At 68.4% G+C, this 215292-nt stretch carries 216 protein-coding genes, 3 tRNA genes and 7 pseudogenes (1 of these 226 cut by a window edge); 63 read left to right on the top strand and 163 right to left on the bottom strand.

All coding sequences use genetic code 11. The features are described from left to right. The 6 genes from EV193_RS19450 to EV193_RS19475 form a co-directional block, all read left to right on the top strand. A protein-coding gene (locus EV193_RS19450) for an ATP-binding protein (protein ID WP_130345599.1) crosses the window boundary here: on the top strand, nt 1-961 show its 3' portion. Its footprint begins 8 nt before the window's first position; 961 of the gene's 969 nt are visible here — the last part of the coding sequence; its start codon lies off the left edge, out of view; its stop codon occupies nt 959-961. A 105-nt stretch (nt 962-1066) separates the two neighbouring features. Next, nucleotides 1067-3058 (top strand): SDR family oxidoreductase, encoded by a 1992-nt coding sequence (locus tag EV193_RS19455; protein ID WP_130345600.1) that lies wholly within the window; start codon nt 1067-1069, stop codon nt 3056-3058. Beyond that, a complete protein-coding gene (locus EV193_RS19460) occupies nt 3055-3408 on the top strand; it encodes a VOC family protein (protein WP_130345601.1) in 354 nt (117 codons plus the stop codon). Before EV193_RS19455 ends, EV193_RS19460 begins: the two co-directional genes overlap by 4 nt. Before the next feature lie 69 nt (nt 3409-3477). Further along, nucleotides 3478-4167: a DUF6801 domain-containing protein gene (locus tag EV193_RS19465; RefSeq protein ID WP_341273181.1), complete on the top strand. Its 690-nt coding sequence runs from the start codon at nt 3478-3480 to the stop codon at nt 4165-4167. A 116-nt stretch (nt 4168-4283) separates the two neighbouring features. Beyond that, on the top strand, nt 4284-5417 hold the full coding sequence (locus EV193_RS19470) for a DUF6801 domain-containing protein (protein ID WP_130345603.1): 1134 nt from the start codon (nt 4284-4286) through the stop codon (nt 5415-5417). After that, nucleotides 5414-6562, top strand: coding sequence for a hypothetical protein (locus tag EV193_RS19475; RefSeq protein WP_130345604.1), 1149 nt, complete (start codon nt 5414-5416; stop codon nt 6560-6562). Before EV193_RS19470 ends, EV193_RS19475 begins: the two co-directional genes overlap by 4 nt. 21 nt (nt 6563-6583) lie before the next feature. On the opposite strand, the gene EV193_RS19480 is transcribed toward EV193_RS19475, so the two are convergent. The 4 genes from EV193_RS19480 to EV193_RS19495 are packed head-to-tail and all read right to left on the bottom strand — an operon-like array spanning nt 6584 to nt 9405. Continuing rightward, nucleotides 6584-7339: a hypothetical protein gene (locus EV193_RS19480; RefSeq protein WP_130345605.1), complete on the bottom strand. Its 756-nt coding sequence runs from the start codon at nt 7337-7339 to the stop codon at nt 6584-6586. An 8-nt stretch (nt 7340-7347) separates the two neighbouring features. Next, entirely contained in the window at nt 7348-8574 is a 1227-nt protein-coding gene (locus EV193_RS19485; protein WP_130345606.1) for a hypothetical protein, read from the bottom strand. Between the two features lie 12 nt (nt 8575-8586). Further along, nucleotides 8587-8988 (bottom strand): hypothetical protein, encoded by a 402-nt coding sequence (locus EV193_RS19490; RefSeq protein WP_130345607.1) that lies wholly within the window; start codon nt 8986-8988, stop codon nt 8587-8589. Between the two features lie 3 nt (nt 8989-8991). Further along, complete coding sequence (locus EV193_RS19495) at nt 8992-9405, bottom strand: SAV_915 family protein (RefSeq protein ID WP_130345608.1); 414 nt, start codon at nt 9403-9405, stop codon at nt 8992-8994. Nucleotides 9406-9645: 240 nt separating this feature from the next. Here EV193_RS19495 and EV193_RS19500 point away from each other — a divergent pair, with 240 nt between their 5' ends. After that, nucleotides 9646-10587 carry a hypothetical protein gene (locus EV193_RS19500; protein ID WP_130345609.1) on the top strand — a complete coding sequence of 314 codons (942 nt, stop codon included), beginning with the start codon at nt 9646-9648 and terminating at the stop codon, nt 10585-10587. A gap of 3 nt (nt 10588-10590) precedes the next feature. Here EV193_RS19500 and EV193_RS19505 read toward each other — a convergent pair whose 3' ends face one another. Continuing rightward, nucleotides 10591-11469 (bottom strand): sensor histidine kinase, encoded by an 879-nt coding sequence (locus EV193_RS19505; protein WP_423202194.1) that lies wholly within the window; start codon nt 11467-11469, stop codon nt 10591-10593. 164 nt (nt 11470-11633) lie between these two features. Next, a complete protein-coding gene (locus tag EV193_RS19510; RefSeq protein ID WP_130345610.1) occupies nt 11634-12296 on the bottom strand; it encodes a response regulator transcription factor in 663 nt (220 codons plus the stop codon). 117 nt (nt 12297-12413) lie between these two features. On the opposite strand from EV193_RS19510, the pseudogene EV193_RS34145 reads away from it, so the two are divergent. Continuing rightward, nucleotides 12414-13226 (top strand): annotated as a pseudogene (locus EV193_RS34145) (glycosyltransferase family 87 protein); the annotation flags it as partial. Nucleotides 13227-13474: 248 nt separating this feature from the next. On the opposite strand, the gene EV193_RS19520 reads toward EV193_RS34145, so the two are convergent. From EV193_RS19520 to EV193_RS19530, 3 genes are all read right to left on the bottom strand, one after another. Further along, nucleotides 13475-14284, bottom strand: coding sequence for an alpha/beta fold hydrolase (locus EV193_RS19520; protein WP_130345612.1), 810 nt, complete (start codon nt 14282-14284; stop codon nt 13475-13477). Next, nucleotides 14284-16038, bottom strand: coding sequence for an SDR family oxidoreductase (locus EV193_RS19525; protein WP_130345613.1), 1755 nt, complete (start codon nt 16036-16038; stop codon nt 14284-14286). Before EV193_RS19525 ends, EV193_RS19520 begins: the two co-directional genes overlap by 1 nt. A gap of 64 nt (nt 16039-16102) precedes the next feature. Continuing rightward, on the bottom strand, nt 16103-16864 hold the full coding sequence (locus EV193_RS19530) for a MerR family transcriptional regulator (RefSeq protein WP_130345614.1): 762 nt from the start codon (nt 16862-16864) through the stop codon (nt 16103-16105). Between the two features lie 143 nt (nt 16865-17007). On the opposite strand from EV193_RS19530, the gene EV193_RS19535 reads away from it, so the two are divergent. The 5 genes from EV193_RS19535 (at nt 17008) to EV193_RS19555 (ending at nt 22987) form a co-directional block, all read left to right on the top strand. After that, the gene (locus EV193_RS19535; protein ID WP_130345615.1) at nt 17008-18150 is read left to right on the top strand and encodes a sensor histidine kinase; all 1143 of its coding nucleotides are present in this window, start codon (nt 17008-17010) and stop codon (nt 18148-18150) included. Beyond that, nucleotides 18147-19697, top strand: coding sequence for a class I adenylate-forming enzyme family protein (locus EV193_RS19540; protein WP_242613508.1), 1551 nt, complete (start codon nt 18147-18149; stop codon nt 19695-19697). Before EV193_RS19535 ends, EV193_RS19540 begins: the two co-directional genes overlap by 4 nt. An 82-nt stretch (nt 19698-19779) precedes the next feature. Next, nucleotides 19780-20424, top strand: a complete 645-nt coding sequence (locus tag EV193_RS19545) for a response regulator transcription factor (protein ID WP_130345616.1) — start codon at nt 19780-19782, stop codon at nt 20422-20424. 79 nt (nt 20425-20503) lie between these two features. Then, the gene (locus tag EV193_RS19550) at nt 20504-21262 is read left to right on the top strand and encodes a DUF1266 domain-containing protein (RefSeq protein WP_130345617.1); all 759 of its coding nucleotides are present in this window, start codon (nt 20504-20506) and stop codon (nt 21260-21262) included. Between the two features lie 69 nt (nt 21263-21331). After that, nucleotides 21332-22987: a tannase/feruloyl esterase family alpha/beta hydrolase gene (locus EV193_RS19555; RefSeq protein WP_242613509.1), complete on the top strand. Its 1656-nt coding sequence runs from the start codon at nt 21332-21334 to the stop codon at nt 22985-22987. A gap of 195 nt (nt 22988-23182) precedes the next feature. On the opposite strand, the gene EV193_RS19560 is transcribed toward EV193_RS19555, so the two are convergent. Then, nucleotides 23183-23827, bottom strand: a complete 645-nt coding sequence (locus EV193_RS19560) for a TetR/AcrR family transcriptional regulator (RefSeq protein ID WP_242613510.1) — start codon at nt 23825-23827, stop codon at nt 23183-23185. A 70-nt stretch (nt 23828-23897) separates the two neighbouring features. On the opposite strand from EV193_RS19560, the gene EV193_RS33775 reads away from it, so the two are divergent. Further along, on the top strand, nt 23898-26093 hold the full coding sequence (locus EV193_RS33775; protein WP_207222716.1) for an alpha/beta fold hydrolase: 2196 nt from the start codon (nt 23898-23900) through the stop codon (nt 26091-26093). A gap of 3 nt (nt 26094-26096) precedes the next feature. Here the strand turns inward: EV193_RS33775 and EV193_RS19570 are convergent, their stop codons facing one another. Continuing rightward, on the bottom strand, nt 26097-26864 hold the full coding sequence (locus EV193_RS19570; RefSeq protein WP_341273176.1) for an EamA family transporter: 768 nt from the start codon (nt 26862-26864) through the stop codon (nt 26097-26099). A gap of 339 nt (nt 26865-27203) precedes the next feature. On the opposite strand from EV193_RS19570, the gene EV193_RS19575 reads away from it, so the two are divergent. Both EV193_RS19575 and EV193_RS19580 read left to right on the top strand, forming a co-directional pair. Then, complete coding sequence (locus tag EV193_RS19575) at nt 27204-28526, top strand: NAD(P)/FAD-dependent oxidoreductase (protein WP_130345620.1); 1323 nt, start codon at nt 27204-27206, stop codon at nt 28524-28526. 104 nt (nt 28527-28630) lie between these two features. Beyond that, nucleotides 28631-28704 (top strand) — tRNA-Leu (locus EV193_RS19580). A 272-nt stretch (nt 28705-28976) separates the two neighbouring features. Here the strand turns inward: EV193_RS19580 and EV193_RS19585 are convergent. After that, entirely contained in the window at nt 28977-29636 is a 660-nt protein-coding gene (locus tag EV193_RS19585) for a helix-turn-helix domain-containing protein (protein WP_207222717.1), read from the bottom strand. 137 nt (nt 29637-29773) lie between these two features. On the opposite strand from EV193_RS19585, the gene EV193_RS19590 reads away from it, so the two are divergent. Next, entirely contained in the window at nt 29774-30931 is a 1158-nt protein-coding gene (locus EV193_RS19590) for a serine hydrolase domain-containing protein (protein ID WP_130345622.1), read from the top strand. Here EV193_RS19590 and EV193_RS19595 read toward each other — a convergent pair. After that, the gene (locus tag EV193_RS19595) at nt 30928-31416 is read right to left on the bottom strand and encodes a winged helix-turn-helix transcriptional regulator (RefSeq protein WP_130345623.1); all 489 of its coding nucleotides are present in this window, start codon (nt 31414-31416) and stop codon (nt 30928-30930) included. The two genes, EV193_RS19590 and EV193_RS19595, sit on opposite strands and share 4 nt — an antisense overlap. Nucleotides 31417-31504: 88 nt before the next feature. Between EV193_RS19595 and EV193_RS19600 the strand changes: the two genes are divergently transcribed. Next, nucleotides 31505-32068 carry a dihydrofolate reductase family protein gene (locus tag EV193_RS19600; RefSeq protein ID WP_130345624.1) on the top strand — a complete coding sequence of 188 codons (564 nt, stop codon included), beginning with the start codon at nt 31505-31507 and terminating at the stop codon, nt 32066-32068. Nucleotides 32069-32128: 60 nt separating this feature from the next. Here EV193_RS19600 and EV193_RS19605 read toward each other — a convergent pair whose 3' ends face one another. The 3 genes from EV193_RS19605 to EV193_RS19615 form a co-directional block, all read right to left on the bottom strand. Further along, the gene (locus EV193_RS19605) at nt 32129-34120 is read right to left on the bottom strand and encodes an ABC transporter permease (RefSeq protein ID WP_130345625.1); all 1992 of its coding nucleotides are present in this window, start codon (nt 34118-34120) and stop codon (nt 32129-32131) included. Between the two features lie 3 nt (nt 34121-34123). Continuing rightward, a complete protein-coding gene (locus EV193_RS19610; RefSeq protein ID WP_130345626.1) occupies nt 34124-34891 on the bottom strand; it encodes an ABC transporter ATP-binding protein in 768 nt (255 codons plus the stop codon). A gap of 77 nt (nt 34892-34968) precedes the next feature. Further along, entirely contained in the window at nt 34969-35676 is a 708-nt protein-coding gene (locus tag EV193_RS19615; protein ID WP_130345627.1) for a GbsR/MarR family transcriptional regulator, read from the bottom strand. 175 nt (nt 35677-35851) lie between these two features. Between EV193_RS19615 and EV193_RS19620 the strand changes: the two genes are divergently transcribed. Together EV193_RS19620 and EV193_RS19625 are read left to right on the top strand one after the other, a co-directional pair. After that, the gene (locus EV193_RS19620) at nt 35852-37066 is read left to right on the top strand and encodes a cytochrome P450 (protein WP_130345628.1); all 1215 of its coding nucleotides are present in this window, start codon (nt 35852-35854) and stop codon (nt 37064-37066) included. Nucleotides 37067-37068: 2 nt separating this feature from the next. Next, nucleotides 37069-37257 carry a ferredoxin gene (locus tag EV193_RS19625; RefSeq protein WP_341273178.1) on the top strand — a complete coding sequence of 63 codons (189 nt, stop codon included), beginning with the start codon at nt 37069-37071 and terminating at the stop codon, nt 37255-37257. Between the two features lie 188 nt (nt 37258-37445). Here EV193_RS19625 and EV193_RS19630 read toward each other — a convergent pair whose 3' ends face one another. Then, entirely contained in the window at nt 37446-38159 is a 714-nt protein-coding gene (locus EV193_RS19630) for a FadR/GntR family transcriptional regulator (RefSeq protein ID WP_207222726.1), read from the bottom strand. 168 nt (nt 38160-38327) lie between these two features. On the opposite strand from EV193_RS19630, the gene EV193_RS19635 reads away from it, so the two are divergent. Continuing rightward, on the top strand, nt 38328-38810 hold the full coding sequence (locus EV193_RS19635; RefSeq protein WP_130345811.1) for a gluconokinase: 483 nt from the start codon (nt 38328-38330) through the stop codon (nt 38808-38810). Continuing rightward, the gene (locus EV193_RS19640) at nt 38807-40132 is read left to right on the top strand and encodes a GntP family permease (protein ID WP_130345631.1); all 1326 of its coding nucleotides are present in this window, start codon (nt 38807-38809) and stop codon (nt 40130-40132) included. The genes EV193_RS19635 and EV193_RS19640 overlap by 4 nt, the downstream gene beginning before the upstream one ends. 154 nt (nt 40133-40286) lie before the next feature. On the opposite strand, the gene EV193_RS19645 is transcribed toward EV193_RS19640, so the two are convergent. From EV193_RS19645 to EV193_RS19660, 3 genes are all read right to left on the bottom strand, one after another. Continuing rightward, a complete protein-coding gene (locus EV193_RS19645; protein WP_130345632.1) occupies nt 40287-41180 on the bottom strand; it encodes an alpha/beta fold hydrolase in 894 nt (297 codons plus the stop codon). A 334-nt stretch (nt 41181-41514) separates the two neighbouring features. Further along, nucleotides 41515-42426: a LysR family transcriptional regulator gene (locus tag EV193_RS19655; RefSeq protein ID WP_130345634.1), complete on the bottom strand. Its 912-nt coding sequence runs from the start codon at nt 42424-42426 to the stop codon at nt 41515-41517. 9 nt (nt 42427-42435) lie between these two features. Beyond that, nucleotides 42436-43161, bottom strand: a complete 726-nt coding sequence (locus tag EV193_RS19660) for a uracil-DNA glycosylase (protein ID WP_130345812.1) — start codon at nt 43159-43161, stop codon at nt 42436-42438. Between the two features lie 32 nt (nt 43162-43193). On the opposite strand from EV193_RS19660, the gene EV193_RS19665 reads away from it, so the two are divergent. The 3 genes and pseudogenes from EV193_RS19665 to EV193_RS19675 all read left to right on the top strand — a co-directional run bounded on the left by EV193_RS19665 (nt 43194) and on the right by EV193_RS19675 (nt 47005). Beyond that, on the top strand, nt 43194-44690 hold the full coding sequence (locus tag EV193_RS19665) for a S10 family peptidase (RefSeq protein WP_130345635.1): 1497 nt from the start codon (nt 43194-43196) through the stop codon (nt 44688-44690). Nucleotides 44691-44904: 214 nt separating this feature from the next. After that, nucleotides 44905-46293 (top strand): annotated as a pseudogene (locus tag EV193_RS19670) (IS1380 family transposase). Between the two features lie 217 nt (nt 46294-46510). Further along, entirely contained in the window at nt 46511-47005 is a 495-nt protein-coding gene (locus EV193_RS19675; RefSeq protein ID WP_130345636.1) for a hypothetical protein, read from the top strand. A gap of 50 nt (nt 47006-47055) precedes the next feature. On the opposite strand, the gene EV193_RS19680 is transcribed toward EV193_RS19675, so the two are convergent. From EV193_RS19680 to EV193_RS33415, 3 genes are all read right to left on the bottom strand, one after another. Then, nucleotides 47056-48357 carry a NucA/NucB deoxyribonuclease domain-containing protein gene (locus EV193_RS19680; protein ID WP_130345637.1) on the bottom strand — a complete coding sequence of 434 codons (1302 nt, stop codon included), beginning with the start codon at nt 48355-48357 and terminating at the stop codon, nt 47056-47058. Between the two features lie 495 nt (nt 48358-48852). Next, nucleotides 48853-49044, bottom strand: coding sequence for a hypothetical protein (locus tag EV193_RS19685; RefSeq protein ID WP_130345638.1), 192 nt, complete (start codon nt 49042-49044; stop codon nt 48853-48855). Nucleotides 49045-49048: 4 nt separating this feature from the next. Next, the gene (locus tag EV193_RS33415; protein ID WP_165401422.1) at nt 49049-49225 is read right to left on the bottom strand and encodes a hypothetical protein; all 177 of its coding nucleotides are present in this window, start codon (nt 49223-49225) and stop codon (nt 49049-49051) included. Nucleotides 49226-49352: 127 nt separating this feature from the next. On the opposite strand from EV193_RS33415, the gene EV193_RS19690 reads away from it, so the two are divergent. Both EV193_RS19690 and EV193_RS19695 read left to right on the top strand, forming a co-directional pair. Next, nucleotides 49353-50432, top strand: coding sequence for a beta propeller repeat protein (locus EV193_RS19690; RefSeq protein ID WP_130345639.1), 1080 nt, complete (start codon nt 49353-49355; stop codon nt 50430-50432). Nucleotides 50433-50544: 112 nt separating this feature from the next. After that, entirely contained in the window at nt 50545-51600 is a 1056-nt protein-coding gene (locus EV193_RS19695; protein WP_130345640.1) for a hypothetical protein, read from the top strand. Here the strand turns inward: EV193_RS19695 and hisS are convergent. The 16 genes from hisS to EV193_RS19775 all read right to left on the bottom strand — a co-directional run bounded on the left by hisS (nt 51569) and on the right by EV193_RS19775 (nt 71256). After that, complete coding sequence (gene hisS / locus EV193_RS19700; RefSeq protein WP_130345641.1) at nt 51569-52903, bottom strand: histidine--tRNA ligase; 1335 nt, start codon at nt 52901-52903, stop codon at nt 51569-51571. The genes EV193_RS19695 and hisS overlap by 32 nt on opposite strands. Nucleotides 52904-53126: 223 nt before the next feature. Further along, nucleotides 53127-53927 carry a hypothetical protein gene (locus tag EV193_RS19705; protein WP_130345642.1) on the bottom strand — a complete coding sequence of 267 codons (801 nt, stop codon included), beginning with the start codon at nt 53925-53927 and terminating at the stop codon, nt 53127-53129. A 61-nt stretch (nt 53928-53988) separates the two neighbouring features. Beyond that, a complete protein-coding gene (locus tag EV193_RS19710) occupies nt 53989-55080 on the bottom strand; it encodes a hypothetical protein (protein WP_130345643.1) in 1092 nt (363 codons plus the stop codon). Nucleotides 55081-55167: 87 nt separating this feature from the next. Beyond that, nucleotides 55168-55461, bottom strand: a complete 294-nt coding sequence (locus EV193_RS19715) for a hypothetical protein (protein WP_130345644.1) — start codon at nt 55459-55461, stop codon at nt 55168-55170. Nucleotide 55462: 1 nt separating this feature from the next. Next, nucleotides 55463-55765, bottom strand: a complete 303-nt coding sequence (locus EV193_RS34575; RefSeq protein ID WP_341273182.1) for an SAV_915 family protein — start codon at nt 55763-55765, stop codon at nt 55463-55465. A 168-nt stretch (nt 55766-55933) separates the two neighbouring features. Continuing rightward, entirely contained in the window at nt 55934-57685 is a 1752-nt protein-coding gene (locus EV193_RS19725; RefSeq protein WP_423202190.1) for a S8 family peptidase, read from the bottom strand. 39 nt (nt 57686-57724) lie between these two features. Continuing rightward, nucleotides 57725-59446 (bottom strand): S8 family serine peptidase, encoded by a 1722-nt coding sequence (locus EV193_RS19730; RefSeq protein ID WP_130345645.1) that lies wholly within the window; start codon nt 59444-59446, stop codon nt 57725-57727. Nucleotides 59447-59531: 85 nt separating this feature from the next. Continuing rightward, nucleotides 59532-60566: an ABC transporter ATP-binding protein gene (locus EV193_RS19735; protein WP_278044192.1), complete on the bottom strand. Its 1035-nt coding sequence runs from the start codon at nt 60564-60566 to the stop codon at nt 59532-59534. After that, entirely contained in the window at nt 60559-61581 is a 1023-nt protein-coding gene (locus EV193_RS19740; RefSeq protein ID WP_130345646.1) for an ABC transporter ATP-binding protein, read from the bottom strand. The genes EV193_RS19735 and EV193_RS19740 overlap by 8 nt, the downstream gene beginning before the upstream one ends. A gap of 13 nt (nt 61582-61594) precedes the next feature. Next, nucleotides 61595-62548 (bottom strand): ABC transporter permease, encoded by a 954-nt coding sequence (locus EV193_RS19745; RefSeq protein ID WP_130345647.1) that lies wholly within the window; start codon nt 62546-62548, stop codon nt 61595-61597. Beyond that, nucleotides 62541-63467, bottom strand: coding sequence for an ABC transporter permease (locus tag EV193_RS19750; protein ID WP_130345648.1), 927 nt, complete (start codon nt 63465-63467; stop codon nt 62541-62543). Before EV193_RS19750 ends, EV193_RS19745 begins: the two co-directional genes overlap by 8 nt. A 74-nt stretch (nt 63468-63541) precedes the next feature. Beyond that, nucleotides 63542-65188: a peptide ABC transporter substrate-binding protein gene (locus tag EV193_RS19755; protein WP_130345649.1), complete on the bottom strand. Its 1647-nt coding sequence runs from the start codon at nt 65186-65188 to the stop codon at nt 63542-63544. Between the two features lie 373 nt (nt 65189-65561). Next, on the bottom strand, nt 65562-67202 hold the full coding sequence (locus EV193_RS19760) for a peptide ABC transporter substrate-binding protein (protein ID WP_130345650.1): 1641 nt from the start codon (nt 67200-67202) through the stop codon (nt 65562-65564). Nucleotides 67203-67348: 146 nt separating this feature from the next. Next, nucleotides 67349-68995: a peptide ABC transporter substrate-binding protein gene (locus EV193_RS19765; protein WP_130345651.1), complete on the bottom strand. Its 1647-nt coding sequence runs from the start codon at nt 68993-68995 to the stop codon at nt 67349-67351. A gap of 19 nt (nt 68996-69014) precedes the next feature. Next, nucleotides 69015-69977, bottom strand: coding sequence for a Ppx/GppA phosphatase family protein (locus EV193_RS19770; protein WP_130345652.1), 963 nt, complete (start codon nt 69975-69977; stop codon nt 69015-69017). A gap of 19 nt (nt 69978-69996) precedes the next feature. Further along, a complete protein-coding gene (locus EV193_RS19775; RefSeq protein ID WP_242613511.1) occupies nt 69997-71256 on the bottom strand; it encodes a lytic transglycosylase domain-containing protein in 1260 nt (419 codons plus the stop codon). A gap of 250 nt (nt 71257-71506) precedes the next feature. Here EV193_RS19775 and EV193_RS19780 point away from each other — a divergent pair, with 250 nt between their 5' ends. Then, complete coding sequence (locus tag EV193_RS19780; protein ID WP_130345653.1) at nt 71507-71731, top strand: alpha/beta fold hydrolase; 225 nt, start codon at nt 71507-71509, stop codon at nt 71729-71731. 10 nt (nt 71732-71741) lie between these two features. Here EV193_RS19780 and EV193_RS19785 read toward each other — a convergent pair whose 3' ends face one another. The 3 genes from EV193_RS19785 to eno form a co-directional block, all read right to left on the bottom strand. Continuing rightward, complete coding sequence (locus tag EV193_RS19785; RefSeq protein ID WP_423202191.1) at nt 71742-72218, bottom strand: DUF501 domain-containing protein; 477 nt, start codon at nt 72216-72218, stop codon at nt 71742-71744. Nucleotides 72219-72247: 29 nt separating this feature from the next. Further along, the gene (locus tag EV193_RS19790; protein ID WP_130345654.1) at nt 72248-72679 is read right to left on the bottom strand and encodes an FtsB family cell division protein; all 432 of its coding nucleotides are present in this window, start codon (nt 72677-72679) and stop codon (nt 72248-72250) included. Nucleotides 72680-72775: 96 nt separating this feature from the next. Then, nucleotides 72776-74062: a phosphopyruvate hydratase gene (gene eno / locus EV193_RS19795; RefSeq protein ID WP_130345655.1), complete on the bottom strand. Its 1287-nt coding sequence runs from the start codon at nt 74060-74062 to the stop codon at nt 72776-72778. Nucleotides 74063-74210: 148 nt separating this feature from the next. On the opposite strand from eno, the gene EV193_RS19800 reads away from it, so the two are divergent. Next, nucleotides 74211-74600, top strand: coding sequence for a tetratricopeptide repeat protein (locus EV193_RS19800; RefSeq protein WP_130345656.1), 390 nt, complete (start codon nt 74211-74213; stop codon nt 74598-74600). Between the two features lie 185 nt (nt 74601-74785). On the opposite strand, the gene EV193_RS19805 is transcribed toward EV193_RS19800, so the two are convergent. From EV193_RS19805 to EV193_RS19820, 4 genes are all read right to left on the bottom strand, one after another. After that, complete coding sequence (locus EV193_RS19805) at nt 74786-75028, bottom strand: helix-turn-helix domain-containing protein (protein ID WP_130345657.1); 243 nt, start codon at nt 75026-75028, stop codon at nt 74786-74788. Further along, nucleotides 75028-75528, bottom strand: a complete 501-nt coding sequence (locus EV193_RS19810; RefSeq protein ID WP_242613512.1) for a DUF2975 domain-containing protein — start codon at nt 75526-75528, stop codon at nt 75028-75030. The genes EV193_RS19805 and EV193_RS19810 overlap by 1 nt, the downstream gene beginning before the upstream one ends. 42 nt (nt 75529-75570) lie before the next feature. Beyond that, nucleotides 75571-76809, bottom strand: coding sequence for an alpha/beta fold hydrolase (locus EV193_RS19815; protein WP_130345658.1), 1239 nt, complete (start codon nt 76807-76809; stop codon nt 75571-75573). Nucleotides 76810-76912: 103 nt separating this feature from the next. After that, nucleotides 76913-77740: a lytic murein transglycosylase gene (locus tag EV193_RS19820; protein WP_242613513.1), complete on the bottom strand. Its 828-nt coding sequence runs from the start codon at nt 77738-77740 to the stop codon at nt 76913-76915. A 230-nt stretch (nt 77741-77970) separates the two neighbouring features. Here EV193_RS19820 and EV193_RS19825 point away from each other — a divergent pair, with 230 nt between their 5' ends. Next, on the top strand, nt 77971-79230 hold the full coding sequence (locus EV193_RS19825) for a DUF222 domain-containing protein (protein ID WP_130345659.1): 1260 nt from the start codon (nt 77971-77973) through the stop codon (nt 79228-79230). On the opposite strand, the gene EV193_RS19830 is transcribed toward EV193_RS19825, so the two are convergent. After that, nucleotides 79178-80188 (bottom strand): LacI family DNA-binding transcriptional regulator, encoded by a 1011-nt coding sequence (locus EV193_RS19830; protein ID WP_242613514.1) that lies wholly within the window; start codon nt 80186-80188, stop codon nt 79178-79180. The genes EV193_RS19825 and EV193_RS19830 overlap by 53 nt on opposite strands. A 176-nt stretch (nt 80189-80364) precedes the next feature. Between EV193_RS19830 and EV193_RS19835 the strand changes: the two genes are divergently transcribed. From EV193_RS19835 to EV193_RS19850, 4 genes are read left to right on the top strand one after another with little or no spacing between them, the layout of a single operon-like run. Next, complete coding sequence (locus EV193_RS19835; protein WP_130345660.1) at nt 80365-81399, top strand: substrate-binding domain-containing protein; 1035 nt, start codon at nt 80365-80367, stop codon at nt 81397-81399. Then, nucleotides 81366-82421 carry an ABC transporter permease gene (locus tag EV193_RS19840; RefSeq protein ID WP_242613515.1) on the top strand — a complete coding sequence of 352 codons (1056 nt, stop codon included), beginning with the start codon at nt 81366-81368 and terminating at the stop codon, nt 82419-82421. Before EV193_RS19835 ends, EV193_RS19840 begins: the two co-directional genes overlap by 34 nt. Further along, nucleotides 82418-83179 carry an ATP-binding cassette domain-containing protein gene (locus EV193_RS19845; protein ID WP_130345661.1) on the top strand — a complete coding sequence of 254 codons (762 nt, stop codon included), beginning with the start codon at nt 82418-82420 and terminating at the stop codon, nt 83177-83179. Before EV193_RS19840 ends, EV193_RS19845 begins: the two co-directional genes overlap by 4 nt. Beyond that, complete coding sequence (locus EV193_RS19850; RefSeq protein ID WP_130345662.1) at nt 83176-84117, top strand: carbohydrate kinase family protein; 942 nt, start codon at nt 83176-83178, stop codon at nt 84115-84117. Before EV193_RS19845 ends, EV193_RS19850 begins: the two co-directional genes overlap by 4 nt. Here the strand turns inward: EV193_RS19850 and EV193_RS19855 are convergent. From EV193_RS19855 to EV193_RS19865, 3 genes are all read right to left on the bottom strand, one after another. Beyond that, on the bottom strand, nt 84078-85811 hold the full coding sequence (locus EV193_RS19855; RefSeq protein WP_130345663.1) for a GMC family oxidoreductase N-terminal domain-containing protein: 1734 nt from the start codon (nt 85809-85811) through the stop codon (nt 84078-84080). The genes EV193_RS19850 and EV193_RS19855 overlap by 40 nt on opposite strands. Nucleotides 85812-85876: 65 nt before the next feature. Next, nucleotides 85877-86374 (bottom strand): GNAT family N-acetyltransferase, encoded by a 498-nt coding sequence (locus EV193_RS19860; RefSeq protein WP_130345664.1) that lies wholly within the window; start codon nt 86372-86374, stop codon nt 85877-85879. Further along, the gene (locus EV193_RS19865) at nt 86371-87504 is read right to left on the bottom strand and encodes a GuaB3 family IMP dehydrogenase-related protein (RefSeq protein WP_130345665.1); all 1134 of its coding nucleotides are present in this window, start codon (nt 87502-87504) and stop codon (nt 86371-86373) included. The genes EV193_RS19860 and EV193_RS19865 overlap by 4 nt, the downstream gene beginning before the upstream one ends. A gap of 55 nt (nt 87505-87559) precedes the next feature. Here EV193_RS19865 and EV193_RS19870 point away from each other — a divergent pair, with 55 nt between their 5' ends. Then, nucleotides 87560-88045 carry a cupin domain-containing protein gene (locus EV193_RS19870; protein ID WP_130345666.1) on the top strand — a complete coding sequence of 162 codons (486 nt, stop codon included), beginning with the start codon at nt 87560-87562 and terminating at the stop codon, nt 88043-88045. 3 nt (nt 88046-88048) lie between these two features. Here EV193_RS19870 and EV193_RS19875 read toward each other — a convergent pair whose 3' ends face one another. From EV193_RS19875 to EV193_RS19885, 3 genes are read right to left on the bottom strand one after another with little or no spacing between them, the layout of a single operon-like run. Beyond that, nucleotides 88049-88609: an HD domain-containing protein gene (locus EV193_RS19875; RefSeq protein WP_130345667.1), complete on the bottom strand. Its 561-nt coding sequence runs from the start codon at nt 88607-88609 to the stop codon at nt 88049-88051. Nucleotides 88610-88624: 15 nt separating this feature from the next. Next, entirely contained in the window at nt 88625-89266 is a 642-nt protein-coding gene (locus tag EV193_RS19880) for a hypothetical protein (protein WP_130345668.1), read from the bottom strand. After that, nucleotides 89235-89732, bottom strand: coding sequence for a helix-turn-helix domain-containing protein (locus EV193_RS19885; protein WP_130345669.1), 498 nt, complete (start codon nt 89730-89732; stop codon nt 89235-89237). Before EV193_RS19885 ends, EV193_RS19880 begins: the two co-directional genes overlap by 32 nt. A gap of 134 nt (nt 89733-89866) precedes the next feature. On the opposite strand from EV193_RS19885, the gene EV193_RS19890 reads away from it, so the two are divergent. Next, nucleotides 89867-90142 carry a hypothetical protein gene (locus tag EV193_RS19890; protein ID WP_130345670.1) on the top strand — a complete coding sequence of 92 codons (276 nt, stop codon included), beginning with the start codon at nt 89867-89869 and terminating at the stop codon, nt 90140-90142. Here EV193_RS19890 and EV193_RS19895 read toward each other — a convergent pair. Then, complete coding sequence (locus EV193_RS19895) at nt 90114-90542, bottom strand: NUDIX hydrolase (protein WP_130345671.1); 429 nt, start codon at nt 90540-90542, stop codon at nt 90114-90116. The genes EV193_RS19890 and EV193_RS19895 overlap by 29 nt on opposite strands. Before the next feature lie 24 nt (nt 90543-90566). Next, nucleotides 90567-92078, bottom strand: a complete 1512-nt coding sequence (guaB, locus tag EV193_RS19900; RefSeq protein ID WP_130345672.1) for an IMP dehydrogenase — start codon at nt 92076-92078, stop codon at nt 90567-90569. Between the two features lie 125 nt (nt 92079-92203). On the opposite strand from guaB, the gene EV193_RS19905 reads away from it, so the two are divergent. Beyond that, nucleotides 92204-92593 carry a DUF5319 domain-containing protein gene (locus EV193_RS19905; protein WP_165401423.1) on the top strand — a complete coding sequence of 130 codons (390 nt, stop codon included), beginning with the start codon at nt 92204-92206 and terminating at the stop codon, nt 92591-92593. A 278-nt stretch (nt 92594-92871) separates the two neighbouring features. Here the strand turns inward: EV193_RS19905 and EV193_RS33420 are convergent, their stop codons facing one another. From EV193_RS33420 to EV193_RS34150, 5 genes are all read right to left on the bottom strand, one after another. Then, nucleotides 92872-93816: an anti-sigma-D factor RsdA gene (locus tag EV193_RS33420; RefSeq protein WP_165401424.1), complete on the bottom strand. Its 945-nt coding sequence runs from the start codon at nt 93814-93816 to the stop codon at nt 92872-92874. Further along, on the bottom strand, nt 93817-94389 hold the full coding sequence (locus EV193_RS19915) for a sigma-70 family RNA polymerase sigma factor (RefSeq protein ID WP_130345673.1): 573 nt from the start codon (nt 94387-94389) through the stop codon (nt 93817-93819). Between the two features lie 264 nt (nt 94390-94653). Further along, the gene (locus EV193_RS19920; protein ID WP_130345674.1) at nt 94654-95250 is read right to left on the bottom strand and encodes a response regulator transcription factor; all 597 of its coding nucleotides are present in this window, start codon (nt 95248-95250) and stop codon (nt 94654-94656) included. A gap of 122 nt (nt 95251-95372) precedes the next feature. Beyond that, nucleotides 95373-96251, bottom strand: a complete 879-nt coding sequence (locus tag EV193_RS19925) for a hypothetical protein (RefSeq protein WP_207222718.1) — start codon at nt 96249-96251, stop codon at nt 95373-95375. Continuing rightward, nucleotides 96248-97339 carry a MerR family transcriptional regulator gene (locus EV193_RS34150; RefSeq protein WP_242613530.1) on the bottom strand — a complete coding sequence of 364 codons (1092 nt, stop codon included), beginning with the start codon at nt 97337-97339 and terminating at the stop codon, nt 96248-96250. The genes EV193_RS19925 and EV193_RS34150 overlap by 4 nt, the downstream gene beginning before the upstream one ends. 305 nt (nt 97340-97644) lie before the next feature. Here EV193_RS34150 and EV193_RS19935 point away from each other — a divergent pair, with 305 nt between their 5' ends. Next, nucleotides 97645-97944 (top strand): WhiB family transcriptional regulator, encoded by a 300-nt coding sequence (locus EV193_RS19935; protein ID WP_130345676.1) that lies wholly within the window; start codon nt 97645-97647, stop codon nt 97942-97944. A 164-nt stretch (nt 97945-98108) separates the two neighbouring features. Here the strand turns inward: EV193_RS19935 and groL are convergent, their stop codons facing one another. Together groL and groES are read right to left on the bottom strand one after the other, a co-directional pair. Continuing rightward, nucleotides 98109-99749 carry a chaperonin GroEL gene (gene groL / locus EV193_RS19940; RefSeq protein WP_130345677.1) on the bottom strand — a complete coding sequence of 547 codons (1641 nt, stop codon included), beginning with the start codon at nt 99747-99749 and terminating at the stop codon, nt 98109-98111. An 89-nt stretch (nt 99750-99838) separates the two neighbouring features. Next, nucleotides 99839-100132 carry a co-chaperone GroES gene (gene groES, locus EV193_RS19945; RefSeq protein ID WP_130345678.1) on the bottom strand — a complete coding sequence of 98 codons (294 nt, stop codon included), beginning with the start codon at nt 100130-100132 and terminating at the stop codon, nt 99839-99841. 214 nt (nt 100133-100346) lie between these two features. Between groES and EV193_RS19950 the strand changes: the two genes are divergently transcribed. From EV193_RS19950 to EV193_RS19960, 3 genes are all read left to right on the top strand, one after another. Further along, nucleotides 100347-101177, top strand: coding sequence for a DUF427 domain-containing protein (locus tag EV193_RS19950; protein ID WP_130345679.1), 831 nt, complete (start codon nt 100347-100349; stop codon nt 101175-101177). A gap of 39 nt (nt 101178-101216) precedes the next feature. Further along, entirely contained in the window at nt 101217-101957 is a 741-nt protein-coding gene (locus EV193_RS19955; RefSeq protein WP_130345680.1) for a DUF427 domain-containing protein, read from the top strand. 96 nt (nt 101958-102053) lie between these two features. Further along, nucleotides 102054-103658 (top strand): alkaline phosphatase D family protein, encoded by a 1605-nt coding sequence (locus EV193_RS19960; protein WP_130345681.1) that lies wholly within the window; start codon nt 102054-102056, stop codon nt 103656-103658. Between the two features lie 99 nt (nt 103659-103757). On the opposite strand, the gene EV193_RS19965 is transcribed toward EV193_RS19960, so the two are convergent. Continuing rightward, nucleotides 103758-104639 (bottom strand): NADP-dependent oxidoreductase, encoded by an 882-nt coding sequence (locus tag EV193_RS19965; protein WP_130345682.1) that lies wholly within the window; start codon nt 104637-104639, stop codon nt 103758-103760. A 92-nt stretch (nt 104640-104731) separates the two neighbouring features. On the opposite strand from EV193_RS19965, the gene EV193_RS19970 reads away from it, so the two are divergent. Further along, complete coding sequence (locus tag EV193_RS19970) at nt 104732-105115, top strand: winged helix-turn-helix transcriptional regulator (RefSeq protein WP_130345683.1); 384 nt, start codon at nt 104732-104734, stop codon at nt 105113-105115. A gap of 92 nt (nt 105116-105207) precedes the next feature. Further along, entirely contained in the window at nt 105208-107145 is a 1938-nt protein-coding gene (locus EV193_RS19975) for an N-acetylmuramoyl-L-alanine amidase (RefSeq protein WP_130345684.1), read from the top strand. A gap of 3 nt (nt 107146-107148) precedes the next feature. Here EV193_RS19975 and EV193_RS19980 read toward each other — a convergent pair whose 3' ends face one another. From EV193_RS19980 to EV193_RS20000, 6 genes are all read right to left on the bottom strand, one after another. Further along, nucleotides 107149-107385, bottom strand: coding sequence for a hypothetical protein (locus EV193_RS19980; RefSeq protein ID WP_130345685.1), 237 nt, complete (start codon nt 107383-107385; stop codon nt 107149-107151). Nucleotides 107386-107697: 312 nt separating this feature from the next. Then, nucleotides 107698-108099: a hypothetical protein gene (locus tag EV193_RS33780; protein ID WP_207222719.1), complete on the bottom strand. Its 402-nt coding sequence runs from the start codon at nt 108097-108099 to the stop codon at nt 107698-107700. A 109-nt stretch (nt 108100-108208) separates the two neighbouring features. After that, nucleotides 108209-109633: a NucA/NucB deoxyribonuclease domain-containing protein gene (locus tag EV193_RS34770; RefSeq protein WP_130345686.1), complete on the bottom strand. Its 1425-nt coding sequence runs from the start codon at nt 109631-109633 to the stop codon at nt 108209-108211. A 372-nt stretch (nt 109634-110005) separates the two neighbouring features. Continuing rightward, nucleotides 110006-110077, bottom strand: a tRNA-Arg gene (locus EV193_RS19990). Between the two features lie 97 nt (nt 110078-110174). Then, a tRNA-Arg gene (locus EV193_RS19995) sits at nt 110175-110248 on the bottom strand. A gap of 416 nt (nt 110249-110664) precedes the next feature. Then, a complete protein-coding gene (locus tag EV193_RS20000) occupies nt 110665-111012 on the bottom strand; it encodes an integrase (RefSeq protein WP_130345687.1) in 348 nt (115 codons plus the stop codon). 28 nt (nt 111013-111040) lie between these two features. Here EV193_RS20000 and EV193_RS20005 point away from each other — a divergent pair, with 28 nt between their 5' ends. After that, nucleotides 111041-111880 (top strand): hypothetical protein, encoded by an 840-nt coding sequence (locus tag EV193_RS20005; protein WP_130345688.1) that lies wholly within the window; start codon nt 111041-111043, stop codon nt 111878-111880. On the opposite strand, the gene tsaD is transcribed toward EV193_RS20005, so the two are convergent. Genes tsaD through tsaB form a run of 3 tightly spaced genes read right to left on the bottom strand, consistent with a single transcriptional unit; the run spans nt 111881 to nt 114011 of the window. Continuing rightward, the gene (gene tsaD / locus EV193_RS20010; RefSeq protein WP_130345689.1) at nt 111881-112924 is read right to left on the bottom strand and encodes a tRNA (adenosine(37)-N6)-threonylcarbamoyltransferase complex transferase subunit TsaD; all 1044 of its coding nucleotides are present in this window, start codon (nt 112922-112924) and stop codon (nt 111881-111883) included. After that, nucleotides 112921-113397, bottom strand: a complete 477-nt coding sequence (rimI, locus tag EV193_RS20015) for a ribosomal protein S18-alanine N-acetyltransferase (protein WP_130345823.1) — start codon at nt 113395-113397, stop codon at nt 112921-112923. Before rimI ends, tsaD begins: the two co-directional genes overlap by 4 nt. Further along, entirely contained in the window at nt 113397-114011 is a 615-nt protein-coding gene (tsaB, locus tag EV193_RS20020) for a tRNA (adenosine(37)-N6)-threonylcarbamoyltransferase complex dimerization subunit type 1 TsaB (protein ID WP_242613516.1), read from the bottom strand. The genes rimI and tsaB overlap by 1 nt, the downstream gene beginning before the upstream one ends. 287 nt (nt 114012-114298) lie before the next feature. Here tsaB and EV193_RS20025 point away from each other — a divergent pair, with 287 nt between their 5' ends. Beyond that, nucleotides 114299-115720 (top strand): acyl-CoA synthetase, encoded by a 1422-nt coding sequence (locus tag EV193_RS20025; protein ID WP_242613517.1) that lies wholly within the window; start codon nt 114299-114301, stop codon nt 115718-115720. Nucleotides 115721-115722: 2 nt separating this feature from the next. Here EV193_RS20025 and EV193_RS20030 read toward each other — a convergent pair whose 3' ends face one another. Continuing rightward, entirely contained in the window at nt 115723-116547 is an 825-nt protein-coding gene (locus EV193_RS20030) for a prolyl oligopeptidase family serine peptidase (protein ID WP_130345691.1), read from the bottom strand. A 100-nt stretch (nt 116548-116647) separates the two neighbouring features. Here EV193_RS20030 and EV193_RS20035 point away from each other — a divergent pair, with 100 nt between their 5' ends. Continuing rightward, a complete protein-coding gene (locus EV193_RS20035) occupies nt 116648-119221 on the top strand; it encodes a M14 family zinc carboxypeptidase (protein ID WP_130345692.1) in 2574 nt (857 codons plus the stop codon). Nucleotides 119222-119224: 3 nt separating this feature from the next. On the opposite strand, the gene EV193_RS20040 is transcribed toward EV193_RS20035, so the two are convergent. From EV193_RS20040 to EV193_RS20060, 5 genes are all read right to left on the bottom strand, one after another. After that, nucleotides 119225-120400 (bottom strand): HNH endonuclease signature motif containing protein, encoded by a 1176-nt coding sequence (locus EV193_RS20040; protein WP_130345693.1) that lies wholly within the window; start codon nt 120398-120400, stop codon nt 119225-119227. A 267-nt stretch (nt 120401-120667) separates the two neighbouring features. Further along, nucleotides 120668-121141, bottom strand: a complete 474-nt coding sequence (gene tsaE, locus EV193_RS20045) for a tRNA (adenosine(37)-N6)-threonylcarbamoyltransferase complex ATPase subunit type 1 TsaE (protein WP_130345826.1) — start codon at nt 121139-121141, stop codon at nt 120668-120670. Then, nucleotides 121126-122229 (bottom strand): alpha/beta fold hydrolase, encoded by a 1104-nt coding sequence (locus EV193_RS20050; protein WP_242613518.1) that lies wholly within the window; start codon nt 122227-122229, stop codon nt 121126-121128. Before EV193_RS20050 ends, tsaE begins: the two co-directional genes overlap by 16 nt. After that, nucleotides 122226-123326, bottom strand: a complete 1101-nt coding sequence (gene alr, locus EV193_RS20055) for an alanine racemase (protein ID WP_130345694.1) — start codon at nt 123324-123326, stop codon at nt 122226-122228. Before alr ends, EV193_RS20050 begins: the two co-directional genes overlap by 4 nt. 7 nt (nt 123327-123333) lie before the next feature. Then, the gene (locus EV193_RS20060) at nt 123334-124791 is read right to left on the bottom strand and encodes an NAD(P)H-hydrate dehydratase (protein WP_130345695.1); all 1458 of its coding nucleotides are present in this window, start codon (nt 124789-124791) and stop codon (nt 123334-123336) included. A 136-nt stretch (nt 124792-124927) separates the two neighbouring features. Here EV193_RS20060 and EV193_RS20065 point away from each other — a divergent pair, with 136 nt between their 5' ends. Next, nucleotides 124928-125485, top strand: a complete 558-nt coding sequence (locus tag EV193_RS20065; protein WP_130345696.1) for a hypothetical protein — start codon at nt 124928-124930, stop codon at nt 125483-125485. On the opposite strand, the gene EV193_RS20070 is transcribed toward EV193_RS20065, so the two are convergent. Continuing rightward, on the bottom strand, nt 125482-126243 hold the full coding sequence (locus tag EV193_RS20070; RefSeq protein ID WP_130345697.1) for a hypothetical protein: 762 nt from the start codon (nt 126241-126243) through the stop codon (nt 125482-125484). The genes EV193_RS20065 and EV193_RS20070 overlap by 4 nt on opposite strands. 89 nt (nt 126244-126332) lie before the next feature. Here EV193_RS20070 and EV193_RS20075 point away from each other — a divergent pair, with 89 nt between their 5' ends. Together EV193_RS20075 and EV193_RS20080 are read left to right on the top strand one after the other, a co-directional pair. Then, nucleotides 126333-126653 carry an ArsR/SmtB family transcription factor gene (locus EV193_RS20075; protein WP_130345698.1) on the top strand — a complete coding sequence of 107 codons (321 nt, stop codon included), beginning with the start codon at nt 126333-126335 and terminating at the stop codon, nt 126651-126653. Between the two features lie 85 nt (nt 126654-126738). Beyond that, complete coding sequence (locus tag EV193_RS20080) at nt 126739-127389, top strand: hypothetical protein (protein WP_130345699.1); 651 nt, start codon at nt 126739-126741, stop codon at nt 127387-127389. A gap of 1 nt (nt 127390) precedes the next feature. On the opposite strand, the gene glmS is transcribed toward EV193_RS20080, so the two are convergent. Continuing rightward, entirely contained in the window at nt 127391-129280 is a 1890-nt protein-coding gene (gene glmS / locus EV193_RS20085; protein ID WP_130345700.1) for a glutamine--fructose-6-phosphate transaminase (isomerizing), read from the bottom strand. A 51-nt stretch (nt 129281-129331) separates the two neighbouring features. On the opposite strand from glmS, the gene EV193_RS20090 reads away from it, so the two are divergent. Further along, on the top strand, nt 129332-130141 hold the full coding sequence (locus tag EV193_RS20090; RefSeq protein ID WP_130345701.1) for a dienelactone hydrolase family protein: 810 nt from the start codon (nt 129332-129334) through the stop codon (nt 130139-130141). Here EV193_RS20090 and EV193_RS20095 read toward each other — a convergent pair. The 17 genes from EV193_RS20095 to eccCa form a co-directional block, all read right to left on the bottom strand. Further along, nucleotides 130128-130589 (bottom strand): hypothetical protein, encoded by a 462-nt coding sequence (locus EV193_RS20095; protein WP_130345702.1) that lies wholly within the window; start codon nt 130587-130589, stop codon nt 130128-130130. The genes EV193_RS20090 and EV193_RS20095 overlap by 14 nt on opposite strands. Nucleotides 130590-130630: 41 nt before the next feature. Then, entirely contained in the window at nt 130631-132247 is a 1617-nt protein-coding gene (locus EV193_RS20100; RefSeq protein ID WP_130345703.1) for a hypothetical protein, read from the bottom strand. Next, nucleotides 132244-132558, bottom strand: coding sequence for a hypothetical protein (locus EV193_RS20105; RefSeq protein ID WP_130345704.1), 315 nt, complete (start codon nt 132556-132558; stop codon nt 132244-132246). The genes EV193_RS20100 and EV193_RS20105 overlap by 4 nt, the downstream gene beginning before the upstream one ends. A gap of 142 nt (nt 132559-132700) precedes the next feature. Beyond that, a complete protein-coding gene (locus EV193_RS20110; protein ID WP_130345705.1) occupies nt 132701-133237 on the bottom strand; it encodes a hypothetical protein in 537 nt (178 codons plus the stop codon). Nucleotides 133238-133248: 11 nt separating this feature from the next. Beyond that, a complete protein-coding gene (locus tag EV193_RS20115; protein ID WP_130345706.1) occupies nt 133249-135585 on the bottom strand; it encodes a hypothetical protein in 2337 nt (778 codons plus the stop codon). A 3-nt stretch (nt 135586-135588) separates the two neighbouring features. Next, nucleotides 135589-135888 (bottom strand): hypothetical protein, encoded by a 300-nt coding sequence (locus EV193_RS20120; RefSeq protein ID WP_130345707.1) that lies wholly within the window; start codon nt 135886-135888, stop codon nt 135589-135591. 165 nt (nt 135889-136053) lie between these two features. After that, nucleotides 136054-137388 (bottom strand): phosphoglucosamine mutase, encoded by a 1335-nt coding sequence (glmM, locus tag EV193_RS20125; protein WP_130345708.1) that lies wholly within the window; start codon nt 137386-137388, stop codon nt 136054-136056. A gap of 83 nt (nt 137389-137471) precedes the next feature. Beyond that, a complete protein-coding gene (locus EV193_RS20130; protein ID WP_130345709.1) occupies nt 137472-137960 on the bottom strand; it encodes a hypothetical protein in 489 nt (162 codons plus the stop codon). Between the two features lie 11 nt (nt 137961-137971). Next, the gene (locus EV193_RS20135; RefSeq protein ID WP_130345710.1) at nt 137972-139927 is read right to left on the bottom strand and encodes a WXG100 family type VII secretion target; all 1956 of its coding nucleotides are present in this window, start codon (nt 139925-139927) and stop codon (nt 137972-137974) included. Further along, the gene (locus EV193_RS20140) at nt 139927-140247 is read right to left on the bottom strand and encodes a hypothetical protein (protein WP_130345711.1); all 321 of its coding nucleotides are present in this window, start codon (nt 140245-140247) and stop codon (nt 139927-139929) included. Before EV193_RS20140 ends, EV193_RS20135 begins: the two co-directional genes overlap by 1 nt. 166 nt (nt 140248-140413) lie before the next feature. Continuing rightward, nucleotides 140414-140920 carry a 30S ribosomal protein S9 gene (rpsI, locus tag EV193_RS20145; protein ID WP_130345827.1) on the bottom strand — a complete coding sequence of 169 codons (507 nt, stop codon included), beginning with the start codon at nt 140918-140920 and terminating at the stop codon, nt 140414-140416. Nucleotides 140921-140961: 41 nt separating this feature from the next. Then, nucleotides 140962-141405: a 50S ribosomal protein L13 gene (gene rplM, locus EV193_RS20150; protein WP_130345712.1), complete on the bottom strand. Its 444-nt coding sequence runs from the start codon at nt 141403-141405 to the stop codon at nt 140962-140964. A gap of 239 nt (nt 141406-141644) precedes the next feature. Then, the gene (locus EV193_RS20155) at nt 141645-141938 is read right to left on the bottom strand and encodes a WXG100 family type VII secretion target (protein WP_130345713.1); all 294 of its coding nucleotides are present in this window, start codon (nt 141936-141938) and stop codon (nt 141645-141647) included. Nucleotides 141939-141988: 50 nt separating this feature from the next. Next, nucleotides 141989-142303 (bottom strand): WXG100 family type VII secretion target, encoded by a 315-nt coding sequence (locus EV193_RS20160; protein WP_130345714.1) that lies wholly within the window; start codon nt 142301-142303, stop codon nt 141989-141991. A 244-nt stretch (nt 142304-142547) separates the two neighbouring features. Next, entirely contained in the window at nt 142548-143051 is a 504-nt protein-coding gene (locus EV193_RS20165; RefSeq protein ID WP_130345715.1) for a hypothetical protein, read from the bottom strand. A gap of 30 nt (nt 143052-143081) precedes the next feature. Continuing rightward, entirely contained in the window at nt 143082-145037 is a 1956-nt protein-coding gene (locus EV193_RS20170; protein ID WP_130345716.1) for a type VII secretion-associated protein, read from the bottom strand. A 41-nt stretch (nt 145038-145078) separates the two neighbouring features. After that, the gene (gene eccCa / locus EV193_RS20175; RefSeq protein WP_130345717.1) at nt 145079-149071 is read right to left on the bottom strand and encodes a type VII secretion protein EccCa; all 3993 of its coding nucleotides are present in this window, start codon (nt 149069-149071) and stop codon (nt 145079-145081) included. 229 nt (nt 149072-149300) lie between these two features. Here eccCa and eccD point away from each other — a divergent pair, with 229 nt between their 5' ends. The 3 genes from eccD (at nt 149301) to EV193_RS34775 (ending at nt 152771) form a co-directional block, all read left to right on the top strand. After that, the gene (gene eccD / locus EV193_RS20180) at nt 149301-150704 is read left to right on the top strand and encodes a type VII secretion integral membrane protein EccD (protein ID WP_130345718.1); all 1404 of its coding nucleotides are present in this window, start codon (nt 149301-149303) and stop codon (nt 150702-150704) included. Nucleotides 150705-150713: 9 nt separating this feature from the next. Next, on the top strand, nt 150714-152189 hold the full coding sequence (gene mycP, locus EV193_RS20185) for a type VII secretion-associated serine protease mycosin (protein WP_130345719.1): 1476 nt from the start codon (nt 150714-150716) through the stop codon (nt 152187-152189). A 315-nt stretch (nt 152190-152504) separates the two neighbouring features. After that, entirely contained in the window at nt 152505-152771 is a 267-nt protein-coding gene (locus tag EV193_RS34775; RefSeq protein ID WP_165401426.1) for a peptidase inhibitor family I36 protein, read from the top strand. Nucleotides 152772-152927: 156 nt separating this feature from the next. Here the strand turns inward: EV193_RS34775 and EV193_RS20195 are convergent, their stop codons facing one another. From EV193_RS20195 to eccB, 3 genes are all read right to left on the bottom strand, one after another. Next, nucleotides 152928-154067: a WXG100 family type VII secretion target gene (locus EV193_RS20195; RefSeq protein WP_242613519.1), complete on the bottom strand. Its 1140-nt coding sequence runs from the start codon at nt 154065-154067 to the stop codon at nt 152928-152930. A gap of 2 nt (nt 154068-154069) precedes the next feature. Then, nucleotides 154070-154384, bottom strand: coding sequence for a hypothetical protein (locus tag EV193_RS20200; protein WP_130345721.1), 315 nt, complete (start codon nt 154382-154384; stop codon nt 154070-154072). Nucleotides 154385-154456: 72 nt separating this feature from the next. After that, complete coding sequence (gene eccB, locus EV193_RS20205) at nt 154457-156127, bottom strand: type VII secretion protein EccB (RefSeq protein ID WP_130345722.1); 1671 nt, start codon at nt 156125-156127, stop codon at nt 154457-154459. Nucleotides 156128-156487: 360 nt separating this feature from the next. Here eccB and eccE point away from each other — a divergent pair, with 360 nt between their 5' ends. The 5 genes from eccE to EV193_RS20230 all read left to right on the top strand — a co-directional run bounded on the left by eccE (nt 156488) and on the right by EV193_RS20230 (nt 160919). Further along, nucleotides 156488-157672 carry a type VII secretion protein EccE gene (eccE, locus tag EV193_RS20210; protein ID WP_130345829.1) on the top strand — a complete coding sequence of 395 codons (1185 nt, stop codon included), beginning with the start codon at nt 156488-156490 and terminating at the stop codon, nt 157670-157672. Nucleotides 157673-157734: 62 nt separating this feature from the next. Then, nucleotides 157735-158400: a hypothetical protein gene (locus EV193_RS20215; protein ID WP_130345830.1), complete on the top strand. Its 666-nt coding sequence runs from the start codon at nt 157735-157737 to the stop codon at nt 158398-158400. 237 nt (nt 158401-158637) lie between these two features. Further along, nucleotides 158638-160212 (top strand): S8 family peptidase, encoded by a 1575-nt coding sequence (locus EV193_RS20220; RefSeq protein ID WP_130345723.1) that lies wholly within the window; start codon nt 158638-158640, stop codon nt 160210-160212. Between the two features lie 87 nt (nt 160213-160299). After that, nucleotides 160300-160530, top strand: a complete 231-nt coding sequence (locus EV193_RS20225) for a type II toxin-antitoxin system Phd/YefM family antitoxin (protein WP_130345724.1) — start codon at nt 160300-160302, stop codon at nt 160528-160530. After that, complete coding sequence (locus EV193_RS20230) at nt 160527-160919, top strand: type II toxin-antitoxin system VapC family toxin (RefSeq protein WP_130345725.1); 393 nt, start codon at nt 160527-160529, stop codon at nt 160917-160919. The genes EV193_RS20225 and EV193_RS20230 overlap by 4 nt, the downstream gene beginning before the upstream one ends. On the opposite strand, the gene EV193_RS20235 is transcribed toward EV193_RS20230, so the two are convergent. Continuing rightward, complete coding sequence (locus tag EV193_RS20235) at nt 160916-161179, bottom strand: DUF397 domain-containing protein (protein ID WP_130345726.1); 264 nt, start codon at nt 161177-161179, stop codon at nt 160916-160918. The genes EV193_RS20230 and EV193_RS20235 overlap by 4 nt on opposite strands. Next, nucleotides 161176-162039 carry a helix-turn-helix domain-containing protein gene (locus EV193_RS20240; RefSeq protein WP_130345727.1) on the bottom strand — a complete coding sequence of 288 codons (864 nt, stop codon included), beginning with the start codon at nt 162037-162039 and terminating at the stop codon, nt 161176-161178. Before EV193_RS20240 ends, EV193_RS20235 begins: the two co-directional genes overlap by 4 nt. 119 nt (nt 162040-162158) lie before the next feature. On the opposite strand from EV193_RS20240, the gene EV193_RS20245 reads away from it, so the two are divergent. Together EV193_RS20245 and EV193_RS20250 are read left to right on the top strand one after the other, a co-directional pair. After that, nucleotides 162159-162356, top strand: coding sequence for a hypothetical protein (locus EV193_RS20245; RefSeq protein ID WP_130345728.1), 198 nt, complete (start codon nt 162159-162161; stop codon nt 162354-162356). Nucleotides 162357-162439: 83 nt separating this feature from the next. After that, nucleotides 162440-163102, top strand: a complete 663-nt coding sequence (locus EV193_RS20250; RefSeq protein ID WP_130345729.1) for a TNT domain-containing protein — start codon at nt 162440-162442, stop codon at nt 163100-163102. On the opposite strand, the gene ahcY is transcribed toward EV193_RS20250, so the two are convergent. The 13 genes and pseudogenes from ahcY to EV193_RS20310 form a co-directional block, all read right to left on the bottom strand. Next, nucleotides 163099-164538 (bottom strand): adenosylhomocysteinase, encoded by a 1440-nt coding sequence (gene ahcY, locus EV193_RS20255; RefSeq protein WP_130345831.1) that lies wholly within the window; start codon nt 164536-164538, stop codon nt 163099-163101. The two genes, EV193_RS20250 and ahcY, sit on opposite strands and share 4 nt — an antisense overlap. Nucleotides 164539-164709: 171 nt before the next feature. Next, complete coding sequence (locus EV193_RS20260; protein WP_130345730.1) at nt 164710-165483, bottom strand: alpha/beta fold hydrolase; 774 nt, start codon at nt 165481-165483, stop codon at nt 164710-164712. A 176-nt stretch (nt 165484-165659) separates the two neighbouring features. Beyond that, nucleotides 165660-165998, bottom strand: coding sequence for a YciI family protein (locus tag EV193_RS20265; protein WP_130345731.1), 339 nt, complete (start codon nt 165996-165998; stop codon nt 165660-165662). A 10-nt stretch (nt 165999-166008) separates the two neighbouring features. Next, nucleotides 166009-166812, bottom strand: coding sequence for a tRNA pseudouridine(38-40) synthase TruA (gene truA / locus EV193_RS20270; protein WP_242613533.1), 804 nt, complete (start codon nt 166810-166812; stop codon nt 166009-166011). 35 nt (nt 166813-166847) lie between these two features. Beyond that, the gene (locus EV193_RS34885) at nt 166848-167051 is read right to left on the bottom strand and encodes a sunset domain-containing protein (protein WP_479723867.1); all 204 of its coding nucleotides are present in this window, start codon (nt 167049-167051) and stop codon (nt 166848-166850) included. Between the two features lie 51 nt (nt 167052-167102). After that, nucleotides 167103-167726, bottom strand: a pseudogene (gene rplQ, locus EV193_RS33785) (50S ribosomal protein L17, sunset domain variant); the annotation flags it as partial. A gap of 48 nt (nt 167727-167774) precedes the next feature. Continuing rightward, nucleotides 167775-168827 (bottom strand): DNA-directed RNA polymerase subunit alpha, encoded by a 1053-nt coding sequence (locus EV193_RS20280; protein WP_130345733.1) that lies wholly within the window; start codon nt 168825-168827, stop codon nt 167775-167777. A 133-nt stretch (nt 168828-168960) separates the two neighbouring features. Next, complete coding sequence (gene rpsD / locus EV193_RS20285) at nt 168961-169566, bottom strand: 30S ribosomal protein S4 (protein ID WP_130345734.1); 606 nt, start codon at nt 169564-169566, stop codon at nt 168961-168963. Nucleotides 169567-169589: 23 nt separating this feature from the next. Next, nucleotides 169590-169997, bottom strand: a complete 408-nt coding sequence (rpsK, locus tag EV193_RS20290) for a 30S ribosomal protein S11 (RefSeq protein WP_130345735.1) — start codon at nt 169995-169997, stop codon at nt 169590-169592. 194 nt (nt 169998-170191) lie between these two features. Beyond that, the gene (gene rpsM, locus EV193_RS20295; protein WP_130345736.1) at nt 170192-170572 is read right to left on the bottom strand and encodes a 30S ribosomal protein S13; all 381 of its coding nucleotides are present in this window, start codon (nt 170570-170572) and stop codon (nt 170192-170194) included. Nucleotides 170573-170740: 168 nt separating this feature from the next. Then, the gene (rpmJ, locus tag EV193_RS20300) at nt 170741-170854 is read right to left on the bottom strand and encodes a 50S ribosomal protein L36 (RefSeq protein ID WP_018682809.1); all 114 of its coding nucleotides are present in this window, start codon (nt 170852-170854) and stop codon (nt 170741-170743) included. A 46-nt stretch (nt 170855-170900) separates the two neighbouring features. Continuing rightward, nucleotides 170901-171122, bottom strand: a complete 222-nt coding sequence (gene infA / locus EV193_RS20305; RefSeq protein WP_033384191.1) for a translation initiation factor IF-1 — start codon at nt 171120-171122, stop codon at nt 170901-170903. 605 nt (nt 171123-171727) lie between these two features. Then, a pseudogene (locus EV193_RS20310) lies at nt 171728-172251 on the bottom strand (IS5 family transposase); the annotation flags it as partial. 3 nt (nt 172252-172254) lie between these two features. On the opposite strand from EV193_RS20310, the pseudogene EV193_RS20315 reads away from it, so the two are divergent. Further along, nucleotides 172255-172807, top strand: a pseudogene (locus EV193_RS20315) (transposase); the annotation flags it as partial. Between the two features lie 44 nt (nt 172808-172851). Here EV193_RS20315 and EV193_RS20320 read toward each other — a convergent pair. From EV193_RS20320 to EV193_RS20350, 7 genes and pseudogenes are all read right to left on the bottom strand, one after another. After that, nucleotides 172852-173073 (bottom strand): annotated as a pseudogene (locus EV193_RS20320) (transposase); the annotation flags it as partial. Nucleotides 173074-173809: 736 nt separating this feature from the next. Continuing rightward, a complete protein-coding gene (gene map, locus EV193_RS20325; RefSeq protein ID WP_130345833.1) occupies nt 173810-174589 on the bottom strand; it encodes a type I methionyl aminopeptidase in 780 nt (259 codons plus the stop codon). A gap of 56 nt (nt 174590-174645) precedes the next feature. After that, nucleotides 174646-175200, bottom strand: coding sequence for an adenylate kinase (locus EV193_RS20330; RefSeq protein ID WP_130345738.1), 555 nt, complete (start codon nt 175198-175200; stop codon nt 174646-174648). Beyond that, nucleotides 175197-176513, bottom strand: a complete 1317-nt coding sequence (secY, locus tag EV193_RS20335; RefSeq protein ID WP_130345739.1) for a preprotein translocase subunit SecY — start codon at nt 176511-176513, stop codon at nt 175197-175199. Before secY ends, EV193_RS20330 begins: the two co-directional genes overlap by 4 nt. 173 nt (nt 176514-176686) lie before the next feature. Further along, nucleotides 176687-177313: a LysE family translocator gene (locus EV193_RS20340; RefSeq protein WP_130345740.1), complete on the bottom strand. Its 627-nt coding sequence runs from the start codon at nt 177311-177313 to the stop codon at nt 176687-176689. 72 nt (nt 177314-177385) lie between these two features. After that, on the bottom strand, nt 177386-177967 hold the full coding sequence (locus tag EV193_RS20345; protein ID WP_130345741.1) for a hypothetical protein: 582 nt from the start codon (nt 177965-177967) through the stop codon (nt 177386-177388). Between the two features lie 306 nt (nt 177968-178273). After that, nucleotides 178274-178606 carry a GntR family transcriptional regulator gene (locus EV193_RS20350; protein ID WP_130345742.1) on the bottom strand — a complete coding sequence of 111 codons (333 nt, stop codon included), beginning with the start codon at nt 178604-178606 and terminating at the stop codon, nt 178274-178276. 53 nt (nt 178607-178659) lie between these two features. On the opposite strand from EV193_RS20350, the gene EV193_RS34155 reads away from it, so the two are divergent. Next, entirely contained in the window at nt 178660-178992 is a 333-nt protein-coding gene (locus EV193_RS34155; protein ID WP_242613520.1) for an ArsR/SmtB family transcription factor, read from the top strand. Continuing rightward, the gene (locus tag EV193_RS34160; protein WP_130345743.1) at nt 178985-179446 is read left to right on the top strand and encodes an SRPBCC family protein; all 462 of its coding nucleotides are present in this window, start codon (nt 178985-178987) and stop codon (nt 179444-179446) included. The genes EV193_RS34155 and EV193_RS34160 overlap by 8 nt, the downstream gene beginning before the upstream one ends. Before the next feature lie 236 nt (nt 179447-179682). On the opposite strand, the gene rplO is transcribed toward EV193_RS34160, so the two are convergent. From rplO to EV193_RS34165, 41 genes and pseudogenes are all read right to left on the bottom strand, one after another. Continuing rightward, nucleotides 179683-180132 (bottom strand): 50S ribosomal protein L15, encoded by a 450-nt coding sequence (gene rplO / locus EV193_RS20365; RefSeq protein ID WP_130345744.1) that lies wholly within the window; start codon nt 180130-180132, stop codon nt 179683-179685. Beyond that, nucleotides 180129-180311 carry a 50S ribosomal protein L30 gene (gene rpmD, locus EV193_RS20370; protein ID WP_130345835.1) on the bottom strand — a complete coding sequence of 61 codons (183 nt, stop codon included), beginning with the start codon at nt 180309-180311 and terminating at the stop codon, nt 180129-180131. Before rpmD ends, rplO begins: the two co-directional genes overlap by 4 nt. 5 nt (nt 180312-180316) lie before the next feature. Further along, nucleotides 180317-180967 (bottom strand): 30S ribosomal protein S5, encoded by a 651-nt coding sequence (gene rpsE, locus EV193_RS20375; RefSeq protein ID WP_130345745.1) that lies wholly within the window; start codon nt 180965-180967, stop codon nt 180317-180319. A gap of 31 nt (nt 180968-180998) precedes the next feature. Continuing rightward, entirely contained in the window at nt 180999-181406 is a 408-nt protein-coding gene (gene rplR, locus EV193_RS20380) for a 50S ribosomal protein L18 (protein ID WP_130345746.1), read from the bottom strand. Continuing rightward, a complete protein-coding gene (gene rplF / locus EV193_RS20385) occupies nt 181403-181939 on the bottom strand; it encodes a 50S ribosomal protein L6 (protein ID WP_130345747.1) in 537 nt (178 codons plus the stop codon). Before rplF ends, rplR begins: the two co-directional genes overlap by 4 nt. A 15-nt stretch (nt 181940-181954) precedes the next feature. After that, nucleotides 181955-182353 (bottom strand): 30S ribosomal protein S8, encoded by a 399-nt coding sequence (gene rpsH, locus EV193_RS20390; protein ID WP_130345748.1) that lies wholly within the window; start codon nt 182351-182353, stop codon nt 181955-181957. 64 nt (nt 182354-182417) lie between these two features. Continuing rightward, a complete protein-coding gene (locus EV193_RS20395; protein ID WP_130345749.1) occupies nt 182418-182603 on the bottom strand; it encodes a type Z 30S ribosomal protein S14 in 186 nt (61 codons plus the stop codon). Continuing rightward, a complete protein-coding gene (gene rplE / locus EV193_RS20400) occupies nt 182603-183166 on the bottom strand; it encodes a 50S ribosomal protein L5 (protein ID WP_130345750.1) in 564 nt (187 codons plus the stop codon). Before rplE ends, EV193_RS20395 begins: the two co-directional genes overlap by 1 nt. 2 nt (nt 183167-183168) lie before the next feature. Next, nucleotides 183169-183492, bottom strand: coding sequence for a 50S ribosomal protein L24 (rplX, locus tag EV193_RS20405; protein WP_130345751.1), 324 nt, complete (start codon nt 183490-183492; stop codon nt 183169-183171). Nucleotides 183493-183494: 2 nt separating this feature from the next. After that, nucleotides 183495-183863 (bottom strand): 50S ribosomal protein L14, encoded by a 369-nt coding sequence (gene rplN, locus EV193_RS20410; protein ID WP_130345752.1) that lies wholly within the window; start codon nt 183861-183863, stop codon nt 183495-183497. Between the two features lie 67 nt (nt 183864-183930). Beyond that, complete coding sequence (rpsQ, locus tag EV193_RS20415) at nt 183931-184209, bottom strand: 30S ribosomal protein S17 (protein ID WP_130345753.1); 279 nt, start codon at nt 184207-184209, stop codon at nt 183931-183933. Continuing rightward, nucleotides 184206-184460 carry a 50S ribosomal protein L29 gene (rpmC, locus tag EV193_RS20420; RefSeq protein ID WP_130345754.1) on the bottom strand — a complete coding sequence of 85 codons (255 nt, stop codon included), beginning with the start codon at nt 184458-184460 and terminating at the stop codon, nt 184206-184208. Before rpmC ends, rpsQ begins: the two co-directional genes overlap by 4 nt. Further along, nucleotides 184460-184879, bottom strand: coding sequence for a 50S ribosomal protein L16 (gene rplP, locus EV193_RS20425; protein ID WP_130345755.1), 420 nt, complete (start codon nt 184877-184879; stop codon nt 184460-184462). Before rplP ends, rpmC begins: the two co-directional genes overlap by 1 nt. A gap of 3 nt (nt 184880-184882) precedes the next feature. After that, nucleotides 184883-185725 (bottom strand): 30S ribosomal protein S3, encoded by an 843-nt coding sequence (gene rpsC, locus EV193_RS20430; RefSeq protein WP_130345756.1) that lies wholly within the window; start codon nt 185723-185725, stop codon nt 184883-184885. Next, nucleotides 185725-186159, bottom strand: a complete 435-nt coding sequence (gene rplV, locus EV193_RS20435; RefSeq protein ID WP_130345757.1) for a 50S ribosomal protein L22 — start codon at nt 186157-186159, stop codon at nt 185725-185727. The genes rpsC and rplV overlap by 1 nt, the downstream gene beginning before the upstream one ends. A gap of 20 nt (nt 186160-186179) precedes the next feature. After that, nucleotides 186180-186461 carry a 30S ribosomal protein S19 gene (gene rpsS / locus EV193_RS20440; RefSeq protein WP_130345758.1) on the bottom strand — a complete coding sequence of 94 codons (282 nt, stop codon included), beginning with the start codon at nt 186459-186461 and terminating at the stop codon, nt 186180-186182. Between the two features lie 17 nt (nt 186462-186478). After that, nucleotides 186479-187312: a 50S ribosomal protein L2 gene (rplB, locus tag EV193_RS20445; protein ID WP_130345759.1), complete on the bottom strand. Its 834-nt coding sequence runs from the start codon at nt 187310-187312 to the stop codon at nt 186479-186481. A gap of 14 nt (nt 187313-187326) precedes the next feature. Continuing rightward, nucleotides 187327-187626, bottom strand: a complete 300-nt coding sequence (rplW, locus tag EV193_RS20450; RefSeq protein WP_130345760.1) for a 50S ribosomal protein L23 — start codon at nt 187624-187626, stop codon at nt 187327-187329. Beyond that, on the bottom strand, nt 187623-188525 hold the full coding sequence (gene rplD, locus EV193_RS20455) for a 50S ribosomal protein L4, sunset domain variant (RefSeq protein WP_130345761.1): 903 nt from the start codon (nt 188523-188525) through the stop codon (nt 187623-187625). The genes rplW and rplD overlap by 4 nt, the downstream gene beginning before the upstream one ends. Next, entirely contained in the window at nt 188525-189175 is a 651-nt protein-coding gene (rplC, locus tag EV193_RS20460; RefSeq protein WP_130345762.1) for a 50S ribosomal protein L3, read from the bottom strand. Before rplC ends, rplD begins: the two co-directional genes overlap by 1 nt. Nucleotides 189176-189188: 13 nt before the next feature. Continuing rightward, on the bottom strand, nt 189189-189494 hold the full coding sequence (gene rpsJ / locus EV193_RS20465) for a 30S ribosomal protein S10 (protein ID WP_003938093.1): 306 nt from the start codon (nt 189492-189494) through the stop codon (nt 189189-189191). Nucleotides 189495-189766: 272 nt separating this feature from the next. After that, nucleotides 189767-190960 (bottom strand): elongation factor Tu, encoded by a 1194-nt coding sequence (gene tuf, locus EV193_RS20470; RefSeq protein WP_130345763.1) that lies wholly within the window; start codon nt 190958-190960, stop codon nt 189767-189769. 135 nt (nt 190961-191095) lie between these two features. Next, nucleotides 191096-193198 carry an elongation factor G gene (gene fusA / locus EV193_RS20475; RefSeq protein WP_130345764.1) on the bottom strand — a complete coding sequence of 701 codons (2103 nt, stop codon included), beginning with the start codon at nt 193196-193198 and terminating at the stop codon, nt 191096-191098. A gap of 46 nt (nt 193199-193244) precedes the next feature. Continuing rightward, nucleotides 193245-193715: a 30S ribosomal protein S7 gene (rpsG, locus tag EV193_RS20480; protein ID WP_130345765.1), complete on the bottom strand. Its 471-nt coding sequence runs from the start codon at nt 193713-193715 to the stop codon at nt 193245-193247. Continuing rightward, entirely contained in the window at nt 193715-194089 is a 375-nt protein-coding gene (gene rpsL, locus EV193_RS20485) for a 30S ribosomal protein S12 (RefSeq protein ID WP_130345766.1), read from the bottom strand. Before rpsL ends, rpsG begins: the two co-directional genes overlap by 1 nt. A gap of 536 nt (nt 194090-194625) precedes the next feature. After that, nucleotides 194626-195429, bottom strand: a complete 804-nt coding sequence (locus EV193_RS20490) for a D-Ala-D-Ala carboxypeptidase family metallohydrolase (protein WP_207222721.1) — start codon at nt 195427-195429, stop codon at nt 194626-194628. Between the two features lie 100 nt (nt 195430-195529). Then, nucleotides 195530-195931, bottom strand: a complete 402-nt coding sequence (locus EV193_RS20495) for a type II toxin-antitoxin system VapC family toxin (RefSeq protein ID WP_130345767.1) — start codon at nt 195929-195931, stop codon at nt 195530-195532. After that, the gene (locus EV193_RS20500) at nt 195928-196203 is read right to left on the bottom strand and encodes a type II toxin-antitoxin system Phd/YefM family antitoxin (protein ID WP_130345768.1); all 276 of its coding nucleotides are present in this window, start codon (nt 196201-196203) and stop codon (nt 195928-195930) included. The genes EV193_RS20495 and EV193_RS20500 overlap by 4 nt, the downstream gene beginning before the upstream one ends. An 86-nt stretch (nt 196204-196289) precedes the next feature. Next, the gene (locus EV193_RS20505; protein ID WP_130345769.1) at nt 196290-200177 is read right to left on the bottom strand and encodes a DNA-directed RNA polymerase subunit beta'; all 3888 of its coding nucleotides are present in this window, start codon (nt 200175-200177) and stop codon (nt 196290-196292) included. An 84-nt stretch (nt 200178-200261) separates the two neighbouring features. Next, nucleotides 200262-203756, bottom strand: a complete 3495-nt coding sequence (gene rpoB / locus EV193_RS20510; protein WP_130345770.1) for a DNA-directed RNA polymerase subunit beta — start codon at nt 203754-203756, stop codon at nt 200262-200264. A gap of 636 nt (nt 203757-204392) precedes the next feature. Beyond that, nucleotides 204393-205385, bottom strand: coding sequence for a hypothetical protein (locus EV193_RS20515; protein WP_130345771.1), 993 nt, complete (start codon nt 205383-205385; stop codon nt 204393-204395). A 21-nt stretch (nt 205386-205406) separates the two neighbouring features. Then, the gene (locus EV193_RS20520; RefSeq protein WP_130345772.1) at nt 205407-205970 is read right to left on the bottom strand and encodes a hypothetical protein; all 564 of its coding nucleotides are present in this window, start codon (nt 205968-205970) and stop codon (nt 205407-205409) included. 48 nt (nt 205971-206018) lie between these two features. Continuing rightward, nucleotides 206019-207290 carry an MCE family protein gene (locus EV193_RS20525; RefSeq protein ID WP_130345773.1) on the bottom strand — a complete coding sequence of 424 codons (1272 nt, stop codon included), beginning with the start codon at nt 207288-207290 and terminating at the stop codon, nt 206019-206021. Further along, the gene (locus EV193_RS20530) at nt 207290-208540 is read right to left on the bottom strand and encodes an MCE family protein (RefSeq protein WP_130345774.1); all 1251 of its coding nucleotides are present in this window, start codon (nt 208538-208540) and stop codon (nt 207290-207292) included. Before EV193_RS20530 ends, EV193_RS20525 begins: the two co-directional genes overlap by 1 nt. Continuing rightward, a complete protein-coding gene (locus EV193_RS20535; protein WP_130345775.1) occupies nt 208540-209739 on the bottom strand; it encodes an MCE family protein in 1200 nt (399 codons plus the stop codon). Before EV193_RS20535 ends, EV193_RS20530 begins: the two co-directional genes overlap by 1 nt. Next, nucleotides 209736-210722: an MCE family protein gene (locus EV193_RS20540; protein ID WP_130345776.1), complete on the bottom strand. Its 987-nt coding sequence runs from the start codon at nt 210720-210722 to the stop codon at nt 209736-209738. Before EV193_RS20540 ends, EV193_RS20535 begins: the two co-directional genes overlap by 4 nt. Next, nucleotides 210719-211753 (bottom strand): MCE family protein, encoded by a 1035-nt coding sequence (locus EV193_RS20545; RefSeq protein WP_130345777.1) that lies wholly within the window; start codon nt 211751-211753, stop codon nt 210719-210721. The genes EV193_RS20540 and EV193_RS20545 overlap by 4 nt, the downstream gene beginning before the upstream one ends. Beyond that, nucleotides 211750-213117: an MCE family protein gene (locus tag EV193_RS20550; RefSeq protein ID WP_130345778.1), complete on the bottom strand. Its 1368-nt coding sequence runs from the start codon at nt 213115-213117 to the stop codon at nt 211750-211752. The genes EV193_RS20545 and EV193_RS20550 overlap by 4 nt, the downstream gene beginning before the upstream one ends. Then, nucleotides 213114-213950, bottom strand: coding sequence for an MlaE family ABC transporter permease (locus EV193_RS20555; protein ID WP_130345779.1), 837 nt, complete (start codon nt 213948-213950; stop codon nt 213114-213116). Before EV193_RS20555 ends, EV193_RS20550 begins: the two co-directional genes overlap by 4 nt. 5 nt (nt 213951-213955) lie before the next feature. After that, nucleotides 213956-214750 (bottom strand): MlaE family ABC transporter permease, encoded by a 795-nt coding sequence (locus EV193_RS20560; RefSeq protein ID WP_130345780.1) that lies wholly within the window; start codon nt 214748-214750, stop codon nt 213956-213958. After that, nucleotides 214747-215292, bottom strand: a pseudogene (locus EV193_RS34165) (hypothetical protein); the annotation flags it as partial. The gene EV193_RS20560 and the pseudogene EV193_RS34165, both read right to left, overlap by 4 nt.

A 215292-nucleotide genomic window follows, 5' to 3' on the forward strand; every position in this document is an offset into this window, starting at 1 on the left:
CGCATTCGTCGGCAAGGGTGGCAGTGGCAAGACCACCCTCACGTCGCTGTTCGTCCGCCACCTCGCGTTCGACTCTCCCTCGGCACCGCTGCTCGCCGTGGACGCGGACATCAACCAGCATCTCGCGGGCGCGCTGGGCGCCGACGACGAGACCGCCGCCGCGCTGCCCACGCTGGGCGCGAACCTGCCGCTGATCAAGGAGTACCTGCGCGGCGACAACCCGAGGATCGCCTCGGCCGACGAGATGATCAAGACCACGCCGGCCGGCCGCGGCTCGAACCTGGTCACCACCGAACAGCCCAACCCGGTGTACGACGCCTGCGTGCGCGAGGTCGGCGGCGTGCGGCTGGCCGTCACCGGGCCGTTCACCGACAACGACCTCGGCGTCGCCTGCTACCACTCCAAGGTCGGCGCGGTCGAGCTGCTGCTGAACCACATGGTCGACGAGCGCGGCGAGTACTCCGTCGTGGACATGACCGCCGGTGCCGACTCGTTCGCCTCGGGCCTGTTCACCCGGTTCGACATGACCTTCCTGGTGTGCGAGCCGACCGTGCGCAGCGTCGGCGTGTACCGCCAATACCTCAACTACGCCAAGGAGTTCGACGTCCGGATCGCCGTCGTGGGCAACAAGATCACCGACGAGGAGGACCTGGACTTCCTGCGCGAGCACGTCGGCGAGCACCTGCTCACCACGATCGGCCGGTCCAAGCACGTGCGCGCGGCCGAGCGCGGCGACGTCCGTCCCATCGAGACACTCGAGCCGGAGAACCTGGCCGCGCTGCGCACCATGCGCGAGGCGGTGGACGCCGTCGGCAAGGACTGGGCGACCTTCCAGCGTCAGGCCGTCGAGTTCCACCTGCGCAACGCGACGACCTGGGGCAACGATCGCGCCGGCCGCGACCTCGCCGAGCAGGTCGACCCGGACTTCGTGCCGGCGCCGGTAGCGCTCCCGGTCGGCTGACCCGACCGTCCCATGTGGACGGTGATGCTCGTCTCGCGGCCGTAACCACGAGCCGGCCCCCGCGTTGGCAGTAGTGTCTGGGCAGACGACGACGAGGGGCCTCCGATGGCGACATATCTCGTGACCGGCGCGACCGGACTGATCGGCCGCCACTTCGTCCAGGAGCTGCTCACCAGGCCGGATACCGGCACGGTATGGCTGCTGGTTCGCGAGCAGTCCCAGGAGCGCCTGACCACACTAACCCGTTCGTGGCCGTCCGCGGAGAAGATCAAGCCAATCCTCGGCGACGTCTCGCAGCCCGCGCTCGGCGTGAGCGAGGCCGCGATCGCCGAACTGTCCGGTGTGGACCACGTCGTGCACCTTGCCGCGCTCTACGACGTGACCGCCGACGACGAGACCAGCATCGCGGCCAACGTGGACGGCACCCGGCACGTGATCGAACTGGCCGCGCGGCTGGACGCCGGCTGCCTGCACCACGTGTCCTCGGTCGCGGTGGCCGGCGACTACAAGGGCAAGTTCACCGAGGACATGTTCGACTCGGGCCAGCGCCTGGTCACCCCGTACCACCGCACCAAGTTCGAGTCCGAGCGTCTGGTACGCACGCAGAGCGACGTGGCCTGGCGGGTGTACCGCCCGGCGATCGTCGTCGGCGACTCGGCCACCGGTGAGATGGACAAGATCGACGGGCCGTACTACTTCTTCCCCGCGCTGGCCCGGCTGAAATCGCTGCCGGCCGTGCCGCTGGTGGTCCCGGACATCGGCGACACCAACATCGTGCCGGTCGACTACGTGGCCAAGGCGCTGCTGCACCTGGTGAACGCGCCCGGCCTGGACGGGCGGGCGTTCCACCTGGTCAACCCGGAGCCGCAGTCGGCGAAGGAGGTGTTCAACGCCTTCGCGCGCGCGGCCGGCACGGCGACCGCGACCGCCTCGCTCGACCGCAGGCTGACCGAGCCGCTGGTGGGCCTGGCCAGGCTGGCCGAGCACGTGCCCGGCGTGACGCTGGCGCGCGACGCGGTGCTGGACCGGCTGGGCATCCCGCCGGTGCTGCTGTCCACGCTCACCTTCGAGCCGCGATTCGCCTCCGTCGAGACGCGGAAAGCCTTGGCGGGCAGTGGAATCGAGGTTCCGCAGCTTTCCGACTACGCCGACGTGCTGTGGCGGTACTGGCGCGAGCACCTCGACCCGTTCCGTGCGCGCAAGCACGGCGAGCGCGGGCCGCTGGACGGCCGGCGAGTGGTGGTCACCGGCGCGTCGTCCGGCATCGGGCGGGCCACCGCGCTCAAGATCGCCGAGGCCGGCGGCGTGCCGCTGCTGGTGGCCCGGCGGGCGCACGAGCTGGAGGACCTGCGCGACGAGATCGTGGCCGCCGGCGGCACCGCGTACGCGTACCCGTGCGACCTGACCGACGGCGAGTCGGTGGACAAGATCGTCGCTCAGATGCTCGCCGAGCAGCCCAGCGTGGACATGCTGGTGAACAACGCCGGCCGGTCGATCCGGCGCTCGGTGCGGCTGTCCTACGACCGCATCCACGACTACGAGCGCGCCATGGCGATCAACTACTTCGGCGCGGTGCGGCTGATCCTGGCGCTGCTGCCGCACATGACCGAGCGGCGGTTCGGGCACGTGGTGAACGTCAGTTCCATTGGCGTGCAAGGGATCGCGCCCCGGTTCTCGGCGTACGTCGCGTCCAAGGCGGCGCTGGACGCGTTCAGCAAGATCGTGGCGACCGAGACGCACGGCGCCGGCGTCACGTTCACCACCGTGCACATGCCGCTGGTGCGCACGCCGATGATCCGCCCGACCAAGATCTACGACGCGTTCCCGACCAGGTCCCCGGAGCAGGCCGCGGACATGGTGATGGAGGCGCTGGTCAAGCGGCCCAAGCAGATCGGCACGCTGGAGGGCCGGATCATCCAGTCCGCCTACGCGGTGGCACCCGATCTCGTGGACGCGATCGCGTACCAGGGCTACCGCGTCTTCCCCGACTCGACGGCCGCCGGCGGGTCGGAGAAACCCAAGCTGGGCAAGGGAGACCGACACCTCAGCCGCGCGGCGAGCGCACTGGTCCGGCTCACGAGAGGATTCCACTGGTGATCATCGGCGCGCACACGATCGTCTACGCCTCCGACGCGGAGGCGGCACGGGCGTTCTTCCGCGACGTGCTCGGACTGTCCCATGTGGACGCCGGGGACGGATGGCTGATCTTCAAGCTGCCACCGGGCGAGTTGGCCGCCCATCCGACCGGCGGGCCGGTGCAGCACGAGTTGTACTTGATGTGCGACGACGTGCGGGCCACCGTCGAGGAGCTGACGGCCAAGGGCGTGGAGTTCACCTCGGGGATCACCGACGCCGGCTGGGGGCTGATCACCACGCTGAAGGTGCCCGGCGCGGGCGAGCTGGGCCTGTACGAACCTCGTCACCCCACGGCGATCGACCTCGTCTGACGACAAAGCGCCGCGGTCGTTCTTGTCAGTAAGCAACGAAGCATGCCGTGAACAGGGCCGTTCTTGTCGGTGACGGCCATTCGGCGGTATGCGAAATGCCACTGGCAATTGTTTCATTTGCTCATGAGAACCCGCGTACGTCGCGCGATGTCGATTCTCGCGCTCACCCTGACCGCCGCCGCGATCGGCCTGCCCGCCACCGCCGCACCGGCCATGCCGATCGGCGTCCCCGTTCCGGTCTCCAACACCGCGCAATATCGGATGACCGTGCCGCTGCTCGGCACCACGCTGATCGATGTGAAGACGACGGCCGTGGTGACGCCCCCGTTGTTCGTCGGCGGCACGCTGCACGTCGCCAAGCTGCGGCAGTCGATGACGCTACCGCCGAGCGTGGTCCAGGGTCTCCGCCTCGTCGGCGCCACGAAGGTGGAGATATCCGGCGGCCCCGGCCTCGTCGCCTACCCCGGTATCCACATGCCGATTCCCATCCCCTGCGGCACGACCAGTTTCCCGCTGACCGCGTTGCCGGAGTCTGGGCCGGCGACACTCACCGCGGCGGCGCGGGACTGCCAGCGCGTCGTCATCCCGCACTCCGGGGTGACGTCCCTCGGTGTGGACTTCGCGTTCGATGCCACCGTCACAGCGCGGAAATCCGACGACACGCTGACCGAACTCGGCGTTTTCACCACGCCGTGCTACCACGAATCGACCTCTCCTTGGCTGCTGCTCGAATTCCACGTGTTGGGCATTTCGCGATGAATCGCCGGGGCAACCCTTGTTACGCGCGCACGAATCGCGCGCGAAAGACCTCCACTAGTCCATCGATCGCCCAATAGGTGGTGTGCGATATGACACGTAATGGTTACATCGGGGCCATGGGAATCCGAGCACTCCGCGCGATACCGGTCGCGCTCGCACTCGCGGCCGTCACGGTCGGCCAGCCCGCCAACGCCACACCCCGATCGGACGACCCGGTCCCCGTCGACAAGACGGTCGACTACCGCATGCCCATGCCGCTGCTGGGCAACATCCTGGTGAACGTCAGGACGTCGGCCGAGATCACCAAGCCGACGCGCGCCGGCGGCGAGTTGCGCGTGACCAACCTGCGGCAGTCGATCACGCTGCCGCCGAACGTGGTGCTGGCGATGCACCAGGTCGGCGCCGCCACGATGGAGATCTCCGGCGGCCCCGGCCTCGTCGTGGACAACGCGGGCACGGCGCTCCCGATCCCCTGCGGGCAGGCCACCTTCCCGAGCACGCCGGTGCCACCGACCGGCCAGTCGTTCACCCTCACCGCGGCGCTGACCTGCCAGCCGGTCGTGCTGCCCAACGCCGGCCCGTCGAAGGTGGCACTGGTCGACGCGTTCGACGCCACGGTCACCCCGAGGCGCGCCGACGGCTCGGTCACCCCGCTCGGCACCTTCACCTCGCCGAGCACGCTCGAGCCGGGAGCCGATCCCGTGCTGCTCGCGTTCGACGTGCCGGCCGGGCCTCGGGAAGACCCGGTGCACCACGTCTACACGCTCACCGGCAACGCGACGGTCAAGAAGCTGAACAACGGCCCGTACCCGATCGGCCCCGGCACCCTCGACGCCGCGCGGGACACCACCACCGGCGCGTACACCGGCACGCTGACCCTCCCGCCGACCAGGGGCCAGTGGCAGACGGGGCCGCTCCCGGTGGCCGCGGAGATCGTGTTCGTCCAGGACGGCGCGCTCACCGGCACGCTGGCGCAGGACTCGTTGAGCGCCAACGGAAAGGTGACACTGAAGTTCCCGAAGATCTGGGTGGCCGGCCGGGAGTTCGGCGGTCCGGACTGCCGCACCTCGACGCCGGCCGACCTCGTCCTGACCACGGCACCCGGGTTCGACATCCTGCGCGGCGGCAAGGCGACCGGCACCTACACGATCCCGCCGCTGGTCGACTGCGGCGAGTACACCGGCCAGCTCAGCGCCATGTTCGATGGGCCGGACAACGCGGTCGCGGTCGACGTCACCCCGAAGCGATGAGACGAGTGACGGCGGTCGTCGCGGTGCTGGCCGCGACGGCGATCACCGGCGGCGGAACGGCCCAGGCGGCGCCCCGGGTCACGATGACCGTGCTCGACCTGCCACAGGGGTACGCCAGCGGCACGGCCAAGCTCGCCCCGGGCACCGGCGTGATCGTCGGCAGCGCGTGGCCGGGCCCGGACAACCACCCGAGGGTCGTGGCCTGGCGTGACGGCAAGCCGGTCGATATCGGGCGAGGCGACGCGCTCGACGTGAACCGGCTCGGCGCGATCGTCGGAACCAACGGCGCCGACGTCGGCCAGATCGCGCTCATGTGGCGGGACGGCCAGGTGACCGAGCTGCTGCCGGGCAACCCCGGAGCCAGCCGCGCGGTGTCGGTGAACGACCGGGGCGAGGTGCTGGTCCAGTTCGAGCGGGACCGGGCGCACCGCACCGGCGTGTGGCGCGACGGCCGGCTCGTCGAGCTGCCGGTGCCCGGTGCCGGCGAAGGTTTCGCGCCGCCCTCGCTCGGCGTGATCAACCAGCGCGGCCAGGTCGCCGGCGCGATGTGGGCGCCCGACCGGACGTTCGCCTACCGCTGCGATCGCGGGAACTGCGCGAAACTGCCCGATCCGCCCGGCCTCGGCTCGATTCCCGCCCCGACCGTGGCGATCTCCGCGATCAACGAGCGCGGGCAGGTCGCCGGCCGGGTCTACCGGGACAACGTCTCGCCGTGGCGGGCGGTCGCGTGGTCCGGTGACCGGGCGGTCGACCTCGGCACGCTCGGCGGCGACTGGAGCTTCGCCGCGTACGGCAGCCAGGCGATCAACAGCCGGGGTGACGTGGTGGGCACCAGTGCCACCGCGAACGGGACGTACCACGCGTTCCTGTGGCGGGACGGGAAGATGATCGACCTCGGCACGCTCGGCGGGCCGCTGAGCGCGGCGCTGGCGGTGAACGACCGGGGCGACGTGATCGGGCAGAGCTACACGGCCACCTCGGGCGAGGTGCACGCGTTCCTGTGGCGCGACGGTCGGATGATCGACCTCGGCGCGGCGCCGGACGGGCGGAGCAACGCGGTCCAGCTGACCGACACCGGCCAGATCGTCGGAGACACGACGACGGCGTCCGGCGAGTCCCGGCCGGTGGTGTGGACGGTGTCCTGACCGCTGACCTCCACTGTTACGTCAGGGCTGCTGTTGATCGGCCGGTGGCTCAGTCTCTCCTGCGCGCCTGTCGACCGACGGCTTGCTCTTGTCGTACGGATTGTCGAACACCAAACCCGGCACATCGTGCAGTTGCAGCAACCCGGTCGCCATCTTCGTCACCTCGGCACCCTTCGCCGCAGAATGCACGATCCCGTTGTAGATGAGATCCCACATCCGCCGATCGAGCTGCAACTCCTCAAAACTCCGCTCGATCCCCCGCTCATCGTCCCACAATCGAAGATGGAATAGCACACCACCAAACGCGTCAATGTGCCGCAACTCGTACAGCTTGACCCAGGCACATTTCGTTCGCCCAAATCGCGTCCGCTGAACCTGAAACCAGTCAGCACCCGCCGAATACGTCAACACACTCGTAGGTCCAGACATGAGCACCACACCAATGATGAGGATCGGCCACAATTGCCAATACCTCACCCACTCGATAGGATTCTCGCCGTCAATGAACTGAGCAAGAGAAATACCACCCGAAAGTATAGCGAGCGCACCGACCACCTGCACAAGGCGGCCTCGCGTGCTCGGACGATGCCATGCCATTACTGGCCCCATGCCGGGTGGCGGCTTCGGCTTCTTCGATAGTCGAGACTCTCGATCAGGGTGATCTATCGGGTCGTCACGTCCGAAGTAGCCGAGACCGTGCGGAGGAAACGGTTCACCGGTCGCCGAGTCGGGGCGCGCAGGTAGTCCAGCAATCGACTCCTCATTCGATTCTGACATCAAACCATCTACTTCGGCACGATAACGTCGGCAACGGACTGTCCACCGATCGCGCCTACGACAGCACCACCAGCGCCAAGTATGAGCATTCCGAGTGGCCCGAGCGGTGCGCCGCGGATCGCTGCCGCCGTGCCCGTTGCGACTGCGGACCCTACCGCACCGCCCGCGATATTGGCTGTCGTGTCAACAATCGCCTTTGTCCAAGACTGCTGACCCTTGATTGATTCCCTTCCCTCAATGTATGCCGTCAGCGATGTTCCGGCGTACGGAAGGCTCTTAAGAACCGTGCGGGCAAGCCTGGCGCCAGCACCCGCTTCGGGCGGAAGCGCATGCAGTTCCCGCACTCCCGGATACGCGGCAGCCGTCGTGCGTGCCCATTGCGGAACTGTCCTGACGTACTTCTCATATTCTGCTGCCTTTTTGAGGTATTCCTCTCGGCCAGCCCCCGCGAGGTTGGCCGCCCGCTGAAGGTGTTCCAGTTCCCAGTCCATACCCTGCGCCTGGCCGAGGGCGATCTTGCGGAAGAAGTCAGCCTGCTCGACTCGCAACCGCTCGGCATGCATGAGTGCCTCTTTGCGTGGGCTCTCGAGTGTCTTACAGGCGCTGAGGGCGCGGGCCGCGGTGGTGGTGCCAACCTTGAAGTTGTCCATGTCCGAACCGGGTGGCGGCGCCAGCGCGGCCCGGAGCGCGTGGTGCGCTCGGGCCTCCATCTTGCGCGCGTCCTCGACGATCGCCTTGCAGTCGTTGAACAGCCGAACCCTGCGGTCGTACTCGGTGGCTCGCCGGAAGTATGCCTGCAGGTCGCCCTGGTAGACGCCGATCACCTTGCGCACCTCTCCAGGGGCGCACACTTCGACAGGCATTCCCGGCTGGTGGCCGACGTCGTTGACCGGCTTCTTGATCAGCGGCCCGACCACCTCCAGACCGCCGGCCGCCGCCGTGCCACGTGCCTCGTTCATTCTGGCGTTGACCGCGTCCAGCGACGACGCGAATTCTCGCAGCGTGCCCTCGTACCGCCGCGCCGTGTCCGCCAACTGGTCCGAGAGCGGTCCGACATCGGACACGGACTCCTGACATGCCGCGCTTGCCGGCCCCCTCCAATCGGCGCGCGCCACGCCAAGGCCACGATGGGTGTCGTCGCCCGCCCGGTCGGCCGCACCGGCCAGGTCACGAACCCAGTCGGCCCCATCGGTGCAGGTGCCGGAACTACCGTCAACGGTCGTCAACAGATCCACGTCGCCCCCTCGTCAGCGTCCGCCCGAGTTGCCGCCGCGCGAACCCGTCGGCCCGAGCGGCGACTGGGGCTGCTTGGTCACGTGGGTCTGCCGCCGGCCGTCGCCGTATCCCGCGTCGCGCTGCTTCTGCATCAGCCGCATCATCCCGGCGTTGTTGTTCTCGATGTCGTCGTAGCTCCCGTTCGCGGCACGAACCTTGCCCGCGGTGTCATCGAGTACGTGTGCGAGCACCGTCCCGATCTGGGTCACCCGCACCAGCGCGGCGGCGACGATGTCCGAGGACAGGCCGGCATCGACGGCGCCCGCCCGTTTCCCGGTGGCTCCGTCGAGTGTCCCCGCCCCGCTGCGAAACCGCTCGGCCACGGCGGCCAACGCCGAGGTGGTGTAGCCGTAGCCCTCTGGCGGTGGTGGCATGTGTCATTCCTCCAGTCCGGTCCATTTCGACTTCCAATCGACGGTCCGCCGCCGCTCCGGCCGGCGCCGCCAATCGGCGACCGGCTTCGTGCGGCGCGCATCTTCGGCCAGCACCGGATCGAAGGCGACTCCTGCGGCACCCGCCTCCTCTGCGACATCCGCGAGGCGCTCCGCGGGGATGACGACCGCCGCCTGATGCGGGCCGCAGCCCGCCTCCAGCAACTCGCGCGAGGTGTATGCCAGCAACAACGGCCGTCCGTCGCCGTCGCGGTACAACTCCAGGTCCACGGTCCTGTCACCGGGACGGGCCGGCCGTGACGGAACACAGAAGAACCGCCCGGCCATTCCGTCGTCGGCGACACCGCTCTCCGGAACGTCCGGCAGGCTCGCTGGGTCACCGTGGCCGCGCGACTCCACAACTTGTTCCCCCCAGAACGGCTACGCGACAGAGTTCATCGAACTCTCACCGTAACAACTCCTCGGTGACGGTCAAGGTCGGTCAGCGGTGACAGGACTCGCCGAACGTGCCGTCGGCGCGACGCGGTGACCTGCTCGATGTCGGACCGTCACTCAGCGCAGTAGACACCCTCACAGCCGCCACGATCGGATGATCTCCATCGCGCCAAAGTGAGCCGGGGTGCGGTACCGTCGCGCCCTATGGCAGGGCCTGAGGATCACCAGCTCGCCGGTGACGCGGACGACAAAGCGAACTTCGACGTGGTGCGGCAGGGATTCGACCGCGACCAGGTCAGACAGTACGTGCAGAACGTCGACCTGCACGTGCGGCGCCTGTCTGCCGACCGCGACGAGGCGTTGTCCCAGGTGGTGGAGCTGTCCGAGCGCCTGGAGGTGGCGCATCGGGAGATCGCCGCGCTGACCGAGGGCCGCGGGACGACCACCGGCCAGGCCGCGCCGAACCGCCAGGTGCAGGTGGCCAAGGTCGAGGCGGCCGAGATCACCGGGCGCGCGCAGGTCGCCGCCGAGAACACCTGGGCGGCCGCCGAGCAGGCCTCCGCCGCGCTGCGCGACCGCTACACCCACCTGATCCGGGAACTTGACAAGCAGCACGCCGACATCCAGGTCGAACATCGGGCCATCATGGACGCGGCCCACGGTCACGTGCGGAAGATGACCGTGGAGGCCGACCGCCGGCAGGCCGAGATCGACGAGCGGGCCGAGCGGGAGCGGCAGCGGATCGAGTCGGAGTTCGACCAGACCATGACCACCCGCCGGGCCGACCTGGAGCGGGAGATCGAGTCGCGGCACGCGGCGAGCACCGCGCAGGCGCGGCGGACCGTCGAGGAGGCGAACGCGAAGGCACGCGCGGCCGTCGCCGAGGCCAACAAGCGCCTCTCGGACCTGGTGGCCGTGCGCAACCAGATCGCCGACCACATCCGCGGCACGCGGGAGGTCATCGAGCAGGGCTCGGCGCTGCTGGAGCCGGTCGAGAACGAGGCCGAGGTGCTGGCCAGCGCCAAGCCGCTGGAGCACGAGAAGCCCGCCAAGAACACGGAGAAGACCGAGAAGGCGAACGACAAGCCGCATTCCGTTCCCCAGCAACGAGAAGCCCGCCAGGGCGCACCGTCCACAGTGGACTAACGCCTAGGGCAACGTCACCTCGACGCGCAGTCCCCCTTGTTCGCCCGGCTTCGCCGACACACCACCGTCGTGCGCGGCCGCGATGGACCGGACGATCGACAACCCGAGGCCGGCGCCGTCGCGGTGGTTCGTGCGCTCCGCCGCCCGCCGCCGGAACGGCTCGAACAGCGACGACACACCTTCGGCCGGTACGACCTGGCCGGAATTGTGCACGGACAGCGCCGGTCGCTCGGCGACCACGATCTCGACCCAGCCGCCCGGCTCGTTGTACTTGATCGCGTTGTGAATCAGGTTGCTGATCATTCGCTCGAGCAGCACCGGATCGCCGTGGACGGTCCGCTCGACCATGCCGCGCCGCAGCGTCACCTCGTGCTCCGCCGACAGCTCGCCGTAGGAATCCATCACCTCGTTGGTGAGCTGGTCGAGCCGGACCGGGACAGTGCCCGGCAGACCGCGATCGCTTTCCGCGAGCACCAGCAGCCCCTCGATCAGCCGCTCGTTTCGCTCGTTGACCAGCAGCAGTTGCATGCCGAGGCGGTTGACCTCCTTGTCGTCGCCGGTCACCATCGCGACCTCGACCAGAGTCCGCTGCACGGCCAGTGGCGTGCGCAACTCGTGCGAGGCGTTCGCGGCGAACCGCCGCTGTCCCTCGAAGCCGACCACCACCCGGTCGAGCATCTCGTCCACCGAGTCGGCCAACTCACGCAGCTCGTCCTTCTTACCGCCCCGGCGGACCCGCTGGCCGAGGTTCTGCGGCCCCAACTGGCGAACCGTCGCGGCCATCGCCGGAATCGGGCTCAGGCTCCTGGCCGCGCCGATCCGACACCCCCAGATGATCAGCCCGATGAGAACGACAAGGCCGACGGCCGACAAGCCTTGCACCGCCCCATTGGGAAGCGCGCATATGCCACGTGATCCCACGCAGATAGTCGAGTGGCCGAAGACCTCGCTGATCCATTCGACCGTCGGGTAGGCCAGTGCGTACCCGAGAGCGAAGGTCAGCACGCAGGCCAGCGCTACCCGGCCGCGCAGTGACAGCGGCCCGCTCAGGAACCGAAGCGATATCCGGCGCCGGGGACGGTGTGGATCACTGGCGGCTCGCCCAGCTTCCTCCGCAGGTTCATCACCGTCATCCGCACCGCGTTCGTGAACGGATCCGCGTTCTCGTCCCATGCCTTCTCCAACAGCTCTTCCGCACTGACCACCGTGCCCTCCGCCGCCCGCATGAGCACGGCCAGCACGGTGAATTCCTTGGGCGACAACGAAAGCGGGCGCCCGTCCCGCTCCGCGTGCCGTTTCGCGAGATCCAGCCGAAGCCCTTCCCGGTCCAGCACCGGCGGCAGCGCCCGATGGGCCCGGCGCGACAAAGCCTGCACCCTCGCGACCAGTTCGGCGAACGCGAACGGCTTCGTCAGGTAGTCGTCGGCGCCGAGGCCGAGCCCGTCCACCCGCTCCCGAATGGACGCCGCGGCGGTGAGCATGAGCACTCGCGTCTCGCCGTCGCCGGCGACAATCCGCCGGCAGACCTCGTCGCCGTGCACCTCGGGCAGGTCCCGATCGAGTACGACCACGTCGTACCGGTTGACGGCCACCCGCTCCATCGCGGCTTCCCCGTCGTAACAGACGTCGACCGCCATGTGCATGTGGCGCAGGCCTTCGGCGATGGCATCGGCGAGCATCTGCTCGTCCTCGGCCACCAGGACACGCATGGTTCCTCCTCGCCCCGCTACGCAATGTCTACTGCGATCGAGATAAAGTCCCGATAAAGGTCGTCCTTATCGGCGAGCTATGGCTCCTCGCGTACACCTGCCGTCATGCGATTCGTCATGCTGACCGGGATCCTGGCGGCCGGAGTCTGGTTTCTCGTCGTCGGAAACACTTATCGACTGGATCTGGACGTCTATAGAATAGGAGTGCAAACCTGGCTCGACGGTGGCGATCTGTACGGGCAGCTTTCGGAAACGGTGGCCGGCATAAGCCTACCGTTCATCTATCCACCGGTAGCCGCCGCAGCGATGGTTCCGTTGACGATTATCCCGTTCCCCGTCGCCAACATCGTCGTCACGCTGCTCACATTCGCGCTTGTCGCGATCACGATCGCGATTACGCTCAAGTCGCTCGGACTGCCCTCGCGCTGGCTGGCGCTGTTTCCAGCAGCCGCCCTCTTTCTCGAGCCCATTCGCTCCACGCTGGACTTCGGCCAGATCAACGTCATCCTGATGGCGTTGGTCGTCGCCGACTGCCTGATCGAGAAACCCCGCTGGCCCCGGGGCGCCCTCGTGGGCATCGCCGCGGCGATCAAGCTGACCCCGTTGGCGTTCCTGCTTTTCTTCCTGATCCGCCGCGACTACCGGGCAACCCTGACGGCTGCGGGATCGTTCCTGTTCGCCACGCTGATCGGGTTCGCCGTCTCGTGGCGTTCATCGGTCACGTTCTGGACCGACGCTGTCTTCCACACGAACGAGAAGGTAGGCATCGACTACCTCGCCAACCAGTCGATTCTCGGCGTCCTCACTCGCGTTCAGTTGGGCACAGAAATCTGGGTCGCCCTCGCGGTGACGGTCCTCGTCCTTACCGTCCTCGCCATGCGGCACGCGAGCAAACCAATGGCCTTCAGCGTCAACGCCATCGCGATGCTTCTGATTTCCCCGATTTCCTGGTCTCACCACTGGGTGTGGTGTCTCCCGATACTCCTGACATTCGCGAGTCACGGTCGAAAGGTTCTCGCGATCAGCGGCGCTATCCTGTTCGTGATCTCCCCACACAGGTGGTTTCCCGCGATACCGACGGAGTTCGCACACCACGTGGTTTCCAACGCCTATTTTCTCTTCGCCGTGGCCACGCTCGTCGTACTCGCGCACGGAGGGGCAAAAGTCGGGAGGCGCGCTCAGGCCACCTTGTCCAAGGTGGACAGCCGGCAGGTGTCCAGGATGACGTTCGCGATCAGCCGGGGGTCGTCGCTCATCGGCACGTGGCCGCACCGGGGCAGCGGCACGTGGTTGGCCGCCGGCAGCAGCCGGGCCGCCTCGCGCGCCTGGCGCGGCCACAGGATCCGGTCCCTGGTCCCCCACGCCACGGTCACCGGCACGGTCGGCGGATCGGCGGCGAAGAAGTAGTCCCGCCCGTTGTGCGCGACCGCGTCGAACGCCTTGGCCGTGGCCAGCGCCCGCATGTCGCCGACCATCGACTCGGGCGACACCAGCGACGGGCGGCCGTACATGATCGCCCCGGCCAGCGCGCGCAGTGCCCGCCGCTTGGCCACCGCGGCGATCAGCGGAGCCGGTGTGTGCCGGGCCGTCGAGCGCAGGGTCCTGAGCGTGGCCAGCGCGTAGGCCCGGTCGCGCGCGGTCCAGAAGCCGGCCGGCGACAGCGCCGTCGCCGAGCGCACCACACCGCGCGAGGCCAGCTCCAGCGCCAGCATGCCGCCGAGCGAGTTGCCCGCGATGTGCGGCCGGGGCACGCCGAACTCCCCGAACAGCTCCACCAAGTTGTCCATTGTGGACTCGACGCTGTACTCGTCCACAGTGGACAGTTCGGGCGAGGAGCCGAACCCTGGCAGGTCGATCGCGATGACGTCGTGCCGCTCGGCGAGCCGATCGATCACCGGCTGCCAGGCCTGCCAGCGGTGGCCGATCCCGTGCAGCAGCACGAGCGGCTCGCCGGCACCCCGTCGCTCGAACACGACCCGTGCGCTCATCATTTGACTCCTTTCGCGCGCGCCGAGGACACGACGCGGGCAAATCCCCGCACCAGACCCGGCGTGAACCGATACGCGGTGTGGGCGAGCTTCGCCTCCGGTGTCACCGGGACGACCGCCTTGTTGTCCTCCACCGCGAACACGATCTGCGCGGCGACGCGCTCCGGTGGGAAGTTCCGCTTGTGATAGGCGGCGGATGCCTGGCGCCGCAGCCGTTTCTCCTCCAACTCATCGACGCCGGCGTACCGCGTGGTGTTGGTGATGTTGGTGTCCACGATTCCCGGGCAGATCGCGCTCACGCCGATGCCCGCCGCGGCCAGCTCCACCCGCAGGCTCTCCGACAGCATCAGCACGGCGGCCTTGGTGGTCGAGTACGCCGGCAGCAGGTCGCTGGGCGTGAACGCGGCGGCGGAGGCGATGTTCACGATGTGCCCGCCGCGCCTGGCCGCGATCATCCGGGGCGCGAACGCGCGGCAGCCGTTGACCACGCCGAGCAGGTTCACGTCCACCACCCGTCGCCACTGCTTGGCCGAGGTGTCCACGAACGCGCCGGCGAGCCCGATCCCGGCGTTGTTCACCACGATCTCCGGCACGCCGTGCTCGTCGACCACCCAGTCGGCGAACCGGTCCATCGCGTCCTCGTCGGAGACGTCCACGCCGTACGGGTACGCGGCCGGCCCGATCGACTCGGCGGTCGCCCGCGCGGAGGCGATGTCGATGTCGGCGACCACCACCTCGGCGCCGAGACCGGCGAACAGCGTCGCGGTCGACCTCCCGATCCCGCTGCCGGCGCCGGTGACCACGACGAGTCGGCCGGCGAACCGCCCGCCCGGCGCGCCGACCTGGTCCTGCTGCAGCGTGCGGGTGGTCGGTCCGCCGGCGATGTGGTCCACGAACTCCTCGATCATCTGCGCCACGACGGCCGGCTCGGTCAGCGTCGCCCAGTGCCCGGCGATCAGCTCGCGCCGCCACAGCCGGGGTGCCCAGCGCTCGACCTCCTCGGCCAGCCCCGGCCGCACGTACCGGTCCCTGGTCGGCACCACGAGCTGCACCGGCACGGCGGTGCGGCGCTCGCGCGGGCGCAGCAGCCGGGGCAGCATGTTCGCCTTGTACAGCTTGATTCCGCGCACACCGTCACCGGTGATCGTCGGCGCCGGATGGCCCTCGCGCGGCGGCACGCCCTCCAGCAGGTGCAGCACCTCACCCCAGCGGCGGGCCAGCAGCCGCCAGGTCAGCGCCGGCAGCACAGGCAACTGGAACAGGTACACGTACCAGGAGTGCAACAGCTGGCCGGTGAGCCGGCCGAGGCCGCGCGGCGTCGGCTTGCGCAGCCGCGCGCGCATCCAGTGGCCGACGTGGTCGAGGCACGGGCCGGAGATCGAGGTGTACGACGCGATCCGGCGGGCCCGGTCCGGGTCGGTGACCGCCTCCCACGCCTGGATCGAGCCCCAGTCGTGCGCCACCACGTGCACCGGCGCGTTCGGGCTGACCGCGTCCGCGACCTCGAACAGGTCCTCGGCGAGCCGCTCCAGCTTGTAGCCCGAGCGACCGTCCGGCGCGCTGGACTCGCCCATGCCGCGCACGTCGTAGGTGACCACGTGGTACCGCTCGGCGAGCAGCTCGGCCACGTCGTCCCACATCGCCTGGGTGTCCGGGTAGCCGTGCACCAACAGCACCGTGGGGTCGGACGTGTCACCCCACTCGCGTACCACGAGCGAGACCTCTCCGGACCTGACCGTGCGCCTGGTGCTCACCGTTGACCACCGCTTCGACTCGACGACTACTGAAGTCGAACGTTACAACGGCCATTGTCAACGTTCAACCACTCGTTCGACGGCCGTCACGCGCCTGTTCCTCCGCGAGCGAGACCAGCCGGTCACCCAGCACCTCCGGAATCACCCGCTCCGCCGAGCGCGCCACCGAGGCCATGACCACCGACTGCAGCAGCGGACGCAGCCTGCCGATCAGGTCGGTGTAGTACGGCAACTCGTCGCCGCTGGGCAGCCAGTCCGGGCCGCGCGGGTCCAGCACGTACTTGCGCACCAGTCGCACCACGAGCCCGGTGACGTGGTCGACGTCGTCCTGCATCGCGCCGGCCAGCGAGATCGCCTCGGACAGCGGCACGCCCAGCTCGACCAGCTCCCGCCCGGCGTCCAGCAGCGCCGGGTTGGGCACCACCAGCCGCCGCCCGTGCCGCTCCAGCAGGCCGATCTTGAGCGCCTTGGCGATGTTGGCCGGAGTGGCCTGCTTGCCGAACATCCTGCGCAGCTCGGACAACGCCACCACGACCGGGCGCTCCTCGACCAGCCGCGCGCCGATCGCCTCCTCCAGGCCGAGCACGTCGGCGAGGCTGCGGCCGTTCTCCCAGGCCGTGAGCATCTCCTTGATGTGCGCGAACGCGTACCCGCGATCCAGCATGTTGATCACGAGCCGCAGCCGGGACAGGTGCGCGTCGGAGTAGATCGCCGTACGGCCCCGGCGCGCCGGCGGCGGGAGCAGCGCCCGGTCCTGGTACACGCGAACGTTGCGCACGCTCGTCCCCGCGACGCGCGCCAACTCCTCGATCCGGTACTCGGCCATGGGGTATCACCCTAGAGCGACATTTGAGCGACACGTGGTAAACCAGAAGGGCTCGGTCCACCGAGAATGGTGGTGTCACGTCTACTGACGGCGGGACGGGCGGCTGCCGACAATGTGGTGTGCCGGGTAGTGAGGAAGCGCGAATGCCGCAATGGCGGGAGTTCAAGGGCCCACTGTGGACGCTGTTCCACGGTGTGGAGGCGCTCGTGCTCGCCGTCACCGCGATCGCCGTCGTGGCGCCGCTGTTGGTGCTGACCTTCGTCGGGTTCGGCCTCATTCCGATCGCGGGCAGCGGATTTCCCTTGCTGGCATTGGGAATCATGGGGACCAGATGGCTCGCGCGGCGGCATCGCACCTGGGCGTCCAACGTGCTCGGCATCAAGATCGAGAACCCGTACCGCCCGCTGCCCAGTGGCCCCGTCGGCCGGCTCAAGACCGTCATCGCGGACCCGGCGACCTGGCGCGACATCCTGTGGCTGCCGGTGAACGCCACGGTCGGCGCGTTCCTGGCGTTCACCCAGTTCGCCCTGAGCTTCCCGGTGCTGATCGGCATGTGGGCCAACCCGAAGCTGCGCTGGGTGCAGGCGCGGATCACCAGGTCGCTGCTCGCGCCGACGGAGAGCGCCAAGCTGACCGCCCGGGTCGAGCAACTGGCCAGTTCGCGCGCCGAGACCGTGGACGCGAGCGCGGCCGAGCTGCGCCGGATCGAGCGCGACCTGCACGACGGCGCGCAGGCCCGGCTGGTGGCGCTCGGCATGAACCTGGGCATGGCCGAGGACGCCATCGATCGCGACCCCACGATGGCCCGCGACATGCTGATCGAGGCACGCCAGTCGACCACGAAGGCGCTCGTCGAGCTGCGCGACCTGGTGCGCGGCATCCACCCGCCGGTGCTCGCCGACCGCGGTCTGGACGGCGGCGTCCAGGCGCTGGCCCTGGACTGCGCGCTGACCGTGGACGTGGACATCGAACTGGAGGGGCGTGCGCCCGCGCCGGTGGAGTCCGCGGCGTACTTCGCGGTGTCCGAGGTGCTCACCAACGCGGCGAAGCACTCCGGCGCCGGACACGCCTGGATCCACGTGCGCCACACCGAGGGCAGCCTGCAGATGCAGGTGGTGGACAACGGGCACGGCGGCGCCGACCTGGACGCCGGCACCGGCCTGCGCGGGATCCAGCGGCGGCTCGCCGCGTTCGACGGCACGCTGGTGCTGACCAGTCCGCCCGGTGGCCCGACCGTGGTGTCCATGTCGGTGCCTTGCGTCCTGTCCGCCGGACCGCGCAGTTGAGTGGAACCTGGCCGACCGGGCTGCCTTGGTCGTTGGACTATCCGGCGGTGCCCGTGGGTGCGATCGTCGCGGGTTCGGCACGCCGGTTCGGTGATCGTGTGGCGTTCCGGCACGGCGAGGTGGAGCTGAGCTTCGAGGAGTTGTGGCGGCGGGCGTGCCGGTGCGCGAACGGCCTGGCGGCGCGCGGCGTGGGCCGGGGCACACGGGCGGCCCTGCGGATGCCGAATTGTCTGGCATTTCCGGTCGCCTACTACGGCGTGCTGCTGGCCGGCGCCACGGTCGTCCCGGTGTCGCCGCTGCTGCCCGATTCCGAGGCCGCCGCCCGCATTGACGACGCCGGGGCGGTCATGGTCCTGACCGAGGACGATGTCGCGGAGTTGTGCGCCGGCGCGGACGAACGGCCGCCGGATGTCATTGTCGACGTGACCGCGGACCTGGCGCACCTGGCCTACACCGGCGGCACCACGGGCACGTCGAAGGGCGTCGAACTGACCCACCGCAACGTCGTGGTCAACACCGTCCAGCACGCGTGCTGGCACCACGGTTGCCTTCCCGGACTCGACCCGCACGGCGGCATCGCACTCGATCAGGTGGGCAGCGCCGAGGAGTGGCCGGTGCGCCTCGGTACCGGGGCGTTCGTCAACCTCATGCCGTGGCACCACGCGATGGGCCTGATCGCGGGACTCAACCTGCCGGTGCTGGCCGGCATGACCACGATCATCCACGACCGTTTCGATCCGGCCGCCTATCTGGCCGACGTCCAACGATTCCGGGTCACCTATCTCGCCGGCGCGCCGACCCTGTACGCCGGCCTGCTGTCCTGCCCGGAAATCGATACGACGGACCTTTCCTCGGTACGCGCCATCGGATCCGGCGGTGCCGCATTGCCGCATCGCATCATCGACGAATTGCGCGCGCGAATGCCCGACGCGGTCCTGTGCGAGGGTTACGGACTCACCGAAGTCACCATGGGCGCCACCAATCCTCCGGCGAACAGATCCGGAACACGAAAACCGGGCAGCGTCGGAGTCGCCATGTTCGACACCGAACTGAGAATCGTGCCTCTGGACGGATCGGAAACGGCGGGCGAGGTCCACATTCGCGGGCCGCAGGTGATGCGCGGCTACCACGATCAGCCGGCCGCCACCCGCGAGGTGCTGGTCGACGGCTGGCTGCGCACCGGTGACATCGGGATGCTGGACGAACAGGGCTATCTCACGCTGATCGACCGTGCCAAGGACATGCTCGTCTACAAGGGGTACAACGTCTATCCGCGGGAACTCGAACGGCTACTGCTGGCGCATTCCTCGATCACCGCGGCGGCCGTCGTCGGGCGGCCCGACGATTCCGTGGGTGAACTGCCGGTGGCATTCGTCGTCACCGCGGCCGGTCACACCGCCGATCCAGCCGAATTGATGGAAATGGTCAACGAACAGGTCGCGCCTTATCAGAAACTGCGCGAAGTGCACCTCGTCGACCAGTTGCCGGTGTCGGCGGCCGGAAAGGTCCTCAAGCGCGAACTGCGCCGGCGTCTCACCGACTCCTGACGCGGCGGCGCGACGGCCTCCTCCCAGCCACCCCGGCCCGGGTGGAAGAATGAGAGCCCGCAAGCCCTTCTGGGAGGTACCCGTGCGCGTTGTCATCGGTGAGGACCTCGTGCTCCTGCGCGAGGGCATGATCCGCCTGCTGTCCGCGAATGACTTCGAGGTCGTCGAGGCAGCCGACAACGGCCCGTCGCTGTTGCACGCGCTCGTCACGCACAAGCCGGACGTCGCGGTGGTCGACGTGCGCATGCCGCCGACGTTCACCGACGAGGGGCTGCGCGCGGCGATCGAGGCCCGCGAGAAGGTGCCCGGCCTGCCGGTACTGGTGCTGTCGCAGTACGTCGAGCAGCTCTACGCGCGCGAACTGCTGTCCGATCGCGGCGGCGGCGTCGGCTACCTGCTCAAGGACCGGGTGGCAGACGTGTCCCAGTTCATCGACGCGGTGCGCAGGGTTGCCGCGGGCGGCACCGCGATGGACCCCGAGGTGATCTCCCGGCTGCTCGACCGGCGCGCCACCGACGAGCCGATCAACCGGCTCACCCCGCGCGAGCGGGAGGTGCTCGGGCAGATGGCCGAGGGCCGGTCCAACGCCGCGATCGCGGGCCGCCTGTTCATCACGGACAAGGCGGTTTCCAAGCACACCAACAACATCTTCACCAAACTCGACCTCGAGCAGTCCGACGACGACAACCGCCGGGTACTCGCCGTGCTCGCCTATCTCAACGGCTGAGCCGGTGTGGCTCGACTCACCCCAGGACAAGACGATCGGCTGTCTTATTGGTCGATCGATCGCATGACATGATCCGCGCATGGTCTGCTGTCACAACGACGACAAGCTGATCACCTCGCCACGCGGTCCGTTCTACGGCCCGCTGGCGTACGGCTTCGCGTGCGGCGCGCATCTCGCCGTGCACAACAACGTCATGTGGAACGCGCTCGGCGACCCGGTGGCCGACTACGAGAACTACACCAGCGTGCTGAAGCAGAGCTGGGAGATCACCACGCCGGAGCAGTGGCGGGAGGCCGTGGACCACCTGCTGTCCGGCGAGAACACCGCCTCCGACGGCAGTCACATCGTGCTGGGCCTGCGCGCCCAACTGTTCCGGCAGGGCGTGCGCAGGGTGGACCTGCCGACCTGGCGGGACGCCATCGTGCACTGGGCCCACCCGAGGCAGGTCCCGGTCGAGGTGGCCGGCGAGCTGATCAACCTGGCCGGCGCGGTGCTGCGCTACGAGGCCCGGTTCCGCGCCGACCGGCTGCTGCCGCCGGAGGGAACCGTGCACTCCACGGTCGCCTACGACTTCGGGCGCGCGGTGAACATGGCGCGCTGGGGCGTCGGCGCGCGGCTGGCCGACCCCAAGCACGCCGAGTGGTGCGTGGTTCGCGCGGGCTCACGGGCGCGTGACACCTACGCGTCGTGGCAGGAGTACTCCGCCGGCTACGTGCTCGGCCGCGTGATCCGGTTCGACGACGAGCAGTTCAGCACCTGGTACGACCACGCGCTGCGCGGGCACCGGTTCCTGCTGTCCGAGCCGGGCAGTCCGTGGTTGCACCTGTCGTTCCGCTGAGATTCGTTTGCCGATTGTCGGTGGTGTGCGAGAGGCTCTGCCCGTCCGTTCGACGTGGAAGGACCCGCGATGCGAACCTCGTTGCGTCACAAGGCATCCGCCGTTCTCGGCGCGCTGGCCATGGCCGTGCTCGGTGTGGCGGCCGCCCCACCCGCGGCGGCCGCCGACACGCCGTCGGCGGTCAAGCCGGTGCGCGGGTGCGCCGAGCTGAACGGCACCACGCTCGATCTACCCGGCGCGCGCACGCACGTCACCGAGGCCGCGGTGGTGCACCCGCCGACCGAGCCGGAGTACTGCGACGTGCGCGGATACGTCGAACCGGCGGTGAAGTTCCAGCTCAAGCTGCCGACCACGACCTACAGCGGGCGGTACCTGCAGTACGGCTGCGGCGGATTCTGCGGCCTGATCTTCCCGCCGGCCTTCCCCGACTGCGGCCCGCCGGCCGCCGACATGGCGGTGGCCGCGACCGACGACGGGCACGTGGGCGACCCGCCGGAGCTGGCCCCGATGGACGGCCGGTGGGCGGCGGACAACCAGCCCGCGCGCGACGACTTCGCGTTCCGCGCGCCGCACGTGCTGTCCAGGGCGTCCAAGGCGCTGATCGCCACCTTCTACGGCAAACCGCCGAAGCAGTCGTACTTCAACGGCTGCTCCACCGGCGGGCGTGAGGCGCTGCTGCTCGCCCAGCGGTACCCGGACGACTTCGACGGGATCATCGCCGCCGCACCGGCCAACCACATGAGCGCGCTCGTCGGCTACCAGGCGTGGCTGGCCAAGGCGAACGAAGGGCCGAACGGCACGCCGCTGCTCACCGCGGAGAAGCTGACCAGCCTGCACAACGCGGTCGTGCCCGCGTGCGACAAGCTCGACGGTCTGGTCGACGGCCAGCTCGACGAGCCGCGGCTGTGCACGGTGGACCCGTCGGTGATCCAGTGTCCACAAGGGACGGACGGGCCCGGCTGCCTCACGCCGGCGCAGGTCGCCGCCGCGCGCAAGCTGTACGCCGGGCCGACCGACGAGCACGGGCGCCGGCTGTACCCGGGCTGGGCGGCACACGGGTCCGAACTGGCGCTGATCAACTGGATCCTGCCGTTCCCGGGCAGTGATCTGACCGCGGCGAACGCCCTGGCCGACAACTACTTGAAGTACATGGGCTACCCGGTCGGCACGCCGCATTCGTCGCTGGCCCAGCACGAGTTCACCACCCGCGCGCTGCACCGGCTGACCCCGGAAGGCCTGCGCGCCGACGCGATGAGCACCGACCTGAGCAAGTTCCGGCGCTCGGGCGGCAAGCTGATCCTGTGGCACGGCTGGGCCGACGAGGGCATCCCGGCGCACGGCACGATCGACTACTACGAGCGGGTCACCCGGCGGCACGGCGGGCTGGCCAAGACACAGGAGTTCGCGCGGCTGTTCATGGTGCCGACGATGCACCACTGCTCCGACGGGTACCGGCTCACCGACGTCGACCCGATCAAGGAACTGGTCGCGTGGACCGAGAAGGGCACCGCGCCGGACAAGGTGATCGCCAACCAGACCGACGAGACCGGGAAGGTGCTGCGCTCGCGGCCGGTGTTCGCCTATCCGAAGCTCGCCGCGTACGACGGCTCGGGCAGCATCGACGACGCGGCCAACTTCGTGCCGGCACAGCCGTTGGTGCGCACCGAGATCATCCGCTGGGCCGGCGAGTACATGTACCACCTCCCCGGCCCGACAGCGCCATAGGAGTGCGCTGAACAAGGCCCGCGAGGGTGGTGGCCCACCTCCACGTTTGGGCCGTCTGTGCATCACCCTCACGTTCACCGCGCCCTGATGATCTTGGTTGACCTGGGCTTTCTCCGTGGCTGAGGGACTTTAGCGGGCTAAAGTACGCAAAACATGAACGGAGCGATCGCTAAGTTTCAGACAGCAGGACGTTGTTCAGCAGCCGCCCAGCGGCCCCTGCACAACCGAGACCGCGGATCGCTCGACGGCCGTGCGGTCGTCGCCGAGGCCGACGAGCACGTTCACGGTGAGCGGGGCGAGCACGGTGCCGAAGCCCTCCTCGGCGCGGCCGAACACGCCCGCGATCTCCAGCAGCACGTAGCCGTGGACGAGGCTCCACACCTGGGCGGCCACGGCGACCGGCTCGTCGCGGCGGATGCGGCCCGCGTCCATGGAGCGCCGCACCGCCTCGACGATCTGCGCGAAGCTGTCGTCGCTCTCCGCGCCGACCGGCCCGCCGTCGGGCAGCAGCGACGTGCCGACGCCCGGTGCGGTGACACCGAACATCAGCCGGTACCGCTGCGGGTTGGCCAGCGCGTAGTCGCGGTAGGCGAGCCCGAGCGCGAGCAGGTCGGCCACCGGGTCGTCGGTGCGCGGCACGTCCCGTTCGCGCGCGGCGAGCTGGTCGAACGCCTCGCGCACGAGTGCTTCGAAAAGCCCTGCCATGCCGCCGAAGTGCGTGTACACCGCCATGGTGGACATGCCGATCTCGGCGGCCAGCTTGCGCGCCTGCAGCGCCTCCGGCCCGGCCTCCTCGAGCAGCCGCAGGCCCGCCTCGATCAGTCGCTCGCGTGGGCCCATGCTCGACATCCTGCCATAACCGTGTTATACCTGCATAACCCAGTTATGCACGCGTGAAGGGTGCCTCGACATGACGTATCTCGGTGGTCACGCGATCGTTCTCGGCGCGAGCATGGCGGGGCTGTTCACCGCGAAGGTCCTCGCCGACACCTACGACCAGGTCACCGTCGTCGAACGGGACGAGCTGCCCGACGGGCCGGGCAACCGGCGCGGCGTGCCCCAGGGCGCGCACGCCCACCTGCTGCTCCCGAGGGGCAGTGAGCTGATCGACTCGCTGTTCCCCGGCATCCTCGACGAGCTCGTGGCGGCCGGCGTTCCGGTCGCGGACAACGGCACCGACGTGCACTTCTCCGCGATGAGCCACGTGCTGCGCACCGACGAGACGCTGTCCCAGGTGCTCAGCACCTACCTGCCGGGCCGGCCGCTGCTGGAGTCGACCGTGCGGGAGCGCGTCCGCGCACTGCCGAACGTGCGGCTGCTGGACCGCACCGAGGTCTCCGGGCTCGTCACGGCCGGCTCCCGGGTCACCGGCGCACGAGGGTCCACTGTGGACGGTGAGCGAGAGCTGACGGGCGATCTCGTGGTGGACGCACTCGGCCGTGCGGCACGCGGTCCGGCCTGGCTGGAACAGCTCGGCTACGGCCGGCCGGAGGAGCGGCTGATCAAGGTCGACGTCGCCTACGCCAGCCAGCTCGTGCGGCTGAAACCGTTGGCGGTCAAGGAAAAGCTCGTGCTCGTCGGCGGGCACGCCGACCGGCACGCGGGCCTCGGGCTGTTCGCGCACGAGGACGAGACGTGGGACTTCACCGTGTTCGGCATCGCCGGCAACCGCCCGCCGACCGACCCGGACGGCATGATCGATTTCATCGAGCGGTGCACCCCGCCGCACGTGGTCGCCGCACTCCGGGACGCCGAGCGGCTGTCCGAGGTGGCCACGCACCGGTATCCGGCCAGCCGGTGGCGCCGCTACGACAAGATGGAGCGCCTCCCCGCCGGGCTGATCGCGATCGGCGACTCGGTCTGCACGTTCAACCCCACCTACGGCCAGGGCATGACGGTCGCGGCGATGCAGGTCGACGCCCTGCGGCGGTGCCTGCGCGACGGTGACGACGATCTGCCGAGGCGGTTCTTCGCGGCCACCGCGGCGCCGATCGAGCAGGCCTGGCGGTCCGCGGCGATCGCCGACCGCGCGCTGCACGGCCGATCGGTGAAGGGCCTGCCGGTGCGCGACCGCTACGGCAGCGCCCGCGCCGAGCGGTTCCTGCGCGCCGCCACCGAGGACGCGCGGCTGACCGAGCGGTTCCTGCGCACGTTCGGCCTGCTCGATCAGCCCGAGGCGCTGATGCGGCCGTCGAACCTGGGGCGGATCGTGCGGACCGCCGTGCGCAAGCGGCCGGCCGCGACGGTCGAGCCGCCGGCGATCACCGGTGCGCGCCGGTCGTTCGTCACGGCGCGCGGGGTGCGGTTCCACGTCACCGAGGCCGGCAACGGGACGCCGGTACTGGCCCTGCACGGGTGGCCGCAGCACCACTTCGCCTACCGGCACCTGCTGGCCGATCCGCCGGACGGACTGCGGATCATCGCGCCGGACCTGCCGGGCTACGGGTGGTCGGGCCCGCCGCCGCACCGGTGGGACAAGGAGGACGTGGTCTCCGACGTGCTCGCGCTGCTCGACGAAATGGGACTTGATCGCGTGGTCCTCGTCGGGCACGACTGGGGCGGCTGGATCGGGCACCTGCTGGCCCTGCGCGCGCCCGAGCGGGTCGCCGGGTTCCTGGCGCTGAACATCGCGCACCCGTGGCAGACGCCCCGCACGATGCTGCCGCACCTGTGGCGGTTCATGGCCTACCAGCCGCCGGTGGCCGCGTTCGGCGTGCCGCTGCACCGGCGCACGCGGTTCCTGGAGCGAATCGTGTTCAAGCGCGCCGTCGCCGTACGCACGGCGCTCGGGCCGGAGGTGGTGCGGGGGTACGCGGACCGGTTCCGCGATCCGGTGTGCGCGCGGGCGGCGACTGATACGTATCGCACGTTCTGGTTGCGCGAACTGCCACGCCAGGCACGAGCGCCCGAGCAGCGGCGGGGCACCGTACCGATCCGCGCGGTGTTCGGCGTGGCGGACTTCGCGATCCACCATTCGCTGGCCGCGGCCGAGACGGCCAACGCCGAGGACTACACGCTGGAGCTGGTGTCCGGCTGCGGGCACTTCATTCCGGAGGAACGGCCCGACCTGGTGCGCACCCGACTGATCGAGCTGGCCACGCGGTAGCGATCAGACCTCTGAGCGGGCGCCGCGAGTGGCGCCCGCCGAGGCGACCACCACGCACAACACCGCGATCCACTGCGCCCAGTACAGCGATTCCTGGAGCACGATCAGGCCGATGAGTGCCGCCATCGCCGGTTCGAGGCTCATCAGGATGCCGAACACGCGCGGTGGGATCTTGCGCAGCGCTTCCAGGTCCAGTGAATACGGAATCACCGACGACAACAGAGCCACGCCGAGCCCGGCGACCAGAACCCACGGCTCGATCAGCGCCGTTCGGCCGTCGGCCACGCCGAACGGCACGGCCACCAATGCCGCGACGACCATTCCCAGAGCCAGACCATTGCCTTCCGTGGTGTGCCGGCCCAGCGCCGCGCCGACCAGGATGTACAGACCCCAGAACGTTCCCGCGGCGAGGGCGAACAGCAGACCGACGAGGTTGAGCTCGCCGCCGCCCTCCATCAGCAGAACGACACCGCCTGCCGCGAGCACGGCCCAGAAGGCGTCAAGCCACCGCCTCGACCCGGCCAGTGCCACCGCCAGCGGCCCGAGGAATTCGACGGTGACCGCGATCCCCAGCGGAATTCGGGCCAGCGCCAGGTAGAAGCACAGGTTCATCAAGCCGAGAGTCACGCCGTAGCCGAGTACGACCGTCCACGCGCGGCGATTCATGCGTACCGACGGCCGCCACAACAGCATCAGCACCGCGGCGGCGAAGAACAGTCGCAACGCGACCGTCCCGAAGCTGCCCACCTCGCTGAACAGGTTCTTGGCCAATGCCGAGCCGAGCTGGACGCTGACGATGCCGAGCAGTACCAGAGCTGTTGGCGGGACCGCGCCGAAGGCACGCCCGGCCAGCGCGGTCAGGACAGATCACGTCGGCCGAGGCCGCGGTGAGTCCAGTCGAAGTTCATGAAGGTCACGCGTGGATTGTCGATGATCGGGCGCCGCGTGTCATGTGGATTTCCCCGAAGATCGAAGAGCCGCCGTGCCACTACACGGCGTCACATTCCGGCCGGAACGCCGTGTACCCATCGTGAAGATTTTCCGCGACACCGGTCACAGCCAGGCCCCGTGCTGTGGCGGTCATCAGCGTCCGAATGCGACGATGAAGTCATGGCGAACGGCAAGGAACCGACCAGGATCTTGGTCCTCGGCGGAGGCTACGTCGGCCTGTACACCGCGCTCGGCCTGCAACGAAAGCTGCGCGCCCGCGAGGCGTCGGTGACCGTGGTCGACCCGCAGCCGCACATGACCTACCAGCCGTTCCTGCCCGAGGCGGCCGCCGGCGCGATCGAGCCGAGGCACGTGGTCGTGCCACTGCGCCGCGCGCTCCGGCGCTGCCACGTGCTCACCGCCCGCGTCACCAAGATCGACCACGGCAACAAGGCGGTCACCGTCCAGGGTGCCAACGGCCACGTCGAGCAGCTCGGCTACGACGTGCTGGTCGTCGCGCTCGGCTCCGTGGTCCGGTTCCTGCCGGTACCAGGGCTGGCCGAGCAGGGCATCGGGTTCCGCACCATCGGCGAGGCCATCTACCTGCGCAACCACGTGATGTCCAAGCTGGACGAGGCGTCCACCACGCTGGACCCGGTGCTGCGCAAGCGACTGCTCACGTTCACCTTCGTCGGCGGCGGGTTCGCCGGCGTGGAGGCGCTCGGCGAGCTCGAGGACATGGCCCGCTTCGCCACCAGGTACTACGAGAACATCGAACCGGACGATCTGCGCTGGGTGCTGGTCGAGGCGGCCGGGCGAATTCTGCCCGAGGTGCGCCCGACGCTCGGCGTGTACACCGTGATGCAGCTGGAGAAGCGCGGCATCGAGGTGTACCTGGACACGATGGCGAAATCGTTCGAGAACGGGCACGTGGTGCTCTCCGACGGCACCGAGTTCGACAGCGACACGATCGTGTGGACGGCCGGCGTGAAGGCGAACCCGATCATCCGCGAGTCGGATCTTCCGGTGGACAAGCGCGGGCGGCTGCGTGCCACCGCCGCCATGCAGGTCGAGGGACATCCGGACGTGTGGACCGCCGGCGACGCCGCCGCGGTGCCCGACCTGTCGCGGATCGAGGAGGACCCGACCGCGACCTGCCCGCCGAACGCGCAGCACGCCGTGCGGCAGGCTCGACTGCTGGCCAAGAACATCGTGCGCGTCCTGCGCGAGCAGAAGCCCAAGCCGTACAAGCACAAGAACATCGGCTCGGTGGCGAGCCTCGGCCTGCACAAGGGCGTCGGCGACGTGTTCCGCGTCAAGGCGAAGGGCTTCATCGCCTGGGGCATGCACCGCGCGTACCACGTGAAGGCGATGCCGACGTTCAACCGCAAGGCCCGCGTCACGGTCGACTGGTTACTGGGTGGGCTGTTCCGGCGCGAGGTCATCTCGATGGGTCAGATCCAGGACCCGAAGGCGGAGTTCGAACGATCCAGCAAGAGCTGATCGAGGCGCTGTCCGGACCAAACCATTGGTCCGGTTAGGCGCAGTTGATTCGATCCTCGCCGAAATCACTCCCAGCCTCGACGCATTCGTCTTAGGCTCCGGTCGCCCCCGTAGCCCAACTGGCAGAGGCAGCCCCCTTAAAAGGGGTGAAGTGCCGGTTCGAATCCGGTCGGGGGCACTGAGCGCATTATTACCAGCATAATGCGCCAAATGGCCTAATGTCCTACGTTTGTGAATTGTTCACCATTTCTGGTGTACGGTTTCACAACCTTGACCACCTGCGACAACGCTCTCAGGAGTCGACGCGGGGCCGTCGCGGCGAGCCTCGGCGCATTGCGCTCCGGCCGACTGTGTTGACCAATGAGAGACCGGTCGAACGCGGAGTGTCGCCATTACGAGCAAAGAACAATCAGACAACTCTCGGTAGCGCAACCAACACATTACTTACCGCTATTCGGGTGCGCGAGAATGGCGATATCGAGATGATCGCGACGCTCGCCGCCGCGCTCGGTAGGCGCGCTGCCGGCACGCCCGGGAGCAATAGCGCCTCGGCCGCCCGCGTTCCGGCACGGTGATCGAGTGTCCGCACACCTCGCAGGCCGGACTTTCGTCACGCTTAGCGTCACGCGCCGCACTATCGTCACGCGCCGGCTCGGGCGCCGGGCCACGCGTCCGGGCCGCCTCGACGAGGCCGAGCGCCGGCACACGCCCGCGCGGTGTGTGCTTGACCAGCTCGGGATCCAGGTACCGGCACAGCGCCGGGTCGTCGTCGGTGCAGCACAGCAGGTGGCCGAGGTAGTCGCGGGACGCGCGCAACTCCTCGATCCGCTGCCCCAGCCGGCCGATCTCGTCGCGGACGGTTTCCTGCCACACCTCGTTTTCCGCCTTGCCGGAGGTCACGACCGCGGCACCGTCCAGCGGCATGCCGCCAGTCACGTGACAGAGATAGGCCAGGCCGATGCGGCGCAGATCCTCGTCCCGGTACACGCGCTGACCGCCGCGCAGCCGCGGCGCCGCGAACACCCCCTGCCGCTCCCACCAGCGCAGCGTCGACGGAGCGAGGCCGTACAGCGCGGCGGCGTCGCCGATGCGCACACCAGGATCGGTCATGCTCCCAGTTGACATCAAGTCGCCTTCAAGATTCAAGGTTAGGGCACCCTCAATCACATTCTCCGACCGTGGGTGGACGCGAAGAATCGGAGCACGGTGCGATCCCCCGCGCCGGCGCCGTCGCCACGCTGTGTCGCATGTGGACTTCCCAGAAACGCGGCCGGACGGTCGCCGCGATCACCGGTGTCGCACTGCTCGCCGGCGCCGCTTCGGCACTCGCCGCGGATCAGCACGACGGCTACCACCGAGCCGAGTTCCGGCGTGACGTGCGCACGCTGCACGACCTCGGTCTGATCGGGGTGCAGGGACGAGTCGAGGGCGACGGCCGCCGGTGGACCGAGACCAGCGGCGTGTCCGATCGGGACACCGGACGGCCGGTCGCGCCGAACAGCAGCTTCCGGATCGCCAGCAATACCAAGACATTCGTGGCCGTCGTGCTGCTGCGACTGGTCGACGAGGGCAGGCTCGCCCTCGACGACACCGTCGAGCGGCACCTTCCCGGCCTGATCACCGGCAACGGCAACGACGGCCGCGCGATCACCGTCCGCCAACTGCTCCAGCACACCAGCGGCCTGTTCGACTACCGGGCGGGCTGGCCGCCGACCCCCGAGTTCTTCGAGCAGATCCGCTTCCGCCATTTCGAGCCCACCGAACTGGTGGCCATGGCGCTTCGGCATCCGCCGACCACTCCGCCCGGAGCGCGCCACTCCTACTCGAACACCAACTACGTGGTGGCCGGGATGATCATCCGCGCCGTGACCGGGAACTCCTGGGCCACCGAGGTGCGGCACCGGGTGATCGCACCGCTGCGTCTCACCGGCACCAGCGTCCCCGGCGACGACCCGACCATGCCACGGCCCACGGCACGCGGTTACCAGCAGTGGTTTCCCAGCGATCTCGTCACCGACGTGACCGAGCAGAACCGCAGCGGCAGCGACGCGGCCGGCGCGATCGTCAGCACGCCCGAGGACCTGGCCCGGTTCCTCCGCGCGCTGCTCGCCGGAGGACTGCTCAGCCCGGCGCGACTCGCCGAGATGAAGCAGGTCATCCCCACCGGGGACGGTGAGCCGAGCGGCTACGGTCTCGGCCTCGTCTCGAACCCGCTGAGCTGTGGCGGTGTGTACTGGGGACACGGCGGCCAGACCACCGGCTACCTCAGCACCGTCGGAGTGTCCGAGGACGGCCGGCGCGCCGTGGTGCTGTCCTTCACCGGGCTGACCGGGAAGACCCCGCAGGATCTGGCCGAACCGAAGGCACTCACCGAACGGATGGTCGACCAGGCTCTCTGCGATTAGCGCACCTTCTCCTGATACGCCTCCCGAAGCCGCTCGCGGACGGTTCGACCGCCGGGTGGCGGGCCGGCGGCGATCCCCAGGTGCTCCTCGCGCAGCTCGGCCATGAACCGCTCGCGCAGCTCGTCCCCGCCCTCGTCGAGCACCTGGGCGCGGATCGACAGCTCCTCGCTGACCGGCAGCCACCTGCTGCCCCAGGCACCGAGCGCGTTCATCACCGGCACCAGCTCGATCGCCGCCTCGGTGAGGCTGTAGATCGCCTTCTGCTTGTGGCTCGGGTCGTCCCGCCTGGTCAACAGGCCCAGCTCGACCAGCTTCTTGAGCCGGCTGGCCAGGATGTTCGACGCGATGCCCTCCGTCGAGCCGTTCAGCAGCTCACGGAAGTGCCGCACGCCGCCGAAGATCATGTCGCGCAGGATGATCAGGCTCCACCGGTCGCCGAACACCTCCAGCGACAGGTTGATCGGGCACCCGGAACGCCGTTCCATCAGGCCTCCGCAACTGGTTGCAAACCAGGATCAGTCTAGGCTACGGTCGTAACCACTTGCAAATCGCAATCAGTCTCGGAGGCTTCTCGTGGGAAAGCTGATCTACTCGATGCTCACCTCCCTCGACTGCTACGTCGAGGACTCGACCGGCAACTTCGGCTGGGGCGCTCCGAACGACCCGGCGGTGCACTCCTACGTCACCGAGCTGGCCGCACCCGTCGGCACCTTCCTCTACGGGCGGCGGATGTACGAGACGATGGTCTACTGGGAGACCGCGCACACCGTCCCCGGCCAGGATCAGTACATGCTCGAGTGGGCGCGGCAGTGGCAGGACACCGACAAGATCGTGTACTCGCGGACGCTGGCCGAGCCGACCAGCGCGCGGACCAGGATCGAGCGGGAGTTCGATCCCGCCGCGGTCGAGCGGCTCAAGCTGGAGTTGGGGCACGACCTGACCGTCGACGGCCCGGAGCTCGCCGCGCAGGCGATCAAGGCCGGCCTGGTCGACGAGTGCCACCTGATGCTGTCGCCGGTCGCGGTCGGCGGCGGCAAGCCGTTCTTCCCACAGGGCGTCCAACTCGACCTGAAGCTGCTGGAGGAGCGCCGGTTCGACAGCGGTGTGGTCTTCCTGCGGTACGCCGTCAAGCGCTGACACAGAAAGCGGCGGCCGGAGCACAGGTGCTCCGGCCGCCGCCTCCCCCTGGTCAGCGCGTCACTCCCGCGCGCCGATCAGGGTGACCGGCCGGGCCCTGGTCGCGGAGAGGGCGGTCCAGATGCTCGTGCAACCGACGACGACGAACGCGCCGAGCACCACCAACCCCACCATCAACCACGGAATGGTGACCCCGCCGGAGCCGGTGATCCGCGCCGTCGAGGCGCCGATCCCGATCAGCGTCGTTACCGCCGCGAGCGCGCCGAGGACCAGCCCGATCGCGGTCACGCCCCACGACTCGACCAGCGCCATCCGCACCACCTGCGAGCGGCGCAGACCGCTCACCCGTGCCGCGGCGAACTCGCGCCGCCGGGCCGCCGCACCGATCACCACAGCGTTGATCACGGCGATCAGCGCGTAGAGTCCGGACAGGCCCATCACCACCGTGCTGATCTTGGTCTGCTGCTGATCGTTCTTCTTCGACGTCTCGGCCAGCCACGCCGCCATCGGGGTGACCTCGCCGCCCTGCTCCCGCAGCTTGTCGACGACCGCGCCCTGATCGGCCCCGCCGGCCAGGTGCACCACGGTCTGCGTCGGCGCCGCGGCCAGCACGTCGGCCGGCACCACGTCGCGCGGCAGCAACATCGTCGCGCCGCCGCCGATCGAGTCCGGCAGGAGCGCCACCACCTTCAGCTTCACCGGGTGGTCGCCGATCTTCGCCTCGATCATGGTGCCGAGCTTGATCGTCTGCTCGGTGTCGAACGCGCCGACCGCGACCGTGGCGCCGCGCAGATCGGCCAGCGAGCCCTCGGCCATCGGCACGACGTGCGTGCGCTGGTACGCGACCGGGTCGACCGCGGTGGCCACGGCGGACGCCTTGTGCGTGATCACCTCGGCCGGCTCGGGCGCCTTGGGCGCCTCGCCCTCCTCCGGCTCCTCGGGCTCCTCGACCTCCCCGACCTCGTTGAACGTCGAGGTCAGCGGCACCTGGCTCTCCGGCGACACGAGCTCGACACCCGACGTCCTGGCGATCGCGGGGACCGCGGCACCCTGCGTCGACACGACCAGGTCACCCCGGGTGTCGCGGCGCGCCTGCTCGGCGGCACCGTCGCTGATCGTCTCCGACGAGCCCCACTGCGCCAGCAGCATCGCCACCAGCACCAGCAACGGAGCCGCCGTGGCCGCACTGCGCCGGACGCCGTCACGCAGGTTGGCCTGCGCGAGGGTGCCGATCAGACCGCCGCGGAACAGGAACCCGAAGATCCTCGCCACCAGCGGCACCACCACCGGGCTCAGCGCCGCCATCGCGATCGACGCGACCAGCGCGGCGTTGATCCCGACCGCCATCGCGCCGACCGACGGCAGCAACGCGGAGAGAATCGTCATGGCCAGCGCGGCGAACAGGCAGAACAGACCGGCGATCCACCGACCGGGGGACATCACCTTGCGCACGTCGCCGCTCTCCCGCAGCGCCTCCAGCGGGCGCACCTTGGACGCGCGCCGGGCCGCGACGTACACCCCGGCGATCGCGATGCCCACGCCGACACCGATCGCCACCGCGACGATCCAGAACTGGAAGTCGGGCGTGAATCCTTCCGGCACCAGTTGCAACGAGATCAGCAGGTTGGTCTGCAACTCCATGGTCAGCAACCCGAACGGGATACCGAGCGCGGTGCCGATCGAGCCGAGCACCGCCGCCTCGGACAGCAGCAGCCGGCGCACGTTGCCGCGCGATCCGCCGACCAGCCGCAGCAGCGCGAGGTCCTGGCGGCGCTGCGACACCGTGAACGCGAACGTGGAGCTGACGATGAACGCCGTGAGGAACACCGAGAAGCCGGTCGTGACACCGAGCAGGGCGATGCCGCCCTCGTAGGCGTTCGCCAACTCGATCTGCTGGAGCATCGGGATCGACGCCGGCGGCTCGTAGGTGGCCAGCGAGATCAGGATCAGCAAGGAGGACTGGACCAGCGCGACGCCGATCATCACGGTGATGATCGAGCCGACGAACAGCTGCCAGCGCTCCGCGAACGTGCGCAACGAGAGCTTGAGCATCGCTCAGCCCTCCAGGTGCGCGAGCCGCTCGGCCACCACGGTCGCGGACGGCCGCGCCAGGTGGTCGACGATGACGCCGTCGCGCAGGAACACCACGGAGTCCGCGGCGGCAGCGGCGGCCGGGTCGTGGGTCACCATCACGATGCTCTGTCGCTGCGTCTGCACCATGGTGCGCAACAGGTCCAGCACGACGCGGGCGGACTTGGTGTCCAGCGCGCCGGTCGGCTCGTCGGCGAACAGCACGGCCGGGCGGGTCACCATTCCCCGCGCGATCGCGACGCGCTGCTGCTGGCCGCCGGACAGCTCGCGCGGCTTGTGCTTGGCCCGGTCGGCGAGCCCGACGTTAGCCAGCACGGTGCGCACCAGGCTCTTGTCCACTCGCGTGCCGGCGAGCTTGAGCGACAGCGCCACGTTCTGCTCGGCGGTGAGCGAGCCGATCAGGTTGAAGCTCTGGAACACGAAGCCGACCTCGCGCCGGCGCATGTCGGTGAGCTGGTCGTCATTGGCGAAGGTGATGTCCCGGCCGGCGAGGAACACCTGGCCGGAGCTGACCTGCTCCAACCCGGCCGCGCAGTGCAGCAGGGTCGACTTGCCGGAGCCGGACGGTCCCATCACGGCCGTCCACGTCCCGGTCGGGAAGCTCAGGCTGACATCGTTCAACGCACGCACGGTGGCGTGCTTGGAGCCGTACTCGCGGCTCACCCCGCGCAGCTCGACCGCGCTGGCGGCCGGAGCCTGCTGCGGTAGCTGGAAGTTCACTGTCGTCGTCATGTCATCAATGACACTCGATCGGGCGGTGAAGATCAGGCCGGTTCACTCCACACTTCGAGGTGGACTCAAGCCCACCCCTACCGGGGTCGTTCACCCCCCCGGCGTCGTTCGAGCATCGCGCCGACCTGGCCGGCCACGCGCGTCATGTCGTCGCGCAACCAGGCGAACAGCTCACTCATCTCGATCAGCCGCTCGCCGGCCGGTGTCCCGTCCAGCACCTTCGCTCCCTCGGCGGCCGCGTCGGCCATCATCGCGTTGCTGCGGATGTTGGCCTCCCACGACTTGATCCACACCTCGCCGTCCATGAAGTACCGCTCGCGTCCACGGCTGTTCTCCCGCTCCCGGCGCACCAGGTCCATGCCTTCGAGGTAGGCGATCACCTTGGACACCGACGCCGGGCTGACCCGCAGCCGCGCGACCAACTCCGACGCCGTGCACCCGTCGTCGCTCAGGCACAGGGCGGCCATGACGCGCGACGGCAGCCTCGGCAGCCCCATCGCCAGCATCGCCTCGACGAGGTGCTCTTCGACCTCGCGCACGGCCGCCGAGTCGGTCACCTCGGCCGGCTCGTCCAGTGCCGGGCCCTGCCGTCGCGCGCGCCGGCTGGTGGCCAGGTGCGCGTGCTCGGCGCGGTAGCGGTCGGGGCCGCCGTTGCGCGCGACCTCCCGGCTGACCGTGGACGTCGGCCGGCCGAGACCGCGCGCGATCTCCGCGTACCCGAGTCCGTCGGCCAGACCGGACGCGATCAGGTGCCGGTCCTGCTCGGTGAGCCGTCCACCCGGCATGCGTTCACTCCTCGTCATTGCAACGCCGTGTTGCATTCGCCTCTCACGCTGTTGCAACAAACGGCCTGAGTTCGCCGAAATATAGCCGATCTTGCGCCGATAAGCGTTGCTCAGAGACAAAACGCAACATACGTTTCGGTAAGAGTGAACATCCCACCACGCCGAGGAGGACGACGTGACCGAATCAATCGCCGAGGTGACCGAACTGCCGACCGGGCACCCCGCCGGCTGCCCCTTCGACCCGCCGCGGGAGCTGTCCGAGATCCGCGAGAGCGCCCCGCTGGTGCGCATGGCCTTCCCGGACGGACATCGCGGCTGGCTCGCCACCGGCCACGAAGCGGTCCGGGCCGTGCTGTCCGACAAGCGGTTCAGCTCGCGGTACGAGCTGCTGCACCTGCCGTTCCCGGACATGGGGATGGCCGAGATGCCGCCCGCGTCGCCCGGCGACTTCACCGGGATCGACCCGCCGGGACACACCCGCTACCGGAGCCTGCTCACCAGCAAGTTCACCGTCCGCAGGATGCGCCTGCTGACCGACCGCGTCGAGGAACTGGTCACCGAGCACCTCGACGAGATGGAGCGCACCGGCCCGCCGGTGGACCTGATGCCCGCGTTCGCGCGGCCGATCCCGACGCTGATGATCTGCGAGCTGCTCGGCGTGCCGGCCGACAAGGCCGACGTCTTCCAGCGGTTCGCGGAGGTCACCAACGAGTACGACGCCACGGCGGAGGATCACGCCGAGGCGATCGGCGCGCTGACGGCCTACCTGTCCGAGCTGATCCCGGCCAAGCGCGCCAATCCGACCGACGATCTGCTGAGCGACCTGTTGAGTGATCAGACCGCCAACGACCTGACCGATGAGGAGGTGGGCGGGCTCTGCGGCATTCTCCTCGGGGCCGGCGTCGACACCACGGGCAACATGCTCGCGCTCGGCACGTTCGCGCTGCTGCGACACCCGGAGCAACTCGCCGCGCTGACGGCAGAGCCGGAGCTGATCGGCAACGCGGTCGAGGAGCTGATGCGCTACCTGTCGATCATCCACACCACCGCCCGTGCCGCGCTCGATGACGTCGAGATCGGCGGCCAACTGATCAAGAAGGGCGAGACGGTCGTCGTCTCCACGATCGGCGCCAACCGCGATCCGGCCCGGTTCGCCGACCCGGACACGCTCGACCTGCGCCGCAAGACCGCCGGGCAGGTCGGGTTCGGTCACGGCATCCACCAGTGCCTCGGTCAGCAGCTCGCCCGAGTGGAGATGACCGTCGCGTTTCCGTTGCTGTTCAAGCGATTCCCGACGTTGCGGCTGGCCGTGCCGGACGACGAGGTGCCGCTGCGCGACGCGATGATCCTCGGTGTGCGGTCGCTCCCGGTCACCTGGGACACGCCGTGAGGGTGACCGCGGATCGGGAGCGCTGCGTCGGCTCCGGCATGTGCGCGCTGACCGCGTCCGAGGTATTCGACCAGGACGACGAGGAAGGCCGGGTGCTGGTGCTCGCGCCGGTGCTCTCGGCCGGAGACGAGGACGCCGCACGCGACGCCGCGGACAACTGCCCGGCCGCAGCGATCACCGTCGAGCCGTAGCACGCACCGAACAACGTCGCGTGTCCGAAACTTAGCGACCGCGCCGTTCATGTTTTGCGTACTTTAGCCCGCTAAAGTACGCGGGCCCCGGCGAAGGTGCAGGTCAGCGAGGTGCGGAAACGTGACAGGTCGTCGCAAATGTGACAGGTGGGACTTGGTGCGCCGGCGAGATCACACTCACTGGTTGTTCAGCGCGCTTTTGGCTCGTTCTCGTCGATCATGGCGCGGGACGCCTCGGCGATGATCTCCCGCATGGCCCGCTCGGCCGCGTCCGGATCGCCGGACTGCACGGCCTGCGCGACATCGGCGTGCAGCCGGATCGCGGCCGGGTTGGGGTGCGGCGGCATCAGCCCGTGGTGCGTGCGCCCGACCAAAACCTCGGAGACCACACCGGTCAGCGCGGCGATCATCTCGTTGCCGGACGCCTCCAGCAGTGTCCGGTGGAACAGCAGGTCGGCGCGCAGGAACGCGTCCAGATCGCCGGCCCGGCCGTGCACCGACATCTCCATGACCGCGCCGGTCAGCACGCCGCACTGCTCGGGCGTGACCCGCGTGGCGGCGAGTGCGGCGGCCACCGGCTCGACACCGCGCCGCAGTTCCCCGAGCGAGGCGAGCTGAGCCTCGCGGCCGTCGCCGTCCAGCCGCCAGCGGATCACCAGCGGATCGAACACGTTCCATGACGCCCGGTCCGCCACGGTCACGCCCACCCGGCGGCGGGTGCTCAGCAACCCCATGGACGCCAGTACCCGCACCGCCTCGCGGATCACCGATCGGGACACGCCGTGCCGGGTCGCCAGCTCGTCGATCCGCAGCACCTCGCCCGGCGCCGCCGCCCCGGAGACGATCGCCTTGCCCAGGTGATGGAGCACGTTCTGGTGCAGGGCCTGCTTGGGCGGCTCCATGGCGGTCACAAGGGCCAATGCTCTCACGATTGCGATCCAGCACCCGACCTCATCGATAAAGAACCGTCTTTTGGGTTCATCTGCTTGTAAAAGTCTGATTAATGAGCCACGATCTCCGGCACGACGAACGGAGAAGCCGTGACCGCCACCACACCGCTGATCGCCGTTATGGGAGTGTCCGGATCGGGCAAGACGACCGTGGGCGCCGCCCTGGCCCAACGCCTACGGGTGCCCTACGCCGACGCCGACGACTTCCACCCGCAGGCCAACATCGACAAGATGTCCGCCGGTGTGCCGCTGGACGACACCGACCGGGTGCCCTGGCTGCGCGCGATCGGCGACTGGCTCGCCGAGCACGCCGAGGCCGGCGGCGTGGTGAGCTGCTCGGCACTGCGCCGGTCCTACCGCGACGAGCTGCGCGCCGCCGCGCCGGCCACGCGGTTCGTCCACCTCGACGGCTCGCCCGAGGTGGTGCGCAGGCGGGTCGCCGGACGGGCCGGCCACTTCATGCCCGAATCGCTTGTGGCGTCCCAGTTCGCCACCTTGGAGCCGCTCGGGCCGGACGAGCGCGGGATCGTGCTGGACCTCGACCAGCCGGTGGACCGGATCGTCGACGACTATCTGCGCGCCGCGAAGGAGGAGCCCGCATGAGCGCCCTCGTCCCGGCCGCGCTGATCGGCATGGCGCTGCTGGTCCTGCTGATCACCCGGTTCAAGGTGCACCCGTTCCTCGGCCTGACGATCTCCTCGCTCGTGGTCGCGGCGATCGCCGGCCTGCCGATGGAATCGGCGATCACCAGCTACGGCAAGGGATTCGGCGACACGGCGGCCAGCGTCGGCACGCTGATCGCACTCGGCGCGATGTTCGGCAAGCTGCTCGCCGACTCCGGTGGCGCCGACGTCATCGTGGACACGATCATCGGCCGCTCCAGCCGCCGCGGCCTGCCCTGGGCGATGGCCGCCGTCGGCGCGCTGATCGGCCTGCCGATGTTCTTCGAGATCGGCCTGGTGCTGATCATGCCGGTGATCCTGCTGATCTCCCGGCGGTCCGGAATGTCGTTGGTGCGACTGGGAATTCCGGCACTCGCCGGCCTGTCGGTGATGCACGGTCTGGTGCCGCCGCACCCCGGTCCGCTGGCCGCGGTGACCGCGCTCAAGGCCGACCTCGGGATCACGCTGGGCCTCGGCGTACTGATCGCGCTGCCGACCGTGGTGATCGCCGGGCCGCTGTTCGCCCGTCTCGCCGCGCGCTGGGTGGACGCGCCCGCGCCGGAACTGTTCGACACCGAGGAACGCGAGGACCGGCCGCGCCCGTCGTTCACGGTCACGTTGATCACCGTGCTGCTGCCGGTCGTGCTGATGATGGGCAAGGCGCTGGCCGATATCGTTGCCAGCAAAGGGAATCCGGCGCGCAGCGCGTTGGACTTCCTCGGCGCGCCACTGATCGCACTGCTGATCGCGGTACTCGTCGCGATGTTCACGCTCGGCCGCAGCGCCGGCATGGACGCCAAGGCTGTGGCCAAGTCGGTGGAGACCGGCCTGCCGCCGATCGCCGGAATCCTGCTGATCGTCGCGGCCGGCGGCGGATTCAAGCAGACCTTGATCGACACCGGCATCGGCAAGCTGATCACCGACTGGGTGGCCGGCAGCGGGCTGTCCGTGCTGCTGCTCGCCTGGCTCGTCGCGGTGCTGATCAGGCTGGCGACCGGCTCGGCCACGGTCGCGACGGTCACCGCGTCCGGCATCCTCGTGCCGCTGGTGTCCACGCTCAGCCCCGGCGAGACGTCGCTGCTGGTGCTCGCGATCGGCTCCGGCTCGCTGTTCTTCTCGCACGTCAACGACGCGGGATTCTGGTTGGTGAAGGGCTACTTCGGGCTCACCGTGGGGCAGAACATCAAGACCTGGTCGATCATGGAGACGGTGATCTCGGTGACCGGGCTGATCTTCGTGCTGCTCGCCGACCTGGTGATCTAACGCAGCGTCTGATAGCGAGGGCAAGGCCGCCGCTGGTTCGGCTTCGCCGAAAGGCCTGTGGTCGGGTTGCTTGGGTGGTTGGGAGAGACGCCTTCGGCGTGGCGGCGGTCGCCCTCGCCTTTCGGCCGACCACAGCGCAGTTCTCAGACGCTCACTAACCCAACAGACTCGCCACAGCGTCGGCGAACTCCCGGGGCGCCTCCTGCGGCGCGTTGTGCCCGACCCCGTCGAGGCTGCGGAACTCGTATTTCTCGGTGAACATGCCACGGTCCTCGGCGGCGCTCGGCCCGCCGATGCCGTCGTCGGCACCCTCCAGGACGATCGCCGGGACGTCGATCTGCGGCTGATCGGCGAGCAGGTACTCCATCCGCTGATACCGGGGATCGCCCTCGACCAGGTCGTAGCGGTGCCGGTAGGAGTGGATCACGACGTCGACGAAATCCGGGTTGTGCAGGCTCGTGGCACTCGCGGCGAACGCCTCCGACGCGCCGGTCCAGGTCGGCGACCAGGTGCGCCACAGAAATTCGCACAGCCCGTCCCGATCCCGCTCCAGCGCACGGCGGCCGCGCTCGGAGTGGAAGTAGTACTGATACCAGTAGGTGCGCTCCCATTCCGGCTCGCCGGGCTCGGCGGAATGCTCGATGTCCTGGATGTTGTAGCCGTCCACGGTCACCAGGCCGCGCACGCGTTCCGGCTGCAGCGCGGCCACGATGCACGCCGCGCGGCCGCCCCAGTCGTAGCCGGCGAGCACCGGGTTCTCGATGTCGAGCACGTCCATGAACTCCAGCAGATCCGTGGCCAGCGCGGCCTGCTGGCCCGACCGCGGGGTGTCCTCGTCGCGGAACCGGGTCTGCCCGAACCCGCGCAGGTAGGGCGCGAGCACGAACGCCCCCTCCGCCGCGAGCAGCGGCGCGACCTCGTCGAAGGCCCGCACGTCGTACGGGAATCCGTGCAGCAGGATCACCGGCTTCCCGCCGGCCTCCCCCGCCTGCTCGTAGGCGATGTCCAATACCGGCGTGCTGATCTGCGCTGTCGCGGAGAACCCCATACCACAGATCATTCCATGGGCGGCCGACATTCGATTGTGCGGCCACGCTTCACGATTGTGTACAGAAACCCGAACTGGACCTTAACGGTGTTTCGCTCCACTCTGGCCTTGTGACAGTCGGACGGAGGGAGGGAGCAGGCGATGGTGACCGAATGCCCGCACTGCGGCAGGAACGACCGCGACACCCCGTTCACCGAGGTGTCGCGGCACCCGGTCGCGGCAGGTGTCGTGGTGTGGTCCCGGTGTCGCTGTGGCTCGCTGCAGGTTCGTCAACTCTCCACGACGAACGAGGCAGTGATCGCCCGAGGACGGCCGTGCGTTCGCGCGGTCTCGGTCACCTCGGCCGCAGCCGATCGGCCACCTCGCCGAGCGCGTCCAGCCCGCGGGCGATGAGCACCTGGTCCTCACTGCCGCGTCGGACACAGACGATGAGGTGCCGACGCGGGATCCATTCTCCGGCAAGGGGAATCCGCCGCACGGGCAAGTCGCCGGCGACCGGGGCCAGGCGCGGGATCAGGCAGATGCCGTGTCCGTGCGCGACGAGCCCGCCGACGGCGAACCAGTCGCTCGCCCGGTGCGTGATCCGGGGCGTGAACCCGGCGATCGCCGCGGCCGTCAGCAGGAGCTGGTGCTGGTCGCGCGGATCGCCGGCCTGGATCCAGTTCTCCTCGGCGGCCTCGGTGAGGTGCACCGACGGCCGGCCGGCGAACGAGTGGTTCTCTCCGACCAGCAGATCCTGTGGTTCGTCGAACAGCAATCGCTGCGCGAATCGACCGTCACTGGAATGCGGCGAGTCCGGAGCGAGAATCGCGATGACGATATCCGTGCGATCGGTCAGGAGTAGCTGGAAATGGTCGTCGTTCGGATCCTCGCTGACCTGAAAAGTCATCTCCGGATAGCGTCGTTCGAGATTCTCGATGGCCGGAGCGACGATTTCCGCCAATGCGGTCGAGATCCCGGTGACGCGCAGATGGCCAGCCGTTCCGTCGCGGTATCCGTCGAGCGCCGCGCGGGTCTTCTCCCATTGCGCGGCAAGGAGATCGGCGTGCCTGATCAGCGCGAGCGCCGCCGGTGTGAGCTGCACCCCGCGCCCGACCGGATCGAGCAGCCGAACGCCGAGTTCGCTCGACAACTGCCGCATCTGCTGTGACACCGCGGACGGCGAGAGATGGAGAGCGTTCGCGGCCGCCGTGACCGTTTCTTCCGCCCTCAGCACCCGCAGTGTGTGCAAGCGATGGTCGATCATGCGGTTATTCTAGGTGGAAATCGCGAAAGCCTTCGCCTGCTCGAGAACCTTTTCCAGCATCGCGGGCGTGAGCCTGCCGGTGAACGTGTTCTGCTGCGAGACGTGAAAGCAGCCGAGCATGTGTAGCGGTGCGCCGCCGTCGGTGGCCGGCAGCTCCACGTGCGCGCCGTGGCCGAACTTCGGGCGCGGTGACGGCACCGACCAGCACGCGTCGGAGAGCACGGGAAGCGTTGCCTGCCAACCGAAACCGCCGAGCACGACGAGCGCGCGCAGCGTCGGCCGCAGCAGTGCCAGCTCACGCGCGAGCCACGGCCGGCAGTTGTCCCGCTCCTGCGGCGTCGGCTTGTTGGCCGGCGGCGCGCACTTCACCGGCGCGGTGATCCTGGTGTGCCGCAAGGAAAGCCCGTCCTCGGCGTGCGTCGACGTCGGCTGCGAGGCGAGCCCCACGGCGTGCAGCGCGGCGTAGAGGACATCGCCCGACCGGTCGCCGGTGAACATGCGGCCGGTCCGGTTCGCGCCGTGTGCCGCGGGCGCCAGGCCGACGATCGCGATCTCCGCGTCCGCGGGCCCGAACCCGGGCACCGGCCGGCCCCAGTAGGTCCAGTCGCGGAAGGCGGCGCGCTTGTCCCGCGCGACCTGCTCACGCCAGTCCACCAGCCGCGGGCAGGCGCGGCAGGTGGACACCCACTCGTCCAGTTGGTCCAGGTCGGTGGCACGAGAAGCTCGATCCGGCATCACCGGGCGATCATCACACGTAGGGTTGTCGCATGGCCGAAGAGGACACCAACGGCGGCGACGACGCCGTCGAGCAGCGCGACGAGGCGAACGGTGGGGAGCCCACCGACGACCTGGTCACCACGGAGCACTCGATCACCGTCGCGCGGCGCAAGATCGACTACACCGCGACGACCGGGCGGATCGTGCTGCGCCAGGAGGTGCTGACGGACGGGAAGTTCGACGGCCACCAGGCCAAGGCGGAGGTGTTCGTCACCTCGTACACGGTCGACGGGGCCGATCCGGAGAAGCGCCCGGTGACCTTCGCGTTCAACGGCGGGCCGGGCAGCTCCAGCGTGTGGCTGCACCTCGGCCTGCTCGGGCCGCGCCGGGTGGTGTCCGGTGACGTCGGTGCGCTGGAGCCGCCGCCGTACGGTCTCGAGGACAACCCGGAAACCCTGCTGGCACACAGTGATCTGGTGTTCATCGATCCCGTGTCGACCGGTTACTCGCGGGCGGTGAAGGGCGGCAAGCCGGCCGAGTTCCACGCGTTCAAGGCGGACATCGAGTCGGTCGGCGAGGTGATCCGGCTGTGGACGTCGCGCAATGGACGGTGGCTGTCGCCGAAGTTCCTGGCCGGCGAGTCGTACGGCACGACGCGCGCGGCCGGCGTCGCCGAGCATCTGCAGACGCGGTACGGGATGTACGTCAACGGCCTGATGTTGATCTCGGCGGTGCTCGACTTCTCGACGCTGAGCTTCAACGACGGCAACGATTCGCCGTATCCGCTGTACCTGCCGACCTACGCGGCGATCGCGCATTACCACGGTCTGCACGGCGATCGCCCGCTCGCCGACGTGCTCGCCGACGCGGAGGAGTTCGCCGCCCGCGACTACCCCTGGGCGCTGGCCCAGGGCGCGCGTCTGTCCACAGAGGACAGGGCGGCGGCCGTGGCCACGATCGCGCGGCTGACCGGGTTGTCCGAGGATTACGTCGATCGCGTGAACCTGCGGGTGGAGCACGTCCGGTTCTTCACAGAAGTGTTGCGGCACAAGAAGATGACGGTCGGCCGGCTGGACGGCCGGTTCACCGGGTGGGACGTCGACTACGGGCGGGAGCACTTTTCGGACGACCCGTCGTTCACCGCGATCATGGGTGCCTACACCGCCGGCCTGCACCACTATCTCGGCACGGAGCTGGAGTACGCGAACGACCTGCCCTACGAAATCCTCAGCACGAAGACGAACATGGCCTGGTCGTACAAGGAATTCGAGAACGCGCACGTCACGGTGTCGGACAAACTGGCGGCGGCGATGCGCGCGAACCCGCATCTGAAGGTGCACGTCGGCTCCGGCTATCACGACGGTGCGACGCCGTACTACGCCACCGAGCACACCCTGGCGCACCTGGCCGTCCCCGCCGAACTGCGCGACAACATCACGGTCGCCTACTACGAGGCCGGCCACATGATGTACGTCCACCCCGCCAGCCGCACCCAACAGTCCAACGACCTCGCCGATTTCGTCGCCACAGCCTCAAACCGGACGTAGTTCTGAGGCTATGAAGCACCCCATCGGCTGGTGCCCGGTCTGTAGCCAGGAGGCCGCGAGCCTGACCGGCGACACACCGTGATCCCGCGCTAACCTCGTGCTTTCACGGGATTTGAGTCGACACGTGCTGTAGATGCACGGAAGTGCCTGTCCTGCAAGGGAAACTGGTGTTTGCGAAGACATCAGTGACCACTCGTAGGAAGGCACTCCGTAGGTGAAGCGTAACCGGTGGCGTCCGTGGTTGTCAGTTGTGTCCGGCGGCGAGTCGTTGATCTCCTCGGCCGGAGGTGTTCTGTTGGCCGAGACGGCTCGTGTGTGCGGCTTGGACCGGGCGATGTCGGCTCGGCTGGCGCCGTGGCGGCCGGTGCGGACAATCCATGATCCGGCCAAGGTCATGCTGGATCTGGCTGTCGCGGTCGCTCTGGGTGGGACTGTGCCGCGGATATGGCGGTGGTGCGGGCGCAGCCGGGTGTGTTCGGGGCGGTGGCGTCGGATCCGACGGTGTCGCGGCTGATCGATCGGCTCGCCGAGGAGTCCGGGGAGGGTTCGTTGGCGGCGATCCGTGCGGCGCGGGCCGATGCGCGGGCGCGGGTGTGGCAGATGGCTGGGGTGCCGAGGCAGGCGGGGCTGGTGGTGCTGGATCTGGACGCGACGTTGGTGATCGCGCATTCGGACAAGGAGTGGGCGGCCAAGACCTGGAAGAAGACGTTCGGGTTTCATCCGTTGCTCGGCTATGTCGATCACGTCGACGGCGGGACCGGGGAGCCGGTGGCATCGTTGCTGCGGAAGGGAAACGCGGGCTCGAACACCACTACGGATCACCTCACCGTGCTGGATCAGGCGCTGGCTCAGCTACCCGAGGACGCCACCGAGACTGATGTCGAGGGACGGCGGGCAGTCCTGGTGCACACTGACGCCGCCGGCGCCACCCACGGCTTCACCAAACGGATCGCCGAGTTGGGGATGCAGTTCTCGGTGGGCGCTTACCTGCACCAATTCGACATCACCACCGTGCTCGCGCGCTCGCGCTTGCTGCCGCGCGAGGCGTGGACCCCGACCTACGACACCGACCGTTGCGAGCGCGACGGGGCATGGGTGGCCGAAGCCACTGGCCTGGTCGACCTGACGGCCTGGCCGCCGGGGACCCGGCTGATCCTGCGTAAGGAACGCCCGCACCCCGGCGCCCAACTACGGTTCACCGACACCAACGGCCTGCGAGTCACCGGACTGCTCACCAACACCGCGGGCGGGCAGCACGCCGACCTGGAACTGCGGCACCGCCGCCACGCCCGCGTCGAGGACCGCATCCGCGCGGCCAAAGACACCGGCCTGCGCAACCTGCCCTTTCACGACGCCACCCAGAACACCCTCTGGTTGGAGATCTGCGCATTGGCCCAGGACCTGGTCGCCTGGACCCAACGCCTCGCGCTGACCGGCTGGGCAGCCGTCGCAGAACCTAACGGCTCCGTCTACGGATTTCGGCGTGGCCGGCCGACTGGTCCGCACCGCACGCCACCTACGACTCAAGATCCCCACCACCTGGCCCTGGGCCGACACCCTGACCACCGCACACCAACGCCTCACGCCTCTCAACACAACCTGAACCCGCCACCCCGACCCCAACAAGCAGCACCCGGAGCACCCGCACAACCAGCTAAGCGGGCACACCGCCACGCCCAGCCACCCAACACCAGCCACAAAGATCAACATCCGGCAAACCAAGATCACCCGACCAAGATCACGAAAGATCGAGGCTAATGCGCCGTAGCAACTCCCGTGAAGACCACCAGGCGAGTCGGCGAATGCGCTACCATTGCGCCATGCCATTTGCCAAAACGACAGGCAATTCGAATGAGCGACTCGCTCGTGTCGAAAATTCTGTGCTAACAGAGTACGGGTTCTTCATGATGTCGGGCGACGGTAAGCCGATACAGGAACCTGGCCCCGGTTTCGCAGCTAGACCATTGCAGTTGTGCACGGCGTACGAAGACACTCTCTACTTTCACAGCTATCCAGACATGCAGGATGTGACGGTTATCGTCGAAACGTGGCGGTCTCAACCGCCACTGGAGGCTCTCAACGAAGTCAGTGATGAGGAGCAAACCGTTACAGCTGTCTTTAGCTCCAACTCGGTTTCGATTGGAGCATTCGGTGATGATATCTCAGGTATTCCGCTTGCGCGGCCTGGCCGGCAAAAGATCCTAGTGCGCTGCAATGGCCGAGAAGAGGCGCGCCAGCAGTATTTCGCTGACCCCGCAGTCCAGCTCGATGGCGTCGAGGCGTGGGTGATTCGGCTGTGGCCGTCGGGCGACTAAGACCAAGGGGCGTTTGCGCAGAGTCGCAAACGCCCCTTGGGGGAGTGAGGCTACCGTTCGATCTTAACCTGGAACTTATCGCCGTCGAGAATTCGATCCTTCTTGTAGAACGCACCTAGCTTGCCGCCCGCGCTTGAGTTTTGAATAGCATCAAGCGGCCACGCCGAGTACAAACCACGTGAGGCGCCTTCGTACGTGGTGGCGAATGGGTACTCGTCGCACGAATTTCCGTCATCTGGATAATCTGGGTCGTAAGCTCGGCACGTTTTGACTGCCTCCGCTCGGTTCAAGCGCCTGATCTCACTGTCGCGGGTCCTTGAGAGGTAAGTCTTGCTTTGAAATTTGCCAGGGACGGTCTTTCCTTCCACGAATGGCAGTGTGGTGTCCGGCTTTTCGAAGGCTCGCTCAATATGGTCAGCAACGGCTATGTGGAGGCTACCTTCACGCGCACTGTACGCATGATAAGGGATTACATCATTGAAGACGCACGCGTCCGTTCCGCCGATCTCTGGATCGGTTTCTACCTTTGTCGAGTCGCAGCGAACCGGGACGCCGCCGATCGCGTCCTGCGTACCACTACCGATCATGGTTATCTGGTTCTTCACGCGGTTTTGTGCTACCCGGTCTCCGGGTGCTCGTGCCGGGACTACCGACTCGATCTCATGATAGACAGGAGGTTCGGCGCCCGTGCCGCCCCCTTCACGTTCCCAGTCCCGCAATGTCATAGTTGGCGAACCCTTGCTGTCGACATTGCACGTACCTGCAGTGTCAGCTGCTGGTGTGCAGTTTGTGTGGAACCGGAAGTCGTATCCAAGCAGGCGCTCGCTGCCACTGACTTGATCGATCATGAAATAGATCCGAGTCTTCCGTGATGATTCGGACGATTGTCCGATCCGAATCAGTCGTGCCCGCGCTTTCGATCCATCATGGCTAATTCGTATTTCCATGGCTTGGCACCAGTCGTAGTGATTACGAATCCAGCCAGCCTCGCTTTGTGTCTGGTCTCCAAGCTTATCGGCGCGTCTTCGGCACTCCTCGAGAAAATGGCGGTCAAGCCCGAGGTCGTTGTTGATGTTACTAGGCTTCGGCAAGGTTGGATCGGGGTTCGGGTCCGATGCGCTGCTTCTGTAGTAGCGTCCCGTCTTTTCGGCGTGCGCAAAGATTCTGTTCGGGTCGAGGGCTTCGTCGTCTGTCAGGAAATCCGGCGGGTAACCGTTAACTGCGGCAAGCGAAAGTACCTCTACCGTCGGCCAGGATGCTGGTTGAGACGGTTGGACAGCCACTGCAGCCCCTTCGACCCAGAGGGTCAGTGCAATGACGCTTCCTATAGTCGCCATAATGCGACGTTTCATTATTTCCTCCGATAACAGGTCGTATGAGGTGTGAAGCTTCCAATTGCCCTATTACCACCACCCAAGTGCGCGCTACAATAACGACGTTGTCAGCCGTCATCGCACAATCTTTGTCGATACCCGTGGCAGGGTGCGAGCGAGCCGAATTCCACGGACTAGTCGGCGCCAACCTTCTTCCGTTCACGTGCCAAATAGGCCGAGCTGCCCAAACCTCATTGCTACATACCCCAGTCCCCAGTCAGAGAGCTTTGACAATCACCCTCATCGATCAGCACGCTACAGCCAACTCTGCGGACTCCTCCATACGCCAGACGGGTGACAGTGCTGGCCAGGCAGCGGCACCGGGGCGAAAGCCCACACAACTTGTCCAAATTCGTCGCTATAGCGTCAAACCACACCTAGTTGATCACCGCATGAACTCCTCAGCAGTCCGCACGAGGAGTTCACGCGCCTGGTCACCCTCGACCGCCACGCGCCAGAGCCGATCGGTGATCTTCATGTAAGTGTCCACACGATCGGGTCGGAGATCGTGTACTCGACGTCGACCAACTCGACCATCACAAGTTGGTCGACGACCCAATACCCATGTGTCAGGACGTGGGGCATCCGGGTCCGCGCGGGCAGAATGCCGAATCGCACGTTCGGCGTGCCGATCGCCGCGATCAGCCGATGGACCTGGCCCACCATCACCTCAGGCGGTGCGATCGGGTGCAACAAGTGCTGACTCGGACATCAGGATCTCGATCGACCGGCCGGGCTCGAACAGGACCTGCTGGCGACGCATCCGGGTGCGCACCGCCTCGGTGAACTGGCCAACTTCTTCACAGCGCCGTCGCGCCTCGTCCGGCAGCAGGTCGTCATCGAGCACGCCGGCATCGACGTCGGCGATTCCGGTGGCCGATAAGCACGGGTTTCGAACTTGGTCAAATCACCCGCTGCGGCCACGGCGATCGTGCTTGACTCGCGCCCGGTGATCGAGAGTCCGGGGAGGGACCATGGGGAGATCGGTGAAGATCAGTGCGTTCGCGGTGCTCACGGCGGCGGTTGCCGCTGTCGCGGTACTGACACCGGCGTCGGCTGAGCAGGCGGCGGCGTTCGAGCAGGTGCCGAGCCCGAACCCGGCGCCGACGGCCGACAACAACCTGCACGGCGTGTACGCGGCGGCCCCGGACTCGGTGTGGTTCGTCGGCCAGACCGGCGGCACCGCGCCACTCATCGCGCGCTGGAACGGCACCGAGGTGACCACCGTGCCCGCCTCGCGGACACCCGGCTCCAAGTCCGGCCTGGTCGCCGTCGACGGCACCGGCCCGAACGACGTGTGGGCCGTCGGCTCGGTGATCGGCGACGTGCCGGGCACCGGCACCGATTCCTTGGTGCAGCACTGGGACGGCTCAGCGTGGCGCCGCGTGCCGAGCCCCAACGTCGGCGCGGACGGCGATTCGACCACGCTCACCGGCGTCGACGCCCTGGCCCCCAACGACGTGTGGGCGATCGGCATTCACCGCGCGGCCGACGGCGGCGACAACACGGTCGTCATGCACTGGGACGGCTCGGCGTGGACCCTCGTGCAAACCGCGTGCTGGCCCAGCCTGCGGGGCATCACCGCGGTCAGCCCCACCGACATCTGGCTGATCGGCGCGAGCAGCTGCCACTTCGACGGCACCACGTGGACCAACACGTCGCTCGGCGATCTCGCCCGGTTCCCGCGAGTGCCGGTCATGGCGGATGTGGCCGTGCTGAGCCCGACCGACGCGATCGCCGTCGGCTCGTCGACCTACCCGTGCGGCGGCGCGTTCTGCACCGACCCGGAGTTCGCCAGGTGGAACGGGACGCGGTGGCAGCGCACGATCATCGGGCGCGACTCGAAGCTCACCGCCGTGCACCCGTTGTCCCCCAACGATATCTGGGCCGTCGGCACCGCCGGTGTGCTGCACTTCGACGGCAGCACCTGGACACCCGTGACAGCACCGGCCGGCTCGCTCGCCGGCGTCACGGCCGACTCGTCCGGCACCGTCTGGGCAACCGGGGCGACCGGGCGCCCCGCCACCACCGTCGTGCTCAGGTCCACGCCGTAACGGGAAGCGCCCCTGAACCGGCCCCTACGCACGGGTCCAACCGAGCTACCGCGGGTTACCGTCGATTCGACGGGTTCCAACCGCTCAGCTGGGAGGCACCGTGCGGAAGTCCATGGACATCGCAGTGCTCACGCTCGTCACCGTCGCGGCGGCGACACTCAGCGCGATGGCGCCCGCCTCGGCCGGCGAAACCGAGTTCACGCGGGTGCCGAGCCCGAACCCGTCGGATACCACGAACACCCTCGCCGGGGTGTACGCGGCGGCACCCGACGCGGTGTGGATGGTCGGCGACACCGGCTACACCGACGCACTCATCGAACGGTGGAACGGCCGCGTGATCGAGGTGGTCCCCGCCGCCCCGACACCCGGCCGGAGCGCGAGCCTGCGCGCCGTGGACGGGACGGGCCGTGACGACGTGTGGGCCGTCGGCTCAGCGGCCGCCGACACCTCGGGCATCGGCACGGACACCCTCGTCCAGCACTGGAACGGCACGGCGTGGAGCCGGGTGCCGAGCCCCAACCTGGGCGCCGACCGCGACGCGACCAGGCTGTTCGACGTCGAGGCGATCGCGCGGGACAACGTGTGGGCGATCGGCGGCCATACCGCGGCGGACACGACGACGTCCACCCCTGTGGTGATCCACTGGGACGGCACGGAATGGCGCGTCGTGCCGACCGGCTGCCGCTCGGCGCACAGCATCGCGGCCCGCACGGCGACCGACATCTGGATCGCCGGCAGGACGATGTGCCACTTCGACGGCAGCACGTGGACCGTGCACGACCTCGGCATGGTCGGCCCCACCCGGATCCCGAGCCTGACCGACATCGCGATGGTGGGCCCGGCCGGGGCGATCGCGGTCGGGTTGTACACCGCGCCGTGCCCACCCCGGGCGTGTTACGGCAGCGAGGTCGCCACCTGGGACGGCACTCGCTGGCAGTCCACGATCGCGAGCAACGAGGAGAGGCTCGTCTCCGTGCACCCGTTGTCCCCCAACGACATCTGGGCGGTCGGCTCGACGGGCGTTCGGCACTACGACGGCAGCACGTGGACCACGGTGGCCGGCACCGGGGGCGCCAACGGTGACATCACGGTCGACCAGACGGGCACCGTGTGGGCGGTCGGACCGACCTACGGCATCAAGACGACGGTGCTCCGCCGGCCCCGGTGACGTCCTCCGCGGCCTGATCGAGCGACGCCCGGACGGCGGCGCCGACCGAGTCCACCGACACCTGATCCTGTTGCTTGGTAACGAGATTCCGGATCGTCACGCTGCCGCCGTCCCAGTCCTCACGGCCGACGATCACCACCACGCGCGCGCCGGCCTTGTCCGCACGGGTGATCTCCTTGCCGAGCTTGCGCGGCTCCAGCGGGGTCGACGTGCGTAGTCCGGCGGCGCGCAGCGAGCGGGCCACCGACCGGGCCGGATCGGCGAGGTCCGCCTCCACCGGGATCACCACGACGTCCACCTCGGCCAGCGGCTCGGGCAGCAGCCCGTGCGTGCCGAGGAAGTCGATCAGCGTCACGTCGCCCATGCCGAACCCGATGCCCGGGATCTTCTGTGCCGAGTACAGCCCGACGAGGTTGTCGTAGCGCCCGCCACCGAACAGCGAGCGGTTGTTCTCGGGGCTGGTGTCGAACACCTCGAACACGGTCGAGGTGTAGTAGTCGAACCCGCGCACGATCATCGGGTCGAACTCGACCAGGCCGGCCGCGTCGGTGACGAGCACCTTGGCCAGTTGCGAGTTTTCCCTTACCGCACTGGGGATCTCGTCCAGCACGGCGGCGCCGCCGGCGAGCGTCTCGGCCAGCCGGTCGAACTGTTTGTCGGTCACGCCCAGCGCGCCGGCGTCCTCGGCCAGCTTCTCCCGTGGGTACTTCTCCCAACGGTCCACAATGGACGAAACGCCGCGCAGCAGGCTCTCGTCCAGCTCCACGATGTCGGTCAGGATGCTGGACAGCAGCACCCGGTCGGACACCCGCAGCCGCCACATGTCCGGGGTCGCGCCGATGCCGCCGAGCATGTCGTGGATCAGCTCGAAGATCTCGATCTCACACGACGGGCTCTCCGAACCGAAGATGTCGGCGTTGATCTGCCAGTGCTCGCGCACCCGACCGCGCTGCGGCCGCTCGTACCGGTGGCAGTTCGGGTTGCTGTACCAGCGAACCGGGAACTGCAGCTTGCCGGCGTTGCCCGCGATGATCCGCGCGACCGACGGCGTCATCTCCGGGCGCAGCGCGAGCCGCCGCCCGCCACGGTCGGTCAGCGTGTACAGCTGCTGCTCGACGATCTCGCGACTCGACTTGGCCTCGTAGATCTCGATCGGCTCGAGCACCGGCCCGTCGTAGCGCTGAAACCCGCGGCTCTCCAGCACGCCGTACAGCCGCTCGTAGACCTGCGTGCGCACGGACATCTCCGGCGGCAGGAAATCCCTGGTCCCCCGGTACGGGGTGGTCGGCAAGTATTCGGGCACGTCAGCCAGCTTAACGCCCTCGCACCAACCGATCTCAGCATGCTGGCAACCCCGTCGGGGCCCAGCAAGTTCTACCGGTTCGCGTTCGATGAGCAGAACCGGTCAATGACTTCGGCGTCGGCGCGAGTACGTGGTTCCTGCGGCTCCTGATCACCAAACGCGTACGGGGTCAATGTGGACAGTTGACTCGCCGTTCGTTCAAGTTCCTGGCTACTCAAGGGCTTCACGCCGTCAGGCGACCACTCCTGATCCGGTCAATTCCGACCTCGCTGGCCAATTCCCGCCGAGCCGCTGGATTCGCGGCATAGAAGCGCATCGCGTAGTAGAGAACGGCCGGGTCCGCCGACAGGTACACGCCATGGATCCGAACAGTGGGAGCCGCCTTGAGCTCTGGTTGCCGCCACAGCCAGGTCGTCCGCTCGAACACAGCCGCTTCCGGCGCCGTTGGAACCACCTCGATGACGTGGCCATGGCGTTGGTCCTCCACGGCACGCACTGACGCACAGCCATCCCACGAGATTGAGCAGCGGAAGGCCCACGACCTGTGCTGGATTCCCGACTGGGTAAGCAGCACAGAGCCACGCCGGAACCTCCCAGTTATCACTTCTTTGAGTGACCACGCCATGTAGATGGCGACGAGCAGGCCGGCAATGAGCAACAGCAGGTCCTCCGCCGCGACTCCTGCATTGAAATCGAGTGCGAATACTCCGATGAGAACCAGGCAGGCCGACAACACCAGGAGACTTGCTGGCCAGATCAGCATCAAAATGTAGTACGCCGAAGAATACGGAACCATCATCCCGGAGGCGGCCCCAACCTCGCCGAATACCTTCGTCCTGGCGCGACGTCGTGAGGCGATTACACCTATGAGCCCCACGCCGAACACCGGCGTGAGGACGACGCAGACCAGTGCGAAGTACACCGCGCGCCATCCATCCCCATTCAGCAGCGCATGCAGGCCAGCGGCCACGAAGATCAGGAGCAACACCAGAACGAACAGGACGATGCAGACTCGGCGCACCATCCTTGAATCGTGCCATTCGACTGGCCATTTCAGTTCTTCGCCAGCACGCATACGACGCCTTTCAGCCGAACAGAGAGTTCCACACCTTCTTGGCTGCGCTCCCAACCGCATTGACCGCGTCGCTAGCGGCATTACCCACCGCCTTGACACCGTCCTCGATTCCCTTTTTCAAACCATCAGGCAGTGCATCGTAGACATAGTCGAGTCCAACTCCAACACCCACTCCGATTGCGACGGCGCCACCGGCCACCCAACCAGGTGGGCCACTGGCCAGGGCAATCGCAGCGCCGCCGGCAGCCATTCCGCCGAGACCGGAGATGATCGCTTTCCCCGCCGGCTTGCCGTTCGCAATATCGTATCCAATACCGCCGGCCGTAATTGCCCATCCTAGTCCTGGCAGCTTGCTGAGCACACGGCTTCCGATATTGCCTGCTCTCCTCGCGGTATCATCGGCTGCTTGTTGCGCAGCCATCTGCTCGGCATGAGCTACCTTTGCGGAGGGACTGAATGGCCCCAACTTCGCATCCGCCGCATAGCGCTTCGCCCACGTCTCCGCCACGCCCTTGAGACGGTCCGATTCCTTGACCAAGTCGTTCCGTATTGACTTGCCATACGTCTCGACAAGGTTCTTGCCGAACTCGGATGCAACGAAGTACTTCTTTCCCCAAGCGTCCTTGCCAACATCGCTGAAATACCGTTTGGCGCCATCCCACACCTTTCCCGCGGTCGACGCTTCCTCCTTCGCCGCGTTGAAGGCTTCAACCTTGCGCGCATGGATCTGCTGGGCTGCGACGGCGTCAGCGTGAGCCTTGGCCTGCTGAGGTGTGGCTGTGCCGTCGGCGGGCAGCGACTGCGGCGCCGTCGGAGCCGAGCCAGGCTCGAGGATTTGCGTACCGTTGATCTCCAACCCGCCGTCGCGAGCAATCTGCCTGGCTCGCGCCATACCGGCCTGCGAGGTATGTAGATCGTCGGCGACACGGTGGAACGACTGCCCCATCTTCGCAGTGTCGGTCGCCACCTCGTCAACCCTGCGGGCTCCGCCGCTCATCATCGAGCGAAAACGTTCCCCAGCCGCACCGTCCCACGTGCGCTCCGACTCGACACGAGCTTTATGCATCTGCGTGCCGGCATCATGCACGCCCTTCGCGAGCATGTCCGCGAGCCATCTTGCTGCCCCTCGAATACTGTCAGGGCTTCCAGGAATGTTCGTTTCGATTGTCATTCTTGCCCCAGTTACAGATCATTTAGGCCCGTCAACGCTCGATACGGTCCGGGCCACCGCATCGTCAGTCTGAAAATAGCTCTTGCCGCTCACGTTTACCGCCTCGGCGGCCGCACCTGTGCCGAGAACGATCTCACCCGCAGCCCCGGTCAGTTTGCTGATCATCTGTGCGAGATCGCCACTCAGGTCACCGGCATCCGGCATGCCCGGCGCCGAGGGCGCGAGATTGTTCAAGTCTTCGCTCGCTACGCCGAGCGCTTTTCCGGCGGCGCCCACACCGGAAACGGCGACCTGATATCCCTGCCCATCCATGTCAGCCAGCCCCCTGGTGCCTATGCTCCGCTGGGATCTCAACATCAAGAAGAACGACGTCGAATCGCGCCCATCGATCGATCTCTTCCAACTTGTCAGTCGCCAGCACCACCCATGGCTGATCAGGGCCACACAGGTTTACCAGCCGATCTAACGCTGAATAGGTAAGCAGGGCGCGTCGACCATCGCTCATCTGGCGGAGCTCTATTTCAGGATCCCCACCAGGCTCAGGTACTGCACTGACCGGAAGGTATACAACTGGCGGAAACGGTACACGGCCGCTCGATGTCAGCGCTTCAGACATTTGCACCGGTTCGAATGTGGATGCCACTCAACGACCCCCATACGTAGAGTTCACTCTCCGTACCTGATAGTAGTGGCGATCACCTGGCTGTCAACCGCGGCGTACTTCACGTCTGAACGCACGAGCCGGGGTGTCCACTGTGGACACCCCGGCTCGGCGAACTCGTTGCTATTTCAGGTACTTCTGGCCCTGGGTCACGGCGGACCAGGCGTCCACGATGCCCCAGCCGTAGAACCCGTTGAAGCCCTGCGAGCCCTCACACGTCGCCGTGAAGGAGTCGTCGCGGCCTTCCTTCTTGTAGTCCACGGTCGGCGGGACCGGGCACGGCGTCTTGGCGGCGGTGCCCTCGAGCACCTTCTGCACCGTGTCCGGGCTCATCGAGACGTTGCCGCCCTGCTTCTTGCCGAACTGGCTGACGATCAGCGCCGCCACACCGGTCGCGTGCGGGGACGCCATCGAGGTGCCCTGCGAGTACGCGTAGAAGCCGCACTTGCCGTCCTGCTTGCACGCCTTCTGCACGCCCTCCTCGACACCCTTGGGCGTGATGTTGCCCTGGGCGTCGATGGTTCCTTCCTCGACACCCACGTTCTGCGGGTACACCGAGAGGATCAGGTTCTCGTTGGTGTTGAACCACGGCGTACCGACGTAGTCGCGGAAGAACCCGCCCGGCGCGGACACCGAGATCTGCTCAAGCCCGTAGTTGGAGTAGTCGGCCTTGCGCTGCGACGGCCCGAGCGCCGAGACGCCGATCGTGTGCGGCCCCTCCAGCGGCATGTCGTGGCAGGTGGCGTTGTCGATCTCGCGCGGGTACGCGCCGCCGGCCGGGAAGTTCGGGCTGTCCTCGTCCGTCGGCGGCTTGCCGTTGTCGTGGTGCCCGTTGCCCAGCGCCACGACCTGGGTCACGCCCTTGCCGTACGCGTAGTTCAGCGCGCGGAACAGCGCACCCTTGATCAGCCGCTGCTGCGCCTGCAGCTCCGGCGCGTCGGCCGGGTTGGCGTCACACAGGTACGCCCACGGGTCCACGAAGAACGACATGTTGATCACGTCGAGGCCCGCGTCGCCCGCGTAGGTCATCGCGTCGACGACCGGCTGCAGGAAGAAGAACCCGGAGTCCTGGCCACCGCGGATGTTGACCAGCGTCACGTTCGGCGCGACACCGGAGATGCCGAAGCCGTCCGCCGCCGCCGCGATCGTGCCGGCCACGTGCGAACCGTGCCCGCCGCCGTCGTGGTCGACCGGGTCGACGCAGCCGCGGAACTCACACGGCCCGTCCACGATCTGGCCGAGCTCGTCGGTCGGGATGTCGCGGGTGAAGTTGCGCGAAAGGCCCTTGTCGAAGTTGGGCGCGATATCCGGGTGGTTGCCGTCCACACCGGTGTCCAGCACGCCGACCTTCACGGCCCTGTCACCGGGCTGCTTGGTGCGCGCGAGATCCGAGCGCACCATCTTCAAGCCCCACAGCTTCTCGTCCAGCGGGTCCAGCCCGGCCTGGGCCTTCTTCGCCACGGCCGGGTTGCCGGCCGCCGAGCGCGCCTTGCCCTTGTTCTCCTTCTCGACGACCTTGTCGTCCTTCGGCTTGCCCTTCGGGGCCTGACCGATGGACCGGGTCGGCGCGACCTCCTTGATCGCGGAGGAGCGGTTGCCCTTCACCTTCGCCGCGAACCCGTCGCGCGGCGCCGAGACGGTCAGCAGGCCGACGGCCTTGTTGCTGGCCACCACCGTGCCGCCGGCCGCCCGCGCGGCGTTCTCGGCTGCCTCGACGCTACCGCCGTCGGCGACCAGGACGTTGAATTCCGTTGTCGGACCTGTTGGTTGAGCGGCCGCGTCCGGCGCCGCGTTCGCACTGGTCGCCACAAAGGCGAGACCAGCGACGAGCGGCGCGGTGAGCGCGGCGGCCAACACCGATTTGCGCACCTTCACGAATTTCCCTTTCGATGTTCGTGAAACAAAGGGGTGTTGCTACTTGAGAAACTTGCTTCCCTGAGTGATCGCGGACCACGCGTCGACGATTCCGTGACCGTAGAAGCCGTTGAACTCCTTCGTGCCCGCACAGGTCGCGGTGAACGTCTCGTCCCGCCCCTCGTTCAGGTAGTCCACGGTCGGCGGAACGGGGCACGGAGTCTTGGAAGCCGTTCCCTCCAACACCTTCTGCACCCGGTCCGGCTTCAAGCCGAACTCGCCGCCCTGGTTCCTGCCGTACTGGCTGACGATCAGCGCGGCCACACCCGCGGCATGCGGAGAGGCCATCGAGGTGCCCTGCAGGTACTGGTAGAAACCGCAGGTCCCGTCCGCCTGGCACGCTTTCTGCACACCGGCGTCGATGCCCTTCTGGGTGACGTTTCCGGCCTCGTCGATCAGACCCTCCGCGATTCCCACATTGCGCGGCAACGTCGACAGGGTCATGTTCTCGTTCGTGCGGTGCCACGGCGTGCCGAAGTAGTCGCGGAAATACCCGCCGGGCGCGGAAACGGAGATCTGCTCCAGCCCGTAGTTCGAGTAGTCCGCCTTCTTCTGCGACGGCCCGAGCGCCGAGACGCCGATCGTGTGCGGGCCCTCGATCGGCAGGCTCAGGCAGCTCGCGTTGTCGATCTGCCGCTGGTACGCCCCGCCGGCCGGGAAGTTCGGGCTGGACGCGTCCGGCTGCGGCTTGCCGAGGTCGGAGTGCTGGTTGCCGAGCGACACCACCTGGCTGACGCCCTTGCGGTACGCGTAGTTCAGGCCACGGGTGACCGCGGTCTTGATCAGCCGCTGCTGCTCCTGCAACTCCGGCGCGTCGGCCGGGTTGGCGTCGCAGTTGTACAGCCACGGGTCCACGAAGAAGGACATGTTCACCACGTCCAGCCCCGCGTCACCGGAGTACACCATCGCGTCCACGACCGGCTGCAGGAAGAACGAACCGGAGTCCTGGCCGCCACGGATGTTCACCAGCGTCACGTTCGGCGCGACACCGGAGACGCCGAAGCCGTTGGCCGCCGCGGCGATCGTGCCGGCGACGTGCGTGCCGTGGCCGCCGTCGTCCCAGTTCGCCGGGTCGACGCAGCCGCGGAACTCGCACGGCCCGTCCACGATCTGGCCGAGCTCGTCGTTCGGGATGTCGCGGGTGAAGTTGCGCGACAGCGCGGCGTCGAAGTTCGGCGCGATGTCCGGGTGGCTGCCGTCGATGCCGGTGTCCAGCACGCCGACCTTCACCCGCTTGTCACCGGGCTGCTTGGTGCGCGCCAGGTCCGAGCGCACCATCTTCAAGCCCCACAGCTTCTCGTCCAGCGGGTCCATCGTGGACGCCGCGGCACGCGCCTGTGCCGGGCTCGCCGTGGTCGCGCGCGCACCGCGTTCGGTGGCGTCGCGCTTCGGCTTCACCGGGGTCCTCGGCGCGTGCCCGATCGCCTTGGCCGGCGCGACCGCGCTGACCGTGGCCGCCCGGTTGGACTTCAACCGCTCGGCGAATCCGGTGCGCGGCGCGGACACGGTCAGCAGGCCGACCGCCTTGTTCACGGTGACGACCGTGCCACCGGCCGCGCGCACCGCGTCCACAGTGGACTCAACACTCGCGCCCTCGGTCACGAGAATGTTGAAGTCCGTCGCCGCGCCGGACAGTGCGGCCGCCGGCGCCGCCGAGGCAGTGTTGTTCACTGCCACGACGACGAGACCGGCGACCAGCGGCGCGACGAGCACCGCTGACATGAGTGATTTGCGAACCCTCATGCGTGTTGCCTCTCTCTATTCGGTTGGTGCAGGGTCCCCGACCGGTCTTTTGAGAGGTGTCACCTCACGGAACGACCTGGCGCTCCTCGGCGAAGTGGCAGGCGCTGTCGTGCCCGCCGAGACGCGAGATCAGCTCCGGCTGCTCCTCGGCGCAGAGGTCCTGCGCCTTCCAGCAACGCGTGCGGAACCGGCAGCCCGACGGCGGGTCGACCGGGCTCGGCACGTCGCCCTCGAGCCTGATCACCTGCCGCTGCCCGCGCAGCGACGGGTCCGGCACCGGCACCGCGGACAGCAGCGCCTGGGTGTACGGGTGCGTCGGGTGCTCGTAGATCTCGGTCTCGGTGCCGATCTCCACGACCTTGCCCAGGTACATCACCGCGACCCGGTCGGACAGGTGCCGCACCACGCCGAGGTCGTGCGCGATGAACATGTAGGACAGCCCGAACTCGTCCTGCAGATCGCCGAGCAGGTTCATCACCTGCGCCTGGATCGACACGTCCAGCGCGGACACCGGCTCGTCGCAGATGATCACCTGCGGCCGCAGGGCGAGCGCGCGGGCGATGCCGATGCGCTGCCGCTGACCGCCGGAGAACTGGTGCGGGTACCGGTTGATGTGCTCGGGGTTCAGCCCGACCACGTCCAGCAGGTCCTGCACCTTCTGGCGGCGCGAGGCCTTCGGCGCCACCTCGGGGTGGATCTCGAACGGCTCGCCGACGATGTCGCCGACCGTCATCCTCGGGTTCAGCGAGGTGTACGGGTCCTGCAGCACGATCTGGATGCTGCGGCGCAGCTTGCGCAGCTCGGAGCCGCGCATCTTGAAGATGTCGCGCCCCTCGAACGTCGCCGAGCCGCTGGTCTGCGGCACCAGCCGCATCAGCACCTGCGCCAGCGTCGACTTGCCGCAGCCGGACTCCCCGACCACGCCGAGCGTCTCGCCGCGCTTCAGGTCGAACGACACGCCGTCGACGGCCTTCACATGGCCGACGGTGCGCTTGAACAGGATGCCGACCTGGACCGGGAAGTGCTTGACGAGATCACGGACCTCGATGATCGACTCGCCGCCGCCCGGTGTCGCATCTGACTGGATCGCCTCAGACACGGTTGACCAACTCCTCCGCGAAATGGCATGCGCTGGTGCGGCCGAGACCAAGATCCTTGGACTCGGGCAGCTCCACGGTGCAGATGTCCTGTGCCCTGGGGCACCGGGGTGCGAACGGGCAGCCCGGCGGGATGTTCAGCAGGCTCGGCGGCAGACCCTTGATCGTGTTCAGGGTCTGGCCGCGCTGGTCGAGCCTGGGCATCGAGTCCATCAGCGCCAGCGTGTAGGGGTGGCCCGGCATGCGGTACAGCTCGGTCGCCGCCGCCCGCTCCACGATCCGGCCCGCGTACATGACCGCGATCTTGTCCGCGACCTCGGCGACCACACCGAGGTCGTGGGTGATCAGGATCAGGCCCATCTGCCGCTCGACCTGGATCTCCTTGAGCAGGTCCATGATCTGCGCCTGCACGGTCACGTCGAGCGCGGTGGTCGGCTCGTCGGCGATCAGCACCTCGGGGTCCAGCGCCAGCGACATCGCGATCATCGCGCGCTGCCGCATACCGCCGGAGAACTCGTGCGGGTACTGCTTCACCCGCCCCTTGGCGTTCGGGATCTTCACCATGTCGAGCAGCTCGATGGCGCGTTTCTGCGCCTCCTTGCGCGACATGCCGCGCCGCAGCCGGAGCTGCTCGCCGATCTGGAACCCGACGGTGTAGACGGGATTCAGCGACGACAGCGCGTCCTGGAAGATGATCGAGATGCCCTCGGCGCGGATCTCACGCCTGCGGGTATCGCTCAGCTTGAGCAGGTCCTCACCGTGGTAGCGGATCTCGCCGCCGGTGATCACACCAGGCGGCATATCCACGATTCCCATGATCGCCTGCGCGGTGACACTCTTTCCGGAACCCGATTCTCCAAGCACCGCAAGGGTTTCACCGGCGTGCACGTTGTAGCTCACGCCGTTGAGGACCTTGGCGACACCGTCGGAGGTACGGAACTCCAACCAGAGGTCGTCGACCTCGAGGAGGAGCTCGGAATTCGAGTGGTCCCCGTTCGAATAGTCCACTGTGGACATGTGGTGGGTACTCCTACCGTAGCTTCGGGTCGAGTGCGTCGCGCACGGCGTCGCCGAGCATCACGAATGCGAGCACCGTGAGCACGAGGAAGCCGGCCGGGAACAGCAGCAGGTGCGGCGCGTGCTGGACGTAGTCGCGGGACTCCGCGATCATCACGCCCCAGGAGATGGCCGGTGCGCGCAGCCCGATGCCGAGGAACGACAGCGTCGCCTCGACGCCGATCGTGGCACCGAACAGGATCGTCGCGTACACCATCACGGGTGCCATGCAGTTCGGCAGCATGTGCTTGGTGATGATCCGGAACGAGTTCGCGCCGAGCGCGCGGGCCGCCTTCACGTAGTCCTGCTGCTTGGCCGAGATCGCCGCGGAGCGCATGATCCGCATCGCGACCGGCCAGGTCAACGCGGAGATCACCAGCACCACCACGATGACCAGGCCGAAGGCGCTCTTCAAGCCCGCGGCACGGAACGCCGACAGGATCACGATCGCGCCGAGTACGAACGGCAGGCCGAAGAACACGTCCCCGATGCGGGACAGGATGCCGTCCAGCCAACCGCCGGCATAGCCGCCGATGACACCGACCGTGCCGCCGATCAGGACCGTGAGCAGACTCGCGAAGAAGCCGACCAGCAGCGACCACTTCGCGCCGTGCGCGACCCCCGCCATGATGTCGCGACCCTGGAAGTCGTAGCCGAACCAGGCGTCCGCGGACGGCTTGAGCATCTGCCGCTGCAGATCCTGGTGGGTCGGGTCGGCGGAAGTGAACATCGACGGGAACACGGCCAGGATGATCATGAACGTGATGATCACCATCGAGATGATGAAGGTCGGCCGCTTGCGCAGGTTCCGCCACGCGTCCGACCACAGGCTGCGTGACTTGCCGGTGGTGGGCTCCGCGTGCTCGGCCGCGGTGACGTAGGCGCCTGCGCTGTCCACCGCGGTGCTTGCCGCTGTCGGGTCACTCATAACGGATCCTCGGGTCGAGAACGGCGTACAGCAGGTCGATGAGCAGGTTGACGATCAGGAAGACGATCACCAGCAGGACCACGACGCCGGTGACCGTGATGTTTTCCTTCTGCAGGATCGCGTCGTAGGTCATCTTGCCGATGCCCTGGATGCCGAAGATGCCCTCGGTCACGATCGCGCCGCCCATCAGCGAGCCGAGGTCGGTGCCCAGGAAGGTGATCACCGGGATCATGGAGTTGCGCATCAGGTGCACGCCCACCACACGGCTGGGCTTGAGGCCCTTGGCCACCGCGGTGCGCACGTAGTCGGAGCGCTTGTTCTCCATGAGCGACGTTCTGGTCAGCCGTGCCACGTAGGCCAGCGACAAACTGCCGAGCACGAAGGCAGGTAGCAACAGTTCGCCGAGCGTCGGGTCGCTGGACACGACGGGATCGACCCACTCGAGCTCGAAGCCGAGCAGGATCTGCAGCGCGAAACCGGTGACGAAGACCGGCAGCGAGATCAGGAACAGCGTCGAGACCAGGACCAGATTGTCCAGGAAGCCCTTGCCGCGCAGGCCGGTGAGGACGCCGGCGATGACACCGATGATCGCCTCGATGACCACCGCGAGCGCGGCCAGCTGAACGGAAACCGGATACCTCAGCGCGATGAGCTCACCGACGGAGTTGCCGTTGTACGTCTCCCCGAAGTCGCCCTGCACCAGGTTGCCCAGGTACTGGAAGTACTGGCTGAAGATGTTGTCGTCCAGGTGGAACTTCTCGTTCATCTTCGCGATGAACCCGGGCTCGCACGGCCGTTCGCCGCACATGCCGGCGAACGGGTCGCCGGGTACCGCCCAGACGAGTACATAGATAAGGAACGTCGTTCCTAGGAATACCGGGATCAGCTGAAGCAGCCGCCGGATGACGTACCGGCCCATTGACCTCTCTTCTCTCCTTCATCGCACCGGGGCTGGCCCACAACGCTGTGGGCCAGCCCCGTACCTGTTTGCGATCAGGCGACCTCGACCGTGAGGAGGTCCAGTTCGCGCTGAGGCGTCATACGGACGTTCTTCAGCTTGTTGGACCAGCCGTACTGGACGGAGGTGTTCCACAGCGGGATCGCCGGCATGTCGTTGGCGATCATGCCTTCGGCCTCGTGGTACAGCTTGTCCGCTTCCTGCTGGCTCCGGGCGTACGCCACGTCGCCCTCGGCAAGCTTGGTGTCGACAGCCCTGTTGGAGTACGCACCATCGTTGGAAGATCCGCCGGTCTTGTACAGCGGGTTCAGGAAGTTTTCCACGTACGGGTAGTCGGCCTGCCACCCACCGCGGTAGATCGCGGTGTGCGAGTGCGCGTTGGTCTTCTGCCGCATCTCACCGAAGGTCTGCACCGGGACGAAGTTGCACTCCCGGCCCAGCGCGTTGCGGATCTGGCCGCACGCCGCCGTCGCCCACTCGCGGTGGCCACCGTCGGCGTTCGAGGTGATCTCGATCGCGCCCTGGTAGCCGGACTTCTCGAACAGCTCCTTGGCCTTCTGCGGGTTGTACTCGCAGAACTCGCCGCAGCCGCCGTCGGACCAACCGGGCAGACCCGGAATGCCGTAGCCCTTGACCGGCTTACGCGTACCGGCGAACACCTTCTCGGTGATCTCCTGCCGGTTGATCGCCATCGAGATCGACTTGCGGAAGTCGGCGTTGGAGAACTTCTTGTCGTACAGCGGGAAGACGATGATCTGGATCGCCAGGTTGTCCTGGTTCCCGTTGCGGTCCTTCAACTCCGTCTTGTAGAGGTTGTTCACCAGCTTCGACGGGGCGACCGTGTCGATGAAGTCCAACTCGTTGGAGCGCACGGCCGCGTAGCCGGCCTCCAGGTCCTTGCCGAAGTCGAACTTGGCCTTCTTGATCTTCGGTTTGGCGCCCTGGTACTCCTCGAACCGCTCGACCTTCACCTCGCGGCCGGGCACGCGGGAGGTGAACTTGAACGGCCCGTTGCCGATCGGCTTCTCCTCGAACGCCTTCGGGTCCTTGAAGAACGAGTCCGGCAGCGGCGAGTACACGCCGTAACCGATCTTGAGCTTGAAAACGCCGTGAGATTCGGTGAAGTCGACGGTGAACTGGTAGTCGTCCACCTTCTTCAGGCCGGACATCTTGTCCGACTTGGGCTCGGGCGCCTTCTGCGGACCGTCCTCGTCCGGGTCGGAGGTGTGCACGTCGTCGTAGCCCGCGATGGCGTCGAAGAAGCTCGAACCCTGCTGGCCGTTCTTCGAGTTGGCCGTGTAGTTCCAGGCGTTGACGTAGTTGTCGGCCTTGACGTCGGTGTTGTCGTGGAACTTCCAGCCCTTCTTCAACACCACGGTCATCTTCTTGCCGTCAGGGGTGATGTCCACCCTCTCGGCGTTGGCCATCTTCGTCTCGTTGGTCACCGGGTCGTACTCGGTCAGGCCGGTGAACAACATGTCGATGATCTTGCTACCACCGGTCTCGGTGGTGTTGCCCGGAACCAACGGGTTCTCCGGCTCGGTGCCGTGCACGGAGACCTCATGGGTCTCGTTGTTGGCTCCGCTGCCGCTGCCGCTGTCACCGCCGCCGCCACAACCGGCGACAGCGAGCGCGACCGAAACCGGCAGCGCCGTCAAGGACAGTGCACGTCCTTTTCGCATGTGTGCGTCCTCTCCCACTTACATGGCGGCTCGCCTTACGCGAGCACAGCCCTTACCGGTGACGGGAACTCACGTCCCAGACCGTAGTGAGGGACCGTAATCCGGACTGAGGGCTAAGCCACACCGGAGCCGGTCACAAAGCCGTCACGATGCGGCCCTGTCAACCGATTTACCCGAGTTCACTACGGTTCGTGTCCGCCCGCGTCCTCCTGGTATCGCAAACTGAAAGAGGATTTAAGGCTACGACTCGGCATCACCAAGCAAGATGTGGCGATAACTGGGAAAAACCGGGAATTCGTCGGGACATCCGCTGGTCGGGCACCTGGCCGGCCATCCGACCAGCGGACTGTCCACTGTGGACCTGAGTACTCGGTCAGCCCACTTCGACGTTGATCAGATCGAGTTCGCGCTGAGGCGTGATCCGAACGTTCTTCAACCGCTTGGACCAACCGTACTGCGTGGTGGTGTTCCACAGCGGCACCGCGGGCATGTCCTTGGCGATCATGCCCTCGGCCTCGTGGTACAGGCGGTAGGCCTCCGGCGGGCTGGTCGCGAACGCGACGTCGGCCTGCGACAGCTTCTCGTCGACGGCCCTGTTGCTGTAGTTGCCGTCGTTGGACGATCCGCCGGACTTGTACAGCGGGTTCAGGAAGTTCTCGATGTCCGGGTAGTCCGCGATCCAGCCGCCACGGTAGATGGCGTTGTGCGAGTGCGCGTTGGTCTTCTGGCGCATCTCACCGAAGGTCTGCACCGGGACGAAGTTGCACTCCCGACCCAGCGCGTTGCGAATCTGACCACAGGCGGCGGTCGCCCATTCGCGGTGCCCACCGTCGGCGTTCGAGGTGATCTCGATCGGGCCCTGGTAGCCCGATTTGTCGAACAGCTCCTTGGCCTTCTGCGGGTTGTACTCGCAGAACTCGCCGCAGCCGCCATCGGTCCAGCCCGGCAGGTTCGGCACGCCGTAGCCCTTGACCGGCTTTCGGTTTCCGGCGAAGACCTTCTCGGTGATCTCCTGCCGGTTGATCGCCATCGAGATCGCCTTGCGGAAGTCCGGGTTGGCGAACTTCTTGTCGTACAAGGGGAACACGATGATCTGAATGGACATCAGGTCACCGGAACCGCTGCGGTCCTTCAACTCCGTCTTGTAGAGGTTGCTCACCAGCTTCGACGGCGCGATCGTGTCGATGAAGTCCAGCTCGTTGGAGCGCACGGCCGCGTAGCCGGCCTCCAGGTCCTTACCGAAGTCGAACTTCACCTTCTTGACCTTCGGCTTCTGGCCGAGGAACGCGTCGAACCGCTCGACCTTCAACTCCTGGCTGGGCAGCCGGGACACGAACTTGAACGGGCCGTTGCCGACCGGCTTGTCCTCGAACGCCTTCGGATCCTTGAAGAACGAGTCGGGGAGCGGGGAGAAGACTCCGTAACCCAGCTTCTTCTGGAACACCGCGTGCGACTTGGTGAAGTCGACGGTGAACTGGTAGTCGTCCACCTTCTTCAAGCCGGACATCTTGTCGGTCTTCGGCTCGGGCGCCTTCTGCGGACCGTTCTCGTCCGGGTCGGTCGTGTGCACGTCCTCGTAGCCGACGACCGGCTCGAAGAAGCTCGCGCCCTGCTGGCCGCTCTTCGAGTTGGCCGTGTAGTTCCAGGCGTTGATGTAGTTGTCGGCCTTGACCTCGGTGTTGTCGTGGAACTTCCAGCCCTTCTTCAACACCACCGTCATCTTCTTGCCGTCCGGCGACACGTCGATCTTCTCGGCGTTGGCCAGCTTGGTCTCGTAGGTGACGGAGTCGTACTCGGTCAGACCGGTGAACAGCGCGTCGATGATCTTGCTACCGCCGGCCTCCGTGGTGTTGCCAGGAACCAGCGGGTTCTCCGGCTCGGTGCCGTGCACCGTGATCTCGGTGGACTCGTTGTCGCCACCCGATCCGGAGTTTCCACCGCCGCCACAACCGGCGACGGCGAGCGCCACCGAAACCGGCAGCGCAATCAAGGACAGCGCTCGTCCTTTTCGCATCTGTGCGTCCTCCTGTTGGTTCGACGGGGTTTCCCGAACCGTTTGGGGAGGCACCGTAAGGGAGGATCGCCACCTGAAACAGCATTCAGCTTAAGGTGAGTTTCAGGTTGTCCGATTCAGTACTTAAGTAGCTTTTCAAGCATTCGTCATTCCACCTCGACCGCCATCAGATCAAGGCCCAATACCGGAGTGACCCGCACCTTGCGCAGCCGCGTCGACCAACCGTGCGGCGTCGCGTTGTTCCACAGCGGGATCACCGGCATGTCCGCCGCGATCAACTGCTCGGCCTCGCGGTAGAGCCGGTAGGCCTCCGACGGGTTCGTGCCGTGCGCCGCCTCGGCGGCGGCCAGCTTCTGGTCCACCGCGGGGTTGGTGTAGCGGCCGTCGTTGAACGGCGCGCCGGTGCGGTAGATCGGGGTCAGGAAGTTCTGCACGTCCGGATAGTCGGCCTGCCACCCGCTCCGGAAGATCGCCGTGTGCTGCTTGGCGTTCTTCTTCTCGAGCAGCTCCCTGATCTCCACCGGCTTGAACACGCAGTCGGCGCCGAGGGTGTTGCGGATCTGGTTGCAGACCGCCTCGACCCACTCCTTGTGGCCACTCTGCGCATTCGAGATCAGCTCGATCGGCCCGGCGAAACCGGAACGCTGGAACAGCTCCTTGGCCTTTGTCGGGTTGTACTCGCAGTACTCGGCGCACGCGCCGTCGGTCCACCCCGGCAGACCCGGCGCGCCGTAGCCCTTCAACGGCTTGCGGTCGCCGGCGAAGACCGTCTCGGTGATCTTCTTGCGGTCGATCGCCATCGAGATCGCCCTGCGCAGATCCGGATTGGCGAACTTCGGGTCGTAGAGCGGGAAGACCAGGGTCTGGTTGGCCAGCCGGTCCGCGCTCGCGCTCCGGCCGCGCAACTCGGTCTTGTACCGCCCGCCGGCGAGCTTGGACGGCGGGATCTCGCCGATGAAGTCCACCTCGTTGGTCATCAGGCTCGCGTACCCGGCCTCCTGGCCGGCGCCGAACCGGAAGCGCACCTGCCTGACCTTCGGCTTGGGGCCCGAATACTGCTCGAACCGGGCGAGCACGACCTCACTGCCCGGTACCCGGCTGACGAACTGGAACGGGCCGTTGCCGACCGGCTTCAACTCGAAGGACGCCCGATCCTTGAAGAACGCGTCCGGCAGCGGGGAGAACAGCGGGTCGCCGAGCAGTTTCACGAAGGTCGCGCTCGGCTGGGCGAGGTCGACGGTGAAGGTGGAATCGTCGACCACCTTCAAGCCGGCCATCTCGCGCACCGCGCTGCCCGGCGCGCGGACCTCCGGATAGCCGGCGATCTGCTCGAAGTAGCCGGCACCCTGTTGGCCGTTGGCCGCCGCGGCGGTGAAGTTCCACGCGTCGACGTAGTTCTTGGCCGTGACCGGGGTGCCGTCGTGGAACCGCCAGCCCGGCTTGAGCTTGATCGTCAGCCGCTTGCCGTCGGCGCCGACCTCCCAGCTCTGCGCGTGCGCCGGCTTGATCTCGTTGGTGCCGGGCTCCTGCTCGACCAGACCGGTGAACAGCGCGTCGATGATCTGCTGGCCGCCCGGGTCCGTGGTGTTGCCCGGCACCAGCGGGTTGTCCGGCTCGGTGCCCCACACGGTGATCGCGGCGTTCAGGTTCGCCGGCGCCGGAGGACGGGACGTGGTCGTCGTGGCCGCCGGGTCGACGCTCGCCGTGCCGGCGACCGTCGTGCTGCATCCGCCGAGGGCGACCACCAGCGCGCCCACCACACCGAATGTCCACAGTGGACGCTGAGATCTCATGTCGCCAAAGTAGCCGAGATCAGGCGAGGGAAAGCGCGATTCCGTCCAAGATGTCGTGCTCGCTGACGACCATCTCGGCGATGCCCGCGCTCTTCGCGAGCAAGTCGCCGAGTACCCGCACGACGACCCCGCCACCGCCGATCACGTCCACCCGGCCGGGGTGGATCGAGCCGATCGCGGCCCGCTCGTCGTGCGTCTTGGACAGCAGACCGTCCACAGTGGACTTGAGCTGCTCCTGCGGGAGCCGGGACAGGTGCACCTGCTCCGGGTCGTACTCGTCCAGACCCTGTGCGACCGCGGACAACGTGGTGACCGTGCCGGCCACGCCGACCCAGGTGCGCGCGCCCGAGGTGTCCACCGCGGCGAACGCGTCGGCCAGGATCGACTCCGCCAGGTTCTCCGCCTCGGTGACCTGCTCGCGGCTCGGCGGCGCGCCGTCCGGCGTGGTCAGGCAGCGCTCGGTGATCCGGACGCAGCCGATGTCCACCGAACGGGCCGCGGTCACGTCGGCGCGCGCGCCGTCCCAGGTGCCGACCACCACCTCGGTCGAGCCACCGCCGACGTCCACCACGACGAACGGGCCGTCGTCCGGGTCGAGGTCGCCGACCGCGCCGGTGAACGACAGCCGCGCCTCCTCGTCGCCGGTGATCACCTCGGCCTCGACGCCGAGCACCTCGCGGGTCATGGCGAAGAACTCGTCGCGGTTGCCGGCGTCGCGGGTGGCCGAGGTGGCCACCATGCGCACCCGCTCGGCACCCTTGCGGCGCAGGATCGCCGTGTAGTCGGCCAGCGCGTCCCGGGTGCGCTTCAACGCTTGCGGGGCAAGGACTCCGGTGGCGTCCACGCCCTCGCCGAGGCGCACGACCCGCATCTCGCGGTGCACGTCACGCAGCCAGGACGTGCCGTCCTCGCGCACCGTCACGTCCGCCACGAGCAGGCGGATGGAGTTCGTTCCACAGTCGATCGCGGCAACCCTTGGCATGCCGCCACCTTATGTGGTCTCAGCCGCAGGAGGGCGGCGGCGTCGTGCTGCCCGGCGGGGGTGTCGTAGGCGCCGGCTTGGTGCCCGGCAACGGCGTGGTCGAACTCGGCGGCGTGGTCGAGCCCGGCGGCACGCTCGGCGACGTCGGGGTCGGCGTCGGGCATGGGGTCGTCGTCGGCGGCGTGGTCGGCGTGCTCGACGGCGGGGTGGTCGGCGTGCTCGACGGCGGGGTAGTCGGCGTGCTTGTCGGCGGCTGCGGGCCCGGACCGGGGCCAGGTCCCGGCGGCGGGCCCTGGCCTGGGCCACCCGGCCCAGGCGGCAGCGGTGCGCCCGGCGCCGGCGGGAACACCGGCGGCTGCGGCTGGCGCGCCGCGAGGATGTCCGGGTTCGGGTTGCCCACCGGCGCGACCGTGTCCGACGGCAGCGGGGTGACACCTCGGGCGTACGCGTCGGCCCAGATCAGCACGGTGCGCACGTAGGAGTCGGAGTGGTTGTAGCGGAACACGGCCTGGGCCCGCTGGCCCGGATCGCGGAGGTCCCCGCCGCCGGCGCACAGGTAGCGGCCGGAGGCGACCGTGGCGTCGTAGATGTTGTGCGGGTTGGACACGCCGTCGCCGTTGCCGTCCGAGGCGTAGCCGCGCCAGGTGGTCGGGATGAACTGCATCGGGCCGACCGCGCGGTCCCACACGGTGTCACCGTCGAACACGCCGCCGTCGCTGTCGGAGATCGAGGCGAACCCGGCGCCGTTCAGCGCGGGGCCGACGATCGGGGACGCGGTGTTACCGGCCGCGTCGACCCGCCCGCCGCGGGCGTGGTTGGACTCGATGCGGCCGATGCTGGCCAGCAGCGGCCAGTCGAGGTGGCAGCTGGGCTGCATGGCGGCGAGCTTCTCGGCCGCGCGAAGGTAGGCCTGCAGCGCGGAACCCGGGATGCCGGTCGGGCCGTTCGGCAGGATCACCAGCGGGCCGACCTGGCCGACCAGCTTGGTCGGGTCGCCGGCGTCGCGCAGCACGTCCTCGCCGATCTGCTGCGCCTCCGGCTTGGTGCCGTCGACGCCCAGGGTGTCGGGATCGTCCGGGAAGGCCTGCCCGGCGAACCGGGCGCCCTCGTTGGGCTTCTCGCCGTGCCGCATGCCGTCCATCCAGCCCGCGGCGGCGTTGGTGGCGAACACGGCGGGCACCATCAGCGCGGTCCAGGTGAGGACCCCGGCCACGAGTTGCCGTCGCTGCCGGACCGGCTCGCTTGGTCCGTCCTTGGGTTTCCTACTCGCCCTCGCCACGCTAAACGTCCTCCCACCACATCGTCCGGCGGACCGCACGGTCGTTATCGGTTAGCAGGACCGTCCTGTCACCGCCGTCCACCGTGCCTACCAGACGGAACCACCAACGAACCAGGTTGCACGCACCGCCCGCCAGTTTTCTACGGGTGCGCGGACTATTGCGGTACCCGTTTTTGTCAGCCGAACGCCACCCGCCGTCGCGCGTTCATCCCGCCTTCAGTTCACGCCGACATGCGGGACAGTGAGCGACATGGACGACTTCTCCAGCATCGAGGTCGACACCGGCGAGACCACGATTCACGTGCGGACGCACGGCTCCGGACCGCCGGTGCTGTTGCTGCACGGCTTTCCGCAGACCCACCTGATGTGGCGCGATGTCGCGCCACCGCTGGCCGACCGGTTCACGGTCATGTGCGCCGACCTGCGCGGGAATCGACCGCAAGCACGCCGACGACGGCGGTCCGCTCGCGCCTGATCCGCCGCCGTCACCGAGCGGCGCAGTCGCCGGAGGGCCACAGGTCGGCGAGCAGCTCCATGGTTTCGTCACCGAACGGATTCACGCCGGGGCCGCGGGCCAGGGTGTGCGCCAGGTGCACGTGCAGGCATTTGACCCGGCTCGGCATGCCACCGGCGCTCACGTCGGTGCCGAGCGGCTCGATCGCGTCGCGGTCGGCGAGGTAGGACTCGTGCGCGCTCCGGTAGGCCTCGGCCAGGTCGGCGTCCTCGTCCAGCCGCGCGGTCATCTCCCGCATCACGCCGTTGCCCTCCAGCGTGCTCACCAGCGACGTCAGCCGCGGACACGTGAGGTAGTACAACGTCGGGAACGGCGTGCCGTCCTCCAGCCGAGGGTGGGTCTGCACCACCGAGGGGTGACCGCTCGGACAGCGCGCGGCGACCGCCCGAAGCCCACGCGGCGGGCGGCCGAGCTGCTCGGCCACCACCGCCGCGTCCGCCTCGGTCACCGGCTCGAAACCCTTGTGCGCCAACGAGATCAACGCCCCAATACCGAAGACCACAGCTGTTGGTACCACGCCTGCTGCGGAGCCGGCGCCGGAGCGGGCGCACCGCCCTGCTGACGCAGTTCGTCACCGGGAAGCTGCACGATGTACGGCGTCTCCCCCGGCATCACGTACCGCAGCCGCCTGCGCGCCTCGGCCTGCACCTGCGCCGGGTCGGACAACTGCGCCTTGCGCGCCTCCAGGTCCGCCACCTGCTCGCGCAACTCCTGGGCCCGCTCCTGCTGGATGCGCACCTCGGACCGTTGCGTCAGATACGTCCGCAGCGGCACCGCCACCGACAGCGCCAGCGCGCACACCACGATCGCGAACACCGCGGCCCGGCGCGTCGTGGACAACCCGAACGCGCCCGCGCCGCTCTTGCGCACCGGCCGGGGCTGGGGCGGACCCTCCGGCTCGCGGCGCACTCGACGCGTCGATTCCGGGCGGCGCCCCGAAGAACTCCTGGGCGAGCGCCGCCTCCGTTCCCGATCCGACCGGTCCGACCCCCTCTCGGCCACGACTCAGTCCTCGGGCGTGAACCGCGGGAAGGCGAGATCTCCGGCGTACCGCGCGGCGTCGCCCAGCGTCTCCTCGATGCGCAGCAACTGGTTGTACTTGGCGGTCCGGTCGCTGCGCGCGGGCGCGCCGGCCTTGATCTGCCCGACCCCGGTGGCCACCGCCAGGTCGGCGATCGTGGTGTCCTCGGTCTCGCCGGACCGGTGACTCATCATCGACTTGTAGCCGTAGGAGGTGGCCAGCGAGACCGCGTCCAGCGTCTCGGACAGCGTGCCGATCTGGTTCACCTTGACCAGCAGCGCGTTGGCCGCGCGGCGGGCGATGCCCTCCTCGAGCCGGTCCGGGTTGGTGACGAACAGGTCGTCGCCGACCAGCTGCGTCCGCTCGCCGATCTGGTCGGTCAGCCGTACCCAGCCGTCCCAGTCGTCCTCGGCCAGCGGGTCCTCGATGGACACCATCGGGTAGGAGTCGAGCAGCTCGGTGTAGTACGCGGCCATCTGCTCGGCGCTGCGCTTGCTGCCCTCGAAGGTGTACGCGCCGTCGGAGTAGAACTCGGTGGCGGCGACGTCCAGCGCGAGCGCGACGTCCCGGCCGACCGCGTAGCCGGCCTGCTGGATCGCGGTGACGATCAGGTCCAGCGCGGCGCGGTTGCTGGACAGGTTCGGCGCGAACCCGCCCTCGTCGCCCAGGCCCGTGGCCAGGCCCTTGCTCTTGAGCACCGACTTGAGCGAGTGGTAGACCTCCGCGCCCCAGCGCAGTGCCTCGCGGTAGGACTCCGCGCCGATCGGCGCGATCATGAACTCCTGGATGTCCACATCGGTGTCGGCGTGCGCGCCGCCGTTGAGGATGTTCAGCATCGGCACCGGCAGCACGTGCGCGTTCGGCCCGCCCACGTACCGGAACAGCTCCAGCCCGCTGGAGTCGGCGGCGGCCTTCGCGACGGCCAGCGACACCCCGAGGATCGCGTTCGCGCCCAGCCGCGACTTGTCCGGCGTGCCGTCGAGGTCGACCAGCTTCTGGTCGACGATCCGCTGGTCGATCGCGTCGATGCCGGTCAGCCCCGGCGCGATCTCGTCGAGCACCGCGGTGACGGCCTTCTCCACGCCCTTGCCGTTGTACCGGCCCTTGTCCCCGTCGCGCAGCTCGACCGCTTCGTGCTCACCGGTCGAGGCTCCGGACGGGACCGCCGCGCGGCCAAGGGTGCCGTCGTCCAACGCCACCTCCACCTCGACGGTGGGGTTCCCCCGCGAGTCCAAGATCTCGCGTGCGCCGACCTGCTCGATGACCGCCACGTGCACTCCTCCGCGCTGCTCTGACACCTGCGACACGAGGGTAGCCGCCCTCGTTTGTCACCCGGTGGAGGTACGGCCGGACGCGCCGGGTGATCATCCGGTTAGCGGTCGAGGAATCGTTGCGGTGACGCGTACGGTGGAACAGATCATGGCTGAACCAGTGGAGCACACGGACAGCGTCGCGGCGTTCCGGCACGCCGAGTCGCTGGTCGAGCAGCGCCGTCCGCTGGAGGCGTTGAAGGCGCTGCGGCCGGTGCTGGACGCCGAGCCGGACAAGCCGTCGGTGCAGTCGCTCGCCGGACGCGCATACCTCGGTTCGGCCCAGTTGCGGCGGGCCGAGCAGGCGTTCCAGCGGGTGCTCGAACTCGATCCGACCGACCACTACGCGCGGTTCGCGCTCGGCCGGACGCTGCAGCGCCTCGGCCGGCACACCGAGGCGCTCGCCCAGCTCCGCATGGCCGTGGCCATGAACCCGCTACCCGAGTACCACGAGGCGCTCGGCGAAGTCAGCGCCCGAATCGCCGTCAACGGCGGCTGACCCCTCCTGACCTGGGTTGGGGACTTTAGCGGGCTAAAGTCCCCAACAGGAGCGGGAAATGCGTGGCCGATTCGCGTCTCAGCGCCGCTTGTGCGCGCGTTCACTTGGAAAACCGCAGGTCAGCGACGTTTGGCCGAGGCTGTGGATGAATGGGTTGCGCTTGTCGCGATTATGTGCGGGCGTACTTAACCCCGCGGAAGTCCATCGACTGGCGCGACGGCGGGCTCCGGCTCCCAGCGCAGCAGGTCGCCTGGCTGGCAGTCGAGCACCTCGCAGAGCGCGGCGAGGGTGGAGAAGCGCACCGCCTTGGCCCGGCCGTTCTTGAGCACCGCGAGGTTGGCCGGCGTGATCCCGACGCGCTCGGCCAACTCGCCGACCGACATCTTCCGCTTGGCCAGAATCACGTCGATGTCGACGGTGATCGGCATCAGATGACCTCCGCCAACTCGGCACGCATCCGCGCCGCCTGAGCGAGCAGCATCCGCAGCACGAGCAGCACCAGCGCCACCCCGAAGATCGCCACCGCGACACCGCCGATCATCAGCACGACACCGGGAGCGGCGGCCTCGCCCGGCGCCAGCACGGCACCGAGGGCCAGCGTCAGGACCGCCGCCGCCACGATGGCACCGATCATGACATCGACGTACCGGAACGCGTCGCGCGAGAACACGGTCTCGCGCCGAACCATGGTCACCAACTTCCACACGCAGACCAAGATCACCTGGGCGGTCACGATGCCCAGAACCATGATCACGAGTATCGAGACGCGCTGGTAGCCGGCGAGGTCGCCCAGCTCCTTCAGGTCGATCGCGAGCAGCGCCACCATCACCGTCTGCACGAACAACGACCCGGCGAGCAACACCACGATCACCGCGCGAAGCGCACGCACCGTCAGCTTGCCCATCGCCCACTCCTTCAATCGACCCACGATTGAAATCTATCGAAAATCGATAGGGTGAGCAAGAGCTGGCTACAGCCGGCCGCGGGCCAGTGAGATCAGCCGGTCCATGATGCGCGCGCCGTCGGCCCGCAGCCCGTTGTGCTCGTACTCGCTGGTCAGCCACGGTCGCAGAGTCGGGATCAGCCGTGCGGTCTCCTCGGAGAGGGCACGATCGACGTACGGGTCGTTGGCGTAGATCGCCGCCGCGGCGGGCACCTCGCAGGAGCGCAGCACGTCGGCGTCGTACAGCGACGGCCACTCCCACGCGGCGAGCAGCTCGGCCGCCTCGCGCAGCGGCGCCAGCTCGGAGTAGTCGGTGAACATCCACGGGAACACGTGCTCGCCGGTGAGCAGCGTCGAGTCCTCGCCGTACGCGTCCGGCAGCACGCGCTCGGCCGACCACCCCGTGACGCACCCGTCGGAGTAGCTGGACTCGTGGATCGCCGCGTACAACGGGTTGCGCCCGTTGAACGGCATCAGGTCGGCCAGGTCGTGCCGGAACGACGGCGATGACGGGTCGCGCTCCAGGACGTAGTGCACCCGCTCGGCACCGCCGGACATGCCGAGCGCGTGGCCGATCTGGCGGAACCGGCGCGGGGTGAGCACGTCGCCGCCCCGCAGCACGATCTCGCCCGCCTCGCACAGGTCCAGGATCTTGCGCACGCGATCGCGGTCGCCGGGATAGGCGCGGTAGTACTCGCCGTTGATCTCGGTCATCCGCGTGAACGTGGCCCGGTACACCTCGTCGCAGTGCAGGCCGACCGGCGGCAGCCCGCCGGTGAAGTACACCTCCGCCAGCGAGTCGGGCGCCACCGACAGGTAGTGCAGCGCGCAGAAGCCGCCGAAGGACTGACCGAGCACGCTCCACCGGTCCACCCCGAGCTCGCGGCGGATCCACTCGGCGTCGGCGACGATCGCGTCGGCGCGGAAGTGCGCGAGGTAGTCGGCCTGCTCCTGAGGTGTGCGCCCGTCCAGCGTGCCGACGGGGGTGGACCGTCCGGTGCCACGCTGGTCGAGCATGAGTACCCGGTGGTCGGCAAGCGTGCGATCCAGCCACGGCGGATTCAGCGGCACGCGCGACGGGCGGGGCGCCTCCTGGCCCGGCCCGCCCTGCAGGAACACCAGCAGCGGCCGGTCGCGCCCGTCCGGGTCGGCGACCTCGCGCGCGAAGACGGTGATCTGCTCGCCGTCGGGAGCGGAATGGTCGAGCGGCACGCGGAACTCGTGCTCGGTGAGTAACAGCCCGGGGATCTTCACGGTGTCAGCCATGACACAACACACTGCCACTCGCCGAGGTCCTGTTGCAGTCCGTAAGCACCGTGCAATAAATCGTCCCGAAGGGCCCGTGCCACCAGCGCCGGAAGGAACCGGGTCAGGCGCCGACGGCCTCGCGGGCGTACGCGTCAGCGCCGCTGAACACGTCCTGCCCGTAGGAGACCGACTGGTTGTAGGTCAGCACGGCGCGCCACCAACCTTCCGGCGCGGTCATGTCCCGGCCGACCGAACACAGGTAGCGGGCGGACGCGAGCGCGGCGTCGTCCACGTTCTGCGGATCGGGCCGCGCGCCGTCCCCCGTGGACCGGATGGCCCACTTGCGCCAGGTGGTGGGCAGGAACTGCATCGGCCCGACGGCGCGATCCCAGGTCTGGTCGCCGTCCAGCGAGCCCCGGTCGGTGTCACGGATCGCGCGCACGCCGGGCGAGCCGTTCAACGGCACGCCGATGATCGGGCGGGACACCCGGCCGTCCTCGCCGATGGTGGCGCCGCCGAACTGGCCGTGCCGCGACTCGACCCGCCCGACGCCGGCCAGCGACGCCCAGTTGATCTTGCAGGTGGGGGTGGTCTCCCGAATGGTGGCCTCGGCCCGCGCGTAGGCGATCAGCGTGCGGGTGGGGATGTCCGTGCGGTCGCCGACGACCGTCGCCCAGGCGCGCAGCCGTGCCTCCTCCGTGGGTGCGGCCGCGGGGTGTGGCGCCGCCGCGCCGGGTGGGATGCGCACCCGTCCGACCTGGAACGGGTCGTCGGGTGGCGGGTCGTCCTCGCCGGACGTCCACAGGATCACGCCGCCGGCCAGGACCAGCAGCGCGACGACGACCAGCACGAGCGCGCGCCGGGAGGGGCGCGGCGGGCGCGCTGGCGGTTCGGGCACCGGCAGGGGCTCGGTGGGGGCCTCGGTCGGTGGCGGCGTGGACGTCGTCACGAACCCAGGCTACGGAAGGAGGGCGTCGTGGGGGTGGGGTTTGGGGCGGCTCTGGCGGGTTGGTCTTTCTTGTTTGGCGCGCTCCGTCCGCTATGGCTGCCGCGCTGGTCGCCGGGTTGCGGGTGACACATTGCGCGGGTGTTCCGGCGACCAGCTTGCCACCGGAATGGGGGACGCCATTTTCGTGGATAGTCCGGTAGAATTGTGGTGTGTTGATAATAGGTGAGGAAATGTCTTGGGACGCGGTTTTGGATGCCGCGCCTCGGGTATTTGGTGAGCCTGAGTTTGATTTTAGCGATGGGCCGTTTACGCCGGATGAGGCGAGCACGGTTGCGGAGTTGGAGATTGTTGAGCGGGACAAGGCCGCGTTGTGTGCTGATGAGGTTCGGCTGCTTGCCCAGTACGACCAGCTGCGGGGTGGGGTTGAGAATGTGTCCGAGGAGATCGGGCAGGCGTTGAAGTGGTCGCCGGGGCACGCTTCGCATCAGGTGACGATGGCTGAGGCGTTGGTCTCCCGGCTCCCGGCGACGTTGGCCGCGTTGGGGCGGGGTGTGATTGATTGGGCGAAGGCCCGGGCGATGTATGAGGTCACGCGCCCGCTGTCGGATGAGCACGCCGCCCAGGTGGAAGCCGCTGTGTTGGCGGATCCGCCGGACTACTACACCCCGTTTCAGCGCAAGGTGCGCTACTGGGTGAACAAGGTCGACCCCGACGGCGCCGAACAACGCCGCCAGCAGCGCCGCAAGGACCGGTGTGTCACCTTCAAACAGGACGACGACGGCGAAGCCTTCCTCGGCATCCGGGGACCGGTCGAACAGCTCTACCCCGCCTATGTGCGGATCGACCAACACGCCCGCCGGTTGAAGCAACACGGCGACACCCGCAGCCTCAATAATCTGCGGTTCGATGTCGCCGTCGAGCACTTCTGCGGGGAGAACCAGTCCCACATCAAAACCATTGTGTGGGTCACCGTGCCACACACCACGCTCTTAGGTGTGGACGACAAACCCGGTGAACTCTTCGGCGTCGACACACTCCCCGCACAAGTCGTGCGGCAACTCGCGGCCGACCAGAAATCCACCTGGCGACGAATACTCTACGACCCGCCAACCGGGATGATCACCGACGTCGGCAGGAAACGCTATCCACCCGCCGCGATGGCCGAAAACGTGCGATTGCGCTTCCGCAGATGCACCCACCCCGGATGCGATCGACCAGCCACCCGATGCCACATCGATCACACCCTCCGCCACACCGACCACGGCCGCACCTGCCTGTGCAACCTCAACCCACGCTGCGAACGCCACAACCTGTGCAAGGAGAAGCCCGGCTGGCAGGTCGAACAACCCGAACCCGATGTGGTGATCACCCGCAGCCCACTCGGACACAAAACAACCGTGCGCGCCCAACCCATCGCCGACCCGGCCCGCCGCCCTTCTAGCCGGAGCACCCGCAGGAGCGCCGCACGATCAGCGTGGCCGGAATTCTGACCGTCTCAAATGGACGATCCGGCTCAGCGAGACGGTCGCGCAGCATGCCGACCGCCGTGGTGCCAATCGCCGTCCAGTCCTGGGCGATCGCGGTCAATGGCGAGCGCATCAGCTCGGCCCACTCGAAGTCGTCGAACCCGCACAGCGCGAGATCGTCCGGCACCACGATGCCGGCGTGCTCCAGGTGCCGCAGCACGCCGACGGTCATGTAGTTGTTGCCGGTGATCACCGCGGTGGGCCGCGACGTCAGCTCCCACAGTCGCCGCATCGCTTGTCCCGCAAGGGTTCCGTCCGATCCGCCGTCCACCACGAGCGCAGGGTCCGGCGCGATGCCGTTGCGCGTGAGCCCGTCGTCGTAGCCCTGCCGGCGCTCGATCGACGTGGCAAGACCCGACCGCCCCGCGACGTAGCCGATCCGCCGGTGGCCGTGTCCGACGAGGTGATCGACGAGCGTGGCGACCGGCTCCCGGTTGTCCGAGCCGACCTGGTCGAACCGGTCCGGCGCGACCAGCCGGTCCACCAGCACAGCCGGCACACCGGAGCGGACCAGCGCGTCGAGCGCGGTGTCCGTGCCGTTGGCCGTCGGCGCGAGCACCACGCCGTCCACCCGCCGGTCGAGCAGCTTGGTGACCAGGTCGTACTCGCGCTCGGCGTCCTCGTGGGTCTCGCCGAGCAGCAGGGTCGACCCCAGCTCCGACACCCGCGCCTCGATGGCCGTGACGAGTTCGGCGAAGTACGGGTTGGACAGCGCCGACAGCGCCACACCGACCGACTGGGTGCCGCCCTTGGCCAGCGCCAGCGCGATCGAGTTCTTGCGGTAGCCGGTGCGCGCGATCGCGTCGAGCACCCGCGCGCGGGTCTCCGGATCGACCGCGCGGGTCTTGTTGATCACGTGCGACACGGTCGTCACGGACACGCTCGCGAGCTGAGCGACGTCGCGCATGCGCACCACGGCCACGGCTCCTCATCTGTCGGCAGGCCGTACCGTACCCCGCCCTCCGACTGAATCGTGAAACCGGCACATCGGCTCACGCAACCGATTGCGCAACCGGTTGCGTGGTGTTAACTTCGCCGTCACGCCCGTGGAGCTGTGGCGTGGATCACCCGCCGGTACGGCCGTCCCGAGGAGACGAAATGATCACCAGAACCACCCGAAGGGCGCTGGCACTCGCGGTCGCGGCCGGCACCGCGCTGGCCATGGGCACCGCGTGCACCGCGACCAAGCAGGCCGGCGCGTCCGGCCCCACCGACGGACCGGTCAAGCTCGGCCTGGTCACCAAGACCGACTCGAACCCGTACTTCGTGTCGATGCGCTCCGCCGCCGAGCAGGAGGCGTCGGCCAAGGGCGCCACGGTGATCGCCAAGGCGGGCAAGGAGGATGGCGACAACGACAGCCAGGTCAAGGCCGTCGAGGACCTGATCGCCGCCGGCGTGCGGGCCATCATGATCACGCCGAGCGACACCAAGGCGATCGTGCCGGTACTCAAGAAGGCGCAGCAGAAGAACATCCTGGTGATCGCCCTGGACACGCAGACCGACGGCAACCAGGGCGTGGACGCCACCTTCGCCACCGACAACACCCAGGCCGGCGTGCTGCAGGGGCAGTACGTGAAGGCCGCGCTCGGCCAGAAGCAGCCGAGGGTCGCGCTGCTGGACCTGCAGCCCGGCGTGACCGTCGGCGACCAGCGGCACAACGGGTTCCTCAAGGGCATCGGCCTCGCCGACAGCGCGCGGGAGATCTCCGGCCGCGGCGACACCAACGGCGATCAGGGCAAGGGCCAGACCGCCATGGAGAACCTGCTGCAGCGCGACAGCGGGATCAACGCCGTCTACACGATCAACGAACCGGCCGCGATCGGCGCGTTCACCGCGATCAAGAACGCCGGCAAGGCCGACGGTGTCGTGATCGGCTCGATCGACGGCGGCTGCACCGGCGTGCAGGCGGTGAAGGAAGGCCAGATCGCCGCCACCGTCATGCAGTTCCCCGGCAAGATGGCGCGGCTCGGCGTGGCCGCCTCGGTCGAGTTCGCCAAGTCCGGCGCCAAGCCGCAGGTGCCCACGACCGGGTACATCGACACCGGCGTGCAACTGGTCACCGACAAGCCGCTCGGCGGGCTCGACGCGAAGGACACCGCGTGGGGCGCGCAGAACTGCTGGGGCAAGAAGTGAGCGCGCCACCGGTGTCCCGACCCGCACCGTCCACAGTGGACACTCGAAGTACCGCGGCCCGGCTCGGCGGCGCGGTGGACACCGCGTTCCGCAATCCGGCGATCGGCCCGCTGGCCGCGTTGTTGCTCGCCGTCGCGGTGTTCACCGTCACCACCGACACGTTCATGAGCGTGGACAACGTGTCGCTGATCCTGCAGCAGTCGGTGGTGATCGGCACCCTCGCGCTCGGCCAGACGCTGATCATCCTCACCCGCGGCATCGACCTGGCCAACGGCGCGATCATGGTGCTCGGCGCGCTCGTCGTCGCCCAGCTCGCCACCGGAGCCGGTGTGCCACAAGGGATCGCGCTGCTCGCCGGGTTCGCCGTGTGCGGTGGCCTCGGCCTGCTCGCCGGCGGCGCGGTGTCCCGCCTGAGCCTGCCGCCGTTCATCGTGACACTCGGATTCCTCACCGTGCTGCAGGCCGCGTCCCGGTTGCACACCAGGGAAACCGTGCTCGTCGAGGAGGGCCCGCTGACCTTCCTCGCGCAGGGCGGCTACCTGTTCGGGCAGTTCCAAGTGACCGTCGGTGTGGCGCTGGTGTTGATCACCGTGGCGGTGCTGCACTTCGCGCTCACCCGCACCTCGTGGGGCCGGCACGTGTACGCGGTCGGCAACGACGCGAAGGCCGCGATGCGCTGCGGCATCAACGTGAACCGGGTGCTGCTGTCGGTGTACCTGCTCGCCGGACTGCTGTACGCGCTGGCCGCGTGGCAGGCGTTCGGCCGCAGCCCGGCCACCTCGCCCAACGCCTTCCCGACCGCCAACCTGGACACGATCACCGCGGTGGTGATCGGCGGCACCAGCCTGTTCGGCGGGCGCGGCGGCGTGATCGGCAGCTACCTCGGCGCGCTGATCGTGCTCGTACTCCAGTCCGGACTCACCCAGGCCGGGATCGACCCGCTGTACCAGCAGATCGCCACCGGCATCCTGGTCATCCTCGCGGTCGCGCTCGACCAGTTCACCCGCAGGAGCACGCGATGACACCGATTCTGCAGGCGCGCGGCATCGTCAAGCGCTACGGCCACGTGACCGCGATCGACGGCGCGGACTTCGATCTGGAGGCCGGCGAGGTGCTCGCCGTGGTCGGCGACAACGGCGCCGGCAAGTCCAGCTTGATCAACGTGCTGTCCGGCGCGGTGCTGCCGGACGCGGGCGAGGTGCTCTTGGCGGGCTCACCCGTCCACTTCAAGAGCCCGCACGACGCGCGGCTGGCCGGCATCGAGACCGTGTACCAGGATCTCGCGGTCGCACCGGCCATGGACATCGCCAGCAACCTGTACCTCGGCCGCGAGATCCGCCGGCCCGGCTGGCGCGGGAAAGTGTTGCGGCAGTTGGACATCCGGGCGATGCGTCAGCGCGCCCAGAAGCAGTTGGACGAATTGGGCATCACCACGCTGCAGTCGATCACCCAATCGGTGGAGAACTTGTCCGGCGGGCAACGGCAGAGCGTCGCGGTGGCCCGCGCGGCGGCGTTCGGCAGCAAGGTCGTGATCATGGACGAGCCGACCGCGGCACTCGGCGTGCGCGAGTCGGCGCAGGTGCTGGAGCTGATCGGCACCATTCGCGACCGCGGCATCCCGGTCGTGCTGATCAGCCACAACATGCCGCACGTGTTCCAGATCGCCGACCGTATCCACATTCACCGGCTCGGCAAGCGCGCCGCCGTGGTCAGCCCGCGCGAGCACACCATGAACGACGTGGTCGCGATCATGACCGGCGCGACGGAGCTGGCGGCGTGACGAGCGTGGCCGTGCTCGGCGAGGCGATCGTCGACCTGGTGCCCGCGCCGGACGGGAGCACGTTCACCGCGGTGCCCGGCGGCAGCCCGTACAACGTGGCGATCGGGCTCGGCCGGTTGGACCGGCGGCCGCTGCTGCTGGCCCGACTGTCCGGCGACGGGTTCGGCGCCATGCTGCGCCGGCACGCCGCGGCCAGTGGCGTGGACCTGTCCTCGGCGGCCGCGAGCGACGCGCCGTCCGCGCTCGCGGTGGCGTCGCTGGACGGCCACGGCCAGGCCAGCTACGAGTTCTACGGCGACCTGAGCGCGGACTGGGTGGCACCCCGGAAACCGTTGCGGCTGCTGCACTTCGGCTCGATCGCGTCCTGGCACGGCGACCGCGTCCGCGAGTTCGTCGACTCCGTGCGGGCGGCCGGCACGCTGATCGCCTACGACCCCAACGTGCGGCCCGGGCTGCTCGGCGATCCGGCCGGCGCGGTCGCCGTGATCCAGGAGCGGATCCACCTGGCGCACGTGGTGAAGGCCAGCGAGGAGGACGTGCGCTGGCTGTACCCGCACGTCGATCCGGTCACCGCGGTGCGCGGCTGGCTCGCGCTCGGCCCGTCGCTGGTGATCCTCACCCGAGGCTCGGCCGGCACGGTTTCTTTTACGAGTCAAGGAGTTCACGCCTCGCGCGCGGCGCGGCAGGTGCCGGTCGTGGACACCGTGGGCGCCGGCGACGCGTTCACCGCCGGCCTGATCGACGGGCTACTCGCCCGCGACCTGACCGACCCGCAAGCCCTCGGCGCGCTGGAGGCACTGGCGCTGGTGGACCTACTGGAGCGTGCCGGCACCCTCGCCGAGCTGACCTGCGCGCGGCGCGGCGCCGATCCGCCCACCCGGGCGGAACTCGACGCGCACTACGCCGGCTGGCTCCAGCGCAGCGCGGCCGGCGCCTGACTCGGTACCGACGGGCGCACCGGGGACACCGGCTCGATCCGCCGGTAACCGTCCACTTGCGACGGTCGGGAATCCTGCTCGCCCTTGTTCGGCCAGAAGGAGAACGCGCGCTCGGCCTGCGCGGTGATCGTCAGCGACGGGTTCACGCCGAGGTTCGCGGTGATCGCCGAACCGTCCACAACGGACAGTCCGGGATAGTTGAACACCCGGTGGTACGGGTCGATCACGCCCTTGGTCTCGTCCTCCCCGATCGGACAGCCGCCGAGGAAGTGCGCGGTCAGCGGGATGTTGAACAGCTCGCTCCACGTGCTGCCCGCGACACCGTCGATCTCCTTGGCGGTCAACACGTTCGCCTGATGGCCGGCCGCGATGAACGTCGGATTCGGCTCACCGTGCCCCTGCTTGGAGGTGTACCGCCAGCCGAACAGGCCGCGCTTGAGATAGGTGGTCAGCGAGTTGTCGCGGCTCTGCATGACCAGGAGGATCAGTGTCCGCTGGCTCCAGTTCCGCACCTTGCCGAACAGCGTCAAGTCCCTCGGCTTCTCGCGCGCGTGCCGGACGAGCTGCCGCCACCGCGGGGTCTCCGAGTCACCGTCGGTGGCCAGCGTCTGCAGCAGGCCCATCACGTTGCTGCCCTTGCCGTAGCGCACCGGCTCGATGTGCGTGTGCTCGTCGGGGTGGATGGACGAGGTGATCGCGACACCCTTGGTGAAGTCCCGCTCCGGGTCGATCGTGTGCCGCCCGGAGCCGATGATCATCTCCGAGTTGGTGCGGGTCAGCTCGCCGAGCCGGGCCGAGAGCTTCGGCAGCGAGCCCTCGGATCGCATGCGGTGCAACAGGTTCTGCGTGCCCCAGGTGCCGGCGGCGAGCACCACCTTGCCCGCGGTGATCGTGGTGCGGAACCGCTTGTCGCGCTTGCCGGTCTTGCGCAGGTCGATCTCGAACGAGCCGTCCGCGCGCTCGCGCAGCCCGGTGACCGTGGTCATCGGGATGATCCGCGCGCCGCGGTGCTCGGCCAGGTACAGGTAGTTCTTCACCAGGGTGTTCTTGGAGCCGTAGCGGCAGCCGGTCATGCACGAGCCGCACTCGATGCATCCGGTGCGCTCCGGGCCGGCGCCGCCGAAGTACGGGTCGGCGACCGTCTTTCCCGGCTGTCCGAAGTAGACCGCGACCGGCGTGGGGTGGTACGAGTCGGCCACCCCCATCTGCTCGGCCACCTTCCGCATGACCTCGTCGGACGGCGTGACGGTCGGGTTGGTGACCACGCCGAGCATCCGGGTCGCCTGGTCGTAGTGCGGCGCGAGCTCGGACTCCCAGTCGGTGATGTGCGCCCACTGCTTGTCCTTGTAGAACGGCGTGAGCGGGCGGTACAGCGTGTTCGCGTAGTTCAGCGAGCCGCCGCCGACCCCCGCGCCGGCCAGGATCATCACGTCCTTGAGCAGGTGGACGCGCTGGATGCCGAACATGCCGAGATCCGGCGCCCACAGGAACTTCCGCAGGTCCCACGAGGTCTTGGGCAGCTCGTCGTCGGTGAACCGCCGGCCCGCCTCGACCACCGCGACCCGGTAGCCCTTCTCGGTCAGGCGCAGCGCCGCGACGCTGCCGCCGAACCCCGATCCGACCACGACCACGTCGTAATCCGGCTCGCCGTCAGCCTTACGGGGCGCCTTGTTACTCGCGGGTTCGGTAGCCATGGAACGAGGTTATGCGGTCGCCGCCGCCCAGGCCAGAGGCGCACACAATTTCGTGTGACCGGCAGTTACAGGTCGGATCGAAGTACTGCGAAAAGCACCATGTCCCGGCGCTCACCGCCGCGCAACTGTGCGCCCCGCAGTACGCCCTCCCGGCGCAGCCCGGCCTTGGCCGCCGCGCGCTGCGCCACGACGTTGTCCACATCGGTCGACGCCTCGACGCGGTCCAAGTCGGTCGTGGCGAACAGGTGCTCGACGAGCAACGCCAGCGCCGTGCCCCCGGCTCCCCTGCCGCGCGCGGACGGCAGCAGCGATATGCCGATGTTCCACGCCTGGCTGCGGTAGTTCGGGCCATAGGTCACCGCGTGCCAGCTCACATCGCCAAGCAACTCGCCGGCCTCGGCCAGCACGACGAGCCGGCCCCTGGCCTGCCTCACCAGCTTCTCGCGATCGTCGCGCTCCACGTCGAAAGCGCCGTCGCCCTGGCCGTCCAGTCGCTCGTCGTCGCCCTCGGCGAACTCTGCGAGCGCGATCCCGTCGCGACTCGCCACCACCGTGCGGCTCATGCGCGCACCGTGAGGCCGACCTTCTGGAACTCCTTGAGGTCGGAGTAGCCGGTCTTGGCCATCGCCCTGCGCAGCGCGCCGAACAGGTTCACCACGCCGTCGGCGTCCATCGACGGGCCGAACAGCAGCGTGCGCAGGTCCACCTCGAGATCGGCGACCGGCACGACCCGCGAGCGCGGCAGCGACGGGTGTGCCGCGGCCGCCGTCCAGTACAGGCCCTGGCCGGGCGCCTCGGCCGCCGAGGCCAGCGGAGCGCCCAACATCACCGCGTCCGCGCCGCACGCGATCGCCTTGGCGATGTCACCGCTGGTGTGCACGCCGCCGTCGGCGATCACGTGCACGTACCGCCCGCCGGTCTCGTCCAGGTAGTCGCGGCGCGCGGCAGCGGCGTCCACGATCGCGGTGGCCATCGGCACGCCGATGCCGAGCACCGAGTCGGTGGACGTGACACCGCCGCCGTGCCCGTAGCCGACGATCACGCCGGCCGCGCCGGTGCGCATCAGATGCATCGCGGTGCGGTAGTCGCCGACGCCGCCGGCGATCACCGGCACGTCCAGACCGGCGATGAAGCTCTTCAGGTTGAGCGGCTCACCGTCGCGGGCCACGTGCTCGGCGGACACGATGGTGCCCTGCACGACGAGGATCTCCACGCCGGCGGCCAGCAGGTCGGGCGTCAGCTCGGCGGCGCGCTGCGGGCTCACCCGCACGGCGACCGTCACGCCGGACTCGCGCACCTGCTTGACCGCCTCGGTGATCAGGTCCATCTTGATCGGCTCGGCGTGCATCTCCTGCAGCAGCCGGGTCAGCGCGGCCGGGTCGTCGGCGTCCTCGGCCGCGCGCAGCAGCCGGAACATCGCCTCGTCCACGTTGGGGTGGCGCGCCCACAGGCCCTCGGCGTTCAGCACGCCGAGGCCGCCCAGCTCGCCGACCGCGACCGCGGTGCGCGGAGACACGATCGCGTCGGTCGGGTGCGTCACCAGCGGGATCTCGAACCGGTAGGCGTCGATCTGCCACGTGGTCGACACGTCCTTGGACGAGCGGGTGCGGCGAGACGGCACGATCTCGATCTCGTCGAGCCCGAAGGCACGGCGAGCCGTGCGTCCCATGCCGATATCCACCAGGTCGCGCACAGTGCTCCCCTTTCCGAAGACCCCGCGAAGCCTATAGCGCAGGTAGCCTCCGACCATGTCCTACCCAGAACCTCGCTACCTCGCCGAGACCGGTGAGGTCAGCGCCACGTTTCGGCCGGCTGACACCGAGCCGAACTTCGGCACCGAGAAGGTGCGCTGGCACTACCTTGGCACCGGCGAGACCACCGGCGGCGACTTCGGGTTGTACAAAGTCGAGGACAACGGCAGCGCCTGGGGGCCGAGCGAGCACTTCCACCGGTCGATCACCGAATCGTTCTTCGTGTTGTCGGGCACCATGAGCCTGTACAACGGCGAGGAATGGCTCAAGGCGCGCTCCGGCGACTACCTCTATGTGCCGCCCGGTGGCCTGCACGGATTCCGCAACGAATCCGGCGAACCGGCGTCGATGCTGCTGCTGTTCACGCCGGGCGCACCGCGCGAGGAATACTTCGAGAACGTCGGCAAGATCGGCAACCTGTCGCAGGCCGAGATCAGCGCATTCTTCGACAAGCACGACAACTACTTCACCGACCGGAGCTGATTGTCAGCGGTCGCGCCAGGCGAGCGGGGACAGCGTGGTGGCGGCCTCGGCGATGCGTCGGCCCGTCTCGGTCTTCAGTGATGTGCGTGCGGAGTCGATCCAACCGTCGACCCGCTGAACGCCGATATCGCGGTACTCGACGGCCTGCAGGAGCATTTCCAGTTTGTCGGCGTCCCTGGCGCACAATGCCTCGGCGGATTGCCGCGACTCGTACTCGTCCACAGCCGCGCGAATGGCCTCGCGGGAGCGGTCAGGAAGCTTCTGCGTCTGGTCGGCCGTGATCTGCCGAGGGTCGGGCTTGGTCAAGTAGTCGTCGACCGTGTGCGGCAGGTCGCCGGTCCGGGTCTCCTGCGTGTCGTGCCAGAGCGCGAGAAACGACGCGCGAGCGGGGTCGGCGCCTTCCTCGGCGGCGATGATCGCGGCCAACTGGGCGACCCTCATGGTGTGCTCGGCGACCGATTCCGGGTCGCGAACACCAGCGTGCCACCACCCGGCGCGGCGAATGCGTTTCAGCACCCCGAGTTCGTAGCCGAATGCGGCGAGTGCGGCAGCGTCGTCTGACACCGTGGTCGTCCTCTCCTAACGGCCGGCAATACGCAGGGCGTAGTGCAGCCCGGTGAGCTGGTCTCGACTGGTGCGCGTCAACCCACCAACCGATGTGAGGCTGTCGAGCACCTCAGCGAGTCTTGCCTGATCGGAAGGTCGCCGGTCGAGCAGGGGCGGCCGGGAAGCGATCAAGGCGTGCAGTGTGCAGAGATTCAGCGGAAGGTGCAGTGAGTCGGGTGTGAGCCGGTTCGTCAGGTGTCGCAGCAGTTGGACGCCGGACCACGCTCGGGTGTCGTCGTCCAGCATGAACACGTCACTGGTCTGATCGTCACTCAGTTCGCCGATCCAGTACGCCCAATAGTTCAGGTTCGCCACCCCGGCACGTTCGTCGGCCATGTGATCCACGAAGTCGTGAATTTGCGAGCTGTCACCAGCGGAAGCCAACGCGACCGATGCGGAACGCGCTTCGAGTAGGTGGGTTATATCTCCCTCGGGCACCGCGCGACGTCCTGCACGGCGCCACTCTGTTCGGAGCCAGTCGACGACCTCTGGTCTTCCATCAAAACCGAGCAGGTACACCGCTTGCCGTCGTAGTAGCGCCTCGTCGGCGAGTTTTCCCCGTTCGGCCACCGTGAATAGGTGATCAAGGAATCGTGTTCGTTCCTCGTCGGACAAGACTGGATGCGACGGTACCGGTCCACGGCGCGGCAATTTCGGCGTGAACTCGCTGAGATGCTTGGGGCGTTTCCCGCGTGATGGGCCACGTGATCAGGTTCGTGATGGTCCGGCGATGCACACTGGCCGCGAGCGGGTGGACATCCGCGTCGACCCACGTGGCGCCGGCCGTGACACCGGTCGACAGCACCTGGTCGGCTTCAATGGCTTCGCGGAGATGGCGTCCAGTCGATGGAGGCGCCCCGAGCCGGGACAATCGGCTACACAAGCGCAGAAAGTCACCCGTATTCATCGCTGCGAGCGGCCGACGACCGGACTCCCACCCTTGAACGGTGGTCACGTCCACCCGAAGTGTCTCGGCGAATCGCTCTTGCGTGAGTGCCGCGGACTGACGAGCGAGCTTCAGGACGAACCCGGACACGACACCAGTCGCCCGCGAACCCTGACCCGCGGTCAGTGTTGCCATGCGACGCTCCCATGCTTCCGCTCCACCGCGCGCTCGTACTCGCACTGCAAGTCAGTTCTGCCGCTCGCAATCCGATCGTAGCGTCAAGGCGCAGACATGAAAGACCGCCGCCACCACGGAAAGGTGCGCTCGGCATGGCCGAGATCAGCCATCACGACGCGATCAGTCGCTACCCGGAACTCGCGCAACTCGTTGACCAGAGATGGAGTTGGGAGGAACGCCCGCTCCCTGGCACAAGAGGACCGGTACTCTGGGGAAGCCGACAGGCGAATGCGACACATCTCGCCGCACAGGTGTTCATTTACTCGGCGCATGACGTGTCGGTGTACTGGCGCGAGAACGGAATCGCGCATACCGCGCCACCGGGCGAGCTGAGCACGTTCATCGAATTTCTGGCGTACGGCCGCTAGTCCCGTGCTCGCGAAGCCTCGTGTACCAGCTCGCGATTGAGCGCTTGTAGCCGTCCGGCATGTTCAGGGTCGGCACTTCGTTTTCACTGAACAGCGCGATCTCTTTGTGCTCATGCGAAAGCACCGGGTTCGTATGGCCGATCGGATAGCAGCCGTAGGTCGCGATGAAGACGTGCTTGTCAGCGACGTCGATGTAGTACATCCACGTGTCGAGAATGGGTCCGGGCTCGACGTTCCACTGCGTCTCCTCCAGGATTTCCCTGGCGACGCATTCCTCGGGAGTCTCGCCTACCTCGATTCGCCCGCCCGGAAGTTCCCATTCGTCACGCTCGTTACGCAACAGGAGCACTTCGCCGTCGCGGACCACGACCCCTTTGATCGAGATCGAGAACTCGTTCACCCGGGCTCGCCCTTCCCCGATGGTTTACCGGGTCGTGTAGTTCGGCGCCTCGACGGTCATCGTGATGTCGTGCGGGTGGCTCTCTTTCAACCCGGCCGCCGTGATCCGCACCAGGCTCGCCTGCTGCAGCTCGGCCACCGTGTGCGCGCCGGTGTAGCCCATCGCCGAGCGGAGCCCGCCGGTGAGCTGGTGCACCACCTGCGACAGCGGCCCTCGGAACGGGATGCGGCCCTCGATGCCCTCCGGCACCAGCTTGTCCTCGCTGAGCACATCGTCCTGGAAGTAGCGGTCCTTCGAGTAGGACTTCGCGGTACCGCGCGAGCGCATCGCACCGAGCGAGCCCATGCCGCGATAGGTCTTGAACTGCTTGCCGTTCACCAGGATCAGGTCACCCGGCGCCTCGGCCGTGCCGGCCAGGAGACTGCCGAGCATCACCGAGCTGGCGCCGGCCGCGATCGCCTTGGCGATGTCGCCGGAGTACTGGATGCCGCCGTCCGCGATCACCGGGATGCCGGCGGGCCGGCACGCCTGGTCGGCCTCGTACACCGCGCTGATCTGCGGCACACCCACACCGGCCACCACGCGCGTCGTGCAGATCGAGCCGGGCCCGACACCCACCTTCACGCCGTCCGCCCCGGCCTCCACGAGCGCCGCCGCGCCAGCGCGAGTGGCCACGTTGCCGCCCACGATGTCCACCGAGTCGCCCAGCTCGCGCTTGAGCTTGGTCACCGTCTCCAACACGTTGCGCTGATGCCCGTGCGCGGTGTCCACCATCAGCACGTCCACGCCAGCCTCGGCCAGCGTCATCGCCCGGGTGTGCGCGTCCGGGCCGACCCCGACCGCGGCGCCGCACAGCAGCCGGCCGTCCGGGTCCTTGGTGGCGCTCGGGTACTGCTCGGTCTTCACGAAGTCCTTGACCGTGATCAGCCCGCGCAGCTTGCCGGCGCCGTCCACGATCGGCAACTTCTCCACCTTGTGCCGGCGCAGCAGGCCGAGCGCCGCCTCCGCCGAGACGCCCACCTGCGCGGTCACCAGCGGACCGGTGGTCATCACCTCGGAGACCTTCTTCGTGTGGTCCACCTCGAAGCGCATGTCCCGGTTGGTGATGATGCCCACCAGCGTGCCGTCCGCGTCGGTCACCGGGACGCCGGAGATGCGGAACCGGGCGCACAGCGCGTCCACCTCGGCCAGGGTGTCCTCCGGCGAGCAGGTCACCGGGTCGGTCACCATGCCGGCCTCGGAGCGCTTGACCACCTCGGCCTGGCGCACCTGGTCTTCGATGGACAGGTTGCGGTGCAGGATGCCGATCCCGCCCTGCCGCGCCATCGCGATCGCCATCCGCGCCTCGGTGACGGTGTCCATCGCCGAGGACAGCAGCGGGACCCGCAGCGTGACGTTGCGGGACAGGCGGGTGGAGGTGTCCACGCCGCTCGGCACCACGTCGGACTCCGCCGGCAGCAACAGGACGTCGTCGAAGGTCAGCCCCAGCATCGCGAACTTGGCGGGGATTGAGTCGGCGGTGAGGTCGACGGTCATCGTCGGTGGCAGACCTTTCCTACGGGCTCGGGGAGCGGGATTCTCGGGCCGTTCGGCGTGGAACCAAGGGTCACAACCATGGTATCTGGACGAGAGGTACCCCTGACCCGGTACCGTGGCCGATCGTGTCGCACGATTCGCTGCCACCGGACCCCTTCGCGGGCGACCCGGACGACCCGGCTCGGGCCATCACCGACGAGCCGGAGGAGGACTTCGGGGAGCCGATGAGCGAAGAGGAGCGCACGGAGCTGCTCAATGACCTCTCCGATCTCGCCGTTTACCAGGCACTTCTGGAGCCGCGCGGGATCAGGGGCGTGGTCGTGGACTGCGCGGAATGTCAGGAGCCGCACTACCACGACTGGGATCTGCTGCGCGCGAGCTTGGAGCAGCTGCTCACCGACGGCCGGATGCGGCCGCACGAGCCGGCGTTCGATCCGGACCCGGACGCGTATGTGAGCTGGGAGTACTGCCGCGGTTTCGCTGACGGCGTAACCGCAACAGAATCAGCCCGCTGATCACCTTTGGGGTGACCCACCTACCCGACTTCACGCAGCCGGGTGTGTTGACCGCACCGAGCGCAAACCACGCTGAGGTCGCGATTCATTGTCGAGGGCGGTCGCCCTTACGGTGACGGAGAGACAGAGGGCGAGGAACGAGCCCACTGTCTCGGAGGAGGCGTGACTGAACCACCCACGCAACTCAGCCACCCACACTCGGCACCCAGCCACCCAAGCAAAACGACCACAACCCCGTTCGGCGAAGCCGAACCAGGCGACCCTGCCCTCGATAAAAATTACGGCTTTGGGACGGCGCCGGTCGGCGCGACCGACGAGTCCGATCCGCTTTCCACCTTGTTCGGCGCCACCGCGGGCGCGGGCGGCGATCCGCCGTTCTCCGACTGAGTGCCGCTGTTGGTGCCGTTCGTCGTGTCGTTCGTGCGCGAGTTCGGCGTGGACGACGACTCCGTGGACGGACTGCTCGGCGTCTCACTCGTGGTGGTCGTCGGCGTGGTCGGCGTCGTCGGGCTGGTGGTCGGCGTCGTGGGCGGTGTCGTCGGCGTCGTGGACGTGGGCGGCGTCGTCGGCGTGGTGGGCGGCGTCGTGCTCACCGGCGGCACCACGGGCAGCGGCAGCTGTGCCAGCAGCGCCTCGTGCTGCGTGCGCAGGTCCGCCTGCCCGTCCTGGGTGGACACCTTGGGCAGCGCGATCGCCGCGTCCTTGAGCGCCGACTGCGCGTCGGAGAGCTTGCCCTGCTTGATGGCCTGCTGCGCGTCCCTCAGGTCGGCGCGCACCGCGTGCGCTGCTTCGACCGAGCGCGCGTGCTCGGCGTAGAGAACCTTGGTCAAACCCCAGAGCGTGTCGCCGGGCTGAGCGTCCCGTGCCGCGAGGCCGACGCCGCCGAACACGACCGCGAGGATGGCCGCCGCCGCGGCGACCGGCATGAGCCTGGGTCTGGGCCTTTTCCGGGCGCGTGCGGCCTTCACCGTGGCCACCGCGGTCTGGGTGTCGATCAGCTCGCCGGCCTCATCGGTGTCGACGTCGCGCTTCCACGCCAGCAGCAGCGCGTTCAGCTCGTCGTCGGCCAGCGCGTCGGCCAACTCCTGATCCGAGTGGCTCAGGGTGTCCAGCAGCGCGTCGTCCGCCTGAACCAGCGACAAGTCGACAGGGTCGGTCGGTTCGCTGGCCTGGTGCGCGAGCTGGCGAGGCTCGTGTTCGTCACGCCCGTACCGATCGCTCACTCAGACCACCTCCTCCGCTGACAGACTCTTTCGTAGCCGGGACAACGCTCGATGCTGTGCCACTCGCACCGCGCCTGGTGTCGATCCCACCGCATCGGCCGTCTCCTCCGCGGAGAGGCCCACGACGATGCGCAGCACCACTATCTCGCGTTGCTTGTCCGGAAGGATCTGCAGCAGGTCGGCCATTCGGTGACTCAACTCGTCCTGCATGGCTCGCTGCTCCGGACCAGCATCTTTTTCTGGTTCATCGGGAACATCGGCGACAGGCTCCGACCGGTTACGCGCGGCGGCCCGGTGAGCGTCCGCCACCTTGTGGGCGGCGATTCCGTAGACGAAGGCCAAGAACGGACGACCTTGGTCGCGGTATCCAGGCAATGCCGTGAGCACCGCGAGACACACCTCCTGGGCCACGTCGTCCGCCGAGGCGAACGATCGTTCCTGCCGACCGACACGGGCACGGCAGTACCGCACCACTAGGGGACGAACGGACGCAAGGACTCGTTCAATCGCCTGAGGGTCACCCTCGACGGCAGCGCCAACCGATGCGTCCAGTCCTTCCCCCAATGTGGTCATCGCACACAACAGCCCTGGTGTTACGAGTTCGGCCCATCAACCCGGCATGCCGGGCGAGCGGGGCGCGCACCGGCCCTGCCCACGGTACAGGCCATGACAACCATGCCCAGGTGGGCGCCGGAAGAAAGCCATCGCGGGTGACGGAGGTAACTGCCGCGACGGGCCCGTGGGGCATGTCACAGGCATTCCCTGCCTGCGCAAACGGCCCGGGTGCCGGTGTCGGGGGACACGGCACCCGGGACGCGGGTCTGCGCGAACTCTCGGTCAGGAGACGAGGCCGCGGCGGAAGCCGTGGGCCACGGCCTGAGCGCGGTCGCGCACGCCGAGCTTGCGGAACAGACGCCGCGCGTGCGTCTTCACCGTGTCCTCGGAGAGATAGAGCTCACGCCCGATCTGACCGTTGCTCTTGCCCTGGCTCATGCCGCGCAGCACCTGCAGCTCGCGGTCGGTGAGCTGGACACCGGGGTCGGAGGGCTGACGAGGCGCGGGCACCGAGGTGCTGGCCAGCGTGTGTGCCAGGGCGGCGACGAGCTCCGGGCGGGAGGCGTCCCACCGAAGGTAGCCGCGTGCGCCGCCGGCGATGGCGGCCGCGATGCTGGCCGCGTCGTCGGGCGCCCCGAAAACGATCACGTTGGCCTGTGGGTTGGCGGAGACCAGCCGCCGGGTGGCCTCGACACCGGTCGGCACCGCGCGCTGCGTTCCGACCAGGACGACGTCGACCGGCTGGCGGGAGAAGCGAGCGAGTAGCTCGTCACCGTGCGCTACGCAGTCGATGCGACTAACCCCTGGTACAGCGGACATGACACGGGTCAGACCTTCCCGCACGCTGCGCCGGTCGTCGCAGATCAAGACCGTCGTCACGGGGACTCCTTCCTGCAGCCGAGTGACGTTCCTATTCCCCTATCGGACGATCGGAGGGCGACCTTGACACGATCTGGTGGAAAAAACAGTGAAAATTCGCTCGGATTTCCAGCCAGGTGGGTTCACCTGGTTGGAGCAACCGGTTTCGGTACCCACGGAGAGTCTGCTGCCAGGCGCCGTCCTGCCGGGTCTGTCGCCAGCAGCACGCTCCGTAATACGGCCATCGCCTCGGCGCGGTGACGGTCCGCGTTCTTCGCGTCCACCTCGGCGAGCAGCAGATGTGCCGGCCAGACCAGCGGCACGAGCCCGTGCCGCACTCCCGTCTCCGCGACGTCGTCCAGCAGGGCCCGCGCACGCGCGGGCGAGCCGCCGCGCGCGGCCAGCGCCGCGGCCAGGACGAGGTCGGACTTGACCTGGTGCCGCACGGAGGCGCACGCCCGAGCGCGTTCGACGGCCGACTCGGCGGGCGGGATCGCCGCCTCCGGTGCGCCGGAGGCCAACTCGACCTCCGCGGTGACCCACGCCAGCCGGACGCCGGCGCGCCAGCGGGTGTCGCCGAGCCGCCGGGCACGCGCCAGCATCCGGCGCGCCTCGCCGAGCCGCCCGCCCCCGAGCGCGTCGGCGGCCAGGCCGAGCAGCGCGTCGGACCGGGCGCCGAGCGCGTCGCCGCCGTCCGGATCCCCGCCGTCCGGGTCCTTGGCACCCTCGATCGCGCCGGCGAGCAGGCCGAGTGCCCGCGAATCGAGCACGCGGGCGGCCGCGTGGCCGCCGAGCTGTCGGCGGTGCGACGCGATCGTTGTTGCTGCCAGTGCACCCGTCACCCGGTCGAGGTCACTCAGAAGAGTGATTAACGCTCTGTTGGCCGACGCGTAACTTCCTTGCCCGCCGAGCGCGACGCCGGCCATCCAGCGGGCCCTCCCGGCGGCGGGCAGCGGCGTCACGGCACGCCCTGGCCACGCCCCGAACGCGGCCTCGCGCACGGGGTCGACAGGCGCGGTCACGCCTGCCCGTCGGAGGAGCCGAGGACCAGCGTGCGCACCCGCTCGACCGACTCGCCGAGATCGTCGAGCCGCTCGACCCGGTCGGGCAGGTCCACGTGCGCCCAACCCGGCCCGCAGGCGAACACCCGAATCCGCTGCCGTGTGCGCGGAATCCGTTGGAACACAAGCGGATCAGCGCTGCGCGGCAGCTGCGACCAGAGCGCGACACCGGCCGGCGCGGTTCGCCGCACGGCGGCCGCGAGCGCGTTGGCCGGCAGCGCCGCGCCGAGCATCTGGGTCCCGATCCGCTGGTGCGACAGCGCGGCGTTGAACACGTACAGCGGCAGGCTGTGCTGCTCGTGCGGCACGCAGGCGAGCAGCACCGGACGAGGGTTGGACGGCCTGGTCACCGGCGGTGCGGCGCCGATCATCGCGGCCAGCGTGCACTCGTGCAGCAGGTGTTCCACCTCGACACACTCGCCGGAATGCGCCCACCGGTCGGCCACCGCGGTGAGCACCGGCCGGATCGTGGTGTCCCAGGCGCCGACCACGCCGAGGTCGGCGATCGCGTCGGTGATCAGCTCGTGCACCGCGAGCGCGTCCATGGCCAGTGCCGCACGGCCGAGTCCTCGTGCCCGGACCGATCCGCCGGGCAGCCGCAGCCCGCGCCCACCGGCGCGCCCGAGTGGCGCGTCGAAACCGTCGGAGAGCCCGTCGGCCGGGCCGTTGGACTCCGGCTCGACAGCGGCGGCCACCGCCTTCGCGATCACCGATTCCAGCTCGGGGTCGAACGTCGCGCTGCCGTCCGTGCCTATCTCGACGACGCCCCCGATATCAACCGGAGTCCGTTGCGTGACAAGGGTTTCCGGCTCGCGCACGGCGTCGGCCGCACCGCCGGAGGAGGCCGTCTGTATCGCGTACCTCGCCGCCTCGGCCGGCGAGGCGCCACGCAGCAGGGCCCGCTGCATCAGCTCCAGCTTGGCGATGTCGGCCGGCCCGTAGCGGCGGTGCCGGCCGCTGGTGTGGCCGCTCGGGCCGATGCCGTATCTGCGATCCCAGGTCCGCAAGGTGGCCGGCGCGATCCCGAGTCTGCGTGCGACGGCCGCCACCGACAGGGTCGGCTCGGCGTGCTCGTGCCGCGCCGAGCCCCCGTCGGGTTGATCAGCCGTCGGCTCGGATCCGCCGGCCTGCACCGGTTCCGACTTGGTCGCCACGCCCCCATAGTCCGGTTGCCGACACCGGCCGGCAACTGGATCTCTGAACACGCTCTGTGGCTAGCCAAGATTCCGATCGGCTGAATTGGACCACTATTGGCGCGATCGGTCTTGAACAAGGATTGGCGCGGTTCTACGGTTGTGTCCGTTGCACCAAATGGAGTACAGCTCCACTGTCTTCAGTCGGGGAGGCGGTCACCATGGCGGACACTCGAAGGCTTCCAGGACCCAACGCGGATGTGTGGGACTGGCAGCTCGAGGGCTCCTGCCGAGGCATGGACAGCGCGTTCTTCTTCCACCCGGACGGCGAACGCGGCCCGGCGCGAGCGCGCAGGGAAGCCAAGGCCAAGGCGGTCTGTCAGGCGTGTCCGGTCCTGCAGTTGTGCCGCAAGCACGCGCTTGCCGTACACGAGCCGTACGGCATCTGGGGCGGCCTGTCGGAATCGGAGCGCGACGCGATCATCAAGTCGGAGAAGCGGGCGCTGGCGATCACCGCTTGAGCACGAACGAAGACCACCCCTGACGCCACGGCGCCAGGGGTGGTCTTTTCAGTTGTGCCAATCAGCCGCGCCTTAGGGGAACGTGACGCAGCTCAGCCCCGGTGACAGACCGACCGCACTGTTCGCTGGAACGCGGCCGTACTGGGAAATTCCGGGGAGGCGGACTAGAAGCCGGGGCCGTGCCCGTGGCCGTGTCCATGACCATGGCCATGGCCGCCCGCGTCCGGCTCGTCTTCCTTCTTCTCCACGATCGCGCTCTCGGTGGTGAGCACCATCCGCGCGATCGAGGCGGCGTTGACGACCGCGGAGCGGGTCACCTTCACCGGGTCGACCACGCCGGCGTCCAGCAGGTCGCCGTAGGCGAGCGTGGCCGCGTTGAGGCCGTGGCCCCACTCCATCTCGCGCACCTTGTGCACCACGACCGCGCCCTCGAGGCCGGAGTTCGCCGCGATCCAGTGCAGCGGGGCGGCCAGCGCCTCCCGCACGATCGCCACGCCGGTGGCCTCGTCGCCGGTCAGGCCGAGGCCGCCGTCGAGCTGCCTGGCCGCGTGCACCAGCGCCGAACCGCCGCCGGGCACGATGCCCTCCTCGACCGCCGCACGAGTCGCCGCCACAGCGTCCTCGATGCGGTGCTTGCGCTCGGCAAGCTCGGTCTCGGTGGCCGCGCCGACCTTGATCACCGCGATGCCGCCGGACAGCTTGGCCAGCCGCTCCTGCAGCTTCTCGCGGTCCCAGTCGGAGTCGGTGCCGTCGATCTCCTTGCGGATCTGCTCCGCGCGCCCGTCCACGTCGGCCTTCGCGCCGCCGCCGTCGACGATCGTGGTGTCGTCCTTGGTGATCACGATCCGCCGCGCCGTGCCCAGCACGTCCACGCCGGCGTCGGACAGCTTCGCGCCGATGTCCGCCGAGACCACCTGAGCGCCGGTGACGACGGCCAGGTCGTCCAGGAACGCCTTGCGCCGGTCGCCGAAGTACGGCGCCTTCACCGCGACCGCCTTGATCGTCTTGCGCAGGGCGTTGACCACCAGGGTGGACAGCGCCTCACCGTCGACGTCCTCGGCGATGATCAGCACCGGCTTGCCGGCCTGCGCGATCTTCTCCAGCAGCGGGAGCAGGTCCGCGATCGCGGAGATCTTCTCCCGGTGCAGCAGGACGTAGGTGTCCTCGAGCACGGCCTCCTGGCGCTCGACGTCGGTCACGAAGTGCGCCGACAGCCAGCCCTTGTCGAACTGCACGCCCTCGGTGATGGCGAGCTCGGTGGCCAGCGTCGAGGACTCCTCGACGGTGATCACGCCGTCCTCGCCGACCTTCTCGATGGCCTCGCCGAGCAGCGCGCCGATCGAGGCGTCCCGGGACGCCACGGTGCCCACCTGGGCGATGTTGTCGCGGCCCTTGACCGGGGTGGCCTTGGACTTGAGGTGCTCGACCACGGCGTCGGCGGCCTTGGCGATGCCGTTGCCGATGGCGGTCGGGTTGGCACCGGCGGCGACGTTGCGCATGCCCACGCGCACCAGCGCCTGGGCCAGCACGGTCGCCGTGGTGGTGCCGTCACCCGCGATGTCGTTGGTCTTGGTGGCGACGCTCTTGGCGAGCTGGGCGCCCAGGTTCTCGAACGAGTCGTCGAGATCGATCTCCCGCGCGATGGTCACACCGTCGTTGGTGACGGTCGGGCCACCGAACTTCTTGGCGAGCACGACGTGCCGGCCGCGCGGACCAAGGGTGACCTTGACCGCGTCGGCGAGCTTGTTCACGCCGCGCTCCAACGCCCGACGAGCGTCCTCGTCGAAGCTGATCTTCTTTGGCATGTGCCTTCTCTCTCGTGCCGCGTATGGAAGACGCCCCGGTGCCCCGGGAAGGGGCGCCGGGGCGTCTGTCTACAAAGGACGCTTGTCCGTCAGTTGATGACGGCCAGCACGTCGCGGGCGGAGAGGATCAGGTACTCCTCACCGTTGTACTTGACCTCGGTGCCGCCGTACTTGGAGTAGATGACGACGTCGCCGGCAGCCACGTCCACGGGGACGCGGTTGCCCTTGTCGTCGATCCGACCCGGACCCACGGCCAGGACCTTGCCCTCCTGGGGCTTCTCCTTGGCGGTGTCCGGGATGACAAGGCCGGATGCCGTCGTGGCCTCGGCCTCGCTCGCCTGGACAACGATCTTGTCCTCGAGCGGCTTGATGTTCACGCTCACCGCTGTGACCTCCACGGTCGTTCGAAAGCGTTTGGGCAGTTACCAGTCTCGGCTCCTGCCACCCCGCCGTCGCGGGTGCCGGGGCGGTATCGGTGCCGTCGCTAGCACTCTACCCACGCGAGTGCTAGCCGTGCAACGAGGGTGTCCCCGCAGGTCATCGGGCAACCCGAACGGCTGCCGTCACACGACGGCCCGCGCGACGGATAGACAGAACATGTCCGTTCACCTGAGCCGTGAGCTGGCCGGCCATCTCGGGGAGCTGCGCCACGAGCCGACCCGCAAACACGTGCGCGCCCGCGCCGGCAGCCGGACGCTGGTCGACAGCCGGCGGGCGGTGCTCGTCTGGGAGCCCAAGCGCGTCGTGCCGTCCTACGCGGTGCCCGTCGAGGACGTCAACGCCGTGCTGGAGCCCGCCGAGAACGTCCGCGCGGAGGAGCACCCGGTGCGGCTGGAGGCCGGCGGGCCGCCGGTGCTCGACCCGCGCACGCCGTTCGCCGCGCACACCTGCGACGGCGTCTCGCTGTCCGTGTGCGCCGGCCAGGTGCGGCTCGACGGCGCGGCGTTCCGGCCGTCCGACCCCGACCTCGCCGACCACGTGATCCTCGACTTCTCCGCGTTCGACGAGTGGTTCGAGGAGGACGAGGTGATCGTCGGGCACCCGCGCGATCCGTTCTCCCGCATCGACGTCCGCCACACCTCCACGCCGGTGCGCGTCGAGCTGGACGGGGTGGTGCTGGCCGAGAGCACCGGCGCGCTGCTGCTGTTCGAAACCCACATCCTGCCCCGGTTCTACCTGCCGCGCGCCGACGTGCGCACCGAGCTGCTCACACCCACCGACACGATCACCACCTGCGCCTACAAGGGACACGCGCGCTACTGGGCGGCGCACGTGCACGGGCAGCGATACCTCGATCTGGTGTGGTCCTACGAGCGGCCGCTGTCCGACGCGCGGGACGTGGCCTGGCGGATGTGCTTCCTCGACGAGCGGGTGGACGTGATCGTCGACGGCGTGCTCCGCGAGCGGCCGGTCACCCCGTGGTCGTGATCGCGGAATCCCTGGTCCGTGTCCGGGGTTGTGTCCCGTATGGCGATCAAACTGAGCAGGGAGCGCAAGCGCGTGTACGGCGAGCTGCGCTACGAGCCGACGGCCAAGCGGGTGCGGGCGCGCGCCGGTGACACGACCGTCGTGGACAGCCGTCGGGCGGTGCTGGTGTGGGAGCCGAACCAGTACCGGGCCACCTACGCGGTGCCGGCCGAGGACGTGCGCGGCACCCTCACTCCGGCTGAGGCGGCGGCCGGGGCGCACACGGCCGACGGCGAGCCGCTGTCCATCGAGGCGGACGGCGTGACACTGGCCGGCGCGGCATTCCGGCCGGCCGACCCCGACCTGGCCGGCCTGGTGCTGCTCGACTTCGACACGTTCGACGGATGGCTCGAGGAGGACGAGGCGATCCTCGGTCACCCTCGCGACCCGTATCACCGGATCGACGTCCGGCGGACCTCGACGCCGGTGCGCGTCGAGCTGGACGGCGAGCTGCTGGCGGAGAGCACGAACGCGCGGGTGGTGTTCGAGACCGGGCTGTCGCCGCGGTACTACCTGCCGCGCGCCGACGTGCGCACCGAGCTGCTCACGCCGACCGACACCGCGACCGTGTGCCAGTACAAGGGCACGGCCGACTATTGGGCGGTGACCGCCGCCGGGCAGACCCACCCCGATCTTGTGTGGGCCTACGAGCAGCCACTCCCCGACGCTGTCGAGATCGGCGGCCACCTGTGCTTCTACGACGAGAAGGTGGATCTCTTCGTGGACGGCGTGCGGCGCTGAGGTTCACTTAGACCTCACCCGAAAGTGGGTGCATTGATCACTTGGTCGGTGCGAAGGTGGCCAACAGTTCACCTTCGTCCCGAACGAGGAGGTCTCGTGTCCGCACTCCCACCACAACCGCGCCAGCCTGTCTCGAGACGCGCCGTGCTGCTCGGCGGAGCCGGTGCCTTCGGCGCCGTCGCACTCGGCGCCGGCCTGTCCGACAGCGGCATCGCGCGCGCGTCGTCGTCCAGCGGCGCGGGCGTCGAGCGGGTCAAGGGCCCGTTCTTCAACCTGGGCGTGGCCTCGGGTGACCCGCTGCCGGACGGCGTCGTGCTGTGGACCCGGCTCGCCCCGAACGCGACCGCGGAGGACGGCTTCGGCGGGATGCCGGACAAGCTCGTCAAGGTAGACTGGGAGATCGCCAAGGACGAGAAGTTCACCCAGGTGGTGCAGCGCGGCACCGAGGACGCCGTCCGGGAGTGGGCGCACAGCGTGCACGTCGAGGCGACCGGTCTCGAGGCGGGCACGGAGTACTTCTACCGGTTCCGCGCCGAAGGCGACTACTCCATGGTCGGGCGCACCCGCACCGCGCCGGCCCCGGGCACGCTCGGCGAGCTGACCATGTGCTTCGCCTCCTGCTCGCACTTCGGGCAGGGCTACTTCACCGCGTACCGCCGGATGGCCGAGGACAATCCCGGTCTGATCCTGCACCTCGGCGACTACCAGTACGAGTACACGGCCGGCGACAAGGACGTGCGCAAGGTGCTCGGACCGGAGACCACGGCGCTGGCCGGCTACCGGCAGCGGCACGGCCAGTACAAGACCGACGTCGACCTGCAGGCCGCGCACGCGGTCGCGCCGTGGTTGGTCGTGTGGGACGACCACGAGGTGGAGAACAACTGGGCGGACGAGAAGCCGGAGGACTCCTCGCAGACGCCCGGCGAGAAGTTCCTCCCCCGCCGGCGCGACGCGTTCAAGGCGTACTACGAGCACATGCCGCTGCGCTCGACGTCCCGCCCAAGCGGGATCGACATGCAGCTGTATCGCCGCTACGCGTGGGGCGCGCTGGCCAACTTCCACATGCTCGACACCCGCCAGTACCGCAGCGACCAGGCGTGCGGCAACGGCAGCGTGGTGGTCGACTGCGAGGACCGGCTGGACCCGAAGCGCTCGCTGACCGGGACCGAGCAGGAGAAGTGGATCATCGACGGGTTCAACAACACCTCGGCGCGCTGGGACGTGCTCGGCCAGCAGGTGTTCTTCGCCCAGATCGACCTCACCAAGGGCGGTGACAAGGGCTACAACACCGACGCCTGGGACGGGTACAAGCCCAACCGGGACAAGATCGCCGCCGCGATGGGCGCCTCGAAGGTGCGCAACGGCGTCGTGCTCACCGGTGACGTGCACCGGCACTGGGCCGCGGAGATCAAGGAGACCTACGACGAGCCGGGCTCCAAGGGTGTCGGCGTGGAGTTCGTGACCACCTCGGTCACCAGCGGCGGCGACGGCAACAGCGACGACGGCGCGGACACGCTCAAGGAGAACCCGCACGTCAAGTACCACGCGAACCGGCGCGGCTACATCCGCACGAAGTTCACCGAGAAGGAGGTGCGCGCCGACTACCGCACGCTGGACTACGTGACCAAGGCCGGCGCGCCCGCCAAGACCGCCAAGAGCTTCGTGGTGGCCGACGGCGATCCGACGCTCCACCCCGCCTGACCGGACACCGCGAGTCCCGCGCTCAGACACCCCGAGTCCCGCGCTCTGCACCGTGCAGGGCGCGGGACTCGCCGGTGCGGGGCGCGGGACTCGCGCGTTTCACACGGTGAGGACGATCTTGCCGCGCACCCGGCCGGACTCGCTGAGCTGGTGCGCCTTCGCGGCGTCGGCCAGATCGAGGGTCTGCTCGACGTGCACCCGCAGCGTGCCGGCGTCCACCAGCGCGGCGATCTCGGCGAGATCGGCCCCGGACGGCGACACGTAGAACCGGCGGTACCTCGGATCGCCGCCGCCCTCCGCGTCGTCGCCCACCGCGTCCAGCAGCACGCCGCCGGAGTCCACAATGGACAGTGATCGGCTGCCGTAGTCGCCGCCCACCAGGTCGTAGGCCACGTCCACCGGGTCGATCGCCTCGGTGAAGTCGACCGCCGTGTAGTCGACCACCTCGTCCGCGCCCAGCGAGCGCACGAACTCGTGCTTGTCCGCCCGCGCGGTGCCGATCACGTACGCGCCGCGCGCCTTGGCGATCTGCACCGCCAGATGGCCGACCCCACCGGCCGCCGCGTGCACCAGCACCCTCTGTCCACTGTGGACTCCGGCGACGCCGGCCAGCGCCTGCCACGCGGTGAGCGCGGCGCCCGGCAACGCGGCGGCGTGCGTGTGGTCGACGCTGGAAGGCTTGCGCGCCAAGGCTTCCCCGGGCACGGCGACGTACTCCGCGTACGCGCCGGCGCGCGACAGCCACAGCGCGAACACCTCCTCTCCGGTCCCCTCCACGACGCCGGAGAACTCGAGCCCGAGCCGGAACGGCGGCGGCCCGATCCGGTCCACCACACCCGAGCGCAGCTTCCAGTCGGCCGGGTTCACGCCGGCTGCGCGCACCCGGACGAGCACCTCGCCGTCCGCCGGGACCGGCGGGTCCACCTCGACCAGTTCCAGCACCTCCGGCCCGCCGAGCACCTGTTGATTGATCGCTCGCACGATGTCTCCTTCACTGTCGATCACGTGCGTTTCAGCATGTGTGAGCCGGTATCCGTTGTGAAGAAGGCACTTCTCTGGTACTCAGGTACCTCATGGATACCGTCCAGTCCTACCTGCACGCCTGCCCGGCCAGAACCGTGCTGGAGGCGATCACCAACAAGTGGACCGTCCTGGTGCTGACCTCGCTGCGAAGCAACGGCGGCACCATGCGGTTCAACGAGCTGCGCCGGTTCCTGGACGGCATCACGCAGAAGATGCTGACCCAGACGCTGCGCTCGCTGGAGCGCGACGGCATGGTCCGGCGCACCGTGTACCCGACCGTCCCGCCGCGCGTGGACTACTCGGTGACCGAGCTGGGCACCAGCCTCGGCGAGCTGTTCAACACGTTCGGCGAGTGGGCCAACGAGAACGTGGACCGGATCATGGCCGCGCGCACCGAGTTCGACACCCGCCCCGCCCCGGAACCTGTGAACTAACCGCACTGGTCACGCGTGAAAAGTTGACGACGGGCGGCCGGCCCAGCAGAGTGATCCCCGACCGACTCACCCTGCCCTGTGATGGAGTCGCCATGCGTCGTCTTCCGGTGGTCCTGTCCGTCACCGTCGCGCTCGTGTCCGGCGCCGCGGTCGCCCTGATGCCGACCGCCCAGGCCGCGGAGCCGGGCCGGCAGCAGGATTTCGCCGACGCCGCAAGGGAATTCGGCGTTCCGGAGAGCGTGCTGCTCGGTGTGTCCTACTTGGAATCCCGGTGGAACACCAACGCCGGGACGCCGAGCACGAGCGCCGGCTACGGCCCGATGCACCTGACCGACGTGGCCACCGCGACGGCCGGATCGCACCACGATCACGGCAGCGAGGACCCGCGCGGGGACAGCGCCCGCCCGACGCTGCGCCCCACCGCGCACGGGCACGACACCGGCTCGGACAACAGCTCGCCGTCGCTGCGCACGGTGGACCTGGCGGCCACGCTGACCGGTGACTCCCCGGCCACACTGCGCTCCGACGCGCGCCGCAACATCCGGGGCGGTGCGGCGATCTTGGCTCAGTACCAACGAGAACTCGGCATCGCGAGCGGCAACCCGGCCGACTGGTACGGCGCGATCGCGCGGTACGCGGGCGCCACCGACACGGCGTCGGCCAACGCGTTCGCCGGCGAGGTGTTCGCCACCATGCGGCAGGGTATGGAGCGCGTCACCGACGACGGCCAGCACGTCCTGCTGCGCCCCACCCGGGATCTGGCGCCGAACACCGCGCAACTGGGCCGGCTCGGCCTGCGGCAGACCGCGCGCGCCGAGGTGGAGTGCCCCAGCGACATCGCCTGCGAGTGGATTCCCGCGCCGTACCAGAAGATCGGCGACGGCCCCGGCGACTACGGCAACCACGACAAGGCCAACCGCCCGGCCGACCAGAAGATCGAGTACATCATCATCCACGACACCGAGGGCGCCTGGGACGGCGTGCTCAAGATGGTGCAGGACCCCAAGTACGTGAGCTGGCACTACACGCTGCGCTCCGCCGACGGGCACATCGCCCAGCACGTGCCGACCAAGGACGTGGCGTGGCACGCGGGCAACTGGTACGTCAACGCGAAGTCGATCGGGCTGGAGCACGAGGGCTTCGCCGCGCAGGGCACCTGGTACACCGAGGCGATGTACCGCACGTCGTCGAAGCTGGTGCGCCACCTCGCCGAGAAGTACCGGATTCCCCTTGACCGGCAACACATCCTCGGCCACGACAACGTGCCGGGCGTGACCCCGGACAAGGTCAAGGGCATGCACTGGGACCCGGGCCCGTACTGGGACTGGGCGCACTACTTCGACCTGCTCGGCGCGCCGCTCAAGGGGCGCGGCAACGCCAAGGCCGGGCTGGTGACGATCAAGCCGAACTTCGCGAACAACACGCCGGCGTTCACCGGCTGCGACAAGGACAACCCTGGCGCGCCGTGCCCGAAACGCGGCTCCACGTCGGTCGTCCTGCACACCGAGCCGCGGCAGGACGCGCCGCTGCTGGCCGACATCGGGCTGCGGCCGGACGGCTCGCCGAGCACGATGCACGTGTCCGACCACGGCAGCCGGGTGGAGACCGGTCAGCGGTACGCGGTGGCCGAGGTCGCCGGTGACTGGACCGCGGTGTGGTACCTCGGCCAGAAGGGCTGGTTCTTCAACCCGCCGGGCGCGCCGACCGGCGTGTGGGCCAAGGGTGCCGTGGTGACGCCGAAGCCGGGCCTGGCGAACGTGCCGGTGTTCGGGCGCGCCTACCCGGAGAAGGAGGCGTACCCGACCGGGTATCCGCCGCAGGACATCGTGCCGCTGCAGTACTCGCTGCCGGCCGGCCAGCGCTACGCGGTCGGGCTGGACCTGGGGTCGGAGTACTACTCGGCGACGACGTTCGATCCGGCCGCGCACAAGGTGATCGCCGGCAAGACGCGGTACATCCAGGTGCAGTTCGGGCACCGGGTGGCCTACGTCAAGGCGGACGACGTGCAGGTGCTGCCGTCCGGGCGGTAACCGTCAACTGGCGACGATCATCCCGTTCGGCGCCGTGCCGGTGCGCACGTAGGACGTGGCGATCTTGCGTGCGCACGCCAGCGCGATGTGGTTCTGCACGCCGTGCATGATCGTCACCCGCTCGGCCGCCTTGTCGAGCACGATCTCGCGGCCCGGATCGTCCGGCGCGGAGGAGTAGAAGCGGTAGCGGACGGTGGACTCGTCCTCGGACTCCTTCTCAATCTTCGCCCAGATGGCCATGCGGGTATTCAACACCTCAGGTCACGGTAGGCCAAGCGCCCTTTGCGAATATGCCTGCGTCGCATTGCTCCACAATCACGCCGACATCCCGGGTGATCACCGCTCGCAGGAGCAGCCCGGCCAAAGTCGCGATCAGGCGTGATCACCAGACCGCGCAGGTCTCGAGCCCATGGCTGAAAGTCCACGCCCTCACCCCCTACGTGCGGGGATCCTCCGAGAACAGAGTCGTTAAGCGCGAAAATGCGGCCGCCTGGCCACCAGAAGTGGGATCGGACGGCCGCATTTCTTTCTCAATTATTCAAGTAGCCGGGGTCACTGTCTGTCGAACATGCCGGGGTAAGCCGACCTTCCGTAGTCGTCCGGGCCTAGGAGGAGCTGCATGCCCGACGGTCCGCTTGTCGGCCAGATCATGATCTTGTGCTCTTCCTTGCCGTCATCTGTATGCCTCTTCGGTTTTCGGCTTTGTCGACCTGTGGCGTGAACCCGGACACGATGCCAACCTGGAGTCGCAAGACTTATCGCCTTAAACAACTGGCCATCAGTCGACATCCAATCCACGATCGTTGAAGTCACATACAGGGACCGTTCCGAGACGATCTCCCATCCCGCTTCAAGCTCGTCGGGGCCAACGTCGTGTAGCTCGAGAGTGACGTCTATCGGCCCCCACTCGACTCCGCAGAGAACGGCCATCCAGTTGTCCTCACCGGTGGTCAAGCTGTCCTCTGTTCCAGGGTATGGATGCCCGAGCGGGCGCTGCGGATCGTGGATCCGATATTGACTTTCGGTTACCGCTACAACCACTAGATCACGATCCGGTCGCGCACTACTCATCCCACGACCACCTCCCATCGGGCAAAATGGCCAAAATATAGAACGGATCGCCGGTGAGCATACGGCATATTAGAGTGTACTTCGCGGTCAGTCCGCCTTGAGAGCTATTTGACTCTATAGGAACTTCGCGAGTTGAGTAAGGGAATCCAAGCGAGCCGCCTTCGCGAGCACGGGCGATCGGGAACTCGTCACACGAATTGTCATCGCCAGGGGGTGAGTTCGGGCATGCGTGCCTCCGGTTCGCATCTCTCGTGGCGTCGTCCGCCCAAGTCAAAACGATGCCTTTGGCGGGCCAGCCAGGATTATTGGGAAGCGCGCGCTGGGCATCGTAGACATGCTGCGCGACTAGCCCAACCGTCGGGTAATCGGGTGCGGCGTAGATGAAATCACCCTCCCGCTCGGCAGCGATACAACCAACCGTGGAACCGTAGGCGAGGCGGTCGCATTGGCCATCAACGCCATTGTACTGAGCGATATCAAACTGCAGAGTTTCGTGCGGGGCTCCCACTGACCGCACAACCATCACTGGCCCAATGTACCCGAGCATGCTCACGATGTCTCGCGTACCCGCACCAACTCCGGCCGTTTCGTACTGTTCCCACGCCTGCGTATGTACGGGCTCGCCCAAGGTCAGTCTGAAGTAGTAGGACGTGCCGTCGGATTGACATGGGGCTGGAATCTTCGTGCATCCAGTACTGACTACCGCGTCTGGTCCAGGGAGAACGAGTTCTGTGCCCCACAGAGCCGTCACGCTGATCGCCCCACGCAGAGACCAGTTCACGCTCAGATAATCCCATGCCACTCCGGTCGCGTACTCGAATTGGGCGCCACCGATCTCTTTGACAGGAACGCCGTTGATGACTTCCCAGACTGTGTATCCCCAGCCGACGTTCCTGCAGGAATTCATGCGAAACGGAAGCGCATTGCAATCAGGTTCGCGTCTTGGTGAACGCGAGGCATCCGGACTGACGATGCGAGCCCGGGCGCCGGAGATGGTTCGCGAAGTATCTGCTTTGATCGCGGGCGTCTCGACCCTCGTACAACGGCCGGATGCTCTAGCTGACGTGAGTGACGCACACCCGTCAGTGAGCGCGGCCCTGCGTAGCCTTTCAAACTCATCAGCAGGGCGGTTCATGTCTGCAGGAGTCGGATGCCATGTAGCGTTCTTCCGTCGACTTGTGACCGGCATGTTTCGCTGGCCTGAACTCAATGTAGATTTCGTAAGCCCGTCAGGATTTGCTGCGCCGGGCGAGACGCCGACAGAAATATGCCCGAGCCGTTCCGGGCGCACCGCACCCTGGGCGCTCGGACTCGTCAATAGCGACGCCGCCAATATCGCCAGGACGGTCAGCACCCTCGATCTTACTCGACTGATCCCTTTCACGATTGCAATCTCCTTCACTAATGCACTACACATCAGAGGGAGAACGGCAGGTGTGACAATTCGACGTGCAACGTTCAGTGAACTGAACGTTGCAAATCAGAATCCCCCGATACGACAACAACCCCCAGTTCGTGCCCCAGTGGCCAGAGGTTGACCGGTTTCGACATTAGTTACCTGTCTCGTCAACTACTTTCCGCCAAACGAGTGATTCAGGCCAGCCAGCACGCGAATTGTCAATATCAGCTAAAACGAGACGCCCTCGTCGCGCACATCGACAGCACTTTGAGGCGGTGCGAGCTTGAGCTTGACAGTGGCCAACCAGCGGCGGGATCCCACCCATCGCTCCTCCACCACCGCCGAAGCGATGGTTTACGGAGCGAAAGATTCGTACATTGCCTGGATCGGTGCCCTCGCCAGGAGTCGAACCTGGATCTCCGGCTTCGGAGGCCGGTGTCGTCTCCGTTGGACCACGGGGGCGTTCGCAGCAGATCTATCGTCGGGTACCCACGAGTCGAACGTGGTGTCTTCCGCTCCCGAAGCGGATGGGTTGCCGTCTCCCTCGTACCCGTCTGCGTGTCCCCGCGAGGATTCGAACCTCGGACCTCGGCGTTCGTAGCGCCGCACTCTGTCCACCTGAGCTACGGGGACCCGTGGCCGCGCGCGGAGCCCCCATCTCGACGCGCGCGGCCAGGTGACCTGTCGAGGTAGCGGCCGACAGGTCCAAACGTGCCGGAATTCCGGCACACGTCACTCTGGAATTGTTCAGAACCAGCAGCAGAAATTGACGGCGACCCATTTTCGGGCGCGCCGAATAGAAGAAGCCGCCCTGTTCGGTCTCCCGAAGGGCGGCTCCCGTTCATGCCTCACTGAGAGGTCATATCGGGGAGCCTCGGCCGCCCAGACGCAGGCGCAGCCGCAGGTCAAGCGGCCATGCGGCAGCGACGGCGCCGTGCTGGCGTCGCGCCGGTACCGAGTGCCGATTGGCATTCATGACTGCCTCCTGTGTCGCTGTCGGCGTCGACTATGACGGAATGACGATCGCCGCGCAACCCATTTCCGGCGATTCACCGCGGATCGGTGACGACGAATTGTTCCAGTCGCAGTTCCGCCGAGTTCTCCTCGGTGAGCGTGAACACGCCGCCGCGCCGGTCAGCAGGCCAGCCAATCCGCGACGCGTGCTCGACGATCAACCGGATGTCGGCCGGCGTCGGGTGGCTGACATCGGTGGCGCTGCCCCACGGCCCCGCACCGGCGGTGGACAGCAGACCGGCGTCGAGCCGGCAGCCGTTCTTGTCCGCCCACACTCGGACGCGCACACAGCGCTCGCGCCCCGGTGCGGGCAGGTGCGCGATCTCCGCCGTCCACGCGAACGACCTGTCGCCGACGTGCAACGTGCGCAATCGGGTCCTCACCGGGTCGGTCACCCCTTATGGTCGGTCCATGTGCGTCTCCACGGGACCGGCGAGCTTCACGTCCACGATCCTGTTCGCCGGCCGCAGACTCCATCCTCGGCACGGCCGCGTCGAGGTGCTCGGCTACCAGAACACGGCGATCAACCACGCCGACGGGCCCAACGCGATGATCCTGCACGTGCCGGCGGTGCGACTCACCCAGGAGCAGTTCGTCCCGGTCGGCCGGGACACCACCGTACTGACCGCGATGACCGAGGCGCTCACCCCGGCGGCGGCCGGCGGCATGGACTGGATGAGCGCGCCGGCGTACTCGCGATCGGTGACGGTGTTCGAGCACGACGTGTACACCGTGGTGCTGGCCGACGATCCGACGCTCGTGCCGGCCGCGCTGGACCGGGTGCCGCAGGCACGCCGCCCGCACCTGGACGAGGCGCTGTTCTCCTTCTACGCCAACGCTTTCCCGCTGCACACGATCGTGGTGTGCTGCTTCGACAACGCGGACGCGAAGCGCGCCAAGCCGCTGCTGCTGTGGTACGAGCCGATCGATCCGAGCGTGCTGACCGTGCCGGCGATCGACTGCCACACCGGCGGCCCGCCCGACCTGGACGCGCTGGTGCGGCCGGATCACTGGGTGGTGTTCGGCACCGACGAGGCCGGCCCCGGCTGGGGCAGCCGGGTGGACTACCCGCCGACGATGCGCGCCGCGCTGCGCGAGTTCCTGCCGGACGAGGTGATCGGCGCCGAGTTCGCCGGCGGCGCGCTGCCCAACGGCGACTTCTCGCTGGCGCACGACGACCTGCTGCGCGGCGACCTCGGCGCACTCACCCGCACCGCGCCCGACCGCGCACCGGTGCAGGTGTACCGCTAGCTACACCGACACGACGCTCACCGGCAGCGCCGGATCGGCCGACAGGTCCAAAGTGGACGGTTGAACGCCGGCCGCGACGACGTGCGCGCCGAGTGCCGCGATCATCGCGCCGTTGTCCGTGCACAGGCGCGGCCTGGGCACCCGCAGCGTGATGCCGGCCTCGTCGCATCGCTGCCGCGCCAACGCTTTCAGCCGCGAGTTGGCCGCCACACCGCCGGAGACCACGAGCGTGCCGATGCCCAGATCGGTCGCGGCTCGCACCGCCTTCGCGGTCAGCACGTCGGCCACCGCCTCCTGGAACGACGCGCACACGTCGTCCACCGGCACCGGCTCGCCGTTCGCCTCGCGCGCCTCCACCCAGCGCGCCACCGCGGTCTTCAACCCGGAGAAGGAGAAGTCGTACTTCGCGTCGCGCGGCCCGGTGAGCCCGCGCGGGAAGGCGATCGAGTCGGACCCGACCTGAGCGGCGCGGTCGATCGGCGGCCCGCCCGGGTAGGGCAGCCCGAGCACCCGCGCCACCTTGTCGTACGCCTCGCCGGCCGCGTCGTCGATCGTGAACCCGAGCTCGGTGATCTTCGTGGCCAGGTCGTCCACCCGCAGCAACTGCGTGTGCCCGCCGGACACCAGCAGCGCCAGGCAGGACGAGGGCAGCGGCCCGTGCTCCAGCGTGTCCGCCGCGACATGGCCGGGCAGGTGGTTCACCCCGTACAGCGGCACGTCCAGCGCGGCGGCGTACGCCTTGGCCGCGGACACCCCGACGAGCAGCGCGCCGGCCAACCCCGGCCCGCAGGTCACCGCGATCGCGTCCACGTCGGACAGCGTGATTCCCGAGTCGGACAGCGCGCGCCGCATGGTGGGCACCATCGCTTCGAGGTGCGCCCGGCTGGCCACCTCCGGCACCACGCCGCCGAACCGGGCGTGCAGTTCGACGCTGGAGGCCACCTCGTCGGCCAGCAACTCCATCGTGCCGTCGTCGGCCAGCGCGACGATCCCGACGCCGGTCTCGTCGCACGAGCTCTCGATGCCCATGACGATCTTGCTCACGGGGTGCTCGCCTCCTCGGCGGGCCGCCGCGCGGGGCGCGCCATCGTGTAGGCGTCCGCGCCGGACGGCTGGTAGTACTTGCGGCGCAACCCGATCTGGTGGAAACCGTGCGCCTCGTAGAGCCCGATCGCCGCCGCGTTGTCCGTGCGCACCTCCAGGTACACCGGCGCGTTCACGTCGTCGGCGACGCCCAGCAAGGCGCGCAGCAGCAGGGTGCCCACACCGCGACCCTGCCACTCGGGGTCCACGCCGAGCGTGTTCACGGTGCCCTCGAAATCGGGCGCGCGGCCGACCAGCGACAGGCCCGCGTACCCGATGAGCTGCTCACCGCTGTACGCGCCGAAGTACCGGTTGCCCCAGTCCAGCTCGGACTCGAACGCCGCCTCGCTCCACGGATCGTCGCCCGCGAACAGGATCCGCTCCAATTCGGCGCACCGCGTCAAGTCCTTACGCCGCAACGGTTTCACGCTGATCATTGCGGCGTCACCCGCTTGCGTGCGCCCGGCTCGACGGCGTCCGGCCTGCGCAGGTACAGCGGCGTGAGCGGGCCGGGTGTGGCACCGGCGAGCAGCTCGGCGGCGACGGCGGCCACCAGTCCGGCCGGCGACGGGTGCTCCGGACCGGCCACCTCCAGGCCGAGCACATCGGCGTACAGCCGCGCGCCGTAGCCCGCCGCCCGAGTCACACCGCTCGTGTCGAGATCGGCCGGCCGGCTCACCGACGGACCGGAAACCCGCGCGCCGCCGGCGTCGTAGGCCGCCCAGTAGACCTCCTTGCGCCGAGCGTCGGTGATCACCAGCGCCGGGCCGGACAGCTCCGCGGCGATCGCGTCCAGGCTGCACACCGGGTACACCGGCACGTCCAGCGCGTGGCCGAGCGCGCCCGCGGTGACCATGCCCGCGCGCAACCCGGTGAACGGGCCCGGCCCGACGCCGCACGCGATCGCCTCGACGTCGGCGAGCGACAGGCCCGCCTCGCGCAGCGCGTCCAGCACGTGCGGGGTGAGCAGCTCGCCGTGCGCCTTCGCGTCGACCGTGACCCGCTCGGCGAGCGTCTCCGGCGGCAGGTCGGCCTCCAGCCGCACCACGCCGGCCGTGACCGCGGGTGTCGCCGTATCGACCGCCAGAACCAGGCCGCGCCTGGCAGGCCCATGGTCGCGGGATTCGCGCCGAGATGGCCCCTGGCTGCGTTGTCGAAAGGCCCGAGTACGTCCAGTACGAGGGCCTTCCTCCGCCTTGCCAGGAACCATCTCGTTCACGAATCCCATCGACCGAGGCCTACCACGCACGACCTAGCACGATGGTCAAGCTTACGAGGTCGAAAGCTTGCCACCGCAGGCGCCGCGCGCCAGTGTCACGCACGGAGGTGATCCGGGTGCTGCTACCCGAGTTGCGCGAGCCGAGCGCGGACATCGCGATCGAGTTCGGCGAGGTGTCCCTGAGCTACGCCGACCTGGCCACGGCGGCCCGCGTACTGGTGCCGCTGATCAGCGAGGCGCGGCGGGTCGCGGTGTGGGCGACGCCGACCCCGCAGACGTGCGTCGCGGTGGTGGCCGGCCTGCTCGCCGGCGTGCCGGTGGTGCCGGTGAACCCGAAGATCGGCGAGCGAGAGCTGGCGCACATCGTGGCGGACAGCGAGCCGGAGATCGTGCTCGCCGGGCCGGACGAGGAGCTGCCGGACGGGCTCGGCGCGGTGCGGCGGGTCACCGTCGACCTGACCTCGCGCGAGGTCGGCGCGCTGCCCGACGAGCCGGACCCCGAGTCGCCCGCGTTCGTCGTGTACACCTCCGGCACCACCGGTCCGCCGAAGGGCGTGGTGCTGCCCCGGCGTGCGGTCGCGGCGAGCCTCGACGCACTGGCGATCGCCTGGGAATGGACCGCCGAGGACACGATCGTGCACGCGCTGCCGCTGTTCCACGTGCACGGGCTGATCCTGGGTGTGGTGGGCCCGCTGCGGCGCGGCGGCGCGGTGCACCACCTCGGCCGGTTCTCCACCGAGGCGATGGCGGCCGAGCTGGCCGAGACCGGCGGCGTGATGTTCGGCGTGCCGACGATGTACCACCGGCTGGCCGCGGACTGCGAGCGCGATCCGCACCTGGCCAAGCAGGTCAGCATGGCGCGGCTGCTGATCTCCGGGTCGGCCGCGCTGCCGGTCGTCGACCACGAGCGGATCACCACGGCGACCGGGAAGCGGGTGATCGAGCGGTACGGCATGACCGAGACGCTGATGATCTGCGGCGTGCCGGCCGGCGCCGCGCGACCCGGCTCGGTCGGCCCCGCACTGTCCGATGTGGACGTCCGAGTGCTGGACGAGAGCGGCGAGCCGGTGCCGGCCGACGACGCGACGGTCGGCGAGATCGAGGTGCGCGGGCCGAACCTGTTCGCCGGGTACCTGAACCGGCCGGACGCCACCGAGGAGTCCTTTGTGGACGGATGGTTCCGTACCGGCGACATGGCCACCGTGGACGGCGAGGGCTATCTGCGGATCGTGGGCCGCAAGTCCACCGACCTGATCAAGAGCGGTGGGTACAAGATCGGCGCCGGCGAGATCGAGAACGCGTTGCTGGAGCACCCGGCGGTGGCCGAGGCGGCGGTGACCGGCGAGCCGGACCCGGATCTCGGAGAGCGGATCGTGGCGTGGGTGGTGGCCGAGGGCGAGGCGCCGGACCCCGACGAGCTGGCCGACCACGTGGCGCGGCTGCTGTCCCCGCACAAGCGCCCTCGGGTGGTGCGGTTCCTGGATGCGTTGCCGCGCAACGACATGGGCAAGGTGACCAAGCGCAAGCTGGCTCCCTGAGATCAGCCCACCCGGTCGGCGAGCGTGCCGGGCAGCGCCGGGAGGTCCAGGTGCGCGGCGAGGAACCGCGCCCGGTCGGCCTGCGCGGCCACGTCGTAGGACGCCTCGTGGCCGGAGTCGTACCAGTGCAGCTCCTTGGGATCGCTGCCCGCGTCGAAGAAAGTCTGGTACTCAGCCGCGGTGACCCCGATGTCGAACCGGGCCGCCTGGAACAGCGCCGGCGTCCCGGCGGCCTCGCCGACGAAGTGCACGGCGTCGTACGGGCTGATCTCGGCGAGCAGCGCGTCCAACTCGTCCGGCGGTGTGGTGGCCCGGCGCGCCTGCCACATCGGGTGCTGGCTGTCCCGGATGTGGAAGCTGAGCCCGGACATTCCCACCTCGTACACGAAGCACTCGAAGCGGCGGTCGATCCCGCTCACCACGGCGGCCATCATCGCGCCGGCGCTGTGCCCGACGCAGCCGAGCCGCTCGGTGTGCCGGAGCAGGATGGCCGCGCCCCGGCGAATGGCGAAGATCGACTGTCGGATCATCGGCAGCAGTTCGCCGGAGGCCTGGAACGTGACCGGCAGGCACAGGCCGATCCCGCCGGCCTCGGCCAGCCGGATCGCCTCGGCGAGAAAGGCGCCTCGGCCACCGGTCGAATGCTGGAAGACCACGCCCGCGCGCGGCGGCGTGTCCACCGGTGAGACCAGGTACGCGTCGACCGGATCGCCTTCGACGTTGTCGAACCGGCACTCGGCGATGGCCACTCCCGGCCGCTCGGCGACCGGTGTCACGACGACGTCGTAGGGCGCTTCCGCGTCGTAGCTCAGGTCCGGCACGGACATCGGCGCCTCCTCTCGGCTGATCACAACATAGCGCCGGGATATTGACGTGCACCCCGCCGACGGCTAGGTAGGTGACGGCTTTCCGCATCGGAGGTACGCCATGTCACTCGGCCGTCTCACCACCGCCGTCGCTCTGCTCGCCGCCGGCACGCTCACCCTGACCGTGTCCCCGGCGGTGGCCCAGCCGCCGCCGGACCCCGGCAACCGGATCACCCGAGGTGAGCACCCCGGCAACGGGCCGGAGCGCAACACGATCGCGGCGAAGGACGGGCCGGGCATTCGCGCGGCCGCGGCCACTCCGCGCGGGGAGAACCGCCGCAAGCCGGGCGAGGGCTACCCGAGGCAGACCGAGCTGCGCGTGTACCCGGAGGATCCGGCGGACAAGTCGATCAAGCTCGGGCTGTACCCGTACCACGGGCTGGCGCCCAAGCTGAACGCGTTGCAGAACGCCGGCGACCGGGTGTCGGTCGAGGTGGTCGGGCAGTCCGGCCTGGGGCGTGATCTGTACCTGGTGACGCTGACCGCGCCGGAGTCGGCGCGCGAGGCCGGCCGGCAGGCGCGCTGGCGCGATCTGATCGAGGACGACCCGGTGCGCGCGGCACGGGATCCGTGGCTGCGGCGCGAGTACAAGGCGCCGATCTGGATCAACAACAACATCCACGGCGACGAGTGGGAGGGCACCGACGGCGCGATGCGCCTGATCGAGTACTTCGCCACCACGTCCGACCCGGCGGCGCTCAAGTTGTTGCGCCACAACAGGATCTACTTCAACGTGACGGCGAATCCGGACGGCCGCAACGCCGGGGTGCGGCAGAACGCGGCGGGCTTCGACCTGAACCGCGACCACGTGACCGTGTCCCAGCCGGAGACCCGCGCGATGCGGGCAATCGGGCACACGACGCAGCCGCTGGTGATGCTGGACGAGCACGGGTATGTGGACGGGACGCTGATCGAGCCGACCACCGCGCCGCACGGTCAGAACTACGACTACGACCTGTACATCCGGCACGCGTACGCGAACGCGCTGGGGATGGAGGCGGCGGCGAAGGCGACCGGGCACCCCGAGGTGAGCCCGGTGATCCCGTTCCGTGACCTGGCGCCGGGCGACTGGGACGACTGGCCGCCGATCTTCACGCCGATGTACCAGATGTACCACGGGGCGATCGGGCACACTATCGAGATTCCGATGCAGGTCAACCGAGATGCCTACGACGAGCTCCCGGTGCCCGAGCTGCGCCGGCGATCGGCGATCAATACGGACGTCGCGGCGGCGACCATGCGCGCGGCGATCGACTACACCGATCGCAACCGAGAGTCGCTGATCGCCGATCAGATCGAGCTGTTCCGCCGTGGGTGGGGTGGGGAGGCGCAGCGGTTCATCCCGGACGGGTTCGTGCCGGGATTCGGGCCGGAGGACCGGTACGGCACCACGTTCCCACGCGCCTGGGTGATCCCCTCCGGTGGTGGGCAACACTCGGCCGTGGCGGCGGCGCGACTGGTGGACTTCCTCGTCGCGGCCGATATTCGCGTGACCCGGGCGAAGCGCGCCTTCTCCGCCGGCGGCCGCCTGTACCCGCCCGGCTCGTACGTGATCGACATGGGCCAGCCCAAGCGCGGCCTGGCGAACGCGCTGCTGGAGGCGGGCGGCAACGTGTCGGCGAAGGTGCCGCAGATGTACGACATCTCCGGCTGGAGCAACGGTCTCTTGTGGGGCGCCACCGTGGACGTCGTCCACAATGGACCGTTGCGCGTGGACGGCCGGCCCGTGGTGGTCGCGGACCCGACCGGCGGAGTAGACGCCGCCCCCGGCCAGGCCATGATGTTGCGCGTTGCGGACGGAACCGACGTGCGCGCCGTGAACGACCTGCTCGCCCGAGGCCTCACCCTCACCCGCCGCGCCGATGGCACCGTCGTCGCCCCCGCGTCGGCCCGGCCGGCGGTGTTGGAGGTGGCCGACCGCTACGGCGTGCGGTTCACCCTCGCACCCGCAGGCGAGCCCGGCACGCCGATGCGCCGGCCGGTGATCGCCGGAGCGGTGGCACCGGACGAGCTGAAATCGTTGCGGGACATGGGTTTCGAGGTGCGCCCAGTGGATGCGGAATTGTTGAACGCCGGCTTCGACTGGTCCCGCGTGGACACGCTGTTCGTGTCATCCGGCCTGTCCTACGCCGATCTCACCCCGGCGGCCCGCGCCGCCCTGGACGGTTTCCTCGCGCGCGGTGGGGTGGTCACCCGAGGCGAGACGGGCGCCGCGTTCAACACCGACGCCGGCCTGCTGGCCGCAAAGCCGGTGATCGGCCGAGAGGACGCCAACGGCGTGGTCAACGTGGTGAACGAAGCCGGACCGGTGGCGGCCGGGGCGCTGCCGCACTCGTTCGTGTACTCGCCGGTGTGGTTCACCGATCTCGGGCCGGGCGTGCTGGCCGAGCAGCGTTTCGCGGCCGTGTCGCCGCATCTGGCCGGCCACTGGTTGCCGCGCGAGGACGGCACCGGCGGGCCGGAGGGTGCGGCGGGTCAGGCGGCCGTGGTGTCCGGTGTGGACGAACGTGGGGCGCGGGTGGTGCTGTTCGGGACCGAGCCGCTGTTCCGTGATCACCCGAAGGGCCTGTACGCGCAGGTGGGAAAGGCGGTGTTCTGGGCGGCGACCGTACCCGCCCCCGTATCGGCCCGCTGATGCTCAGGCGGCGTGCATGGTGTTGCGGATGGCTTTGCGCTGCGGATCGACCCACGCTGGCGGGATGTAGTACGGGATCCCGTTCTGCATGATGATTTCCCAGTCTTGTTCGTGAATGATCGTGTGGTGGAATCGGCAGAGCAGGGTCATGAGTTCTGCTGAGGTTATTCCGCCTTCGATCCAGTGGATGATGTGGTGTGCGTCGGTCCACTCTGGTGGCCGATCGCACCCAGGGAATGAGCAGCCTTTGTCGCGTGCGATGAGTGCTGCGCGGATTGTTGCGGTGACGAGCCGTTGTTCGCGTCCGACGTCGAGTGGTTGGCCTTCGCTGTTGAGGACGATGGGTGTGATGCCTGCGTCGCAGGCGATCTGTCGGATGGTTTGTGGTGTGATCTGCGCACCGAAGTCGCCTCGGGCGAGGCCGATTTGGTCGCGGAGTTGTTCGTAGGAAATGGTGATGGCGAGGTGTGGTCGTCGTCCGCCGTCTTGGGGGAGTGTGTCGGAGTTGAGGATGCGGTGCGCCAGCTCGATGAGCGCGTCGGCCCACCTGCGTGTGGCGGATCGGTTGTCGTCTTTGCCGGCGGGTTTTGCGAGTGGTGAGAGTGCGGCTTTGAGGACTTCGGCGCATTCGGGTGAGAGTCGCCCGCGTAGGAGGATGGTGCCGTCGATGTCTTCGATCATGGAGAATTCCATGCGCTTACGGGCCTGTTGTTCTTCCAGGACAACTTGTTCGGGCTGGAGGTGGGCGCGGGTGCGGGTGGCGATCTTGCCGAGTGTCACCGGCTCGAACCGTGTGGCTTCCTCCACGAGGAGTTGCTCCACGTCGGCGTGATGCTCGGCGGGGAGTGTGTCGATGGTGGTGCGCACAACTTGCACGTGATCGCGGCTGATCGCCCCAGCGGCGAGCGCCCGCGCCGCCACGGGCAGCTGCGCCTCGATGGGTTGCCCGGTCAGTGTGGTGGAGCCGAACAACGCGTTGGCGTCGGCTACTCGCCGGCGTGCATCGGCGGGTGAGATCCGCACGGTGTCCCGCAGGAACGATGCCGTGGAGTAGGCGCCCATTTCTTTCGCGATGCCCTGCTCATGGATTTCGTGGACGAGTTGAAGCCGCTCGTATTCGAGTTGTCGAATGTGGATTTCGCGAGCCCGTAGCTCGTCGATTAGTTGTTGTCCCCTCATGCCTCGATTCTACCCAATTCGACCGACCACTATGGGGTGAAACTATGTGGAGCAAGGTGGCGGCGCGGTACGGGCAAAAGGCAGGCGGAGCCTGCCCGTAGCGCCAGCCGTTAGGGCCGATCGAGGCTCACAAGTCCAGGGTGACGAGCGCTAGCGAGGAATCGCGAAGCGACGCCGAAGGCGCCCTTGACTTGTGAGAATCGGCCCGCACAATTCCGCGCCGCCACACCCCAAGAGCCACCCCCACGCCGAAGCACAGCGCGGAACTCACCAGTGCACAGCGCGGGACTCGCGCAACCACGACCCGTGCGCCTCCACCCGAGCCACCCGCGTGTCGTCGAGCCGCCGCTCCAGCCGCACCAGGAGATAGTCCGAAGAAAGCCGTTCCCCCAGATCCTCTCCCCATTCCACAACAACGGCAGCGTCCACCAATTCCGTGTCCAGGTCCAGGTCGTCCAGCTCGTCCAGCCGCCCACCCAGCCGATAAGCATCCACGTGCACCATCGCGACGCCCCGCGCCCCGGCCCGATGCTCCCGCGCGATGATGAACGTCGGCGAACTCACCCGCCCGACAACCCCCAACCCAGCACCAATCCCACGCGCCAAAACCGTCTTCCCCGCCCCCAACGGCCCCGACAACAAAACCAAATCCCCCGCCCGAAGAACGGCACCGATCCGCCGCCCCAACGCAAGCGTGTCCTCGACCAGAGGCACCTCAACGACGGTCACCGCCGCCACCACTTCCTCCGCTTCCCCGACCGGGGCGTCGCCGCACACAACGCCACCAGATCAGCCAGATGCCCGTTCACCACATCCGGCTGCTCCATCATCACCATGTGCCCGGCCCCGCGAACCCGCACCAATTCCGCGTCCGGCAATTCCAGCGCCGTCCGCTCCGCGTGCTGAAACGGCGTGATCCGATCGGTGTCACCGTGAATCACCTGCACATGGCAGAACTTCAAACCCGCCAGCGCGGCGTACCGATTGTGCCCGTCCAGCGTCTCGATGAACTGCGCGAGCACCCGCACCGGCGTCACGTCGAGCATCCGCATCATGAAGGTCACCAACGCGGGACTGACGTCGCGACTGCCGAACGCCAACGTGCGCACCGCGCGCCTGGTCAACTGCCCGCCGGAGGCGCGCACGAACTCGACCAGCCCCGGCTGCCAGTCGGCCAGCCCGCCGATCCGCCGCGTCACCGGGTTGTATTTGCTCAGCAGCGGACGCGGAATCCCGGCGGTGCCGACCTCGCCGGCCGCGGTCGCGATCAGCGCGACTCCGATCACCCGGTCCTGGAACAGCTCCGGCCGAAGCTCGGCCAGCGCCATGATCGTCATGCCGCCCATCGAGTGTCCGACCAGCACGATCGGCCCGTTCGGCACCATCGCGCGGAGCACCGCGTCCAGGTCGCGGCCGAGCTGCTCGATGGAGCTCGCCTCCGGCTCGTTCGGCGCGGAGTGGCCGGACCGCTCGTGGCCGCGGTGGTCGTAGAGCACCTGCCGCACCCGAGGCCCGTCCAGCTCGGCCAGATCGCGCCGCTGGAAGTGCCACGAGCGGCGGCTGATCGCGAACCCGTGCACGTAGACCACGGTCAGGTCGGGTTTGCCGCCGTCGGCGGGATCGATCTCCTCGACCGACAGCGGCACTCCGTCGTCGGCGGCGACGGTGCTGGTGCGGTCCGGTTGGAGCTTGCCGAGCGGCTCGTCGGCGTACGGGTCCTCGGCCTTGCGCCGCCGGGACAGCAGGGTGGCACCGATCGCCGTGCCGGTGGCGGCGATACCGACCGCGCCACCCACGATCGCGGCGATCCGTCCTGAAGGTGTGTTCACGGCTCCCCCACGTAGCGCCGGGTCACCCGAGGGCGGTACATCCCGGTGACGATCTCGTAGTCGATGGTCCCGATCGTGTCGGCCCACTCGGTGGCGGTCGGCCCGCCGTCCGCCCCCGTGCCGAACAGGACCACCTCGTCGCCGACGCGCACGGGATCGTCTCCGCAGTCGACCACGATCTGGTCCATGCAGACGCGGCCGACCACCGGCCTGCGCCGCCCGCCGAGCAGCACGTCCATCCGCCCGGACAGCGTGCGCGGCACCCCGTCGGCATACCCGACCGGCACCAGCGCCACCGTGGTGTCCACTGTGGACGTCCACGTCTGTCCATATGAGACCGACTCGCCGGCCGGCAGCCGCTTGGTGAGCACCACCGAGGAGCGGAACGTCATCGCCGGCACGAGATCTTCCTTGTGCGGCAACGGGTTCAGCCCGTACACGGCGATGCCCACGCGGACGAGGTCGAAACACAGATCCGACCGGCTGAGCGTGGCAGCCGAGTTGGCGAGGTGCCGCATCGGGCGCAGTCCGGCGGCCAGCGCGATGTCGTAGGCGTCGTCGAACCGCTTGGCCTGCGCGTCGATCGAGGGGTGGCCAGGCTCGTCCGCGCAGGCCAGGTGCGACCAGATCGCGCGCACCTGGACGCCACTGCTCGCCGCCTCCGCCACCAGCTCCGGCCACAGGTCCGGCGGGCACCCGTTGCGGGTCAGCCCGGTGTCGATCTTCAGATGCACGGCGGCACCCGGCCCCGCCGCCCGCAGACCCTCCACAGTGGACACTCCGATGTCCACATCGGACTCGACGGCCGGGCGGAGGTCCGTGCCGGGCACGTCCAGCCAGCACAGCAGCGGCGCGCGCACGCCGGCCTCGCGCAGTGACATCGCCTCCGCGACCGACACCACGCCGAGCCAGGTCGCGCCCGCGTCCAGCGCGGCACGGGCGACCGGCAGCGCACCGTGCCCGTAGCCGTCGGCCTTCACCACGACCATGGTGGCGGCACCGGACTCGGCCGCCCGTGCGGCCAGCAGCGCGGTGTTGTGCCTGATCGCGTCCAGGTCGACGACCACTTCGGCGCGCGGCGGAAGCATGTCTGCCATAACGCGTTCATGGTGACACAGCACCGAGCCGGGCCTGGCGCACGGCGTCCCGGATCGCGGCGACGACGGCGGACGCCGAGGTGGGTGCGCCGTCGGCGGCGAGTTCGCCGGCCAGCGAGTGCAGCCAGGCGGCGCGTCCGGCGGCCAGCCACGGATCCATGCCGGACGCGAGCAGCGCGCCGATCAGGCCGGACAGCACGTCGCCCGAGCCGGCCGTGGCCAGCCACGAGCCGCGCGACCGGTTGGCCAGCAGCCGCCCGTCCGGCGCGGCCACGATCGTGGTGTTGCCCTTGAGCAGGACCACCGCGTCGAGCACCTCGGCCAGCTCGCGCGCGGCGGCGACCCGGTCCGCGCCGAGCGTGACACCCTTCGGTTCGGCGATCCGCGCGAACTCGCGGTCGTGCGGCGTGAGCACCACCGGCACGCCCGGCTCGCGCGCGTCCCAGAGCCCGGAATCCTTGGCCAGCAAGGAGATCCCGTCCGCGTCGACACAGGTCGGCACCCCGCCTGCGAGCACCTCGGCCAGCGTGTCCCGGCCGGCCTTCCCGGTGCCGAGGCCGGGCCCGACGACCCACGCCTGCACCCGCCCGGCGTCCGCGACCGATCCGGTGGCGACGATCTCCGGCCAGGCGGCGCGCACCTCGTCACCCGCCGGCCCGGCGTAGCGCACCATGCCGGAGGTGGCCGACACGGCGGCGCCGACGGTGAGCACGGCCGCGCCCGGGTAGGTGGCCGAGCCGGCCGCGACACCCGTGACGCCCTGGCTGTACTTGTCGTCGCGCGGACCCGGCACCGGCCACTCCGCGCCGACGTCGACGCGGTCGAGCACCACGATGTCCGGCTCGCCCAGCTCCGGCCGCAGCCCGATGTCCACCAGAACCGTTGTGCCACAACGACTTTCCGCGAGGACGTGCACCGGCTTGCGGCACCCGAACGTGACGGTGACGTCGGCGTGCACGGCCGGCCCGTCCACCGCACCGGTGTCCGGGTCGACCCCGCTCGGCAGGTCAACGGCGAGCACCGGCGCGGTCACCCGGTCCACGAGTGCCGCCGCGTCCGGCCGGAGCGGACCGCGGGCGGACAGCCCGACGATCCCGTCGATCACGAGGTCCACGTCGTCCAGCACCTGAGCGTGCTCGGCGGTGACGACCCGGCCCCGGGCACGGCGCAACGCGGCCAGCCCCTCGGCGTGCGCGCGCTCGGGGGCGAGCAGCACGGCGGTCACCCCGACACCCCGACGGCGCAGGAACGCACCGGCCCACAGCGCGTCGCCGCCGTTGTTGCCGGCCCCGACGAGCAGCGCCATCCGGCGGCCGGCCACCCCGCCGGTGTGCCCGGCGAGCATCTCGGCCGCGTGCGTGGCGACGCCGTACGCCGCGCGCCGCATCAGATCTCCGGCCGGGGTGCGCGCGAGCAGTCGGTCCTCCGCGGCCTTGACGCGAGCTGTTGTCCACACGCCCTGCATGGGGCTAGCGTGCCAGAACCCGCCGGCCGTAACGGCGAGCCCGTGCCGACCGACAGGGCCACCAACAACTCACGGGCAGGAGCGCGCGCTGAAACACGGTCGATTAGCAGCGATCTCGGGCGCGATGGTGCTCGCGGTGCTGACTGCCGCCGGCTGCGGCAATCGCACCGAGCCACCGGCCGCGCCGGCTGAGACATCGGCCGACGCGCAACCGGGCGCGGATCTGACAACCACTCCGAGCAAGGCGCTGGCCACCAACGCGCGCGGCAATCTGCCGAAGAAGATCGGCGAGGAGAGCGGGTTCTCCGACCGCGAGGGCGGCCATTTCGCCACCTTCAAGCTCACCAAGATCGAGAAGAGCGCCAAGTGCGCGGACGCCTCGATCAAGCCGAGCAACGGCCAGTTCATGGTGCTGACCTTCGAGATCGCCACGACCGCGGAGTTCTCCACGCGTTCGACGCCCAGCCTGTTCAACCCGCTCGATTTCAGCGTGCTGGGCCTCAACGGCGTCGCCGACACCGAGGTGGCCACGCCGGGCACCTACGGGTGTCGCGCCGCGAAGAAGCTGCCGTACAACCTCGCGCCCAGCTCGAAGTACGTGTTCGAGATCGTGCTGGACACCAAGGCGACCAGCGGCGCGGTGCAGTACCGACCACCGCTGGCCGCCGACTACGGCTGGGAGTGGCAGCTTTAATCGCGCCTGCTCCAGGTCTGCGGTAGTGCCACCTGGCCGGTAACGAACCGGCTCCACAGCCCGAAGCGCAGATCGCGTCCGCGTGGCGCGTCGCTCTCGGCGAAACTGTGCACCTGGTCGCCGTTCCTGATCACCGCGCCGAACGACACCCGGAAGCGGGTCGTGGCCGAGCGCTGCTGCGGCGGAAGCGCGGAGATCACCAGCTCGTCGGAGCCCCACGCGTAGGTCCCCCGGTACGGCGCGGACACCGGCTCGAACGTGTTCTCCAGGATGCCGCCGACGGCCGGAACCGTGATCAGCACGCCGCGCAGGCCGTTCGGGTAAACCGTGTTGAACACGGCCACCTCGGCCTCTCCGGACGGGTAGAACGTCCCGACGCCCTGGCCCACCTTCGAACCAGGCGGGCACGCGGCGGGTCCGCCGGCCTCGTAGTCGGCCCGCGCGCAGGTCGGGAACTTCTCCGGATTGAACCGGATCGACTTGTCGAACAGGAACACGAATCGCGTGGCCGGGGCGGGTTTCTCGCCGGTGGCCGTGCGGCTGGTGCGGTCGAACGCGACGACCACGCCGTCGCGGGTGCCGCCGTCCGGGTGGGCGGCGACGGAGAGGTCGTCGAGGTTGCGCGGACCGTCGACGACCGGTTCGACCGGTGGTTTCGGCCCACCCGGTGCCGGATCGGGGCGGTGTCCCGCGGCGGCCGGCGCCGCGGTGATCGCGACGGCGGCGAGGGATAACGCGAGGACGGATCGGATCTTCATGTGTACCTCCAGGTCTTTACGACACATGTCGAATAGTCCAGTCGGGAGGTAATCTCTTCGTGAGTTATCGAATAGTTGGTGGAGGGCCAGTGCCGCTGGGTAGGTGGACGCCGCTGCGGCATCCGGAGATCGACCAGGTCGCGATCGACGACGTGCTGCACGCGCTGGCCGACCCGACGCGCCGGCGGATCGTGCGCATGCTGATCGCCGATGGTGACCGCCCGTGCGGCACGTTCGGGCTCGAGGTGTCACCGTCGACGCTGAGCCATCACTTCCGATCGCTGCGCAAGGCGGGCATCATCCGCCAGTTCGACAGCGGCCGGCAGCGGATCAACACGCTGCGAGTGGCCGAGTTGGACACCCGGTTCCCTGGCCTGGTGGACACGATCCTGGACAGCGCCCCCGACTGACATCACACCCCGTATCGGTAACGGAACGTGGCCGTCGGCCGACCGTGTCGGAGCAGTGAAACGTTTCGACGGAGGCGGAAACCCCATGGCGCGCAAGCGAACTCTCACCCGGCACGTCGCGATCGCGATGGCGACGCTGCTGGCGACCACCTCGCTCGCGGCCTGTGTGACCAAGTCCGGGCCGCCGCTCGCCGCCGCGGAAACGGTCCCAGAGCCGCCGGAGCCCCCCGAGGAGCGGCCGACCACCAGGCCCGCCCCGACGACAACGACCACCCCCAGCCGGCCGAACAGCAACCAGCGCGGCAACGTGCCGAAGCGAGTCGGCGAGCAGGACAGTCTCAGCGACCGCCAGGGCAACGTCGCCGCCACCTTCACCCTCACGAAGATCGAGAAGGACGCGCGCTGCACCAACCGCTACGCCAGCAAGCCCGAGAACGGGCACTTCGTGGTGCTCACGTTCGAGGTCAACACCAGCCAGCAGTACTCGAAGCAGGTCACACCGAGCGTGCTGAGCAGCTACGAGATGAGCGTCCTCGGGCCGGACGGCGTGACCGAGACGAACGTGCACACCGCCCCCACCTACGGCTGCCGCACCGGCCGGACGGCGCCGTATGACCTCGCGCCGGCGTCGAAGTACGTGTTCGAGGTCGTGCTCGACGTCAAGAACACGACCGGGATCCTGCAGTACCGCCCGATCCTGATGCGCGGCGAGGGCGGCTGGGAGTGGACGCTGTAGATCACTCCACGGTGACCGACTTGGCCAGGTTGCGCGGCTTGTCCACGTCGTAGCCGCGCGCCCGGGCGATCTCCGCGGCCAGCACCTGCAGCGGCACGGTCGACACCAGCGGCTGCAGCAGCGTCGGCACGGCCGGCACCTCGATCAGCTCGTCGGCGAACGGCCGCACGGTCTCGTCGCCCTCCTCGGCGATCACGATCGTGCGCGCGCCCCGCGCCTGGATCTCACTGATGTTGGACACCAGCTTCGCGTGCAGCACCGCGCGCCCCTTCGGCGACGGCATCACCACGACCACCGGCAGACCGTCCTCGATCAACGCGATCGGGCCGTGCTTGAGCTCACCCGCGGCGAAGCCCTCGGCGTGCATGTACGCCAGCTCCTTGAGTTTCAGCGCGCCCTCCAGCGCCACCGGGTAGCCGACGTGCCGGCCGAGGAACAGCACCGCCTTCGAGTCGGCCAGCTCCCGGCCGAGCGCGCGCACGGTGTCCACAGTGGACAGAACCTGCTTCACCGCGGCCGGCATCGCCTCCAACTCGGCGAACTCGCGCGCCACCTCGTCGGCGTACTTGGTGCCGCGCGCCTGCGCGATGGCCAGCCCCACCAGGTAGTTCGCCGCGATCTGGGCGAGGAACGCCTTGGTGGACGCCACCCCGATCTCCGGCCCGGCGTGCGTGTAGAGCACCGCGTCGGACTCGCGCGGGATCTGCGCGCCGTTGGTGTTGCACACCGCGAGCACCCGCGCCTTCTGCGCGCGGGCGTGCCGGATCGCCTCCAGCGTGTCTGCCGTCTCGCCGGACTGGGACACCGCGACCACGAGCGTCGCGCGGTCCAGTACCGGGTCGCGGTAGCGGAATTCGGACGCCAGCTCGACCTCGACGGGCAGCCGCGTCCAGTGCTCGATCGCGTACTTGGCGACTAGCCCGGAGTGGTAGGCCGAGCCGCACGCGACCACGAACACCTTGTCCACGTCGCGCAGGTCCTGGTCGGACACGCGCTGCTCGTCCAGCACGATCCGGCCGTCCACGAAGTGCCCGCGCAGCGTGTTGGCCAGCGCGTCGGGCTGCTCCTCGATCTCCTTGAGCATGAAGTACTCGTGGCCGCCCTTCTCGGCGGCGGACAGGTCCCAGTCCACGGTGAACTCGCGCGCCTCGCTCGGCCCGCCGTGGAAATCGGTGACCTCGTAGCCGTCGCGGGTGATCACCACGGCCTGGTCCTGGCCCAGCTCGACGGCGTCGCGGGTGTGCTCGATGAACGCGGCCACATCGCTCGCCAGGAAGGTCTCACCCGCACCGACGCCGACCACCAGCGGCGAGGACCTGCGCGCCGCCACGATCTTGTCCGGTTCACCCGCATGGGTGACCACGAGCGTGAACGCGCCGTGCAGTCGCCGGCACACGGTCCGGACGCTGGCCGGGAAGTCGCCGGCCGTCTCGCCCGAGTCGTACTCGCGCGCGATCAGGTGCGCGGCGGTCTCGCTGTCCGTGTCGCTGGTCAACTCGACGCCGTCGGCCTCCAACTCGGCCCGCAGCGACGCGAAGTTCTCGATGATTCCGTTGTGCACCACCGCGATCCGGCCGGCGGTGTCCCGGTGCGGATGCGAGTTGCGGTCCACCGGCGGGCCGTGCGTGGCCCAGCGCGTGTGCCCCATGCCGGCCATCCCGCCGAACGCGGCCCGCCCGACCTCGTCGAGGCGCGCCTCCAGGTTCGCCAGCCGTCCGGCCTTGCGCTCCACGGAAAGATTTCCGCGCCCGCCGGCGCCAGAGGCATCAGTACAGCCGGTGAGCACCGCCACGCCGGCGGAGTCGTAACCCCGGTACTCCAGGCGTCTCAGCCCTTCCAGCACGACGTCCAGCGCCGGCCGATGCCCCACGTATCCCACGATTCCGCACACGCGGCACAGGGTAACGAGTGCCCGAGGCAGGCCCGCGATATCGTCCACCTCATGGCCGTGAAGCCCAAGCACCTGCTCGACGAGCTGTCCCGACCCGGGCCACACCAGGTGCTGCGCGGCGATCTCGCGCTCGCCGGGGTCCCCGGCACCGTGTTCACGCCGCATTCCGGCCTGGGGCTGCCGGCCGTCGCGTTCGGTCACGGCTGGCTGCAGCCGCCCGACCGGTACCTCGGCCTGCTGCGCCACCTGGCCTCCTGGGGCATCGTCACCGCGGCGCCGGCCACCCACAAGGGTCCGCTCGGCTCGCACCGTCTGCTCGCCGGCGACCTGCGCACCGCGCTGGACGTGTGCGCCGGGGTGCGGCTCGGCGACGGTGCCATCAGCGTCGACGCCGGCAAGCTGGGCATCGCCGGGCACGGCGGTGGCGGCGGGTGCGCGGTGCTCGCCGCGGCCGAGGACGGCAGGGTGCGCGCGGTCGCCACGCTCGCCGCCGCGCAGACCCGGCCGTACGCGACCGACGCCGCGCGCAGGTGTGCGATGCCGTCGCTGCACCTGGCCGCCGGCGCGGATCTGGTCGCCCCGCCGGCCGGCAACGCCGAGCTGATCGCCGACGCCTGGGGCGGGCCGGCGCAGTTGCGGCTGCTGCCGAAGGCGAATCACCTGTCGTTCGCCGAGGGCCGGCACTGGAGCGACCTGCTGGTGTCCGGAAAGCCCGACCACGGTGTCCGGCGGATCACCAAGGCACTGCTCACCGCGTTCTTCCTGCGTCACCTGACCGGCGAGGAGCGCTACGACGTGCTGCTGGACGCCGACGTCAAGCGCGCGGTGATCATGGGCGAGCCGGAGCTCACCAGTCGCTGACGCCCGCGCGGCGGCGCATCGAGCGCGGCAGCGTCGGGTCGACCTGCTCGGACCGGTCCTCGCGGCGGGGCGGCCTGATCGACGACGTGTCGAACGACTCCACCAGGAAGCTCTGCCCCTCGGCGGACTCCGCAGTGAGTTGTTCCGCGCGCTTTCGCTTGGCCGCCAACAGATCCAGGCGGTGCCGCTCGGCGGCGTCCTCCTCGGAGCCCAGCTTCATCAGCTCGGACTCCGGATCGGTGTAGGCGGGCGCGGCGGCCGGATTCGGCGCGCGGCGGGCCATCTCCCAGGCCAGCCGGAGCCCATCCTCGGTCGCGGCGGCGGAGTTCGTCCTGGCCTGGGTGCGCGCGTGCTCGACATCGCGGGTCGCGCGACGGAGGGTTTCGCTGGACTTGAGCGCCGCGGCCTCCCACCGGCGCCGCGCCGCGGCGAGGACGTCGTCGTTCACCCTCGCCTCCTAGTGCCCCGTGACACGAGCCGCGGTTCGCCTCACTGTCCCGTGTCCGGGTCGAGTATCTCCTCCACGCGCCGGTAGCTGTCGAGGTCCTCGGCGAACGGCGAGTCGCCGGGGTCCGGCGCGCCACGCTTGCGCTCGCGGTCCTGGTCCCCGCCGGCGCCGCTCATCGGCATCATCGGCATGAACGGCATGCCCGCGCCGCCTCCGTGAGTCGTCGCCGCGGTGGTCGTGGTGCTCGTGGCGGCCGGTAGCGGTGGCACCGGCTCCTGCGCGCCGACCAGGATCCCGCCGTCCAGCGGCGTCTGCGACGTGTGCTGGGACGGCTGGCCGGAGTTCGGCGAGGTGCCCGCGCCTCGGGTACCGCCGCCGCCCAGCGAGGCCACCATCGGCGCGACGGGCAGGGGTGTCGTGGCCGGCGAGGCACTCGGGGCGGCGGCCGGGGTGATCGAGGCGGCCGCGTTCGGCTCGGTGCCGGCCGGCCCGCCGTCGACGATCTCCTTGCCCGCTGGCTCACCGGCGGTGATCGCGAGCGTGCCGTCGGCGTCCCTGGTCACCGTGATCGGCCTGCCGTTGTCGGTCAGCGTGGCCGTTCCCGAGGACAGGTCGACCCGGTAGGAGCGGATCGAGCCGTCGTCGTCGCGCACGGTCACCCAGGCCATGCCGTCGGCGTCCGGCTCGGACACGGTGACCGTGCCGTCCCCGGGCGCGTCGATACCCGTGTTCGGTGACGGGGTGCCACCCTCGTGCCCGGGAGTTCCGTCGAACGGGTTCGCGTCGAGCGCGGTGATTCCGTCGACGATTCCCGTCCACCCCTCACCGACCGCGTTCTTGGTCGCCGAGCAGATGCTGTCGAAGCTGGATTTGTGCGCGTCGAACGCGGGCACGAAGGTGCCGGTCAGCCATTGTGACGCGAGGTGGCCGTAAATGGTGAGCTTCTGCCCGGTGTCGATCCGCGAACCGGCGAGATAGGAACGGTGCGGCTCGTACAACGGAACACTTTCCAGCAGCGGAAGGTGCTCTTCTTTCAGGCGTCCCTTCGCGGCAAGCACGACGAGTTCCACATGGTGCGGATTCATCCCGGCGATATGGTCGGTCCAGAGTCCGAGCACCGCCCTCGCGCGCTCGAGCACCTGTGACTCGACCAGCCGGATCCCTTCCGCCACAAGGGAACTCGCCGTGCTCACGCCGTCGGTGACGGCCCGCCCGCCGCTCAACAGAACGCGGGAGTGTTCCTCGGCGATCTCGGCCGCACCGCCGGTCCACGCCGCGCGCGCGGCGCGGACATCGCGGTCGAGGTCGGTGGTCGCCTCGTCCAGGTGCGCGCCGATCCGGCCGAATCCGCGCGCGTCGGAACGAAACTTCTCCAGCGCGATTCCCCGAAACTCGTCGTAGGCCTCGAAAATCCCACCGACGTGCTTTTCGGTCCACAAGACGTAGGACGGACCGAACCATTCGAAGAACCGGAGTCCGACGGCGCCGGGATCGAGCAGGGTGTTGGAATCGGCGATCCCGGAGCCGCCGGAGGCCTCGGTATTCTTGGCGAGCTGTTCGAGCTGCCGTTCCGCCGCGTCACGCTCGGCGGCGGCCACCGACCGGTCGAATCCGGTGCCGACGGCGATCCGTCCCGGGGCCGCGATCACGTCGTTCACGCCTTCCCCACCTCCCGGATGAACTGCGCCTCGTGCTCGTCGGTCGCGATGTAGCCGGTGGCGGTGTCGCCGATCATGTCGCCGAACGCCTGGTTGCTGTCGGAGTAGGCGCGCACACCGGCGGCGAGACGATCGCGCACGGCGGCCAGATAGGCCGTGCCCGCGTCGGCGAAGGCGGCGCCGAAATCCTCGACGGTGAGGCCGGTGGCCCCGAGCTCGTCGGCCCATCCGCTCATGGAACCGGACCGCTGCCGCATCGCGTCCGCGACGATCGCCAGCTCACCGGCGTCCGCGTTGTATCCGTCGGTCAACTCTCAACCCCGATCCGCGCGCTCGCCAGGGCATCACCCCGGTCCCAACTCCGACGCCGGCCGGCGGGCCTCCGTTCCCGAATCCGGACAACGAAATCGGGCGGCCACCCGTGGGTGACCGCCCGACCTCGAACCCGATGCGTTACTCGACCCAGCTCTGCGCCGAGAAATCCTCGTCGTCGTCCACCGGAGCCGCCTGCCGCTGCTGCGGCCTGGCCGCCTGCCGAGGCGCACGAGCCGGCTCAGGAGTGGGCCGACCGGACTCGTCGTCCACCGGGTCGAAGCTCAGGAAGTGCCCGTCGGCCGACAGGGCCGGCTCCGGCACCTGCTCGACCCGCCGTTCCTTGCGCGGCACCGGCGCGACCATGCCCGCCGGCGGGGTGGGCGTGTCGTCCTGCAGCTCCTCGCCTTCGAACGAGTAGTGCACGTCCACCTGCGGGCGCGCGCCCCAGGCGTCCTTCGTCCCGGCCTTCTCCGCGGCCTTCTCCGCGTTGAGGCCCTCGTAGTACTGACGCAGCTCCTCGTTCTCCGCGTCACGCCGGGCCTGCTCCTGCTCGGCCTCGCGCACGTCCGCCTCGAACTCGTTGGTGATGGCGTCCACCTTGGCGTTGAACACCGCCAACGACCGGTCGTACTCCGCCCGAAGCGCCTGGACCTCGGGGCTGTCGTCTCCGTACACGAGCGCTCCCGTTACTTGTTGCTCTGCCCGATGACCCCGCCCTTGACCACCGGCGTGTCGTCGTCGAACAGGTTGCCCTCGGTCGTCCACTGGCTGCGCTGGCGCTCGTTGTCCTCGCCACCGCCGCCACCGCCCATGCCACCCATCATCGGCATGCCGCCCATACCCATACCGCCCATGCCCTGGCCACCGGCTGCGGCGCCCTGGCCACCGCCTGGCGCGGAGGCGAGCCCGGCTTCACCCGGCATACCGGCCTGGGCGGCACCCATGCTGCCCGGCGCCGCGGCACCGACCGACCCGCCCGGCTCCAGGGCGGTCCCGCCCTGCGTCGCGGCGTTGGTCAGCTGCTCGCTCGGACCGGGCGCACCGGCGGACGCGGCCGCCGCGGGCTCGGCACCTCCGCCGCCACCCGGCCCGGCACCGCCGGGACCGTCGACCGTCGCCGGTCCAGGTGCCACCGGCATCGGGTCGTTCGGCGTCTGCAGCGAGGGCAGAACGTGCTGCTGGTCCGCCGGCACGCGCTCGGCGACGCCCTGCGGGCTGTCCTGGCCCTCGACGTTCTCGACCGTGTAAGTGCTCGGCGGGCCCTCGCCGTCGTCGACCGTGATCGACACCGGACTGTCCGGGCCGCCCGCCTGGTCCACGGTGATGGTCATGTCGCCGTCCTGGATCACAGCCTTGCCGTCGGGACCCGGCTGGACCGGCAGCTCACCGGGAACCGGTGCACCCGGCACCGGCGCGCCCGGCCCTTGACTCGGCTGGGGCAGCGGGTTGCCGTTCTCGTCGAGCATCAACGGCGGGCCGTCGATCCCGCCAGGGCCGCCCTGCCCCGGCACGGCGCCGTCCCGGCCCTGCATCGGGATCGGCATGCCCGGCTGACCGGGCACGCCCGGCTGGCCCTGGTTCTGACCGGTCGCCGCACCGAAGTCGACGTCGTAGGTCTTCGGCGGGCCGGTGCCGTTGTCGACGGTCAGCTTCACGTGGCCGGACCCGTCGGGGCTGGACATCGTGATCGTGCTGTCGCCGTGCTTGATGGTGACCGTCTCCGGCTTGCCCTGCGGCGCGTCCGGCTTGCCGTCACCATCGGCGTCGCCCGGCATGTCCGGCTTGCCGTCACCGTTGGCGTCGCCAGGGGTGTCGGGCTTGCCGTCGCCGTTGGTGTCACCCGGAACCTGCGCCTTGGGCACGTCCTGCGGGGTGTACTCCTTCTGCTGACCGGTGTCCTGGGAGCCGTTGCCGCCCGAGTCGGTCTTTCCTGGGTCCGTCTTCCCCGGGTCGGTCTTGCCGGGGTCGGTCTTGCCTGGATCGTTCTTTCCGGGGTCGTTCTTGCCCGGATCGTTCTTGGGCGCCTCCAGTTGGAGGGTCTTGTACGGGTCGCCGGGCACATGGCCGGCGCCGCACATGTCCCGCAACGTCCGCCACTCGGCCGCGACCGCCTCGACCGTCGTGTCGACCAACTGGCGAAACGACTTCATCATCGAGTAGTAGTCGTTGCAGAACTCGTTGAGCTCGCGAACCTTGATATCGGCCGGCGTGTCGTCGCAGCCCTTGTCCAGGTAGACACCGGACTGGTCGTCGACGTAGGGCTTGGCGAACTCCTCCCAGTTGACCGGGATCCAGTCGGAGTCGCCGCTCTCCTTCTCGCCCCAGGTCTCGCGGTCGGTCTTGTCGATGCCCCAGCCACCGCCGCCTTCGCAGATGTTGTGCATCGCGTCCATCCACTCGCGCAGCAGATTGCGCCGGTGGTGGCCGTTGCCGTCCTCGCCGAGCTCCTTGTACTTGTCGACCATGCGCTTGCCGTCGCCGGTCTCGAAGAAGTTACAGAGCTTCTCGATGGCGGTCTTGCTGTTCCGCGCGGCGCCGTTGAGCGCCTCGACGAGGTGCTTGCCCTGCCTGCTGTGCTCCTTGGCCGCCTCGGTCAGCGGCTGGAACTTCTTCCGCGCCGCCTCACTGGCCTGACCGTTCCACGCGTCGTCCAGGTTCTTGTCCAACTGGCCGACGACGGTGGGCACGTTCGACAGGGTGGTGAAGTTGACCGCGATGAGGCGCTCGGAGACGACGTCGATCGCGCGGTAGTTGATGATCTTGAGCTTCCACCACTTCCCGCCCTCGCCGTCGGAGTCGTCCGGGGACTCGCCCCACGACGGCACGCCCGCCCACTTGCCCTTGTCCGACGGGCTGGCGGCGACGTGCTTGCGCCAGGTGCCGTAGATGAAGCCCCAGCGGTCCTTGTCGCACATCTTCTTGTAGCGGTCGAGCTTGTCGAGGATCTTCCCGGAGTCCGGGTGGTCGACCGGGCTCGGCTCCTTGAGCCGGTCGGTGATCTCGTGGCTGAATCCCTCGGCCATGCGTCAGCGCCCTCCCGCCTTCTTGAGCCCCCATGAGTTGTTGACGTCGGTCGCCTTGGTGGAGTCCGCGGACTGCCTCACCTTGGTCGAGGCGTCACGCAGGAACTTCTCGGCGTGCCCGGTCGACACGGACAGGCGCTCGATCGCGCCGTTCAACGCGTCGATCGCCGCGACGGTGTCCGGGTGGCCGCCAAGCATGCCCTTGGTCAGCGGATCCTTCTTCATGTGGTTCTTCACGGTCTCCATGGACCGCGCGAACGCCTCGAGATCCGTCGCCACCACGCGCAGCTTGTCGTGGTCCATCTGAAGGTCTTGATCGAAAGCCACCCGTACCCCCGGCCTTTGCTCTGAGTTCGGTTACGCGGCCTCTGACGCGGGACAAACCCGCGCGGTGCCGTCCCGTCGCAAGAAAAACATACTCCTCGACGGTGAGCTGCGTGACAGGAACGAAGGTTTCGCAGTTGCGAATCAGCTGGCCGAGGAAACCACGTCTGCCAGGCGTTTCGCGGCGGCGTCGGCGATGTCCTGGGTCGGCGCCTCGACCATGACCCGGATCAGGTGCTCGGTGCCGGACGCACGAAGGAGCACGCGGCCGGTCTCGCCGAGTTCCGACTCCACCGCGGCGACGGCCTCCTTGACGGCCGTGTCGGTGGCCACGGCCGCCTTGTCGGTGACCTTCACGTTGAGCAGCACCTGCGGCAGGCGGTGCATGACGCCCGCGAGATCGGCGAGCGAGCTGCCGGACGAGGCGATCCTGGCCATCAGGCGCATCGCGGTGAGCAGACCGTCGCCGGTGGTGGCGTGCGCGGGCAGGACGACGTGCCCGGACTGCTCGCCGCCCAGCGACAGGCCCGAGGCGCGCAGCTCCTCGAGCACGTACCGGTCGCCGACGGCGGTGGTGCGCAGGGTGACGTCCTGCTCACGCATGGCCAGGTGCAGGCCGAGGTTGCTCATCACGGTCGCGACCAGCGTGTTCTCGGCCAGTTCGCCGTCGTCCCGCATGGCCAGCGCCAGGACCGCCATGATCTGGTCGCCGTCCACGGCGTTGCCCTCGGCGTCGACGGCGAGGCAGCGGTCGGCGTCGCCGTCGTGCGCGATGCCGAGGTCGGCCTGCTCGGCGAGCACGGCCGCGCGGACGACGTCGAGGTGGGTCGAGCCGCAGCCGTCGTTGATGTTCTCGCCGTCGGGCAGCGCGTTGATCGCGATCACCTCGGCGCCGGCCTCGCGATAGGCGCGCGGGGCGGCGGCCCAGGCGGCGCCGTTGGCGCAGTCGACCACGACGCGCACGCCGTCCAGCCGCTGGGGCGTCGCCTTGAGCAGGTGGGTGACATACCGCTCGATCGCGTCGGGGATGTCGTAGATACGGCCGATCTTCACGCCGGTCGGACGTTCGCCCGCGGCGTCGAGGCCGACGGTGATCTCGTCCTCGATCTCGTCGGCGAGCTTGTGCCCGCCCGCGGCGAACAGCTTGATCCCGTTGTCCGGCATCGGGTTGTGCGATGCGGAGATCATCACGCCGAGGTCGGCGCCCATCTCGGCGACCAGGTGCGCGATGGCCGGCGTCGGCAGCACGCCGACCTGCATGACGTCCGCGCCGGCCGAGGTGAGGCCGGCCGCGACGGCCGCCTGCAGCATCTCCCCACTCGCGCGGGGATCGCGGCCGACCACGGCGACCGGCCGGTGCGAGTGGTCGTGTTCGGCGAGCACCCGCGCCGCCGACGCCGAGACGGACAGCGCCAGCTCGGGCGTCAGGTCGGCGTTGGCCAGACCTCGTACTCCGTCGGTGCCGAACAAACGAGCCATACTCGGACGAACCTCTCACACGGTGGACGGCCTCGCGACGGCGAAGGCCTCGTGCAGCTTAGTCACCGCGCGATCGGGCCCCGCTACCGCTTGCGTTTCATCCAGCTTCGCTCGGACAGATCCTCGTCCTCGACGTCATCGGCCCTGGCCACGGCACGCCGCGCCGGCCGAGGCTCGGGTTTGGCCACAGGCATCGCGGCAGGCGGTGCGACCGTCGGCACCGGTTCGGTCTTGGGCTCGACGCGCCGCGCCGGCTGCTCGACCTCCTCGTCCTCACCTCGGAACGCCAGCGTCCTCGGGCGCCGCGCCTCCTTCGGCCACGGGTTCTCCGTCTTGTCGTCCGCGGTCGATTCGGTTTCCTTGGCCTTGGCCTCCGCTTCCGCCCGGGCCTCGGCGACCTTCTTGTCCATCGCCTCGGCCTCGGCCTGCCGGCGGGCCTGCGACTCCTGGAACTCCTTGTCGATCTCGGCGGCGCGCGCGGCACTCTCGTTCAGGCCGCGAATGCCCGCCGTGGTGATCTCGTCGAGCTTTCGCCGGGTGGCGACCTCGTCGATCTCGTCGAAGTACGTCACGGCTCGTCCCCTCAGTCCTCGCCGATCGGGCTGTCGACGTAGGTGTCCGCGTCGTCCTCGGCGAACAGGTCACCGACGGTGCTCCACTGGCCGCCACCGGATCGGTCCTGGTCGCCGCCGCCTCCGCCGCCCGGGCCCGCGCCGCCCATCATCGGCATGCCACCCATGCCGGCGGGTGCGGCGCCGTGCGGCGGGTTGTTCGGGTCGGGTGCGCTCGCCAAGCCCGCCTCACCGGGCAGGCCGGCGCTGGGAACACTGGCCTGACCTGTGCCGCCCTCGGTCACGTTGCCCTGTGCGGACGTGGTCTGTTGCTGCGCGCCGGCCGGGTCGGGTGGCTGTGCGCCGGTTGCGACGCCCGGTTGGGGCGCACCCGGCTGGCGGTCCACCGTCGCGCCGGCGGCGTCGGCGTAGTCGAGGTTGTACGTGGTCGGCGGGCCGGAGCCGTCGTTGACCGTGATCTTGACCTGATCCGGCGTGCCCGGTGGCCGCTCGGCCGTCAGGGTCAGCGGGCCGTCCTTGACCACGACCTTGCCGTCCTCGCCGGCGGGGATCGCCCCGGCCAAGGGGGAGCCGGGCTGCGGTGGCACGCCCTGGCCGGCGCCCGGACGCTGGTTCGACTCCCGCGCCTGGTCGGGTGAACCGCCGGGTGGCATGCCGATCGCCCCGGACACCGGAGTACCCGGCGTGCCGGTCGCCGGACTGCCCGCGCCGGCCCCGAAGTCGAGGTCGTAGGTCTTGGGCGGGCCGGTCCCCTCGGCGATGCTGATCTTGACGATGCCCTGCCCGGTCGGGCTGTCCACCTTGATCGTGCGATCGCCGTCCTGAATGGTCACCGTCTCCGGCGGCGCTGCCACCGGCGGTCGATCAACGATCGGCCTTGGCGGAGTCTCGATCGGCGGCACCTGCACCGGGCCCGGCGTCGGTACGGGCGATACCTGCTGCATCGGCGGTATCGGCTTGGGAATGCTCGCCGAGCCGACACTGCCAGAGCCGACGCCCGGAATGCCCTGCACCTTCGTGCCACCGACTCCCGTGCCGCCCTGTGGCACACCCCCGCCTCCAGGGGGTCCAGCCTGGGTACTGAGCGATTGGAACACGTTCCGTTGCGCCAGCGCGGCCAGGTTGTCCAGAGCCGCTCTGTACAGGGCACGTACGTCTTTCACGAGGTTGTCAGTGGTCACATACCACTGATTGATCTTTCTCTCGATCGCGCTCTTCTCTTCTTCGGCCGTTCGAACGAGATAAGTGTACTGCGAGGTGGCTTCCCCCTCGTTCTTGACACAATCCCACCCGGCGACCTTGTCACGAAGAGCTTGATTGACAAACTTCCCATTGAGCATATCCCGCAACGAATTCTGACCGTAGTAGCAGGAAAAGTCGCCGCTCGCGTGGTTTCGAGCCTTGCCGTGAGAAACGCAGCGAGCCGAGAAGTAGTCAGCGTCATTGGCGCCAGACATCTTCCACCACTCATGTGGTGGCGAAAAGCCGTGGAAATTGAGTATCTGCAAGCTGACGGTCCGATAATCGCCGTACAGCTTCTTGATCGCCTCGACCGTCTGCCGCAGCCCTTGCGCCGTGATCTTCACTGCGCGCACGTACTCGTTGAGGACTTGCTCGAGGCGTCCAACGTTGCCAGTGAAGGCGTCGTATGACTTGCCCTTCCACTTGTCCGCGAGTTGATCTTTGCCCTTCTTGGTGACGAGCGAGATGTTTTCGATCGCAGCAGCCAGCCCGTCGAGCCGGTCGGCCTCATGGCTGAGCTTTCCCCAGAAGAGGCGTTCGATCTCCTGCCGCTTCACGATGGGCGTCGGTGACAGCTTGAATTCAAACTTCTCACCGAAGGCGGTGATCGCCTTGATCGCTGGATCCAACGGCGGACCGATCAGATCCCAACACTCGTCCCTCGGAACCGCTTTCGCGAGCCTGTTGTTGATGACAGCCGTCGCCACAGGCAGCTCGAACTGCATTAGCGCCCCCCAGGAAGCTGCATGTTGATCGCCTTGACGTTCTGATTCGCCGCACTGTCAGCGTGAACGATGACATCTGTTCCCTGCAGCAGGTTGGCGTGCAGATTACCGAAATTCGCGGCCAGCCGTCCCAAGTCTTGGGACAGCATTTTCATGCCTGCCTCAAATTCCTGCCCCTCGGCGTGCCACGAGTTCCCGAAATCCGGCGCCTTGGCAGCCGTATCAGCCACGGTGCCCTCGATCTGCTCGACCTGGACCTTCGCCTGGTTGAAGACTTCCGCGAACCCCCGAACAGCTTGCGGGTCGACTTCGAATCCCATTCCCCGTGGCTCCCCTTCGCTCACGCGCCACCGACAGGGCGACGTTATCGGGCGGCCGGGCGCGTCGTACCCGATTCGCGGCAAGTCACCCGTTCGGACGATACCGGCCGGGCAAACGCGAACCGCCGGGAGCTGGTAGCTCCCGGCGGTTCGGTTGGTGCTTGGGTCAGCGCTTGCTGTACTGCGGCGCCTTGCGGGCCTTCTTGAGGCCGTACTTCTTCCGCTCCTTGACGCGCGGGTCACGCGTGAGGAAGCCGGCCTTCTTGAGGGCGGGCCGGTCCTCGGAGTCCAGCTCGATCAGCGCGCGGGCGATCGCCAGGCGCAGCGCGCCGGCCTGGCCGGTGATGCCGCCGCCGTTGAGGTTCGCGCGGATGTCGAACGACTCCGGCTTCTCCAGCACGACCAGCGGTTCGCGGATGAGCTGCTGGTGCACCTTATTCGGGAAGTAGTCCTCGAGCGACTTCCCGTTCAGGCTGAACTTGCCGGAGCCGGGCGTGATGCGCACCCGGACGACGGCCTCCTTGCGGCGGCCGACGGTCTGCGCGGTCTCGGCGGTCCGGCGCACCGGCTTGGGCTCGGCGGCGTCGTCGGCTGCGTCGGCGTCAGCCGTCTCGACGGCGTCAGTGGCCTCGACAGCCTCTACGGCTTCGACGACCTCGGCGGCGTCGGCCACCTCGGTGGTGTCGGCGACGGTCTCGGTGGTCTCTGCTTCAGTCACTTGCTCACCTTGGCGATCTCGAACGGCTGGGGCTTCTGCGCCGCGTGCGGGTGCTCGGGGCCGGCGTACACCTTGAGCTTCTTCCACTGGGCTCGGCCGAGCTTGTTCTTCGGCAGCATCCCCTTCACGACCTTCTCCAGGAGCCGGTCGGGGCGGGTGTCCAGCAGCTCGCCGAACGAGCGCTTGCGCAGCCCGCCGGGGTAGCCGCTGTGCCGGTAGGCGAACTTGTCGGTCCGCTTGTTACCGGTCAACGCCACCTTCTCGGCGTTGACGATGATCACGAAGTCGCCGGTGTCCACATGCGGAGCGAAGGTCGGCTTGTGCTTGCCGCGCAGCAGGGTGGCGACGTGCGTGGCGAGACGGCCGAGCACCACGTCCTCGGCATCGATCACATGCCAGGCGCGCTCGACCTCGCCGGGCTTCGGGCTGTACGTGGGCACGGTCTACCTCATCGTCCACTGGTTGCTTGGGTGGCAAGTCGCTGTTGCGGCACTGCGCGGGCCTACGGCGCTCCAAGCGTGACAACCTGAGCGTCACGCCCCGCGCCGCACAACAGACTAAGAGGTTACCTGGTCGCTCCGAAGAGGGTCAAAACGCCCCCTCCCAACCGGCGCCACGGACCTCCCAGGACACACGTAGGCCCCGGGAAGACCCGGGGCCCACGAAGTGTGTGACTAGCTCACAGGAAGCGGCCGGCGTTCTGCCGCTCGCCGTCCTGGTAGTCCTCGCCCGCGATGCGCAGCGCCATCGCGATGTCCGCCAGGACCTGCTTGAGGTCGTGCGCGGCGGTGTCCCACTGGTTCTGCTTCTGGTCGTAGGCGCGCTGCGCCTCACCGTCCCAGCTGTTGCGCAGGGCCTGCAGCTGCCTGCGCAGGTCACCCAGCGAGGTCTCGATCCGCTTGGACGAGCCGTCGATGTCGGCGGCACCCTGGGCGAGACCGGCGAAACTAACCTTGATCGGGCCGTCAGCCATTTGTATTCCCCTTCTTTAAGTCAAGAATGTTTGTGTGGAGCGGTGGCTAATCAGCCGTTGAGGCGGCCGGCGAGGTTGCCGAAGGTCGAGTTCTTCGACTCTTCCTGCTCCTGGTACGTGCTGCCCGCGCCGGCCATCTGGTCGGCGATGCCCTGCAGGGCGTCGTTCAGCGACTTGGCGTCACGCTCGAAGCGGGTCATCAGCTCGGTGAACGCCTTCTGCGCCGTGCCGGCCCAGATGCTCTGCAGCGCGGTCACGTGGTTCCAGACCTGCTTGAGCTCGCCCTCGAGCTGCTCCTTGGTCGCCACCGTGTCCTTGTGCGCCTGCGCCAGGATCGCGAGATCGCCTGTGTAGCCTTCAGCCATTGGGTGCTACCCCCTTCATCGGGTTGGTCGTACGCTTTCTTGGTTCGTACGCCTCTTGCGACGTTGACCCTGCCACGTTCGGTTCCACCCCGTCAGCAGTTGATCCAACGTCGTTGCTCTCGTTAACGCTCAACCGGAGAACCGGCGACTCGGCCACCCCTGACCCGACCCCGATTCGCATTAGCTACTTGGGGTTCCACCTGCGGATTCATTGATCCCGAACCGCCGGCGACAGCCGGTTCCGTCAACCGTTGTCCATGATTCGCTCTTGTGAAAAGTCGTCGTCCTCGTCGTCCGGCGGCGGCGCGGCACGGCGCCGGCGACGCACCGGTGTGGGCGGCGCGAGCGACGCGGCGGCCCGCTCCTCGGCCTCCTCGGCGAGCAACTCCTCCGGCTCGATCCCCTCGATCACGTACTCCGGCGGCGGCTCGGGGCGCGGCTCGTCCGGCTCGTCCTTCTCGGGCGCGGACAGCAGCTCGGCACCGTCCGGCAGGTCCACCACCGGCAGCCCGCGCTCGGTGCGGAACCGCGTCGCGTCCCGGCGCAACTCGTCGGAGGTGAGGTCCTCCGGCTCCGGTCGCACCTCGCGGTCGCGCACCTGCTCGGTCAGCTCGGCGGTCTCGTGAGAGAACCTGGCCGACTCCTCACGCGCCTCCGCGGCCGCCCGCCGAGCGCGCTCGACGGCGGCATCCACGTTCTCCGCGTGCCGCGCGAACACCTCGTCGAGGCCCTGGAAAGGGGAGCTCATCGACATTCCCTCTTCGCATCGAAAACAGTTTTACGACGCGCTGATCGCCATTGTTCGAACCACGTTCTCACAAGCGTTGCGCACCCTCGCCCTGCCGGATTCCGTGTGCTGGCACCCGACACTCACCTGCGCGCTGCCCTTGAACATGACGTACCAGTCCACTGTCGCGCCGGTGACCTGCTGGCGGTAGTAGATCACGTCCTTGTTGGCGAACCGCGCATTCATGTCGAGTCCGGAGAACGCGGACCCGGCCGCCTCGTACTCCGAACGCAGCTTGTTCACCGCGCGCGGACGGTCCAGGTCGCTGTCGTAGGCCAGCGCCCGCTCCTCGACCAGGATCTGGTCAAGGCCGGTCTCCGCGCTGGACGGGCGCACCTGCACCAGCCGCTTGGCCGCGTCACCGCCGGTCTGCTTCCAGTCGTCGGGCATCGTGAACTTGTAGTCGTACTGGGCGATCTCGCGGCCGTTGCGCTCCGGCTCCACCGAGGTCTCGCCGATTGGCGTACTCGGCTGCTGAGCGGGCGGCTGGGCGGCCTGCTGGCCGTCACGCAGCACGAGCACCAGCACCACGACGAGCGCCGCGATCAGCACCACCACGCCGATCACCGCGAACAGCCGGGTCCGGTTGGTCCCCGAGTTGTTCCCCGAAACCGGTTCGGCGACCCTGGCGGCCGTCGGGACCGGATAACGCTCGGGATGATGCTGGGGCACGCCGTGCTGGGCCATCCGGTGCGGCGGCACGCGCGGCGGGCCCTGGCGGGTCGTGAGCCTGGTCGTGACCTCCTCCGGCCTCGGCGCCTCGTGCGCGAGCCGGCGCGGCGTCGGCCGGGTCAGATCGGTCGCCGTGACGCCCTCGTTCACGCCGTACACGCCGGTGTGGCTCGGGTCCGCGCTGACCGCGCGCAGCGCACCGCGTGCCACCACGGTCTCCGGCTGGTCCAACGTCGTCGGCACGACCCCGGTGCGCTCGTGCACCAGCCGCCCCACCATCGGGATCCGGCTGGAACCGCCGACCAGGAAGATCCCCGACAAACTGTGCGGCGTGAGGCCGGCCTCGCGAATCGTGGTGACGGTCAGCTCGGCCGCCCTGCCGAGGCGCCCGGAGATCAGCCGCTCCAGGTCGTCGCGCGTGACGTGCGCGTCCGGGAACGGCGGCGGCAGCGGCACGTCGGTGTAGGTGTGCCGGGACAGCGTCTCCTTGGCGCCGCGCACGTCCTGGCGCAGTACCCGGCGCCGCCGGCGGTCGGCCAGCTGGCGGCCCTCGACCAGCTCGCGCCACGCCTCCGGGTCCACCTTGGACACCATCGCGCCGACGTGCTCCAGCAGCAGCTGGTCGACATCCGCGCCACCGAAGGACGGATCGCCCCTGGTGGCGAGCACCTCGAAGCCGGAATCGGGCATCGATGAGTCGGCCACGGGCCCCGGGCGCTTGCGCACCACGCTCACGTCGACCGTCCCGCCACCGAGATCGAGCACGGCCAGCGCGGCACCGTCGCCGGTACCCGCGGCGGCGAAGTTGGCCGCGTGGAACACCGCGGCCGCCACCGGCTCGGGCACCAGCACGATCCGGTCGGCCAGCCCGTTCGCGGCCTGGCGCAGCACGCGGGACCGGATGCCGCCCCAGTCCGCCGGGTGGGTGAGCACGAGCTGGTCGACGCTCGCACCACCGGCGACCCGGCGCGCCTCGGACACCGACCGCTGCAGCACCGTGCGCACCACCTCGCGCACGGTCAGCACCGCGTTGCCGAGCAGCAGCTCACCCTCGTCGATGCGGCGCTTCGGGTGCGGCTCGTACCGCGAAGGGTCCACGGCGGCCTGGCGATCCGCCTCCTGCCCGACGAACACCGTGCCGTCCGGCGAGGAGTACACGGCCGAGGACAGCAGCGGCTGGCCGTCGATCGCCACCACCTGGGCGTCGCGTTCGCTGACCGACAGGGCGACACACGTGCTGGATGTGCCGAAGTCGACGGCCACCCGCACAGTCATCGCACCCACCAGTCAGTCCCGACGTGTCCCCCAGGAAGACATCACTCCGGGGGGATCCAGGCTATCTGCACCCGCTGCTGTCCGACCTTGCGGCCGACCAGCGTGCCCCGGCCGGGCGGCTGCGGCGACGGGCGCAGGTTGCCGATGAGGTAGCCCTCGTCCTTCGAGCCGCTCATCTGCATGCCCTGTGCCGCGATCTCCTTCAGCTTGCCCATCACCGGGTCGTACAGCGCGCGCGACGCGCCACCGGTGCGCCGGACGGTGATCAGGTGCATGCCGACGTCCTTGGCCTGCGGCAGGAACTCGGCGATCGGCACCAGCGGGTTGTTGCCCTGCGGACACACCAGGTCGTAGTCGTCGACGATGACGAACAGCTCCGGGCCCTTCCACCAGGACCGGTTGCGCAGCTGCTCCTGGGTGACGTCCGGGCCGGGCAGCCGCTGCTTCATCGAGCCGCTGATCTCGGCGATCATGTCGCCGAGCTGGTTGGCCGACACCGCGTACCCGAGCAGGTGATCCGTGGTGATGAAGCCCAGCATCGTGCGGCGGTAGTCCACCAGCAGGATCAGCGCCTGGTCCGGCGTATACCGGTCCATGATGCCGCGCACGATCGTGCGCAGCAGGTTCGTCTTGCCGCCCTCTCCGTCGGCGAACGCGAAGAAGTGCGGCTCCGCGTCGAAGTCCAGGTACATCGGCGCGAGTGCGTCCTCGTTGACGCCGATCGGCACCAGCCTCGTGTCCCGGTACCGGTCCTGGGCCAGCAGGTCCTCGTACGGCATGAGGTCGGGCAGCAGCCGCACCTTCGGCGCGTGCCGGCCGCGCCAGGCACCGTTGATCTTGGCGCTGGCGTCCTGGATGCCGGCCGCGACGTCCTCGTCGTTGCTGGATCCGTCGACGCGCGGCAGGCCGACAAGGAAGTGCAGCTTGTCGCGGGACAGGCCGCGACCGGGCCGGCCGGCCGGCACGTTGACCGCGACCCGGCGGTCGATCTCGGACTCGGTCGGGTCACCGAGGCGCAGCTCGAACCGGGTACCCAGCAGGTCCTTGACCGCCGGGCGGATCTCCGCCCACCGGTTGGCCGTGATGATCACGTGCACGCCGTAGGACAGACCCTGCGAGACCAGCCCGGTCACGGTCTGCTCCAGCTCGTCGAACTCGGTACGGAAGTTCGCCCAGCCGTCGATGATCAGGAACGCGTCACCGAACAGGTCGTCCTTCAGCTCGCCGCGGCGCTTGCGGTTGCGGAACTCGGTCATCGAGTCGATGCCGTTGTCGCGGAACCGCGCCTCGCGCTCGGAGATCAGCTGGGTCAGCTCGGCGACCATGCGGCGCGCCTTGTCCGGGTCGAGACGACCGGCGACACCACCGACGTGCGGCAGGTTGGTCAGCGTGGCGAGCGTGCCACCACCGAGGTCCAGACCGAAGAACTGCACCTCTTCCGGGGTGTGCGTGAGCGCCATCGACATGACGATCGTGCGCAGCAGCATCGACTTTCCGGACTGCGGACCGCCGACGATCGCGCCGTGACCCTCGGCGCCGGAGAAGTCCGCCGTGAGCAGGTCACGACGCTGGAAGTACGGCACGTCGATCACGCCGAGCGGCACCCGCAGGCGCCCGTTCTCCGGGTAGCCCACCGGCGACAGCCCGCGGTCCTCGGTCGGCTGCAGCGGCGGGAGCAGCGTGTCCAGGGAGTTCGGCGTGTCCAGCGGCGGCAGCCACACCTCGTGCGCCGGCGGCCCCTGGTTGAGCAGCCGCTGCACGATCACGTCCAGCTCGCTCGGCTCGGTGCCGCCCTCGGGCTTGCGCTCCTCCTTGGGCTGGTCCTTCGGCCGCTCGGGCTCCTTGGGGATCTCGATGTAGTCCGGCACGAACAGCTTCGCCCGACGATCACTGCTGATCGACGCGGCCGGCCCGGCGGTCTGGATACCGGCCGGCCGGTACGGGCCGGAGACGTAGGACGCCTTGAACCGCACCATCGTCGAGGTGTCGTACTTCAAGTAGCCCGAGCCGGGAATCGACGGCAGCTCGAACGCGTCCGGCACACCGATCGCCGCGCGCGACTCCGCGGCGGAGAACGTCTTCAGACCGATCCGGTAGGACAGGTGCGAGTCCAGGCCGCGCAGCTTGCCCTCCTCGAGGCGCTGCGAGGCCAGCAGCATGTGCATCTGCAGCGACCGGCCCAGCCGGCCGATCGCCACGAACAGGTCGATGAAGTCCGGCTTGGCGCTCAGCAGCTCGGAGAACTCGTCCACCACGATGAACAGCGCGGGCAGCGGGTCGAGATCGGCGCCGTTCTCGCGGGCCTTCTCGTACTCCCACACGTTCTTGAAGTTGCCGCCGGCCTTGAGCGCCTCCTGGCGGCGGTTCATCTCGCCGGCCAGCGCGTCCTTCATACGGTCGACCAGCGTGACCTCGTCGGCCAGGTTGGTGATGGTCGCGGACACGTGCGGCGCGCTGTCCAGACCAAGGAAGGTCGCACCACCCTTGAAGTCCACCAGGACGAAGTTGAGCGTGGTGGACGAGTGCGTGGCGAGCATGCCGAGCACGAGCGTGCGCAGGAACTCCGACTTACCGGAACCGGTCGCGCCGATGCACAGGCCGTGCGGGCCCATGCCCTCGACCGCGGCCTCCTTGATGTCCAGCTCCACGGCCTGGCCGAACTCGCCGACGCCGAACGGCACGCGGTACCGGTCGCGGATCGGCCTCGGCCGCCACGCCTGCTGCACGTCGAAGGTCATCGGGTCGCCCGGGATGCCGAGCAGTTCGAGCAGCGTCGGGTTGGACAGCAACGGCTCCTCGTCGCCGGTGTCCGTGGCGCCCGCGCCGATCCGGTACGGCGACAGCTTGCGGGCCAGCGCCTCCGCCTCGGCCTTGTCGAGGCTGTCCGGCGCGCCGAACCACTCCACGCCGCTGGCGCTGCGCGCGCCGAGCCGGTCGCCGTCCACCACCAGCCGCAGGCCGCGGCGGGCGGTGAGGTTGCCCAGCGAGTCGGACAGGTCCATCAGCGTGGCGCCGACCAGGCCCTCCTCGAGGATGATCTGCTCCTCGCGGGTGACCTCGCCGTCGTCGATCACGATCAGCACGTGCGGCTGGTCGGACTGCGGCGGCGCGTTGCGGGTGAACCGCTGCCGGTCGCGCAGCTCCTCGTCCAGCCAGTTCTCCACCTGCTGCAGCGAGCCGGCCATCATGCGCAGCTGGCCGATGCCGTCGGCCATGGTCGGGTGCTGCACGTGCGGCAGCCACTTCGCCCACTCCCACTCCGACTTGGCGCGGCCGGAGGTGACGATGGCGATCAGCAGGTCGTCCGGGGTGTGGAAGGTCGCGAGCTGGCTGATCATCGCGCGGGCCAGCGCGCGGGTGCGTTCCCGGTCGCCCTGCAGGCCGATGGCGGCGAACCCGCGGATGGCGATCTGGATCGGCAGCTCGGGCACGATCGAGTGCGCGCGCACGAACCGGCGCAGCGCGAGCGTGGCGATCGGCTCCAACTCGTCGACCGGGCCGGTCTGCGGCGGGACCAGGCGCGTGGCCAGGCGCTGGGAACCGCGGCAGATGCGCACGTGGCAGAAGTCCGGGTCGGACTGGCGGCGCTCCCACATCCGGCGGCTGGTGGCGATCGACCACAGCCCCTGCGGGTCGGGGTGGCTCCATTCCAGGGCGGCGCGCTGGTCCAGCGAGGCCTCGCGGGCGCGCTCGCGCATCTGGCCGAGGTACCGCAGGTAGTCCTTGCGGTCCTCGTTCATCTCGGCCTTCTTCTGGCCTTTGTTCTGCCCCCCGCCCATGCCCATCATGCCGACCATGGAGAACATCATCATCATCGGGAACATGAGGCTCATCGGGTTGCGGCCGCCCGGCTGACTGAACATCAGCGCGACCATGCCGAGCATGGCCACCACCATGATGACCGGCATGAGCTTCATCAGGATGCTGCCCGGGATGACCCGGGGTACCTCGGGCGGCGGCTCCAGATGGACCTCGCCGCCCGGCGGTCGTGGCGCGGCCAGTCTTGGCGAACGCTTGAACTGCAGCGTGCTCACCGGAGTGCCCCTCTTCGCGTCTCGGTTACCGCCCCCCGCGGACGGCAGTCACGAACCTATCCGGCACGTGTTCCACCATTTCGACGTCCCCGTCGATCCGGTGCGGCCATACTAGGACCGCTCATCGTCTCGCGGGGCCGGTTCCGGATACCAGCCGGCTACGGCTGAGAGCCGACCCAATACGGTGGGCCCGAAAGCGGACCTGTGCGGAGACCAAAGGGGGAACGCGGTGGCAACCGGCACGACCGTGTTCAGCCGGGTGACGGTGGTAGCGCCGAAAACCCGTATCGACGTGGCACTTCCAGCCGATGTCGCGGTGGCCGACCTGCAGCCGATGCTGCTGCAGATGGCCAAGGAGGAGAGCCCGGACGGGGGCGCGCGGCACGGCGGCTGGATGCTCGCCAGGCTCGGCGACTCCAATCCGCTCGAGCCGGGGCGCACACTCGCGTCGCTCGGCATCCTCGACGGCGAGCTGCTGCAGCTGCGCAAGCGCAACGAGAACCCGCCGCCCGCGCTGTACGACGACGTGGTGGACGCGATCGCGGACGCCTCCCCGGACAGCTACCGCGCGTGGACCAAGCAGACGGCGAACCGGATCGGCTTCGTCGCCGGCGGCCTCGCGCTGATCGCCGCGGCGATCACGGTGTTCCTGTGCGGCCCGTTCGGCGGCGGCGGCAACATGGCGCCGGCCATCGCGGGCGGCGCGACCTCCGTGATCGCGGTCGCCTTCGGCGCGGTGATCGCCCGTGGCTACCAGGCCCGGTCGGCCGGCGTGCTGGTCGCGGCGGCCGGTGGTCTGCCGATGGCGTTCGTCAGCGGTCTGCACATCGTGCCGGGCTTCCCGGGGCGGCCTGGGCTGTTGCTCGGCAGCTCGCTGGTGCTGATCGTGGCGGCCGCGTCGATCATGCTGGTCGGCGCTGGCGTCACCACGTTCATCGCCGCGGCGACGGCGGCCGGCATCGGCGTGATCGCCTTCGCCGTGGCTACGCTGGTCGCGCACCCGGCGGCCGGGATCGCCGCGGGTGTGGCCGCGGTGGCGCTCGGCGCGATGTCGCTACTCCCCAGGTTGACCATCCAGTTGGCCAAACTGCCGCTGCCACATGTGCCGGGCAGCGCGGAAGATCTTCGTGAGGACACCGGGTTCCCCGACTACCAGTCGATCGAACGGCGTGCCGGCCTCGCGCACGAGTACATGACCGGCATGCTGATCGGCTGCGGTGCGGCCGCGGCGATCAGCGCGGTGATCGCGGCGACGGGTGAGGCGCCGTGGGGCATCATCCTCGCGATCACGACCACGCTGGCGCTGCTGCTGCGGGCGCGCACGTACGCGAACGGCAGCCAGGCGATCGCCCTGCTGTCCACGGGCATGCTGGCCGCGGCCGGGATCCTGATCGGCTGGATGATCACGTCCGACCCGTTCGACCGGATGCTGTGGGTGTTCGGCGCGCTGATCCTGCTCGCCGGCTCCGCGCTGGTGCTCGGCGTGATCTTCCCCGAACAGCGCTTCTCGCCACCGCTGCGGCGCGCCGTGGAGATCATCGAGGCGATCTGCATCGCGTCGGTGCTGCCGCTGGCGCTCGCCGTGATGGACCTGTACAGCGCGCTGCGGCACGCCAACATCCTTCCGAGCTGAGGCACACCGATGCGCATCAAGCCCATCGCCCGCCGCCTCGCCGCGACCACCGCGGCAGCGGCCCTCGTCCTGCTCACGGCGACCGTCCCCGCCACCACCGTCGAGGCCCAGCCGCATACGCCGGCAGGTCCGAAGCCCCCACCGCTGGACCCCTCAGTGGGAGCCCCCATCCCGAGCAACGGGCCGGATCACGACGACTACGTACCCAAGAAGCAATGCGTGCGGAGCCTCGACGATGGCACCACCAACGTGCCGAACGAGCCTTGGGGCCAGAAGCAGTTGCAGATACGCGAGGCGCACAAGTTCGCCAGGGGGAGGGACGTGCCGGTCGCCGTCATCGACACCGGTGTGAAGGACACGCACGAATACCTCGGTGGCCGGGTCAGAGGAGTAGGCGACTACGTCGTCAAGGGCGAGCAAGGCATCAAGGACTGCGACGGACATGGCACCGAGGTGGCCGGCATCATCGCCGCCGACATCACGGACGAACGCATCGGCTTTCGCGGCGTCGCACCCGACGCCCGGATCCTCAGCATCCGACAGTCCAGCAGCAACTACTCCCGCAAGCCGAAGGTGCCCGAGCCGGGCAACGAGAACATGGAGGAAGTCACCGCGGGCAACCTGACCACCCTCGCTCAGGCGATCATGCAGGCGGCACAGGCTGGCGCCAAGGTGATCAACATGTCGGTCAACGACTGTCGGCCGGCGGCGATCGGACAGATCACGCAACAGGAGCAAAAGCTCCAAGCGGCGATCAAGCAGGCAGTCGACGTGTACGACGCCGTGCTTGTCACTTCGGCCGGCAACACCGGCGGCGGCAAGGCGTGCCCGCAGTCTCCAAAGGACGCGGCCAACGGCCCCGACCCCCAGAAACCCGTCACGATCGTCAACCCGCCCTGGTTCTCCGACGACGTGCTCTCCGTGGCCGCCGTGCAGGAGAACGGTGAGGTCGCGGAATTCTCCATCCAAGGCCCGTGGATCAGCGTCGCCGCACCGGGGACCAAGATTATTTCCCTCAACCCGACCGGCAAGGGGTTGGCGAACAAGCAGCAGGGCAAGAACGAAGGCCAGCTGGACGACATCAACGGCACCAGCTTCGCCGCGCCCTACGTCGCTGGCCTCGCCGCTCTGGTGCGCGAACGCTTCAAGAACCTGAACGCGCGTCAGGTGATGGAACGGATCAAGTACACCGCGATGCACCCGGCAGCTGCGGGTGGCCGCGACAACCGGGTCGGCCACGGCATGATCAACCCTGTCGCGGCGCTCACGGTGATGATCCCCAGCGAATCAGGAATCGCGCCGGCGAAGGCGTCCTACGAGCCACTGGACATGCCGGCACCGGCCGCCAAGGACTGGACCCCCATGCAGGTCGCCCTCATCGGCGCCGGCGGTGGGGTGGGCGTACTCCTGCTGACAATGTTCGTCGTGCACACCGTCCGCCGAAACCGCCGCGACCCGCATATCGCTCCTCGCGGCCACGCCTGACCCGATTCCTCGCGAACTCACGCCTTCCTCCTAAGGCTGGGTCGCAGCACAACTCGCCCGGCGCCAATCAGCAAAGGTTCGCCAACACACACTAACGCCCCAGTTGACATATGAGGCATGACACAGCAACTCGTCATGCCACTCTAGCGTCCGCCAGTGATCAGTTGACTACACTGAATATCGCAGCACAGCTTGACTGGGAGGAATAAGATGGCTCTACCAAGCACGATACGCCGATGTTTCTTCGGCCTTGCAGCCAGCGCGGTCGCCTTGGCCAGTCTTGTCATAGCCCCCACCACAGCGAACGCGAGTTCCATGCGTCCCGCTGGCCCCTGCCTAGCCGACGAAATCTGTCTTTACACGGGCCCTCATGCGACCGGACACATGGCCAGCTTCAAGTGGGGATCGCCGAATCTCGCGGACCAAGGTGTCGATAGTCCAGCGTGGGTAATTAGCAACCACCCCCAAACTATGTGTCTATTCTTTGACCCAAACTACGGGGGCGGCCACACCTTTGTCTCAAGAACCATTCCCGAGGGATTCGCACTTGATCCCGGATGGAGCTCCATGAGGCCGTGCTGATAATTCAAGCCGCTCTGCTTGCCAACGCCCAGAATGCGGTAAAGACGTAGCTCTGACGTGGTTCGATCGCGGACTCCACTCTCAGCCCCGCCACGAGGAGGGTGGGGGCTGAGAGTTTCGCGGTTCTTCTGCGACCCTAGCCTCTCTAGTCGATAGCTAATCCTCGCCGATTACAGGGGGCGAGGTCTTTTCAGGTTTGCCGAATACGTCGACGGGGTCGGAGACGAGGCGGTTCTTGTTCTGGTGCTCGTTGTCGCCACCTTGGCCGCCGGCACCCATTCCACCCATGGGCATCATCGGCATGCCGCCCATTCCGCCCGGGCCGGCAGCACCTGACGCGCCTCCACCACCAGCGCTGGCGGCTGCGGGAGCGGCCGCACCACCCTGCTGGGCGCCCGGCTGACCGGCGCCTACCGCGCCGCCCGGCTGCAACTGGGTACCGCCGCCAGTCGAGCCGGTACCGGAGCCACCGCCGACCGAACTACCGCCGCCGACCGAGCTGCCGCCCCCGATGGAGGAGCCGCCCCCACCGGGCTTGCCGCCGCCCTTGGATTCCGTTGTGGAGCCGGACCCGCCCGGCACGGCAGGCGTCTCGATCTCGCGGGCCTGCCAGTTCGCCTCGGGCATCTTGTGCTTCATGGTGACCTTGTCGAACGCCCCGTCGCCCGACACGTCGTCACAGGTCTTCACGAAGCCCTCGAGGACCTCGCGCACAGCTTCGAAGAGTTCCTTGGTGGGCCGGCCGAGGTGGTTGAAGTACTCCCGGGTGCGCTTCTCACCGGACACCGGCACCGTCAGCGCGTCCGACGAGGTCTTCGCCGCGTCCACCAGCACGACGGCCATGTCCTCGACGATCTCGCGGATGCCGTTCGCCGTGCGGTCGAGGATGTCGGCCATCGCCTTCATCGCATCCGACATGTCCTTGCCGGCCAGGCCGAACCGCTGCATGTACTTCACGAACGACTCGGAATCGGCACCGTTCCAGGCCGCGTCGAGCTGGCCGAGCGGCTTGCCCAACGCGCCGGTGACCTCTTCGGCGCGCTTGCTGGCGTCGCGCCACTTGGCGGCCTCGACGTGCAGATCGCTCCAGCGGCCGATCACCGGGCCGAAGTACTCGACCACGGGATCCGGAATGCCGAGTTCCTTGCACGTCTTGGACAGCCAGTCCAGGTAGCCTTCGATGTCGCGCTCGACGTCCTTGCCGTCGCGCCCGCCCGGCTCCGGCTTGGCGATCATCGTCTTCGGCGGGATCTCGCCGGTGTCCGGCTTCGCTCGGGCTCCCTCGCGTGCGGGCATGATCAGCGCCTCGTCTCGACGCGGTTCATCTTCTTCGCGGCGCGCTCGTCGTCGTCACCGTACTGGGCCGCGACCTTGTCGAGTTCCACGGCAGCGGTCCCCAGCGCCTCGACCGCGCGGCGCAACTGATCACGCAACGCGCTGGCCGCCTTCGAGTAGGCCTCGGCGGTGCCGACCTGCCGGCCGAGCTCCCCGAACGCCTCGTTGCGCAGCGGCTGTGCCAGCGACTGCGCCGTCTTCCCCAAGTCGGTCGATCCGGTCTGCACGGTCTTCCCGTACCGCCGGATCCACTCGGGATCAACCTCGATGCCTGACACGCACGCCTCCGCCTCGACGTCGAACGACCCGTCACTGTGACGGTAACCGCTCCGCGCCGGTTCCGGTCTCGGCTACTTTCCGCCGTTTTGTCCGGCTGGGGGCTGCGTCGGGAAGACCCCGCCTTGGACCGGAACGGTGTCGAACGACTGTTGCACGTCTCTGGTGTTCAGCGAGGCCGCGCCATCGGGGAGCAACTTGATGATCTCGTACGGCGCGGGCTGCTGTTTCTCCAGCCCGAGGGCCTGGGCGACCGTCCCGTCCGGCACGCCGAACTTCACGCCCGTATCGGATATGAGGGAGATCGGGCCGACCTTCATATCCTTGTCAGAAGTCGAACCGCGTACCACGGCGGCCTTGCCCGGCTGCATGTAAAAGTAGTTGATCTTCTGACCGTCGGCGCTCGGCGTGGTGACCTTGACCCACATCTCCTCGTTCTTACCGTTCTTCGGCACGCCGGGGACCTCCTTACCGACGTGCACCCGGGTGCTCGGCTTGTTGTCCTGGAGGCTCCAGGACAGGCATGCGACCGGCTCCTCATCCTGCGAGAGAACGCCGGCGTCGGACTTCTCCGGGAACGCCCTGTCGTCGATGTGGTCGGGCCGGTTTGAAACCGATGACATGCTGCTCGGCGGGATCGTGGGCATATCACTGGCCTTGGAACCCGCGTTCCGGATCAGTTCCGCGGTGCTCTGCCTGATTTCCTCGATACCGTCACTGTGCGCGACGTAGTACCTGAATTCACCGCCTGCCTGCTGGACGCGGAACACCGTGCCGGCAGCCATGTTGTTCATCGGCGACGTCGCCTGTTGGTCGGCTCCCCGCGCTTTGGGAGGAACCAACGCGGGCACCTCCGGGATGGCGTTCAGCATGCCTGTCGTGATCCGACGCGGTCGCGCGATTTCCTGTGCGTCGAGGTGCAGTCCCCCGAGCACGGCCGGATTACTGAGGTTGACCTCGGCCCGCACGGCCGTGGCGCTTGGGAACAGCTGGTTCTGATCAAGCGGCTTGCGGTAGACCAAGTACGTCTTGTTGTTGTCGGCCCTGACAAGCAGCCATTTGTCTTCCGGCAGCTCCGTACCCATGGTGGAGACGCCCGCGAGGACCGCCGTCTCGTAGTTCTGCGGGCGAGCCTCGGGGCGCAGAGTCGGGTCGATGATGAACTTGTCGCAGACGGCCCAGTTGTCGGACGGGCGCTGGTCGTCCTTGGGCAACAGGGTGGGGCCGTCGACCAGACCGGTCTTGCGCAGCTTCGGGATGTCGGCCAGCGAGGAGTCCTCGACCGCCTTCGGGTCCTTGGCGTCGACCTTCGTGGTGGCGCCACCACCGCCACCACCTGGCGAGGACTCGTTGCTCTGCTTCTCCGCCTGGGCGAGCAGCAGCAGCCGCGCGGAGGCGAGGTTGAAGGTCGGCACGAGCACCTTGCGCCCCTGCTCCTCCATCACCACGTACAGCTGCCCGGACTGCTTGCCGACGACGATGTCGCCGTTCTCCGGCTTGCCTGCCTTCGGCGCGAGGATTCCCCAGATCAGGAACACGAGCACGCCCAGCGCCGCGACGCAGACGCCGACGACGGTGGCGCGCACGTGCGTGCGCATCGGGTCGTGCATCAGGATGGGGTCCTTGCGCACCAGCGCGGACTGCATCCTGCGCAGCACGAACCGGTAAGCCTGAACCTGCGCTTTGGTCGTCGGAGTCGACGGACCGCGGTCTCCGCCGGCGTCCTTGCCCGGTGTTTCAGCCATAGTCGACCTGTCGCCCTCCCCGTCGCGGTACGGTTCCGCAGGATAGCCGTACGGCCTCGGCCAGTTGCGGGGTTGGGCGAAACTCAGCTCGCCAGGTCGGACGGCGATCGCGCCACATGGCGCTGAGCTGCACAGACGAGGGGAAAGACCGAGCGGATGTCCGTGACCACTCCTCCACGACCTGGCCAGACGCCACCGGGTCGGCCGCCATCGGGACCACCGCCGGGGCGAGGTGGCCCACCGCCCGGCCCCCGGCCGAACGGTGGCCAGGGCCGGCCGAACGGCGGTCAGCCGCCACAGCAGCGGCCGCCGATCTCCGCGCGCCGCCGCACCAGCGGGGCGAGCTTCGGCGTGATCCCGGTGGCCAACCTCGTGGTGATCGAGGTGGGCGTCGGGCTGGGCCTGCTCCTGATGGCGATCGAGTCGTCGCTCAAGTGGGTCGGCGTCGGCATCGCGGTGATCGCGCTGGTGATCGCATTGCTGCGCTGGCGCGGCCGCTGGTTCACCCAGTGGGTCGGCCTGACCATGCGCTACGGCTTCCGGTCGCACGCGCGGGTCAGCAGGCCGGTCGCGCCGAAGACCGTCGAAGAACTGGCCGACGCCGACGAGACCGCGGTGACCGGCCCGGACGACCCGAGAGTGAGCCTGCTGCGGCTGGCGGTGCCCGACCTGGTCGTCGCGCACGGCGTCGACCACGAGGCGCGTCCGCTCGGGCTGGCCTGGAACGACGGCACCTGGACCGCGGTGCTGCTGATCGATCCGGCGCCCGCGCTGGTGTCCGCCGTCGGCGCGGCGCCGAGCCTGCCGATCGGCGCGCTCGCACCGTGCCTCGAGGACCGTGGCGTGGTGCTGGACGCGATCCAGGTGATCTGGCACTGCTACCCGGGCAGCGCGTCGCTGCCGCCGAACTCCCCCGCGCTGGCCTCCTACATGGAGGTGCTCGGCCCGCTGCCGGCCGCGGCGCGCCGGACCACGTGGGTGGCCGTGCGGCTGGACCCGAGGCGTTGCCCGGCCGCGGTGCGCGAGCGTGGCGGCGGCGTCGTCGGCGCGCACCGTGCGCTGATCGGCGCGCTGTCCCGGGTGCGCAACGCGCTGGATTCACGCGGCATCCCGACCCGCCCGCTGGACCCGGACGAGCTGCTGCGCGCCGGGATCTCCTCGGCCGAGCTGAACGCCGTCGCCGGAACGGGCGGCCGGGTCAGCCTCAAAGAGCGCTGGACGGGCGTCACCGCCGCCGGCATCGGGCACGCGAGCTACGCGATCACCGGCTGGCCGCGCGGTCGCATGGCCAACAGCCTCAACGCGTTGACCGGAGTGCGCGCGCTGTCCTCCACGGTCGCGCTGTCGATCTCCAGCGGCACCGAGGACGCCAAGGTGGGCGTGCGCGGGCTGGTGCGGGTCAGCGCCCGCAACCCCAACGAGTTGGAGGCCGCGGACGGCAAGCTGACCTCGATCGCGGACAAGCTCGGCGTCACGCTGACCCCGCTGCGGGGCCTGCAGGTCGCCGGGTTCGCCGCCACGTTGCCGCTCGGAGGTGGCTCGTGAGCGAGTCCAGCAGGCTACTCGACGCACAGACCTCGAGTGCGGACGTCGCGCCGGAGTTCCTGATGGCTCCGCAGGCACTGGACGTGGTGAGCCCGTCCGGCGACCGGGGCGGCATGGTGCTCGGCTCCGGCATGCAGGGCGAGCCGATGACGATCTCCGCACTGCGTTCGGCGCCGACCAGGATCGTGCTGGTCGGTGGGCTGTACCTGGCCCGCCAGGTGGCGCTGCGCGCGATGGCCGTCGGTGCCTGGATCGTGGTGGCGACCGGGCGGCCGGCCGCGTGGCAGGTGCTGGCCAAGGCCGCCGGCACCGGGCCGGACGGCCGGCCGGCGCCGGTCGTGCAGATCCGCAGGCTCTCGCCGGTGGAGCTGCCCCGCCCGTCGGAGGACGGCCCGCTGCTGGTCGTGCACGACGGCGGACCGACGCCGCAGGAGCTGTTCCCGCCGCGTTCGGCCTGGCAGACCACGGTGTACGTGCTGCCGTACCTGCACCCGCAGGCGGGCGCCACGGCGGACGCGGCGGACCTGGTGCTGATGCAGCGCCTCCCGGTCGGCCAGGCGCAGCTCGCGCAGAAGATCTGGCGGCTGCCGCCGCACATGGTGCAGGAGCTCACGCAGCTCAAGGACGACGAGGTGGTCGCGCTCGGCAAAATGCTGTGGCAGCGGCTGCGACTGGTGACCACTGCGAAGGAGCAGGCCATTCTGGGGCCGATTCGCCGCAACGACTGACAGCGCGTCATTAAGCCGAACGGCCCACGTCACTGGGTCGTTCGGCTTAATTCTTTCCCAGGGCATGTTGCATTGTTGAAAAGTGACCCACCGAGGTCGAACAGCTCTCTTGCGTTAGCCGGCGAATCGGACAACTCTGGAAACCGTTCGCGCGAACATTCTCCATCTCCCTGTCGTACGCGACCCATTGTCGAGGGCCGGGTCGTGTGCGTTTCCCTGCACAAAAGGAGATCACTGATGGGCGTGTTTTCCAGGGGCACGGCGAGACGAATCGCCGGCCTCACCTTCGCCGCGGCCACGACCCTGGCCGTGAGCGTAAGCCTCGCCTCTCCCGCCGCCGCCGCTCAGGGCGAGATCCGCGGAGCCGGCTCGGCAACGGCGATCAAGGACAGTTACATCGTGGTGTTGAAGGACGTGGCGGCGTCCCGACCGACCACCGAGACGCTCGTGTCGGGCCTGGCGCGGCGCTTCGGCGGCCAGATCAAGCACACGTACTCCTCGGCCCTGCGCGGGTACGCGGCGACGATGAACGAGGCCGACGCCAAGCGGCTGGCCGCTGACCCGTCGGTCGCCTACGTCGAGCAGGACCAGGTCGTGCACGCCTCCGACGACCAGCCCAACCCGCCGTCGTGGGGCCAGGACCGGGTCGACCAGCGCGCGCTCCCGCTGAACCAGAACTACTCCTACTCGACCACCGCGGCCAACGTGAACGCCTACGTCATCGACACCGGAATCCTGGTGTCGCACAACGACTTCGGCGGTCGCGCGAAGCACGGCCGGGACACCGTGGACAACGACAACGACTCGACCGACTGCAACGGTCACGGCACCCACGTCGCCGGCACGATCGGCGGCACCGCGCACGGTCTGGCCAAGGCCGTGACGCTGACCGCGGTGCGGGTGCTCAACTGCAGCGGCAGCGGCAGCTACGCCGGTGTGATCGCCGGTATCGACTGGGTGACGCAGAACGCGGTGAAGCCGGCCGTGGCGAACATGAGCTTGGGCGGCCCCGCGTCCGCATCGGTGGACGACGCCGTGAAGCGGTCGATCGCGTCCGGCGTCACCTACGCCCTCGCGGCCGGCAACGACAACGGCGCCAACGCGTGCAACACCTCGCCGGCCCGCACGCCGGAGGCGATCACGGTCGGCTCGACCACGAACACCGACGCGCGGTCCAGCTTCTCCAACATCGGCACCTGCCTGGACATCTTCGCGCCGGGTTCGAACATCACCTCGGCGTGGATCGGCAGCAACACCGCGACCCGCGCGATCAGCGGCACGTCGATGGCCACCCCGCACGTGGCCGGTGGCGCCGCGCTGTACCTGGCCGCGAACCCGTCGGCCACGCCGCAGCAGGTCCGCGACGCGCTGGTGAACAACGGCACCAAGAACGTGGTCACCAACCCGGGCTCCGGCTCGCCGAACGTGCTGCTGTACACCGGTTCCGGTGGCACGACCCCCGGCCCGTGCGCGGCCTCGTCCAACGGGACCGACGTGGCTATTCCGGATGCCGGCGCCGCGGTCACCAGCTCGATCAACCTGACCTGCGCCGGCAAGGGCGCCGCCCAGTCCGCGGTGGAGGTGCACATCAAGCACAGCTACCGAGGTGACCTGGTGATCGACCTGGTCTCGCCGTCGGGTGCGGTGCGCAACCTCAAGCAGGCCAACGGTTCCGACTCAGCGGACAACGTCGACGCGACCTACACGGTCGACCTGTCCGGGGAGAACGCCACCGGCGCCTGGCATCTGCGCGTCCGCGACGTGTACTCCTTCGACACCGGCAACATCGACACCTGGACGCTCGACCTCTGATCTGACGGCTGACAAATCCAGTGGCCCGGCCGGCACCCGCCGTCCGGGCCACTGGCCTTAGCTAACGACTTAGTCTACTCTCCAACCATGGACGATTACGGCGTGCATGAGGCGAAGACCAACCTCTCCGCGCTGCTCCGCAGGGTCGGCGCCGGTGAGGAGATCACCATCACCATCGGCGGCAAGCCGGCGGCCAAGCTCGTCCCCGTGGCCGCTCGGCGTGAGCGCGCGCTCGGCCGGGATCGCGGCCTGTTCGAAGTGCCGGACGACTTCGACGCGCCGCTGCCCGACGAGGTGCTCAAGGACTTCGGCGTATGAAACTGCTGCTCGACACGCAGGCTTTCCTGTGGATGCAGGTGTCGCCGGAACGCTTGGGCCCCAAGGCGATCCGGCTCGTCCAGGACCCGGCGAACGAGCTGCTGCTGTCCTCGGCAAGCTCGTGGGAGATCGCGATCAAGTACGCGATCGACAAGCTCCCACTGCCCGAGCCGCCGTCGAAGTACGTGCCCGACCGCATGGCGAGCAGCGGCGTCACGGCACTGCCGATCGCGCACAGCCACGCGCTGCACGTCGCCGACCTGCCGCAACACCACCGCGACCCGTTCGACCGGCTGATCATCGCGCAGGCGCGGATGGACCGGCTGACCGTGCTCACCGCGGACCGCACGTTCGACAAGTACGACGTGAAGGTGCGCTGGGCTGCTTAGCTTTCCGGCGTGCGCACCGCGTCGACCAACCCGGCGAACGAGCCGGCGGTGACCACCAGCGGCGTGCCCACGGGATGCTTGCTGTCCCGCAAACCGACCGCACCGCCCGCCACGGCCACCTCCACGCAGTCCCCAGAATTCGTGCTGAAGCTGCTGGTGCGCCACGCGGCCGGCGTGAACGCCACCTCGACACAGTTGCCAGAGTCGCCGCTGTAGCTGCTGGTGCGCCACCGCGCCGTGCCGAAGTCGGCGGTGATCATGTTCGCTCCTTGAGGTTCCTAGCCACCCTGGCGATCAGCTCGGCCGACCGCTTCGGGGTCAGCGCCTTGGCCTTGATGCTCTGCCAGGACAGCCTATAGCTGTCGATATGCGGGATCTCCTCCAGGAATATGCTGAGCGCGCGGTTCTCCAGGTACACGAGGGTGGGATCCTTCTCGTACTCCATGATCACGAACGAGCCCTCCAGACCGGGGTGCGGGCTAGCCTGGAACGGCACCACCTGGATGGTGATCCTGGGCCGCTTGGCCATGTCCGCGAGGTGCCGCAACTGCCGTGCCAGTACGCCCGAACCGCCGACAGGCGCCACCAAAACGGGCTCATACAATAGGATGTCCAACCTCGGCGGAAGCGGTCGAGCGAGCATCGCCTGACGTCCGAGCCGCGCGGCGACCTTGATGTCCACTTCGGACTCAGGCAGCTCGTTCGCCGCTGTGCCGGTGATGATCGCCCGCGCGTAGTCCGCCGTCTGCAGAAGTCCAGGAATCATCAGGGGTTGGTAGTTCAGCAGGGCCGTGGTGGTCTGCTCGAACTCGATCAGCGCCTGCCACTGATCCGGCAGTCCTTTGTGGACTTGCACCAGTCCGGGCTCAGCGGCTTGGCGCACCATCGCGAGGATCTCATCCCGCCGGCCGATCGGCACGTGGTACAACCCCAGCAGCGCCGCCACCTCGATCTCCTTGAGCCCGAGGTTGCCGGTCTCGATCCGGCTGATCTTGCTCTGCGACACGCCGAGCCGGCGCCCCACCTCGGTCGCCGACAGCCCCGACTTCGCGCGCAGCCGGCGCAGCTCCCGCGCGACCTGCCGCGACCGGACCGTGGGCCTGCCCGTATCCCCGCTCATTTATGCGACTCCCCTGCGTGCGATATGCGGTGCGTGCATGAACGTGTGCCCGCCGTGTTCACCTGGCACGCTAGCACTACTGCCAGACCCTCAGCATTCATGCGAAAAGGTGAAGAATCATGCCAGAGAACCCGGAACTCACGAGGACATGGACGATCGAGGGCGAGATCCCGATGACGTTCACGGTGCACCAGCCGGCGGTCACCGTGCGGTACGGCGACGGGCAGGAGGTCACGCTCGACCCGAAGCAGGTTCGGGAGCTGTACGACCGGTTCTGGACAGTGGTGAACACCTTCGACCGCGCTCTCCTCGACTGACGGATTCACCCACTCGGTGAATCGACACCGGCACCCCGGACTGGTGTGGTGAGAGGCGGATCTCCAACGGGAGCAGGTACCGCATGTCGCGAACTCGCCGGTTGTTCACCGTCCTCTGTGGACTCATCACGCTGCTGGCGGTCAGCCTGCCGGCCGCACCCGCCGTCGCCGAACCGGCGGGCTCGACCTACGAATGCTCGGCCGACCACTACTTCGACGACGCCCGGTTCGGGCCGAGGAAGCTGCCCAAGAACGGCTTCGTCGGCGTGCAGTTGCGCGACTACCGCCGCACGGGATCCCTTGAGGCGGAACAGTTCCTGGCGGAATACCACGACCAGGCGACCGGGTGGTGGCGCTACCCGCCGGCCGACGGCTACGTGATCGGACCGGACGGGCAGCCCACCGTGTCACCGGCGACGCTTCGCCCCGGCTTGTTCATCGACCGGTACGGCAGCGAGTACGGCCAGTTCCTCGCGCCGTTCGGCACGCCGTACGCCAACCGGTCCATCCCGCCGCAGAGCCTGGTCAGCACCCCGGCCGGGTTCTGCAACTACCGCGGCTACCTGGTGCTCAAGCCGTTCACCGTGGACTCCGGCCCGATCGCACCCTGGTTCGCCCAGCCCGGCCACGGCTGGCAGTATCAGCTCAAGGCCGCGCACGTGCCCGGAGCGCCGTCGCCGCTGAACGTGAAGTGGTTGCTGGACAACGGTTTCCTGCTGCGCGTGGTCGGGCCACCGCAAAGCTAGTACCGGTAGTGGTCGAGCTTGTAGGGCCCGGCCACGTCCACGCCGATGTAGTCGGCCTGCTTCTTGGTCAGCGTGGTGAGGGTGACGCCCAGCGCGTCAAGGTGAAGCCGGGCCACCTTCTCGTCGAGGTGCTTGGGCAGCCGGTGTACGTCGATCGGGTACTCCTTGCCGAACAGCTCGAGCTGCGCGATCACTTGGTTGGTGAACGAGTTCGACATCACGAAACTCGGGTGCCCGGTCGCGTTGCCCAGGTTCATCAGCCGCCCCTCGGACAGCACGATGACCGCGTGCGCCGCCTTGCCGTCTTTGGCTGGGAAGGTCCACTCGTGCACCTGCGGCTTGATCTCGACCTTGCGGATTCCCGGCACGGCGGCGAGGCCCGCCATGTCGATCTCGTTGTCGAAGTGACCGACGTTGCCGACGATCGCGTTGTGCTTCATCCGCGCCATGTGCTCGGCCATGACGATGTCCCGGTTGCCGGTGGTGGTGATGAAGACGTCGCCGCGCTCCACCACCTGGTCCAGCGACACCACCTCGAGCCCGTCCATCGCCGCCTGCAGCGCGCAGATCGGGTCGACCTCGGTCACCACGACGCGGGATCCCTGTCCCCGCAACGAATCCGCGGCACCCTTGCCGACGTCGCCGTACCCGCAGACCACCGCGAGCTTGCCGCCCAGCATCACGTCGGTCGCCCGGTTCAACCCGTCGGCCAGTGAGTGCCGGATGCCGTACCGGTTGTCGAACTTGGACTTGGTGACCGAGTCGTTGACGTTGATCGCCGGGAACAGCAGCGCACCGTCGTGGGCGAGTTGGTAGAGCCGCTTGACGCCGTTGGTGGTCTCCTCGGTGACGCCGCGCATGCCGGCCGCGATCGCGGTGAACCGTTGGCCGTCCTCGGCAAGGCTCGCCCGCAGCGTGTCCAGGATCAGCCGGTACTCCTCGTTGTCGTCCTCGCCGGCAGCCGGCACCGCGCCGGCTCGCTCGAACTCGACTCCCTTGTGCACCAACAGGGTCGCGTCACCGCCGTCGTCGAGGATCATGTTCGGGCCGAGCCCGTCGCCGAACCGGAACAGCCGGTCGGTGCACCACCAGTAGTCGGCCAGCGTCTCGCCCTTCCAGGCGAACACCGGCGTGCCGCTGGGCTCCTCTGGCGTGCCGTCCGGCCCGACCACCACGGCCGCGGCCGCTTCGTCCTGGGTGGAGAAGATGTTGCAGGACACCCAGCGCACCTCGGCGCCCAGCGCGGTGAGTGTCTCGATGAGTACGGCGGTCTGCACGGTCATGTGCAGCGACCCCGCGATCCGGGCTCCGGTGAGCGGCTTCGCCTCCGCGTACTCGCGGCGGGTCGCCATCAGCCCCGGCATCTCGTGCTCGGCGAGCTGGATCTGCTTGCGTCCGAACGCGGCGAGCGACAGGTCCGCCACCGCGAATTCCATACCGTTGTTCGGCACGTTCTCACTGGAAATCAAAAGGGCACCTCCCGTGTGGGAGGCGCCCTTCGAGTCATGATCCCGGGCCGAGCGTGGCGGGTTGTTCCCGTCGCAGCGCCTCTCGGCTCAGAACGCCGGCAGATTAACAAGAATCGCGAATCGGGGTCAATCGCCGCTCTACTCGGCGAGGAATCCACGCACGACGGGCGCCACCACCTCGGTCACGATGTCGTGGGTCTGGCCGTCCAGCGAGTGGTGCCGGCCGTTCGGCAGTGCCTCGGCCACGACCCGAGCCGCCTCCGGAAGGTCGAGGAACGACGCGCTCCCGCTGATCACCAACGTGGCGGTGTCCACATTGGACAGACCGGCCCGGGTCACGCCCTCGACGACGATCGTCGCGTCGTACACCACGGACTGCGCGAACTCCTCCAGCGCACCGAAGAACGGCGCCTGGCGGATCTGCGCGAGGACCTGCTCCGGCATGCCGATCAGCTCGCGCTGGAACAGCTGGACGGCGTCGCCGCGACGGCCCTCGGCGACCAGCGCGGCGAGCCGGTCCACGATGCCAGCCGGCCGTGCCGCGCGGCCGTCAAGGTCGGCGGGCGGCTCGTACAGCGCCAGCCGGGTGATCGCCGAACCGCGCTCGGCCGCGCGCAACGCCAGGATCGCGCCGGACGAGTAGCCGAACACCGCGGCGGATTCGCCGGCCTCGGCGATCAGCGCGTCCAGGTCCTCGATCTCGCGCTCGATCGCGTACGGCCGGGTGTCACCGCTGTCGCCGCGCCCCCGCCGGTCGTAGGTGATCACAGTGTGGTCCGAGGCGAGCGCGTCGGCCAGGGGCGCACAGGTGGACCGGTCGTTGAACGCGCCGACCACGAAGACGATCGCCGGACCGCTGCCGGCGCGGTCGAACGCGATCGTGGTGCCGTCTACTGAGGTGACCTTGTTCATCGGAGTGCCTTCCGGGTGAGTGCGAATCCATCCGCCCCACCGACGAACGCCACCCCGTCACACAGACACCCGATCACTCACGAGTCCCCGTTCGGGTGATCTTGACACCCCGGCGATCATGTGCCTGCGTACTTTAGCCCGCTAAAGTACGCACAAAAGCAGGGGTGGGAGCACCTTCACGCCCAGATCGGGCGAACCTCGATCGAGCCGTAGGTGGCCCAGGGGTGTGTGGCGGCCGCCTTCACGGCTTCCTCGTGGTCGGCGCACTCGAGGACGCTGAATCCGCCGATCTGCTCCTTGGTCTCGGCGAACGGGCCGTCGGTCAGCAGCACCTGCCCGTCACGCACCCGGAGCGTGGTGGCCTCGTCCGGTGGGCGCAGGCCGGTGCCGGTGATCTGCACACCACGGCTCTCCTGCTCGACCTTCCACCGCTCGCACGCCTCGACCAGCGCCGGATCGGCGGCCTGCTCGCCGGCCGTCTCGGTGTCGCCGCAGATCAACAACAGGAACCGCATGCCGCCCAGCCTACGACCGCACGGCGCGGGTCGTCTCCGCACGGGCGGCCAGCTCGTCGTCGGCCGGATAGTCGACGCCCACCAGGGTGAGGCCGTGCGCCGGGGCCACCGCGATCACGCTGGGGCGCTCGGTCGCACTGAGCATCGACGCCGGCCAGCCAGCCGGCTTGCGGCCCTCCCCGACGGCGAGCAGCGCCCCCACGAGGCTGCGCACCATCGAGTGGCAGAACGCGTCGGCGGACACCGAGGCGGTCACCAGATCGCCGTCGCGCACCCATTCCAGGCGCTGCAGTTCACGGATCGTGGTGGCACCCTCGCGCCGCTTGCAGAACGCCACGAAGTCGTGCTCGCCCACCAGTCTCGCCGACGCCGCGTTCATCGCGTCCACGTCCAGCCGGCGCGGCCAGTGCAGGATGTCCTTGCGCCGCAACGGATCCACGCCCCACCGGCAGTCCGACACCCGGTAGCGGTAGTGCCGCCGCAGCGCGCCGAAGCGGGCGTCGAACTCCAGCGGCACGGGCCGGATCGCGGTCACCCGCACGTCGGCCGGCAGCGCGCGGGCCAGCCGGTGCGCCAGCCGCTCGGTGTCCACAGTGGACGGAAGATCGACGTGCGCGACCTGGCCGCTGGCGTGCACGCCGGCGTCGGTGCGCCCGGCGACGGTCAGCCGCACGTCCTCACGCAGCACCAGGGACACGGTGTCCTCCAGCACCCCGCACACCGTGCGCCGCTCGGGCTGGCGCGCCCAGCCGGAGAAATCCGTGCCGTCGTAGCGGATGTCCAGCCGGAACCGCGCGAGCCCGCCACCCTCGATCGGGGTGGCGGGCTCGTGCGCTGCTGAACTGCCTGTCAGGACTCGTCCCCAGCGTCCTCTGCGTCCTTGTCCTGCTGCGACGGCGGGAGCGAGTAGCCGGCGGCCTCCGCGTCCTCGGCGGTGGCGAACCAGATCTCCGCGTCGGTGCGGTCGTAGAACGCGCTGTCGGGCACGTGGTACAGCTTCGAGGACTCGTTGCCCTTGATCGGGAAGCCCTCCGGCTGCGACCCGTCCTCCAGCGGCTCGTGGCTGCCCTTGTGCCGCTGCGACGGCGGGAGCTGGAAGCCGGCCTTCTCGGCTGCCTCGGCGTCGGCGAACCACACCTCGGCGACCGTGCGGTCGTAGAAGGCGCTGCCCGGCACGTGGTACAGCTTCGAGTCGGCGTTGCCCTTGACCGGGAAGCCCTCAGGCTGCTCGTTCGGGTCGTCGAGCGGCAGGTGGCTGTCCGGGCCGAAGTCCTGCTTGTCCTCGGACTTCTCGGCGGACTTCGGAGCGTCCTTCTTGGCGTCCTTGGCGAACTTCGTCTTGCGCGCCTTCTCCGCCTCGGAGGTGACGGTCTTCTCCTGCACCAGCTCGATCACGGCCATCGGCGCGTTGTCGCCCTTGCGGGGCAGCGTCTTCGTGATCCGGGTGTAGCCGCCGGCACGGTCCTCGAAGTGCGGACCGATCTCGTCGAGCAGCTTGTGCACGACGTCCTTGTCCCGGATCTGGCGCATGATCTGGCGACGGTTGTGCAGGTCGCCGCGCTTGGCCTTGGTGATCAGCCGCTCCGCGAACGGACGCAGCCGCTTGGCCTTGGCCTCCGTGGTGGTGATCCGGCCGTGCTGGAACAGCGCCGTGGCGAGGTTCGCCAGCAGCAGCCGCTCGTGGGCCGGGGACCCGCCGAGACGGGCGCCCTTGGTTGGGGTGGGCATTTCCTTGCGCTCCTTGGAAATTCGGCGCTAACCGTCCACTGTGGACGGTTAGAGCTGCTCCGTCTCTGCGTAGTCCTGGCCGTCGTCGTGGCTGCCGTCGCCGCCACCGTCGGACCAGCCGTCGGCCGGGTAGTCGGACGCGGCCGCGGTCGGGTCGAACCCGGGCGGGCTGTCCTTGAGCGCGAGGCCGAGGCCGACCAGCTTCATCTTGACCTCGTCGATCGACTTCGCGCCGAAATTCCTTATATCGAGCAGGTCCGCCTCGCTGCGGGCGACCAGCTCGCCGACGGTGTGGATGCCCTCGCGCTTGAGGCAGTTGTAGGACCGGACGGTGAGGTCCAGGTCCTCGATCGGCATCGCGTAGGCGGCGATGGTGTCCGCCTCCTGCGGCGACGGGCCGATCTCGATGCCCTCGGCGTCCACGTTCAGCTCGCGCGCCAGCCCAAACAGCTCGACCAGCGTCTTGCCGGAGGACGCGACCGCGTCACGCGGCGTGATCGACGGCTTGGTCTCCACGTCGAGGATCAGCTTGTCGAAGTCGGTGCGCTGCTCGACACGGGTGGCCTCGACCTTGTAGGTCACCTTCAGCACCGGCGAGTAGATCGAGTCGACCGGGATCCGGCCGATCTCGGCGCCGGCCTGCTTGTTCTGCACGGCGGGGACGTAGCCGCGACCGCGCTCGACCACGAGCTCGATCTCCAGCTTGCCCTTGCCGTTCAGGGTGGCGATGTGCAGGTCGGGGTTGTGCACGGTCACGCCGGCCGGCGGCACGATGTCACCAGCGGTGACCTCGCCGGGGCCCTGCTTGCGCAGGTACATGGTGACCGGCTCGTCCTCCTCGGAGCTGACCACCAGCTCCTTGAGGTTCAGGATGATGTCGGTGACGTCCTCCTTGACGCCCGGCACGGTGGTGAACTCGTGCAGGACGCCGTCGATGCGGAGGCTGGTGACCGCGGCACCGGGGATGGACGACAGCAGCGTGCGGCGCAGCGAGTTGCCGAGCGTGTAGCCGAAGCCGGGCTCGAGCGGCTCGATGACGAACCGGGAGCGCGTCTCGGTGGACTGCTCCTCGCCGAGTGACGGTCGCTGAGAGATGAGCACTGTTTTCTTCCTTTCCTGTCGACGCCCGCTATTTGACGCCGAAGAAATGGTTCGCCGTCTGTCCACTGTGGACGTCCACTGTGGACAGACGAGCGAGCGGGGAGCCCGCATCCGGCGGGCTCCCCGATGACGCTTACTTCGAGTAGAGCTCGACGATCAACTGCTCCTGGACCGGAACGTCGATCTGCGCGCGCTCGGGCAACTGGTGCACCAGGATGCGCAGGTTCGACGGGACCAGCTGCAGCCAGGCCGGCACCGGACGGTCGCCGACGGCCTCCTTCGCCACCACGAAGGGCAGCGTGTTGACCGACTTCGGCTTCACGTCGATGATGTCGAACTTCGACACCTGGAAGCTCGGGATGTTGACCTTCTTCCCGTTCACCAGGAAGTGCCCGTGGCTGACCAGCTGGCGAGCCTGCCGGCGAGTGCGGGCCAGGCCGGCGCGGTAGACCACGTTGTCCAGCCGGGACTCCAGCAGCTGCAGCAGGACCTCACCGGTCTTGCCCTCGCGCCGGACGGCTTCCTTGTAGTACCGCACGAACTGGCGCTCGAGCACGCCGTAGGTGTAGCGAGCCTTCTGCTTCTCCTGCAGCTGCAGGAGGTACTCGCTCTCCTTGATCCGCCCACGGCCGTGCTGGCCGGGCGGGTAGGGGCGACGCTCGAAAGCCTTGTCGCCGCCGACCAGGTCGACCTTGAGCCGGCGCGACTTGCGGGTTGCGGGGCCGGTGTAACGTGCCATTTTCTCTGCTCCTCCCGGTTCCCTTAGACCCTGCGCCGCTTGGGCGGCCGGCAGCCGTTGTGCGGCTGCGGGGTGACGTCCTGAATGGTGCCGACCTCGAGCCCGGCGGCCTGCAGCGAGCGGATCGCCGTCTCCCGACCGGAGCCGGGGCCCTTGACGAACACGTCGACCTTCTTCATGCCGTGTTCGGCGGCCTTGCGGGCGGCGTTCTCCGCGGCCATCTGCGCCGCGAACGGCGTCGACTTGCGGGAGCCCTTGAAGCCGACGTGGCCGCTGGACGCCCACGCGATGACCGCGCCGGTCGGGTCGGTGATCGACACGATCGTGTTGTTGAACGTGCTCTTGATGTGAGCGTGTCCGTGCGAGATGTTCTTCTTTTCCTTGCGCCGGACCTTCTTGGTCCCGGCGCCCGTACGTCCCTTGGGTGGCATGTCTTCGGGTTTCTCCTATTTCGCGCGCGAGGTTTGCGAAGTGTCGACCGCGGCGCGCCGGATCGAACCGGCGTCTCGGTAAAGGTCGCGAAGCGCCTCCGGCTTGGGGCACTTCGGTGCGACCGGCGTGGCAACCAATGCCCGCCCGCGCCGCCGCTGAGCGGCGACTGTGACGACCGTGCCGCAGCTCTTGCTCACTTCTTTCCGGCCTTCTTCTTGCCGGCGACCGTCTTCTTCGGACCCTTGCGGGTGCGGGCGTTGGTCTTGGTCCGCTGACCGCGGACGGGCAGACCGCGGCGCCACCGCAGGCCCTCGTAGCAGCCGATCTCGATCTTCCGGCGGATGTCGGCCTGAACCTCGCGGCGGAGGTCACCCTCGACCTTGAAGTTGTTCTCGATGTAGTCCCTGAGCTTGCTGACGTCGTCGTCAGACAGGTCCTTGACGCGCACCTCCGGGCTCAGGCCCGTGGCGTCCAGCAGCTCCTTGGAACGGGACTTGCCAACTCCGAAAATGTAAGTCAGCGCGATCTCCAGCCGCTTTTCGCGGGGGAGGTCGACGCCTACGACTCGTGCCATTCGGCAGTGTCTCCTCGTTGTCGTTTCCAGGTCTCCTCCCCGACCGTCCCGCATGGCTACGGGCCCCGGCCTGGAATCCGGGGGTGCACCGAGTCCGCGTGACTCGGCAGGTTCGGGGAGTGCCTCTGTGTACTTGTGCGTCGCGGAGCCGCGACTCGTGCGGGTGACTCAGCCCTGGCGCTGCTTGTGGCGCAGGTTCTCGCAGATCACCATGACCCGGCCGTGACGGCGGATCACCTTGCACTTGTCGCAGATCTTCTTGACGCTCGGGTTGACCTTCACGTCCTGTGTCTCTCTCCGTGTTCCGGCCGCGTGCGCGACCGAGCGGTCACTTGTAGCGGTAGACGATGCGGCCGCGCGTCAGGTCGTACGGCGACAGCTCTACGACGACCCTGTCCTCCGGCAGGATGCGGATGTAGTGCTGCCGCATCTTGCCGCTGATGTGCGCGAGAACCTTGTGGCCGTTCTCCAACTCGACGCGGAACATCGCGTTGGGAAGTGGCTCGACCACGCGACCCTCGACCTCGATGGCCCCGTCCTTCTTGCCCATGGCCTCCGCGTTTCGTGACTGTGTTGCTCTCGAGTGGTATCTCTGGGGTGGTGCTGGTGATGCTCGGCCATGCGCACCACAGGAATCCCGGGCAACGCGCACGACAGATTTCGGCGAGATGCTTACGCCGAACAGCTAGTGTACGCGCCGCTGTCGACGTGCCGCGAAGCGGCCCCTAACGGGTGAGCGCTCAGGCCTCCGGCCCGGTCAGCCACAGAGGCCAGCGCGCTGGGGATGCATCCCCAGCGCCCACTCTCCCGACACCGACGCGAGGTGCCCCTCGAGCACGAAGGCCGGCGAGCGGAGCGCATCAGAGCCGCAACACCTGGACGGCAAGCTCTATGACACGCGAGAGTGACAGCTCGGCAAACAGCCACTCGTTCGACACGGATGGCTCGAATTGCCCGACAGAACGTTCGGGCACGGTAACCGCATGCGCGCCAGGGGCCTAGGGCCCGCTACCGATGACGACAGTAAGCATCGCCTACCTCCACCGAACACGCAGAGACCGATCGTGCTCGCCGACCCGTTTCACTCGAATCAGTCGACCGGATTCTCAGGATGGCGTCGAGGACAGGCAGTAAGAACCCCTAACAGATTGCTTGTTAGTGGGTGCGTAGGCGTCGCCAGGTGATGAGGCCGCAGGCGAGGGTGAGGAATCCGTGGTGGATGTCGGTTCGTCGTTCCCAGCGTTCGGCGAGTCGTCGGAATTGGTGTAGTAGAGCGAGGGTTTGTTCGACGACCCAGCGCACGGCGTGGTTGTTGTCGCGGGTGCCGCGTCGGCTGATCAACGGCTGAATTCGTCGTTGCCGCAAGAGTCTTCGGTGCTTGTTGGAGTCGTAGCCGCGGTCGGCGACCAGCATGTCCGGTCGGCGTCTGGCCGGTCCACGGCGTCCCCGCACTGCGGGGATCTTGTCGAGTAGCGGGATGAGTTGGGTGATGTCGTTGCGGTTGCCGGCGATCAGAGTCAGGGTCACGGCGAGCGGGATGCCGTTGCCGTCGCAGATCAGGTGGTGTTTGGAGCCCGTCTTGCCTCGGTCGACCGGGCTCGGGCCGGTCGCAGCGCCCCCCTTTTCGCGCGGATGTGGGAGGCGTCCACACACGCGCGGGTCCAGTCGATCTGGCTGGCCCCACCTGGCCGCAGTCGACCGTGCAGACCTGCACCGTGCACCTGATCCGCGCCGCGATGCGATTCGTCTCCTACGCCGACCGCAAGAAGGTCGCCGCCGCGCTCAAACCCATCTACACCGCACCTACCGCCGAAGCAGCTGCCATCGAGTTGGCCGCCTTCACCGACTCCGACCTCGGCCGCCGCTACCCAGCAGCCGTCTCCACCTGGCACAACGCCTGGGAACGATTCATCCCCTTCCTCGCCTTCTCACCCGAGATCCGCAAGATCATCTACACCACCAACGCCATCGAGTCCCTGAACTACCAGCTACGGAAAATCATCAAAAACCGCGGCCATTTCCCCACCGACGACGCCGTGATCAAGCTGCTCTGGCTCGCCATCCGCGACATCGAGGACAAACGCGCCCGCCAACGCGCCAAAGAAAAGGGCTCCCAGCCAACAAACGCAAAGCCCCACCCCGCCTCGTCGAAGGCGCCACCATCCAAGGCTGGAAACAAGCCTCGGCGCCCTCGCCCTGGCCTACCCCGACCGCCTCAACCCACACCTCGACTAACCACAACTTCTAGATCAACTTACACAGCAAACTTGACAAGCCCTGGCAGCGTTCAACTCGGCCAGCAGTTGGCGGTGGAGTCGGTCGAACACGCCGGCCTGCTGCCAGTCCCGTAACCGACGCCAGCACGTCATCCCCGAGCCAAACCCCAACTCCTGCGGCAAGTCTTCCCACCCGATCCCGGTGAACAGCACAAACAAGATCCCTTGCAGCAACGGCTCGATCCGCGCCCACAACTCATCCGACACAACCCATGGCGCAGCCACACCAAGATCATCTCAAACCAAGATCATCAATGTGTTAGGGGCTCTAAGTGCCAGTACCAACGCAGATGAAAGCCAACCTAACACCTTGGTCGGATGTCAGACCGTGAAACAAGGAACCTGCGACACTGCTCCAAAAGGGTGATCCTTACGTCACTACAAAGATCCATTGACCAATCAACCCGGCATCGGTACCGTCATCAGTGTTCGGGGGTCAACTGGGTGGCTAATTCATCGATAAATGGGGATTGCACATGAAAGCAAGGCGAAGAATGACGCGTGCGCTAAGCATGGCCTTTGCGACGCTAACCTTGATCATCCTAACAGGCTCAACAACAGTTGCTGCAGCAACCGCATCAGCGACTGTCACACCAACGATACTAGGTGAAGCGCAATGCGCTGGCACCCCGCACCCTAACCCAGGCCTCATCTGCATCAGAGTCGACACCGGTCACAACTGGCACAGGGTGACGGTCTGGTATGACAAGCGAGGCGGGGCTCCGGAGCGGGTTCGACTGGGGTACCAAGCAATAGGTGCCGATCGTCATTGGGATCAAGCCCCATTTATAACCGATGGCGGAATACGGGGGTATGCATGGCCCTGGCCATGGCCGGGACCGGGTTGTTATGACGGATTTAAAGTCTTGGTGCATGCAGTAGAATATCGTTGGAGCGGAAGAACCTGCGTCTGACTGCTCAACATCATAAGACGCAGAGCTAGTATTGCGAAATGAACAGATTAGCGTTGGGCCACGGGTGCAGTCAGCACCCGTGGCCCATTCTCGGTGATCGCCACCGTGTGCTCCCAGTGCGCGGCCCGCGAGCCGTCCAGGGTGACGACCGTCCAGCCGTCGTCCAGCTCCTCGGTGCGGTCGGTGCCCAGCGTGATCATGGGTTCGATGGCGATCGCCATGCCCGGCCGCAGCCTCGGCCCCTTGCCCGGCTTGCCGTGGTTGGGCAGGAACGGGTCCATGTGCATGGCGGTGCCGATGCCGTGGCCGCCGTAGCCCTTCACGATGCCGTACTCGGTGCCGTGCTCCCGGCCGCTGGCGAGCACCGAGGTCTCGATCGCGTGCGAGATGTCAGTCAGCTTGCCGCCGGCGAGTGCCGCTCCGATACCGGCCAGCATCGATGCCCTGGTCACCTCGGACAGCCGGACGCTGGCCGCCTCGACCGTGCCGACCTCGATCGTCACCGCCGAGTCGCCGTGCCAGCCGTCCAGGATCGCGCCGCAGTCCACGGAGATCAGGTCGCCGTCCTCGAGCACCTGCGTCGCACTCGGAATCCCGTGCACCACCTGTTCGTTCACCGACGCGCAGATGCTCGCCGGGAAGCCGTGGTAGCCCTTGAACGACGGGACCGCGCCGGCGTCGGCGATGATCTGCTCGGCGATCTCGTCCAGGTCGGCGGTGCTCACGCCGGGCCGCGCCGCCTCGGTCATCGCGGCGAGCGCCTTGGCCACCACGATGCCGGCCGCGCGCATCGCGTCCAGCTCACCCGGCGACTTGACCTCGATCATGCGCCCACGCAGCGACGCGATGCCGAGTCGGATCCCGGCGATCGGGCCGCCACTGGTCACGTCCGGGAGCGCAGCGCGTTCAGCACGCGCTCGGTGATCTCGTCGACCTCGCCCACCGCGTCCACGGTGACCAGCATGTCGCGGTAGTAGTCGAGCAGCGGAGCCGTCTCCGAGACGTAGACGTGCTGCCGGTGCCGGATCACGTCCTCGCTGTCGTCGGTACGACCGCGAGCCAGCAGGCGGCCGACCACCACGTCCTCGTCGACTTTCAGCTCCAGCACGGCGTCCAGCTTGTGGCCGGCGTCGTCCAGGATCTCGCCGAGCCGCTCGGCCTGGCCGACGTTGCGCGGGAAACCGTCGAGCAGAAACCCGACGGCGGTGTCCGGCTGCTCGAGCCGCTCGCGCACCATCTCGTTGGTGACCTCGTCCGGCACGAGCTTGCCGGCGTCCAGATAGCGCTGGACGTCGCGGCCGAGCTCAGTCTGCTCCGCGATGTTGGCGCGGAACAGGTCCCCGGTCGAGATGTGGGGAATGTTCAGCCTGGTGCTCAACGCCGTCGCCTGCGTGCCCTTCCCCGCACCGGGAGGGCCGACGAGCACGACGCGCGTCACCGGAGGAATCCTTCGTACCTGCGCTGCACCAGCTGGGTCTCGATCTGGCGCACGGTCTCCAGACCGACACCGACCATGATCAGCACGGCGGTGCCGCCGAACGGGAAGTTCTGGTTCTGGCCCTGCTGCGTAACGCTGAGGAAGAAGTTCGGCAGGATCGCGATGATGCCGAGGTAGATCGACCCGGGCAGGGTGATCCGGCCGAGCACGAACTTCAGGTACTCCGCGGTCGGGCGGCCGGGGCGGATGCCCGGGATGAAGCCGCCGAACTTCTTCATCTCGTCCGCGCGCTCGTTCACGTCGAACGTGATCGTGATGTAGAAGTACGTGAAGAAGATGATCAGCGCGAAGTAGCCGAGGATGTGCACCCAGCTCGACTGGTCGGTGACGTACTTCGATACGAACTCGGCGAACCAGCCGGTCTGCCCGGCGAGCCGGGAGATCAGGTCCGGCAGGTACAGCAGCGAGGACGCGAAGATCACCGGGATGACGCCGGCCTGGTTCACCTTCAACGGCAGGTAGGTCGACGTGCCGCCGTACATCCGGCGGCCGATCATGCGCTTGGCGTACTGCACCGGGATGCGGCGCTGGCCCTGCTCGACGAACACGACGCTGGCGATGATCAGCAAGCCGAACACACAGACCACGGCGAACACCAGGCCGCCCTGGTTCTGCAGGATCGCGCCGCCCTCTGCGGGGATGCGGGCCGCGATGTTCAGGAAGATCAGCAGCGACATGCCGTTGCCGATACCGCGCTCGGTGATCAGCTCACCCAGCCACATGATCACGGAGGTGCCGGCGGTCATCACGATGACGATCATCGCCAGGGTCACCCAGCTGTCACCCGGGATGATGTCCATCGGGTTGCCGGCGGAGTCCTTGCAGTCGCTGAACAGTTGCCCGCGGTCGGCCATCGCGACGATGCCGGTGGCCTGCAGGACCGCGAGCGCGATCGTGAGGTAGCGGGTGTACTGCGTCAGCTTGGACTGGCCGGACTGGCCTTCCTTCTTCAGTGCCTCGAACTTCGGGATCACCACGGTGAGCAACTGGACGATGATGCTCGCGGTGATATACGGCATGATGCCGAGCGCGAACACGGCCAACTGCAGCATGGCGCCACCGCTGAACAGGTTCAGCAGGGCGTAGATCCCCTCGTTCTGCACACCGGAGATGCACTGCTGCACCCGCGGGTAGGACACTCCGGGGGCCGGCAGCGTGGCACCGATTCGGTACACCACGACGATCATCAGCGTGAAGAGGATCTTGCGGCGCAGATCCGGCGTCGCGAGAGCCGAGCGGAAGGCGCTGAGCACGCAAGAACCTCCTCGGCGTCGCCGAGTTACACCCCGGCGAACAAACGTAGCCGACAGGCAGCCGGCAGGGACCCCTGGTAGACAACCAGGAACGCTCCGGGGAGCTCCTCACCCCGAAGCGCGCTCACGACTGTAACAGGACGCCTGGCGCGGCCGGCACCCGCCGGTCGCCGCTACCTGGAGGCGGCCAGCATGCCGGCGACGCCCAGCAGCGCGAGGCCGGTCCCCCTGTCCACGTTCCGCTGGGCGCGCACGGACATCCGCACCGACCGGATGATCCCGCCGACCAGGACGAACACCGTGCCGGCGGCCAGTTCGGCGACCAGGTAGACCAGTCCGAGCAGGGCGACCTGCAGCGCCACCGGCCCGCGCGCCGACTCGACGAACTGGGGCAGGAACGCGGTCATGATCAGTACGGCCTTGGGGTTGCCGGCGCAGACCAGGAACTCCTTGCGCACCAAGGGAAACAGTGATTTAACGGCATCTTCGTCGGCCAGCGGGCCGAGTTCGCCAGGACCGTGCCGCCAGGTGTTCACCAGGATCCGTACGCCCAGATAGACCAGGTACGCGACACCGGCCCACTTGATGATCGTCAACGCGAGCTCGGAGGAGGCGAGCAGCGGGCCGAGGCCGGCGGCGACGGCGGCGATCATCAGGGCCATCGCGACGAGCCGGCCGGACAGCCCGGTGAGCGCGCGCAGGGCGCCGTGCCGGATCGCGTGGTGCATGCCGAGCAGGTTGTTCGCACCCGGCGTCATCGCGATCAGGAACGCCGCGCCGAAGAAGACCACCAGCCACATGGACGCAGCCTCGCCCGCCGGCGCCCCTGATGTCCACCCGATAATCGACGTTTCAGTCCCGCCGCCGCGCGATCAGCGTGTTGAGCAGCCCGGCGCCGCGTTCCGCGTCGTCGATGCTGACCGCGAACTCCTTGCCGCCCGAGTACCGCACCACCAGCAGTCTCCGCCGCGCAGCATGACGGTGACGTCGCCGGGGAGTCCTCGGAATCCCCAACCGCCGACCCGGGCCGGACGGCGCTGCTCGGCCCAGGCCCGCTCAAGGCCCGACAGCGGAAAGCGCCAGCGTGGCTGGCCCAGCCAGCCGAGCCGGACGGTGAAGCCCTGATCGTTCACCGCCCCGCTCACCGAGCCGAGCATGGTGCCGAGCACCGCGACGATGAGCACCGAGATCACGACCGGCACCGCCACGACCGCGGGCGCCCACAGCAGCGTGCCGAGCGAGATCAGTCCCGACGCGACCACGACGGCGGGCAGCAACCGGGTGGTGGGACGCGGCGACTCGTCGCCGGACGGTCGCTCGTCCGGCCCGAGCCGGCCGAGGAGCCACCCGGCGACAGCGAAGACCGCCGACGCGCCCAGGACGAGGAGGAGATGCCACGGCGCCATCCGGGCGTCCCGCCAACTCGATATGCCGTAGTTCTGCACGATCATCATGGCGACGATGCCCAGTGGAAGCCCGCCGATGGGCCCCTGCAGGCCGGCGTAGAAACCGCGCGCGCCGACGCGTCATGGCTTTCTGCCAGACGAGCGACATCATCGCGATGCCGACGGGCCCCAACACGACCGCCAGCGGCCACACCGAGTTCGCGAGCGAGTCCGAGCCGTCGGGAGGCCCGGACAACGCGGGGAAATGCGTGGCGACCGGATCGGGCAGACGATCGGCGAACAGGAACGGCACGGCGAGGATGGCCACGACGACCGAGACCCACCACACCAGCGTCGCCGCCACGAGACGGGATCTCATCGCATCGCCCCGATCAGTTCGATGATCTCCGTGCGGCTGACGCCGTACTTCTCGGCGAGCCGCACCAGGTCGTGCAGGCGCTCGACGATCTCCCCGCGGCCGCCGCGCGCCGCGGTGTTCACGCTGATCCCACGGCCCCGCCGGAACTCCAGCAGGCCCTCGTCCCGCAGTTCGCGCAGAGCGCGGAGCACGGTGTTCACGTTGATCCCGAGCATCTCGGCGATTTCTTTGGCCGGCGGCAGCCGATCCGGCGCCTCCCCGGAGGCGATCGCACCCCGGAGCGCCGCCGCGACCTGGTCGTGCAGCGGTCTCGGGTCCGCCGAGTTCACTCCATCGCTCGAGACCTTGACAGGCAACCATTCAGTTGCCTAATTTTGTCGTCATGGAGGCCGAAGCCGAGTTGGACGCCGTGTTCAAGGCGCTCGCCGACCGGACCCGGCGGGCGGTGCTCGACCGTCTTCGGGAGCGCGGCGGGCTCACGCTGGTGGACTTGTGCGAGCACATGGAGATGAGCCGGCAGGCCGTGTCCAAGCACGTCGCGATCCTCGAGTCGGCCGGGCTCGTCGCGACGCGGCGCAGCGGGCGGGAGAAGTTGCACTACCTCAACCCGATTCCCATCCACGAGATCCAGGAACGGTGGATCTCCCGGTACGAACGCGGCCGGCTGGCCGCGCTGGCCAACCTCAAGAACGCGCTGGAGGGGCGGAATGACTGACCAGACCTACCTGTACACGCTCTACATCGAGTCCACCCGGGAGAAGGTGTGGGACGCGTTGATCAACCCCGAGTTCACCCGGCAGTACTGGAACGGCCGGATCGTCGACTCGGAATGGCGGCTCGGCGCGGCGGTCACGGTTCGGCACGACTACGACGACGTGATCGAGTCGGTCGGAGAGGTGCTCGAGTACGACCCGCCGCACCGGCTCACCTACGCCACGGCGCCACACCCCGACACGGGCAACCCGGCACCGAGGACGACGGTCGACTACCTGCTCCAGCCGCTGGGTGAGCACGTTGTCCTGCTGACCGTGACGCACACCGGGCTGGACGAGCAGTCGCTGCGCGGAGTGTCCGGCGGCTGGCCGGCCATCCTGTCCAACCTCAAGTCACTGCTGGAGACGGGACGGCCGCTGTCCATGCCCGCCGAGGTCCTCGCAGCATATCGGTGAACGACGGATATCGGTCGGCTCGCCATGGGCGCGGACGCCCCAAGGGAGGACAGCGACGCCGACCTCGACGCGCTGTCCGAGATCGACTTCGCCGACCGGGCCACTGTCTGGCGCTCAAACTGATCGCCGAGGTCACCGGGCAACGCCATGAATGGGTCGTGGAGCGCGGCTCGATCGACTGACATACGACGACGGGCCGGCCTGGAGTCCAGGCCGGCCCGTCGTGTGTCTTGCGTTTACAGCGCGGTGGCGGTCCCACCGGCAGCGGTGATCTTCTCGTGCGCGGAGCCGGAGAACTTGTGCGCGGTGACCTCCAGCTTGACGCCGTCGAGGTCGCCGTCGCCGAGCACCTTCACCAGCGAGTTCTTCCGCACCAGGCCGGCCTCGACCAGGTCGGACACGCCGATCTTGCCGCCCTTGGGGAACAACCGGGCGATGTCGCCCAGGTTCACCGGCTGGTACTCGGTGCGGAACCGGTTCTTGAAGCCACGCAGCTTCGGCAGCCGCATGTGGATGGGCATCTGCCCACCCTCGAAACCGGCCGGCACGTTCTTGCGGGCCTTGGTGCCCTTGGTACCGCGACCGGCGGTCTTGCCGCGCTTGCCGCCCTCACCGCGACCGACGCGGATCTTCTCGGTCTTGGCGCCCGGGGCCGGCCGCAAGTGGTGGATCTTGATGGCCATCAGTCGACCTCCTCGACAGTCACGAGGTGGCGAACCGTGTGGATCAGGCCGCGCACCTCGGGGGTGTCATCGCGCACCGTCGACTGGCGAATCTTGCGCAGGCCCAGAGTCCGCAGCGAGTCACGGTGGTTCTGCTTGGTGCCGATCGTGCTGCGCACCTGGGTGATCTTGATCGTTGCCATGTCGATCACGCGCCCTTCGCAGCCTGGGCGGCAGCCGCACGTGCGCGCAGCATGCCGGCCGGTGCGACGTCCTCGAGCGGCAGGCCACGGCGAGCCGCGACCTCCTCCGGACGCTGCAGGCCCTTCAACGCGGTCACCGTGGCGTGCACGATGTTGATCGCGTTGTCGCTGCCGAGCGACTTGGACAGCACGTCGTGCACGCCGGCGCACTCCAGCACCGCACGCACCGGGCCACCGGCGATCACACCGGTACCGGCCGACGCGGGACGCAGCAGCACGACGCCGGCAGCGGCCTCACCGGTGATCGGGTGCGGGATGGTGCCACCGATCCGAGGAACCTTGAAGAAGTTCTTCTTCGCCTCCTCGACGCCCTTGGCGATGGCGGCCGGCACCTCCTTCGCCTTGCCGTAGCCGACACCGACCATGCCGTCGCCGTCACCGACGACGACCAGAGCGGTGAAGCTGAAGCGACGACCACCCTTGACGACCTTGGCGACGCGGTTGATCGCCACGACGCGCTCGAGGTGCGGGGTCTTGTCCTGGGCCGCCCCGCCACGGCCACCATCGCGCCGGTCCCTGCGGTCCCGGCCGCCACCGCGTTCGCGGTCGCCGCCCGGTCCGCCCTGACCGCCACCTTGCCGTTGACGTCCCGGCATCAGGCTGTCCCTTCCATCTCGTTGTGCTGCATCAGAACTCCAGACCCGCCTCACGGGCCGCGTCGGCGAGCGAGGCGATCCGGCCGTGGTAGTCGTAGCCACCGCGGTCGAAGACCACCTTGCTGATGCCGGCGTCCTTGGCGCGGGCGGCGATCAGCTCGCCGACCTTGGCCGCCTTGGCCTTCTTGTCGCCGTCCGCCGTCCGCACGTCGGCCTCGAGGCTCGACGCGGACGCCAGCGTGCGGCCGACGAGGTCGTCGACCAGCTGCACGACGATGTGTCGCGAAGACCGGTTGACGACCAGGCGGGGGCGCTCCGGCGTGCCACTGACCTTCTTGCGGAGCCGGAAGTGCCTGCGCGCCCTGGCGACACGCCGTCGGGTGGAGATGTCCTTGCCGACGGGCTTGCGCTTGGTAACAGTCGTTTCAGCCATGATCACTTACCCGTCTTTCCGACCTTGCGCCGGATCTTCTCGCCCTCGTAGCGAACGCCCTTGCCCTTGTACGGGTCGGGCTTGCGCAGCTTGCGGATGTTCGCGGCGACCTCGCCGACCCGCTGCTTGTCGATGCCGGAGACGGACAGCTTCGTCGGGCCCTCCACCTTGAAGGTGATGCCCTCGGGAGCGCTGACCTTCACGGAGTGGCTGTACCCGAGCGCGAACTCCAGGTCCGAACCCTTGAGCTGGACGCGGTAACCGACGCCGTGGATCTCGAGCTTCTTCTCGTAGCCGTCGGTCACACCGACGACCAGGTTCTCCACCAGCGTGCGGCTCAAGCCGTGCAGCGCACGGCTCTTGCGCTCGTCGTCCGGACGCTTGACCTCGAGCGTGCCGTCGTTGTTCTCGACGGTGATCGGCTCGGCCAGCGTGTGCGACAGGGTGCCCTTGGGCCCCTTCACGGTGATGTTCCTGCCGTCGATCTGCACGTCCACCCCAGCGGGGACGGTGATCGGCAGCTTTCCGATGCGCGACATGTCCTGCCCCCTCCCTTACCAGACGTAGGCGAGGACTTCCCCGCCTACACGCTGCTTGGTGGCCTGCCGGTCGGTGAGCAGCCCGCCGGACGTGGAGATGATCGCCACGCCCAGGCCGCCGAGCACCTTCGGGAGGTCCGTCGACTTGGCGTACACCCGCAGACCGGGCTTCGACACGCGCCGGAGGCCGGCGATGCTGCGCTCCCGGTTCGGGCCGTACTTCAGCTCGACGACGAGGTTCTTGCCCTTCTCGCCCTCCTGGTCGCGGTAGCCCGCGATGTAACCCTCGCGCTTGAGGATGTCGGCGATGTTCGCCTTGAGCTTGGAGTGCGGCAGCACGACCTCGTCGTGGTACGCCGAGTTGGCGTTGCGCAGACGCGTCAGGAAGTCTGCGATCGGGTCGGTCATCGTCATGGTGACCTGTCAACCTTTCTCGCCTGGTTCCCCTGTGGGGCCTGGACGATTTCGAGGGTCTCGTTTACCAGCTGGACTTGCTCACTCCGGGCAGCTCACCGCGGTGAGCCATCTCCCGGAGGCAAATCCGGCACAGGCCGAACTTGCGGAACACCGAGTGCGGGCGGCCGCACCGCTGGCAGCGGGTGTAGGCGCGCACCTTGAACTTCGGCTTCTTGGCAGCCTTGTGGACCAGTGCCTTCTTGGCCATCAGTTCTCCTTGAACGGGAAGCCCAGGTGCTTCAGCAGCGCCCGGCCCTCCGCGTCGTTGGTGGCGGTGGTGACGATCGTGATGTCCATGCCTCGCGGACGGTCGATCGAGTCCGGGTCGATCTCGTGGAACATCGACTGCTCGTTGAGGCCGAACGTGTAGTTGCCGTTGCCGTCGAACTGCTTGGGCGACAGGCCGCGGAAGTCGCGGATACGCGGCAGCGCGATGGTCAGCAGCCGGTCCAGGAACTCCCACATGCGGTCACCGCGGAGGGTGGCGCGCGCGCCGATCGGCATGCCCTCGCGCAGCTTGAACTGCGCGATGGACTTGCGCGCCTTGCGGACCTCGGGCTTCTGGCCGGTGATCGTGGCCAGGTCGCGGACCGCGCCGTCGATCAGCTTGCCGTCGCGGGCGGCGTCGCCGACACCCATGTTCACGACGACCTTCACCACGCCGGGGATCTGCATGACGTTGTCGAAGGAGAAGTCCTTCTGCAGCGCCGCCTTGATCTCGTCGCGGTACCGGGTCTTCAACCGGGGGACGATCTTCTCACTCGTGGTCATGATCAGATCTCCTTCCCGTCGTTCTCGCCACCGCGAGCCACGCGGACCTTGCGGCCGTTCTCGTCGAACTTGTAGCCGACACGGGTGGGCTTGCCGCCGGGGCCGACCACCATCACGTTGCTGACGTGGATGGGAGCCTCCTGCGTGATGATCCCGCCGGACTGCGCGCCGCGCTGCGACTGCGTGATCCGGGTGTGCTTCTTGATCCGGTTGACGCCCTCGACCAGGACCTTGTTGTCCCTCGGGTAGGCCTGGATGACCTTGCCCTTGGCACCCTTGTCCTTGCCGGCGATGACGACGACCGTGTCGCCCTTCTTGACCTTCATGTTCAGAGCACCTCCGGCGCCAGCGAGATGATCTTCATGAACTTCTTGTCGCGCAGCTCGCGACCGACCGGGCCGAAGATGCGGGTGCCGCGCGGCTCGTTGTCCGGCTTGATCAGCACGGCGGCGTTCTCGTCGAACCGGATGTAGGAACCGTCCGGACGACGCTTCTCCTTCACCGTGCGGACGATCACGGCCTTGACCACGTCGCCCTTCTTCACGTTGGCACCGGGGATCGCGTCCTTGACGGTGGCGACGATGATGTCGCCGATGCCCGCGTAGCGACGCGCGGAACCGCCGAGTACACGGATGCAGAGAATCTCCTTGGCACCCGTGTTGTCGGCGACGCGCAGTCGCGACTCCTGCTGGATCACTTACTTCTCCTGACCATTCTTGGCTGTCAGATTTCCGACCTGAACAGCTCGGTCGAACTCGCTGGTGTTACTTGGCCTTCTCGAGGATCTCCACCAAGCGCCAGCGCTTGGTGGCGCTCAGCGGGCGGGTCTCCATCAGCAGGACCCGGTCGCCCGGACCCGCGGTGTTGTTCTCGTCGTGCGCCTTGACCTTGGTGGTCGTGCGCATGACCTTCCCGTACAGCGGGTGCTTCTTGCGGTCCTCGAGGCTGACCACGATCGTCTTGTCCATCTTGTCGGACACGACGAGGCCCTCGCGGACCTTGCGGCGGTTACGGGTCACGGTCTCTGTCTTCTCGTCGCTCATGCGGCACCCTCGTCAGTAGTCGCGGTGACCTCGTCCGGGGTCACCGAGAGGCCGAGCTCGCGCTCGCGCATCACGGTGTAGACGCGTGCGATCTCCTGCCGCACGGCGCGCAGCCGGCGGTTGTTGTCCAGCTGGCCGGTGGCCATCTGGAACCGCAGGTTGAACAGCTCTTCCTTCGACTCGCGCAAGCGCAGCACGAGCTCCTCGTCGTTCAGCTCGCGCAGGTCCGATGCTGTCGTCCCGGCTGCCATCAGAAGTCACCACCCTCACGCGTGACGATGCGGCACTTCATCGGCAGCTTGTGGATCGCGCGACGAAGGGCCTCGCGGGCAACGGCCTCGTTCGGGAAGCTCATCTCGAACATGACCCGGCCCGGCTTGACGTTGGCCACCCAGTGCTCCGGCGAGCCCTTGCCGGAACCCATGCGGGTTTCGGCGGGCTTCTTGGTCAGCGGGCGGTCCGGGAAGATGTTGATCCACACCTTGCCACCACGGCGGATGTGCCGGTTGATGGCGATACGCGCGGACTCGATCTGCCGGTTGGTGACGTAGGCCGGCTCCAGCGCCTGGATGCCGAGCTCGCCGAAGGTCACCTTCGTCCCGCCCTTGGCCATGCCGGACCGCTTCGGGTGGTGCTGCTTGCGGTGCTTGACCTTGCGTGGGATGAGCATTCCTCAGCCCTCCCCGTTTTCCTGTGTCGTCGCGGTCTCGGCCGGCTTCTCAGCCGGCGCGGGGGCCGCGGTGGCCTGCTCGGCCGCGGCGCGCGCGGCCTCGGTGCTGGTCGCCGTGGTGCCCGAGGCGCCACTGCGACGCGGCCGGTTCGGGCGCTCACGACGCGGCTGGCGCGGCTCGGCCGCGGTCTGCTCGCGCGCGTCGCGCTCACGCCGGCCGCCGACCACGTCACCCTTGTAGATCCACACCTTCACGCCGATGCGGCCGAACGTGGTGCGGGACTCGAAGAAGCCGTAGTCGATGTCGGCGCGCAGCGTGTGCAGCGGAACCCGGCCCTCGCGGTAGTGCTCGGAGCGGGACATCTCCGCGCCGCCGAGACGGCCGGAGCACTGCACCCGGATGCCCTTGACCTGCGGCGAGCGCATGGCCGACTGGATGGCCTTGCGCATCGCGCGCCGGAAGGCGACGCGGTTGGACAGCTGCTCGGCGACACCCTGGGCCACCAGCTGAGCGTCGGCCTCGGAGTTCTTCACCTCGAGGATGTTCAGCTGGACCTGCTTCTTGGTGAGCTTCTCCAGCTCACCGCGAATGCGGTCGGCCTCGGCGCCGCGGCGGCCGATGACGATGCCCGGCCGGGCGGTGTGGATGTCGACGCGAACGCGGTCACGGGTGCGCTCGATCTCCACCTTGGAGATGCCCGCGCGCTCCATGCCCTTGCTCAGCAGCCGACGGATCTTGACGTCCTCGGCCACGTACTCCGCGTACTGCTTGTCGGCGTACCAGCGGGACTTCCAGTCGGTGGTGATCCCCAGCCGGAAGCCGTGCGGGTTGATTTTCTGACCCACTAGCGGGCACTCCCCTTCGCGCTGGACTTCTTCTTCGGCGTCTTCTTGGGCTCTGCCTTCTTCGGCCGCGACTCCACCTCGACGGTGATGTGGCTCGTACGCTTGCGGATGCGGTACGCACGACCCTGCGCGCGCGGCCGGAACCGCTTGAGCGTCGGCCCCTCGTCCACGTAGATCGTGGACACCCAGAGCGTGTCCGGGTCGAGGTCGAGGTTGTTCTCGGCGTTGGCCGCCGCGCTGGCGATCACCTTCGCCACCGGCTCGCTCGCCGCCTGCGGGGCGAACTCCAGCAGGGCCAAGGCCTCGCCGACGCTGCGTCCGCGGATCAGGTCGACGACCCGCCGCACCTTCATCGGCGTGGCGCGGACGTAGCGAGCCCGAGCCGTGGCGCGCGGGAGTTCCTCCTGCGCGGCGGCTTCAGTCTGGGCGTTCATCGCTTATCCCTTGCTCTCTCTTAGCGCCGACGCGCTTTGCGGTCGTCCTTGATGTGGCCCTTGAACGTGCGGGTCGGGGCGAACTCGCCGAGCTTGTGCCCGACCATCGACTCGCTCACGAAGACCGGGACGTGCTTGCGGCCGTCGTGCACCGCGATCGTGTGACCCAGCATGTCTGGGATGATCGTGGACCGGCGGGACCAGGTCTTGATCACGGTCTTCTTGCCCGACTCGTTCAGTGCGTCCACCTTCTTGAGCAGGTGGTCGTCCACGAACGGGCCCTTCTTCAGGCTGCGTGGCATGTTGTTCTACCTCCTGCTCAGCGCTTCTTGCCGGTACGGCGACGGCGGACGATCAACTTGTCGGACGGCTTGCGGCGGCGGGTACGCCCCTCCGGCTTGCCGTTCGGATTCACCGGGTGCCGACCACCGGAGGTCTTGCCCTCACCACCACCGTGCGGGTGGTCGACCGGGTTCATGACCACACCGCGGACGGTCGGGCGCTTGCCCTTCCACCGCATGCGGCCGGCCTTGCCCCAGTTGATGTTGGCGTGCTCGGAGTTACCGACCTCGCCGACGGTGGCGCGGCAGCGCACGTCGACGTTGCGGATCTCACCGGACGGCATGCGCAGCTGCGCGAACCGGCCCTCGCGGGCAACCAGCTGGACGCTGGCACCGGCCGAGCGGGCGATCTTCGCGCCGCCGCCGGGGCGGAGCTCGATCGCGTGCACCACGGTGCCCACCGGGATGTTGCGCAGCGGCAGGCTGTTGCCCGGCTTGATGTCCGCGCGCGGCCCGTTCTCGATCTTGTCGCCCTGCTTGAGCTTGTTCGGCGCGATGATGTAGCGCTTCTCGCCGTCGGCGTAGTGCAGCAGCGCGATCCGAGCCGTGCGGTTCGGGTCGTACTCGATGTGCGCGACCTTGGCCGGCACACCGTCCTTGTCGTGTCGGCGGAAGTCGATCAGCCGGTACGCGCGCTTGTGACCGCCACCCTTGTGCCGGGTGGTGATCTTGCCGTGCGCGTTGCGGCCGCCGCGCCCGTGCAGCGGGCGGATCAGCGACTTCTCCGGCTCCGACCGGGTGATCTCGGCGAAGTCCGACACGCTCGAGCCTCGGCGGCCCGGCGTGGTCGGCTTGTACTTGCGAATGCCCATGTGTCGTCAGTCCCTTACGCGGCCGGTCCGCCGAAGATCTCGATCGGCTTGCTCTCCTCGGAGAGCGTCACGATTGCCCGCTTGGTGTCCTTGCGCTTGCCGTACCCGGTGCGGGTGCGCTTGCGCTTGCCCTGGCGGTTGAGCGTGTTCACCGACACGACCTTCACGCCGAAGACCTTCTCGACGGCGATCTTGATCGCGGTCTTGTTCGCGTCCCGGTGCACCTCGAAGGTGTACTTGTTCTCCTCGAGCAGCCCGTAGGACTTCTCGGAGATCACCGGGGCGAGCAGGATGTCACGGTGGTCGGGGATCACTTGTCCTCCTCCTTCCGCTGCGATGGCGGAAGCTGGAAGCCGGCCTTCTCGGCGTCCTCGGCGGTGGCGAACCACACCTCGGCGACGGTCCGCTTGTAGAACGAACTACCGGGTAGGTGGTACAGCTTCGAGCCCTCGTTGCCCTTGATCGGGAACCCGTCGGGCACCTCGCTCGGGTCGGCCAGCGGGGCGTGGCTGCCCTGGTACGGCGCCTCGGCACCGGGTGCCGCGGGCACCTCGGTGGAGGTGGCCTTCGCCTTGGCCTTGCCGCCCTTGACCGGACCGGCGAGGAACGCGTCCAGCGCGGTCTTGGTGAACACCACGTCGTCGTTGACCAGCACGTCGTAGGTGTTCAGCTGGTCCGGCGCGATCACGTGCACGTGCGGCAGGTTGCGCACCGACACCCAGTTGACGTCCTCGTCGCGGGTGAGCACCACGAGCAGCCGCTTGGCCTCGGTGACCGACTCGAGCACCTTGCGGGCGCCCTTGGTGGACGGCTTGTCGCCGTCGACCAGGCCGGTGATCACGTGCAACTGGCCGGCGCGCACCCGGTCGGAGAGGGCACCGCGCAGTGCGGCGGCCTTCATCTTCTTCGGAGTGCGCTGGGTGTAGTCGCGCGGCTGGGGGCCGTGCACGATGCCACCGCCGGCGAACTGCGGCGCGCGGACCGAACCCTGACGGGCGCGGCCGGTGCCCTTCTGGCGGTACGGCTTCTTGCCGCCGCCGCGGACCTCGCCACGGGTCTTCGTGCTGTGGTTGCCCTCACGCGCCGCGGCCAGCTGGGCCACGACGACCTGGTGCATCAGCGCGATGTTGGCCTGCGCGTCGAAGATCTCCGCGGGGAGCTCGACGCTGCCGTCGGTCTTGCCGGCCGGCGTCTTGATGTCGATCTTGCTCATCAGGCGTCACCCTTCGCGGCGGTCTTGAGGAACACCAGACCGCCCTTCGGGCCGGGAACGGCGCCCTTGATCAGGATCAGGCCGTCCTCGGCGTCCACCCGGTGCACGGTCAGGTTCTGCGTGGTGACCCTCGCGTTGCCCATGCGGCCGGCCATGCGCAGGCCCTTGAACACGCGACCCGGGGTGGCGCAGCCACCGATCGAGCCGGGCGAGCGGTGCTTGCGCTGCGTGCCGTGGCTCGCGCCGAGGCCGCTGAAGCCGTGCCGCTTCATGACACCGGCGGTGCCCTTGCCCTTGCTGGTACCGGTCGCGTCGATCACGGTGCCGGCCTCGAACACCTCGGCGGTGATCTCCTGGCCGACCTCGTAGCTGTCCGCGTCGGTGGTGCGCAGCTCGGCGAGGAAGCGGCGGGGTGTCACGCCGGCCTTCTCGAAGTGCCCGGTGCGCGGCTTGTTCACCTTGCGCGGGTCGATCGCGCCGAACGCGAGTTGCACGGCGACGTAGCCGTCGTTGTCCTGGGAACGAACCTGGGTGACCACGTTCGGCCCGGCCTTGACGACGGTCACCGGAACGATCCGGTTGTTCTCGTCGAAGACCTGGGTCATGCCGAGCTTGGTGCCCAGGATCCCCTTCATCTGCCTGTCAGACATTTCGGTCAGGCCCTCACTGGATGTTGACGTCGACGCTGGCCGGCAGGTCGATGCGCATGAGCGCGTCCACCGTCTTCGGCGTCGGGTCGAGGATGTCGATCAGACGCTTGTGCGTGCGCATCTCGAAGTGCTCGCGCGAGTCCTTGTACTTGTGCGGCGAGCGGATGACGCAGTAGACGTTCTTCTCCGTCGGCAGCGGCACCGGCCCGACGACCCGAGCGCCGGTGCGCGTCACGGTCTCGACGATCTTGCGCGCGGACGCGTCGATCGCCTCGTGGTCGTAGGCCTTGAGCCGGATGCGGATCTTCTGTCCCGCCATGGTGGCTTGCCGTTCCTTTGGTCTCGATGCCGCTAACTAGCTGCGGTTGCGGTGCTTGCGTCCGCGCTGTTCAGGAGTCATGGTCCCCGGTCCACGCGGTCGGGTGTGTCGCGCCCGTCGCGCATACCGGTCCCACAGGATCTTCTCGTGGGATGGGATTTTTCTTCCCCGTAGTCGGGGCGGCCGAACAGCGAACATTCGGCCGCCCCGCTACGAGCAACCCGTTAAGGATGCCATACCGAGATACGGCGCCCCAAATCGGGGGGTGCTACTTACTTGACGATCTTGGTGACCTGGCCCGCACCGACGGTACGGCCACCCTCGCGGATGGCGAACCGCAGACCCTCGTCCATGGCGACCGGCTGGATCAGCGAGACGCTGATCGAGGTGTTGTCGCCCGGCATGACCATCTCGGTGCCCTCGGGGAGGGTCACCACGCCGGTCACGTCGGTGGTCCGGAAGTAGAACTGGGGGCGGTAGTTGTTGAAGAACGGCGTGTGCCGTCCGCCCTCGTCCTTGGACAGGATGTAGGCCTGGCCCTCGAACTCGGTGTGCGGGGTGTTGGTGCCCGGCTTGATGACGACCTGGCCGCGCTCGACGTCCTCACGCTTGATACCGCGCAGGAGCAGACCCACGTTGTCACCGGCCTGGCCGGTGTCGAGGAGCTTGCGGAACATCTCGACACCGGTGACGGTGGTCTTCTGGGACTTGTCCTTGATACCGACGATTTCCACCTCCTCGTTCACGTTGACCACGCCACGCTCGACGCGACCGGTGACCACGGTGCCGCGGCCGGTGATCGTGAAGACGTCCTCGATCGGCATCAGGAACGGCTTCTCGAGCTCACGCACCGGGTCCGGCACGTTCTCGTCGACCGCGTCCATCAGCTCGAGGAGCTTCTCGGCCCACTCGGCGTCGCCCTCGAGCGCCTTCAGCGCGGAGACACGCACGACCGGCACGTCGTCACCAGGGAACTCCTGGGCCGACAGCAGCTCGCGGACCTCCATCTCGACGAGCTCGAGGATCTCCTCGTCGTCGACCATGTCCGACTTGTTCAGCGCGACCAGGATGTACGGCACGCCGACCTGGCGGGCCAGCAGCACGTGCTCGCGGGTCTGCGGCATCGGGCCGTCGGTCGCGGCGACCACCAGGATCGCGCCGTCCATCTGGGCGGCACCGGTGATCATGTTCTTGATGTAGTCGGCGTGACCGGGGGCGTCCACGTGTGCGTAGTGACGCTTCTCGGTCTGGTACTCGACGTGCGCGATGTTGATCGTGATACCGCGCTGCTTCTCCTCCGGCGCCTTGTCGATCTCGTCGAACGGCGTGAAGGGGTTGAGCTCGGGGTACTTGTCGTGCAGGACCTTGGTGATCGCCGCGGTAAGAGTGGTCTTCCCGTGGTCGACGTGGCCAATGGTGCCGATGTTGACGTGCGGCTTGTCCCGCTCGAACTTAGCCTTCGCCACTGGATTGTCCTCCTGGACTTGTTCTTTCCGCCGTGTCGTCTTTTCTGCAGACCCGGCGACTCATCAGGGTCGGATGTGCGGAACCCGGGGATGCCCCCGGAGAACCACACTGCTGTGCGGTGCTCCGGTGCCGGGTTACTCGCCCGTCGCCTTCGCGATGATCTCCTTCGAGACGTTCACGGGAACCTCGTCGTAGGAGTCGAACTGCATGGAGTAGTTCGCGCGACCCTGGGTCTTGGACCTCAGGTCGCCTACGTACCCGAACATCTCCGACAGCGGAACCAGCGCCTTGACGACGCGGGTGCCACTGCGCTCTTCCATGGCCTGGATGTGGCCGCGGCGGGAGTTCAGGTCGCCGATGACATCGCCCATGTAGTCCTCGGGCGTGGTCACCTCGACCGCCATCATCGGCTCCAGCAGTACGGGGTCTGCCTTCCGAGCGGCTTCCTTGAGCGCCATGGAACCGGCGACCTTGAATGCCATCTCCGAAGAGTCGACCTCGTGGTACGCACCATCCAACAGGGTCACCTTCAACCCGACCAGCGGGTAGCCGGCCAGCACGCCGTACTGCATGGCGTCCTGGGCACCCGCGTCCACCGAGGGGATGTACTCCCGGGGAACGCGGCCACCCGTGACCTTGTTGTCGAACTCGTAGAGCGCACCGTCAGCGGACTTCTCGAGCGGCTCGAGCTTGATGATCACCTTCGCGAACTGCCCGGAGCCACCGGTCTGCTTCTTGTGCACGTACTCGTACTTCTCGACGACCTTGCGGATCGTCTCACGGTAGGCGACCTGCGGCTTGCCGATGTTCGCCTCGACCTTGAACTCCCGCTTCATGCGGTCGACCAGGATGTCGAGGTGCAGCTCGCCCATGCCGGCGATGATCGTCTGCCCGGTCTCGTCGTCGAGGTGGACCTTGAACGTCGGGTCCTCCTCGGCGAGCCGCTGGATGGCGGTGGACAGCTTCTCCTGGTCCGCCTTCGTCTTCGGCTCGATGGCCACCTGGATGACCGGGTCCGGGAACGTCATCGACTCGAGCACGATCGGGTGCTGCGGGTCGCACAGGGTGTCGCCGGTGGTGGTCTGCTTGAGCCCGATCACCGCGTAGATGTGACCGGCGCGAGCGTCGTTGACCGGGTTCTCCTTGTTGGAGTGCATCTGGAAGATCTTCCCGATGCGCTCCTTGCGGTCCTTGGTCGAGTTGATCAGCTGAGCGCCGGAGTCCACCTTGCCGGAGTACACCCGGACGTAGGTGAGCTTGCCGAAGAACGGGTGCACGGCGATCTTGAACGCCAGCGCCGAGAACGGCTCGTCGATGGACGGCTTGCGCGAGGCCGGGGTCTCGTCGTCCTGCAGGACACCCTCGACCGGCGGCAGGTCCAGCGGCGAGGGCAGGTAGTCGTTCACCGCGTCGAGCAGGGGCTGCACGCCCTTGTTCTTGAACGCCGAGCCGCACAGGATCGGGTAGGCGGATCCGTCGTGCACGATCTTGCGGATGCCGGCCTTGATCTGCTCCTCGGTCAGCTCCTCGCCGCCGAGGTAGAGCTCCATCAGGTCGTCGTCGGTCTCCGCGACGGCCTCGACCAGCTTCTCGCGGAACTCCGCGGCCTTCTCGACCAGATCGGCCGGGATGTCCTCGACCGTGTAGTCCTCACCGATCTTGACCTCGCCGCGCCAGGTCAGCGCGCGCATCCGGACCAGGTCGACGACGCCGGTGAACTCGCTCTCGGAGCCGATCGGCAGCTGGATCGGCAGCGGCTTGGCGCCGAGCCGGTCGGAGATGGTCTTGATGGTGAAGTAGAAGTCCGCGCCGAGCTTGTCCATCTTGTTGACGAAGCAGATGCGCGGGACGTCGTACTTGGTGGCCTGCCGCCAGACCTGCTCGGACTGCGGCTCGACGCCTTCCTTGCCGTCGAAGACCGCGACCGCGCCGTCGAGCACCCGCAGGTTGCGCTCCACCTCGACGGTGAAGTCGACGTGCCCTGGGGTGTCGATCAGGTTGATCTGGTGGTCCTTCCAGTAGCAGGTCGTCGCGGCGGACGTGATCGTGATGCCGCGCTCCTGCTCCTGCTCCATCCAGTCCATCGTCGCGGCGCCGTCGTGCACCTCGCCGATCTTGTAGTTGATCCCGGTGTAGAACAGGATCCGCTCGGTCGTCGTGGTCTTACCGGCATCGATGTGCGCCATGATGCCGATGTTGCGGACCTTGTTCAGGTCGGTCAGCACGTCGAGTGCCACGGAAGTTCCCCTGATCTAGGGCTGGGGGCTCCTGGTGGGAGCCGGATCACCAGCGGTAGTGAGCGAATGCCTTGTTGGACTCGGCCATCTTGTGCGTGTCCTCGCGGCGCTTCACGGAGGCGCCGAGCCCGTTGCTCGCGTCGAGCAACTCGTTCATCAGCCGTTCGACCATGGTCTTCTCCCGGCGCTGCCGCGAGAAGGTCACCAGCCAACGCAGTGCGAGGGTGGTGCTGCGGCCGGGCTTGACCTCGATCGGCACCTGGTAGGTGGCGCCACCGACACGGCGGCTCTTCACCTCGATGGTCGGCTTCACGTTGTCCAGCGCACGCTTGAGCGTGACCACCGGGTCGGTGCCGTTCTTGTCCCGAGCGCCCTCGAGCGCCCCGTAGACGATCTTCTCGGCGACCGAGCGCTTGCCGTCCACCAGCACCTTGTTGATCAGCTGGGTGACCAGCGGCGAGGTGTAGACGGGGTCGGAGATCAGCGGCCGCTTCGGGGCCGGTCCCTTGCGGGGCATCAGCTCTTCTCCTTCTTCGCGCCGTACTTGCTCCGGGCCTGCTTGCGGTTCTTCACACCCTGCGTGTCCAGCGAACCGCGGATGATCTTGTAACGAACGCCGGGCAGGTCCTTCACACGTCCGCCGCGCACGAGCACCATCGAGTGCTCCTGGAGGTTGTGCCCCTCACCGGGGATGTACGCCGTGACCTCGATGCCACTGGTCAGCTTCACGCGAGCGACCTTGCGCAGCGCCGAGTTCGGCTTCTTGGGGGTGGTGGTGTACACGCGAGTGCACACCCCACGGCGCTGCGGGGACTCCTTGAGCGCCGCGGTCTTCTGCTTGACAGCCTTGTCCTGGCGGCCCTTGCGGACCAGCTGCTGGATCGTGGGCATAGACCGGCTTTCTCTGCGTTCGTTTCACCGTGCTCTGCTCGAGCACTGTTGGCTCTTCGGTTCCGTATCCCGAGGTCGGGCGTGTCGGCCTTCCCAAGGCCCTATGCGGGATGCATTATCCCAAGGGGTCTGGAGTCACCAGGACGACCAGGACACCGCGCACAGGCACACGGATCGACCCGACATAGGTCGGGCGCGAGTAGCAAAGATACCTGCCCGCCCGATCGCGGATCAAATCGGGGTCCCCTTCCGGCCGCGGACACCGCACCCGGCGGCCGGTCCGCGCCCGCGTGGACCGCCACCAGCCTACGCTCGACGGTGCGCCGGAACGTCGCACGGGTATCGTTCGACGCCCCGCGAACCCGGTATGAAATCGCACGTCTGCGCTTTCTCCGCAATGCGCCGATCGGGCGCCGCGAATGCTCGGTCACACGTATTCCGTGATTCCTGAAATGCGCCGATGCACCGCCGTTGACCTGCGGTGATCACATCGGACACCACACATCCGGCGAATTCGGCGTCCGCGTCCTTACCGGTCAGTCACCTTTCGCGTGCATTCTCGGAATCGCGAGTTCCGCGCCGCCACCCGGTACGGCCGTCGCGATGCCGCAGTCCGGCGCGGACCAGAAGCGGCTGGACCGGCCGTCGGCGTGCACGTGGTCGTCGTGCCCCTGGAAGCCCGGGCCGAGGATGCCGTTGAAGCCGTGGTTGCGCGCCTGCTTGGCCAGGGTGCACAGGGAGTGCGGGCCGGCGCCCAGATCGACGGCGTCGCCGTACAGGTGACGGCTGTCCGGCGCACCGCCGACCGCGTCGTTGCACGAGCGGCTGCGGAACCCGCTGGTGACCGTGATCGGCTGGTCTCCGAGCGCGTGCCGCATGGCCTGCAGCTTCCACATGCTCACCAGCGCGCTCGCCTTGGCCGCCGAGGCGGAGACGGCGCCGCCCGACCAGTCGGAGTTGCATCGGTTCAGCTCCGCGAAGGTGAAGTTGACCGGCGTGCAGTCGTCGTCCTGCAGCGCGTAGATCTTGCCGTACGTCGCCGAGTCCGCGACTCCGGTCTGGGACAGCCCGTAGGCCTGCTGGAACCGGGTGACGGCCGCCTTGGTCGCCGGTCCGAAGTCGCCGTCGAGCCCCAGCACCTCACCCTGGGAGACATGGCCCGACAGGCGGATCTGCAGCTGGCGCACGTCGTCTCCGTTCGCCCCCTCGGACAGGTTCCGGCTCCAGGTGTAGCAGCCGTCCGCGGGGGCCGCGTCAGCCGTTCCGGAGGCTAAGCCGACGACGGTCATGGTCAGGGCGAGGGCCAGCGCGGCGACCACGCTGACGACACGGGCGGACATGGTGACCTCCATGGGCAGGGAAGAGAGTCACCAAGACCCTGGCGCAGACGTGAAAGGATCACCACCGGCCAATCGGAGTATTCGGGCGCCCCCGAAGGCGCTACTCGGCTCCCGGTGCGACGACCGCGAGACCCGCGCCCTCGGCCGCCGAGGCCAGCCGCTTGTCGTAGGTCACGAAGGCCTCCACGGTCTTGCCGGCCGCGACCGCCAGCTCCGCCGTCGCCAGGTGAATCGCGTCCAAGGAGCGCAACAGCGGGTCAGGATAAGCCGCCGCGGTCGCCCGCACAGCCGAGTCCATCACGATCCGGTTGATCCCGGTGAGCACACCGGGCATCGCGGCCAGGCGAGCCGGCGAACCACGCCGCAGCGCCCGCGCGACCTCGATCTCGGCCAACTCCGACGTGACAACCGGGCCGCGCTCGTTGAGCCATTCCACCAGCACCTGGCTCTCGCCCTCCGGCCGGATCAGCTTCACGATCGCGCAGCTGTCCAGGTAGATCACGTGCGCTCCTCGTCGCGCATCTGGCGAATGAGAGCAGCGGCGTCCGCGCCGGGTTCGATCTCACCCTCGGGCGCCACGAACGGCCTCGGGTTGGTCGCCGGCGTGATCCAGCCGGCCGCCACGAGATCGTCGAGCTCACTCCCGACCGGGGTGATCCGGGCGACCACCTTTCCGCGATTGGTGATCTCCAGAGCATGCCCTTGCTCGACACGCTTCATCACACTCGCGGTGTCCTGGTTCAGCTCCCGCATCGGCACCTGCTCGTCACCCATGCCGGCGAGTGTACTACACGGTTACTACATTCGCGCATGAGTCGGCCCCGGTGCCTGGGACACCGGGGCCGAACCGTCGATCAGAGTTACCTGTAGTCGCGACCGAAGTCGTAGTCGTCCAGCGGGACCGCGGCACCGGTGCCGGTACCGAACACGTCAGGCGTGTAGTAGCCGTCGTCGTAGGACGGGATCGCGTACGCCGCGACCCGGGCCTCCTCGGTCGGCTGCACCTGGATGTTGCGGTACTTGTTGATGCCCGTACCGGCCGGGATCAACTTACCGATGATCACGTTCTCCTTGAGGCCGACCAGCGAGTCACTGCGGCCGTTGATAGCCGCGTCGGTGAGCACGCGGGTGGTCTCCTGGAACGACGCGGCCGACAGCCACGAGTCGGTGGCCAGCGACGCCTTGGTGATACCCATCAGCACCGGGCGACCGGAAGCCGGCTCGCCGCCCTCGGCGACGACCCTCCGGTTGGCCGCTTCGAAGTCCGCACGCTCGACCAGAGCGCCGGGCAGGAAGTCGGTCGCACCCGAGTCGAGGATCGTCACCCGGCGCAGCATCTGCCGGACGATCACCTCGATGTGCTTGTCGTGGATGGACACACCCTGCGCCCGGTACACCTTCTGGACCTCGTCCACCAGGTGCAGCTGCGCCTCGCGCGGACCCATGACCCGCAGCACCTCGTGCGGGTTCGGCGTGCCCTCCAGCAGCGGCTGGCCGACCGTGACGTGGTCGCCGTCGGCGAGCGGGCCGTCCGGCGTCACGGCGAGCCGCTGACGCTTGGACAGCTTGTCGAAGACGATCTCGTCGCTGCCGTCGTCCGGGATCAGCGTGATCTTCCAGTACCGGTCGCCGTCCTCGATCCGCACCCGGCCGTCGACGTCCGCGATCGGCGCCATGCCCTTCGGGACGCGGGCCTCGAACAGCTCCTGCACACGCGGCAGACCGGTAGTGATGTCGTCACCGGCGACACCGCCCTGGTGGAAGGTACGCATGGTCAGCTGCGTGCCCGGCTCACCGATGGACTGCGCGGCCACGATGCCGACCGCCTCGCCGACGTCGACCAGCTGGCCGGTCGCCATCGAGCGGCCGTAGCAGACCGCGCACACGCCGACCGCGGACTCGCAGGTGAGCACGCTGCGCACCTTGGCCTTGGTGACGTCGGAACCGAGCAGCTTCTCGATCGCCGGGTCACCGAGGTCGTCGCCGCGGTTGAGCAGCACGTTGCCGTCGGAGTCGGTCACGTCCTCGGCGACCGTGCGCGCGTACGCGTTGGTCTCGACGTGCTGGTGCCGCACCGTGCCGTCCTCGGCGAGCGTGGCGACGATGCCGCGGCTGGTGCCACAGTCGACCTCGCGCACGATCACGTCCTGCGACACGTCCACCAGACGACGGGTCAGGTAACCCGAGTCGGCGGTACGCAGCGCGGTGTCGGCCAGACCCTTGCGGGCACCGTGCGTGGCGATGAAGTACTCACCGACGGACAGGCCCTCGCGGAAGTTCGCCTTGATCGGCCGCGGGATGTACTCACCCTTCGGGTTGGACACCAGACCACGCATACCGGCCAGCGACCGGACCTGGGTCATGTTGCCCGCCGCGCCCGACTTCACGATCGTGGAGATCGGGTTGGTGTCCGGGATGTAGTCCTCCATGGCCGCGGCGACCTCGTCGGTGGCCAGCGTCCACACCTTCACCAGTTCGGCGTTGCGCTCGGCGTGCGAGAGCTGGCCGCGCTGGTAGCGCTTCTCCACCTGGTCGGCCTTGGCCTCGTAGGAGTCCAGGATCTCCTTCTTGCGCGGCGGGACCAGCACGTCGGAGATCGCGATCGTGACGCCGGACCGGGTGGCCCAGTAGAAACCGGCGTCCTTCAGCTTGTCCAGCGTGCGGGCCACGGTGACCATCGGGTACCGCTCGGCGAGGTCGTTCACGATCGCCGCCTGCCGCTTCTTCGGCATCGGCTCGTTCATGAACGGGTAGTCCTCAGGGAGCAGCTCGTTGAACAGCACCCGCCCGAGCGTGGTCTCGGCCAGCCACGGCGTGCCGGGCTCCCAGCCCTCCGGCTGCATGCCGGGGCCCGGGGTCCGGTCCGCGAGGCGGATCTTGACCGGCGCCTGCAGGCTGACCGACTTGCGGTCGTAGGCCATGATCGCCTCGGCCGGCGAGGAGAACGCCTGGCCCTTGCCGAGCCCGTCCTCGTCCAGCCTGGTCAGGTGGAACAGGCCGGTGACCATGTCCAGACGCGGCATGGCCAGCGGACGGCCGGACGCCGGCGACAGGATGTTGTTCGAGGACAGCATCAGGATCCGCGCCTCGGCCTGCGCCTCGGCCGACAGCGGCAGGTGCACCGCCATCTGGTCACCGTCGAAGTCCGCGTTGAACGCCTCGCAGACCAGCGGGTGCAGCTGGATCGCCTTGCCCTCGACCAGCTGCGGCTCGAAGGCCTGGATGCCGAGGCGGTGCAGCGTCGGCGCGCGGTTCAGCATCACCGGGTGCTCGGTGATGACCTCTTCCAGCACGTCCCACACGGCCGGGCGGGCACGCTCGACCATCCGCTTGGCGGACTTGATGTTCTGCGCGTGGTTGAGGTCGACCAGCCGCTTCATCACGAACGGCTTGAACAGCTCCAGCGCCATCGCCTTGGGCAGGCCGCACTGGTGCAGCTTGAGCTGCGGGCCGACCACGATGACCGAACGGCCGGAGTAGTCGACACGCTTGCCGAGCAGGTTCTGGCGGAACCGGCCCTGCTTGCCCTTGAGCAGGTCGGACAGCGACTTGAGCGGGCGGTTGCCCGGGCCGGTGACCGGCCGGCCGCGGCGGCCGTTGTCGAACAGCGCGTCGACGGCCTCCTGCAGCATCCGCTTCTCGTTGTTGACGATGATCTCGGGCGCGCCGAGGTCGATCAGTCGCTTGAGGCGGTTGTTGCGGTTGATCACGCGGCGGTACAGGTCGTTCAGGTCGGAGGTGGCGAACCGGCCACCGTCGAGCTGAACCATCGGCCGCAGGTCCGGCGGGATCACCGGAACGCAGTCGAGCACCATGCCCATCGGCGAGTTGCGGGTCGCCTGGAACGCGGCGACGACCTTGAGCCGCTTGAGCGCGCGGAGCTTCTTCTGCCCCTTGCCGTTGCGGATCGTGTCGCGCAGGTTCAGCGCCTCGGCGTCCACGTCGAAGTCGGCGGCCAGCTTCTGGATCGCCTCGGCGCCCATCGAGCCGGTGAAGTACTCGCCGTACCGGTCGATCAGCTCGCGGTAGAGCAGCTCGTCGGCGATGAGCTGCTTGATGTCGAGCTTGGTGAACGTGGTCCAGATCTCCTCGAGCCGGTCCAGCTCGCGCTGGGCCCGGTCGCGGAGCTGGCGCATCTCCCGCTCGCCGCCCTCCTTGACCTTGCGGCGCACGTCGGACTTGGCGCCCTCGGCCTCGAGCTGGGCCAGGTCGGCCTCGAGCTTCTGCGCGCGGGCCTCGATGTCGGCGTCGCGCTTGTTCTCCACCTGCTTGCGCTCGACGGAGATCTCCGACTCGAGCGTCGGCAGGTCGTTGTGGCGCAGCTCGGTGTTCACCGTGGTGATCACGTACGCGGCGAAGTAGATGATCTTCTCGAGATCCTTCGGCGCGAGGTCGAGCAGGTAACCGAGGCGGCTCGGCACACCCTTGAAGTACCAGATGTGCGTGACCGGCGCGGCCAGCTCGATGTGGCCCATCCGCTCGCGGCGCACCTTGGCGCGGGTCACCTCGACGCCGCAGCGCTCACAGATGATGCCCTTGAAGCGGACACGCTTGTACTTGCCGCAGTAGCACTCCCAGTCCCGGGTCGGACCGAAGATCTTCTCGCAGAAGAGCCCGTCCTTCTCCGGCTTGAGCGTGCGGTAGTTGATCGTTTCGGGCTTCTTCACTTCGCCGTAGGACCACTGGCGAATGTCGTCTGCGGTGGCGAGGCCGATACGGAGCTCGTCGAAGAAATTGACGTCCAGCACGTCTTCTCTTCTCCCCTTCGAGGGTTGTCTGGCTGAGGGTCCGTCAGCTCGGCCGGCCGGTGTGGCCGGCCGAGCGGCGGGGAGTTAGTTCACGACGTCGTCCACCGAGGGCGACTCCGGGCGGTTCAGGTTGATGCCGAGGTTGGCGGCGGCACGTTCGAGATCCTCGTCGTCGCCGTCGCGCATCTCGATCGCGGCACCGTCGCTGGACAACACCTCGACGTTGAGGCACAGCGACTGCAGCTCCTTGAGCAGCACCTTGAACGACTCCGGGATGCCCGGTTCGGGGATGTTCTCGCCCTTGACGATGGCCTCGTACACCTTCACGCGGCCGAGCACGTCGTCGGACTTGATCGTCAGCAGCTCCTGCAGCGTGTACGCCGCGCCGTAGGCCTGCATCGCCCAGCACTCCATCTCACCGAAGCGCTGGCCACCGAACTGCGCCTTACCGCCCAGCGGCTGCTGGGTGATCATCGAGTACGGGCCGGTGGACCGGGCGTGGATCTTGTCATCGACCAGGTGCAGCAGCTTGAGGATGTACATGTAGCCGACCGCGATCGGGTACGGGAACGGCTCGCCGGAGCGACCGTCCAGCAGGACCGCCTTGCCGTCGGAGTTGACCATCCGCTCGCCGTCCCGGTTGGGCAGCGTCGAGCCGAGCAGACCGGTGAGCTCGTCCTCGCGGGCACCGTCGAACACCGGCGTGGCGGTGTTCGTGTCCGGCTCCACGTTGTAGAGCTCCTCGGGCAGCTTGGCCGCCCACTCCGGGTTGCCCTCGATCTTCCAGCCCTGCTTGGCGACCCACCCGAGGTGCGTCTCCAGGATCTGGCCGATGTTCATCCGTCGCGGCACACCGTGCGTGTTCAGGATGATGTCGACCGGCGTGCCGTCCGGCATGAAGGGCATGTCCTCGGCGGGCAGGATCTTGCCGATGACGCCCTTGTTGCCGTGCCGGCCGGCGAGCTTGTCGCCGTCCTGGATCTTGCGCTTCTGGGCGACGTAGACCCGCACCAGCTCGTTGACGCCCGGGGGCAGCTCGTCCTCGTCCTCGCGGGAGAACACCCGGATGCCGATGACCTTGCCGGTCTCGCCGTGCGGCACCTTCAGCGAGGTGTCGCGCACCTCGCGCGCCTTCTCGCCGAAGATCGCGCGCAGCAGCCGCTCCTCCGGGGTCAGCTCGGTCTCGCCCTTGGGCGTGACCTTGCCGACCAGGATGTCGCCGGCCTGCACCTCGGCACCGATCCGGATGATGCCGCGCTCGTCGAGGTCGGCGAGCACCTCCTCGGAGACGTTCGGGATGTCCCGGGTGATCTCCTCGGCACCGAGCTTGGTGTCGCGGGCGTCGATCTCGTGCTCCTCGATGTGGATCGAGGTGAGCACGTCGTCCTGGATGAGCCGCTGCGAGATGACGATGGCGTCCTCGTAGTTGTGGCCCTCCCACGGCATGATCGCCACGAGCAGGTTCTTGCCCAGCGCCATCTCGCCGTCTTCGGTGCACGGCCCGTCGGCGATGACCTGGCCGGCCTCGACGCGGTCGCCCTCGGAGACGATCGGCTTCTGGTTGATGCAGGTGCCCTGGTTGCTGCGGCGGAACTTGTACAGCCCGTAGGTGCGGCGAGCGCCCTCGTCGTCCATCACGGTGATGAAGTCCGCGGACAGCTCCTCGACCACGCCGGCCTTCTCGGCGGTGACCACGTCACCGGCGTCGACCGCGGCCCGCAGCTCCATGCCGGTGCCGACCAGCGGCGACTCGCTGCGCAGCAGGGGCACGGCCTGACGCTGCATGTTCGCGCCCATCAGCGCGCGGTTGGCGTCGTCGTGCTCAAGGAACGGGATCATGGCGGTCGCCACGGACACCATCTGCCGGGGCGAGACGTCCATGTAGTCGACGTCCATCGGGTCGATGAAGTCGACCTCGCCGCCCTTGCGCCGGACCAGCACGCGGTCCTCCACGAAGTGGCCGTCCTCGTCGATCGGCGCGTTGGCCTGCGCCTTGACGAAACGGTCCTCCTCGTCCGCGGTGAGGTGGTCGATCTGGTCGGTGACCTGACCCTCGACCACCTTGCGGTACGGCGTCTCGATGAAGCCGAACGGGTTGACCCGCCCGTAGGAGGACAGCGAGCCGATCAGACCGATGTTCGGGCCTTCCGGCGTCTCGATCGGGCACATCCGGCCGTAGTGGCTGGGGTGCACGTCGCGGACCTCGAAGCCGGCGCGCTCACGGGACAGACCACCCGGACCGAGTGCGGAGAGGCGGCGCTTGTGGGTGAGGCCGTCCAGCGGGTTGGTCTGCTGCATGAACTGCGACAGCTGCGAGGTTCCGAAGAACTCCCGGATCGCGGCGACCACCGGGCGGATGTTGATCAGGGTCTGCGGCGTGATCGCCTCGACGTCCTGGGTGGTCATCCGCTCGCGGACGACGCGCTCCATGCGGGAGAGGCCGACCCGGATCTGGTTCTGGATCAGCTCGCCCACGGTGCGCAGGCGACGATTGCCGAAGTGGTCGATGTCGTCGGTCTCGACCGGAACCTCGACGCCGCCGGGGGCGGTCATCATTTCCTCGCCGGCGTGCAGCCGGACCAGGTAGTCGATCGTGGTGACGATGTCCTCTTCGGTCAGCACGCCGCTGCCGCCGGGCGGGTTGATGCCGAGCTTCTTGTTGACCTTGTACCGGCCGACCTTGGCGAGGTCGTAGCGCTTGTCCTTGAAGAACAGGTTCTCCAGCAGCGTCTGCGCCGACTCCTTGGTCGGCGGCTCGCCGGGACGCAGCTTGCGGTAGATGTCCAGCAGCGCCTCGTCGGTGCCGCCGGTGTGGTCCTTCTCCAGAGTGGCCAGCAGCGTCTCGGAGAAGGTGAACCGCTCGCGAATCGCCTCGGTGGTCCAGCCGAGGGCCTTCAACAGCACGGTCACCGGCTGGCGGCGCTTGCGATCGATGCGCACGCCGACGGTGTCGCGCTTGTCGACGTCGAACTCCAACCAGGCACCGCGGCTCGGGATGATCCGGGTGCTGAACACGTCCTTGTCGGTCGTCTTGTCGACCGACTGGTCGAAGTAGACGCCGGGCGAACGGACGAGCTGGGAGACCACGACCCGCTCGGTGCCGTTGATGATGAACGTGCCCTTGTTGGTCATGACCGGGAAGTCACCCATGAACACCGTCTGGCTCTTGATCTCGCCGGTGGTGTGGTTGGTGAACTCGGCCGTGACGAACAACGGCGCCGCGTAGGTCATGTCCTTGTCCTTGCACTCCTCGACGGAGGCCTTGACCTCGTCGAAGCGCGGATCGGAGAAGGACAGCGACATCGATCCGGAGAAGTCCTCGATCGGGGAGATCTCGTTGAGGACCTCTTCCAGGCCGCCGGTCGGGCTCTCGTCGCCGGCGTCGACGCGGCGCTGGAACCACGCCTCGTCGCCGGTGAACCACTCGAAGGACTGGATCTGCAGATCAAGCATGTCGGGTGCGGCGAGCGGCTCGCGAATCTTCGCGAAGGAGACTCGTTTCGGGGCGCCGGGGAACGAAGAACTTTGTGCGGTGGAGTTGGTCGCAGCAGTGGCCTTGGTCGCGCGGGAGACTGCCAAGATGCGTCCTTCCAGGACTATGTGCGGTCGACAGCCGCGCTAGCAGCGCTGTAGCACGACTGTCAAGGGTGCGGTGGTGCCCAGCATCTTAGCTCCCGGTTAAGGGCACGCAGAAAGTGGGCAGCGCAAAGTAGCAGTCTAGCCGTTTGGACGGCGACTGTCGAGGGGCCGCCAGAGACCGGCACCCGCGCAGTTCGTGCTCCCCAACAGCGTGACCCCGGCGCGTGCTCCAGTCAAGATGCCACGCCTCGATCGCCCCGACTGGCGGAGCTATCGACTACCCCATGTCACAGCAGCCCAGCCCCACAGCACCCTCCGTGCTGTTGATCAGCTGTGTTTTTTATCGAGGGCAAGGTCGCCGAGTCGGCTTCGCCGACGGCCTGTGGTCTTTTTGCTTTGGTGGTTGCGGGCCGCGAGGTGGGTGGCTGAGTTGATTGGGTGGTCCAGCCACGCCACCTCCACGACAGCGGGCTCGTTCCTCGCCCGCTGTCCCTCCGGCGTCGTAAGGGCGACCGCCCTCGACAATGAATTTCGACCTCAGCGTGGCTTTCGATCGGCGCGGTCAAGCGGGCCGGCGGCGTGAAGTCGGTAGGTGGGTAGGTGGGCCGTTTGAGGCGACCCTGCCCTCGATAAAATTCAGCACTTGGGGGCGGGCTGGCCGTTTGAGAGGGTCTGGCCGAACATGTCGAACTCGACGATCTTCCACACACCGTTGTCGCGCTCGGCCTTCACGCCGAACTGCGCGCCGCTGGCGTTCTGCTCCTTGGTGGCCGTGCGCACCTGGTTCTGGTCCACGAACACCAGCAACTCGGCGAGATCGCCCTCCAAGCGCGTGACGCCGATCTCACGCACGGTCGTGGTCATGACGCTCTGCTGACCCGGCGCCAGATTGTGCACCACGCCGAACAATTGCTCGTACTCGCACAGTGCCTTGCCGGCCAGCTTCTCCCGCACGACCCGCTTGGTGCTCTCCAGGTCGGTGTAGTTGTAGGAGAACGTCCGGCCGATCGCGTCGGTCATCTGCGCCTTCACCTGTTCGGTGTCGGCCACGTTGGTGAGCGCCTGGTTGTTCTCGTCCACGTCGCCGGTGAGGTTGTTCGACTCGATCGCGAACCACAGCGCGAGGCCGGCGAACAGCAGCGCCACCAGCCCGACGGCGATCGCCGCGTTGAGCCCTTTCGCGCGCTGCTTCGTCGACTCCTCGGACTCGGTGTCGCCTTCCTCGTCGTCCTTGTCGTCCTCGTCGTCGGCGACCTCGGCGGTCTCCTCGATCGGCTTGGTCACGCCCGTACTGCGATGCTTGCCGGACGGCTTGGCGACCATCTCCGTTTCGTCGTCCTCGGGTTCCGGGGATCCGCCGATCACCGGCTCGGAGACGATCTCGCGCTCCTCGAGGGACTCCTCCGCGGATTCCTCTGGGGACTCCTCGGTCTCGACCGTGTCGTCGAACCGCACCGCGCCGGCCGGCTCGGTGGTCTCGACGGTCTCTTCGGTCTCCTCGGCGACGTCGTCCGTCTGCTCGACCGCGGGCTCCGCCGGGGACTCGGGCCGGCGCAGGCCGGCCACCCGGGGACGGCGGGACGGCCCCGAGGACGGCCTCGGTGGCGTTCGGCGGCGGGACGGTGGCACGTGAAGGGTCCTCTCAGCTCGCTAGCCGGCTTGGGTGAACGGCACCTGGCCGAGCCCACTGAGCTTCCAGCCGTCGTCGGTGCGCGTCATCGTGGCCTGCATCCGCATGTACTTCGGCTCCGGCGGCTTCTCCGCCTCGCTCACCATCAGCCGCACGGCCGCGATCAGGATGGCCTCGCCCTTGTGCTCCTCGATCTTCGTCACGGCCGCGCGCAGCATGAACGCGTCGCTGACCGTCTTCACCTGCTCGAGGACCTTCTTGTTGTTGGCCCGGTTCTTCACGATCTCCTCGTGGTACGGGCCGGTGGACACGCTCAGCCAGCGGTCGAACCCCTCGTCGGCCTTGCGGTGGTCCAGCGACAGCAGCGTGACGATCGCGCCCTGGCCGGTCCGGCTGACCTCGTCGCGCATCGAGGAGTACTCGCGCTTGTCGTCGCCGGAGGCGTTCATCCACGCCACACCGAACCACACCGCCGCCACCGCGGCGACGACCGCGAGCGCGATCGCGACGAGCAGGAACGGGTGTGCCCGCCGTGGTTTCGGATCGCCGGTCGCGGGACCGGTCTCGGTCGTGGTGCTAGCCATGTTTCTCCAGGGTAGGCGGCGCGTGTCAGATCGGTGTTGCCCGTGCCGTCAGCCCGGCAGCCCCAACAGGCCGGCGAGCGAGGTCGGTCCGATGCCCGGCTGGCCGTAGCCGCTCGGCATCCCTCTGGCGTACAGGTCGGCCATGGCCACCTTCGTCCGGTCCTGGTTGGCCGCGATGTCGCCGGGGGTCGGCACCGGAGCGGGTTTCCCGCCGTACGGCGCGTTCTGCGAGCCGCGGACGCCGATCGGGCTGCCCAGCGGCTCGGCGCAGTACGCCGTGCCGTTCTCCGGCTTCGGCGCGACCTCGTTGCCGTTGCGCCGGTCGGTGCCCTCGTAGCCGCGCACGCACGGCGGCGGGTCCCACAGGTTCAGCGCGAACCCGAGGTGCCCGGTGCCGTCGTTGTCACTGGACAGCACGGCCTTGCCGACACCGCTGATCATCGGGTACGACACCAGCGCGAACTCGATCCCGTTCAGCCGGGTGACCAGGATGTTCGACGTGGTGAGCAGGTTCGCCACCATCGAGCTGAGGCCCGGCCCGCTCTCCCGCAGCAGCGAGGTGACCGACTCGGCCACCGGCGGGCCGGCCTGGATCAGCCGGCGGATGTCCGGGTCGGAACTCTTGAGCTGCTCGGCGAGCAGCTTCAGGTCGCCGCTGAACGACTTGATGTTGCCCGACTGGTTGACCTGCGTGTTCAGCACCGGGCCGAGGTCGTTGATCAGCTTGGTGGTGTTCGGCAGGTTGTTCCGCGCGGCCTTGGTGAACGAGTTCAGACTGTCCATCAGGATCTGCAGATCGGGACCGGTGCCGCTGAACGCCTTGTCCAGCTCGTCGACCACGGTGCGCAGCGCGTCGGTGGGCACCGAGGTGGACAGCTGGTCGAGGCCCTTGATCACGACGTCGGTGCCGATCGGCGTCTTGGTCCGGTTCACCGGGATCACCGAGCTGGCGTTCAACCGAGGGCCGGCGTTGCTGGTCGGCCGCAGGTCCACGTACTGCTCACCGACCGCGGACCGGTTGGACACCACGGCGTCCAGGTCGGCCGGGATCTCCGGCGCCTCCGGCTCGATGTTCAGATCGACCTCGAGGCCGTCCTTGGTCAACCGCAGGTCGCCGACCCGGCCGACGTTCAGCCCGCGGTAGGTCACCTCCGCGTTGGTGAAGATGCCGCCGGAGTCGGCCAGCCGCATCGTCACCGTGTAGCCGTCGTTGCCCAGCACCTTGCCCAGCCCCGCGAACCGGAACAGCGCGTACACCACGGCAACGACCGCGATCACCGCGAACGCGATGAGCTGCAGCCTGACCTTCCTGGTGATCATCAGGCACCACGTCCCGTCAGCGCGTTCATGATCCCCGCGTGCCCGGAGGACTGCGGAGACGTCCCGCCCAGCGACGGAATCGGCAGCGGGTCGTTGCCGTAGCTGTTCGAGGGTCCGCCGAGCGACGGCAGCGGAAGCGGCGGCGGCGCGTTGCCCGGCACACCCTGCTGCGGCCCGGCGATGATCGGCCCGAGACCCGGGATGTCCCTGAGCGGGTTCTGCCGGCTGCGGGACAGATTGTCGATGATGTCCTGCAGTTTCAGGTCGACGTCGAGGAACAGGTTGAAGTAGTCGCCGCGCACCGCGTCCATCGCGCCGTCCGGGAACGGCAGCGTGAACAGCAGCTCAAGCGCCTTGGGCAGGTTGCCGCCCGCCTCCGCGAGCTTGCGCAGCGCCGGCGTGAGCGATTTCAGGTCGGCGATCAGGTCTTCCTGGCTCCGGTTCACCGTGTCGATCGCGACCCCGGACAGCGACTGCAGGCTCTGCAGCATGGTCACCAGCTGGCCGCGCTGGTCGGTCAGCGTCTTGATGCCCGGACCGATGTTGTCGATCACCGCGACGGCCTTGTCCTTCTGGCCGTTCAGCGTGCCGGACAGCTTGTTCAGCCCGTCCAGCGCCTTGGTGATGCTGCCCTTGCTGGCGTCCAGCGTCCTGGCCATCGTGTTGACGTTGTTCAGCGTGGCCTTGATGTCGGTGGCCCGGCCCTCGGTCGCCGCGGTCAGCTCCTTGGAGATCGTCTGCAGTTGCTCGAGCCCACCGCCGTTGAGCAGCATGGACAGCGCGCCGAGCACCTCCTCGATCTCGGTGTTGCGGCTGGTCCGGTCGAGCTTGATCACCGCGCCGTCGGACAGCCGCCCGACACCCGGCGTGCCGTTGTTCGGCGGGGCCAGCTCGATGAACTTCTCACCGAGCAGGCTGGACTGGCGCACCCGCGCCACGGCGTTGGCCGGCAGGTTCACGTCCCCGTTGACCAGCAGCGTCGCCTCGGCCGTCCAGCCGTCCTCGGCGAGGCCGATCTTGTCCACCCGGCCGATCGCGACCTCGTTGACCTTCACGCCGGACTGCGGCACCAGGTCCAGCACGTCGCGGAACTGCACCTTCACCGAGTACGGGTGGTCGCCGAGGTCGGCGCCGCCGGGCAGCGGCAGGTCGTAGATGCCGGTGAACCCGCAGCCGGACAACAGCATCGTGGCCGCCGCGAGGCCGGCCAGCTTGAGCCTGATCCCTTTCCGAGTCCCTTTCCGGGTCATCACTTACCTCCCGGGGGCGGGGTGCCGTACATCGCGCCGGCCAGCGGCAGCGGCAGCGACGGCAACTGGTGGCGGTGGAAGCCCTCGATCACCTGGCCGACCGACGGCAGCGGCACCAGGCCCTGGATCACCGGCGCGAGCTGCTTGCAGGTGTCGCCGAGTACCGGCGGCAACTGCGCCGGGGTGAGCTGCTTGACCAGGTTGCAGATCATCACGATCGGCGGCTGGGTCAGCTCGTTGAGCTGCGGCCGCGCGTCCAGGGTCTGCGAGGACGCGTTCCACGTGCCGGCCAGGTTGCTCAGCGCCAGCGGGGCGAGGTCCAGCGTCTCGGCCAGCGAGGCGCGCTGGTCCACCAGCACCTTGGTGATCGACGCCAGCTTGTCCACGTTGGTCTTGATCTTGCCCCGGTTGCTGTCGATGAACTTCTGCACGGTGCCCAGCGCCGTGCCCAGCTCCCGAACCGCCAGGGCGAAGTCGCCGCGCTCGCCGGCCAGGAACTTGTTCACGCTGGCCAGTTGCTGGACGAACTGGTTGACCTGCTGGTCGCTGCCGGCCAGCGCGCTGGTGAACTTCTGCAGGTTGTCCACGGTGGCGAACAGGTCGCCCTGGTTGCCCGACAGCGTGCTGGCCGCCTTGCCGAGCTGGGTGATCGTGTCGTGCGTGACCTGACCGGTGCCGTCCAGGTTCTTGGCCAGCGTGTTCAGCAGGTCCGACAGCGCGCCGTTCTTGTTCGCGCCGTTGGGGCCGAGCGCACTGGTCACCCGATTCAAACTGTCGTACAGGTCGTCGGTCTCCAGCGGGGTGGCCGTGCGGTCCCGGGCCAGCACGACGCCCTCGGCGAGCTCCCGCCCGCCGGTGTACGCCGGGGTCATCTGGATGTAGCGGTCGCTGACCAGCGACGGCGCCACGATCACGGCCTTGGCCTCCGCCGGGATCTGCACGTCGGCGTTGACCACGAACTCGACCTTCACCTGGTCGCCCTGCGGCTCGATCTTCTCGACCTTGCCGACCTTCACGCCGAGCACCCGCACGTCGTTCTGCTCGTAGAGGCCGACGGTGCCGGTGAACATCGCGGTGTAGCGCTTCTCGCTGGTCTCCCGCAGCACCCACCACAGCGCGGCGGCGAGCACCAGCGCGAGCACACACGCGGCGGCGACCGCGGTGGCGAGGTTGCGTCCGGTTCGAGAGGTGGCGGTCATTTGGCGAGACACCCCTCTTGGTTGATCGGGCCGAGGCTCGGCGGGAGGACCGCGCAGATGTAGTTGTCGAACCAGCGGCCGGTGCCGATCGCGTTGTTGAACAGCCGGGCGAACGGCGCGAACTTGATCAGCCCCTGGGCCAGGTTGCCCTCGTTGCGCTGCAGCATCGTGCTCAGCTTGTCCAGGCTGGTCAGCACCGGACCGAGCTGCTGCTCGTTGTCCTTGACCAGCCCCTGCAGTTCCCGGGACAGCGTCTGGGTGCCCGTGAGCAGCGTGCTGATCGCCTGCCGGCGTTTGGTGATCTCACCGAGCAGCAGGTTGCCGTCGCCGATCAGCTTGAGCACCTCTTTGTCCCGGTCGGCGAGGGTCTTGCTGATCTGCTTGGTGTTGTTCAGCAACTGGCCCAGCGCCTGGTCGCGCGAGGAGATCGTCTGCGACAGGCCCTGCAGCCCGGTCAGCGCGGCCTTGATCTCCTCCGGCGTGTTGGCGAACGTCTGGGAGATCACCTCGAAGCTGCGCGCGAGCTGGTTGGTGTCGATCGTGTTGACCGTGTCGGCCAGGCCGCGGAACGCCTCGAGCACGTCGTAGGGCGCGGTGGTGCGTTCCTTCGGGATCCGGCTGCCCGCGTCCAGCGCCTCGTTGCCGGCCGGTTCCAGGGACAGCAGCTTCTGCCCGAGCAACGTCTTGATCTTGATGTCCGCCTTGGTCCGGTCGCCGATCCAGGCGTCCTTGACCTTGAACTTCACCACGACCCGGTCGCCGTCCAGGTCGATGCTCTTCACCTTGCCGACCTTCACGCCGGCGACGCGCACCTCGTCGTCGGTCTGCAGACCGGCCGCCTCGGAGAACTCCGCGCTGTAGGTCGTGCCGCCGCCGACCACCGGCAGGTCGTCGAAGAACACCGCCGTGGTGACCATCAGCCCGATCACCATCAGGCTGACGATCCCGATCGGGATCGGATTGCGTGACTGGAACGACTTCATCGCGCCATGCACCTCTCCCTCGAGGGGGGTGCGATCGGGATGTTCACCGGCTGGTTGATCAGCCCGGGGATCGACACGACACCCTTCGCCGAGCACAGGTAGAAGTTGAACCAGGAGCCGTAGCTCACCGTGCGGGTCAGCGCGGCCGTCTTGAGCGGGAAGTTGTGCAAGAAGGTCTCGACCACCTTCTCGTTGTCGTTCAGGCCGTTCACCAGGCCGCCGAGCGCGCCGACGCTCTCCTTTAGCGGCGCCCGACCCTTCTCCAGGAACCCGGACGTGGTGTTGGCCAGGCCGCCGAGCGCCTCGATCGCGTCCCCGATGGGCTTGCGGTCCTGCGCGAGGCCGGACACCAGCTGCTGGACCTGCACGACAAGGTCGGACAGCTGCGGTCCGCGCGAGTTGATCGTGTCCAGCACGCTGTTCAGGTTGTTGACCACCTCGCCGATCACCCGGTCCTTGCCGGCGATAGTGGTGGACAGCGACGCGGTGTGCGCCAGCAGCGACTCGATCGTGCCGCCCTCGCCCTGCAGCACCTGGATCAGCTGGAAGGACAGCTTGTTCACGTCCTCCGGGTTGAGCGCGCGGAACAGCGGCTTGAAGCCGTTGAACAACTGGGTCAGGTCCAACGCCGGCTTGGTGCGGGCCAGCGGGATCGTCTCGCCGTCCCGCAGCGTCTGGTTCGCGTCGCCGACGCCCTGCGCGAGCGAGATGTAGCGCTGGCCGACCAGGTTGCGGAACTTGATCTGCGCGGTGACACCCGTCGGCAGCTTGCGCTTGGTGTCGACGCTGAACGTGACCTCCGCCTGGTTCTTGTCGACGATCTTGACGTCGTCGACCTGGCCGACGCGCACGCCGGCGATGCGGATGTCGTCGCCCTCAAGCAGCAGCGTCGCGTCGGTGAACCGGGCTTTGTACGAGTTGGTGTCGGACAGGTTCGTGTTCGCGATGCTGATGCCGAGCACCGCCGTCGCGGCGACGGTGATCACGATGAACAGGGTCAGCTTGACCAGTGGCGCGGTGAGGCTCCTCATCGGACGGTCACCTCCGCACCCCGGTACAGCGGCCCAACCAGGAGACTGCCCCAGGACGGCACCTGCGACGGCTGCACACCCATCTGCGGCGCGATCAGCTGCGCCAGGAAGTTGCGCTCCTCGGGCGTGTTCGGCAGGCCGAGGCCCTGGCTGGCGGCGGAGATCTGCGCGGCCGACGGCGCGGTGCTCCCGGACGGCGTGCCCTCCTGCGCGGTGCGCGGCGGCAGCAGCCCGTCGTCGACCGGCTTGGCCGTCGGCGGATACGTCGCGCCGTCACGCAGCGGGCCGTCCGGCGGCATCTGCGGCACCCGGCCGGTGAAGTTGTAGCAGCGCGGGCCGCGGTGCTCGTCGAACTTCGGGGTGTCCTTGCCCGGCTCGTACTTGCCCCGGTTGACGTTGATCTCCGCGGTCAGGTGCGCGCCGGGCTCGTTGGTGCCCCGGCCCATCACGGCGTTGGCCGGATCGACCAGCTCGGCCATCTGCTTGAGGAAGCACGGGTAGGACGGCGAGTACTTCTCCAGCAGCTCGATCGTCGGGCGCGAGGTGTCCACGAGCTGGATCAGGTTGTTCCGATTGGCGCGCAGGAACGACTCCAGGTCACGCGAGGTGGTGGTCAGTCCGGCGAACAGCATGTCCAGGTTGGTGCGCTGCTCGGCGATCGTCTTCGAGGTGACGGTCAGATCGGTCAGCGCCTGCACCAGGTCCGGCGTCGCGTCGCTGTAGGTGTCGCTGACCTTGCTCAGCGCCTCGAGGTCGCGCACCAGCTGCGGGATGTGCGGGTTGATCTCCCCGACCAGCTTGCCGAGGTCGGTCAGCGTCTCGCCGAGCTGCGCGCCCCGGCCCTGCAGCGCGGTGGAGATCGCGGTCAGCGTGCTGGACAGCTTCTGCGGCTGCACCGCCTGGAGCACGGGCAGCAGGTGATCCAGCGCCGCCTCCAGCTCGACCGCCCGGCTGGAGCGGTCCTGCTCGATCTTGTCGCCCTCGCGCAGGTGCACCTCGTCGGGCCGGTTCGGGATCTGCAGTGCCACGTACCGCTCGCCGAACAGCGTCTTCGGCAGGAAGCGCGCGGTCACGTTGCGCGGGACCAGCGGCGCCTTCTCCGGTTCGAGTGCCAGCTCCAGCTCGGCGCCGTCCCGGGTCGGCGTGATCTTGCGAATCTCCCCGACGCGCAGGCCGCGCACCTTCACATCGCCCAGTACGGCCAACTGGTTGCCCACCTTGTCGGTGGACAGCGTCACGGTCGTCACCGGCGTGAACACCTTGTTGTAGACCGCGATGCTGAACGCCATCCCGCCGAACAGCACGACGATGAACGCGACACCGAGCAGGCGGCGCCGCAGCGTGATGACCGATGCTCTGCTCATCCGGCGATCCTTACGGTGGACGTCGTGCCCCAGACGGCGAAGTCGACGAACAGGTTGACCACGGCGACGGTCACGATGGTGAGCCGCACCGAGCGGCCGACCGCGACACCGACGCCGGCCGGCCCGCCGCTGGCGTTGTACCCGTAATAACAGTGCGACATGATGATCAACACGCTGAAAATCATTAGCTTGCCGAACGACCAGAAGACATCTGTCGGCACCAGGAACAGGTCGAAGTAATGGTCGTAGGTGCCGGCCGACTGCCCGTAGAAGTAGATCGTGATCAGCCGCGACGACGCGTACGAGGTCAGCAGGCCGATGATGTACAGCGGGATCACCGCGATGAAGCCGGCGATCACGCGGGTCGTCACCAGGAACGGCAGACTCGGTACCGCCATGACCTCGAGCGCGTCGACCTCCTCGGAGATGCGCATCGCGCCGAGCTGGGCGGTGAAGCCGGCGCCGACCGTCGCCGACAGCGCGAGACCGGCCACGAGTGGCGCCACCTCGCGGGTGTTGATGAACGCCGAGGCGAAGCCGGAGAACGCCGCCGTGCCGATCTGGTCCAGTGCGGCGTAACCCTGCAGGCCGACCACGGTTCCGGTGGCCAGCGTCAGCGCGACCATCACGCCGATCGTGCCGCCGATCACGGCCAGCGCGCCGCTGCCGAAGCTGACCTCGGCCAGGATCCGCAGCGTCTCCTTCATGTACCGGCGCAGCGCCCTCGGCACCCAGGCCAGCGCCCGGACGTAGAAGGACATCTGCTCGCCGGCGTTGTCCAGCATGCCCAGCGGCGCCCTGGCCGCCTTGCGCACCCCGTCCATGATCGCCATCGTGCTCAGCTCCCCTTCTGCGGCACGACGGACAGGTACACGGCGGTGAGCACGAGGTTGACGATGAACAGCAGCAGGAAGGTGATCACCACGGACTGGTTCACCGCGTCGCCGACGCCCTTCGGCCCGCCCTTCGGGTTCAGACCCCGGTAGGCGGCCACCACGCCGGCGATGAACCCGAACAGGATCGCCTTGATCTCACTGATCCACAGGTCGGGCAACTGGGCCAAGGCGGAGAAGCTGGCCAGGTAGGCGCCGGGCGTACCGCCCTGCAGCACCACGTTGAAGAAGTAGCCGCCCATCACGCCGACCACGCTGACCAGGCCGTTCAGCAGGGTCGCGATCAACATGCAGGCGAGCACGCGCGGCACGATCAGGCGCTGGACCGGGTTGACGCCCAGCACCTCCATCGCGTCGATCTCCTCGCGGATCTTGCGCGCGCCGATGTCGGCGCAGATCGCCGAGCCGCCGGCACCCGCCACCATCAGGGCGGTCACGATCGGAGATGCCTGCTGGATGATCGCCAGCACGCTCGCCGCGCCGGTGAACGACTGCGCGCCGAGCTGGATGATCAGCGTGCCGAGCTGCAGCGCCACCACGGCGCCGAACGGGATCGCGACCAGCGCGGTGGGCAGGATGCACACGCTCGCGATGAACCAGCTCTGCTGGATGAACTCCCGGAACTGGAACGGCCGCCGGAAGGTGTTGACGACGACGTCCAGAGCCAGCGCGAACAGCCGCCCGGTCTCGCGCAGAGCGCCGGCACCGGGAAAGTTCGCGCTGGCGGTACCCGCTGTCATCCCTCACCGCCGCCCTGGTTCGGCGGCCGCCACTCGGTGTTGGGCCGCTGGGCGATCTGGTCCTGGGACAGCTCACCGGACAGTCGCTCGTGGCCGCGCGGACGCGGGCTGGGACTGGGATTCGGGCTGGAGCTGGGCCGGCGCGGGGTCTGCCCGGCGGGCGGGACCGGAGTGGTGCGCTGGGACTGATCGACCGGGCGGGTCATCGTGCTGTCGCCGGCGTTGTCCGCGGCGTACGGGCGGGCGCCGGTGTTGACCATCGCGTGCGGCCGGACACCGTAGCGCTGCTGCTCCTCGGGGCTCAGCGACTCGATGATGCTCTCCTGCGCGGCCGACGGGAGCGTGTGCAGGATCCGCATGACACGGTCCTTGCGGCGCACCATGCCGGTACGGACCGGCAGGCCGGGCGTGGGCTGCATCTGCGGTGGCACGCCGGAGATGTCCTCGACGCCGCCGGCGTGGTGGCCGGCTTCGAACATCGCCTTCTCGGCCTCCATCGTGGCGGTGTCCTTCTCCTCGGACATGCCGATCGGGCCTTCCAT

Source organism: Herbihabitans rhizosphaerae, assembly GCF_004216555.1.
In the GTDB taxonomy this organism is placed as follows: domain Bacteria; phylum Actinomycetota; class Actinomycetes; order Mycobacteriales; family Pseudonocardiaceae; genus Herbihabitans; species Herbihabitans rhizosphaerae.

Excerpts from the sequence above, each read along its gene's own strand:
- EV193_RS19455 (WP_130345600.1), top strand. The coding sequence starts at position 1,067 with ATGGCGACATATCTCGTGACCGGCGCGACCGGACTGATCGGCCGCCAC.
- EV193_RS19470 (WP_130345603.1), top strand. The coding sequence starts at position 4,284 with ATGGGAATCCGAGCACTCCGCGCGATACCGGTCGCGCTCGCACTCGCG.
- EV193_RS19475 (WP_130345604.1), top strand. The coding sequence starts at position 5,414 with ATGAGACGAGTGACGGCGGTCGTCGCGGTGCTGGCCGCGACGGCGATC.
- EV193_RS19480 (WP_130345605.1), bottom strand. The coding sequence starts at position 7,339 with ATGTCAGAATCGAATGAGGAGTCGATTGCTGGACTACCTGCGCGCCCC.
- EV193_RS19490 (WP_130345607.1), bottom strand. The coding sequence starts at position 8,988 with ATGCCACCACCGCCAGAGGGCTACGGCTACACCACCTCGGCGTTGGCC.
- EV193_RS19500 (WP_130345609.1), top strand. The coding sequence starts at position 9,646 with ATGGCAGGGCCTGAGGATCACCAGCTCGCCGGTGACGCGGACGACAAA.
- EV193_RS19510 (WP_130345610.1), bottom strand. The coding sequence starts at position 12,296 with ATGCGTGTCCTGGTGGCCGAGGACGAGCAGATGCTCGCCGATGCCATC.
- EV193_RS19520 (WP_130345612.1), bottom strand. The coding sequence starts at position 14,284 with ATGAGCGCACGGGTCGTGTTCGAGCGACGGGGTGCCGGCGAGCCGCTC.
- EV193_RS19530 (WP_130345614.1), bottom strand. The coding sequence starts at position 16,864 with ATGGCCGAGTACCGGATCGAGGAGTTGGCGCGCGTCGCGGGGACGAGC.
- EV193_RS19535 (WP_130345615.1), top strand. The coding sequence starts at position 17,008 with ATGCCGCAATGGCGGGAGTTCAAGGGCCCACTGTGGACGCTGTTCCAC.
- EV193_RS19550 (WP_130345617.1), top strand. The coding sequence starts at position 20,504 with ATGGTCTGCTGTCACAACGACGACAAGCTGATCACCTCGCCACGCGGT.
- EV193_RS19555 (WP_242613509.1), top strand. The coding sequence starts at position 21,332 with ATGCGAACCTCGTTGCGTCACAAGGCATCCGCCGTTCTCGGCGCGCTG.
- EV193_RS19560 (WP_242613510.1), bottom strand. The coding sequence starts at position 23,827 with ATGGGCCCACGCGAGCGACTGATCGAGGCGGGCCTGCGGCTGCTCGAG.
- EV193_RS33775 (WP_207222716.1), top strand. The coding sequence starts at position 23,898 with ATGACGTATCTCGGTGGTCACGCGATCGTTCTCGGCGCGAGCATGGCG.
- EV193_RS19575 (WP_130345620.1), top strand. The coding sequence starts at position 27,204 with ATGGCGAACGGCAAGGAACCGACCAGGATCTTGGTCCTCGGCGGAGGC.
- EV193_RS19585 (WP_207222717.1), bottom strand. The coding sequence starts at position 29,636 with ATGACCGATCCTGGTGTGCGCATCGGCGACGCCGCCGCGCTGTACGGC.
- EV193_RS19590 (WP_130345622.1), top strand. The coding sequence starts at position 29,774 with ATGTGGACTTCCCAGAAACGCGGCCGGACGGTCGCCGCGATCACCGGT.
- EV193_RS19595 (WP_130345623.1), bottom strand. The coding sequence starts at position 31,416 with ATGGAACGGCGTTCCGGGTGCCCGATCAACCTGTCGCTGGAGGTGTTC.
- EV193_RS19605 (WP_130345625.1), bottom strand. The coding sequence starts at position 34,120 with ATGCTCAAGCTCTCGTTGCGCACGTTCGCGGAGCGCTGGCAGCTGTTC.
- EV193_RS19610 (WP_130345626.1), bottom strand. The coding sequence starts at position 34,891 with ATGACGACGACAGTGAACTTCCAGCTACCGCAGCAGGCTCCGGCCGCC.
- EV193_RS19615 (WP_130345627.1), bottom strand. The coding sequence starts at position 35,676 with ATGCCGGGTGGACGGCTCACCGAGCAGGACCGGCACCTGATCGCGTCC.
- EV193_RS19630 (WP_207222726.1), bottom strand. The coding sequence starts at position 38,159 with ATGGAGCCGCCCAAGCAGGCCCTGCACCAGAACGTGCTCCATCACCTG.
- EV193_RS19635 (WP_130345811.1), top strand. The coding sequence starts at position 38,328 with ATGGGAGTGTCCGGATCGGGCAAGACGACCGTGGGCGCCGCCCTGGCC.
- EV193_RS19640 (WP_130345631.1), top strand. The coding sequence starts at position 38,807 with ATGAGCGCCCTCGTCCCGGCCGCGCTGATCGGCATGGCGCTGCTGGTC.
- EV193_RS19645 (WP_130345632.1), bottom strand. The coding sequence starts at position 41,180 with ATGGGGTTCTCCGCGACAGCGCAGATCAGCACGCCGGTATTGGACATC.
- EV193_RS19655 (WP_130345634.1), bottom strand. The coding sequence starts at position 42,426 with ATGATCGACCATCGCTTGCACACACTGCGGGTGCTGAGGGCGGAAGAA.
- EV193_RS19660 (WP_130345812.1), bottom strand. The coding sequence starts at position 43,161 with ATGCCGGATCGAGCTTCTCGTGCCACCGACCTGGACCAACTGGACGAG.
- EV193_RS19665 (WP_130345635.1), top strand. The coding sequence starts at position 43,194 with ATGGCCGAAGAGGACACCAACGGCGGCGACGACGCCGTCGAGCAGCGC.
- EV193_RS19675 (WP_130345636.1), top strand. The coding sequence starts at position 46,511 with ATGCCATTTGCCAAAACGACAGGCAATTCGAATGAGCGACTCGCTCGT.
- EV193_RS19680 (WP_130345637.1), bottom strand. The coding sequence starts at position 48,357 with ATGAAACGTCGCATTATGGCGACTATAGGAAGCGTCATTGCACTGACC.
- EV193_RS19685 (WP_130345638.1), bottom strand. The coding sequence starts at position 49,044 with ATGGTGGGCCAGGTCCATCGGCTGATCGCGGCGATCGGCACGCCGAAC.
- EV193_RS19690 (WP_130345639.1), top strand. The coding sequence starts at position 49,353 with ATGGGGAGATCGGTGAAGATCAGTGCGTTCGCGGTGCTCACGGCGGCG.
- EV193_RS19695 (WP_130345640.1), top strand. The coding sequence starts at position 50,545 with ATGGACATCGCAGTGCTCACGCTCGTCACCGTCGCGGCGGCGACACTC.
- EV193_RS19705 (WP_130345642.1), bottom strand. The coding sequence starts at position 53,927 with ATGGTGCGCCGAGTCTGCATCGTCCTGTTCGTTCTGGTGTTGCTCCTG.
- EV193_RS19710 (WP_130345643.1), bottom strand. The coding sequence starts at position 55,080 with ATGCTCGCGAAGGGCGTGCATGATGCCGGCACGCAGATGCATAAAGCT.
- EV193_RS19715 (WP_130345644.1), bottom strand. The coding sequence starts at position 55,461 with ATGGATGGGCAGGGATATCAGGTCGCCGTTTCCGGTGTGGGCGCCGCC.
- EV193_RS34575 (WP_341273182.1), bottom strand. The coding sequence starts at position 55,765 with ATGTCTGAAGCGCTGACATCGAGCGGCCGTGTACCGTTTCCGCCAGTT.
- EV193_RS19730 (WP_130345645.1), bottom strand. The coding sequence starts at position 59,446 with ATGTCAGCGGTGCTCGTCGCGCCGCTGGTCGCCGGTCTCGTCGTCGTG.
- EV193_RS19740 (WP_130345646.1), bottom strand. The coding sequence starts at position 61,581 with ATGTCCACAGTGGACTATTCGAACGGGGACCACTCGAATTCCGAGCTC.
- EV193_RS19745 (WP_130345647.1), bottom strand. The coding sequence starts at position 62,548 with ATGAGTGACCCGACAGCGGCAAGCACCGCGGTGGACAGCGCAGGCGCC.
- EV193_RS19750 (WP_130345648.1), bottom strand. The coding sequence starts at position 63,467 with ATGGGCCGGTACGTCATCCGGCGGCTGCTTCAGCTGATCCCGGTATTC.
- EV193_RS19755 (WP_130345649.1), bottom strand. The coding sequence starts at position 65,188 with ATGCGAAAAGGACGTGCACTGTCCTTGACGGCGCTGCCGGTTTCGGTC.
- EV193_RS19760 (WP_130345650.1), bottom strand. The coding sequence starts at position 67,202 with ATGCGAAAAGGACGAGCGCTGTCCTTGATTGCGCTGCCGGTTTCGGTG.
- EV193_RS19765 (WP_130345651.1), bottom strand. The coding sequence starts at position 68,995 with ATGAGATCTCAGCGTCCACTGTGGACATTCGGTGTGGTGGGCGCGCTG.
- EV193_RS19770 (WP_130345652.1), bottom strand. The coding sequence starts at position 69,977 with ATGCCAAGGGTTGCCGCGATCGACTGTGGAACGAACTCCATCCGCCTG.
- EV193_RS19780 (WP_130345653.1), top strand. The coding sequence starts at position 71,507 with ATGGACGACTTCTCCAGCATCGAGGTCGACACCGGCGAGACCACGATT.
- EV193_RS19800 (WP_130345656.1), top strand. The coding sequence starts at position 74,211 with ATGGCTGAACCAGTGGAGCACACGGACAGCGTCGCGGCGTTCCGGCAC.
- EV193_RS19805 (WP_130345657.1), bottom strand. The coding sequence starts at position 75,028 with ATGCCGATCACCGTCGACATCGACGTGATTCTGGCCAAGCGGAAGATG.
- EV193_RS19815 (WP_130345658.1), bottom strand. The coding sequence starts at position 76,809 with ATGGCTGACACCGTGAAGATCCCCGGGCTGTTACTCACCGAGCACGAG.
- EV193_RS19825 (WP_130345659.1), top strand. The coding sequence starts at position 77,971 with ATGTCTTGGGACGCGGTTTTGGATGCCGCGCCTCGGGTATTTGGTGAG.
- EV193_RS19835 (WP_130345660.1), top strand. The coding sequence starts at position 80,365 with ATGATCACCAGAACCACCCGAAGGGCGCTGGCACTCGCGGTCGCGGCC.
- EV193_RS19845 (WP_130345661.1), top strand. The coding sequence starts at position 82,418 with ATGACACCGATTCTGCAGGCGCGCGGCATCGTCAAGCGCTACGGCCAC.
- EV193_RS19855 (WP_130345663.1), bottom strand. The coding sequence starts at position 85,811 with ATGGCTACCGAACCCGCGAGTAACAAGGCGCCCCGTAAGGCTGACGGC.
- EV193_RS19860 (WP_130345664.1), bottom strand. The coding sequence starts at position 86,374 with ATGAGCCGCACGGTGGTGGCGAGTCGCGACGGGATCGCGCTCGCAGAG.
- EV193_RS19870 (WP_130345666.1), top strand. The coding sequence starts at position 87,560 with ATGTCCTACCCAGAACCTCGCTACCTCGCCGAGACCGGTGAGGTCAGC.
- EV193_RS19885 (WP_130345669.1), bottom strand. The coding sequence starts at position 89,732 with ATGGCAACACTGACCGCGGGTCAGGGTTCGCGGGCGACTGGTGTCGTG.
- EV193_RS19890 (WP_130345670.1), top strand. The coding sequence starts at position 89,867 with ATGGCCGAGATCAGCCATCACGACGCGATCAGTCGCTACCCGGAACTC.
- guaB (WP_130345672.1), bottom strand. The coding sequence starts at position 92,078 with ATGACCGTCGACCTCACCGCCGACTCAATCCCCGCCAAGTTCGCGATG.
- EV193_RS19915 (WP_130345673.1), bottom strand. The coding sequence starts at position 94,389 with ATGACCACATTGGGGGAAGGACTGGACGCATCGGTTGGCGCTGCCGTC.
- EV193_RS19935 (WP_130345676.1), top strand. The coding sequence starts at position 97,645 with ATGGCGGACACTCGAAGGCTTCCAGGACCCAACGCGGATGTGTGGGAC.
- groL (WP_130345677.1), bottom strand. The coding sequence starts at position 99,749 with ATGCCAAAGAAGATCAGCTTCGACGAGGACGCTCGTCGGGCGTTGGAG.
- EV193_RS19950 (WP_130345679.1), top strand. The coding sequence starts at position 100,347 with ATGTCCGTTCACCTGAGCCGTGAGCTGGCCGGCCATCTCGGGGAGCTG.
- EV193_RS19955 (WP_130345680.1), top strand. The coding sequence starts at position 101,217 with ATGGCGATCAAACTGAGCAGGGAGCGCAAGCGCGTGTACGGCGAGCTG.
- EV193_RS19970 (WP_130345683.1), top strand. The coding sequence starts at position 104,732 with ATGGATACCGTCCAGTCCTACCTGCACGCCTGCCCGGCCAGAACCGTG.
- EV193_RS19975 (WP_130345684.1), top strand. The coding sequence starts at position 105,208 with ATGCGTCGTCTTCCGGTGGTCCTGTCCGTCACCGTCGCGCTCGTGTCC.
- EV193_RS19980 (WP_130345685.1), bottom strand. The coding sequence starts at position 107,385 with ATGGCCATCTGGGCGAAGATTGAGAAGGAGTCCGAGGACGAGTCCACC.
- EV193_RS34770 (WP_130345686.1), bottom strand. The coding sequence starts at position 109,633 with ATGTGTAGTGCATTAGTGAAGGAGATTGCAATCGTGAAAGGGATCAGT.
- EV193_RS20005 (WP_130345688.1), top strand. The coding sequence starts at position 111,041 with ATGTGCGTCTCCACGGGACCGGCGAGCTTCACGTCCACGATCCTGTTC.
- EV193_RS20030 (WP_130345691.1), bottom strand. The coding sequence starts at position 116,547 with ATGTCCGTGCCGGACCTGAGCTACGACGCGGAAGCGCCCTACGACGTC.
- EV193_RS20035 (WP_130345692.1), top strand. The coding sequence starts at position 116,648 with ATGTCACTCGGCCGTCTCACCACCGCCGTCGCTCTGCTCGCCGCCGGC.
- EV193_RS20040 (WP_130345693.1), bottom strand. The coding sequence starts at position 120,400 with ATGAGGGGACAACAACTAATCGACGAGCTACGGGCTCGCGAAATCCAC.
- alr (WP_130345694.1), bottom strand. The coding sequence starts at position 123,326 with ATGGCAGACATGCTTCCGCCGCGCGCCGAAGTGGTCGTCGACCTGGAC.
- EV193_RS20060 (WP_130345695.1), bottom strand. The coding sequence starts at position 124,791 with ATGCAGGGCGTGTGGACAACAGCTCGCGTCAAGGCCGCGGAGGACCGA.
- EV193_RS20070 (WP_130345697.1), bottom strand. The coding sequence starts at position 126,243 with ATGAAGATCCGATCCGTCCTCGCGTTATCCCTCGCCGCCGTCGCGATC.
- EV193_RS20080 (WP_130345699.1), top strand. The coding sequence starts at position 126,739 with ATGGCGCGCAAGCGAACTCTCACCCGGCACGTCGCGATCGCGATGGCG.
- EV193_RS20090 (WP_130345701.1), top strand. The coding sequence starts at position 129,332 with ATGGCCGTGAAGCCCAAGCACCTGCTCGACGAGCTGTCCCGACCCGGG.
- EV193_RS20115 (WP_130345706.1), bottom strand. The coding sequence starts at position 135,585 with ATGGCCGAGGGATTCAGCCACGAGATCACCGACCGGCTCAAGGAGCCG.
- EV193_RS20120 (WP_130345707.1), bottom strand. The coding sequence starts at position 135,888 with ATGGACCACGACAAGCTGCGCGTGGTGGCGACGGATCTCGAGGCGTTC.
- glmM (WP_130345708.1), bottom strand. The coding sequence starts at position 137,388 with ATGGCTCGTTTGTTCGGCACCGACGGAGTACGAGGTCTGGCCAACGCC.
- EV193_RS20135 (WP_130345710.1), bottom strand. The coding sequence starts at position 139,927 with ATGCAGTTCGAGCTGCCTGTGGCGACGGCTGTCATCAACAACAGGCTC.
- EV193_RS20140 (WP_130345711.1), bottom strand. The coding sequence starts at position 140,247 with ATGGGATTCGAAGTCGACCCGCAAGCTGTTCGGGGGTTCGCGGAAGTC.
- EV193_RS20155 (WP_130345713.1), bottom strand. The coding sequence starts at position 141,938 with ATGGCTGACGGCCCGATCAAGGTTAGTTTCGCCGGTCTCGCCCAGGGT.
- EV193_RS20160 (WP_130345714.1), bottom strand. The coding sequence starts at position 142,303 with ATGGCTGAAGGCTACACAGGCGATCTCGCGATCCTGGCGCAGGCGCAC.
- EV193_RS20165 (WP_130345715.1), bottom strand. The coding sequence starts at position 143,051 with ATGAGCTCCCCTTTCCAGGGCCTCGACGAGGTGTTCGCGCGGCACGCG.
- EV193_RS20170 (WP_130345716.1), bottom strand. The coding sequence starts at position 145,037 with ATGACTGTGCGGGTGGCCGTCGACTTCGGCACATCCAGCACGTGTGTC.
- mycP (WP_130345719.1), top strand. The coding sequence starts at position 150,714 with ATGCGCATCAAGCCCATCGCCCGCCGCCTCGCCGCGACCACCGCGGCA.
- EV193_RS34775 (WP_165401426.1), top strand. The coding sequence starts at position 152,505 with ATGCGTCCCGCTGGCCCCTGCCTAGCCGACGAAATCTGTCTTTACACG.
- EV193_RS20195 (WP_242613519.1), bottom strand. The coding sequence starts at position 154,067 with ATGCCCGCACGCGAGGGAGCCCGAGCGAAGCCGGACACCGGCGAGATC.
- eccB (WP_130345722.1), bottom strand. The coding sequence starts at position 156,127 with ATGGCTGAAACACCGGGCAAGGACGCCGGCGGAGACCGCGGTCCGTCG.
- EV193_RS20215 (WP_130345830.1), top strand. The coding sequence starts at position 157,735 with ATGGCTCCGCAGGCACTGGACGTGGTGAGCCCGTCCGGCGACCGGGGC.
- EV193_RS20220 (WP_130345723.1), top strand. The coding sequence starts at position 158,638 with ATGGGCGTGTTTTCCAGGGGCACGGCGAGACGAATCGCCGGCCTCACC.
- EV193_RS20225 (WP_130345724.1), top strand. The coding sequence starts at position 160,300 with ATGGACGATTACGGCGTGCATGAGGCGAAGACCAACCTCTCCGCGCTG.
- EV193_RS20230 (WP_130345725.1), top strand. The coding sequence starts at position 160,527 with ATGAAACTGCTGCTCGACACGCAGGCTTTCCTGTGGATGCAGGTGTCG.
- EV193_RS20235 (WP_130345726.1), bottom strand. The coding sequence starts at position 161,179 with ATGATCACCGCCGACTTCGGCACGGCGCGGTGGCGCACCAGCAGCTAC.
- EV193_RS20240 (WP_130345727.1), bottom strand. The coding sequence starts at position 162,039 with ATGAGCGGGGATACGGGCAGGCCCACGGTCCGGTCGCGGCAGGTCGCG.
- EV193_RS20245 (WP_130345728.1), top strand. The coding sequence starts at position 162,159 with ATGCCAGAGAACCCGGAACTCACGAGGACATGGACGATCGAGGGCGAG.
- EV193_RS20250 (WP_130345729.1), top strand. The coding sequence starts at position 162,440 with ATGTCGCGAACTCGCCGGTTGTTCACCGTCCTCTGTGGACTCATCACG.
- ahcY (WP_130345831.1), bottom strand. The coding sequence starts at position 164,538 with ATGGAATTCGCGGTGGCGGACCTGTCGCTCGCCGCGTTCGGACGCAAG.
- EV193_RS20260 (WP_130345730.1), bottom strand. The coding sequence starts at position 165,483 with ATGAACAAGGTCACCTCAGTAGACGGCACCACGATCGCGTTCGACCGC.
- EV193_RS20265 (WP_130345731.1), bottom strand. The coding sequence starts at position 165,998 with ATGCGGTTCCTGTTGTTGATCTGCGGCGACACCGAGACGGCCGGCGAG.
- rpsD (WP_130345734.1), bottom strand. The coding sequence starts at position 169,566 with ATGGCACGTTACACCGGCCCCGCAACCCGCAAGTCGCGCCGGCTCAAG.
- rpsK (WP_130345735.1), bottom strand. The coding sequence starts at position 169,997 with ATGCCACCCAAGGGACGTACGGGCGCCGGGACCAAGAAGGTCCGGCGC.
- rpsM (WP_130345736.1), bottom strand. The coding sequence starts at position 170,572 with ATGGCACGAGTCGTAGGCGTCGACCTCCCCCGCGAAAAGCGGCTGGAG.
- infA (WP_033384191.1), bottom strand. The coding sequence starts at position 171,122 with ATGGGCAAGAAGGACGGGGCCATCGAGGTCGAGGGTCGCGTGGTCGAG.
- map (WP_130345833.1), bottom strand. The coding sequence starts at position 174,589 with ATGATCGAGGTCAAGTCGCCGGGTGAGCTGGACGCGATGCGCGCGGCC.
- EV193_RS20340 (WP_130345740.1), bottom strand. The coding sequence starts at position 177,313 with ATGTGGCTGGTGGTCTTCTTCGGCGCGGCGTTCCTGATCGCGATGACG.
- EV193_RS20345 (WP_130345741.1), bottom strand. The coding sequence starts at position 177,967 with ATGATGATCGTGCAGAACTACGGCATATCGAGTTGGCGGGACGCCCGG.
- EV193_RS34155 (WP_242613520.1), top strand. The coding sequence starts at position 178,660 with ATGGAGGCCGAAGCCGAGTTGGACGCCGTGTTCAAGGCGCTCGCCGAC.
- EV193_RS34160 (WP_130345743.1), top strand. The coding sequence starts at position 178,985 with ATGACTGACCAGACCTACCTGTACACGCTCTACATCGAGTCCACCCGG.
- rpmD (WP_130345835.1), bottom strand. The coding sequence starts at position 180,311 with ATGGCAACGATCAAGATCACCCAGGTGCGCAGCACGATCGGCACCAAG.
- rpsE (WP_130345745.1), bottom strand. The coding sequence starts at position 180,967 with ATGCCGGGACGTCAACGGCAAGGTGGCGGTCAGGGCGGACCGGGCGGC.
- rplF (WP_130345747.1), bottom strand. The coding sequence starts at position 181,939 with ATGTCGCGCATCGGAAAGCTGCCGATCACCGTCCCCGCTGGGGTGGAC.
- rpsH (WP_130345748.1), bottom strand. The coding sequence starts at position 182,353 with ATGACGATGACCGACCCGATCGCAGACTTCCTGACGCGTCTGCGCAAC.
- EV193_RS20395 (WP_130345749.1), bottom strand. The coding sequence starts at position 182,603 with ATGGCCAAGAAGGCACTGGTCCACAAGGCTGCCAAGAAGCCGAAGTTC.
- rplE (WP_130345750.1), bottom strand. The coding sequence starts at position 183,166 with ATGACCACGAGTGAGAAGATCGTCCCCCGGTTGAAGACCCGGTACCGC.
- rplX (WP_130345751.1), bottom strand. The coding sequence starts at position 183,492 with ATGAAGGTCAAGAAGGGCGACACGGTCGTCGTCATCGCCGGCAAGGAC.
- rpsQ (WP_130345753.1), bottom strand. The coding sequence starts at position 184,209 with ATGAGCGACGAGAAGACAGAGACCGTGACCCGTAACCGCCGCAAGGTC.
- rpmC (WP_130345754.1), bottom strand. The coding sequence starts at position 184,460 with ATGGCAGCCGGGACGACAGCATCGGACCTGCGCGAGCTGAACGACGAG.
- rplP (WP_130345755.1), bottom strand. The coding sequence starts at position 184,879 with ATGCTCATCCCACGCAAGGTCAAGCACCGCAAGCAGCACCACCCGAAG.
- rplV (WP_130345757.1), bottom strand. The coding sequence starts at position 186,159 with ATGAACGCCCAGACTGAAGCCGCCGCGCAGGAGGAACTCCCGCGCGCC.
- rpsS (WP_130345758.1), bottom strand. The coding sequence starts at position 186,461 with ATGCCACGCAGCCTGAAGAAGGGCCCGTTCGTGGACGACCACCTGCTC.
- rplB (WP_130345759.1), bottom strand. The coding sequence starts at position 187,312 with ATGGGCATTCGCAAGTACAAGCCGACCACGCCGGGCCGCCGAGGCTCG.
- rplD (WP_130345761.1), bottom strand. The coding sequence starts at position 188,525 with ATGAGCAAGATCGACATCAAGACGCCGGCCGGCAAGACCGACGGCAGC.
- rplC (WP_130345762.1), bottom strand. The coding sequence starts at position 189,175 with ATGTCTGACAGGCAGATGAAGGGGATCCTGGGCACCAAGCTCGGCATG.
- rpsJ (WP_003938093.1), bottom strand. The coding sequence starts at position 189,494 with ATGGCGGGACAGAAGATCCGCATCCGGCTCAAGGCCTACGACCACGAG.
- rpsG (WP_130345765.1), bottom strand. The coding sequence starts at position 193,715 with ATGCCCCGCAAGGGACCGGCCCCGAAGCGGCCGCTGATCTCCGACCCC.
- rpsL (WP_130345766.1), bottom strand. The coding sequence starts at position 194,089 with ATGCCCACGATCCAGCAGCTGGTCCGCAAGGGCCGCCAGGACAAGGCT.
- EV193_RS20490 (WP_207222721.1), bottom strand. The coding sequence starts at position 195,429 with ATGTCCGCCCGTGTCGTCAGCGTGGTCGCCGCGCTGGCCCTCGCCCTG.
- EV193_RS20500 (WP_130345768.1), bottom strand. The coding sequence starts at position 196,203 with ATGGGTGACGAGCAGGTGCCGATGCGGGAGCTGAACCAGGACACCGCG.
- EV193_RS20520 (WP_130345772.1), bottom strand. The coding sequence starts at position 205,970 with ATGGCTAGCACCACGACCGAGACCGGTCCCGCGACCGGCGATCCGAAA.
- EV193_RS20525 (WP_130345773.1), bottom strand. The coding sequence starts at position 207,290 with ATGATCACCAGGAAGGTCAGGCTGCAGCTCATCGCGTTCGCGGTGATC.
- EV193_RS20530 (WP_130345774.1), bottom strand. The coding sequence starts at position 208,540 with ATGACCCGGAAAGGGACTCGGAAAGGGATCAGGCTCAAGCTGGCCGGC.
- EV193_RS20535 (WP_130345775.1), bottom strand. The coding sequence starts at position 209,739 with ATGACCGCCACCTCTCGAACCGGACGCAACCTCGCCACCGCGGTCGCC.
- EV193_RS20540 (WP_130345776.1), bottom strand. The coding sequence starts at position 210,722 with ATGAAGTCGTTCCAGTCACGCAATCCGATCCCGATCGGGATCGTCAGC.
- EV193_RS20545 (WP_130345777.1), bottom strand. The coding sequence starts at position 211,753 with ATGAGGAGCCTCACCGCGCCACTGGTCAAGCTGACCCTGTTCATCGTG.
- EV193_RS20550 (WP_130345778.1), bottom strand. The coding sequence starts at position 213,117 with ATGAGCAGAGCATCGGTCATCACGCTGCGGCGCCGCCTGCTCGGTGTC.
- EV193_RS20555 (WP_130345779.1), bottom strand. The coding sequence starts at position 213,950 with ATGGCGATCATGGACGGGGTGCGCAAGGCGGCCAGGGCGCCGCTGGGC.
- EV193_RS20560 (WP_130345780.1), bottom strand. The coding sequence starts at position 214,750 with ATGACAGCGGGTACCGCCAGCGCGAACTTTCCCGGTGCCGGCGCTCTG.